Here is a 209,674-nt window from a genome sequence, read left to right on the forward strand (position 1 = left end):
CGGGCCAACGCCCACTGATCATGGGAAGCCTTCGTGATCGCCCCCGCCCACCGCGACGACGACTCCGACGTCAGCTCCCGCTTACGGTCCGCCCATGCCTGAGCGGAATGCTCCAGCCCCGTACGACAACGCACCGCCAGATCCCGCGACGCCAGCACACCCAGATGCGCGCCCACCCGGCGCAACACCTGCTCATCTTGCGCGGTCAAGCCCTTGAGCCGATCACGGACAGCCACCCCGGACGGCCCGGCAGCCACGAACGGCGCAGCGATCGGCCGCAATGCCTCAGCCATCCCCGACCGCCCCCAGCACCATGCCAGCCAGCAAACTCATCGGCTGGCGACAACAGCAGCGGACGCACCACGCGAGCGGCGTCTCCACGCCATCACCCCACCGACCCATCCAGATCACCTGCCACCAACCCGCACTTTCACTGACAGTGACTGTTAGGCTACCAAGGTTTTGCCTGTCGAGGCGAACATTTGAGCGACACATCCGCCACTCACCGCCCACGCCGTTACAGGCGGGCCCCGCCGCCACGCGGGTTGGCGTCACAGGCATCGACGCCGACCACGATCGCGCCGACCAGACCCGCCCGGCCGCTACCGCGAGCACACCGTTACGTAACCACTGCGAGACCGCACAAAGGACTGACCCCGCGCAGGCCCCATTGACATGTCCACACGAAGATCGAAGCGCAACGAGAAGCCCCTAACGCACATCTATGAGCACTCAACGGCTAACAGGTGCAACCCTTCGGGGTCGGAGGCGGAGGAGCGGGGTCAGCCGCGGCGCATGATGGCGGCCGCTGCCGCGACGTTGATCAGGACGATGGCGAACCAGGCGATGGCCAAGCCGAGCCCGCCGCCGCGGGACGCCGCGATGGCCGTCAGCGGGATGCCGATGCCCATCGACCCCAGTGCGATCGGGATCATGGCCGACCCCGGGTTCTTGGACCTGGCCGGGACGGGACCGGCGCCGTGGGCCTGGAGCTCGGCGCGCACCCGGGCGGCGATCGTGGCGTCGAGCCGCTCCACGAACGACTCGACCAGGGCGGCTTCGTATTCGGGGCCGAGGTCGCGGCGGGCGTCGAGCGTCGCCTGCAGATCCTCGCGGATGGGGCGCATGTCTGGCATGAGGCTCATCATCGCGGCTGCGCGGCGCGCCGTCATCAACCCTGAGGGCCATGGTGAACTCATCCCCAGGTACGGTTCTGACATGCGGATCATGACCCCGCGCGGCCCGGCGCAGGTCGAGTTCGACGAGGTGGAGCGGCCCCGGCTGCTGCTGGTGCTGACGCACGGGTCGGCCGGGGGAGTGGACGCGCCCGATCTGCTGGCGGTGCGCGACGCGGCGCTGAACGTGGGGGCCGTGGTGGCCAGGGTGACGCAGCCGTTCCGGCTCGCCGGGGCGCGGGCGCCGGGCTCGGCCGTACGGCAGGACGAGGCCTGGGAGGTCGTCCTGGGCGAGCTGCGGGCGCGCCGGCCGGGGCTGCCGCTGGTGCAGGGCGGCCGGAGCAACGGGGCCAGGGTGGCCTGCCGTACGGCCGAGGTGGTCGGCGCGGTCGCGGTGGTGGCGCTGGCGTTCCCGCTGCACCCGCCGGGCAGGCCCGAGAAGTCGAGGGCCGGCGAGCTGCGCGAGGCGGGCGTGGACGTGCTGGTGGTCAACGGGGACCGGGATCCGTTCGGCGTGCCCGACGCTGCCGACGCGGCACGCCTGGTTGTGCTGCCGGGCGAGGGGCACGACCTGAAAAAGGACCCCGCCCGGGTGGGCGAGGTGGTCGCCGAGTGGATCGTCGGCTATGGGGCGCCGGTGAGCGGGTAGCGGCTCAGGCGGCGCCGACGAGCGGATCCGGGCGGTGCGGAGCGATGGCGGTGCCGCCAGGCAGGAGCTCCCCGGTGTCCTCGAAAAGGACGACGCCGTTGCAGAGAAGGCTCCACCCCTGCTCGGGGTGGCAGGCGAGGGTACGTGCGGCCTCGCGGTCGGGCGCCTCGGCTGCCGGACAGGCCGGGTCGTGCGGGCACATCGGCGTGCCTCCGATATCTCGTGAATGGCTCCCGCGGGTAGGAAAGGGGCGGGAACGCCTTGGGTGTTGTCTTTCTTTCAAGTGTGCGGCGTATGTCACACGTTCGGACATAGTCCGTTAGGACTGTTACAGGAGGATGCGAAAGTGTGACCTTCGACACAGCGTGCCTTATACAGGATAACGGTCCAAGCTCGACACGCCCACTAGCTTTGCAAGCCCTTCAGCAAGGCGTCGAGACCACGCTCGAAGTCGACGTCGGCGCGCTCGTCACGCCTGGTCCACTCATCGACCTCGGGGTCGGCCCAGCCTGACTGCTGGACCTCGACCGCCACGCTGCCGAACACGAAGGCCCGCAGCGCTCGTACGGCCTCAGGCGCGTCGTTCAGGCCCGCGTCGGCGAGTTGCTCCGTCTGCTCCCTGATGGCCAGCGCGGTGCCGCCCTTGGGCGGTTTGGTCAGCGCGAGCGCCAGGACGCCGGGATGTTCGCGCAGCAGCTCCCGACCGGCCCGGCACCACGCCCTGGCCGTGTCCTGCCAGGTGGGACCCTGCTCCACGTGGACGGCGGTGACGTGCTCGGCCAGCGCGTCCATCAGCGCTTCCTTGCCCCGGGGCAGATGATGGTAGATGGCCATGGCCTCCACCTGCAGGGCGTCGCCGAGCCTGCGCATCGTCAGGCGCCTGAGCCCTTGTGAGTCGGCGATGTGAAGGGCGGCGTCGATGATGCGCTCGCGGGAGAGGGGAACCGGCGGTCTCTTGGCGGGCATGGAGATCATCTTACTATGTAAAGGGCGCGGCGCGGGTCCGATTATGGAGCGTGTCGCGGTCGGGCGTACCCTGGTCGCGCTGATAGGAGCCGATTGGGATGAGGGGCAGAGTCGATGGCGTTTTTCCGGCCGCGGGTGAGCCGCGAGGCTGAGGTCCGCTACCACGCGGACGTGGAGATCTCCAAGAGCTACCCCGAGCTGCTCGACCGGGCCAGGCTGGCTGAGGGGACGCTGCGCGACCTGCGGGCCGCCGCCGCGGATGAGCTCGAGTTGCTGGCTGCCGGAGTGGCGTTCGACAAGGCGCTCAGCGAGGCGCTGCGGGCGGCCGAGAGCGGGCAGCGGGCCACGTTCGGGGTCAAGGCCTACGACGACCGCATCGCCCGCCGCAAGGCCAAGGCGACGCCCACGGGGGCCACGTGGACCGCCGAGGTCGATCGGCTGCGTACGCTGCGTGAGGACAACCGGCTGTGGGGGATCCCGCGCGTGCCACGCCCGGTGCCCGCCGTCCGCTAGCCGTCCGTCACTTCCCCGGGTTATTCGTCACGCGACCGTCTCGATCCCTGTGACGGTCTGTGCAGGGCTGGTGTCCTTTGGTGGGATACCCCCCTTCGGGGGGCGGTATAAGACGGTCCGTTGTGGCTGGGTCCCTCGGGAGTCGGGGGAGAGGGCGAAGGCGGTCCGCTGGAGACATGACGAAGCCCCGGCACGAGAAGTGCCGGGGCTTCGTCGCGGATCAGCTGGCCCAGTCGAGCAAGGGGCGGGTATTGCTCGGGTGGCGCAGCTTCGAAAGCGATTCCTTCTCGAGCTGCCGGATGCGCTCCCGGGTCAGGCCCAGGTGCTTGCCGATCTCGTCGAGTGTGTGCGGTTTGCCGTCGACCAGGCCGAAGCGCAGGGCCATGATCTTCGCCTCGCGCGGCGTGAGGTTGCCGAGCACGCCGCGCAGCTGGTCGCCTAGCAGCTGGCGGTCGACGATCTCCGACGCCTCGGGGGAGTCGACGTCCTCGATGAGGTCGCCGATCGTGGTCTCGCCGTCCTCGCCGATCGTCGCGTTGAGCGAGATGGGCTGGCGGCTGGTGCGCAGCAGCTCTTCGATCTGGTCGGGGGTCTTGTCGAGCTCGATCCCCAGCTCCTCGGGCGTGGGCTCGCGGCCCAGCCTCTGGTGCATGTCGCGCTCGATGCGCGACAGCTTGGAGAGCATCTCCAGCACGTGTACGGGCAGGCGGATCGTCCGGGCCGAGTCGGCGAAGCCGCGCTGTATGGCCTGCCTGATCCACCACATGGCGTAGGTGGAGAACTTGAAGCCCTTGGTGTAGTCGAACTTCTCCACGGCCCTGATCAGGCCCAGGTTGCCCTCCTGGACCACGTCGAGCAGGGACATGCCGCGGTCGGTGTACTTCTTGGCGACCGAGACGACGAGCCGGAGGTTGGCCTCCAGCATGTGGTCCTTGGCCGCCCTGCCGTCCTCGATGACCAGTTCGAGGTCGTCGCGGGCGGCGGCGGACAGGTCCGGGCCGGTCTCCAGCTTGTACTCGGCGTACAGGCCGGCCTCGATCCGGCGGGCCAGCTCGACCTCCTGCGCGGCGGTGAGCAGCGTACGGCGGCCGATCGACTTGAGATAGGTGTGGACCGAGTCGCCCATGACCGACTGGTTGTCATCGAGGTCGATCGTCTCGGACTCCAGCTCGGCCTCGTCCGGGGCCGTGGCGTCCGGGCTCAGCGCGAGCTCGTCGGGGGCGTCCTCGTCCTGCGCGGCGGATTCCGTCTTTGGCTCCGCGGCCTTGGAGCGGGTAGACTTCGCTCGCTTGGTCGTGGTCTTGCGGGTGGCCTTGCGCGAGGGCGCACGCCCGAGGGACGGCTCGTCCTCGGCGGCCAGACTGACACCCGCCTCGGTGAGCTCGCGCAGGATCGACCGGCCGTCCGAGGGGCTGATGCCGGCTTCGGCGAACGCGTCACGCAGCTCCGCCAAGGAGAGGTGACCCTGAGCTCGCCCTCGGTCAATCAGCTGGTCGAGGGTCGTGGGTGGGGTCGCCACGGCGGTTCGGGGCATGAGGACACCTCCTCCATACGGAGTCGAATTCGATCAGACCAAGATTGTGGTGGGGCGGCTGCGGCCGCTCGGCGCACCAGTATCAATAACGCCGTTCAGCGCTATTTGTTCCCGGAGGGACAAAAAAGGGGGCGGACCGCCCTAAAGGTGACCCACCCCACACGCGAGGAGCGTCACTCCCCGGTGGTGAACTCGCCTGGCTTCACCTCGGGCATGGGCATGGGCTGGGCGTCCTCCATGCGCTTGTCCGTCCAATACTCGATGACCTTCTGCGGGTCCGGGTTGAGCTCCTTGGACACGACGGTGCCGTCACTCGGCGCGGGCGAGGCGGTCAGCTCCGAAAGCTGATCGTTCTGGACGGACGGCGGCTGGGCGGACGGTTCCTTCTCCACCACTGCTCTGGTCTCCCTGCCGACCCTTTCGAGCCTGCCCGCCGAGGCGGCCGCCGCGACTGAGACTCCGCCGACGAGGATCACACCGACGACCGCCGCGGATGCCCACATCTTGCGGGTCTGGTTCATGAAGGCTCCCTCCTTGCTCTCCTCCATAAGACGCACCCGCAACTCATCAGGTTCCTGTCCTAAGGCTAACGAGATCCGTTTTACCATTCGCTAGCAGCGGCAAACGGGACATCAGTCGCAGTTGGCGCGGCGCGGCGTAGACGGGGAGCCGGTCGGCGGCGTAGGCGCGGAGCTGGTCCAGCGTGGGCGGGCCCGCGGGGTCGGCGGGCACCACGACGGCCACCACGATCTCGCCCCATTCGGGGTCCGGCCGGCCGATCACGGCCACGTCGGCCACCTCGGGGTGGGCGCCGAGCACCTCGGCCACCGAGGCGGCCACCACCTTCTCGCCGCCGGTGTTGATGACGTCGTCGGCCCTGCCCAGAACGCGCAGCCGGCCTCCGGTCAGCTCGCCCAGGTCGGAGGTGACGTACCAGTCGCCGTCGAAGGGGGCGGGCTCGCCGAAGCGGTAACCGGAGAACAGCACCGGCCCGGCGACGCGGATGCGCCCGTCGTCGCCGATTTTGAGATCTACATTGTAAAGGGGCCGGCCGTCGTACACGCAGCCGCCGCTCGTCTCGCTCATCCCGTACGTCGTGAACACCCGAGCGCCGAGCGCCCGAGCCTCGGCGACCAGGCCGGCCCGCGGGGCGGCGCCGCCGAGCACGATGGAGCGGAAAACCGACAGGTCGGCGTTCAGTTCGACCAGCCGGTGAAGCTGGGTCGGCACCATCGACACGTGTTCGGCGCCCGAGGTGAGCACCTCGTGGGGGTCGAAGCGCGGGTGGATGATCGGCTCGCTCTCGCAGAGCAGGGCGCGGACCAGCACTTGCAAGCCGGACACGTGGGAGGGCGGCAGGCAGCACAGCCAGCGCTCGCCCTTGGCCGCCTCCAGGCGGCGCAGTGAGGAGGCCGCCGAGGTGCGCAGCGCGGTGGCCGACAGCATCACACCCTTGGGCGCTCCCGTGCTGCCGCTGGTGGCGATCACCACCGCCACGTCGTCGGGCACGCCCTCGCCGTCGTCCTGGCGGGCGCCGTTGACGTGCGTCGGGCGCAGCGCGCCGGGGGCGCTCGCGGCGGGCAGGGGGAGGATCGCCGGGCCGTCGCCGGACAGGGCGGCGCGGATCGCCGCGAAGAGCTCAGGTCCCGGGGGTCCGACCACGGCGTGCAACGGCCGGTCCGGATGCGACGGCTTCCTCAACATGCTCGTAAGGTTAATGGCGACAGGTCGGTCAGCGGTGCAGGGAGGGTCGTGACGCGTTCTCCCGTGCAATTCCGGGCTCCCGTCGTCTTCCGGGTCGCGATGCGCACCCGTTTCCGTGGTCAGACCGTCAGGGAAGGCGTTCTGCTGCACGGTCCGGCCGGTTGGGGCGAGTTCTCGCCCTTTCCCGAGTACGGTCCGCGCGAGTGCGCCCGCTGGCTGGCGTGCGCCCGCGAGGCCGCCTTCGAGGGCTGGCCGGAGCCGGTGCGCGACAGCGTGCCGGTCAACGCGACCGTGCCCGCCGTGTCCGCCGAGCAGGCCTTCGAGCTCGTACGCGGGTCGGGCTGCGCCACGGCGAAGGTCAAGGTGGCCGAGCGGGGTCAGAGCTTCGCCGAGGACCTGGCCCGGGTGGAGGCGGTGCGTGACGCGCTCGGCCCGGCGGGCAGGCTGCGCGTCGACGCCAACGGCGCCTGGGAGGTCGGCGAGGCCGTACGCCACCTGAAGGAGCTCGACCGCTTCGACCTGGAATACGCCGAGCAGCCCTGTGCCACGCTCGAGGAGCTGGCGGCGGTGCGGCGGGCGGTCGACGTGCCGATCGCGGCCGATGAGTCGATCCGGCGCGCCGAGGACCCGCTGCGGGTCAGGGCCGCGGAGGCGGCCGACATCGCGGTGGTGAAGGCGCAGCCGCTCGGTGGGGTGCGCAACGCGTTGCGGGTGGTGGAGGCGTGCGGGCTGCCGGCGGTGGTGTCGAGCGCGGTGGAGACCTCGGTGGGGCTGGCGGCGGGGCTCGCGCTGGCCGCGGCGCTGCCGGAGTTGCCGTACGCGTGCGGGCTGGGCACGATGCCGCTGCTCACGGGTGATGTGGTGGACGATTCGCTGGTGCCCGTGGACGGGCGGCTGGCCGTGCGACGTCCTGCGGTGAATTTTCAGCTTTTGTCGGCATTTGAGATTGAATCTCCCTCGTGGCTTCGCCGGATGCAGGAGGCGTCACTGTGAACCCCGCCACCGCGCTGGCCACGGTCCTGGTCGACGAGCTGGTGCGCTGCGGCCTCACCGATGTCGTGCTCGCGCCCGGCTCGCGCTCGGCCCCCCTGGCGCTGGCGCTGCACGCCGAGTCGCGGGTGCGGCTGCACGTGCGCATCGACGAGCGCTCGGCCTCCTTCCTGGCGCTCGGGCTGGCCAGGCGCGCCGAGCGGCCGGTCGCGCTGATCTGCTCGTCCGGCACGGCCGCCGCCAACTTCCATCCGGCCGTCGTCGAGGCGAGCGAGTCGGGCGTCCCGCTGCTCGTGCTCACCGCCGACCGGCCGCCCGAGCTGCGCGGCACCGGCGCGAATCAGACGATCGACCAGATCAAGCTGTACGGCTCGGCGGTGCGCTGGTTCGCCGAGGTCGGCGTGCCCGAGGACCGGCCGGGGCAGGTGGCCTACTGGCGGTCGCTGGCCTGCAGGGCCTACCAGCGCGCCGCCGGGCCCGCCGCTCCGGGGCCGGTGCACCTGAACCTGGCCTTCAGGGAGCCGCTGATCCCCGACGGTGACACCTCGTGGTGTGAGTCGCTCGACGGCGACGCCAACGGTCCCTGGGTGCGCGCCCGCGTCGCGCCGCCGCCCATCGCCCTGCACATCCCGCCGACCAGGCGCGGCGTGCTGGTGGTCGGCGACGGCGCCGCGAACGTCCGCCGCTACGTCGCCGCGGCCGGCATGGCGGGCTGGCCGGTGGTGTCGGAGCCGAACGGCGGCGGACGCTACGGCGACCACGCCGTGTCCACCTATCACTATCTGCTCGGCACGCCGGAGTTCGCCGACGCCCACCGCCCCGACGTGGTGGTCACGCTCGGCCGTCCCGGGCTGTCGCGGCCGCTGCTGTCGTGGCTGCGGCGGGCCGGGGAGCACATCGTGGTGGCCACCGACCTCGATCGCTGGCCCGACCCGACCCGGTCGGCGACGCAGGTGGCGCAGGCGGTGGAGATCCCGGTCGCCTCGGGTGACGACACGTGGCTGCACGCCTGGCGGCAGGCCGACCAGGCGGCCAGGTCGGCCATCGACGAGGTGCTCGACGCCTCGGGCACCAGCGAGCCCCGGCTGGCCCGCGACCTGGTCGACGCGATGCCGAACGGGGCGCTGCTGTTCTGCGGCTCCTCGATGCCGATCCGCGACCTGGACCAGGCGATGCGCCCCCGGCGGGGGCTGCGGCTGCTGGCCAACCGGGGCGCGTCGGGCATCGACGGGCTGGTGTCGTCGGCCATGGGGGCGGCGCTGGCGCACAACGGGCCGTCGTACGCGCTCATGGGCGACCTGTCGTTCCTGCACGACCAGAACGGCCTCATCCTGGGCCCCCGGGAGCCGCGGCCGGACCTGTGCCTCGTGGTGGTGAACAACGACGGCGGCGGCATCTTCTCGTTGTTGCCGCAGGCTGCGGTGAGGGATCCGTTCGAGCGGGTCTTCGGTACGCCGCACGGCGTCGATCTCGGTTATGTGGCCGCTTCGACGGGCACCCCGTACCAGCTGGTGGAGGATCTGTCCGACCTGCCCAAGGCGCTGCGCGGCGAGGGGCCGCGCCTGGTGGAGGTGCGTACGGACCGGGAGGCGAACGCCGTGGTGCACGCCCGGCTGCGCGAGGCGGCTCATGCCGCGATCCGGGACTGCATGACCTGATCCGTCAGGTGGGTGATTCCCGGTGATTTGGCCGGTCTTCGCGTATCCTGCGGCTGTGGGATCCGAGTCTCCTACGGCGGTGGACACCGAGTCGGCTCATACGCGCGCCGCGGCGGCGGCGCCGACGGTATCGGGGCGCGGGGTCGCGGAGGCGTTCGTCGCTCTGGCCGACACGCTGGTCACCGGTTCCGACGCGGCCGATTTCATGGGTGTGCTCGCCGAACGCTGCGTGGAGCTGCTGGGTGTGGACGCCGCCGGGCTGCTGGTGACCGATCAGCGGGGGGGAGTTGCGGCTGATGGCCGCCTCCGGCGAGCGGGCCCGGTCACTGGAGCTGTCCCAGTTGCGGTACGCGCAGGGGCCCTGCCTCGACTGCGTCGGCGGCGGCGAGGTCGTGCACTGCCCGGACGTGGACGGAGCCGAGGCGCGGCGGAGCTGGCCGCGCTTCGCCCAGCAGGCCCGCGACCATGGGTTCGGCGCGGTGAGCGCGCTGCCCATGCGGGTGCGCGAGGAGGTGATCGGCGCGCTCGACCTGTTCCGTGAGGCCCCGGGCGACCTGCACGCCGACACCGTCGTGCTGGGGCAGGCGCTGGCCGACATGGCCACGATCGGGCTGCTGCACGAGCGGGCCGTGCGGGGAGAGCGGCTGCTGGCCGAGCAGTTGCAGGCCGCGCTCGACAGCCGCGTCGTCATCGAGCAGGCCAAGGGCGTGCTGGCCGAGCGGCACGGCTGGGCGATGGAGGAGGCGTTCGCGCGGTTGCGCGGGCACGCCCGCGATCGCAACCGGCGGCTGGCGGAGGTGGCTCAGGAGGTCGTGTCGTATGGGGGCGACCTCCTGTAGTTCTACAGGGGTTTGTGCGGGAAGTGGCGGTTGAGTCCGGTGATCAGGAGCAGCCGGTCGACCTGTGGGGGGATTCCGGACAGCAGCAACGGTATGGCGTTGCGCCGCGCGTGATCGTGGATGCTCACCAGAGCGCCCAGGCCGGCCGCGTCGATGAACGACAGCCCGCTGAGCTCCATGACGACCTCGTCGATCTTCCGGTGTCCGTTGCAGGTCTCCCTCAGGATGTCGAGCAGGTGGTCACGAAGTACCGAGGTGGTGGCGATGTCCAGCTCCCCGGAGATGTGCACGATAACTTTCGCCCCCTGACGGCTTGTCGTCAGGTGCAGTGGCTCCATGCGCTCGGCTCCCCTGTTGTGTTCCCACACTGGAACATCCGCCGGCTGCGAGAGCCTTCTCCCCGTCAGGACCCTCGCGAGTCCGGGGACATGCCCGGCCGCCGACTTCGACACCTGACGTGGCGCGGGGTCCGGACGCCACGTGGAATCGCAAATGCGATTTGCACCAGATGTGTGGATTATCACTTTGTGTAACCGTGTGCTTCCAGAACGAAGTGTACAAGTCCTTTGGCGCTCGCAGGGTCAAGAGCTGTGATATCAGCCAGAAATGATGACCACGGTTCACCGACTGCTTCGACGGGCGCCTCTGAGGCTTGCTGCGGTCCTGGGGAAATTTCCACCATATTTGCCGACTTGCCCTGATGCTGGCCTGTTCTATGCCGTAGACGCGTCGGCGTCAGCGGCCTTCCCCGCGACGGGCGGTTACACCGCCTCGAACGCGGCCATCAAGAGGCTGCCGGACTTCCTGGCCCAGGAAGTCCGGCAGCCTTGATGGCCGACCAGATCGCGATCATCGGTGGGATTGATCATGGTTGGGATGTCTCGGCCGCTATGACGCGGGCGGCTGGCCATGGCCGCGGCGGCTGGCCTTGGGGGTGCTGGTGCTGCCGGGCGAGGGCCTTGACGGCGGCGCGGCCGCGCCGACATTGTTGACGGCGCTCAACGCCGCAGATCGTTTTTCGGCTCGTCTACAGGTCGTTTCTGGTGAGCCAGGTCAGGCAGGCGTCGGCCACTTCACGCCAGCCGTGGTCGATGGTCAGGGAGTGGCCCCGGTCGGGGAACTGCTGGATCTCGGTGATCGCGGTGGAGTCCCGGTACTGCTTGAGCGTCGCTTTGGTGACCGTCTCGGGGACGGTGTGGTCCTTGCCGCCGGCGATCAGCAGCAGCGGCCCCCGGGCGTCGTTGCCGGTGTCGACTTCGGCGGGCGAATGGGGGGAGAAGTTCGCGACGGCGGCCTCGAACAGCGGCTTGCCCGGCGCGGGGATGGTCCAGCGTTCGTACAGCTCAGCGGCTTCCTGAGCTGGGATGGCGTTGCCGAACGCGTAGGTGAACTGGTCGAGGGTGAGGGAGACGGCCCGGTGCTTGTTGGCCGGGTTCTTGAACACCGGCAAGGTCGAGCGCAGTGCCGACAACGGCAGCGGCAGCACCCCCTTGATCTGTGCGGCGTCGATCGCGATCGCCGCCCTGGCCAGGTCCTGCCCCAGCAGCTTCTCGGCGATCATGCCGCCGAAGGAGTGACCGATCAGGATCGGCTTGACGTCCAGAGCGTTGATGATCTCCGTGTAGTGGGCGACAACGTCGTCGATGCCGTGGTCGGCGATGCTGTCGGGGTCTTTTCTGGACAGTTCGACGCTTTCGCTGTCGCCAGGCCAGCCGGGGGCTGTCGCGTCGTAGCCGGCGGCCGTGAACAACTCGGTCCAGGAGGACCAGGACGTGGCGTGCAGCCACAGGCCGTGGATGAAGATGACGGGAATGGTCGGTGTGGTCATCGGTTGCTCCTCAGGAACACGGCTGTCATGCCGGATGGGTGTGCTTGACGGCCTGGGTCGCGGTGACGGCGGTGCGGATATGGTCGGCCACGGCTGCCGGTCGCGACAGCGCGATCGCGTGTGAGGCGTCGACCTCGATGGTGTCGGCCCCGGCGCGCTGGGCCATGAAACGCTGTGCGGCGGGATGGATCGCCTGGTCGGTGGTCGCCACGACGTACCAGGACGGCAGGCTCTTCCAGCTCGCCGTGGGAGAACTCTCCTCGAACGCCACCGCCGCGATGGGGCGCTGCGCGACGGCCGCCACCGAGGTGAGGCGCTCGGGCAGGTCGGCGGCGAAGACCGCGGGGAACCGGTCCTCCCTGAGGTACAGCTCCACGGCCTCCGCTCCATCGCCGGTGCGGAAGACGGCCGGCCGCAGCGCCGGGCCCAGCAGGCTGTCGGGGAAGCGGCCCGTGATGTCCAGCACGCTCTCCCCTGACTCCAGAGCGAAAGCGGTCACGTAGACCAGCCCGACCACGTTGCCCGGCTGGGCCGCGGCCCGGGTGATGACCACACCGCCGTAGGAGTGACCCACCAGCAGGACCGGACCGTCGATCGCGGCGACGACGCCGGCAAGGTAGGCGGCGTCGGTGGCCGGTCCGCGCAGCGGATTGGCCACCGCGGTCACGGGGATCGCGGAAGCCTGGAGCTCGGCGATCACGCCCGCCCAGCTCGACGCGTCCGCGAAGGCGCCATGGACCAGCACGACGGTCGGCGTGCTGCCGTTCTTGAAGGAGTTGCCTGTGGTCATGGCCTCACCGTAGGAAGCCCTCGCGCGCCTCGCGAGCGTCACATGACTGCGTCACCGAGCGTCCCCGGGCGTAACCGAGCGTCACCCGGGCGAAGCGGTCAGGTCAGGCTGATACGCGCAGGGCTGTGCTCAACGCCGATCGCGAGGTGATCCCCAGCTTGGGAAAGATCCGGTAGAGGTGGGAGCTGACAGTTCGATGAGACAGATAGAGCTTCTCGCCGATCTCCCGGTTCGTCAGGCCATCGGCCGCCATCTGGGCGATCTGGAGTTCCTGCGCGGTCAGCACGTCGCGTGCTTCACTGCTGCGGCTGCGACTGCTCTCGCCGGAGGCCCGCAGCTCCTGGCGCGCTCGCTCACTCCAGGGGATGACTCCCAAGGCGTCGAACGTCTCGCGAGCCATACGTAAGGGCGCCCTCGACTCGGCCGTACGCCGCTGGCGCCGCAGCCATTCCCCGTACGCCAGCTGCGCCCGGGCCCGTACGAAGGGCCGGCGCCGCAGGTCGGCCCCGAGCGCGGCATCGAAGAAGGGCTCTGCCGCCGCCTCATCGGCCAGGACGGCCCGGGCGTAGCGCAGGTCGGCGTGCAAGGACGGCGACGGTGTGGTGAGCGCCACCGTCTCCAGTTCCTCGATGATGCCGGCGACCGCGCGGCCTTGACCGCAGTGCGCTGCGGCGTCTGCGAGTTCGGCGATGGAAAAGCAGCGTAGCGCCAGGTGGAAGGCCGGATCGGCGGGGTCGTGCATCCGTCGCAGATGGTCGAAGGCGTCGGCGTAACGTCCCTCGCCCAGGGCGGCGAGCCCACGCGCGAGCTGCACCGTGGCCAGCACTGGGCGGGCTCCGATGGGCAGGGCCACCTGCTCGGCCGCTACCGCGAGGCTCTCCACGCGATCCTGCTCGCCGCGTAGCGCGGCGAGCACCGCGCCCGAGGCCTGGGCGATGGCGTGCATCAGCGGCTGGGAAGTCTCGTGCGCCAGACGGGCGGCCTCCTCGGCCGCGGGGATGGCCACGCTCAGGTCGGCCAGCCGGGCCGCACTCCAGGCCTGTGCGCCGAGGGCTCGTGCCAGCAGGCTGAGCCGGCCCTGCGTGCGCAGGGCCGGCAGCGACGCGGCGCAGAATTCCGCCGACAGGTCGAACGCCCCCACCATCAATGCCGAGCTGCCGAGCAGGCTGGCCGCCAACCGGTCGCCGGTCGGGTGGGCGGCCAGATGGCGTAATCGCTCGATCACGACCTTGCCCCGCTCGATCGGAGCCGCGAACGCCAAGACCGTCAGCAGCCGCCCGTCCAGATCGTCGACGGGCAGGCTCTCGGCCACGGTGACGACGCGTTGCCGCGACTGCTCGTCAGCATGAGCCCAGAAACAGCGCAAGGACGCGCTGGACAGGAGTTTCAGCGCGAGATCGACGTCTCCCTGCGCCGCCATCGTCTCGGCGAGGTCGGCCAGAGAATGCGCTGCCGCGCTGTGGTCGCGGATGCCATCCTCGAAGCTCTCGCGGATCCACACGATACGGGCCCGTTGCTGGGCCGTCAGCCGTAGCCGCTCGCCTTCGCCCAGCAGTCGCACGACGATATCGCGCCGTCCCATCTCAGCCGCGTACTCGGCGGCCCGCACCAGCCGTTCACACCGGTAAGCGGGATTCTCGCTGAGCCTGACCGCGTGCTCCAGCGCCGCGACGGCCGACAACAGGTCGCCCCGACGTCGGCTGCTTTTGGCCGCGGTCTCCAGCTCGACGGCGATGCTCTCATCCGGCCTGGCGGTGGATGCCGCGCGGTGCCAGAGGCGACGATCCGGCCGGCCGGTGAGAACGTCGGCCAAGGCGCCGTGCGCCGCGTGCCTCTGGGAGATGCTCGCCCCCTGGTAGATCGCCGAGCGCATGAGCGGGTGCCGGAACGACACCCCGGTTTCGTGCACGTCGATCAGCCGTACGGTGACGGCGGGAGCCAGATCGTCTGCCGTGACCGGTACGCCGGTGATCAGCGCGGTGGCGTCGAGGGTCTCGGAAAGGGCGGTGCTGTCGTTGAGCGCGGCGACCAGCAGCATGGTCCGAAGGGTCGGGGGCAACCCCGACGTGCGGGCGGTGAAGGTCTGTTCCAGCCGGGTGGTCAGCGGGAGCCACCCCGGCGGCAGGGGCCCCTTCCTGTCCTGCGTTTGCGCGGCGATCGGCAGCTCGACCAGGGCCAACGGGTTTCCCGCGGCCTCCCGCAGCAACCGGGTGCGCACCGTCGGCGTCAGGTTGGGGCTGCAGGCGTCCAGCAAGGCGGTCGCGGCCGTGTCATCGAGCCGATCGAGCAGCAACTCGGGCAGCCCTGCCTCGTCAAGAGGGCTCCAGAAACCGTCGCGTATCGCGGCCAGCAGCACGATCGGTTCGGAGTCCAGCCGCCGCGCGACGAAGGCGAGCACGTCGGCGCTGGCGCGGTCCAGCCAGTGAGCGTCCTCGACAAGGAGCAGGACGGGCGAGCGGGCGGCGGCCTCGCCCAGGAGGTTCAGCGCCGCCAAGGCGATGAGGAATGGGTCGGGCACCCGGGCGTCGGTCAACCCGAACGCCGCCCCCAGCGCGTCGCGCTGGGGGGCGGGCAGCTCCCCGATCTCGGTACGAAGCGGAAGCAGCACCTGATGCAGACCGGCGAAGGGCATGTGCGTCTCTGATTCCACACCGGTCGTCCGCAGGATCCGCATGCCCCGGGCGGCCGCGATTCTCGCCGTGTCCAGCAGCAACGCCGACTTCCCGATGCCCGCCTCGCCGCGCACCAGCAGCGCCCCACCGCTCTCGCGGACGCCGTCCACGAAATCGCCGAGACGCCGCTGTTCGGACTCCCGCCCGAAAAGCGCGCTCGCCGACCGGTCCGCTGACATATGAAGCCATGCTCGCTTGCGCTCGGTGTCCCGTCCAGCGAACTTGGCCTCCGGGCGGGGACTGACCGGTGAGCCGGCCTTGTCACGTCTGTCGACAGATCGCTCCTGGCCAGAGGGTGTGGCGTTCCCGCGGTCGGATGCCGTGCCTTCTTCGGGGATGGCGGTGATGAGGGGGCCGCCGAGGACGAGGACCAGGCCTTGGTCGGGAACGCGAGTCATGGGGATTCCGGCCTTTCACTGATGCGCTCAGTTCTGCGGGTGTGTTCTGGGCGGCTCGCATGCGGCGGCGCTGTTTGAACGCCTTCTGAGCAGCGCCTTGTCACTTCATGGAACTGTCCGGCCGGATGCGGCTGGTATCCGATCGCGCGAGGGCGGACGTCGTCAGGCGGCGGCCTCGCGGATGAGGCCGGCGACCGCGGCGGGCTGGGAGACGTGGACGGCGTGGCCGCCGATGACCTCGACGGCCTTCGCTCCGGCGCGCTCGGCCATCATGCGCTGGGCCGGCGGCGGAATCATCCGGTCCTCGGTCGCCACGAGGTACCAGCTGGGCTTGTGCCGCCACGCCGGTTCGGTGACCGACCCGTCGAGGGCGTCCACGCTCCACGCAAGCTGGGAGTCCGTCATGAACGCGGCGACGTACACCAGCGACGCGACGTTGGGGTGGGTGCCGGCCTCGCTGATGACGACCCCGCCGTAGGAGTGGCCGACCAGGACGGCCGGGCCGTCGAGGCCGTCCAGGACCCGGCGGGTCACCGCGGCGTCATCCTCCAGCGACAGTGTGGGGGTCTGCACGATGTGGACGCGGAGTCCGTCCCTGGTCAGCTCGTCGTAGACGCCCCGCCAGCCGGATCCGTCCACGAAGTCACCGTGGACGAGCACGATGTTCCTGACGGTGGTCATGCTCGCTCCTGAGCTGGATGGACAGGCCCGGCGCCGGTCCCGGTGCACTCCATCCAAGTCGCGCGCACCTGGCGCGGCCACGCAGAACAGGACGCAGAAGTAGCGCGGGGAACTGTCAGGGCGCGGCGTTCGCCAGGTCGCGGCAGCGGCTGCTCGCCTCGGCGTCGCCGATGGTCTCGTACACCTCGGCCGCCCGCGCGTAGGTCTGGCGGCTCTCGCCGGTCCGGTCCTCGTCGGCCAGCATGGCCGCCAGTGTCTCCAGGGAGTGTGCCTGCGGGACGGACAACTGAGCCTGCTCCATGAGGCTGATCGCCTCGGTGAGCTTGGTGATCGCTTCGGGCCGGTGGCCGAGCAGTCCCAGACATTCGCCGACGCGGGCAAGCGCGATCGGCCGGGTGAACGCCGCGACGCTCGGTGTTATCCCCGAGCGGTCGTCGTTCAGCAGTGCCAGCAAGTCGAGGTACTGCTCCAGCGCTTTGGTGTGGTGTCCGGCATCGCGCAGGCAGGTGCCGAGGGCGCCGAGGCAGTGGCAGTACCGATCGATGTCGCCGTTGGCCTTGTGGATCTCGGCTGCCTGGGTTTCCGACGCGATGGCCTCATCGAGCCGCCCGAGCCGTCGAAGCGCGCCGGCCGCGTGGTGGTGGGCCAGGGCGATCTGCGTGGTGGCACCGCTGCGGGTTGCCAGGTCTATCGCCTGGGCTGTGTAGCGCAGCGTGGTCTTCAGGTCCTCTCGCGGCACCAGATGGACCCAGGCCAGCATGTTCAGCTGCGCGGCCTGCCGGGCCGGATCGCCCAGGACGGCGGCGGCCTCGGCACCGAGGGTGAAGACCTCGTACCAGTGCGGCGCGTGCATCCATCGGTCGGAGAACCAGTCCATGGACTCGGCGCAGTCGAGGACGGCGGCGAAGCGGCCGATGCTCGCCGCCTGGCGTAACGCGCCCAGCCAGTTGTCCGCGTTCACGCGCAGCCAGTGGTCGGCCTTCTCGGGGGAGGACAGGTCGGCGAGGTCGGGGTCGGTCCGGTCGGGACGGCCGTACGTGGGCTCGAACCACCGCCCGGCGGTGGTGGCCGTCCGCAGCAGCCACGACGTCATCGTCACGGTGAGCGCGTCGTGCTCGGCCGCGGGTTCCTCCTCCCGAAGCCGGTCGCGGGCGAACAGCCGGACCAGGTCGTGGAAGCGGTAGCGTCCCGACGTGCTGTCCTGCAGCAGGCCGAGGTCGACGAGTTCGTCGAGGGCGTCCCATGCCCCCTCGATCGACGTGCCGCCCACCACGGCGGCGAGAGCGGCCTCGAAGCTGTGACCCGGCACCAGGGCGAGCCGGCGGAAGACTCGCCGCGTTGAGGGGGCCAGCTGCTCGTAGGACAACCCGAACGCGGTGGCGATCTTGAGGTCGCCGGCGCTGAGCTGGTCCAGGCGGCGCTCCTCGTTCGTCAGCCGGGCGGCGAGGTCGGCGGCGTTCCAGCCGGGCCGGCTGACCAGCCGGTTTCCGGTGATCCGGAGCGCGAGGGGCAGACCGCCGCAGAGCCGCGCGAGCTGCCCGACGGCCGATCCTTCGTCCGAGGCGCCGCGGTCTTTCAGGATTCCGGTCAGCAGTTCGGTGGCCTCCAGCAGGGGCAAGGGCCCGAGGCCGAGTCTGCGTACTCCTTCCAGACCGGCCAGCAGGCGGCGGCTGGTCACCAGGGCCTTGCCCGCGCCGCCGCCCGGCAGCAGCGGCCGGACCTGCTCCTCGGAGGCGGCGTTGTCGAGCACGATCAGTATGAGCCGGTCACGCAGCAGGGACCGGTATAAGGACGCACGTCCGGCGACGTCGCCCGGGATCTGCTGATCCGCGATGCCGAGTGCGCGCAGCAGCATGCCCAGGGCCTCGTCGACGGGCAGCGGCCGCGCGGACATGCCGAACAGGTCGAGGAAGAACACTCCGTGGGGGAAGTCCGGCCGCAGGGCGTGGGCGGCGCGGACGGCCAGCGTGGTCTTGCCCAGCCCGGCAGAGCCGGTGATGAGCCGCACGCCCGCGGCGCCCGGCGCGTCCCCGGCGCGTAAGAGGTCGCCGGTCCAGGCCAGTTCCGCGACTCGGCCGGTGAAGTCGTCGACGGAGCGCGGCAGCTCGCACAGCCCGGTCGGGCGGGCCCAGTGATCGCGCAGGCGGCCCTCGCGCGCCAGCTCGACGAGCTGTTTGCGGTCGGCGTCCGTCAGGCCGAGGGCGTCGGCCAGCGCCGTGACGGTCCGATGCTGGGGGCCCTTGCTGCGCCCGCGTTCCATGTCCGACAGCGTCCGGTCACTGACCCCCGAGGCCTCGGCGAGTTGCTCCAACGTCAGACGTGCCGCGTGCCGATGGCGACGCAGCACCTCCGCGAAGCTGGGTGGGGCGGTGATCGAGTGCTCCTTCTCCGCGTTCTGATGGAGATCACCCAAAGCTTACGGGGAAGACCGGTGACAGCGGCATTGGTCGCCCTGCGCGGAATCGGCGGCACGAGACGCTCGCATCAAGCCCGCGCTGAGCGATGTACACGGTCCGGGACAGTCACCTAGCGCTCGGTGACGCAGTCAGGTGACGCTCGCGCGGCAAGCGAGGCGGTTTTTACGGTTTGCCCCATGAACACCCAGCGCTCCTTGAGCAGTGATGCCGAGCTCCCGGCAAACCGCCGACGACGCCCCGGTCCAGCGTGGAGAGATCGGCGAGCCGGACCGCGCGGTCGGCGCGTCCAGCGGCCTACGGCCATCGCTCGCCTCGAACAGGGGAACGTCTTGTGAAAAGGACCCACTCCATCCTGGACCCGAAGCTCCGCCGCGGCGCCGTCATCCCGATCGCGGTGATCGGCATGCTCGCCTACCTCGCCCCTGCCGCCTCCGCCCAGGCCGCCCCGGTGCCCATCACAGCCATTGCCTCCAAGGCGCCGTCGGAGACCGGCGATGAGCCGCGTGTTCCGGCGGGTTTCCGGGAGCGGAGAGTTCAGGTCGGCGACGTCGCGATCAACTACGTACGCGGTGGGAACGGGCCGACGCTGGTCCTGCTGCACGGATATCCGCAAACCTGGTACACCTGGCGCGAAGTCCTGCCCGAACTCGCCAAGCACTACACCGTCATCGCGCCGGACCTCCGCGGAGCAGGCAAAAGCGACGCACCCGCCGGTGGCTACGACAAGAAGACCCTCGCCGCCGACGTGCACAGGTTGTTGACCACGCTCGGCCTCGAGCGGCGCATCAGGCTCGTGGGGCACGACATCGGCACGATGGTCGCCTACGCCTACGCCGCCGCCCACCCCGGCGACGTCACCAAGCTGGTGCTCAGCGAGGCGCCCATCCCCGACACGACCCTCTACACCTTCCCCTCCCTCACTGCGAAGGGACCGGGCTTTTGGAACTTCGGCTACTTCAGTGTCGCCAACGGCCTGCCCGAGCGCATGGTGAACGGCAGGGAAGAGCAGTGGGTGGAGCGTTTCGTCGACTCCCTCGAAGTCAAGAAGAACGGGGTCAGCGACAAACAGGTCCGCGAGTACGCCCGCCACCTGCGCGACGATGCCCACCTGCGGGCGAGTTTCGAATGGTTTCGCGCCCTTCCCAAGGACGTCGCCGACAACAGCGCCTATGGCCGGAAGAAGCTCACCATGCCCGTGCTCGCCATCGGCGCCCGCGGCAGCCTCGGTGACTTCGTCCCCACCCAAGTCCGCCGGTACGCCAGCGATGTGACCGGGATCGTCATCGAGGACTCCGGTCACTGGATCTTCGAGGAACAGCCCGAACAGCTCACCCGCACACTCCTGCGCTTCCTCAAGAAGAACTGACCCAGGAGCACACCATGAACAAGAGACGTCCACCCCACACCGGTGACACGCAGAACCCCTTCTGGTTCCTCGGCGGCCGGGTCCAGATCCTGGTGCCGGGTACGGCGACCGGCGGCACCTTGAGCCTGATGGAGTTCACCGACCCCAAGGGCCACGCGCCACCCCTGCACGTGCACGAGGCAGAGGACGAGATCTGGATCGTGCTCGATGGTGAGATCACCTTCTTCGTCGGGGACGACCGCCACGACCTGCACGCCGGTGCCGTCGCGCACGGCCCTCGCGGCGTCCCGCACAGCTACCTGGTCCGCTCACCGGACGCCCGCATGGTCGTCGCCTTCGGCCCCGCCGGCATCGAGAAGTGGTTCGCCGCCAACGGCTCGCCCATCTCCGACGTCAACGACGCGCCGGCCGCCTTCGACATCGAAGCCATCGTCGCCTCGGCCGAGGCGTACCGCCTGCGCGTGGCCGGTCCTCCACCTGCGGCCTAGGCGCACCGCTCCACCACGCCGCGCCACCCCTGTGCCCCGGCCCTGCCCGACGGGCGGACAACGGCTGGAGCCTCGCGCTGCCTCAGCGCCTCGCTTGAGAACCCCACCCCACCAAGGAGATCCGCCATGTCCGCGTACGCGTCCCCACAGACCTCTCCGCTCTCCCGGCCGAGAAGCGGGATCCTGCTGTCCGTGACGCTGGCCGTCCTGGCCATCCTGGTCACGGTTCTCTGCTCATCGGCCACCGCCTCCACCGCGGCGAGCCGGCAGACGGCCAAACCCACCGTGGTGCTGGTCCACGGCGCGTTCGCCGACGCCTCGAGCTGGAACAAGGTCGTCGCCCGGCTCCAAAGGGCCGGCTACCCGGTGATCGCCCCCGCCAACCCCCTGCGTGACCTGGCAGGTGATTCGGCCTACCTGTCGAGCGTCGTCTCCACCATCGACGGACCGGTCATCCTGGTCGGCCACTCCTACGGCGGAGCGGTCATCTCCAACGCCGCCACCGGCCACCCCAATGTCAAGGCCCTGGTCTTCATCGCCGCGTTCGCACCCGAGGAGGCCGAGTCGGCGCTCGACCTGACCGGTGAGTTCCCCGGCAGCCAACTGCCCACCAGCCTGATCACCCGCCAGTACCCGCTGCCCGGCGGCGGCACCGGCACCGACGCCTATGTGGATCCGGCCAAGTTCCACGCCGCCTTCGCCGCCGATCTACCCGCCCGCGACACCGAGCTGATGGCCGCCACCCAGCGTCCGGCCGCCCTGGCCGCGCTCGGCTCCCCGAGCGGACCGCCCGCCTGGAAGACCATCCCCTCCTGGTACCTGGTCGCCGGCGCCGACCAGGCCATCCCGCCCGCGGCCCAGCGGTTCATGGCCCAGCGCGCCGGCGCGCACACCAGCGAAGTCAGGCAGGCCTCACACGTGGTCATGATCTCCCGGCCTGACGCCACCACCGCCCTCATCACGGCGGCGGCCCGCGCCACCGGCTGATCCCACACGACGACGAGCCGTCCGGCACCGCGACAGGCGAGATTCCCCGCGCCTGTCGCGGTGCGGCCACACCTTACGAAGGGAGACGACCCGCATGATCCACTCCACCGCCCACTCGAGCAGGCGAACCTTCCTCGCCCGAGCGACCGTCGCATCGGCGCTGCCCCTGGCCGCCGGCCTGCTCCGGGCCGGCGCTGCCCCTGGCCGCCGGCCTGCTCCGGGCCGGCGAGGCGCCGGCATCCGGCGCCCTGCCCGACTACGCGCCCATCCCCGAGGCGGCGAAGGGCCCGAAACTCAATGAGAAGGGCTACTTCGTCGGCCGGATCGACGGCGACCTGTACTGGGTCACCGACTCCTCCTATCAGGCCATGTTCCTGACCACGCGCCAGGGCGTCGTCCTGGTCGATGCGCCCCCCACCATCGGGCACAATCTGCTGCGCGCCATCGAGGAGGTCACCCGGGCCAACGGCCGCCCCCGGAAGGTGACCCACCTCATCTACTCCCACTCGCACGCCGACCACATCGGAGCCGCCTCGATCCTCGACAAGGACGTCATCCGCATCGGACATACCGAGACCGCGAGACTCCTGCGCCGCGACGCGGACCCGAACCGGCCGGCGCCCACGCTCACCTTCGACGATCACCATGTCCTGCTGGTCGGCGGCGAGCGTCTCGAACTGGCCCACCACGGCCCCAACCACTCACCCGACAACATTTTCATCTACGCCCCCAAGCAGGAGACCCTGATGGTGGTAGACGTGCTCTATCCCGGCTGGGTGCCGTTCAAGAACCTGGCCGTCTCCCAGGACATCCCCGGCTGGCTGCGGGCCCACGACATCGCCATGAGATATCCGTGGCGCACCCTCGTCGGCGGCCACCTCGGCCGCCTCGGCATCCGCGCCGACGGCCACCTGCAACAGCGATATCTGGCCGACCTGCGGACCAGCGTCCGTGACACGGTCTCCAGCCTCGACCCGGCGCCGTTCTTCGGCAAGTACGGTCCGGCGGGCAACGCGTGGGCGGTCTTCGCCGGCTACCTGGACGCGGTCGCCCAGCAGGCCGCCGCCCCGGTCATCGCCGACTACCTCGGGACGCTGGCCGCCGCCGACGTGTTCACCAAGGACAACGCCTTCGGCCTGCTGGAGTCCATGCGCATCGATACCGGCCTGCTCGGGCCCTTCGGCATCCATCCGTGACCAGCACACCCGACGCCGGCCAACGGCTTCGGAGCGGACGCGACCCGAGCGGGGCTGCTGATGCCGCCGGGCTGGTCATGCTCGCCGTCGAAGCCGATTAAGAGAGAACTTCCTGCTTTTGGAATGATGGTCTAACATTCGGAATTATGTCCGAGCCTGTGGATGAGCCCAAGCTCGTCGGGTCCGATCGGGTGCTGGCGGTGCTGGCCGAGCTGGCCCGCCACCCCGACGGGATCGGCCTGGAGGAGATGGCCCGCGCGGTGGCCAGTCCCAAGCCGACCGCGCATCGCGCCCTGGCCGCGTTGCGCCGCGCCGGGTTCGCCGCCCAGAACGGCCACGGCCAGTACGTGCTGGGGGATGAGTTCCTGCGGATGGCCTTCGCCCACCACGAGGCCCGGCCCGACCACGTCCGGGTCATCCCGATCCTCAAGGCGCTGTGCGAGCGGTACGGCGAGACGGCTCACTACGCGGTGCTGGACGGCGCCTCGGTCATCTACCGCTCCAAGCTGGACCCGGCCGCCGGCGCGGTGCGGCTGACCTCGGTCGTCGGCGGACGCAACCCGGCCCACTGCACCGGTGTCGGCAAGATGCTGCTCTCCTGCACCCTGCCGGACGCGGACGCGGTACGCGCGTGGGTGGGCGGCCGGACGCTGGAGCGGCCGACCGAGCGCTCGCTCGGCACGGTCGAGGAGCTGCACACCGAGCTGGTACGCGTCCGTGAGCAGGGCTACGCCGTCGACGACCAGGAGAACGAGCCGGGCGTCAACTGCCTGGCGGTCCCGGCGTACCTGAACTCACCCGCCGTGCCCAGCGGCGCGATCAGCGTCAGCGGCCTGGCCTACCGCACGCCGCTGGACAAGCTCGTCGCCGACCTGCCCGCCATCCGCGCCATCGTGTCCGGCAAGGACCTCTCGTGAGGCCCGCCACCGCCCTGATGAAGATTCACGGAGACTGATCTTGTACCTCATGCGCATCGGCGCCCCCGGCGCCGAAAAGCCCGTCGTCCGCGTGGACGACACCCACTACGTCGACGTCTCTGACCTGACGCCAGACTTCGACGAGCGCTTCTTCGGCGCCGGCGGCACGGCCCTGCTGGCCGGGCCGGTCGCCGAACGTATCGCGGCCGGCCAGGTGGCGGAGTTCGCCGGCGAGCGGGTCGGCGCGCCGATCGCCCGGCCGCACCAGATCCTGTGCATCGGCCTCAACTACAGCGACCACGCCGCCGAGACCGGCCAGGCCGTCCCGGATGAGCCGATCCTGTTCACCAAGTCGCCCAACACGCTCGTCGGCCCCTACGACGAGGTGCGCATCCCGCGCGGCTCGACGAAGACCGACTGGGAGGTGGAGCTGGGCATCGTCATCGGCCGCCGTACCTCCTACCTGGACTCGGTCGAGCAGGCCCGCGACGTCATCGCCGGCTACTGCGTGGTCAACGACGTCAGTGAGCGCGCCTTCCAGATGGAGCGCGGCGGGCAGTGGAGCAAGGGCAAGTCCGCCGAGACGTTCAACCCCGCCGGTCCCTGGCTGGTCACGCCCGACGAGATCGCCGACGTCACCGATCTCGGCATGCGGCTGGACGTCAACGGCGTGCGCCGCCAGACGGGAACCACCAAGACGATGATCTTCGATCCGTACGTCATCGTGCACCACCTGAGCCAGTTCATGGTGCTGGAACCCGGCGACCTGATCAACACCGGCACCCCGCCCGGCGTCGGCATGGGCCACGAGCCCCAGATCTGGCTCCAGCCCGGCGACGTGATGGAGCTCGCCATCGACGGGCTCGGCAGCCAGCGCCAGCGGGTCGCAGGGCCCCGCTAGTGCGCGCCCTCGTCCTGACCGGCCCGGGCAAGGCCGAGGTGCGGGAGGTCGAGCCGCCGATCGCCGCCCCCGGCGAGGTGGTCGTGGACGTCGAGCGGGTGGGCGTGTGCGGCACCGACGTGGAGCTGTTCACCGGCGAGATGAGCTATCTGCGTACCGGCCGGTCCTGGTACCCGCTGCGCCCCGGTCACGAGTGGACCGGGGTGGTCAGCGCGGTCGGCCAGGGCGTGGACCACGGCTGGCTGGGCCGCCGGGTCACCGGCGACACCATGCTCGGCTGCGGCCACTGCGACCGCTGCCAGGCCGGTAACCACCACGTCTGCGCCGACATGGTGGAGATCGGCATCAGCCGCGGCCGTCCCGGAGCGCTGGCCGAGCAGCTCGCCGTGCCGGCCACGGCCCTGCACGCGCTGCCCGACATGATGGACGCCACACTCGGCGCGCTGGTCGAGCCGGGCGCCAACGCGCTCAGGGCCTTCCGCGCCGCCGGGCTGCGGCCGGGGGAGCGGCTGCTGGTCCTCGGCACGGGCGCGATCGGCCTGCTCGTGGCCTTGTTCGCCCGCGCGGAAGGCGTAGACGTGCACCTGATGGGGCTGCACACCCCCGATGTCGCGCGGGCCCTCGGCCTCACCGGCGTCTGGACCCGGCGGACGCTGCCCGAGCTGCCGTGGCATGCCGTGGTCGACGCCTCCAACGCCCCGCGGCTGCCCGCCCTGGCGCTCGACCTCGTCGAGCCCGCGCGACGCGTCGTCTACATCGGCCTGGCCGGGACACCGAGTACCCTCGACACCCGCGACCTGCTGCTGCGGGACGTCACCGCCATCGGCATACTCGGCGGCTCGGCCGGGCTGGCGGGCGCCATCGCCGCCTACGCCGACGGTTCGCCGGCCCCCCGCCCGCTGGTGGCCGCCACGGTCGGCCTGGCCGCGACGGCCGACGTCCTGGCCGGGCACCGGCCCGACGACGCCGGGCCGGGGCCGAAGATCCACATCGATCCGCGACTGTGAGGCAAGCACGCGTGAGCAGCACGATGCCCGTCCCCGATGCCGCCCTACTGTCGGCGGTGGAGGCAGCCGTCCCCGGGATCGCCCGCACCAGGGCCAGCGACCGGCTCGGCATGGCGCACGACGCCTCGCACTACCTGCTCACCCCGCAGGCGGTCCTGGTGCCCGAGAGCGCGGAGCAGGTGGCGGCGCTGCTGCGTACGGGCCTGCCGCTCACCTTCCGTTCCGGCGGCACCAGCCTGAGCGGGCAGGGGGTCAGCGAGCACCTCCTCGTGGACACCCGGCGGCATTTCCGCGGCATCGAGGTGCTGGACGGCGGGGCGCGGGTGCGGGTGCAGCCGGGCGCGGTGCTGCGGCAGGTCAACGCCCGCCTCGCGCCGTACGGCCGCAAGCTCGGCCCGGACCCGGCGAGTGAGTCGGCGTGCACGATCGGCGGCGTCGTGGCCAACAACTCCAGCGGCATGACCTGCGGCACGCACGCCAACACCTACCAGACCCTGGAGTCGATGACGCTGGTACTGCCCAGCGGCACCGTCATCGACACCGGCGCCCCCGACGCCGACGAGCGGCTGCGCGCCCTGGAGCCCGCGCTGGCCGACGGCCTGGAACGGCTGCGCGAGCGCGTGCGCGGCAACCCCGACTCGGTGGGCCGCGTCACCGCCCAGTTCTCGCTGAAGAACACCATGGGCTACGGCCTCAACAGCTTCCTCGACCACTCCTCGCCCGTGCAGATCCTGGCCCACCTGGCCATCGGCAGCGAAGGCACCCTGGGCTTCGTCGCCGAGGCGGTGCTGCGCACGGTCCCCGCCCACCCGCTGGCCGCCACCGGCCTGCTCGTCTTCCCCACCCTGCGCCAGGCCATGGCCGCGATGCCCGATCTGGTCGCCGCCACGCCCGCCGCCGTCGAACTGCTGGACGCCGAATCCCTGCGCGTGGCCCAGACCGACCCCAAGGCCGACGAGGTGCTGCGCACGCTCGCCGTCGCCGAGCACGCCGCCCTGCTGATCGAATGGCAGGAAGCCGACCCGGACCTCCTGGCCGAACGTGAACGGACGGCCGAGGAGCTGTTCCCGAAGCTGCCACTGTCCGCCCCGGCACGGCTGAGCAGGCAGGCGGGCGGCCGGGCCGCGTTGTGGCATATCCGCAAAGGCTTGTACGCCTCCGTCGCCGGCGCCCGCCCCAGCGGCACCACCGCCCTGCTGGAGGACGTCGCCGTTCCGGTGCCCGCCCTGGCCGACCTGTGCGACGAGCTGATCGCCCTGTTCTCCGAGCACCGCTACGAGCGCAGCGTCATCTTCGGCCACGCCAAGGACGGCAACCTGCACTTCATGCTCAACGAGCGCTTCGACACCGACCTGGAGCGCTACGCCGACTTCACCGAGGACATGGTGCGGGCCGTCCTGGCCCGGGGCGGCACCCTCAAGGCCGAGCACGGCACCGGCCGCGTCATGGCCCCGTTCGTACGCCGCCAATACGGTGATGAGCTGTATGAGGTGATGCGCGAGGTCAAGCGCCTGTGCGACCCGGCCGGCGCGCTCAACCCCGGCGTCGTCCTGACCGACCGGGACGACGCGCACCTGCGGGACCTCAAGGCCGTCGTCACCGTCGAGCCCGAGGTGGACCGGTGCGTGGAGTGCGGCTACTGCGAGCCGGTCTGCCCCAGCCGCGACCTGACGACCACCCCGCGCCAGCGCATCGTGCTGCGCCGCGAGCTGGCCGCCGCCCACGCCGCGGGCGACCACGAGCTCGCCCGCCAACTGGAGGAGGAGTACGGCTACGACGCCCTGGACACCTGCGCCGTGGACGGCATGTGCGCCACCGCCTGCCCCGTTTTGATCAACACCGGCGACCTGACCAAGCGCCTGCGCGGCGAGCGTCACGGCCGCCTGGCCCAGAAGGGCTGGAAGGCCGCCGCCAAGCACTGGAGCGGCGTGACCGGCGCGCTCGACCTGGCGCTGGACACGGCGAAGGCGGTCCCGCCCCTTCTGCCGGAGGCGGCCGGTCGTGCCGCTCGCGCCGTCACCGGCTCCGAGGCCGTTCCAGAGTGGACCCGCGACCTGCCGCGGGGCGGGAAGCGCCGCCGGCCGGATCCGGTGGAGAACGCGGACGCGGTGTACATCCCGTCCTGCCTGAACACCTTGTTCGCCCCCGCCGACGGCGGCCCCGGCGTGATGTCGGCGTTCACCCGCCTGGCCGCGCGGGCGGGCGTGCGGCTGCACATTCCGGCGGGGATCGGCGGCCTGTGCTGCGGCACTCCCTGGTCGTCCAAGGGCTACACCGACGGCCATGACCTCATGGCCCGCCGCGTGCGCGACACCCTGCTCGAAGCCACTGGGCTCAAAGCCTCCGGCCAGGGCCGGATCCCGGTCGTCAGCGACGCCGCCTCCTGCACCGAGGGCTTCCACCGCCTGACCGACTCGCTGGGACAGGACCTCCAGGTGCTCGACGCGGTCGCCTTCACCGCCGAGCACCTCCTGCCCCGCCTGACCGTGCACCGCCGCCGCCCGTCCCTGGCCCTGCACCCGACCTGCTCCTCCACCCGCCTCGGCCTGGACGCCGCCATCACCCGCATCGCCGAAGCGGTCGCCGAGCGGGTGGTCGTCCCTGACGGATGGCAGTGCTGTGCCTTCGCCGGCGACCGCGGCCTGCTCCACCCGGAGCTCACCGCCTCGGCCACCCACGCAGAAGCCGCCGCCGTACGGGTCGGCGACTTCGCCGCGCACGCCTCGGTCAACCGCACCTGCGAACTCGGCCTGACCCGCGCCACCGGTGAGCCGTACCACCATCTGCTCGAACTCCTCGACCAGGCCACCGCCTGAAGATGAACGTCCGCCTATGGCGGCCCGCCGGGCTAGGGTTGCTGCGTGCACATCGACGAACTGCTGCAGGCCATCCCGCCCGCGTGGCTGTGTGCCCTGGTCGGCCTGGTGATCGGGATCGAGAGCCTCGGCATCCCGCTGCCCGGCGAGATCGTGCTGGTCAGCGCCGCGCTCTTGTCCGCCAAGGGCGTCGTCAGCCCCGTGTGGGTGGGCGTCTGCGCGAGCGCGGGGGCGATCGTCGGCGACTCCATCGGCTACGCCATCGGCCGCAAGGGCGGCAGGCCGCTGTTCGAGCGGCTCGGACGGCGCTTCCCCAAGCACTTCGGGCCGGGCCACATCGGCAAGGCCGAGCACTACTTCGACCGGTTCGGGGTGTGGGCCGTGTTCGTCGGGCGCTTCATCGCGCTGCTGCGCATCCTGGCCGGGCCGCTGGCGGGGGCGTTGCGCATGCCGTACTGGCGCTTCCTGATCGCCAACGTGCTCGGCGGGATCGTCTGGGCGGGCGGCACCACCGCGGTGATCTTCTATCTCGGCATGGTCGCCGAGAAGTGGCTGAAGGGCTTCTCGTGGGTGGGGCTCGTGGCGGCGGTGCTGTGCGGCATCGCCACCACCTGGTACGTCAAGCGGCGCGCGGCCTCAGCGCTCGATGAGGGTGACCTCAAGGGAGTAGAGCGAGGCCCGGTAGACATGTGAGCCGTGCTCGACGGCCCTGCCCTGGTCGTCGTAGGTGGTGCGGAGCATGGTCAGGAGCGGGGCGCCGCGCCGCTCGTCCAGCAGTTTGGCCTCGGCCTGGTTGGCCGCGCGGGCGCCGATGCGCTGGTTGGCCACCCGCATCCGCACGCCCGCGCCGCGCAGCAGCTCGTACAGGCCGCGGCCCTCCAGGTCGGCCGCCGTCAGCTGGGCCAGGCCCAGCGGCAGCCAGTTGTGTAGCACGGCCAGCGGCTCGCCGGCGGCGAAGCGGAGCCGTTCGAGGTAGAGCACGTCGGCGCCGGGCTCGACGCCCAGGACGGCGGCGATCTCCTCGCTCACCGGCCGGGGCTCCAAGGCGAGGACCTGGGTCGCCGGCTCCTGGCCCGAGCGGCGCAGGTCGTCGTAGAGGCTGGTGAGCTCGACCGAGCGCTTGACCTGCCCGTGCACCACCTGGGTGCCGACGCCGCGCTTGCGGACCAGCAGGCCCTTGTCCACCAGATATTGGATGGCCTGGCGGATCGTGGGCCTCGACAGGCCCAGCTTGTCGGCGAGCAGGATCTCGTTGTCCAGCCGGGAGCCGGGCGCCAGGTCGCCTCGCCGGATCGCCTCGGCGATCTGCTCGGCCACCTGGAAGTAGAGCGGCACGGGGCTGGAGCGGTCCAGGTCGATCGCCAGGTTCGCGGTCATGCTGATCAGATTAACCCAGGTCAGAATGTCCTGACAAATCTCGCGCGTAGGCAGTAGGTCATGACAATCTGCTGTCTTGACATAATAGGGGATGTACGTCGAGTGCGCGGAATTGGGCATGACCGTGCTGATGAGCGTGAAGTGCCCCCGGAGGAGACATGGACGCGACACAGTTGCTCGACACCGCCTCGGAGGCGGCCAGGGCGGTCGGGCCGAGGCTGCGCAAGGCCTTCAGATCGAGACCGCCGGTCGCCACCAAGCGCGACTTCCACGACCCGGTCACCGAGCATGACCGGGCGGCGGAGGAGACGATCCGCGCCGCCATCACCGCCCGCTGGCCCGGCAGCGCGATCGTGGGGGAGGAGGGCGGCGTCACCGGCTCGGGCGAGCTGCGCTGGTATGTCGACCCGATCGACGGCACCGCCAACTTCGCCGCCGGCCTGCCGTTCTTCTGCGTCTCCATCGCCGCCGCGCTGGCGGGCGAGCTGGTGGCGGGCGTCGTGTACGACCCGGTGCGTGAGGACGAGTTCACCGCCTCCACGCTGGGCGCCTGGTGCAACGGCACCCCGATCCGCAGCAAGGGGGCCACCCGTGACAGGGAGGCGATGCTGCTGTCCAGCTACCCCACGCCGCTGGACCTGGAGCTCGACGGGGAGCGGGCGCTGCGCCGCTACGGCCGCTTCCTGGAGTCCTTCTCCGCCGTACGCCGGCCGGGCAGCGCCGCGCTCAAGCTCGCGCACGTCGCCGCCGGGTGGGCCGACGTCGCGTACGGCACCCGCTCCCACCCGTGGGACGTGGCGGCGGGCGCTCTGCTGGTCCGGCAGGCGGGCGGCGTCTACGTCGGCGACCCGCTGGAGGCAGGCGACTATCTGGCGCATGTGGGCGGCTTCGACCTGCGCGGCTCCGCCCTCGCCGAGGTGGCGCCCTGAGCGGCCCGTAGATCCGCGTTGACGAGTCCGCGGGATTCCTGGACACCGGTGCACAAGATCCGGTAGGGATGAACGGCTTCTGGTCCCTCTTGATCGGAATTCCGAGTGTCCAAGTCGCCGCTGTCCACCGCCGTACCCCGTGGGCACCGCGTTTACCGCGCGCTGGCGGCGTTCGCGGTCGTGGTGCTCCTGTTGGCCACGCACGGCAGGGACCAGGGGCCGGAGCGGATCACCTCGGCCACGTCGAAGGTGTGCCGGCCGTGGAAGATGTCCGTGTTCATGAACAAGCAGCCCACACCCGCGGAGCGGAAGCCCGCGTTCGTCTGCGCGGTCAGGCAGCGCTTGGCCTTCAACGGGCGCTACGCCACCGTGCCCGATGAGAGCCTCGTCAAGATCGGCCGGCACCTGTGTCAGGTGTCGCTGCGTCATGACCAACGCGAGATGCAGACCGTTATGGAGAGGCGTGGCTTCGTGGTGGACACGGAGGCGAACTCGAAGACGCTGGGATATCTGTGCCCAGAACTCAATCGGCGCCAGACGGCCGAGGAGGAGGCGGTCCGGAAACGCGAACAGGACGTCATCGCGACCGCCCGGCGGCGATGCGACTCCCTACCCCGGCATCGGCCACCGGCACACCCCTCGCTGCAGGCCAGGGCCATGCTGTGGGTGGATCCCTCCGGCACGCTCGATGTCCTGGAGGGCGACCTGGACACCGACTTTCCCTCCTCCTTCGACAAGGCGTCCGCCAACGAGCTGGTCGGGGCCACGCCCGGCGATCTCACCATTCTCACCGCCGACGAGGAGACGCACGTCTGCGCCACCGTCGAGGTGTACGACGAGCGCCCCCGGGTCGAGGTCGAGCGATGGGAGAAGGTCGTCGAGGTCGGGTACGTGAGCCCCGAGGGGGAGATGGTGATCATCGACGGTGAGGAACAGGAGCTGCCCAACCTCGCCCTCCACGGCGCCGGCCGCTACCGGGTGCGGGTGCACACGCGGGGGGCGAAGGCGGCCCGGGCAAAGGATGGGGACGCCCGGCAGGAGTTCCTGATCGTCGTCTATCCGGGGACGTCCGCACGGACTCAGGTGCTCAAGTGACCCCCTTGGGTCGACGGCCGAAGTCCGTGGCGAGCCAGGTCGCGAGGTCGTCGGCCGGCCGGCCGTGGTCGCCGGACCCCGGTTCCCCCGCCTCCGGCTCCCGCACGCGGTCGAGGCGGAACACCCGCCAGCCGCCGGCGTCGAGGTCGTGGGCGAGAACGTACCAGCGTCCGCGGGTGTAGAGGCACCGCACCGCCTCCACCCGCCGCCGGCTGGCGCTTCCGTGCCGGTCGCGGTAGCCGAACCGCAGCACGAGGTCCTGATCGGCAGCCTGGAGCAGCGCCGCCAGGGTCGAGGGTTCCACGCCCCCGCGCTCGCCGTCGACGTTCTCGCTGCCCGCGGCGGCGGTGTCCAGGACGGCGCGCGGCCGGCGCGGGAGCACCTGCGACAGCTTGGCCAGCGCCCGGTGCGCGGCGTCCCCGGCGAGGGTCCCCTCGGCCATGCGCAGGGCCGCCACCAGAGCCACGACCTCGTCGTCCTGGAAGACCAGCGGCGGCATCCGGTGCCCCGGGCGCAGCGCGTAGTGGCCACCCGGCCCGGGCCGGCCCTCGACGGCGTAGCCGAGCCTCTGCAGGCGGGCCACGTCGCGACGCACGGTGCGGGTGCTGACCTCGAGCCGTCCGGCCAGATCGGAAGCCGACCAGCTCGGCCGGGCGGCCAGCAACTCCAGCAGCAGGAGGGTCCGTCCGGCGGGATCGCCATCGGCGGGGGCGAAATCGGTCATGACTCCAGTGTCGCCACAATCACGGACAGGATCCGGCCACATCTATCCATACGGTGGATGTCATGGAGATCGCAATCACAGCACCGTCCGGCAACGTCGGCCGCTTCCTGGTCGGTCACCTGGTCCGCGCCGGCATCCGTCCGCGGCTGCTGAGCCGCCACCCCGCGAGGCCCCGCGCGACCTGGGGCGACCTCGTCGACGCCCGCGAGGTCGACCTGCGGGACGCCGCGGCCGTCACCGAGGCGACGCGCGGCGTCGACGCGCTGTTCCTGGTCGTGCCGCCCGGTGAGGCCGACGACCCCGTCGCGGCGTACGCCGAGGTCGGCGAGGTCGTCGCCGCCGCGGTCGCCGAGAACCGTGTCCCCCGCACCGTCCTGCAGAGCAGCGTCGGAGCGGAGTTGCGCGAGGGCGCCGGTGAGATCGACGGGCTGGCCCTTGTCGAGGAGGCGCTGGACCGGGTCGTCGCCAAGCACGCCGATCTGGCCGTCACCCACCTGCGGTGCGGCTACTTCTTCAGCAACCTGCTGTTCGAGCTCGACAGCATCCGCTCGGGCACCGTGGCCGTGCTCCTGCCCACCGGCCAGCCGTTCTCCTGGGTCGCGCCGGCCGACATCGCCGCGGTGGCCGCGTCCCTGCTGCTGCGCGCCGACTGGTCGGGACGCCGGGTGCAGGCCGTGCACGGACCACAGGACCTGTCCTGGGACGACGTCGTGGCCGTGGTCGGCGACGTCCTGGGCCGCACGGTCACCGCCCACCGCGTCGGCGACGACGACATGCGCGCCACGCTGGCCGGCGCCGGCATGTCCCCGGCGCGGGTCGAGGCCATCATGGGCATGTCGACCGGACTGCGCGACGGGTTCGTCCCCGAGCAGCCGAGGACCCCCGTGACCACGACCGACACGACGCTCGGAGCATGGGCCTGGGCCGAACTCCGTCCCACCCTCGACGCGACCGGGTGAGGCGTGCCCGACCTGTGACGACCACCGCCTGGTGACAGAATCTCCGCACGCCGGTTCGTCGAGGTCTACGCCTTCTCGGGGGTGTCCGGCTGGGGGCGGTCAGTGGCCCTTGCGGTAGTCGCCGGCCAGGCGTACGTGCTCGATCATGATGTGCTCGGCCGCGGCGCCGTCGGCGGCGGCCAGCGCGGCCAGGATGCCCTCGTGCGCTTCGAGTTGCAGCTTGACCTGCTCGTCGTCGAGCCACAGCGACGCTCCGGCGGGCACGGGGAAGCTGTCGCGGACCGCCCTGGCGTGCTGGCCGAGGAAGGCCGGGCCGCCGATGTCGGCGATGCGCAGGTGGAACTGCCGGCTCTGCTCGCCCAGCCGCTCGTGCCGGCCCTCTTCGGCGTCGCGGATCATCGAGGCGTGCAGCTCGCGCAGCGCGGCCAGGTCGGCGGCGGTGATCCGGGTGGCGGCCAGCCGGGCGCCCAGGCCCTCGACGACCGCCCGCAGGCCGTAGTACTCCTCCACCGCGTCGTCGCCCAGGTCGACCACGGTCGCGCCGTGGTGGGCCTCGTAGCTGATCAGCCGGTCCTTCTCCAGCCTGCGCAGCGCCTCGCGGACCGGCGTGACCGAGACGCCGAGCCTGCGGGCCACCGCTCCGGCGCGCAGGGCGGTGCCACCGGGGATCCTGGCCGTGCGGATCTCCTCGAGCAGCACGTTGTAGACGTATTCGGCTTTGCTCATGGGAGGACGCGGCTCGCTGGTCGGCATGACCATCAGTGTCCCGCAATCTGAGAAGCGTATTGACCTATGACATATTTCTTATAAGTTACACCGTTATGACGAGCCTCGCCGACCTGCGGGTCATCGACGCCGCGACGTTGTTCGCCGGGCCATCCACCGCGATGATGCTCGGCGACTTCGGCGCCGACGTGATCAAGATCGAGCATCCCCGCCGCGGCGACCCCTCGCGCGGGCACGGCGCCTCGGTCGACGGGGTGGGCCTGTGGTGGAAGACGCTGTCGCGCAACAAGCGCGCCGCCGCCGTCGACCTGTCGCGCGCCGAGGGACAGGAGATCCTGCGCCGCCTGGTCGAACGCTCCGATGTCCTGGTCGAGAACTTCCGCCCCGGCACCCTGGAACGCTGGGGCCTGGCCCCCGCCGACCTCATGGACATCAACCCCCGCCTGATCGTGGCGCGGATGACCGGCTTCGGGCAGTTCGGCCCGATGTCGAGCCAGCCGGGGTTCGGCACGCTGGCCGAGGCGATGAGCGGGTTCGCGGCCATGACCGGCCAGCCGGACGGCCCGCCCACCCTGCCGCCCCTGGCCCTGGCCGACGGCATCGCCGGGCTGGCCATGTCGTACGCGATCATGGTCGCCCTGCGCGCCCGCGAGCAGACCGGGCGCGGCCAGGTCGTCGACATGGCCATCATCGAGCCGATCCTGGGCATCCTGGGCCCGCAGATGAGCGCGTACAAGGCGCTCGGCGTCGTGCCCCAGCGCACCGGCAACCGCTCCAGCAGCAACGCGCCGCGCAACACCTACCGCACCCGCGACGGCCGCTGGCTGGCCATCTCCACCAGCGCCCAGCCCATCGCCGAACGCGTGGTCACCCTGGTCGGCCGACCCGACCTGGTCGAGCAGCCCTGGTTCGCCAGCGGCCAGGGCCGGGTCCAGCACGTCGACGAACTCGACGAGGCCGTCGCCTCCTGGATCGCCGAACGCGACGCCGACGAGGTCATCGCCCGCTTCAAGGAGGCCCAGGCGGCGGTCGCCCCCATCTACGACGTCTCCGACATCGCCAAGGACCCGCAGTACGCCGCCCTCGACACCTTCATCGAGGTGCCGGACGAGGAACTGGGCACGGTCACCATGCAGAACGTGCTGTTCCGCCTGTCCGACACACCCGGCGCGATCTCCTGGCCGGGACGGCCCCTCGGCCAGGACACCGACCAGGTGCTCGGCGAGCTCGCCTACGGGGCCGAGGAGATCGCCCGGCTGCGCGAGGACGGGGTGATCGCGTGAGCACCCCCGTCACCTGGCTGTACGTCCCCGGCGACCGGCCCGAGCGGTTCGACAAGGCCGCCGCCTCCGGGGCGGACGTGGTCATCATCGACCTGGAGGACGCGGTCGCGCCCGCCCGCAAGGACGAGGCCAGGGCCAACGCCGCCGCCTACCTGGCGAGCCGAGGCCGTAGCGGATCCGTCGAGATGCACGTCAGGATCAACGACCTGGCGGGCGGGCGCGGGCGCGACGACCTCGACGCGCTGGCCGGCCTGCCGGGGCTCGACGCGGTCCGGCTGCCCAAGGTCGAGTCGGCCGCCGTCCTGGACGGGCTGGGCGTCAGGGCGTACGCGCTGCTGGAGTCCGCGGCCGGGATCGTCGCCGCGCACACCATCGCCGCCCACCCGGCCGTGGCGGGCATCGCGCTCGGCGAGCAGGACCTGGCCGCCGAGCTGTCGATCACCGACGAGAGCGCCATGAACCACCTGCGGCTCCAGACGGTCATCGCCGCCGCGGCCGCCGGACTGCCGCCCGTGCCGATGTCGGTCTACCCCGACGTCAAGGACGAGGCCGGTCTGGCGGCCTCCTGCCGGGCGGGCCGCGCGCTGGGCCTGTTCGGCAGGACCGCGATCCATCCCCGCCAGATCCCGGTGATCAGGCGGGCGTTCGCTCCCACACGGGAGGAGACGGAGCGGGCCGCCGAGATCGTCCAGGCGGCCGAGCAGGCCGAGCGGGCCGGGGCGGGCGCCGTCGCGCTGCCCGACGGCCGCTTCGTCGACGCGCCGATCGTCGCCAAAGCCCGCCGTACGTTAGACCTCGCCGAGCGGCTCGCGCCCGAGGACTGACCTTTCACAGCGGCCGGTTCCGCGCGTTCGCGGCGGCTGGTTTCCGCCCTCGAAGGCCGATCTTTCGCCGCGGCCGGCTTTTCCGCGCCCGAGCGCCGACTCCACAAGCCGCAGCTCCCTTTTCGCCACCACCCCCAACGGAGGCCATTTCGCCATGGGCATCGCCGTCTGGGCGCTCGTCGCCTATATCGCCATCATCGTCGTCTGGAACGGCGTCCTGAAACGCAACATCGGTGAGGCCATGCTCATCGGTTTCCTCGGGGTGTGCCTGTTCGGCGGTACCGGCTTCCTCAGCCTGGCCTGGGCGGGCATCTCCGACGCGCTGGCCGAGGAGGTCGTCTTCGCCGCCCTGGCCTTCGTGTTCATGGGCTACCTGCTCACCAAACTGGGGCTGATCCAGGAGCAGGTGACCGTCCTCAACTCGATCTTCGGGCGGCTGCGCGGCGGTGCCGGGTACGTCTCCACCTCCGCCGCGGCGCTGCTCGGCGGGCCCGCCGGGTCCGGGTCCGGCATCGCCGCCTCGGTGGGGTCGGTGACGATCCCCTGGATGACCAGGTCCAACTGGCGGCCCGACCTGGCCGCCGCGCTGGTAGCGGGCAACGCCGGGCTGGGCATCTCGATCCCGCCGAGCTCGTCGATGTTCCTGCTGCTCGGCTCGGCCGCCGTGGCGCCCGTGCTGACGGCCGACCAGCTGTTCGTACCCGCGCTCGTCGGCGGGCTGTGGACCGTGCTCTACCGCTTCGTCGTCGTGTTCGTCTGGGTACGGCGCCACCGGATCGAGGCCACCGACGCCGCCGACCTGATCCCGTTGCGGGCCGCCCTGCGCGCCGGGTGGACGTCGCTGCTGGTGTACGCGGGCATCGCCGTACCGGTGGTCATGACCCTCGACTTCGGTATCAAGTGGATGGAGTCGCGCGTCGGCGAGGCCGCGGACGACATCAGCATCGTCGTCTGGATCCCCGTCCTGACCATCCTGGCCACGCTGGCCGTGGCCTGGAAGCGGCTGCCGCGCACCGGGCGGGCCTGGAACGAGCTGCTGGGCGACATGGCCCCGCGCTACGCCGTGATCGGCGCGACGCTGTTCTTCGCCTTCGCGGCCGCGGCCAGCCTGGGCGAGCTCGGCCTGGTCGACCAGCTCACCGCCATCATGAAGGGGCTGAACGCGCCGGTCGCCGTCATCGCCACGCTGGTCGGGCTGCTGATCGTGATCATCGCGGCGCCGCTGACCGGGAGCGCGACGATCGCCGCCGTCGGCGGGGTGGCCTTCAGCGCCCTGACGGCGGCCGGGGTCTCGCCCGTGGCCGCGGCCACCGCCATCATGATCTTCGCCTCCACCGAGGGCGCCTCTCCGCCCGGCGCGGCCCCCATCTACATCGCCAGCGGCATCGCCGGGGTGGACCCGGCCAGGACCTTCGGACGGCTCATCATCTGGTTCGTCATCCCGATCCTGGCCCTCGGCGTGCTGGTGGCGACCGGCGTGCTGCCGATCTGATCCGATCTCCCCGAAAGGAATCCGCAATGGACACCCTCAAGCGCGTGACGATGGCGCTGTTCAAGATCGGGCTCGTCGCCTTCCTCGTCCTCGGCGTCGTGGTGGTGCTGATCCAGGCCGTCGGCCTGGTCGCCGGCACCCCGGGGCTGGTCTCCGGCGCCGTGTCGAGCCTCGGCATGGCGATGACCGTGGCGGCCGGGGTCACCGGGCTGTTCGGCTTCGTGATGTCGTACCTGTTCCACTGGAAGGCGGGGGAGGACTGAGGCTTCCGGTGGACGCGGGAAGAACGGAGGCGGGATCAGGGCGAGCCGGGCGTCCAGCGGGCGCGCAGTTCGGCGTCCTGCGGCGGCGGGCCGGGCAGCGGCCGATGGGCCGGCGGCCGCCGCAGCGAGTCGAGCAGCAGCGCCAGGTAGCGGTGCCGCAGCTGCTCGGTGCGCTCGTGCTCGCCCAGCTTGACCGAGGCCAGCTGCTCGAACAGCAGCGCCACGTCCGACACCGTGACGTCCTGCCGCAGCACACCGGCGGTGGACGCCTTGCCGTGCACCTGGGTCGCCAGGTCACTGGCCCGTACGGCGGCCTGGTACAGCTCCTCCGTCGGCTGGAACGTCCCGGCCAGCGCGATCGTCAGGGAGTGGGTGTCGGCCTCGACGATCTCCCGCATGTACGTGGCGAAGGCGTCCCAGGGGTCGCCCTGGTCGGCCAGCGCCTTCTCCGAGGCGGCGATGTACACCATCAGCCCGTCGAAGCAGAGCTTCTGCAACAGGGCCTCTTTGCTGGGATAGCGGCGATAGAGTGCGCTGATCCCGACGCCCGCCCGCTCGGCCACGGCGGCGATCGGGGCGCCCGGGTCGGCGGTGAACACCGCCCGTGCCGCCTGGAGGATCAACGCGTCGTTGCGGGCGGCCTGCGCCTTGCGGCCGCTCATCGGTGCTGAGGTCGTCATCCTCTCAGCATACGGGAACGTACGATTCCGTTCTACTCTCTGGGGTTCGGCCAGGTAGGCGGCGTAGAATCGAGGGTGATCGCGGCTCCTTGTCGCTCGTCCTTCCTGGAGTGCGTGGCGACCATCATGTCCTGACATCAGGACGAAACCATGATTGTCACCATTGGTCCGCATGTCTATACAAGCAGATGACATTGGGGTAGAACCAGGGACGAGCCCGTTGGTCTTGGAGGTGTCGGATGAGACGAATCCCGATCGTGGTGGCGTTGCTGGGCGCTCTGGCGTTGAGCGGCTGTTCCTCTGCGCCGCAACCCGCCGCGCAGAGCAGCGCACCCGCCGCAGGATCCGCGCCCGCCGCGGCGAGCGGCGGCACCTTCGCCGTCATCACCCACGCCGGACCCGGAGACTCCTTCTGGGACGTGGTCAAGAACGGCGCCGAGGCCGCCGGCAAGCAGTACGCCGCGAAGGTCACCTACCAGGGCGACGGCGACCCGGCCAAGCAGTCGCAGCTCATCGACCAGGCGGTTTCGGAGAAGGTCGACGGCGTCGTGGTGTCCATGGCCAACCCCGACGCCCTCAAGGAGGCCATCGGCAAGGCCGTCGCCGCCAAGATCCCCGTCGTGACGATCAACTCCGGCGCCGACTCCTCCAAGGCGTTCGGCGCCATCACCCACGTCGGGCAGTCCGAGGAGGTGGCCGGGCGCGGCGCGGGCGAACAGCTCAAGGCGGCCGGCGTCACCAAGCTGCTGTGCGTCATCCACGAGGCCGGCAACGTCGGCCTCGACCAGCGGTGCAAGGGCGCCGAGGCCACGCTGGGCGGCACGGTCGAGCGGCTGCAGGTCGACGTGAGCAACCTGGCGGACGTGACCTCCAAGGTCACCGCCAAGCTGCAGTCCGACAAGCAGCTCAACGGTGTGCTCACGCTCAACCCGGCGGTCGCCATCGCCGCCCGCGACGCCATCAAGGACGCCGGGACGCAGACCAAGCTGGGCACGTTCGACCTGTCGGGCGACGTGGTCGCCGCGATCAAGGACGGCGAGATCCTGTTCGCCGTGGACCAGCAGCAGTACCTGCAGGGCTACCTGCCGATCGTCTTCCTCTACCTGTACAAGAACAACCTCAACACCGTCGGCGGCGGCCTGCCCGTCAACACCGGCCCCGGCTTCGTGACCAAGGACAACGCCGAGCAGGTGGCCAAACTGGCAGAAGCGGGCACCAGGTGACCACTGTTCCCGCCGATGAACGGATCGGCAGCGTCGGCCTGGCCCGCCGGCTGCTGATCCGCCCGGAACTGGGGGCGGTCGTCGGCCTGGTCGCGGTGTTCGCCTTCTTCGCCGCCCAGTCACCGGTGTTCCGCTCGCCGGCGGGCATCGCGAACTGGCTCGACCCGGCCGCGACGCTCGGCATCATGGCCGTCGCCATCGCGCTGCTGATGATCGGCGGCGAGTTCGACCTGTCGGCCGGCGTGCTGACCGGCACGACCGGGCTCATCCTGGTCACGCTCGCCACCCGCTACGGCTTCGACGTGTGGACGGCCATGCTCGTCGGACTGGTCGTCGCGCTGCTCATCGGGCTGGCCAACGGGCTGGTGGTCACCAGGACGCGGCTGCCCAGCTTCATCGTGACGCTGGGCACGTTCCTCATGCTGCAGGGCATCAACCTGGGCGTCACCAAGGCCCTGACCGGCACCGTACAGGTCAGCGGACTGCGCAGGGCGGCGGGCTACGAGAGCGCCCGGACGATCTTCGCGGGCACCATCGACATCGGCGGCACCTCCTTTCGCGTGGCGATCCTGTGGTGGGTGCTGGTCACCGCCGCGGCGACCTGGGTGCTCATGCGTTCCAGGGCGGGCAACTGGATCTTCGCGGTCGGCGGCAACGAGCAGGCCGCCCGCGCGGTCGGCGTGCCCGCCGCCCGTACCAAGATCGCACTGTTCATGACCACCGCGGTCGCCGCCTGGCTCGTCGGCTCGATCCTGGCCCTGCGCTACACCTCCGTGCAGGCCAACATCGGCATCGGGCAGGAGTTCATCTACATCATCGCCGCCGTGATCGGCGGGTGCCTGCTCACGGGCGGGTACGGCTCGGCGATCGGCGCCGCCATCGGCGCGGTCATCTTCGGCATGGCCGACAAGGGCATCGTCTTCCTGGGCTGGGACGCCGACTGGTTCAAGTTCTTCCTCGGCGCCATGCTCCTGCTGGCCACGCTGGCCAACCGCCTGGTCCGGCGCTACGCCGAGGAGGTGAAACATTGATCATCCAGACGCGCGACATCGGCAAGACCTTCGGCTCGGTTCTGGCGCTGCGCGAGGTGTCGATGAGCGTCGAGGCGGGCCAGGTCACCTGCGTCCTCGGCGACAACGGCGCCGGCAAGTCGACGCTCATCAAGATCCTCGCCGGGGTGCACCAGCACGACACCGGCTCCTTCCTCGTGGACGGCGCCGAGGTGCGCTTCGGCAGCCCGCGCGAGGCGCTGGACCGCGGCATCGCCACCGTCTACCAGGACCTGGCGATGATCCCCCTCATGTCGGTCTGGCGGAACTTCTTCCTCGGCTCCGAACCCCGCAAGGGCCTGGCCTTCGACGTCGCCACGGCCCGGCGGGTGGCCCGCGAGGAGCTGCGGGCCATGGGCATCGACATCCGCGACGTCGACCAGCCCGTCGGCACGCTGTCGGGCGGCGAGCGGCAGTCGGTGGCGATCGCCAGGGCCGTCCACTTCGGCGCCCGGGTGCTCATCCTCGACGAGCCGACCTCGGCGCTGGGCGTCAAGCAGGCGGGCGTCGTCCTGCGCTACATCGCCAGGGCCCGCGACCGGGGCCTCGGCGTGGTCTTCATCACGCACAACCCGCACCACGCCTATCCGGTGGGGGACCGGTTCCTGCTGCTCAACCGAGGGACGAGCCTGGGGGAGTACGGCAAGGGGGACATCACGCGGGAGGAGCTGACGGGGCTGATGGCGGGGGGAGCGGAGCTGGAACAGCTGTCGCACGAACTGTCCCAGGAGCCGGACGGGGACTGAGCGCGGGAACGTGCTGCCGAGCCGTCAGAACATCGTCTTGACCGCGACGTCTTGACCGCGACCGTTGGCATGGACGCGGTGGGCCCGTACCTCCCGGCCGGGTTCTGTCGGTGCCATCGTTCATGATGCTCACATGACGTCGTGGAAAGAGTTCGAGATCCAGGCCCCCGAGCTGGCGGCGGTCGCTCGGGGGTTGATGGAGCGTCACAAGCACAAGGTGCTGGCCACGCTCCGTAAGGACGGCTCTCCCAGGGTGAGCGGCACCGAGTCGCGCCTGGACGGCGGTGAGCTGTGGATGGGGTCCATGCCCGGTGCGGTCAAGGCGCTCGACCTGCGGCGAGATTCGCGCATGGCCATCCACGTCACCTCGCCCGACCCTGATGAGGCGGATCCGTCGTCATGGGCCGGCGACGTGAAACTGGCCGGCCGGGCGGTGGAGGTCACCGACCCGAAGGTGCTGGCCGAGGCGGGCCTGCCCAGCACCGACTCGCACCTGTTCAGGATCGACCTGTCTGAGGTGGTGTGGACTCGGGTCGAAGGCGACGAACTGGTCATCGACACCTGGCACGAAGGCGCGGAGGTGCGACATATCCGCCGCAAGTAATCTACAAAGTAAAGGCGCTCGGCTGATTCAATGCACGAAAAAGCCACCGTCAACAAACAGCATCTGGCCGGTGACAAACGCGGAGGCGTCACCGGCCAGAAACACCGCGGCACCGGCGAAATCGTCTGGCACGCCGTTACGGGCGACCATGTGGCGCGCGGCGAGCGCCTCGACGCGGCCGGGGATGGCCTGAGCCGGCTCGGTCAGCGGCGTCAGCACGAATCCGGGGATGATCGTGTTGACGCATACGCCCTGGCTTGACCAGGCTTCGGCCTGCGACCGCGTGAGGCCGCCGATCCCGGCCTTGGCCGCACCATACACACCGCTGTTGCCGAAGGCGCTGACGGTCTGCTGGGAGCCCACATTGATGATCCGCCCCCAGCCCCGCTCGGCCATGCTCGGCCCGAAGTGCTGGCCGAACAGGTAGGGGGCGGTCAGGTTGACCGCGATGGTCTGCTCATAGTCGTCGTCGGTGAGCTCGGCCATGGGCTTGCGGATGTTGTTGGCGGCATCGTTGACCAGAATGTCGATCTGGCCGGCGCCGGCGCAGACCCGCTCCACGGCCGCGCGGTCGCCGAGGTCGGCGCTGATGCGGGAGGCGGTCACGCCGTGCTGCCGCAGCTGGTGTACGGCCTTGTCGAGCTCGGCCTCCCGGCGAGCCACGATCACCACTTCGGCCCCGGCGCGGCCGATCGCCTCGGCCATGGCATAACCGATTCCTGAACTGCCGCCGGTCACCAGGGCTCGCCGACCGTCCAGGGAGAAAAGATTACGAAGATAGTCAGACACGAAGGGTCAAGCTAGCATCCGGCGCACGGCTGTCCCCGACGGGGCAGGGCCGGAGGGCATGGGGTTGTTGATCTTACGACCGGGGAGTCTTCCAGGAGATTGTCGGGGTGCGGGCCGGCCAGGTCGGCGCCAGTGTCCGTCCAACGTCCACCTCGTTCGCAGACAGGCCGATGGTGGCGGACGCCGGTCAACGCCCGCGGCGCCTGCCAGTTCACGAGGCGCAAGGGCAACGCCGACACCCTGACCAAGGAGACCGACTCAGCCTGCTGCTCCCCACCCACCACATCGGGCGACGAACCGGTCACCGCCCCCGATGGGAGGAAGCGGTGGACCGGGCCTTTCGCCGCTTACCGGCGGATTGCCCTGCTGCCAGGGCCGGCGGGTTGCCGGCTCTCAGGCGTCCGAGTCAGCACCAACGGGGCCTCCGCACCGGGTCTTCGTAGGGGCGGTGGCTCGGGGTTCATGCGGTGGGGAGCGGGTTCTGGCCGAGGAAGCGGTGGCCGTTGTCGGCGGAGGCGCGTACTGCGGCGAACCCGTAGCCGGTCATCGCGGTTTCGTATTCGCGCAGTGCCGCGACCAGCGGGCGTCCGTGTGCCGCCTCGTTCAGTGCGTCCGCCAGCGTGGCCGCGTCGCGCAGCGCGGTGTTGGCGCCCACCCCACCGGCCGGGCTCATCGCGTGGATGGCGTCACCGAGCAGGGTGACGGCGCTGGTGGGCCATGGCTCGATGGGGACGCTGGTACGCAGGACGGCGGGGAAGATGCTGGCCGGATCCCACTCCCGCACGATGCGCTGGACGCGGGGATGCCAGCCGTCGATCAGCTCCAGCACCATCGCGCGGAGTTCGGCGCCGGTCATCCGGTGGAGTTCGTCGTCGGTGCGGGGTAGGTGCTCGCGGCGGATTCCGAAGCTGACGGTCATGTAGTCCCGTACGTCCATGTAGTCCCGTACGTCGTGGAGCTGGACGTCGGGGGCGTGCCGGGCGACGGCCTGGTCCATCGGCTCCGGGAACTCCACTGGAGCCACGCCGACGAAGGCGCTGCCGGGGCCGACGATCGCGGTGAAGACGTTGAACATGTCGTCGCTGAACAGGGTTCTGGTCTGGGCGGTCAAGGGGATCCTGCCGTAGAGCTGGCGCAGGCCGGTGTCGATGACGCGGGCGTGGGGGAGGCGCTGGCGGCGGATGACGGAGTTCACGCCGTCGGCGGCTACCAGTACGTCGCCGGTCGCGGTGCTGCCGTCGGCGAAGTGGGCGGTTATGTGGCTGTCGTCGGTGGGGGTGGTTTGGAAGCCGGTGCAGGTCTTGCCGTAGGTGACGACGTCTTCCAGTCCGGACAGCAGTATCTGACGCAGGGTCAGCCGGTCGGCCGCCAGGGGCGCGGGTCCGGCGTCCGCCTCTGCCGTCCATCGCGGAAGGAGTTGTTCGTCGAGGAATACCGAGCGGGGGCCGGGCGTCCCCGTCGTGGCCAGGAAGAGTCGCCAAAGTCGTGGCGGGAGGGCGCGTTCGAGGGCGTGCCGGCCGTCGGCGTTGATGTGGAGGCGGTAGCCCTGGTGGCGGAAGACCGGCGTGGTGTCCCGCTCGTGTACGGAAACGCTGATGCCGAGTCGGCGCAGTCGTTGGGCCAGGCACAGGCCGCCGAGTCCGGCGCCGATGACGATCACATGCATGGTGGTGATTCCCTTCTGGTCGTCGGCAACTGTCGGCGTCGGACGGGGGCGAAGGCGATCCAGGTGCTGCGACGCGGCGGTTTCCGGCATGAGGGGCAGGCGGTCAGCCGGAATCCGGCGAACGGTCTCAGGTCGGGCCGCTCCTGAACACCGGGCCCCTCCTAGTGGAAGCCGGGCAGGATGGCGCCTGCTCGCTTGACGGTCCGGATCAGGGGCGCCGTCTCCACATGCCGTACGGCCTTCAAGGATCCGATGCGCTCGGTCAGATACCGATACAGGTCGCGGGAGTTGCGGCAGGTGACGCCGGCGAAGAGGTTGGCCGGACCCGTGGTGGCGGCGGCGACCGTGACCTCCGGGTGCTGGGCCAGGGCTTCGCCCACGGCGGCGAGCTTGGCGGGCTTCACGGACATCCACAGCCATGCTTCGGCGTGGAAGCCGAGGGGTTCGGGTGGGATGTCGACGTCGAAGTAGAGGATCCCGGTTTGCCGCAGGTGTGCCATGCGCCGTCGTACGGTCGACTCCGACCAGCCGGTGATCGCGGCCAGGTCGGTATGGGTGGTCCGCCCGTCCTTCGACAGGGTCTCCAGCAGTGCGTGGTCCGCCTCGTCGAGCTGGAGGGTTTCGTCGATGGGGGAGGCGGTTTCCTCATGCGCGACCGGATCGACGAGGAGTTCGGCTGCTTGCTCGGTGGACAGCGCTCGCAGGCCCGCCCAGCCTGCCGGGCCGCCCGCGAACCGGTGCAGCATGCGGTGCGCGGTGACGCCCACCACTTGCCGGCTGCGGGGAAGTTTCTCCAGCAGGAAGGCGTCGCGTTCGGCCGGCGTCCGGGCCAGTGTGCCGCAGGCGATCTCGGTACCGCCGGAGAGCAGACTCACCCAAGCGGTGTCACTGCGGCGTGCCAGGGCGGTGGCGACCGCGCTCGCGGCGTCTGGTGTGCAGCGCAGCCGAATCGCCCAAGAGACATGATCGAGCCGGAGCCCGTCGACCACGCCGACGACGCGGAGTATCCCGGCCGAACGCAACCGCCGGTATCGGCGGGCGATGGTGTTCTCGGAGACGCCGAGCACTTCGCCGATCTTGCTGAAGGGCGCTCGGCCGTCGATCTGGAGCGCGTGTGCCAGGCAGCGGTCCAGGGGGTCCAGGGTGGCGGTTTCCATCTGGGTACGGTATTCCGGCGCCGGTTGACGGCATGATGATCGCCGCGCGGGTGGTGGGATCGACGGCTGGAGCCCGAGAGACGGCTCGCTCTGCCTGAGTGGCTCGTCGCCCCGTCCGAGCGACAAGCCGCGCTGCCTGAGCGGCATGTCATGCCGCTGTCGCCGCCGGGACGGCAGCTCGGCGGGCGGCGCGGGATGACGTCCCGCGGAGTGGTGTAGCTCCACATTCGCTCGGCTCTGTTCGCCCACGTAGGAAACGCACAACGAGATCGTTGATCCACCACTGGATGGGACACCACCTCGCGCGCCGCCGTCGACGCGTGATCGTCCTGCTATATTCGCGGCCAGTTGTGAGGTCGTGTCCCGTACCCGAGAGATCCGGCTGGAGCGATTGCGGGGGCCGTCCACGGGCGGTGGCGTCAAAGGTGAGCAGCGCTTCCGGCTGGCGACGCGGGTTGTCATGGCGCCTTTATGGCGTCATAGTGATGTCATGGATCTCGCGCCGTACGTCGACAATCTGCGCCGCGAACTCGCGGTCGCCGCCGAGGCGGGTGGCGATGACGCGCGCGCCCTCGCCGAGCGTCTCACCTTGCCGTTGGAGTCGTCGACGCGGCTTGTTCTGCTGGAGGCGTTGTCCGCCGCCGCCGATGAGATCACCCGGGAGCTCGCACCGGGCTCGGTCGACGTACGGTTGCGCGGGCGCGACCCCTCCTTCGTCGTGACGCCGCCGCCTACGGACCGCCCGTTCGAGGACGGGGGCGAGGGCGGTTTTGACGCGTTGCCCGGTGTGGCGGGTGGTCGGCGGCGGACGGCTTCGGGCGGCGCGGGCGCTCCAGGGGAATCGGGCGTTCCAGGAGCCCGGAGGGCTTCGGAGGCTGGGGCGCCGGCCGGTGTGGGGGTGCCGCAGGAGAGTGAGGACGGCGGCACGTCACGGATCTCGCTGCGTGTCCCCGAGCACCTCAAGCCGCGCATCGAGGAGGCGGCCGGTCGCGAAGGACTCTCCGTCAACGCCTGGCTCGTCCGGGCGGTCACGGCCGCACTCGAACCCGATGGTGGAGGGCGCCGTTCCGGATGGCGCGAGGAGCCGAAGGGCGGCCGACGCTACACCGGCTGGGTGCGCTAGCGCCACTCGCTACACCCGGCTGGGCCACCCGCCGCCGCTGACCGACCACTCCGCCGCCTGGCTGGAGGTGACCTCCCGCTCCGGCGTCACCACTGTGTTCGTTCACCGGAGCGCCAGGTCAGCGTTCGGAGCCGGGGCCGGTCACCTGGGTCGGCCGCTTCGAGTAACCCCTTCGGGGCAAAGGTAAAGCCATGGTCTAGCGTGATCGCCATGAGGGCGGCGGCTTGGTATCTGTGCCGGCTGGCCTGGGCGCAGAAGGGCCGGGTCGCGCTGGGCGCGATGCTGGGCACCCTGTGGATGGTAGGCCTCACGCTCCCGCCGTACCTGCTGTCCAGGGCGATCGACGACAACCTGGCGCCCGGCTGGGTGCTGGCGCTGCTCGGCGCCGGCCTGGTCAACGCCTGGCTGGCGATGATGCGGCACCGCACGATGACCAAGATCCGGATGGACGCCAACTTCCGCACGGTGCGCGCCCTGGTGGAGCAGATCAACACTCTGGGCGCGGACCTGAACAAGCGCACCTCGGCAGGCGAGGTCGTCACGATCGGCATCGGCGACGTCGTCACGATCGCCGCGTCGTTGACGGTGACAGGTCCCGGGGTGGGCGCGGTGATCAGCTACGGGGTGGTGGCGGCGCTGTTGCTGCGGGTCTCCGTGGTGCTGGCCGTGGTGGTGCTGCTCGGCGTGCCGGTGCTGGCGCTCGTGCTCGGGCCGCTGCTCGGGCGGCTGATGAAGGTGCAGAACGGCTACCGTGAGAGCCAGGGCAGGCTGACCACCCGGCTGGTGGACCTGATCGAGGGGCTGCGGGTGCTCAACGCGTTCGGCGGCAAGGGCGCCTACGCCGAGCGTTACCTCGCCGACTCGGCGCGCCTGCGTGAGCAGGGTTACCGGGTGGCGTCGCTGACGAGCTGGATCGGCGCGCTGGGCGCTGGGCTGCCCGCGCTGTTCCTGGCCGCGGTGACCTGGCTGGGTGCCAGGCTGGCCGCGGAAGGCACGATCACGGTGGGCGAGCTGGTTGGCGTCTACGGATATATCGCCATGCTGGTGGTTCCGGTGTCCTTCTTCATTGAGGGCAGCTTCCAGATCAGCCACGGCCTGGTCTCGGCCCGGCAGGTCGTCGGCTTCCTCGCGCTGCGGCCCGGTGACCGGCCCCGCTCCCTCGGGCTGGAGGTCACGCCGGGAGGCTTTGTGGGGCTGGTCAGCGCCCGCCCCGAGGAGAGCGTGGCGCTGCTGGAGAGCCTCGGCGGGTTCGACGGCACCTCGTTGATCGCCGACCACGACGCCGCGCTGTTCGCCGGCACGCTGCGCGAGGTCCTGCAGGGTCGCGGCGTGGCCGACGAGGAGACCATTCGTCGCGCGGTCACCGCCGCCGCCGCGCAGGATGTGGTCGCCGGGCTGCGCCATGGGCTGGAGTCCATGATCGAGCCCGGTGGCCGCAACCTGTCGGGCGGCCAGCGCCAGCGGGTACGCCTGGCCAGGGCGCTGGTGGCCGATCCCGAGGTGCTGCTGGCGGTGGAGCCCACCTCGGCGCTGGACGCGCACACCGAATCCCTGCTCGCGCGGCGTCTTCGTAGGGCGCGCGCCGACCGTACGACGGTCGTCGCCACCACCTCGCCGCTGCTGCTGGGCCAGGCGGATCAGGTCGTCCTGATCGAGGACGGCCAGGTGACCGCGACGGGCACCCACCGCGACCTGCTGGAATCCAGTGAGGTGTACCGGACGGTGGTGTCATGATCGGCGACCTGCCCGTCGCCGATCGTAAGCACGTCCGGCAGGCGGCCCTGCGCCTGATCCGCCGCGACGTCCCCGGTTTCACCGCCACCCTCCTGCTCAACGGCCTGGCGGCGGCCGCGGCCCTGGTCAGCCCGTGGCTGCTGGGTCGCATCATCGACACCATCTCCGCCGGCGGCACGATCGACCTGCTTGCCGCGATGGCCGTGGGCGGGGCGCTGCTGCAGCTCATCCTGTCCCGATACGCCGAGAAGATCGGCACTCGCTTCAGCGAGCGTACCCAGGAACACATCCGCCAGGAGTTCCTCGATCGCGTGCTCGCCCTGCCGGCCGCCACGGTCGAGCACATCCGCACCGGAGACCTGACCGCCCGCGGTACCACGGACGTCGGCGTGGTCGGGCGCACCCTGCGCGACGCCGCCCCTGCCGTACTGATCTCCGCCCTGCAGGCGCTCTTCCTCGTCGCGGCCGTCTTCCTGGTCGACCCGCTGCTGGGAGCCTGTGGTCTGCTCGCGCTCGCCGGCATCGCCGCCGCCTCCCGCTGGTATCTGCGCCGCGCTCGCGCCGCCTACCTGGAGGAGGGCGCCGCCCGCTCGGAACTGGCCGAACACCTGGCCGCCAACGCCGCCGGCGCCCGTACCATCCAAGCCCTCGGCCTCCAGGACCGGCGCACCCGCGCCGCTGAGCGGGTGATCGAGCGCGGCCGGGTCGCCCAGCTCAGAACCCTCTTTCTGCGCGGTGTCCTCTGGCCGTCGGTGGAGGTCTCGGCGCTCCTCCCGCCGGTCCTGGTCCTGCTGCTCGGCGGGGTGCTGCTGGACGGCGGCCGGGTCACCCTCGGCGCCGTGGTCTCGTGCGTGCTCTACCTTCGCCAGCTCCAGCAGCCCATCGAAACCATCCTCATCTGGATGGAACAGCTGCAAAGCAGCGGCGCCTCCTTCGCCCGGATCGAAGGCCTCCAGAGCGCGGCGACGCAGACCGCTGTGGCCGCTGCGGAACCCAGGGACGGCCACATCGTGGCGACCGGTGTGCACTTCGCCTACGAATCCACCGACGACGTCGTCACCGGAGTGGACCTGACCGTATGGCCCGGCGAGCGCCTGGCCATCGTCGGCCCTTCGGGAGCCGGCAAGTCCACGCTCGGCAAGCTGCTGGCCGGCATCGACCGTCCCCGCCTGGGCATGGTCGCCGTCGGCTCGGTCCCCGTCGCCGACCTGCCTCCCGCCCAGCTCCGCGAGCATGTCGTGCTGGTCACCCAGGAGCAGCATCTGTTCCTCGGCATCGTCCGCGACAATCTCCGCCTGGCCGATCCCACGGCCGACGACGACCAGCTGGAGAAGGCCCTGGCGGCGGTCGGCGCCGACTGGGTCGCCTCGCTGGACGACGAACTCGGTTCGCACACGGTCGGTTCCGAACTCGGCCCCGACCGTGTGCAGCAGCTCGCCCTGGCCCGGGTCATCCTGGCCGACCCGCACACGGTCATCCTCGACGAGGCCACCGCCATGCTCGACCCGCGTACGGCCCGGCGCGCCGAACGGTCGCTGGCGGCGGTGCTGGAGGGACGTACGGTGATCGCGATCGCGCACCGGCTGCATACGGCGCGGGATGCGGATCGGGTGGTGGTGATGGAGGGCGGGCGCGTGGTGGAGGTCGGCGCGCATGATGAGCTGGTTGCGGCCGGTGGGGTTTATGAGGCGTTATGGAGATCCTGGCACGGCTCACGCCCTTAGGGGAACCACTGATCGGCCGTCCACGGACGGTCGTGTCGGCGCAGGCGGTTGTCCAGGGTTTACAGACCTGTCAGTATGGCGTGGTGGAGAAGTACAGCCCGGGTGGGCGGCGGTTGCTGGAGGTGGCGACCGAGGTCTTCTACGCCGAGGGGATCCGGGCCACCGGCGTCGACGCTCTGGTGGAGCGGGCCGGGGTGTCCAAGCCGACCCTGTACGCCCAGTTCGGGTCGAAGGAGAACCTGGTGGCCGCCGTGCTGGAGTGGCGGCGGGCCGTACGGCAGGCGGAGCTGACCGAGTTCCTTCTCGACGGCGGCGGGTCGGCCGAGGAGCGGCTGCTGGCGGTCTTCGACTGGCTGGCGCGGGGGCATGGCAGCGAGGGGTTTCGCGGGTGCCCGTTCACCAACGCCGCGGTGGAGCTGCCCGATCCGGACCATCCGGCGCGCAAGGTGATCTCCGCGTACAAGGGGTGGTTGCGGCAGCGGTTGACCGAGCTGGCCGAGCAGGCCGGGCTGGCCGACCCTGACGGGCTGGGTTATGCGTTTTTGCTGCTCATCGACGGGGCCAATGCCCGGGTCGTGGTGGATGGGGATCGGTCGGCGATGCTGCGGGCCAAGGCCGCGGCCGCCCGGATGATCGGTGGAGTACATGGCTGAAGGGCTGGTCGCGGGGCTGGAGCACGAGTTCGCGTTCCTGGTGCCGGAGAGCAAGATCGTGGCGGGGCTGTATCCGGAGTCGGCGGAGTTCGGGGTGATGCCGCCGGTGTTCGCCACCGGGTTCCTGGTGGGGCTGCTGGAGTGGACGTGTGTACGGGCGGTCCTGCCGTACCTGGACTGGCCGCGTGAGCAGACGGTCGGCACGCGCGTCGACATCACCCACCAGGCGCCCACGCCGGCGGGGATGACGGTGACCTGCCGGGTGCGGCTGGTGTCGGTGGAGGGGCGGCGGCTGCGGTTCGAGGTGGCGGCCGGTGACGGGGTGGACGTCATCGGTGAGGGTACGCACGAGCGGGTGATCATCGACGCCGAGCGGTTCACGGCGCGTGCCCTGGCCAAGGGCAAGCCCTCCTGAGCCGGGCCGGCCCCGGCAGAGTCTCAGAGCAGGGCGCGGACAAGGTGTTCGGCGAGGGCGAGGACCGGGAGGTTGGTCGTGGCCCGGGGGATCACCGGGATGATCGAGGCGTCGATGACCCAGAGGTTGTCGCTGCCGTACAGCCGCCCGGTGGCGTCGACGACGGCTCCCGCGGCCGGGTCCGTGCCGATCGCGCAGGTGCCCACGGGGTGCCAGTAATGAGCGGCGGCGGCGCGCATCGCTGCCTCTGGCGGGCCCGTGAGCTTGCCGCGGGACGGACCTGCGGGGTCGTCGCGGGACGGATCCGCAGCGGGGCCGTCGCGCGGATCCTCGGCGAACTCCTCCAGCCAGGCCGCGGTGAACTCGTCGAGAGGCTGCCCCAGGGCAGGGGCCAGCGCCGGTGAGGTGGCCATGCGTCGGCACAGGTCGATGCCGTACCGCAGCACCTCAAGGTCGCTCCCGCCGGGGTCCGTCAGGTACGCGTGGTCGATGAGGGGTCTGGCGGCGGGGTCGGGTGAGGTCAGCCGCAGCGTGCCCCGGGATCGCGGCGTGAGACACGCGGCGGGCAGCACGCAGGTCCAGCCTCCGGGCTCTTTGCCGGTCCACGGGAGGAGATGCAGGTCGTAGGGTGCGCGGCCGCCGGCCGACAGGGCCTTTCCGATGACCTGCTCGTCCGGGACCGGCCGCCCGCGTTCGTAGTCGGCGAGCCGTCGTACCAGTTCCTCGCTCGCGGCGAAGCGCAGCTCCAGGGTGGGGTGGTCGTGCAGGTTGCGGCCGACGCCGGGCAGGTCGAGGCGGGGTGCCACGCCGAGCGCCGTCAGCTCGTCGGCCGGTCCGATGCCGCTGCGCAGCAGTACCTCGGGGCTGCCGTAGGCGCCGCCGCACAGGATGAAGCGGCCGGCCTCCACGGTCAGGCGCTCCTGCCCGCGCCGCACGTGTGCGCGGTGGACCACCGAGCCGTGCAGTTCGAGGCGGTCGACCAGCGCGTGGTCCAGCACGCGCAGCCGCCGATCGCTCCGCCCCGGCTCCGGGCGGTCGCGTACGGGGTCCAGGTAGGCGAAGGCGCTGTTCCAGCGGACGCCGTCAGGGTTGTTGACCGGTGAAGGTCCGCAGCCGGCGCCGCCGAAGAGGTCGTCCAGGTCATCCGTGCGCGGTACGCCACAAAGGATCATGGCCTCCATCGCCGCCGCCTGGAACGGGGTGAGGTCGTCGCCTGTGTCCCGGCGGACGCGCAGTCTGGCAGCCGCCTGGCGCATCACCTCGGTGAGCGACGCGTCGGTCCAGGACGGGCCCCATGTCCGGTAGTCGGCGGCGTGGCCGACGGTCTGGGAGCAGCCGTTGTGGGAGGAGCAGCCGCCGATGACGCGGGCTCGGTCGAGCGGCAGGTCGTGCCCGGGAGCGGCGCCGGGGCCCCGGTATCCCCAGTCGTGCGTTTGCGGCAGCGTGGAGCTGTCGAGCAGTTCGTGCGGCCACCGTCCGGCGGCGTGCGGCCCGTAGTCGGGTCCGGCCTCCACGACCACCACGGACAGGGAGGTGTTCTCGATCAGGCGCCCGGCGACGAGCGCGCCGGCGGTGCCGCCGCCGAGGACGGCGATGTCCGCGCGAACGCGCTGGTCTCTGTCGCTTCCAACGCTTACCATGGAGCGAGTTTAATCGATCGGTCGATAAAATCAATCGTGCCGGACGTGACGAGAGCAGGGAAGAGAACGTGGACGTCGCCATCCTCATCTACGAAGGTTTCACCTCCCTCGACGCCACAGGGCCGTTCGAGGTGCTGCGGCGCCTGCCCGATCCGCGGGTGCGCTTCGTGTCGGGCACGCCGGGGATGTGCGCCGCCGATCAGCCGGGCTTCGGGCTGGTGGCCGACCCGCTGGAGAGCATGGAGAGGCCGGACATCGTCGTGGTCGCCGGTGGCAGCACCACTCAGGGGCTGCTGGCCGAGGAGATGATCCTGAGCTGGCTGCGCCGGGCGCATGAGACGAGCACCTGGACGACGTCGGTGTGCACCGGCTCGCTGCTGCTCGGGGCCGCGGGCCTGCTCCAGGGACGTCAGGCCACCTCCCACTGGTATGAGCTGGAGAGCCTGCGCTGCTTCGGCGCCGAACCGGTGTCGCGGCGGGTCGTGGAGGACGGGAAGATCATGACGGCCGCGGGCGTGTCCTCCGGCATCGATATGGCGCTGCTGCTCTGTGACCGGCTGGCGGGGCCGGCCTACGCCCAGGCCGTACAGCTGGGGATCGAGTACGACCCCCAGCCCCCGCACGACGCGGGCTCGGTGGGCAAGGCCCCGGCCGAAGTGGTCCGGTTCATGCGCGACAACATGGAGCGGCACTACGGCCCGTCCTGGGATCGGCGAAGCGCCCGGAGTGCGTAGTGTCACTCCCGATGGAGCGCCGCTACGGCCTGTTCTGGGTCCGGCGATCCGCTCAGAGCCCGTAGCGTCGCTCCTGGGATCGGTGAACCGCTCAGTACTCGTGGCGCCAGGCGAAGTGGCACCAGACCCGCTGCCCGTCCCGCCGCTCCTCGGACGGCTCCGACGTGCCGCACACCGCCGCCGCCCGCGGGCAGCGCGGGTGGAACCGGCAGCCGGGCGGGACGTGCAGGGGGCTCGGCGGCTCGCCCGCGAGCCCCCGTAGCTCCCCGAGCTCCCCGAGCCCTCCGAGCCCTCCGAGCCCTCCGAGCCCTCCGAGCCCTCCGAGCCCTCCGAGCCCTCCGAGGTCCCCGAGGTCCTCAACCCTTCCGGGCCCTCCATGCGCCGGAGCCGTGGCGCCGGAGCGGCGCCGGTCGCGGGAGGGGACCGCGTCGAGCAGCACGCGGGTGTACGGATGCCCCGGCCGGGCGAAGACCCGCGCGACGGGCCCCTCCTCCACGATGGATCCCAGGTACATGACGGCGACCCGATCGCACAGCCCCCGTACGGTCGCCAGGTCGTGCGAGATGAACAGCACCGACAGGCCGAGCCGCTCGCGCAGGTCGCTCAGCAGGTTGAGCACGGCGCCGGCCACCGAGGCGTCGAGCGCGGCCACGGCCTCGTCGGCGACCAGCACCTCCGGCTCGACGGCCAGGGCACGCGCGATCGCGACGCGCTGGCGCTGACCGCCGGACAGCTCACGCGGGAGCGCGTGTGCCTGCCGCTGGCCCAGCCCGACCATCTCCAGCAGCTCGCGCGCCCGGTGCGCGATCTTCTCGGCGGGGACGGTGCGGCGCAGCGGTTCGGCGAGCGTCTGCGCGACCGTGCGGCGGGGGTCGAGTGAGGAGCCCGGATCCTGGTAGATCATCTGTATCCGGCGGCGCATGCCCGGCGGGCGTCGCCCGGGTACGGGCACACCGTCCAGCAGCACGCCTCCAGCCGTCGGCGGGGTCAGGCCGACGATCGCGCGGGCGAGGGTGGACTTGCCGCATCCGCTCTCGCCCACCAGCCCCAGGATCTCGCCCCGCCCCAGCTCCAGGTCCACCCCGTCGACCGCGCGCAGGCGGCGCCGCCGCAGGAACCCGGCACGCACCGGGTGCTCCACGACCAGGCTGTGGACTTGGATCAACGCGCTCATGTGGCCTCCGGCTCGTGGTCGCAGGACGAGGGGTCGCGGGAGAAGGGGTCGCGGGAGGAGGGGATGCGGGAGGAGGGGATGCGGGAGGAGCCGGTGCAGGAGGAGCGGATGCAGGACGAGCGGTGCTCGATGGCGAGCGCGTCGATGCCGGGGACGACGCCCGAGCAGGCCGCGACCTGGTGGGCGCAGCGATCCCGGAAGCGGCAGGCCGGGCTGTAGTCGGCCGGGGCGGGCGGCGCGCCCGCGATCGGGCGGAAGCGGCCGATGGGCCCCTCAAGCGTGGGGACGGCCTCGATCAGGGCCCGGGTGTAGGGGTGGCGGGGCCGGTCGAGTACGTCGGCCACGGGTCCAGCCTCGATGATCTGCCCGGCGTACATGACCGCGACCACGTCCGCGATCTGCCGGATCACCGCGATGTCATGGCTGACGAAGACCATGCCGAGTCCCCGTTCGGCGCGTGCCGCGTCGAGCAGCCGCAGGATCTCGGCCTGCAGTGTGACGTCCAGCGCTGTGGTCGGTTCGTCGCACAGCAGCACCCGGGGGTCGGTGGCGAGGGCCAGCGCGATGGCGACGCGCTGACGCATGCCGCCGCTGAGTTCGTGCGGGTAGGCGTGGAAGCGCAGGCCGGGGTCGGGTACGCCGACCGCGGCCAGCAGTTGCACGGCCCGCCTCCTGGCGGCGGCACGCGAGGCGCCGGTGCGGCGGCGGACGATGTCGGCGACGAAGGCTCCGACGCGCATGGTGGGATCGAGCGAGGCGTGGGAGTCCTGGAAGACCATCGCCAGTCCGCGTCCCGCCGCCTGGCCTGCGGGGACGGCGGTGGGGGCGGCATCGGCCTGGTGGCTCAGGCGTATCTCACCCCCTGACAGTTCGACGCCCGCGGGCAGCAGTCCCATCGTGGCGCGCAGGGTGAGCGACTTGCCGCACCCCGACTCGCCGACGATGCCGAGGCACTGCCCGGCCGCGACCGCGAAACAGACGCCGTCGAGTAGGGCGCCGCCCCCTTCGGGGGCGACGCGCAGCCCGTCGACTTCGAGCAGCGGGTACGACGTCATCCGGCCTCCCCTCGATCGCCCAGCCGGTCGCCGAGGGCCGCGATGCTCGATCCGATGACCACGATCGTCAGGCCCGGGAAGGCCGCCAGCCACCAGTGGCTGCGCAGGAACACCTGAGCCTCCGCGACCATGGCGCCGAGCTCGGGTGTGCCCGCTTTGACGCCGAGCCCGAAGAACGACAGGACCGCGATGCCCTGCAGCGCCATCCCCATGTCGGTGGCCAGGTAGACCAGCGACTGGCGCAGCGCGTTCGGCAGCACGTGCCGAAACAGCACCGCGGTGTGGGAGAGGCCGAGCAGGTAGCCGGCCGAGACGTAGTCGCGTTCGCGTACGCGGCGGACCTCGGTGCGGATGAGCCGCGCGTACACGACCCAGCCCAGCACGCTGAAGGCCACCAGCAGTGAGGAGGTGCCCGGCCCCAGCACGAACACGAAGGCGATCAGCAGCACGTACACCGGCAGCGCCTGGAAGATGTCGGCCGCCCAGCGCAGCGCGGCGTCCAGGAGGCCGCCGCGGTAGCCGGCCACCGCGCCGATCAGTGTGCCCAGGAGCATCGGCAGGCCCGCGGCGAACACCATCAGCAGCAGGTCGGTGCGCAGGGCGAACAGCAGGCGCGACAGCACGTCCCGGCCGAGCGCGTCGGTGCCGAGCAGATGGGCGGCGCTCGGCGGCCGGAGCTGGTCGAGCGTCAGCTGGGCCGGGTCGGCCGGTGCCAGGACGGGTGCCAGGAGGGCGGCCAGGACCGTGAGCGCGGTCAGGGCGACGGCCGCCGACCGCGTCCAGCCGAACGCGCGGCGGGCCCGCGACGCCACGGTGCTGTCCAGGAGTGGCGGGGGAGTGGTGGTCATCGCCATGTCGTCCTCGGATCGAGCAGGGCCACCGCCAGGTCGGCGAGCAGGTTGATGCCGATGATGGCCGCGCCGAAGATCAGCGTGAGGGCCTGGACGACGGGGAAGTCGCGCTGGCTCGCGGCGTTGACCATCTCCGCCCCCAGCCCCGGCAGGCCGAAGGTCTGCTCGACGATGACCGCGCCGAACAGCAGCGCGGCCGCCTGGACGGCCAGCAGGGTGACGGCCGGTGGCAGGGCGTTGCGCAGCAGGTGGCGCCGTACCAGCGGCCATCCGGACAGGCCCAGCGACCGGGCGGTGGTGACGTGGTCGGCGGCCAGCACCTGGCGCAGGCTCGCGGCGCCGCTGCGGGCCAGCAGCGGCATCGCCGCCAGCCCGATCGTCAGGCAGGGCAGGATCATCGAACGCAGCCGCTCGCCGGTGCTCTCTCCGAAGCCGCCGACGGGCAGCCAGCCGGTCCGCAGCGCCAGCACCGAGGCCAGCATCAGCCCGACCCAGAAGGGCGGGCAGTTCAGGATGACCGTGAGCGAGCGCGCGCACAGCCGTGCCGCCGCCGAGCGCGGGCGCAGCGCCATCACCAGCGCGGCGGGCGCCGCCAGCAGCGTGCTCACGACCAGGCCGCCGGCCAGCAGCCACGCCGTCACGGCGGTCCGCTCGCCCACGATGGTGGAGATGGGGATCCCGGTACGGTTGGACCGGCCCAGGTCCCCGTTCGCCAGGTGTGTCAGGTAGGTCCAGAACTGGCCCAGGATCGACTGGTCGAGTCCGAGGTCGTGGCGTACCCGCTCCACCTGTTCCGCGCCGGCCCGGGGTCCGGCGATGACGCGCGCGGGATCGCCGGGCATCAGCTGCTGGAGCAGGACGACGATGAGCAGCAGGGCGATCAGCACCGGCAGTACCTGCACCAGCCTGCCCGTCACGAAGCGCGAGCGTCCGGCCGGCATGCTCACGCCGCCCAGAGCAGGTCGGCCGGATAGGACAGGAAGGGCGTGACCTTGAGCCCCTTCACCTTGGGGGAGACGGCGAAGAGGCGGTCGGGGAAGGCGGTCGGGATGTAGGGCAGGTTGTCATGGATCCAGGTCTCGGCCACGCGTACGGCCTCGGCCCGTTCCTGGTCGGTCCGCGCGACCTCCAGGCGGGTGAAGGCGTCGGAGATGGTCTTCATCGGCAGGCCGGAGTACAGCCCGCCCGTGGCCACGATGAGGCCGAAGATGTCGCCGACGGTCGGTGAGACGCTGCCGACCTCGCCCAGCGACAGGTCGTAGGCGCCCTTGGCCTGCCGGTCGACGAGCACCTGCACCTCGAGTTTCTGCAGGTCGACCTCGATGCCGGCGGCGCGCAGCAGGGCGGCGGCGGTCTCGCCGGCGCGGGTGGAGAAGGGTGTGGTGGCGTCGACGACCAGCTCCACCTTCGTTCCTGGCCGGTAGGAGGATTGGGCCAGCTCCCGCTTGGCCTTGTCCAGGCCGCTCTCGTAGGTGCAGCCGCAGCCGACCGAGCCCTGGACGCGCGGTGGCAGCCCGCCGGTGGCCGGTGCGGCCAGGCCGCCGAAGACGGCCTGGATGTAGCGGGTGCGGTCGATCGCCAGGCTGACCGCGCGCCGGAAGTGCAGGTCGTTGCCGGGTTGGCGGGCGGCGTTGACGAAGATGCCGTGGATGGTGGCCGAGGGGTGGACGACGACCTGCTCCTCGCGGGGGATCTGCGCGGCCAGGTCGAGCGGCACGGCCTCGATGGCGTCGGCCTGGCGGCTCTGGTAGCGCAGCATCTGCTGGTTGGGGTCGGCGACGACGTCGTAGGTGAGGCGGTCCAGGTACGGGCGGGCGGGGTCGTGGTAGCGCGGGTTGCGTTGGAGGATGAGCTGCTGGCCCGGCCGGTAGGAGGTCACGACGAAGGGGCCGGCGCCGATCGGCTTGGTGAAGAAGTCCTTGCGGTTCATGCCGCCGAAGTCCTTGGGCACGATGACCGAGGAGCCGTTGCTGAGCCAGGTGAGGGTGAAGGTGCTGGCCTTGCTCATCTTGATGACCAGGGTGCGCGGGTCGGGGGTGGCGGTGCCGGTGATGGCCGCGTACAGGGTGCCGAGGGACAGTCCTTTGCGCCACAGCTCGACGGAGAACGCGGCGTCCTGCGAGGTCAGCGGCCGGCCGTCGCTGAAGGTCAGGCCGGGGCGCAGTGTGAAGGTGATGGTCTTGGCCTTGGTGTCGAGCTTCCAGCTTTCGGCCAGGCCGGGTTCGATCGACGTGCCGTCGGGCGCGTAGCGGACCAGGCCCTCCATCACCTGCGGCAGGGTCTGGAACGTGGCCAGCTGGATGGCCTTGTCGGGATCGAAGCCGTCGATGTCGGCGGCGCGCAGGATCGTGAGGCTGCCGCCGCGTTTGGGCGTCCCGGCGTCGCGGGAGGCGCCCTTTTCAGTAGGTTCGTTACCGCAGGCCGCGGCCAGCAGGGCCATCACCAGCAGGACGCATCCCACCGCTTTCCTTCGCATCATGGGCACTCACCATTTCGAACGATCGATAGATTAGGTGGGGGAGGTACGGCACTCCTGAGGTCGAGGGGCCGGCGCTCAGCGCAGGCTGGCCATCACGTGCTTGACCAGGGTGTAGTCCTCCAGCGAGTACGCCGACAGGTCCTTGCCGTGACCTGACTGCTTGAAGCCGCCGTGCGGCATCTCCGAGGCGAGCGGTACGTGGTCGTTGATCCACACGCAGCCGAAGCGCAGCGCCTTCGACACGCGCAGCGCCCGCCCGATGTCGCGCGTCCAGACCGAGGAGGCCAGGCCGTACGGCGTGCCGTTGGCCAGCCTGATCGCCTCCTCCTCCGCGCCGAAACGCTGGACGGTGATGACCGGGCCGAAGATCTCCCGCTGCACCAGCTCGTCGTCCTGCCGCAGCCCGGCCACGACCGTCGGCTCGAAGAAGAACCCGGGCCGCTCGGCCGCCCGCCCCCCGGTGACGACCTCGGCGTGGCCGGGCCGCCGCTCCAGGAAACCGGCCACCCGCTCGCGCTGGCGCAGGCTGTTGACCGGGCCGAGGGTCGTCCGCGGATCACTCATGTCGCCCATCACCCGTTGCCCGGCCTTGGCGGCCAGGCCGGCGACGAGGTCGTCGTACACGCGGGGGGCGGCCAGCACCCGGGTGGCCGCCGTGCAGTCCTGCCCCGCGTTGTAGAACCCGGCGCCGGAGATGATCTCCAGTGCCGCCTCCAGGTCGGCGTCGTCGAACACCACGACCGGCGCTTTGCCGCCGAGTTCGAGATGGGTGCGCTTGAGGGTGCGGGCCGCGTGCTCGGCCACCCATCTGCCGGTCTCGACCGACCCGGTGAGGGAGACGAGCTCGACGTCCGGGTGTTCGACCAGCGCCGCGCCGGGCTCGTTGCCGCCGGCCACGACGTTGAGGACGCCGGGCGGGAAGATGCCGGCGGCCAGTTCGGCGAGCTTGAGCGTGGTCAGCGGGGTCGTCGGCGCGGGCTTGAGCACGCTTGTGCAGCCCGCGGCCAGAGCGGGGCCGATCTTCCACACGGCCATCATCATCGGGTAGTTCCACGGCGTGATCTGGCCGACCACGCCCACGGGCTCGCGGCGGATCATCGAGGTGTAGCCGGCCACGTACTCGCCGGCCGCCTTGCCCTCCAGGCAGCGGGCGGCGCCGGCGAAGAAGCGCAGGTTGTCGGCCATGGCGCCGATCTCATCGCCGGTGACCACGTGCAGGGGTTTGCCGGCGTTCGCGGACTCCAGCCCGGCCAGTTCCGCGGCGTGCTCCTCGATCGCGTCCGCCAGCTTGAGCAGCGCGAGCGCGCGTTGTCCCGGGGTGGTCTCGGCCCAGCCGGGAAAGGCCGCCTTGGCCGCCGCCACCGCCCGGTCGACGTCCTCGGGCCCGGATCGGGGGGCCTGCGCGATCGTCTCGCCCGTCGCCGGATCGAGCACGGGCATCGTCGCGGCGGCGAGCGGTTCGGTGAACTCGCCGTCGATGAAGTTCCGCAGAACGGTCATGTCTCGCTCTCCAAACCGGCGCGCCGCCGCAGCTCCACTTTGTCGATCTTGCCGATGGGCAGCTTCGGCAGCTCGGCCGCCAGCCGGAACACCTTCGGCACCTTGTAGTTGGCCAGCCGCGCCCGCGCGTACTCGCGCAGCTCACCCGCCGTCACCGGCCCGGCCGCCACGACGAACGCGTGCCCGACCTCGCCCCAGCGCTCGTCGGGCACCCCGACCACGGCGGCCAGCGCGACGGCCGGATGCTCCTCGATCGCGGCCTCGATCTCGCGCGGGTAGACGTTGTAGCCGCCCGACTTGAACATCTCCTTGAGCCTTCCGACCAGGCGGATGTGGCCGCCCGGTTCCTGTACGGCCAGGTCGCCGGTGTGCAGCCAGCCCTCATCGTCGATCGCCGCCCTGGTCGCCTCCGGAGCGCGCCAGTAGCCGCGAGTGATGAAGTCGCCCCGGATGAGCAACTCGCCCGCCGCGCCGTCGCCGTCGGGAGCGCGCAGGGTGACCTCGTAGTGCGGATCCACCCGGCCCACGCTCCAGGCCAGCACCTCCAACGGGTCGTCCGGGCCGGTGTAGGTCACCGAACCGGTCGACTCGGTGAGGCTGTAGCTGGTGGCCAGGTGCGCGCCCGTCTTGGCCAGCGTCCGCAGCAGGCTGTGGGGCGCGGCGGCCCCGCCCCACACGATGTACTCCAGCGAGCCGAGGTCGCACTGCGACCACTCCGGCGTCCCCACCATCGCCAGCAGCTGCGTCGGAATGCAGTACAGGTGCGTCAGGCGCTCGCTCTCCACCAGGCGCAGGGCGCCGGCCGGATCGAAGCGCGGCATGTACACCACCGTGCCGCCGGCGGTGAGGATGGAGGTGCTGATGTCGCCGAGACCGCCGATGTGGTTGAGCGGCAGGTCGCACAGCTTGCGGGGCGCCTGGCCGTACCACCGTCCGGCCTGCACCACGCCGCAGTGGGCCAGCCCCCGGTGCGGGACGAGCGCGCCCTTGGGCCTGCCGGTGCTGCCCGAGGTGTAGATCATCGCCGCCGGGTCCAGCGGCCGGACCTGCTCGCGGGCGCTGGCCAGGTGCTCTCCCGGCTGCGCGGCGTCGAGGAAGTCCTCGTAGGACAGTGACAGCCCGTCCACCGCGCGGCCGCTGGTCACCACGCGCATCGGCGCCAGGCAGCGCAGCGCGTTCAGCGTCTCGGGCTGGGTGGCGTCGTCGAGCATGCCGAACAGCAGCGCCGGCTCGCTGTCGGCGACCACGTGGGACAGCTCGGCGAGGGTGTACTTGGGGTTCAGCCCCACCCAGATGCCGCCGATGCTCGCCGTGGCCAGGAAGACCACGAAGCATTCCGGCCGCGGGTGGCCGAGCAGCGCCACCCGGTCGCCGTGCCGCACGCCGGCGGCCAGCAGCGCGGCCGCGCACCGGTCGACGTCCGCGCGCAGCCGCTCATACGTCCAGCGGCCGCTGTGGCCGACGAGCGCCTCCCGGGCCGGACGATGGGTGGCCCAGTGGGTGACGTAGTCGGTGATGCGCGCCAGCTGCGGGAGGCTCATACCGGCACCGTCTCATGGGCCGGCGACAGCAGCCGCCTGGCGTTGCCGTGCAGCAGCGCGTCCAGCGTCTCGGTCCGCAGGCCGAGGCCATGCCACTCGCGCAGCGCCCGCAGGTGCGGGAAGACCGGCCAGTCGGTGGCGAAGAGCACCTGGTCGCGCAGGACCCGGTCCATGAAGCGCAGCATCGTCTCCCAGCCCGATCCCGGCACGCCGAGATACTTGGGGGCCAGGCCGCCGAAGTCGACGAGCACGTTGGGGTGACGCCGCGCCACGGCCACGATCTCCGGCACCCACGGCCACGCCCCGTGGCAGGCGATGAGCGTCGCCTCGGGGAAGTCGCAGGCCACCTGGTCCAGGCGGATGGGGCGTTCGGCCTCGATCGGGTGGCGGCGCGAGTAGTTGACGCCCGTGTGAATGGCGATCGCCAGCCCCAGCTCGATGGCCTTGGCGTAGAGCGGGTACAGCTGCCGGTCGTCGATCGCGTGGCCGAAGAAGGACGGCTGCACGTTGATCCCGGAAAGTCCCAGCGCGGCCACCCGCTCGACCTGGCGTACGGCGCGCATGATCGACAATGGGTCCAGCGTCACCGTCCCGAAGCCGGAGAAGCGGTCGGGCCGCAGCCGTACCTGCTCGGCCACCTCCTCGTTGAGGGCGTCGGCGTAGTCGCCGTGCTCGTACTCCGCGTGCAGCACGGCGTGCCCGACCCCGGCCTCGTCCAATTCGGCGAGCAGGTCGTCCATGCCCTTGTGCCAGCCGTCGCCGATGTCCAGGACCGCCTCGTACTGGGTGTAGACCTCGCCGCCGGCCGACAGCGGGGGGCGGGCGGCGCTGGGCACCCGTACGCGGAAGTCGATGATCGTCGAAGTCGGCGGGCCGGTCAGATCCATGTGGTGTTCCTCCTGAGGGGTGCGGCGGGGTCGTTCACCGGGACAGGCCGGCGGGCCTGCGGTGTCGCCATGGGTGGGCGCGTTCGAGCTGGCCGGCCAGGGCCAGGACGGTGCCGTCGCGCCATCGGCCGCCGATGAGCTGGACGCCGAGCGGCAGGCCGTCGCTCTGCTCCACCAGCGGGATGGAGATGGCGGGCAGGCCCAGCATGTTCGACAGGGCCGTCAGGGAGGCGGTCTCCTCCGCGCGCCGCAGCGGCAGCCACGGGTCGGCGTCCTGCCCCTGCCACAGGGCGCCCTCGCTCGGCGCCAGGACGGGGTTGGTCGGGGTCAGGACGACGTCGACGGCCTGCCACGCCCGGTACATCTGCGCCGAGCGCAGCTGCAGTTCGAGCATGGTCGTCACGTACGTCAGCGAGTCGGTCTCGCGGGCGGCCCGGCGAAGGGTGCGGTTCAGCGGCTCGACGGCGGACTCGTCCACGACCGCGCAGTCGGCCGAGCCCGTGGCGTACAGGATCTCGAAACGGGGCTGGAACCAGTCGGGGTCGAGCCCGGGAATGCTCTGCTCGACCACCTCGTGGCCGAGGTCGGCCAGCAGGTCGGCGGCCCGGCGGGCCAGCGCGGCGGCCGAGGGATGGACCTCGGCGGGGAAGGCGGGCTGCAGGTTGAGCCCGACGCGCAGCCGCCGCGGGTCACGCCCGGCCTGGCGCCGGTAGGGCTCCTCAGCCGGGGGAGCGCTGTACCAGGTGGATTGGGGGGCTGCCGCGAAGAGGTCCAGGATCGCCGCGGTGTCCAGCACGGTGCGGGTGAGCACCCCCTCGGTGGCGAAGCCCTCCATGTAGTGGGCGTCGGAGGGGACGCGGCCGCGGCTCGGCTTGAGCCCGACGAGCCCGCAGTAGCTGGCCGGCTCGCGGATGGAGCCCGCCCCGTCGGATCCGTGCGCCACGGGCAGCAGCCCGGCCGCCACGGCCGCGGCCGCGCCGCCGCTGGAACCGCCCGGGCTGCGCGTCAGATCCCAGGGGCTGCGGGTGACGCCGTGACGCGTCGACTCGGTGACCGACACGGTGCCGAACTCGGGCGAGGTCGTCGCGCCGACGAACACGAACCCCGCCTCCCGCAATGCCCTGACCGCCGGCGCGTCGGCGGCCATCACGCGGTGCTCGACGCCGTTGGAGGCGCTGCACAGCGGCCAGCCGCGTACCGGATGCAGGTCCTTGATCGCGATGGGGACGCCCAGGAACGGCGGCAGCGGCCCGCCCGCCGCCACCCGCGCGTCGGCCGCGTCGGCGGCCTGGCGGGCCCGCTCGTGGTCGAGGTGGCAGAAGGCGTTCAGCGCGGGATCGAGCGCGTCGATGCGCGCCAGGTAGCCTTCCAGCACCTGCCGCGCGCCGATCTGACCCGCCGCGATGCCTTCGGCCAGTTCGGTGGCGCTCGGCCAGCCATCTGGCCCGGTGCCGACCGGTTCCCCGAGCGCTGGGGTGGTTGCGGTCATCGTGTCTCCTTCGCTTCTTGAACGATGCGGCGGGCAGGGCGCCAGCCGGGGCCGGGGACGCTCGCGCGCAGCAGCCGCGTGTACGGATGCTCGGGCGCGTCGAGCACCTGGCCGGTGGGTCCGCGTTCGACGATCGAGCCGTGCCGCATGACGATGACCTCGTCGCTGACCTGGCGGACCACGGCGAGGTCGTGGCTGATGAACAGGTAGGCCACGCCGGTGCGCTCGCGTACCTGCGACAGCACGTTGAGAACCTGGGCCTGGATGGAGACATCCAGCGCGGCGACGGACTCATCCAGGATGAGGACGCGCGGTTCGGCGGCGAGCGCCCTGGCGATGGCCACCCGTTGGCGCTGCCCGCCCGACAGCCTGGCCGGCCGCGCCGCCATCTGGCGTTCGTCGAGTCCGACGAGGTCGGCCAGCTCCGCCACCCTGGCGCGCCGCCGCCCGCGATCCAGAGCGGTGTGCAGCCGCAGGACCTCCTCCACCGCGGCGGCGGGGCTCTGGCGCGGGTCGAGGCTGGCGTAGGGGTCTTGGAAGACGATCTGGACCTCGCCGCCGCGCCGGCGGCGTTCGCGCGCCGAGCGGGCCGGCTGGGAGCGGTCGCGGCCGCAGGCGGTGACGCGCCCGGCCGTCGGCCGTTCCAGGCCCACGATCATGCGGGCCACGGTGGTCTTGCCCGATCCCGACTCGCCGACGACGGCCAGCGCGCCGGCGGGCGGCAGCGAGAAGCTCACCTCCCCTACGGCGACGGCCTGCCCGAACACCTTGCGTAGCCCTTCGACCCGCAAGATCGCCTCACTCATGCGGCACCGCCCGCTCCTGGCGCAGCTCCTCGGCCCGCAGGCAGGCCACCTGCCCGCCCTCCAGGGGCCGCAGGTCCGGCCGGGTGTCGTGGCAGCGCTGCCGTACGTGCGCGCACCGGGTGGCGAACGGGCAGCCGTGCGGCGCCTCGAAGGCCGACAGCGGTCGGCCCGGGGTGGTCACCAGGCGCTCGGCCCGCCGCTCCAGGCTGGGGCGGGCGGCGCTCAGCGCCGCGGTGTAGGGGTGCAGCGGGTGCTGGTGCAGCAGCGCCGAGGCGCGCACCTCCATGACGCGGCCCGCGTACATCACCGCGGTCCGGTCGCAGACGGCCGCCGCGAGTTCGAGGTCGTGGGTGATGAACAGCATGGCCAGCCCGCGCTCGCGGCGCAGCTCGTCGAGGATGGCCATCACCTCGGCCTGGGTGGTGACGTCGAGCGCGGTGGTGGGCTCGTCGGCCAGCAGCAGGAGCGGCTCGGTGAGCAGCGCCGCCGCGATCATGACGCGTTGCAGCAGCCCGCCCGACAGTTCGTGCGGGTACTGCCGCAGCCGTCGCCGGCCGCCGGCCACGCCCACCTCCTCCAGCACGCCCACGGCGCGCTCTTCGGCGGCCCGCCGGGGGGTGCGCCCATGGGCGCGCAGGGCCTCGGTGAGGAAGTCGCCGACCGTGCGCACCGGGTTGATGTGCGCGCGCGGATCCTGGAAGACCATGGGCACGCGGCGGCGCAGCTCGCGCAGCGCGGGCCCGCGCAGTGCCGCGACGTCGGCCCCGCCGAAACGGATGCTGCCCTCGGCGTGCGCGCCCGCGGGCAGCAGGCGCACGATCGAGCGGGCCGTCATGGACTTGCCCGAGCCCGATTCGCCGACCAGGCCGACCGCTTCGCCCGCGCCGACGCTCAGCGACACCTGGCTGAGGACCGTCCTCGGGAGGCCTTGCAGCGGCAGCGTCACGGTCAGGCCCTTGATGTCGAGCAGGTCGCTCATGCGGCGGTTGATCGGGTCGCTCATGCGGTGCCTCCCCGGCCGGGCCGCCGCCAGCGCGACGGCCCGAAGGCCGCGCCCTGCCCGGAGTCGTCGGACAGCCGTTCGCCGAGCACGTTGAACGCCACGACCAGGACGACGATGCAGCCGCCCGCCAGCGACGACTCGGCGAGATAGCCCTGAAGGACGCCCGGCTGCCCGCCGGCGACCATGACGCCCCAGTCCGCGGCGGGCGGCCGCACCCCGAGGCCGAAGTAGGACACGATGGCCAGATCAACCATGGCGTACCCGAAGAACAGCGTGGCCTGGGCGGCGATGAGCGGCATGAGGTTGGGCACGAGGTGGCGCAGGCAGATCGCCACCGACCCGGCCCCCTGCACCTCCAGCGCCTGGACATAGGGTTTGCGGCGCTCGGCCAGAGCGGCGCTGCGCAGCAGCCGCGCGATGTAGGGGACGTAGGCCACGGAAAGGGCGAGCACCGCCGCGCTCAGGCCGGGACCGAAGACGGCCGCCACCAGCATCGCGAGCAGAACCCCCGGGAAGGCGAACACCACATCCAGGGCCGCCGACACCACGGAGTCCAGCCAGCCGCCGAACCAGGCGGCCGCGATGGCGATGAGCGTGCCCGCCGTCATGCTCAGCGCGACGACCCACAGCGGGCCCAGCAGCGAGGTCCGCGCGCCGGTCAGCAGGCGCGCCAGCAGATCGCGGCCCTGCCCGTCGAAGCCGAGCGGGTGCCCGGGCCCGGGTGGCGCGTAGGCGTTGGCCAAGTCGCTGGCGTCCGGGTCGGCCGAGGTCAGCGCCGGTCCGAGCACGGCCAGCACGACCGCCGCGACGATCACGACCGCGGCCGTCGTGCCGAGCACCCCCAGGCCGCCGCGGCGGCCCCTGCCCAGCAGCGCCAGCGCCGTCATGCTCGCCCGCCCAGCTTGATCCGGGGGTCCAGGAGCGCCGCCCCGACGTCGACCAGGGTGTTGACCAGGACGAAGGCGGTGACCAGTACGAGCGAGATGCCCTGTACGACGGCGAAGTCCTTGGACAGGGCGGCGCTGACGAGGTAGGCGCCCAGCCCGTTGAGGCTGAAGGCGCGTTCCACCACGGCCGCCAGCGCGATCATCGAGGCGACCGTCATGCCGGCCAGCGTGCTGATCGGGACGGCGGCGTTGCGCAGGGCGTGGCGGCGCACGAGCGCCGGGTAGGGCAGTCCCCGGCTGATCGCCGTCTGGACGTGTTCGCGGCCCATCTCCTGGCGCACGGTGGTGCGGGTGACCCGCGCGACGGCCGCGGTGGCGGATGCCGCCAGGGCCAGGGCCGGAAGGGTGAGATGCCGGATCCCCTCCCACAGCCCCGCGCCGTTGCCGAGGGCCGGCAGCCACCGCAGCCGTACCGCGAAGACGCCGATGAGGACGATCGCCGCCACGAAGGGCGGGACGGCCACCACCAGCGCGCTCGACATCACCACGATCGCGTCCACGACTCCCGGCCGAAGGGCCGCCAGCAGCCCGAGCGCCACCCCGCCGACCAGCACGATCAGGGCCGCGTAAAGGATCAGGGCGATGGTCGTGCCGGAGCGGGAGGAGATGAGGTCCGACACGTCCTGGCGCAGGATGATCGACACGCCGAGGTCGCCGCGCACGGCGTTGCCCAGCCAGGTGACGTACTGCACGAGGAACGGCTCGTTCAGGTGGTAGCGCTGCACGAGGACGGCTACGCTCTCCGGCGGCAGCGACCGGCCGCCCGAGAGGGTGGCCAGCGGGTTGCCCGGCGCCAGCGACAGCCCGGCGAAGACCACGAAGCTCGACACCAGCAGGGTCGCGGCCAGCATGAGCGCCCGTCGCATGAGGTAGGCGGCCATGTGCCTAGCCCACCGCCCCGAGCTTGCTCGCCCACGGGGCGAACAGGTGCTGGGAGGAGACTGTGGCGCCGGTGAGTTTGGCGTTCAGGACCAGGACGGTGTCCGGGGCGGCGATCGGGATCCAGGGCAGGTCCTTGGTCACGATCGCCTGCGCGCCTGCGGTGGCCTCGGCCCGCTGCCGCGCGTCGGCGCTGCCACGGGCCCGTCGCAGCAGGCTCGCCGCCTCGGGGTTGCGGTAGCGGCCGTAGTCCTGCGGGCCGCCCGGCAGGGTCAGTGTCGCGTAGAGGGCTCCGGGATCGGCCCAGTTGGGATAGTTGGTGGTGAAGAAGCCGTCGATGTCGGCGCGGGCCTTCGGATCGAGGAAGAACCCGCTGTAGGCGTCGGTGGACACCGCCTTCAACTCGGCCTTGAGGCCGATCTTCTCGGCCGCCGACTTGACCAGGTTGGCCTCGGTGGCCAGCTTGTTGAGCTCGTTGCTCATGCCGAACCGCACGGTCTTACCGCTCGCGCCGGCCTCCTGGATGAGCCTGCGGGCGCCGTCGAGGTCCACGCCGGGAGCGGGCAGCGCGTCCCAGGCGGCCTGGAAGACCTCGCGCTGGGCTCCCCAGGTGCCCGGGGTGGCGAGGGCGCGAGCCGGCTGGGCGCTGCCCTTGTACAGGGTGCGGATGTAGGACTCGCGGTCGATGGCCAGCGACAGTGCGCGGCGCACGCGCGGGTCGGCGAGCGGGCCCCGGCCCATGTCGGCGACGATGAGCGCGTCGATGAGGTAGGACGGGCCGTGGTAGACCTTGACGGTGCCGCTGGCGCGGATCTGCTCCATCGTCGACAGCGGCAGTTCGAGGTAGGCGCCGTCCACTTCCCCGGTGAGCAGCGCCGCCGTCAGCGTGGTCTCGTCGGGGATGCCCTTGAAGTCGATCCGCCGCACCAGCGGCGACTCGGCGCGGTTCCAGTAGCCGTCGTTGCGCACCACCGACAGGACGTCGCCGGTGCGCCACTGGCCGAGCTTGAAGGAGCCGGTGCACATGGCGCCGCCCTTCACCGTGCCGTAGTCCTTGCCCTTGGCCTGGACGTAGCGCTTGGAGACCACCATGCCCGGCATGTACGACAGGACGTCGCGCAGCCAGTAGTCCGGCTGCCTCAGCTTCAGGGTGACCTCCAGCGGGCCGCTGGCCTCGACCGAGGCCACCCGGTCCAGGACGGGCACCCAGTAGCCGCCGCCCTTGGGGTCGCGGTTGCGCTCGATGCTGAAGGCGACGTCGTCCGCGGTCATGGGGGAGCCGTCCCAGAACCGCACGCCTTCGCGCAGCGTCAGGACGGCGGTCTTCGGGTCGGGGAAGTCCAGCCGCGTGGCCAGGCCCGGCTCCACCGAGCCGTCCGGGCTCTGGCGGAACAGCGACTCGCACATGAGGCTCGTCACGGTGATCTCGGGATAGTCGCCCGCGGTGATCGGGTCGATCGAGGTGGTGCCGCGATACAGCGCCCAGGTGACGCTGTCGACCTGCCCGACCCCGGCCGGGGTGATCGTGACGAGGTCCTTTCGCGGTGTGCCGCCCGGGGCCGGCGTCGAGGCGGCGCCGTTGTCGCGGTAGCAGCCGGCCGCCAGTATCGCCAGCGCCACCGCGGTGGCCGCGACGGTCTTTGTCCGCACGCGTTGCATCTGAACCACCCATCGTCAAGCTAAGTAGTCGAACGATCGCTCAAATAAATGCCTACGTCAAGGCATGACTTCTCTAAAGGGATGCTTCGACCTCGCCCAGCGCCTCGCCGAGGACGTCGAGGAACATCTCGCAGTCCGCCCCGCTCAGCACCAGGGGCGGCTTGATCTTGAGCACGTTGTCGTCCGGTCCGTCCGTCGAGACCAGCACCCCGCGCGCCTTCACCGCCTCCTTGACCGCGCTCGCCTGCGCGCCGGCCGGCCGCCGATCGTCCAGGCTCAGCTCCACGCCGAGGAACAGCCCCTCGCCCCGCACGTCCCCGATCAGCCGATGCCGCTCCTGCAGCCGGCGCAACCCGCCGAGCAGCTGCTCGCCGCGCCGGCGCGCGCGGGCCTGCAGCCCCTCCTCACCTACGACGTCGAGCACGGCCAGCCCGATCTCGGCCGAGACCGGGTTGCCGCCGAAGGTGTTGAAGTACTCCATCCCGGTCTCGAACGAGCGCGCGATCTCCGGCGTCGTCACCACGGCGGCGAGCGGATGACCGTTGCCCAGGGGTTTGCCGAGCGTGACGATGTCGGGCACGACGCCCTGTAACTCGAACCCCCAGAAGGTCCGGCCCACCCGTCCCAGCCCCACCTGCACCTCGTCGGCCACGCACACCCCGCCGGCCCGCCGCACATGCTCGAACGCGCCGCGCAGGTAGCCGTCGGGGTAGACGATCTGACCGCCGCAACTCTGCAGCGACTCGGCGAAGAACGCGGCGGGCCGGCGCCCGGCCGCCGCCAGCCCGGCCAGCCGCTCGGCGACCGAAGCTGCGTAGCGCGGGCCGAGATCGCCGTCGCGTCCGGCGCGCAGCCGGCCCCGGTAGGGATCGGGCAGTTCGCAGACGTGGGTGGTGTCCGGCCGGCCGCGCCCGCCAGGTCGGTTGAACTTGTACGGGCTCAGGGCGATCTGCGAGCTGAGATGGCCGTGGTAGGCGTGGTCGAGGACCAGGACGTCCTCGGCGCCCGTATGCGCCGTGGCCAGCCGCAGCGCCAGGTCGTTGGCCTCGGAGCCGGAGTTGACGAAGAAGCAGACCCGCAACGGGTCCGGCAGCAGCTCCACCAGGCGGCGGGCGTACTCCACGACGGATTCATGCAGATACCGGGTGTTGGTGTTGAGCCGGGCCGCCTGCCGACGGCCCGCGGCCACCACCCGGGGATGGCAGTGCCCCACATGGCAGACGTTGTTGACCAGGTCCAGCCACGGCCGGCCGGAGGCGTCGAAGAGATAGGCGCCCTCACCCCGCACGATGTGCAGCGGCTCGCGATAGGACAGGCTCATCGCCCGGCTGAGGTTCGTCCGCCGGCGCGCCGCGATGGCGGCCGTCTGCCGCCGTGGCCGCGCCGCGCCGCCCGCCCGGCCGTGGAGCAGGCCGGGGTCGATGCTGACGGCGGTCCACAGGTCCGCCTCGTCGGCGGGCGCGGTGTCCGGGATGCCGGCTCCCATGCCGAGCAGGTGGGTCAGCAGCTGCACGCGTAGCGGCGCCGCCTGGCCGGTGCTCCCCAGGCGCGCGCCCGGTCTCGTTTCGCCGCCGGGAGTCAGGTGCGTGATCGAGTCCGGGTCCAGGTGCCGGTAGAGGGTCCAGAACGGTACGCCGCCGCCGGTGCGGTGTTCGAGCACGACGACCCCGGTGCCGGGCCGCACGCTGTGCACGAGCGAGGGGAGGGGGCACCGCACCGTGACGCCCTCGCCGGCGGGCAGGTCGCCGCCCAGATTGATCTCCGGACGCTTTCCGGGCGGCGTCGTGGACCGCTCGCCGTAGCGAGCCGATGCGGCGGCGTCTTCTGGGATGACGTCCTCTGGCGCGGTGTCCTCTGGCGCGGTGTCCTCGTCCAGCAGGGGCACCGGGCGGGCGGCGCCGGACTCGAAGTGCTGGCGTACGGCGCGGGCCAGCGGGTTGGGCGCGAACCCGACCGCCTCGCGCAGCCGGAAATGGGCCAGATCCGGGCTGGTCCCGGCCAGCCGCCGCAGCACCTGTGTCACGCCGTGCCGGCTGACCAGCAAGTACGCGTTGGCCGGGTCGCCGGCGTGCTGGTGGGCCGACAGGCACACGCTCATCGCCAGCCGGGTGCGCATCAGGTCGAACAGCACCTCCAGCTCGGCCGGCCGCAGCGGCGACACCTCGTCGTACCCGCTCACCAAAGGCAGCACCGCCCGCAGCGGATCGGCGTGCCCCTGCATCGCGTACGCCCCTGCCACCGCCAGCCCGCAGATGCGCGGGTTCCACGCCACGTCACCGAAGTCGATCAGCGCGGCCACCTCGCCGGCGTCGTCCACCAGGATGTTGAGCTCGTTGGCGTCGTTGTGGATCACCTGGTGGGGCAGTGCCGCGACGCGCGGCGCGACATGCGCGCCGTAGCGGTCGAACACCTCGCTCACCAGCGGCCGCAGCTCGCCGTCCAGCAGCGGCGCGTGGCCGGCGACCGCGGGGGCGGCGGTCAGGTTCCACACCAGCTCGCGCCGCATCCCGGGGTGGGTGAAGCCGGCCAGCGCCTGGTCGACGGCGGCCACATGACGGCCCAGGTCGCGCAGGCGCCGCGCCGTCGGCTCGACCTGCGTCCAGGGGCGGCCGGCCAGCCAGGTGAGCACCCTGGCCGTACGCGGGCCGTCGGCCCACGAGGCGGCGGCCGAGCGGCGTCCGTCCAGGCTCGCCACCACGCGCGGGGCCGGTGGCGCGCCGGCCTGTCCGGCCAGGTGCAGCAGCACGGCGTCCTGCAGGGCGAGCTCGGCGGGGTCGGTGTCCGGCGCGTGCAGCTTGAGGACGTAGCGCTCGCCGCCGGCGGTGCTGACCTGGAAGTTGCGGTCCTTCTCTCCTGGCAGCGGCGTCAGCCTGCCCTCCAGGCCGTAGAGATCGCGGGCGAGAGCGGCGGCCTGCTCCAGCTCGCCGTCCGAACGCGGGTCCGGTTCGCTCGCCGAGCTCGGGTCCGGCTCCTCACCCGACCTCGGGTCCGGCGCGCCGCTCGAACGCGGGTCCAGCTTCTCGCCCGACCTCGGGTCCGGTGCGCCGTCCGAACGCGGGGACGACGTGGCCCGCCGCCCGTCCTCATGGTGCGTACGCGTCACGTCGCTCTCCCCCTCAAGGCCGGTATGTTGTCGAACGATCGCTCAAATTAGTGGCGATGTCAAGACACTGGCGGGCCCGCGCGCTCGCGGGCCCGCAGGTCACGCTCCGCTCGGCTTGCGGCGCGGCTCGATCGCCAGCTCGACCCGTTCGAGCAGCAGCTCGGAATCGGGGATGGTCAGATCGCGCACCTCAAGCGGCCGCCCGTCGCGGTTGGCGCCCATCAGCGCGAGCCCCATGTCGGCGAACCGCTCACACAGCTGCGCGATGTCCAGCTCCCCGCCGGGGCGGTACCAGTGCGCGATCCCGGTCGCCATCTGCAGCAACGCCAGCCGCGCGACATTGCCGCGATCCTTGAACACGCCGGCCCGGACGCCGGCCTCCAGGGTGTCGGCCCACACCTTCTCGTAGGCGTCACGCAGCCGCAGGATGTCGCGCCGGGCCTGCCCGGTCAGCGCCTGGAACTCATGGTCGGCCACCTTGGCGGCGCGCGGATTACGCGCGTGGAAGGCGACGTGCACGGCGATGAGCGCGACCAGCCGCTCGGCGGGGTCGTCGATGTCGCGGACCGTCTCCTCGCTGCCGGCCGCCAGCACCTCCATGACCCGACGCGTGACCGCCTCCAGCAGCTCGTCCTTGGAGGAGGCGTAGTAGTACATCGCCGACACGGCCACCTCCGCGGCCACGGAGATGTCGCGGATGCCCGTGCCGTGGAAGCCTCGCTCGGAGAACAGCCAGCAGGCGGTGCGCAGCAGCCGCAGCTCCGTGCGGGCCGACTGAGCCCGCCGCGCGGACGTCGCCTTCATCCGGCCGCCCTTCGTCTGGCGGCTGCCGGCCGTCTGGTTGCCCGTCTGGTTGGTGGTGGCCATGGCGCCGACTATCCCATAGCCAGGACGGTCGCGGGGTTGGCGACGGTCACCATCATGATCTCGCTCTCGCGCATCCCCATGCGGCGCATCAGCGGGATGGCGCTGTCGAGGATGTGGGTGTAGCCGGGGCCGCCGTAGCGGCGCAGATAGACCTTCTGGCAGATGTCCTGCGCGATCAGCAGGCGCTGGCCGTAGCCGGCCTCGATCAGCCGCCGCAGCCATTCGATCCGGGTACGGTCGTTGGGCCGGCGCGCGTCGGGATTGAAGGCGTAGTAGCTGGACTCCTGGCCGAACAGGTCGAGCTCCAGATAGCAGCCCGTGCCCGCGAGCTCCAGCAGGTCATCGGGGCGCCACAGCGTACGGTCGAGATGGGACATGATCACGCGGGCCGGATCGCCGCCCGCCTCGACGACCGCGCGCATGGCCCGCAGCGGCGCCTCGGGATGGCGTCCGGGATGGATCTGCAGCGGCGCCCCGGTCGACACCTGCGCTTGGCAGGCGGCGCGCAGCACCTTGTCCTCGGCAGGATGCACCGGCCAGCTCAGGCCGATCTCACCGATGAGCCCGGCGCGGACTCCGGTGTCGCCCACGCCGTCGCGCACGTCCGCGACGATCTCCGCGCTGATCGCCGCCACCGAGGCGTCGGCCAGCCCCGCCGGATGGTAGTCGCGGCAGTAGTAGCCGCTGCCCATCACGATGTGCACCCCGCTGGCACGAGAGACCCGGGCCAGCCCGAGCGGGTCGCGGCCGAGCCCCACCGAGGAGGAGTCCACCACCGCGCCGCCGCCGGCCGCGCGGTAGAGGGTCAGCTCCTCGGTGGCGTCCTGCTCGGAGTGCAGCCGCAGGTTGTCCACGTTGAGGACCGTACGCCGGATCCAGTCGTAGTTGTCCAGCCGGACGGGCTCGGTGACCCGGGCGCGCACCGACGCCGGGAGCTCCTTGCCGATGCCGCTCCCGCCGCCGTCTCCGGCCACAGGCTGCAGACCCCAGGGCTGGATGATGGCCGACATGTCGCTCAGGACGTGTTCGTGTGGCTGGGTGTGCCCGAGCGCCGAGGGGTCGACGTCCCCGAGCACGGTACGCACACGACGAGCCGGTAGTGCCGGAAGCTCCGCCATGCACGTTATTCTATCGATCGTTTGTACAAACAATCAACGCGGCAGGCCGCCACACTGGTCTGGGTCGCACTTCGGTCGGATCGCTGCCCTGGGCCGCTGGGCTGGGCCGGTGAGTCGCAGGGCCGCTGGGCCGCTGGTCTGGGTCGTGGTGCGGGCGTTAGAGGAAGCTCACGTTCTGGGCGAGGGTCAGCTGGTCGGAGTAGTTGACGGTGCCGGTCGCGCGGCGCATGTAGGCGCGCCAGGAGTCCGAGCCGGACTCGCGCCCGCCGCCGGTCTCCTTCTCGCCGCCGAAGGCTCCGCCGATCTCCGCGCCTGAGGTGCCGATGTTGACGTTGACGATGCCGCAGTCGGAGCCGTCGGCGGCCAGGAACCGCTCGGCCTCCCGCAGGTCCCGGGTGAAGATGCTGGAGGACAGCCCCTGAGGCACGTCGTTGTTCAGGGCGATGGCCTGGCTCAGTGTCCGGTAGGTCTGCACGTACAGGATGGGCGCGAAGGTCTCCTCCCGGACGATGCCCGACTGCGCGCCGCTGCCCGGCTGTGCGTCGATGTCGATGCGGACGATGGCGGGCTCGGCGTAGTAGGCGGCGGGGGCGGCCTCGGCGAGCCGGCGCCCGCCGCCGGTCAGGATCTGGCCGCCCTCGGACCGCGCGGCGCTCAGCGCCCGCCGCATCGCCTCGTGCGCCTGAGCGGAGATGAGCGGCCCGACCAGGGTGGTGTCATCGAACGGGTCGCCGATGGGCAGCTTCGCGTAGGCGGCGGTGAGCCGGTCGATCAGCTCGCCGGCGATGTCGGTGTGCGCGATGAGCCGGCGCAGGGTGGTGCAGCGCTGCCCGGCGGTGCCGGCCGCGGCGAACACGATGGCGGAGGCGGCCAGGTCGAGGTCGGCCGACGGGGTGACCACGGCGGCGTTGTTGCCGCCCAGCTCCAGCAGCGAACGCCCGAAGCGGGCGGCGACCCGCGGCCCGACCTGGCGTCCCATGCGGACCGAGCCGGTGGCGCTGACCAGCGCCACCCGCCGGTCGTCGGCCAGCCGCTCCCCGATGGCGCGCTCGCCGAGCAGCAGCCGGTGCACGTCACGGGGCATGCCGCTCTCGGCCGCCGCCACGGCCAGCAGCCGGTCGCAGGCCAGAGAGGTGAGCGGCGTCAGCTCCGACGGCTTCCACACGACGGTGTCGCCGCAGACCAGCGCTATGGCGGTGTTCCACGCCCACACGGCGGCCGGGAAGTTGAACGCGGAGATCACGCCGACGACGCCCAGCGGGTGCCAGGTCTCCGACAGCCGGTGGCCGGGCCGTTCGGAGGCGATGGTGCGCCCGTACAGCTGGCGCGACAAGCCGACCGCGAACTCGCAGATGTCGATCATCTCCTGGACCTCGCCGAGCGCCTCCGAGCGGATCTTGCCCGCTTCGATGGTGACGAGGTCGGCCAGGTCGTCGCGGTGCTCGCGCAGGAGCTCGGCGAGCCGGCGTACCACCTGGCCGCGGCGGGGGGCGGGCACCGTACGCCATGCCAGGAACGCCTCGTGCGCGGCCCCGATCGCCTCGTCGGCGTCGGCGGGCGTCGCGGCGGTGAGGCCGAGCAGGGTCTCGCCGGTGATCGGCGTACGGGCGTGCAGGACGTCGCCCTCCTTCGGGGTGACCTCCAGGCGGGCCAGGATGTCGAGGGCGCGCCGGCGCAGGACGCCGGTGGCGGGCAGGGTGGTCGTGGTCATGAACGGCTCTCCGTCGCAGTACGAGGTCGGGCTCGGGGGTCAGGTGATCTCGGGCAGGCCGAGAGCGCGGGCGGCGTCCTCCAGCGAACGCCGCTGCCGGCTCTCGTACAGGGTGAACGGGTCCAGCACCTCGGCCCCGATGGCGCCGGCCAGCCAGTCGCTGTCGTAGTCGGCGGCGGCGCGGCTGTCGTCCCTCAGGCCCTGCCCGGTGAGGTTGGACTGGAAGATCCCGGCCGCCGAGCGGGGCAGGAAGTCCTCGTAGACGATGGGCTCGGCGCGTACCCAGCCGTGGTCGATCAGGTCGGCGAGCCCGCTGCCGGGCCGCCGCCCGTCACGCGGGCGATCCGGCACCGTCCGATAGGTGAAATACGCCAGCCGCTCGATCGCCAGATCCCGCTCCGTCGCGGGAAACTCCCGCTCCCAGAGGGCTGCGCGGTCGGCGGTGTGGGCGTCGGCTCTGGCTTGCAGGTCGTCGTAGCGTTCGCGGCCGGTGCGGGTCAGCGCGATTCCGCGCGCCTCCACCTCGCCGAAGCGCACCCGCAGCGATCCCGTGGTGAGGCCGCCGTCAGGCCGGCGCAGCGCGCGCGGCTCGGCCAGGGCGCGAAAGGAGGTCTGGCGCAGCAGTACGTCCGGACCGGACCAGCGCGGCGGTCCCTGGATCTGGTCGATCATGGTGATGCCGCGCTCGGTCATCCGCGCGTACAGCTCGTCGATGTCGAGTACGCGCGGCGTCAGGTGGTTGATGTGGGTGCTGGTCACGCCGCCGATGTCGGCCGCGACCGCCGAGACCCGTTCCAGGGTCTCGTACCAGGCCTGGTCGATCGGCTCCCGGCCCAGCGCGAACGCCTGGACGGCCAGGTGCGTGAAGCGTTCGGCCTGCTCGCGCGGCAGTTCGCGCTCGCGTCCGGCCCGATCGGCCAGCTCCAGCAGCTCCGGCGGGAACAGCCGCCGCGCGGCCAGGAACCGCTCCAGCCGCTGACGCAGATCCGGGTCGAAGAAGCGGGGATCGGCCGGGGTGAGCATCGAGGTGAAGACCCGGAAGGGATCGCCGGCCAGCTCGTCGGCCGCGATGGGACGAAAGGCGGTCGAGACCACGGGCACGGCGCTGGCGGCGGCCTCCCGCAGGTCATAGAACCCGACCGGGCGCATCCCCAGCGCCCCGAAGATCCGCGCGACCTGCCGCAGCTCGGCCGGGGTGCCGACGCGGATGGCGCCGTGCCGTTCGGCGGTGACGCGCTCGATGGAGCCCAGCCGCTCGGCGCCGGCTCCCGCCCGCCGCAGCACGCCGTCGTTGACCTTCTGGGAGACCTCCACCAGCGTCCGGTAGGCGGGCACCTCCTGCCCGTACATCTCCGACAGGCGCCGCGCGAACGCCGCGCGCAGCCGCCCTTGAGAGACCATGACCATGCGTTATCTCCTCCAGGTACGGATGGCTTTGTCCACGATGGAGGCGATCCCGGGTGAATCCAAGCCCCAGCAGACCGATAGATTTCCCGCCAAAGCCCAAGCACTGCTTAGGGTGCTCTACTGGCGGCGCGGAGTCGGCATGATCAAACCCCTGCATCTGCTCACCCTGCGAGAGGTGTGCCGGACCGGATCGTTCGCGCTGGCGGCGCGCGAGCTCGGCTACACGGCCTCGGCGGTGTCGCAGCAGATCGCGGCGCTGGAGAAGGACACCGGGCTGGAGCTGTTCGAGCGCGAGGCGCGCGGCGTGCGCAGCACCGCGGCGGCGCACCGGCTGGTCGAGCTGAGCCAGCGGGTGCTGGCCACGCTGGAGGATTTCGGCTACGAGGTGCGCGAACTGGCCGCCGGCACCACCGGCCGGCTGCGGCTGGGCAGCTTCCCCACCGCCAGCGTACGACTGGTGCCGCCCACCCTGTCGGCCTTCACCCGCCGCTACCCCCGCGCGGAGATCCTCCTGGAGGAGGGCGAGCCCGAGGAGCTGATCCCGCGGGTGATCGACGGCGCCCTGGACCTGGCGCTGGTCTATGAGTACGGCCTCACCCCGCGGCAGTGGCCCGACGGCCTGGCCGCCCACCACCTGCTGCGCGAGGACCTGCTCCTGCTACGGCCCCGCGGTCATGCCCTGGGCGCCGAGCTGTCCGAGCTGGCCCAGGAGCGCTGGATCACCAGCCGCGAAGGCACCGGCGGCGCCCTGTCCCTGGCCCGGCTGTGCGCGGCGGCCGGGTTCGTGCCCGCGGTCACCTTCCGCAGCAACAACTACGACGTGGTCCGCCACCTGGTGGCCGCCCGGCTGGGGGTGGCGGTGGTGCCCGCTCTGGGCCATGTTCGCGACGATCGCGTCGTGGCGACGCGACTGGACCTGCCCGCCGCCCACCGCACCGTGGTCGCCCTGCACCGGGAGGCCAACGGCAACCCCCTGCTCGCCGACGCCCTGCAGACCCTGCGGCAGGCGGCCGGGCCGCACTTGAACCAAGACTGAGGCACGAGCGGCTACCAGCGGATGAGCGCGGTCAGCTCCTGTGCGAACGCGGCATCAGCGATGAGCGGGCACTATCCCTGCGGCCCGCTCAGGAGGGCGGCCAGCATGGCGATCTCGCGCTGCCTCGGCGTCAGGCCCGGGACGTTGAGGTCCATCAGCGCGAGCGGGCGGGCGGTTGCGGGAAGGCGGGAGGGGCGGTACGCTCACTTACTTGGCACTTCGAGCCAAAGCTATATACAAGCCTCCCGTTAGGAGTATACCAGCGAATGGCTAATCGTCAAGATGCTCTCGCGGAAGCCCTTGACGTCGAGCAGGGGACCGTGTCCATGCTCTACGGCAGACTCGACGCGGCGCGTGAGCGGGCGCGGACGGTGCTGCGTGAGGTGTACGGCCGGGGCGGCGCGCTGGGTACCCGCCAGGCCAGGCTCGAGCGCGAGGTGAGCGCCTCGGAGCAGGCGCGGCGGCTGGCGCAGCTGGACGGGGTCGAGCGCGGGCTGTGCTTCGGCCGGATCGACGACAGCGGCGGCGAGACCACCTACATCGGCCGGATCGGGCTGCGCGATGAGGAGCACGAGTCGGTGCTGATCGACTGGCGCGCCCCGGCGGCCCGTCCGTTCTACGTGGCCACGGCCAGCGATCCCGGCGCCCTGCTGCGCCGCCGTCACCTGCACACCCGCGAGCGCACGGTGGTGGGCCTGGATGACGAGGTGTTCGACCTGGAGCGGATGAGCGAGGGCGAGCGCCGCACCCTGGTCGGCGAGGCGGCCCTGCTGGCGGCGCTGCGCCGGGGCCGCACGGGACGCATGGGTGACGTGGTGGCCACCATCCAGACCGAGCAGGACCGGGTGATCCGCGCCTCCCTGCAGGGGGCGCTGGTGGTGCAGGGCGGTCCCGGCACCGGCAAGACGGTCGCGGCGCTGCATCGCGCCGCCTACCTCCTCTACACCCACCGCGACACGCTGGAGCGGCGGGGGGTGCTGGTGGTGGGGCCCAACCCGATGTTCCTGCGCTACATCGGCCAGGTGCTGCCGGCCCTGGGCGAGACGCAGGTGGTGATGTCGACGGTGGGGGAGTTGTTCCCCGGGGTGCGCGCGGTCGACGTCGACGAGCCGCAGGCGGCGGTGGTCAAGGGCGACACGCGGATGGCCGAGGTGGTGGCGGCGGCGGTGCGTGAGCGGCAGCGGCTGCCCGAGGGCGATCTGGAGGTGCTGCTGGACGGCCGGGTGCTGCGGGTGCCGCGCGCGGTGTGCGTGGCGTTGCGCGAGCGGGCGCGGGCGGTGCGGTTGCCGCACAACATGGCGCGCAAGCTGTTCGTCACCGAAGTGCTGAAGGAGCTGGCGCGGGCCGAGGCGCGGGCGGTGGAGGAGGCGCTGCGGCTGGCGGAGATGGAGTTCGAGGATCCGGAGCTGGCCGAGCCGCTGGATCTGGAGCGCGATCTGGACGAGGTCGATCTCGCGCTGGCTTCCGCGCGGCTGTGGCAGGAGCCTGCGATATACCAGGCGGTGGAGGGGTTGTGGCCGGAGCTGACGCCGCAGCGCCTGATCGGGGAGCTGCTGGCCTCCCCGGAGACGCTGTGGCAGGTCTCGCCTCCGGGGCTGGAGTGGCGGGCGCTGGTCCGGCCGGCGGACTCGCCATGGACGGTCGGCGACGTTCCGCTGCTGGATGAGGCGGCCGAGCTGCTGGGCGAGGACGACTCGGCCGACCGGTCGGCCTCGCGGCAGGCCGAGGGCGAGTGGGAGGAGCAGGAGCGCTACGCCCAGGAAGTGCTGGTGACCACCGGTCTGCTGGAGGAGGGCATCTTCGACCGGGCCGACGTCCTGGCCGATCGCCACGCCGACACCGGCCTGGACCTGAGCACCGCCGAGCGGGCCGCGGCCGACCGCCAGTGGGCCTACGGTCATGTGATCGTGGACGAGGCGCAGGAGTTGTCGGCGATGGCGTGGCGGATGGTCATGCGCCGGGTTCCGGCCCGCTCGCTGACGGTGGTGGGCGACATCGCCCAGACGGGTTCGGCGGCGGGCGCGCGCTCGTGGGGCGAGGTGCTGGATCCTTATCTGCGTGGCCGCTGGCGGGAGGAGCGGCTGCTGGTCAACTACCGGACGCCGGCGGAGATCATGCGGGTCGCGGCCGACGTCCTGCGTGTGGTCGATCCGTCCCAGAGTGTGCCGGAGTCGGTCAGGGACGGCGAGGCCGAGCCCCGCGCGGTCCGTACGGGCCTGGCCGGGCTGCCCGCGCTGGTGGCCGAGGAGCTGGCGCTGATCGGTGAGGGCCGCCTGGCCGTCCTCACCCCGGACGCCGCTCATGCGGAGGTGGCGGCGCTGCTGCCGGGCGGCGGCGACCTGGAGGCGCCGGTGGTGGTGCTGACGGTGACCCAGTGCAAGGGGCTGGAGTTCGACGCCGTCATCGTGGTGGAGCCGGCGGTCATCATGGCGCAGTCGCCGATGGGCGGCCAGGACCTCTACGTGGCGGTGACCAGGGCCACCCGCCGCCTGACGATCACCCACGAGAACGACCTGCCGCCGGTCTTGTCCCACATGTCCAAAAAATCTACTTTGTAAAGGCGTTCGGGCGGGGGCAAAAACCCAAACACACAATCGAATAAATACCCTCATTTAGGCCCAAGGGGCTTACGGAGGGTTACGGGTAGAGCTGGTCGGCGACCTCGCGGACGCGGGTGGTCACCTGCAGCAGGCAGCGCAGGGTCTCGGTGTCGAGGTGGTCCATGATGCGCCGGTAGTGCTCCAGGCCGACGTCGTTGATCTCGGCCAGGAGTTCGGCGCCCGCGTCCGTCAGCTCGACCCGGCGCACGCGCCGATCGTGGGGGTCCTCGCGCCGGCTGACCAGCCCATGGCTGACCAGCCGGTCGACGATGCCGGTCACGGTGCCCAGGCCGACGCCGAGGTCGTGGGCGAGCTCCTGCCCGGAGGCCGAGCCGGTGTGGGACAGCAGCATGACGACCTTGAGTTGCCGCATGGTGAGGTTGGAGGTGAATAAGGCGGACTGGGTCTGGCTGAGGGCTCGCCCGAGGCCGCGCTGGGTCTCGGTGATCCGGCGGATCAGGTCTTCGCGTTCGTTGTCCACACTCACCTCTCGCTTCCTGAGAAGGTTATCAGGAAAGCCAAGGCAGCTTAAATATTCGTACAAGGCGAAGTGTTAGTCTGGGGCGAAATCTGAAGGGACGCTCATGACCGCATTCGCCCGGTTGAGTCTTGCCAACCGCAGCCTCGTGATCTTACTGTCGATCGTGATCACCGCGTTCGGCGCGTTCACGATCCCGCAGCTCAAGCAGCAGTTGCTGCCGTCGCTGTCGTTCCCCGGCGCGTTCGTGATCGCCTCCTATCCCGGGGCTTCGCCCGAGATCGTGGAAGACCAGGTGACCAAGCCGCTGGAGGACTCCTTCCAGGGGATTGACGGCATGGAGCAGATGACCTCCACCTCCAAGGAGGGCATGACCCAGGTCCAGGTGGCCTTCGCCTTCGGCACCGACATCGAGGCGTCGATCAGCAAGATGCAGCAGGCGGTCAGCCGGGTGCAGCCGCAGTTGCCCGCCGGTGTGGAACCCCAGGTGGTCGCGGGTAACACCGATGACATTCCGGTGCTGGTGCTGGCGGTGGGCGACGGCGGCGATGAGCGGGCGATGGCCGACAAGCTGCGCCAGATCATGGTGCCGGAGCTGCAGGCCGTGCAGGGGGTACGGGAGGCGACGGTCACCGGCACCCGTGACGAGGTCGTCACGATCAAGCCGGACCTGAAGAAGATGGCGCTGGCCGGGGTGTCGGCGGCGCAGATCCCGGACGTGCTCAAGGCCAACGGGACGCCGATCCCGGCGGGCACGCTCAACTCCGGCACCTCCTCACTCACGGTGCAGGTGGGCGAGCGCGTCGATTCGATCGACAAGCTGAAGGACCTGTACCTGACTCCGGCCCAGCCGCAGGCCACCCCGGCCCAGGCCCAGCCGCAGGCGCAGGCGCAGCAGGGCCGGCCGGGCGGGCAGCAGCAGCCGGGCGGCCGACCGGCGCAGACGACCGCGCTCGCCCAACCCAAGCCGCTCAAGCCGGTGAAGCTGGGTTCGGTGGCCGACATCACCCGCGGCCTGGCCGAGGCGACGACGATCACCCGTACCGACGGCCGGACCAGTCTGGGCGTGTCGGTGACGATGATGCCCGACGGCAACGCGGTGTCGATCTCCAACGCCATCCGCGAGAAGCTGCCCGACCTGGGCCGCTCGCTGGGCGACTCGTCGGAGACCGCCGTGGAGGTGGTCTTCGACCAGGCCCCTTACGTTCAGGAGTCGATCGAGAGCCTGACCACCGAGGGCCTGCTGGGCCTGGCGTTCGCGGTGCTGGTCATCTTGGTGTTCCTGCTGTCGGTGCGCTCGACGCTGGTGACGGCGGTCTCGATCCCGCTGTCGGTGGTGATCGCGCTGATCGCGTTGTGGGCGGGCGACTATTCGCTGAACATGCTGACCCTCGGCGCGCTGACGATCGCGGTCGGCCGGGTGGTCGACGACTCGATCGTGGTGCTGGAGAACATCAAGCGCCACCTCGGCTACGGCGAGGCGAAACTGTCGGCGATCTTGTCGGCGGTACGCGAGGTGTCGGGTGCGGTGACGGCCTCGACGCTGACGACGGTGGCGGTGTTCGCGCCGATCGCGGTGGTCGGCGGCATGGTGGGTGAGCTGTTCGGCCCGTTCGCGGTCACGGTGGCGGTGGCGTTGCTGGCCTCGCTGGTGGTGTCGCTGACGGTGGTGCCGGTGATGGCGTACTGGTTCCTCAAGGCGCCGGTGCTGACGCCGGAGGAGGCGCGGGCGCAGCGGGAGGCGGCCGAGGCCAAGGAGCTGCGCAGCCCGCTGCAGCGCGCCTATCTGCCGGTGCTGCGCTTCGCGACGCGCTTCAAGCTGGTGACGATCCTGATCGGCCTGGCGGTGATGGTCGGCACGCTGGGACTGGCGGGCAGGCTGCAGACCAACTTCCTGGACTCGGCCGGCCAGAACACGATCTCGGTGTCGCAGAAGATGCCCGTGGGCACGGACCTGGCCACCACGGACGCGGCCGCCAAGAAGGTGGAGGGCCTCCTGGCCGGCCTGGACGGCGTGGAGACCTACCAGGTGAACGTCGGCGGCGGCAACGCGATGCGCGGCGGCGCCGGTGGCGGCGCGGATCGCGCGTCCTACTCGCTGACGCTGAAGGACGGCGCCGACACCCCGGCGGTGGAGCAGGCGCTGCGCGACAAGCTGAGCGGTCTGTCGGGCATCGGTGAGGTGACGGTCGGCGGATCGGGCGGCGGCGGCTTCTCCTCCGACTCCATCGACGTGATCGTGCAGGCGGCCGACGCCGAGACGCTGCGGACCGCGGCCGACGCCGTCAAGACGGCGATGGGCCAGGTCTCGGGCCTGCGTGATGTGTCGTCGAACCTGGAGGCCAGCGCCCCGCGCGTCGAGGTACGGGTCGACAAGGAGAAGGCGGCCGCCAAGGGGCTGTCGGAGGCGCAGATCGGCCAGTCGGTGGCGCAGGCCTTCCGCGGCGCGCCGCTGGGCCAGCTGACGCTGGACGGGCGGGCCAGTGACCTGGTGCTGCGCGTGGGTGAGGCGCCCGAGGACGTCAAGGAGATCGAGAAGCTGAAGCTGGCCACGGCGACGGGCCTGGTGAAGCTGTCGTCGGTGGCGGATGTCGAGCGGGTGGCCGGGCCGACGCAGGTGACCCGGATCGACGGTGAGCGCTCGGCGACGGTGTCGGCCAAGGCGACGGGTTCGGACCTGGGCAGCGTGACGCAGGCGCTGACGACCAAGCTGAACGGCGTGACGCTCGCCTCGGGCGCCTCCTACGAGATCGGCGGCGCGTCGGCGGACCAGCAGGACGCGTTCGCGGATCTGGGGCTGGCGATGCTGGCGGCCATCGCGATCGTGTTCATGATCATGGTGGCGACGTTCCGCAGCTTCGTGCAGCCGCTGATCTTGCTGGTGTCGATTCCGTTCGCCGCGACGGGCGCGGTCGGGCTGCTGGTGGCCACCGACACGGCCATGGGCGTGCCGGCGCTGATCGGCATGCTGATGCTGATCGGGATCGTGGTGACCAACGCGATCGTGCTGATCGACCTGATCAACCAGTACCGCGCTCAGGGGCTGGGGATCGTGGAGGCGGTGATCGAGGGCGGCCGGCGCAGGCTGCGGCCGATCCTGATGACGGCGGTGGCCACGATCTGCGCGCTGACGCCGATGGCGCTGGGTGTGACGGGGCAGGGCGGGTTCATCTCCCAGCCGCTGGCGGTCGTGGTCATTGGCGGCCTGATCACCTCGACCCTGCTGACGCTCGTGCTGGTTCCGACCCTCTACACGATGGTGGAGCGGGCCAAGGAGCGGCTGCGCCGCAAGCCGGCCGAGCCGAAGAAGGAAGAGGCGAAGGTTTTGGCTGCGACCCCGTAAAGCAAGAGGGGTGCTCCGCCCGTACGGCCTGGTGCCGTGCGGGCGGAGCTGTGTGAATAGACTTGTCCGACGTGACTTCCAAGCCGCGTATCCCCGATGTCCTGGCCGCTCGTTATGCCTCCCCGGAGCTGGCCCGGTTGTGGTCCCCCGAGTACAAGGTCGTCGCCGAGCGGCGGCTGTGGCTGGCGGTGCTGCGGGCGCAGGCGGAGCTCGGGGTCACCGTCCCGGACAGTGCGGTCGCCGACTACGAGAAAGTGGTCGAGCAGGTCGATCTGGCCTCCATCGCCGCGCGGGAGCGGGTGACGCGCCACGACGTGAAGGCGCGCATCGAGGAGTTCAACGCGCTGGCCGGGCACGAGCAGGTGCACAAGGGCATGACCTCGCGCGACCTGACCGAGAACGTCGAGCAGCTGCAGATACGCGACAGCCTCCTGCTGGTACGTGACCGGGTGGTGGCGTTGCTGGCCCGGCTGGCGCGGCTGGCCGAGGAGCATGAGGCGACGGTGGTGGCGGGCCGTTCGCACAACGTGGCGGCGCAGGCCACCACGCTGGGCAAGCGGTTCGCCTCGGCGGCCGATGAGCTGCTGGTGGCCTTCGGCCGGCTGCAGGAGCTGATCGCCCGCTACCCGCTGCGGGGCATCAAGGGGCCGGTGGGCACCGCCCAGGACATGCTGGACCTGCTGGACGGCGACCGCGCGAAGCTGGCGGAGCTGGAGGGGCGGGTGGCCGCGCACCTGGGGTTCGAGCGGCGTTTCACCAGCGTGGGCCAGGTGTACCCGCGCTCGCTGGACTTCGAGGTCGTCTCGGCCCTGGTACAGCTGGCGGCCTCGCCGTCGTCGCTGGCCAAGACGATCCGGCTGATGGCCGGGCACGAGCTGGTGACGGAGGGGTTCAAGGAGGGGCAGGTCGGCTCGTCGGCGATGCCGCACAAGATGAACACCCGCTCCTGCGAACGGGTGAACGGCCTGACGGTGGTGCTGCGCGGTTACGCCTCGATGGTGGCCGAGCTGGCCGGCGATCAGTGGAACGAGGGCGATGTGTCGTGCTCGGTGGTACGCCGGGTGGCGCTGCCGGACGCCTTCTTCGCCTTCGACGGGCTGGTGGAGACGATGCTGACGGTCCTGGACGAGTTCGGCGCCTTCCCTGCGGTGATCTCGGCGGAGCTGGACCGCTACCTGCCGTTCCTGGCCACGACGAAGATGCTCATGGCGGCGGTCCGCGCCGGGGTGGGCCGGGAGCGGGCACACGAGCTGATCAAGGAGCACGCGGTGGCTTCGGCGCTGGCGATGCGCTCGCGTGGCGCGGTCAACGAGCTGCTGGACCGGCTGGCGGCCGATGAGCGTTTCCCGCTGGAGCGTGAGGCTTTGGCGGCGCTGCTGGCCGACCGGGTGTCGTTCACCGGGGCGGCGGCCGAGCAGGTGGCGGCGGTGTCGCGGTCGGTGGGCGAGATCGTGGCGGCCCATCCGGAGGCGGCGGCCTACCAGCCGGGCTCGATTCTGTGATCGTTGAGCTGTCGCGGCTGGATGAGGTGCGCTCGGCGTGCGGGGACGACGACCTGCTGATGTGGGCGGCGCAGGGGTTGTCGGATGGCGTGCGGGTGTGGGCGGCGGGTGACGGGGTGGTGGCGGCCTCGCCGGGCCTGTCGCGCCGGGACCGGCTGGCGGTGTGGGGCGGCGCGGCATGCGCGACGCGGCTGGTACGGCACGCGCTGGGCGAGATGGGGCCCTCCTATCGGCCGGTGGGAGGCCGCCCTGATGGCAGAGGTGACGGCGAGGCTGGCCGTGCTGGAGGTGGCGGGCACGTTCTGGTGGATGAGCGTCTTCGGTTCCCTGTGTTTACCTAGGTAAAGCGGACATCGGCGTAGTCTCGTCGCGCCCGACCGGGGCCGGGAAGTGATCTGGTGGAAGCCGATGCCGCGTCCGTCCGGCGAGCCGGGTGGACCGTGGTTGAGAACCGCGTTGTCGGGGCCTGACTGCGCGCTCCTGGAGGAAGTGCGCCTCTTGGGCCGCCGCCCCGCCGGACGCTGTCCCGTTGGTGCGGACACCAACGGGGGTGGGGACCGAGCGCCAGTCAGGCACCCGGATGTGACAGGAAATTACCTCACGATTACCATCCGTCGCAACCAAGCGAGCCAGAGAAATCCAATGGGTTTCGGGCGAGATGGCTGCGGCGCGGGGCCGGGCGGCGCTGATGGTGGATGATGACAACCGGGCGGCGATCGGGGTGTACGAGCGGATCGGCTATCGGCGCCGCGCGCTCATGGCCTCGCAGGTGGTGTAGAGCGGGCCTACCGAGAGGGGCCGCTGCCGTTACGGGGATAGCGGGTTTGTGCGCCTTTATGGGCGGGCGTGGCGGAGCAGTTCGGTGAGCAGGGGGCGCAGGGCGGCGGGCACCTCGGACTCGGTCAGCTCGGTCACCTGGTCACCGGTGGGCCGGTGGACCGTCAGCCGGTAGCGGGGCTGGGAGGAGCCGGACGGCTCGGCGGCCGCGCCGGAGCCGAGGCTCCGCAGCAGGTCGTCGACGGACTTCTCCAGGTCGGTGTCGAGGGTGGCGGTGCGGCGCAGGCCGGTGAAGCCGCCGCTGGTTTCGAGCGTGACACGCATGGGCGTCCTTCCGGCTGGCTGTTCACCCCACGGTACGGGGCTGCGCACGGATCCGGGACGGGGCTTGCCGCGCAACCCCCGCGGCAAGCCTTGTCGCCGGACCCGTGCGCAAGGGGTTACCAGAATCCCTGCTGCCTGGCGGCGCCGCGGACGGTCTGGGGCGACTGGCGGGGGACCAGCCCGGCGCGGGCCAGGATGCGGGCCTGGGCGACGGCGACGGCGGCGGCGTCGGCGAACTTGGCGTTGGGCCACAGGTTCTGCAGCGTCTGGTACATGATCACGGTCGCGGCGTCGAGGCCGAGGTCCTGGCTGATGAGGTAGAACCAGCGGTTGGTGATGCCGGACATGATGTGCGGGTCGGCGGGTTCGAAGTAGCCGGACATGTCGCGAGGTTGCGGGTCGCGGCCCATCAGGGGGTTGTCGAAGGCGGTGCCGGGTTCGGCCATGTTGCGCAGCGCCTCGCCGTACAGGTCGTCGGCCATGATCTCATCACCGATGAGCCAGTTGTGGGTGTGGGCGTCCTGGCCGCCCGCGTAGGCGTCGATGGCGGTGCCGAGCATGTCGCTGAAGGACTCGTTCAGGGCGCCGCTCTGGTCGTTGGTGTAGTTGAGGTTGGCGCTGAACTGGGTGACGCCGTGGGTGAGCTCGTGGGCGCACACGTCCATGCTGGCGGTCAGGTCCTTGAAGACCTGGCCGCTGCCGTTGCCGAACACCATGCGCAGGCCGGAGTCGTCCCAGAAGGCGTTGTCGAAGGCGAGGCCGAAGTTGACGTTGGCGACGAGGTTGAGCCCGGCGTTGTCGATGGACTCGCGGCCGAGCCGGTCCTTGTAGTAGGCGCGTACCGCGCCGAGCTGGTCGTAGGCGTCGTTGGCGTTCTGGGCGGCGACGGCGGGGTCTCCTTCACCGCGGATGAAGGTGACGTCGAAGGTCCACTGGTTGAGGTCGTCGTAGACGAGACGTCCGCCGGTGCCGGGTTTGGGGACGGTCAGCCCAGGCGGGACGCTTTCGGGTTCGGCGGTCAGGCGCTGCTGGGCCAGGGGGAGGGCTTCGGTGCTGCGCCGGCCGCGGCGGAACTGCGCGGAGACGACGGCCGAGCGCTGGGCGGGTGAGGGTTCGGCGCTCTGCTGTGCCTGGACCTTGGCGATGTGGTCGAGGACGTGGGGCGGGACGAAGGAGCAGCGATATGCCATGGCTGAGCCCTTTTGGCGGGAACGGATTCTGACGTTTCCACGTAAGCGGGGCCGGGTGCGGGGCGCATCGGTGGCGGTCTCAGGGCTATCCCTAGGCGGCGTTCGGGCCGGGATTGGGGGTGGCCGGAAAATCGGATGAGGTTCGGCAGGCCGTCAGGCACAGTTGACAGTGTGATGTCCGATTTTGTTCCTGGTATCGAGTTGTCCCGAGACTTTTATGCCGAGGTGGTGGCGCCGCTGGTGGAGCGGGTGCCGCACAGCGCCGCGTTGATCGGGCCGGGCTCGGAGGTGCTGGCCTTCGACACGGGCCGCTCCGCCGATCACGACTGGGGCCCGCGGGTGCTGGTGTTCGTGGAGCCGGAGCGGGTGGCGCAGGTGGAGGCGCAGGTGCTGGCCGGGCTGCCCGAACGGTTTCGGGGGCTGGAGACGGTCTTCGACTACCACGGTGCCCGGCGGCCGGGCGTGGTGGTCGCCGATCTGGAGGCGTGGCTGGTGGAGCGGCTGGGGTTCGACCCGCGGCGGGGGGTGTCGCTGCTGGACTGGCTGTCGGTGCCGTGGCAGAGCCTGGCGGAGGTGACGCTGGGGGAGGTCTTCCATGACGGGCTGGGCGGCCTGGAGGAGGCCCGGGCGGCGCTGCGCTGGTATCCGGGCGATGTGTGGCGGTACGTACTGGCTTGCCAGTGGCGGCGCATCGCCCAGGAGGAGCCGTTCCCCAGCCGGTCGGGAGAGGTGGGGGATGAGCTCGGCTCAGCCGTCGTGGGGGCACGGCTGAGCCGGGAGGTGATGCGGCTGGCGCTGCTGCTGCGCCGCCGCTACCCGCCCTACGCCAAATGGCTGGGCAGCGCCCTGGCGCGGATGCCCGGCTCGACGGAGCTGGGAGAGTCGCTGGGACTGGCGGTGGCCGCCCGGTCATGGCGGGAGCGCGAGGACGGGCTGGCCGCCGCCTACGGGCGGCTGGCGGCGCTGCAGAACCGGGTGGCGCTGGCCGAGCCGCAGGATGAGCGGGTACGGGACTTCCACGACCGGCCCTTCCGCGTCATCGGCGGCGACCGGTTCGTCCAGGCGCTGCTGGGATCGGTGTCGGACCCGGTGATCAGGGGGTTGCCGGTGGTGGGGTGCGTGGACCAGCTGTCGGACTCGGTGGACCTGCTGCTGGAGCCGCGCCGCGCCCGCGCGGTGACGGCGGCGGCTCTCGGCCTGAGCGCCTGAGCGCCTGAGCGCCGCTCAGGCCCGCGTACGGCCGAACAGGCGGGCGCCGCCGAACACGCACACGGCCGCCAGGGCCACGGTGACGGCGGCGCCGGTCAGGACGGTGGCGTTGGCGTAGTGGCCCTGGAAGACCTGCCGTACCGCGTCGACGGTGTAGCGCAGGGGCACCACCCGGGAGGCGGCGTCAAGCCAGCCCGGCGCCAGGCTCATCGGCAGCAGCAGGCCCGACAGCAGCATGAGCGGCATGCCGGCGGTGTTGGCGATGGCCGCGAACTCCGGCGGCGTGGCGACGTTCATGGCCAGCCCGTAGGACAGGGCCGACAGGGCGGCGGCCAGGACGGCCACGAACAGCAGGCCCAGCACGATCCCGGCCAGCGGGGCGCGCAGCCCGAAGACCAGGCCGAGCCCGATGAGCAGGATCGACTGGACCAGCAGCTGCACGACGTCGCGCAGCGTGCGGCCCAGCAGCAGGGCCAGCGGGTGGACGGGGGTGACGCGCATGCGGTCGATGACGCCGAGATTGCGGTCCATCAGCAGGCCGAGCCCGACGAACGAGCCGCCGAGCAGGGCGAGCTGCACCAGCACGCCGGGCACCAGCGCCTGCCAGGACGATCCGCCCACGCCGAGGTCGAGCCTGGTCAGCAGCGGGCCGAACAGCGCCAGGAACAGCAGCGGCTGCAGCATGCCGAACCACAGGCTGGTCGTGGAGCGCAGCGTGGCGCGCAGGTAGCGGCCGAAGATGATGCCGGTGTCGGTGAGAAGGGTCATGGGATCTGTGTTCCTGTGGGTCTAGATGGACAGAAGGATCTAGATGGACAGAGGTTCGCCGGCGGTCGTGCGGCCGGTGATGGCCAGGAAGGCCTCCTGCAGGCTGGCGGCCGGATCGCCGGTGTGGCGGGACTTGAGCTCGGCGGGGGTGCCTTCGGCGACGACCGCTCCGGCGTCCACGACGACGATGCGGTCGGCGAGCGCGTCGGCCTCGTCGAGGTAGTGGGTGGTCAGGAAGACCGTGGTGCCGTGCTCGGCGCGGATGCGGCGCACCAGCTCCCACAGCTCGGCGCGGCTGCCGGGGTCCAGGCCGGTGCTCGGCTCGTCGAGGAAGAGCACCTGCGGCCGGTTGACCAGGCCGAGCGCGATCTCCAGCCGGCGGCGCTGGCCACCGGACAGGGCGGCGCTCGGCCGCTCCATCAGCTCCTCCAGAGCCAGGTCGCGGGCCAGTTCCTCGGCCCGCTCGCCGGCCTGGCTTCTGCTCAGGCGGTGCAGCCGGCCCTGGGTGATGAGCTCCTCGCGTACACCGCAGCCGGGGTCGAGGCCGCCGGACTGGGCGACGTAGCCGATGCGGCGGCGTACCCCGGCGGGGTCGGCGAGCAGGTCGTGCCCGGCCACCTCGGCGTGGCCGCCGCTGGGCGGCAGGAGGGTGGTGAGCATGCGGACGGTGGTGGTCTTTCCGGCGCCGTTCGGGCCCAGAAAGCCGAGGATCTCGCCGCGCCGCACGGTCAGGTCGATGCCGCGTACGGCGTGGACGGGACCTTTGGCCAGGGTGAAGGTACGCGTCAGGCCCCGGACGTGGATGGCTGGTTCAGGCATGCCGCCGATGGAACCACACTCCACTCCAAAATTGCAATCGACTTAAAGTTTGGAGTTGAGTTAAGCTATTCGGCATGACCGAGGGCTTGCGGGAACGCAAGAAGCAGCAGACCCGCCACCGCATCCGCGACGTGGCCACCGCCCTGTTCGTCGAACGCGGCTTCGACCACGTCACCATCGCCGAAGTCGCCGCGGCGGCCGAGGTGTCCGTCAACACCGTCTACAACTACTTCCAGACCAAGGAGGACCTCGTCCTGCCGCCCGAGGAGGCCTCACCCCAGCGCCTGGCCGACATCGTGCGCCACCGCCCCGCCGGCCAGGCCGCCGTCCCCGCCGTCCTGGAACACCTGCGCCAGGAGGTACGGCGGCGCGAACGCAAGCTCGGCCTGACCGACGGCTTCGGCCGCGTCTTCGACATGATGCGCGCCGCCCCCACCCTCACCGCCCGCCTGGGCGACCTCGGCCGGCAGATGACCGACGAACTGGCCGCCGTCCTGGCCGAAGAGAGCGGCGCCGCGCCCGGCGACCCGCTGCCCGCCATGGTGGCCTGGCACATCGGCGGCTTCCACGCGCTGGTCTACGCCGAGATCGGCAAACGGACCGCGGCAGGGCAGGACCCCGACGCCATCGCCGCGGCCGTGCTGGAACTCATCGACATCTACGAGGACCTGCTCGGAGAGCGTCTTCGAACCTACGCCACACGTAAGGACTGACCAATGTTCAGAGTGACGATCCGCGGCACCTTCGAGGGCCTGGACGAGGCCACGCGTGAGGCCGTACGAGCCGCGGCAGGCGCCGCCTTCACCGAGGCCGGGACCTTCACCCACGACCAGAGCGTGTCAGCCTTCACCTTCCGCTGCCAGATCCCCGCGGGCCCCGACGACGGCGAGCACGAGGCCACCGCGGCCGCGATGGCCGCCCTGGACGCCCACGGACACCCCTACCGCCTGCTGCGCGTCGCGGTCACGGACATGCGCGACATCAAGATCCGCCGCAAGGGCCGCCCGAGAGCGAGCTCGGGCTGAGCCCCGCCACCGGCCGCCCGGCATCCCGGGTACGACCCGCCGCGTTCACGTGAGGGCGTCGGCGGCGCGGATCTCGGCGGCTTTGCGAGCCCTCACGTAACGTCAGGCGCAAGCCCGGGCTGGACTCTCCCACAGCCGGAGGCCCCATGCTGGGGGACGTGGACGACGACCTCCTGCCAATCGGACAGTTCGCCCGGCTCACCCGCCTGAGCGTCAAGCAGCTGCGGCACTACGACGAGATCGGGCTACTACGGCCCGCCTGCGTGGACACCGCCACCGGCTACCGCTACTACCGCGCCGCCCAGGCCCGCACGGCGATGTCGATCGGGCTGCTGCGCTCCCTCGACGTGCCGCTGCCCGTCGTCGGCCAGGTCCTGGCCGGCACCGAAGGCGCCCTGGAGTCCGTACACGACTCACTGGAGGCCGAACTGGCCCGGCGGCGGCGCACACTGGCCTCCCTGGAACGCGTGATAGCCGACGGCCTGCCCGCCACCCAGGTCCGCATCGTCACCGAACCGGCCCACCGCGTCGCGCTCGTGCGCGAACGCGCCACCGGCCCGGCCGACATCGCCCGCGCCACCACCGCCGCGATGTCACGCCTGACAGCAGGCCTGCCGCACGGGCCGGCGACCCGATCCGACACAGGCACTGCCACGGACACCGACACTGACGCGGGGAATGCCACGGGAAGCGTCGCCGGCACCGACCCGGCACACTCCGGCGCGACGCCCTCCGCGACGCCCTCCGCGATGCCCTCCGCGATGCCCTCCGCGATGCCCGGCACGATGTCCGGCACGGCGCCCTCCGCGAACTCTTCCCCGGCGCTCTCCGTTACCCCCTCCGCGGCCCCCGGCAGCCGTCCAACTACCGCTGACACGCACCCAGCGCTGCCCGGTGGGGGAGCGGCCGTCGGTGGCCCGCGTTTGATCGGCCTGTTCCCCGTCGACCTGACCGACGACTTCGACGTGAGCGCCGCGCTCGTCCTGGCAGACGGCTGGCACGCCGGCGGGGGAGCACAGGTGGACGTGCTGCCCGGCGGTACCTTCGCCGCCGCCACCCACCTCGGCCCCTACGACCAGATCTCCCTGACCGCCCACGCCGTCCTGGCCTGGTGCGCCGAACGCCGCCACCCCATCCGCGGCCCGATCCGCGAGGTGTACGTGTCCGACCCGGCCCACACCCCGCCCGACCAGCTGATCACCCACCTGATGATCCCTTTGGAGGACGAGTCATGAGCGCCGAACTGATCACCCAAGGCCCCGTCACCTGCCTGAACGTCACCGGCCTCGGCGAGCCAGGAGGAGCCGAACACCTGTCCGCGATCGGCGCCCTGCACGCCGTCGCCGGCGCGATGGGCGGCCCCGCCGGGCCGCTGGAGGGCCTGTGGTGGGCGGAGGACGAGCGCCCGGGACTGCAGGTGCCGCGCGAGCAGTGGCGCTGGCACCTGCTACTGCCCCTGCCCGCCACCCCCGAGCCCGGACGCCTGGAACAGGCCCGCGAGTCCGTACGCGCGAGCGGCGCGGCCGTCGACCGCGTACGGGTGGCCGTCTTCACCGAGGGACAGTGCGTACAGATGCTGCACCACGGCCCCTACAGCGAGGAGCCCGTGACCCTGAAGGTGATGGAGGAGTACATGGACGAGCACGGCCTGGTCGCCAACGGGCCGCACCACGAGGTGTACCTGACGGCGTTCGACGACCCCGACCCGCGCACGCTGCTGCGCCAGCCCGTCCGCCCGGCATGAACCGCCTCACCCGTTAATCAGGGGTTCATCTGGGGTCGCACGATCTTCCCCCGCCGCCGCGCCGGCTCCTACATTCCGAAGCGTCACCCCATCCCGAGCGTCACCGCGGACACCGGCCCAGCGAGGTCAGGCCGGTCGCCACCGCGGCCGCGTCGGGCGCGAAGGTAAGAGCCGGCAAGGAGACAGACCGTGTTCAAGCGCATCGCCCTCATCCCCGTGCTGTTACTGGCCTTCCTGGGAGTGGCGAACCCCGCCCCGGCCCAGGCGCACGAGCAGCGCCACCTGCGCATCCTGCTCACCAACGACGACGGCTACACCTCCTCCTACCTGCAAGGACTGCGCCAGAAGCTGATCGAGGCGGGCCACGAGGTGACGGTCGTCGCCCCCGACAGCGACGTCAGCATCACCGGCACGGCGATCAACGCCAAATTCGGCACCACGCTGCAGGCCACCCAGAAGGAACCCGGCGTCTGGGCCGTCGGGGGCAGCCCCAGCGACGCGGTCGCGTTCGGGACGCGCGTCGTGTTCGCCGGCAACCCGCCCGACCTGGTGGTCTCGGGCCCCAACCCGGGTGAGAACGTCGCCGCGACAGCCAACTACTCCGGCACCGTCGCCGCGACGATCACCGCCATCACCGGCGGCATCCCCGCCGTGGCGGTCAGCGTCGCCAGGAGCGGCGGCTCCTTCCCCAGCGCCGACCAGTCGATCGCCTTCGCCGTCAAACTCGTCGACCGGCTGGCGGCGACCTCACGCGGCGCCGTCCTGCCCGCCCGCACCGCGCTGAACGTCAACTACCCCGTCACCCCCAACGGCAAGGTCACCGTCGCCAAGCTGGGAACCTCACTGCCGTTCTCCACCGACTACACCCTCGACTCCACCGCGTGCGCCACCTGCTACCGCATCCTGCCCCTGCCGGCCACCGCCCCCGACCCGGTGACCGACGCCGACCGCACCCTGCTGGCCGCCGGCAACGTCACCATCACCCCGCTGGACGGCAACTGGGAAGCGGGACCGGCCACCGCCACCATCATCCGCCTCCGCCTCAACGCCCTGACCCCCTGAGCCCGGAGCACCCCCCGGAACACTGTGGGCCCGTGAGCACAGGAGACCACCACGGGCCCACAACCCGACCCCACCCCACGGCTATACGACACGGCACCACATGGCACCACACGGTTCCAAATCTGCGGTGCGCACGAACGGAGCGGTGAGCGGGACGGGGCCGCACAAGGGTGAGCACAACGTACGTCCCGAACGCGACCGCGTTGCTGGGGCTGCCCGCGCTCGCCGAGCGGGCGGCCTGGTCTGGGCTGCTCACGATGGCCCAGACGCCGGGCTCCTTATGGCTGCGCGGCTCATGAACCGCGGCTCCTAAACAGCGGTGAGGATGACAGGCCCGTCGTCGGTGATGGCCACCGTGTGCTCACTGTGGGAGGCGCGTGAGCCGTCAACGGTCCGCAACGCCCACCCGTCGGCGGCCGTGAGGTAGCGGCCGTCGCCGCCCCCGGTGAACATCGGCTCGATCGCCAGCACCAAACCCGTCCGCAGCACCAGCCCACGCCCCGGCCGCCCCTGGTTGGCCACGTGCGGGTCCTCGTGCATCTTCCGGCCGATCCCGTGCCCGCCGAAGTCGATCGGCACGCCATAGCCGCCCGCCACCGCGACCGAGGAGATGGCGTGCCCGATGTCGCCCATCCGGTTGCCCGGCCGCATCGCGGCGATGCCCGCCCGCAGCGCCTCCTGCGTGGCCTCGATGAGCGCCACATCACGGGCGCGCGGCAGCCCCACCACGAAGCTGACCGCCGAGTCGCCCGCCCACCCGTCGAGGTAGGCGCCGCAGTCGATGCTGACCAGGTCGCCGTCCTTGAGCCGGTAGCGGTCCGGGATGCCGTGCACGATCACGTCGTTGATCGACGCGCAGATGACCGCCGGGTAGGGCGTCGGCGCGAAGTGCGGCTGATAGCCCAGGAACGCGGGCGTGGCACCGGCCTCGGCGATGATGGTGGCCGCCAGTTCGTCCAGCTCGTCGACCCGCACCCCCACCGCCGCATGCTTGACGATCGCCTGCAGTGCCCGCGCCACCACGCGGCCCGCTTCGCGCATCGCGTCGATCTCGGCCAGTGTCTTGATCTCTACCATGTCGATAACTATACCGGTATTTTTATCCCACTGGTATGCGTATCCCGGCTGTAGACTCGGGTTCATGGTCCGACCCTCGCTGACCCCCGAAGAGCGACGGCGCGGCGAGCAGCTCGGCCTGCTGCTCCGCGACGTGCGCGGCGACCGCAGCATCGTCGAAGTCGCCGCCGCGGCCGGCATGTCCGCCGAAACCCTCCGCAAGATCGAGACCGGCCGCATCCCCACCCCGGCCTTCTTCACCATCGCCGCCCTGGCCGACGTCCTCGGCGTCTCCCTCGACCACCTCGCCCTGCGGCTCACCCCCGCCACACCCGCCTGAGCGAGACGAAACCGGGCCCGCCCAACCGCTCTCCCCGCCCAAGAGCCCACTCGAGCCAGGCGGAAGCGGGCCCGCTCACCGATCCGGGGGGTCGGCCCGCTTCAACAGCGGATGCGCCCGCATCGCCCCCTCCAGCTCACCCGGCAACTCATCGCGGTAACGCCCCAGCGTCGACAGATCACTGTGCCCCAGCACCCGCCGCACCGCGTCCATGTCCACCGCGTCCGCCAGCAGATGCGTCGCCGTCGTATGCCGCAACCCATGCGGCGTCACCGACCGCCGCTGCTCGGCCGCCACCCGCCGCTGCACCCGATCGATCACCCCCTGCACATCACCACGCGCCAGCCGCCGCCCCCGCCACGACAACAACAACGCCTTGTCCGGCAACGCCGCCCGCTCCCGCGCCAGATAAGCCTCCAACGCCAGCGCCACATCGCGGGGGAGCGGCACATCCCGCGTGCGGCCCCCCTTGCCGAAGATCCGCCAATAACGCACCCCGTCATTGGTGTAGAAATCCTCGACATTGGCCCGCACCAGCTCCGACACCCGCGGCCCCAGCGTCGACAACAACAACACGATCAACGCATCACGCAACTCCGTCCGCTGATCACGCCGCCCCGCCGCCGGCGCCTCACCCGCCGACCGCGCCGCCCCGATCAACCCCTGCGCCTGCTCCCGCGTCAACGCCCGCCGCTCGGGCCGCAACCCGCCCCGCTCCCTGGCCGTCACCGTCGACGACGCCATCGGATTGATCTGCACCCAGCCCGCCAGCGACGCGTACTTGAACAACGCCGAGATCGAACGCCGAAACCGCGCCTGCGACGACGGACTCTGCCCCCCGCCACCCGCCGGGCGCCGGCCATCCGGCTTACGCGCGAACGCCAGCAAGATCGCGTCGACGTCCTCACCCGACAGGTCGTCCAGCACCGTCGACTCCCCGGCCAGCGCCACCAGCGTCGCCACATCACGCGCATACAGCTCCGCCGTCGCCTGCGACAACGCCCCCGTCAACGTCTTGGCCCGCACCAGCTCCACATAGCGGTCGGCCGCCTCCACCACCGTCAGCCGATCGAGCTCAGCAGGCCGCACCGTCCCCCCTCACCCCAAGATCCACCGAAGATCCACACAGGCAGACGGTAGCGGGCCCCACCGACAGAAAATCAGATGTCGCGGAAGGTCTCGATCCGCGCCCCCAGCGCGTTCAGCCGCTCGGCCAGATCCTCATACCCCCGGTTGATGACGTACACATTGCGCAGCACCGACGTGCCCTCACCCGCCATCATCGCCAGCAGCACCACCACCGCCGGCCGCAGCGCCGGCGGGCACATCATCTCCGCGCTGCGCCAGCGCGTCGGCCCCTCCACCAGCACCCGATGCGGATCCAGCAACTTCACCGACGCCCCCAGACGCGTCAGCTCCGTCAGATAGATCGCCCGGTTGTCGTAAACCCAGTCATGGATCAGCGTCGAACCCTGCGCCGTCGCCGCGATCGCCGCGAAGAACGGCACATTGTCGATGTTCAGCCCCGGGAACGGCATCGGGTGGATCTTGTCGATGGGGGAGACCAGCTTGGACGGCCGCACCGTCAGATCCACCAGCCGCGTCCGCCCGTTGGCCGCCGGATACTCGGCACCCCGATCGTGATCGAGGCCCATCTCCTCCAGAACCGCCAGCTCGATCTCCAGGAACTCCACCGGCACCCGGCAGATCGTCAGCTCCGACTGCGTCACCACCGCCGCCGCCAGCAGGCTCATCGCCTCCACCGGGTCCTCAGAGGGGGAGTAGTCCACATCCCGCTCGATCGAGGCCACCCCGTGAACCGTCAGCGTCGTCGTGCCCACGCCCTCCACCCGCACACCCAGCTCCTCCAGGAAGAAGCACAGGTCCTGCACCATGTAGTTGGAGGAGGCGTTGCGGATCACCGTCACACCGTCGTGGCGCGCCGCCGCCAGCAGCGCGTTCTCCGTCACGGTGTCACCCCGCTCGGTCAGCACGATCGCCCGCGACGGCGACACCCCCCGATCCACCCGCGCGTGGTAGAAACCGCCCGTCGCCGTGATGTCCAGCCCGAAGTGCCGCAACGCCGACATGTGCGGCTGCACCGTACGCGTCCCCAGGTCGCAGCCACCCGCGTACGGAATCTGGAACTGGTCCGTACGATGCATCAACGGCCCCAGGAACATGATCACACTCCTGGTACGCCGCGCCGCCTCGGTGTCCATCGACTCCAGCTCCAGCCGGGCCGGAGGCACGATCTCCAGGTCACTGCCCTCGTTGATCCACCGCGCCCGCACCCCGATCGAGGCGAGCACCTCCAGGATCCGGTAGACCTCCTCGATCCGCGCCACCTTACGCAGAATCGTCCGCCCCGAGGTCAGCAGCGACGCGCACAGCAGCGCCACACACGCGTTCTTGGAGGTCTTGACATCGATGCTGCCCGACAGACGCCGCCCGCCCACGACCCGCAGATGCATCGGCCCGGCATAGCCCAGCGACACGATCTCACTGTCGAGCGCCTCACCGATCCGCGCGATCATCTCAAGACTGATGTTCTGGTTACCGCGCTCGATCCGGTTCACCGCGCTCTGACTCGTCGCCAAAGCGTCCGCCAGCTGCAGCTGTGTCCACCCACGGTGCTGGCGCGCGTCACGAATCAACCGGCCGATCCGCACGAGATAATCATCAGTCATAACACGACAACATATCTCACATATGAGATGTGGCCGCACCCGACCCCGCCGACGCGCCGGACAACTCCCGATGCACCGCCAGATGCTCCGGCGTCGCCACCACCTTACGCTTACGCACGAACGCCTGACGCGCCTGCCGGAACCCATTGCGGTCATCGAACATGTCCCGGCTCATCTCCGCCAGCTCCTCCACCCGATAGGCCTCCAACGGCTTACGCCGCTCATCGGCCTCCCGCACCTCCCGCCTGATCCCCAGCAACCGCTCATAATCATCGCCGGCCGCCAACCGCTCGGCGTACTCCAGCACCGACCGCTCGAACTCCAGCCGCGACCCCACCATCATCCGATCGGCCAGCCCCAGCTCCACCGCCTGCGCCGCACCCACCGGCAACGCCTCACCCGTCAGCCGCCCCGCCACCGACGCACCCACCCGCCGAGGCAGCACGTACGTCCAGAACTCCGACCCGAACAACCCCATCGTCCGATAGTGCGGATTCAACACCACACCCTCACGAATCAGCACCCGATCCGCGCCCAGCCCCATCATCACGCCACCCGCACCAGCGTTACCGCCCACAGACGTCACCACCAGCTGCCCCGTACAGGCGATCACCTCACGACACACCTGGTTGATCGCGTTGATGTTCATCCACGCCTCCAGCTCCGGATGACGCGCCGCCTCGATCACATTCAGATGAATGCCATTGGAAAACACCTCACCACCCCGCAGCACCACCACCCGCGTATCCTGCGCCGCCGCGTACCGCAACGCCGACGCCAGCCGCCGGCACTGCTCGGTCGACATCGCGCCGTTGTAGAAGTCGAAACTCACCACCCCCACCGCGTCACTACGGTCATAGGTCACCTCGCTGTAACCCGGCCGCTCCTCAAGCCCCGCCACCCGATCACCCAGCACCAACGCCGCCGGCAGCTTGATCGCCCCCGGCTCCTCCGCCCGCAGATGCCCCACCCACACCGTGCCGTCACCGGTGTGCACCAGCACCGCGCCCTCACGCCGCGCCACCACCGACCCCGGCGTCCCCACCACCACCGGGCCCCGATACACATCGAACACCCGCATCATCCGCCCCTCCAGCAACACCCGCCCACCCGGCGCCCCATCGGCCGAACGCACCCGCCGCAACACCGCGTCGGTCGGCTCCGACCAGGAGAACTCCCGGTCGCCATGCCGCATCGCCGGCCGCAACCGCCCCCGCACCAGCGGCGAACGATAATCCAGCGGCACCGGCGCGAACCCCGCGTCCATCGCCTTGGCCGCCACCTCCACCACCAACTCCACCGCCGCGTCGGCCACCGGCCCGTTGTAGAGGGCGGACTTGCGCGGCGGCTCGGCCGGCATCGCGAACGTCCGGAACCCCCAGATCGGCCCCGCGTCCATCTCCTCCACCGCCTGCAGCGCCGTCACACCCCACTCCGGCTCGGCGTCGGCGATCGCCCAGTCCAGCGAGGACGGGCCCCGGTCGCCAGGCGGCCCGGGGTGAATGATGATCGTGCGATGGTTCTGCCACAGCGGCGCCGGGATCTTCTCCTTCAGGAACGGGCAGATGGTCAGGTCGGGTTTGGCCAGCTGGGCCGCCTCCAGCATCACCTGCTCCGAGACGGCCAGCTCGACGGTGACGTCGTGACCGGCCCGGCGCAGTTCCAGCCAGGCGCGCTGGGTCAGGCCGTTGAAGGAGGAGCAGAGCAGCAGAATACGCAACGGAGAACTTCTTTCATGCGGGTCGTTCGAGGGGTACGGGGGCTCGCCGTGTGCGGGCCCAGGGGAGAGGGGCCGGCTCAGCCGGGCACACCTGGGCGCGGGTGACCCCACCGGTCCCAGATGTTTACGGCAGTCCCATATGGCCCGTACATGCCCTCGATGCTGACACGAACCTGCAAGTGCTGATGACACATCTCGGCAAAAATCCGCCCGGACCAGCCCCAAATGACCAGATTTGTCGGAATCGAATGTGGGGGAGAGGTCCCAAAACGACCCCGAAACCCCCTTCCACGTCCCGACAACCGGGCCCGCCTCGCGACCGAAACCCCGACCCGGACCGCTTGACACTTGCGGCGCCTCACCGTGATTGCGCCCCCTCCGGTCCGGCTTTCTGTCCTGTCGCAAAAGGGGCCCAACTTCACCGGCCACCGTGACCCGGCGCCCGATCTCAACGAGAACAACGGCGCCGCCACCATGGCGGTGATCGGGCTGGGCAAGGACCGCCCAGTTTCAGGGCCGAGACGCCGCAGGAGCCGGGACGTGCGACTGCTCGCGGGCCAGGAGCACACCGAGGACGGCGGCAAGGACAGGAAGGCCGGCGATGACCGCGACGATCGCCGGCCAAGGAGTCTCGAACGGCACCCGAACCGGCTCCTCCCACGTGGTACGCACCGTCAGAGGCCACAGCAGCAACATCCCGGCGGGACAGCCGGCGACCGCGCCCAGAACCGTTCCGCACAGGGCGCTCAGACCAGCGCGAAAGGCACAGAACCACCGGAAGGCCGCGCCCGATCCATTACCGGCCCGCCTCAGGACCCGAGCCTGACGCGCATTCGCGGCCCTTCCGAAGCCGGCGGTCAGCGCGCACACGAGGGCGACAAGGAGGGCCACCGCGACGACGATCAGCCACCCGGTCGAAGCCTCGAAGCCTCGTTCGACGTAAGCCTTGGCGACCGCGTCGTCCAGCCGGTCATCTAGACGCTTCTGCTCCTGCACCGTGACCCGCCGCAGGGTGGGGTCGACGATCAGCTCCTCCGGCTGGAGCTGGTATCCGAGGTCCCGGACGATCTTCGACGGGACGAAGATCGTCTCCATGCGCGGATCGGCGGCCCTGGCGCCGACCGCCGGGACGGTCCTGGTCGTCGTTGTCTTGTCGTTCTCGTTGATCTCGTAGGACAGCTCGACCGAGTCGACCTTCACCTCGGCTGACGTGATCACCACGACCGTGCCCTCGTCGTACGGCGTCGACTGATCACCCGTCAGATACCGCAGCAGCTTCTCGTCACCGATGGCCTGATTCCCATAGACAGCTTCCTCCGTTATTTCGACGTTCTCCGCCCTCACGGCGAAGAACCGAGACTCGGCCGAAGGGCGCTCAATCTGGGCAATCGGCACCCCGGGCAAATCGCGCTCGATCACCGCTCGCACGGTCGCCGCGTCCGCCGCCGAGAAAGGCCCCGCGAACAAGAGGTTCGGCTGGACCAATAAGGTGCCCGGCCTGGCTCTGGGGGAGTATTCGGCCCTGCTCAGCGTCGTTTGGCCGACCGCGATGACCATCAGCGCGATACCGAAAGCACTCGCCATCATCGCCAGCGTGATCGCGAGCACCGCGCGAACGCGACGATCGGCCAGGTCGCGGGCCGCCAGGCGGAAGGGCGGCGGCAGCCGTTCCGCATAGGGACCGGCAATCTCCAGTAGCCACGAAGGCAGCGGGCCGAGACCGGCGACAAGCAGTCCCGCGCCGATGAGGGTGATCAGCAGTATTCCGAAGGATTCGAGGGCGCCGTAACGCGAATCCTCATGCCCCAACCACGCACCAAGTCCCATCAACAACAAACTGGCGAACGACACGAACAATCCCACGACGACGAATCGCCGGCTTATGGACTCGTGGCGGTTGGGCGGGGCGGAGAGCAGCGCGGCAGGGATGGCCCCGGCTGCGGCCATCAGGGGAAGGCCGACGAACAGGATGAGGACCACTGCCGAGACTACGTAGAACGCAAGATCGAAGGACATGGCGGAATGGTAGTGAGCGGCAACGGCGACGCATACGCGCCATTGACGCCGCGGCATTTCACGCGCCCGCCACACGGGCCCCGCACACCGGGAAGCCGGCTTGATTCCCTGGGTGGCTATCGAAATGGAACTGTACGCGATACCGGACAGAATCCCGCTTCTGTCCGGTATCGCATATTTTCGGGTGATTTAGAGGCGGTTGACGAAGCGGGCGGCGGCGCGCTGGCTCATGCCGGTCTCGCCGCGTACGAGGAAGACGGCTTCCTGGAGCTGGCCGTGAGCCTTCATCTCGCGCGCCTGGTCGACGAGGTCGGGGCTGGGGGTGGGGCGGTTGCGGGGGTTCCTGGTCAGCCGGACGGCCAGGATGATCAGGTAGATGGCCAGGGCGGTGACGACGGCGGTGAGCGCGACGAGACCCGCGGTGGAGATCGCCAGGCTGTGCATCTCTCGATCGTAACGCCGCTCGTGCCGGAGATCAGCGGCGAGAAGACGCCCGGATGACGAGGAAGGCGATGATCGCGATCACGATCACGGCGAAGACGAGTAACTCCAGGGGCCCTATGTTCATATTGATCAGCGTAGGTGGCCAAAAGATGCCGTGTGCGGACCCTCTCCGTTTGCTTGATAATGAACATTATGTCAAGTAGGCCGCTTCGAGAGGGGCTCTGACTCGGGGTGGAGCCCCATGTGCGCTTAGTGACGTTGGTCACCCTGCCCGCCGGTCCGCCGAGTGGTGAACGTCGGGGCCTGGCCAGGGGGTGTTACGGGAGGTGACGGCCGCCTCCGGTGGGCCGGCGCGGTTCTTGATCATTACGGTGCGTGAGGCCGGAATGCTCTGACCGACGGGTTGACCTTCGGTTGATTCACTGTCCTGGCTGGCCGGATCGCCTTAGGGTGGGAAATCTGCTATCGCGCCGCGAGAGGAGCAGCACGTGGGGAATCAGTCGGTGTTATGTCCAGTGTGTCAGGGAGTTCTGCCCGCTACGGGCCGGGAGTCCTACACGACACTGCGGGGTCGTCTTATTGTGACCAACGGTTACTGCGGAGGTGGTTGCGCCGAGCGGCGGGCCGAGATGGAGCGGACGCAGCAGATGACGCGTCCTTCGGCCCCGGTTGTGCCGGCCGCTCCCCCGGTGGCTCCCGCGCCTTCCTTGGCTCCTGTCGCCGGTCCGGCGCGGGCGCGGGTGGCGGGCTGATCGTTTGTGTAGCCGGTGCCCGGGTTCTGCGCGGGTGCCGGGTGGGTCTCCGGGCCTGAGTAGTTGTAGTGGGTTTGTGGGCTGGCCGTTCTGTGCGTGTGGTCATACGTGGCCTTGTGTTGTGTGCCAGTAGTCGCGGGTCTGTACGGCGAGGCCGTCGGAGTCGAAGCGGGCGATGACGCAGCCCGCGAGGGTGATGGGTGTGCCTTCGTCGATGGCGTGGACGCGGAATTCGATGACCGCTTGGTCGCCGTCCACGATGGGGGTGGCGAAGGTGACGTGCGGTGCGGTTTCGGTGCTGAAGGACCAGCGGATGTAGTCCGCTATGGCGCCTCTCCCCCGGTGTGGTGGCCGGAAGGGCATGGAGGTGTGGACCGCGTCGTGGTGGTAGAGGGTGGCGATGTGGTCGGTGTCGTGGTGGGTCCAGCCGTGTTGCCAGGTGTCGGCGAAGCGCTGGGCGGCTGCTCGGGTGTTCATGGGTCTCAGTGTGGCGGCGTTTAACCGCTCGATTCTGTCGGTGGCGTTGGTTATGGTCTGAGCTCGTGTCTGGTGAGCAGTCGCTGGTCCGCGCGCGTGGGCTGGTGAAGCGGTTCGGGGATTTCGTCGCGGTCGACGGGATCGATATCGACGTGGCGCCTGGTGAGGCGTTTGGTTTCCTGGGTCCCAATGGGGCGGGTAAGTCGTCGACGATGCGGATGATCAGTTGCGTGTCGATGCCGTCGGCGGGTGAGTTGCGGATCTTCGGGCTGGATCCGGTGCGGGAGGGGCCGCGGATTCGGGGGCGGCTGGGTGTCTGCCCGCAGCTGGATAACTTGGATCCTGATCTGACGGTTCGCGAGAATTTGACGACGTACGCCCGTTATTTCGGGTTGTCGCGGGCGGAGGCGCGGGCGCGGGCGGAGGAGCTGCTGGAGTTCGCGCAGCTGAGTGATCGGGCCTCGAGCCGGGTGGAGCCGCTGTCGGGCGGGATGAAGCGGCGGTTGACGATCGCGCGGGCGATGGTCAACGAGCCGGATCTGGTGCTGCTGGACGAGCCGACGACGGGGCTGGATCCGCAGGCGCGTCATCTGCTGTGGGAGCGGTTGTTCCGGTTGAAGCAGCGGGGTGTGACGCTGGTGCTGACCACGCACTACATGGATGAGGCCGAGCAGTTGTGCGATCGGCTGGTGGTGATGGACGGCGGGCGGATCGTGGCCGAGGGGTCGCCGCGTTCGCTGATCGAGGCCCATTCCTCGCCTGAGGTGGTGGAGGTGCGCTTCGGCGGGCAGGAGCTGGCGGATTTCGTGGCGCCGCTGGCCGGGATCGGTGATCGGGTGGATGTGCTGCCGGATCGGATCTTGGTCTACGCCAAGGACGGTGACGCGGCGGTGTCGGAGGTGCATCGGCGTGGGCTGGTGCCCTCCAGTGTGCTGGTGCGCCGTTCGTCGCTGGAGGATGTGTTCCTGCATCTGACGGGCCGGACGTTGGTGGAGTGATGGCGCATCCGACGGTGGCGGTGCTGGAGCGGCATCTGACGCTGTACAAGCGGTTGTGGCGGGCGTCGTTGTTCTCGTCGTTCGTGTTGCCGGTGCTGTTCCTGGCCAGTATCGGGCTGGGGGTGGGCGGTTACGTCGGTGAGGTGGGCGGCGTGCCGTACGTGGAGTGGATCGTGCCGGGGGTGCTGGCGTCGACGGCGTTTCAGATGGCGGTCGGCGAGTGTACGTATGCGGTGTTCGGGGAGTTCCGGTGGAATCGCGGGGCGCATGCGATGTTCGCGACGCGGGTGTCGGTGTGGGACATGGTCGGTGGCTGGCTGCTGTACATCGTGTTCAGGGTTGAGATCGCGGTGGTGGCGTTCCTGCTGGTGGTGGGGGCGTTCGGGGCGTTGTCCTCGCCGTGGGTGGTGTTGACGCCGCTGGTGGCGGCGTTGCTGGCGGTGGCCGTGGCGGCGCCGGTGACGGCGTTCTCGGCGACGATTGATCATGAGAGTTATTTCGCGTTGCTGTTTCGGTTCGTGATGTTGCCCTCGACGTTGTTCGCGGGGGTGTTCTTCCCGGTGGAGCAGTTGCCGGCGCTGGTGCGGCCGGTGGCTTATGCGTCGCCGTTGTGGCATGGGGTGGAGCTGGCGCGGGCGGCGACGTCGGGGGCCGCTCCCCCGTGGCCGCTGTGGGCGCATGCCGGGTGTTTGGTGGTGTTCGCGGTGGGCGGGCTGTGGTGGGCGGGTTACGCGTTCCGTAAGCGACTTCAGGACTGATGATGGTGACGTTGGCGGTGGCCCGGCGGCTGGTGTCCGGCCGGGTTTGGGCGGGGCGTGTTTCGGCGGGCCGGGTGGGTGCGGTGGTGGGCCGCAATGTGGGCGCGTTGCGTTCGGGTGCCTCGTACTGGCTGGTGCTGGTGTCGGGGTTCTTCGAGCCGCTGCTGTATCTGCTGTCGATCGGTGTGGGTGTGGGTGCGCTGGTGGGGCGGATTCCGCTGGGTGATGGCCGGGTGGTGTCCTACGCGGTGTTCGTGGCGCCGGCGATGCTGGCGGTCTCGGCGATGAATGGGGCGTTGTCGGAGACGACGTTCAACTTCTTCTTCAAGATGCGTTATACGAAGACGTTCGAGGCGGTTTTGGCGACGCCGGTGCGGCCGATCGAGGTGGCGTTGGGTGAGTTGACCTGGGCGATGGTGCGCAGTTGTGTTTACACGGCGTTGTTCCTGGTGGTGATGGTGGTGCTGGGGCTGGCCGAGCCGGTGTGGGCGTTGGCGGCGTTTCCGGCGACGATGCTGGTGGGGGTGTCGTTCGGCGCGCTGGGGATGGCGGTGTCGACGGTGCTGCGTGGCTGGCAGGATTTCGATCTGATGACGGCGGCGCAGTTCTCGTTGTTCCTGTTTTCCGGCACCTTCTCCCCTGTGGCGGATTATCCGGGGGTGTTGGAGGTGGTGGTGCGGGTGACGCCGCTGTATCACGCGGTGGAGTTGGTGCGGGGTCTGGCCTCGGGTGTGCCGCAGTGGGGGTTGCTGGGGCATGCGGGTTATCTGGTGGTGATGGCGGTGGCGGGGTTGTGGTTCGCGGCGGGGCGGATTCAGCGGGTGTTGTGTGCGTAGCCGGCCGGCCGGCCGTGCCGAGGTGCGGGCGGGGGCGCCGGGGAGCAGGTCTTCTGCGTGCTGATCGCGTTGGTCGACGAGTCGCTGCTGCTCGCCGCGGATTCAACGCCCCGCGAGCCCCGATGCCGGACCCGTTAGCATGCGCTGAAGAACTCCCGCTGCGCCTGGGCCACGACGAGCGGGGCTCCGTCGTCTTCCGGCCCTGAATGCCCGGTTCCCGGCAGGGTGATGCGTCGCCCGTGCGGGAGTACCTCGGCCAGCTTGCGAAGGGTGATGTCGAAGTACGCCGCGCTTTTCGCGCCGCCGAGGAGGTGAGCTGCCCATCGACAGCGGGGGTTCGTACAGGGCGACGCGGTCGAGGGCGGGCGTGACCAGGGCTGTGCGCAGGACGACGAGCGCGCCTGAGCTCAGGCCGAAGATCTGGGATGCGCCGGTCGCCGCGATGAGCGCCTGTAGTTCTTCGACCTCTCTCATGAGGCTGAAGGCGGTTCCGTGGGGCCGCTCAGCCCGCGTCCGCGCCGGTCGGGCACGTAGACGGTGTGGTCGCTCGACAGAGCGGTGGCGAGCTTGGTGAGGTGCGCCATCCGAGGCCTGACGCTCGACGACCTAGACCTGGCCAACCGGCGAATAGCCCTCGCCGGCCGCCGCCAGCGACTCGGCGACCTCAGCCATCGAGCTCTACGCCACTGGCTCCGTCACCGCCGCGCCACCTGGCCGCACACCAGCAATCCGCACGTCCTCATCAGCGACAAGACCGCCCACGGCACAAGCCCGATCAGCCAACAATTCGTGACGCTGCGGATGAACCACACCGGATGCAGCGTCGACCGGATACGCAAGGAGGGCTGGGACGGAAAACGCAAGTACACCGTCCAGCAGATCGCGGACCGGCTCGGCATCGGCCGCGCAACCATCTACCGAAACCTCCACGTCTGAGCCCTGGAAGGGCGTCAGACGGCAGCAACGGCGAAACCCCACCCTCGGGCGGCTGAGACGGGACCGCGATGTTCCGGCCGGTCGCAGGACTGGCCAGCAGCTCGTGGATATCGTCCCAGTCCTACAACTTCCCGACCTGTACATCCGGCATAGCAACTACCCGCTCTGACTGGACCCGGTCAGCGACGCGCAGGCGGGGCGACGCCAGGTTCCGCGTGGTTGTGCGGCCTTGCGGCCGTCAGGCGCGGGCCGTCGTGAAGGCAGCGGCGCTCTCGCGGTCGAGCCAGGTGGCGAAGTCCATCAGGCCCGGGTGCTCCTTGCGTAGCGCGTCGATGTCGGCGTGCCAGCCGCCGCCGTGGTTGGCGAAGTCGTAGCCGGCCACGGCGTCGGCGTCGCGGCCGGCCAGTGCCTCGCGCGGGATATGCCGGTAGGCGATGGGCTGCCGCAGCGCCTGCTCCATGGCTCGGGCGATCTGCGGCATGGTCAGCTCGTCGCCGGCCAGTTCGATCGTCCGGCCAGCGTATTCGGCCGGACGGGTGAAGGCCAGCGTGGCGAACGCGCCGATGTCGGTGGCCGCGATGAGCTGGACCGGCACGTCCGGCAGGACGACGTCGGCCAGGACGCCGTCGCGCACGCCCGTCTGCGGATGAACCTGGTTCTCCATGAAACGGACTGGCCGCAGCGCGGTCATGGGCAGGCCCAGGTCGCGGGCGTACCGCTCCAGGGTGTCCTTGGTCTGCCAGCGCGCGATGCCGTGCGAGGCGTCGGCCGCGCCGACGGAGGCGTACACGAAGCTGCGGACGCCGGCCGCCGCAGCGGCATCGGCGACGTTGCGGCCATAGCGGAGCTCGTCGTCGATGGTGAAGCCGGGCGGCGTGCCGGGGTAGCCGAGGGTGGGCTGGACGCTGAAGACGCCGTCGACGCCGCGGGTGGCCGCGTCGAGCGAGGCGCTGTCGCCCATGTCGCCGCGGACCAACTCGGCGCCGGCGGCGGCAAGCGCCCGCGCGGCAGGGGTGCCGGGGTCGCGGACGAGAGCGCGGACCCGCTGCCCGGCGGCCAGCAGGCCGCGGGCCGTGGCGCTGCCCTGGGTGCCGGTGGCGCCGGTCACGAGAACGGTGATCATGTTTCCTCCGATGGCGGGGGTCGAGAACAGGTCAGGTGTCGGGCAGGTGGTGGGTCGAAATGGGGTCAGGTGTTGAGCAGGTGGTGGGTACGGCCGAAGGCCAGATCGTCGACCAGGCGGCGCTGCCAGGGGCGCTGGATGATGGCGTGGGTGAGCCGGCGGGTGGCGCGCGGCGCGGCCATGATCTCGGCGGCCAGCTCCCAGGCGCGCGGCTGCAGTCGCTCGTCTGGCACGACCTCGTTGACCAAGCCCAGCTCCAGCGCCTCGGCGGCGCCGACGCCTGCGCCGGTGTAGAGCATCCGCGCGGTCCGCTTGAGGCCGAGCAGTTCCTGGTAGACCAGGTGCTGGCCATCGCCGGGTACGGCGCCGGAGCGGAAGTGGGTGTCGTCGAACACGGTGCCGGGGGTGCACAGCGTCAGGTCGCAGGCAAGGGCCAGCTCCTGGTGGTAGCCGGGCCCGTTGAGCGCGCCGATCGTCGGCACGTCCACGGAGAAGACGAGGCTGCGTAGCAGCGCGATGCCGTCGCGGTAGAGGTCGTAGCGGTCCTCGCCCCGCTGCGCCGGCGGCCGCTCGCGCAGGGCGGGGTCGAGCCCGCCGGTCCACGCGCCGCCAGTGCCGGTGAGGATCAGCACCTCGTTGTCCAGGTCTGCGCCCGCTTCGTGCAGCACCTCGCCCCACGCGTGGTGCAGCGCGAGTGACATGACAGCCGGGCCGCCGCCGGTGTGCGTGCGCAGCAGGAGCACTCCGTCCCGGCGCTCCATCGCGAAATGCTCGGCGTGCCGGGCGGCGTACTTCGGTGGTTGGGAGTTCATGACACCTCCTAACCGGGGAGTCTCCCCGGTTTCTGTTCGGGTACGATACGGGGATAGTCCCCACTTAGGCAAACCCGGGAGGCGACGATGCGGGCCGACGCCCGGCGCAACTACGACCGGCTGGTGGCCTGTGCTCGGGCCGCCTTCGCCGAGCTAGGGGCCAATGCGCCGCTGGACGACATCGCACAGCGGGCGGGAGTCGGCAACGCCACGCTCTACCGCCACTTCCCCACCCGGCAGGCGCTGCTGGAGGCGGTCTTCCGCGACCACATCGACGCCCTGTGCCGCCGGGCCGGAGACCTGATGTCCGCGCCGTCGCCGGGCGCGGCGCTAAAAGAGTGGCTGGGCGCAGTGATCGCGCAGGGCAGTACGGAGCGCGGGCTGGCCGCATCGCTGCTGGCAGCGCTCGGTGAGGACGGCTCGTCGTGCCGCGCGGCGGTGTTCGGGGCGGCGCGGGCGCTGCTGGCGCGGGCACAGGAAGCGGGCGACGTCCGGACGGGCGTACCGGTCGAGCAGCTGTTCAAGCTGGTGAACGCCATCGCACTGGTCACCGAGACGGAACCGGACGCGGCGGGGCAGGCGGCCGCCCTGCTCGACCTGATCTTCCACGGTCTGACTCCGCGCCCGTGAGCGACGGGTGCGGAGTCAGAGCGTTGAGGAGCGCGCGAGTCCGGCGGGGTTAGCGGCAGGGCGAACAAGAGCGAGAATTCCAGCACCTTGGGCGCCACGTCGGCGAACATCCCGGGCGGCAGTTCGATCGCCCGGGCTGCCGCCAGCTTGCGAATCTCGGTCATCATCGACTCCAGGCTCACGTTGCCCGGCGCGGACTTGATGAACGCCAGCACGTAGAAGTCCTCGGCAGCCGTCTCGCTGGCGGGCTCCTGGCGGTCGCCGGCCGCCTCGGCTCTCGCGCGGCTGGCATCATCAATGCCGACCAGTGCGCAGATGCGCTGGGTGGTCTCGAAGCTCAACCGGGAGCAGATGCGCACCGACCAGGTGACCTCCGCCTTGTGCAGCGCCGAGGCCACGATCCGGGAGATCCGGCCAGGCGACGGTTTCGGCTGGGCGCTGCGCTGAGGGTCAACTTCCTGACCTGACGATGGCCGCGATGGTGCGGGGAGCGGTCCGCGCTCGTCTCCGGGGCCACGGCAGGGGCAGCCACGCCGTGGTGCAGGCGGGCAGGGCGCTTGGTGTACGGCCGATCGCGGTCGTCTCGTCGGCGAGCTCTGAGCGCCGAATGGTCAGGCGTAGGGGTGTACGGCGGTGACCGAGGTGAGCGGGAGTGGGCCGTACAGGTGGGGGAAGCCGTTTTCGAGGCGGATGTCGAGTCCGGCGGGGTCGATCTGCAGGATGAGCAGCGGCTGGGTGACGTGGCCGTAGAAGGCGGTGTGTACGCCGTGGAGCTGGTCGAGGTCTCGGCTGCAGTGGATGAAGCCCTCTTGGTCGAGGGTGCGGCCGAGGGTGGAGATGCGGTACTCCCCCGCCGGCTGGGCGTCGGCCCAGTCGGCGGCCAGGGCGAGGTGGAGGATGTCTATGGTGTCCATTCGGAGTCGAGCATGGCATAGATGACCTCGGAGGACCATTCGCCTTTGACGTGCTCGTTGTCGATGAGGTGGGCTTCGCGGCGCAGGCCGAGTTTTTCCAGGACGCGGCCGGAGGCGGTGTTGCGGGCGTCGAGGCGGCCGACGATGCGGTGCAGGCCGAGTCCTTCGAAGCCGAGGCGGAGCAGTTCGCGGCCGACTTCGGGGGCGTAGCCGCGGCGGTGGTGGTCGGGGTGCAGGATGTAGCCGATCTCGCCTTGGCGGTGTTGTTCGCTGGTCCAGATCAGGACGCCGTTGCCGATGAGCTGGCCGGTGTCGCGCAGGGTGATGGCGATGTCGATGGCGTCTCCTTCGTTGAGGAGGGCGACGCGGGTGATCTTCTTTTCGAGGAAGGTGCGTACGGTCTCGAGGTCGCGGGGTTCCCAGTAGAGGTAGCGGGCGACGTCGGGCCGGGATTCGTAGGCGTGCAGCGCGTGGAGGTCGTCAGGGGTGAAGGGGCGCAGCAGGAGGCGGTCGGTGAGGATCGGGTAGTGGGGTTTGAGCACGGGGGCAGTGTAGATAATCCGTCTTTGGGGGCGCGAGGCGTTTTCGCCGGGGCAGGCAGGCGGGCGGGCGGACAACAGGGCGGGCGGTGGCGGGCGAGGAGCGTTCAGTGTGCCAGGGGTCAGTGGGCGCCGGCGAGGTTGAGGACGATGACGCCGCCGATGATGAGCAGGATGCCGCCGATCTTGAGCGGGGTGAGGGTCTCCCCCAGGAAGGCGGCGCCGATGAGGGCGATGGCGGCGGTGCCGGTGCCGGACCAGACGGCGTAGGCGGTGCCGACTTCGAGCTGCATTTTCAGGGCGCGGGCGAGCAGGACGAAGGAGATGAGGTAGCCGATGGCGACGATGGCGGCCCAGCCGAGGTGGGACAGGCCGTTGCTGAGTTTGAGCGCGGTGGTCGCGATGACCTCGGCGGCGATGGCGATCGCGAGCAACAACCAGGCCATGGTGAATCCCTCCCCGTGAGCGGCATTGAGATGGCCTCGGTGTGATCGTGGGTAGTGCTGGAGCCACTGCCGGTCACCGCCGGGGCCATGAAGACGAGTGTGCTGACCGGGGCGGCGTGTGTCGAACCCCCGATCGGTGGGTGGCCGGTGAGGCGGAAGCGCTTGAAAAGGGAGTCGAATGCGTGTTCCACTGGGGCCGTGGGTTGGGACGCGCTTTCGCTTGTTGAGGCCGCAGATGATCGTCCGATGATCGAGCGGCGGGCGGTGTTGCGTGACGGCTTCTATGAGACGCAGGCCCGCACGATGATCGAGCGGGTGCCGCGGAGTGCGGGGATCGCTCAGCGGTGGTCCGTCTCCCCCTATCGTGGCTGTGCCCATGCCTGCCGTGGCTGTGGTGCCCGTGCGGGTCATCGGCGGCTGGGGTTGGACGCGGGGCGGGATTTCGACACGCGGATCGTGGTCAAGCCCAATGCGGTGACGCGGTTGCGGGCGGAGCTGGCGCGGTGGGGTGGTGAGGCGCTGGCGGTGGGGGTCAGTGGTGACTGTTACCAGCAGGCGGAGGCGACTTATCGGCTGATGCCGGGCATCGTGGAGGCGCTGGGTGAGGCGGCGGTGCCGTTCACCGTCTACACCAAGAGTCCGCTGGTGTTGCGGGATGCCGCGGTGCTGGCGCGGGCGGGGGCGCAGGTGGCGGTCTCGATCGCGTTCGTCGACGAGCGGATCCGGCGTGGGGTGGAGCCGGGCGCGGTGGGTGCGCAGGCGCGGCTGGAGTTGGTGTCGGCGCTGGTGGAGGCGGGGGTGTCGTGCCGGGTGCTGATGGCTCCGGTGCTGCCGTTGCTCAGTGATGGGGCCGATCAGTTGTCGGCGACCGTGCGCCGGATCGCGGCCACGGGGGCCAGGGTGGTGGAGCCGGTGGTGTTGCGGCTGCCGCCGGGGACGCGGCAGTGGTATCTGGAGTGGCTGGGTGAGGCGCATCCGCATCTGGTGGAGCGTTATGAGGAGTTGTACGACGGGGCGGGGTTGCCGGCGGCCGATTACGAGGAGCGGATCACGGGGCAGATCGGGCAGTTGTGCCGGGTCTACGGTATGCGGTCGGGGCCGCCGGAGCCGCCGGAGCGTGAGCCGCGGTTCCCGCAACTGGCGCTGGTCTGACTACTGTCAAGGTTTAAGGCTGTCGCCTTAGAATCTTGGGTGTCCTATCAGCGAGCAGAAGGGCGCCGCCATGACCGCCGAACCCGTCTCCCGTTACCCCTTCGACCGGACCGAGGCCCTGCAGCCGCCGCGCGAGTGGGCCGAGCTGCAGAGCGGGTGCCCCGTGGCGCACGTACAGCTGCCCAGCGGCGACACCGCCGAGCTGGTGACCCGCTACGACGATGTGCGCACGCTGCTGACCGACCCGCGCTTCAGCCGTGGTGGCGCCGACGCCGCGCGGGTGTCCACGACCGCCGACGGCGGGATCTTCGCCCGCGGCATGGCGAGCGGGAGCATGATCGCCGGGGCCGGGCATCGGCGATGGCGGCGGCTGCTGACCCCCTCGTTCACCATCCGCAAGATCGAGGCGTGGCGCCCGCGGGTGCAGCGGATGGCCGATGAGCTGGTGGACGGCATGCTGGCCGGCGGGTCTGCGGCGAACCTGTCGCGCGAGCTGGGCCTGCCGCTGCCGGTGCGGGTCATCTGCGCTCTGGTGGGGGCGCCGAGTGAGGATCAGGACAAGTTCGCGTACTGGTCTCAGGTGATGCTGACGCTGACCCGCTACGAGCAGTCGGAGGTGGAGAAGGCGTATGAGGAGTTCGGCGCGTATGTGTCGGACCTGGTGGCTGACAAGCGTGCGGCGCCGGGCGATGACATGCTCAGCGAGCTGACGCAGATCTCCGACAGCCAGGACGGGCGGCTCAGCCATGAGGAGCTGATCGCGACCGTGCAGGCGCTGCTGCTGGCCGGGCATGAGACGACCTCGAACATGATCGCCATCATGGTGGCGATGCTGCTGTCGGAGCCGGGGCGTTACGCGGCGGTGGTGGAGGACCCGGAGCTGATCCCGGGCACGGTCGAGGAGGTCCTGCGGCTGGACAGCACGCTCAGCGTGGTGGGCATGCCGCGGGTGGCGACCGAGGAGGCCGACTTCGGCGGGGTGCGGGTCAGCGCGGGTACGACGCTGATCCCGTGCCGGCCCGCGGCCAACCGTGATCCGCGTAAGTTCGCCGATCCCGACCTCTTCGACGCGCGCCGTGACAACGCGGGCCAGCATCTGGCGTTCGGCGCGGGGCCGCACTTCTGCCTGGGTCAGCCGCTGGCCCGGATGGAGCTTCAGGTCGTGCTCGGCACGCTGGCCAGGCGGCTGCCCGGGCTGGGTCTGCGGGACGCTCCCGGTGATCTGCGGTTGCGTACGGGGTTGTTGTCCGGGGGGCTGCAGGACGTGTGGGTCACCTGGTGAGGCTCGGCCTGCTTCGGCCTCTCAGCCGGTGGTGAACCACAGGCGGATGAGGTGGCGGCGCTGCGGTTCGGGGTGGTCTTCGTAGGCGGTGCGGCCGTGCAGGACGACGTGGTTGTTGAGGAACTGCATGTCGCCCTCCCGCAGGTCCATGGTGAGCACGAAGCGGGGGTCGTCGGTCAGCCGGTCGAGCAGGTCCATCGCTTCGCGCTGGGCCGGAGTGAAGGGCGGCACGCAGGCGCCGCGCTGGGCCGAGCGCAGGTAGTCGGGCCCGTAGGCGAACGACACCCTGCCGTCCTGGCCCAGGGTGCACAGTGGTTTGGTGTAGAAGCTGTCGGGGCCCTCGCCGGTGCGCCGGTCGTGCCACCACGGCTGGTAGAGCACCTCGGCCAGGTCGGGGCGGGTCCGGACGACCTCGTTGTGCACCGCTACGGAGCTGACGATGACGCTGAGGCCGCCTGACTTGGCCGGCCGCACGCACAGCAGGGCGACGACGTCGGTGGGGTCGCTGTGGTAGCCGAGCCGCCCGTTGTGCTGGTAGCTGCGGGTGCGTGGCTGGGAGGGGTCGGCGCCGGTGTCTCGTACGTGCACCAGCGGGACCGGGCCGGGTCCTTGTGAGACGATCGGGCCGATGTGGCTGCCGAGGCCGAGTCCGGCGATCTCGCGCTGCCGCTCGCTCATCTGGCCGACGGGTATCCCTTGGAGCAGGGCGAACCCGTGACCGTCCACGATCTCCTGACGCACTCGCCGCAGGAGTGGTCCGAGCGTCGGCAGCGGGAAGCCGTCCGGGGTGATCTCCTGCGGCGCCGGGCCGGCCGCCTCCACCGCCCGTACGGCGCCGAGCACCTCGTGCCGATGCTCCTCGTTGAGCGCGACCCTCCATGGGTCGCTGTCGCGGATCTCCGCCGCCAGCCATTGGCCGGGTCCCAGTACTTGTGCGATCGCCATGGTGGCCACCTCTTCGCTCGTCGTGGGTCTTGGACTCACCCTGTCGTCCTTGCTGTTGCGTGGCACCCCCTCATCGCCCACGGCGCAATCGCTTCACCCACAGCGGAAGGACACCGCGAACGGGGCTTGCCCAGCGCCCGCGCGGCGTAGGTGGCGGGTGGGCCGTCCGGACTGAGCGTGGACGCCACTGCCCCGGCGCGGCCTTGCGCGAGCAGCGGTGGGAGGCTGCCGAGTCGGCGGTGGCGGCCCCTTGGTCATTCGTTCGGCTTTGATGTACGAGGGCAAGCAGCACCTGCAGTTCTTCGCCGGTATCGACGCCGAGACCGTGGGCGCGCGCAATATCTGCATGCACCTGCAGACCATCCCTGCCTCGGGCAGCTGCCGGGCTCATAAACACGACCATCACGAGACCGCGATCTATGTCATCAAGGGCGCTGTAGGCGCCTGGTATGGCGGGTCGATGAAGCGTCAAGCATCCCGTTCCACAGCTCGTGCTGCTTACGCGGCATGGACTGCTGCGAAAGCAGCACGGGAATCCCCGCCCCTTCAGGACGAGGAGCACGTCAAATCCCCGCCAGTACGCCGCACATGCCCGTGAACCTCAGTAACAGCCAGCCCGCCGAGGTCGTCCTAGCCCGCACCAATCCGCGTGAGCAGGAGAGCACGATTCTTCTCCCCGATCTGGGGAGCCGACGGGCCCCTCTCGGCGGCCTCGAGGCCGGCTGAGCTGTCGAGCAACTGCGCTTGGTGCCGGCTCAAGGGAGCGCCGCCGATTGCGGGGCCTACAGGGCGCTGCCCTTCTTCCACTTGGAGAAGGGCAGCTGCCAGAAGCCCCAGCCGTTGTTCCATTCCAGGTCGCGGGTGGTGCCCTTGATGTCGACGACGTCGCCGCGCTGGAAGTGATTGTAGAACCACAGGGCCTGGTCGGGGCGGGAGTTGATGCAGCCGTGGCTGACGTTGGAGCGGCCCTGGGCCCAGACGTTGTCCTTGGCGTGGACGTACTCGCCGGAGTTGGAGATCCGCACGGCGTGGTTGATCATGACGTCGTAGTAGCCGGGGTCGCCCTTCTTGCGGCCGGGCGAGATCATGCGGACCGGGTTGCCGCGCTCCATGGTCAGGTGGACGCCGGAGGTGGTGGTGTACTCGCGGGTGGTGGCCATGCCGGCGCTGATGCGCATCGTCTGCACGCGCTTGCCGTCGCGGTAGACGTACATCATGTGCTTCTTGGTGTCGACCTTGCTGATCACGCGGGCGCCGATCTTCAAGGTGGTGGCGGAGTCCTTGACGCCGTACATGCCCTTGCCGCCCTTGACGCCGGTGAGGCGGGCGTTGAAGGTGACCTTCTGGTGGGCGGGCCAGTACTTGGCGGTGCGGTAGATGACGGTGGTGTCGTTGATCCAGCGCCAGGCGCCGTCGACGGGCTTTTGCGCCTCGACCTCCAGGGCGCGTTCGACGGTGGCCTTCTCGCTGACAGGCTGGTTGAAGGTGACGATGATCGGCGCCCCCACGCCGACCGTCTCCCCCTTGGCGCTGGGTGTGACGTCGATGACCTGCAGTTCGCGCTCGGGCTTGAGCGTCTTGAACGTGCTGGCGGCGCTGGTGACGCCGGCCTTGGCGCTGACGTTGTAGGAGCTGGAGGGCAGCAGGGTGCCCTTGGAGACCCATTTGGTCTTGTCGGCGTTGAAGGTGCCCTCGACGCTCTTGCCGCCGCCTTCGGCCGTGACCTCTTCCAGGGTGCCGCCGGCGGCGGTCACGACGATCTTCTTGTCGGGGCTGATCTTCGAGCTGCCTTCGGCGGGTGAGATCTTGATCGTCGGCGCTTCCGGGGTGGCGGAGGTGGTCGCCTTGGCCGCGTCGGCGTTGCCCGGAGCGGGGGGAGCGCTCGAGCAGGACGCGGTCAGTGCCGCGGCCGCGAGCAGGGCCATGCCCGTGACGGGCGTCCTCCAACCGGGCTTGACGTTCAAGTCAGTCCTCTCCCCCATAACAGCAAACTCAATGTCAAAGACCTTAATGCTCCTGCATGTAAGACGCGGAGGAGTTTGGGATAGTTCGGTAACATTTAAATCACTTGTTGCTGGGAACCCCAGGTCAGCCGGGCGCAACAGGAGTAATGAGGCGAAACCCTCAGCTCAGTGCTGGGCCAGGCGGTGGGTCAGGCTGGTGTGGCGCCGCCCGGCCCCCTTGGTCCGTACGGCCTGCGCCAGCGCGCGCCGGGACCCGACGATGACGACCAGCCGCTTGGCGCGGGTGATCGCGGTGTAGAGCAGGTTGCGCTGCAGCATCATCCAGGCGCTGGTGGCCAGGGGGATGACCACGGCGGGGTACTCGCTGCCCTGGGAGCGGTGGATGGAGACGGCGTAGGCGTGGGCCAGCTCGTCCAGCTCGTCGAAGGCGTAGTCGACCTGCTCGTCCTCATCGGTGGCGACGATCAGCTTCTGCTCGTCGGGGCGGATGTCGACGACGATGCCGACGGTGCCGTTGAACACCCCGGCCGCGCCTTTTTCGTAGTTGTTGCGCAGCTGGGTGACCTTGTCGCCGACGCGGAAGACGCGCCCGCCGTAGCGGCGTTCTGGCAGGTCCTCGCGCGAGGGGGTCAGGGCCTCCTGCAGCGCGATGTTGAGCGCGCCGGCTCCGGCGGCGCCGCGGTGCATGGGGGCCAGCACCTGTACGTCGCGGCGGGCGTTGAGGCCGAACTTGCGCGGGATGCGCCGGGCCACCACGTCGACCGTCAGCGCCGCGATCTCCTCCGGCTCCTCGCACGGGAACAGGAAGAAGTCCGTCATGCCCTCCAGCTTGGGGTGCAGGCCGGTGTTGACGCGGTGGGCGTTGACCACCACGCCCGACTCCTGCGCCTGGCGGAAGATCTGCGTCAGCCGTACGCGGGGGATGTCCTGGGCGGCCAGCAGGTCCTTCAGCACCTCACCCGCGCCGACCGAGGGCAGCTGGTCCACATCCCCCACGAACAACAGGTGCGTGCCGGGCGCGACCGCCTTGACGAGCTTGTTGGCCAGCAGCAGGTCGAGCATGGAGGCCTCGTCGACGACGACCAGGTCGGCGTCCAGGGGGTTGTCGCGGTCGAAGGTGGCATCCCCGCCGGGCCGCAGCTGCAGCAGGCGGTGAACGGTGGTCGCCTCATGGCCGGTCAGCTCGGCGAGCCTTTTCGCGGCCCGGCCCGTGGGCGCGGCCAGGATCACCTTGGCCCGTTTGGCGCGGGCCAGCGTCACGATGGAGCGCACGGTGAAGCTCTTGCCGCAGCCCGGCCCGCCGGTCAGCACCGCGACCTTCTCCGTCAGCGCCAGCCGTACGGCCTGGCGCTGCTCGGCGGCCAGGTCGGCGCCGGTCTGGCCGCGCAGCCACTGCTCGGCCCGCTCCCAGTCGACGCCGGCGAAGGCGGCCAGCCGGTCATGGCCGCCGCGTAGCAACGACAGCAGCGCCGAGGCCAGCGACAGCTCGGCCCGGTGGAAGGGCACCAGGTAGACCGCCGGCACGATGTTGTCGCCGGCCGGGATCTGCTCGCGTACCACGCCTTCCTCGGCGACCAGCTCTTCCAGGCAGCCGGCGACCAGGTCGGCGGGCACCTCCAGGATCTTGACGGCGTCGCCGACGAGGTTGGGGGCGGGCAGGTAGCAGTGGCCGTCGTCGGCCGCCTGGGACAGCGTGTAGCGCAGCCCGGCCTTGACGCGCTCGGGGCTGTCGTGCGGGATGCCGACCGCCTGGGCGATGGTGTCGGCGGTCTTGAAGCCGATGCCCCACACGTCGTCGGCCAGCTGGTACGGGCGGCTCTTGACGACGGAGATGGAGCTCTCGCCGTACTGCTTGAAGATGCGCACGGCGATCGAGGTGGACACGCCGACACCCTGCAGGAAGATCATCACCTCTTTGATGATCTTCTGTTCCTCCCAGGCGGCGGCGATCAGCTTGGTCCGCTTGGGGCCCAGGCCCGGCACCTCGACCAGCCGCTCGGGGGCCTGCTCGATCACCTCGAGGGTGTCGGTGCCGAAGTGGTCGACGATCCGCTCTGCCATCTTCGGGCCGATGCCCTTGATCAGGCCGGAGCCCAGGTAGCGGCGGATGCCCTGGATGGTGGCCGGCAGCACGGTGGTGTAGGACCACACCTCGAACTGCTTGCCGTACTTGGGGTGGGAGGTCCAGCGGCCGCTCAGCCGCAGTGACTCCCCCACCTGCGCGCCCAGCAGCGGTCCCACCACGGTCAGCAGTTCGGCGCCCGAGCGTTCGGTGGCCACCCGCGCGATCGAGTAGCCGGTCTCCTCGTTGGGGCCGTAGGTGAAGCGTTCAAGTACTGCGTTCAAACTGGTGCCAACATTTTTGGCGTCCACGTCCGGACTTCCTTCGGGCCTCCCCACATCGACGAGACTAGGGCAGATCTTCATCACCGCGACACCCGGCCGCTGTCACCTGCCGGAAGGGGGTCAACCTCACCGTGAGATCGGGGCGGGTGGAGGGCCTGATCGGTTCAGCCGGCGGTGAAGCCGTCTGTCGCGGTGCGGCAGAAGTCGCGGAAGCAGGTCAGCCACACAACTGTCGCGGAATAGTTGCGGTCGAGGTCGTCGCGGTGGAATTCGAACGAGTCGGGTTCCGTGGTGTTCGATCCGTCGAGCAGGACCCGTCCGCCGGCGGGGATGTTCGCCAGGTAGGTCTCCAAGAAGATGGCGATCCGCTGGGCCTGCTCGCCGGTCAGTTCCACGTCGATGTTGTCATGCAGCAGCTCGGTCGTGTCGGCGTCCAGAGTGCCGGACTTCTCTAGCAGCTCCAGAGTCGGCCGCCAGTTCCACGCGTTGACGTCCAAAGACTCGCCGTTCGGGGTTTCGAGCGTCCAGGACATCCGCTCATCCTATTGATCAGCAGCGCTTTCTCGAACCGCTCGAACGTCCGGATCAGAACTGTGTCACGTCGTCGGGGACGCCCGAGCCGCTGAGCCGGCGATCTTTCATCGGCACGTGACCACGTCCTCCGTCTCCGAACCCGACCCGTCATGCATCGCGCGGTCAAAAGCGCTGGCGTCAGCGGGATCACGCGAGATGCTGGCCCTCCACTTGCCGGCTCGTAGCGTTCCTTGCCGTCCGCAGGCGCGACGAGGGTCCTGTCGTGATAGGGCGGGTGAGGGACACGACCGCGCCTGACGTGCCCGGGCTGGGCGCGGCCGAGCGGAGGAAGTCCCCGGGCAAGACGGTTCTGAAATGCCTCGCCCCACTGCTCCCCCGCCCGGTCGGGCTCGAACGCGGCCGGCTCGAACAGCGCGCCGCGGGTAAGCTTGCCGAGCGATGGCCTTCATGATCCTCGTGCCCGTGCGGGCATAGGGGCCGCGCGTCGCGACGCCTATGCCCAGGGATCCTATGCGCGACTTGAACTAGGGAGCCGCGTCTCCGGCCTTTTCCCCCTTGCAGGTGCTGGAGAATATCTTTCCGGTCTTGAGGTTGACGCACCTCGTGCAGGAGGTGCCGGTCTCGTCGAGGTCTCCCTTGCAGAGAATTCCCTCTTGCTTCGGTTTCTCCGGCGCCTTTCCTGGCGAGCCCGTGTTTCCTGAAGATCCCGAGCTCTTGTCCTCGCAGTAACTACGCGTGTATCCGCCCTTCTTCGACTTGCACCACAGGCACTTCTTGTGCTTTCCCTCCAGCCATTTGCACGGCTTGCCGGAGCTTGTCGAAGTGCAGTGGGTGAGCGAGGTGGATGCGGCGTGGCCGCCGAGAGCGCGGGTCTTGTCAGGCTGGGCCAGTGCGGCCGCGGAAGGGACGATGGCGGTCGCCACCAGGGCCCCGGTAACGAATATTTCTTTGAGCACGAGACCACCCCCATTGTGTGTCTCTCGCTTGCCCTCCCATCGTGACATGGCGCGCTCGGCAATAGTCAAGACGTGCGCCAAGATTTATCGAGCGGCGGCCGGGCCCTTTTTCCGGAACATGAAACATTTGATGTGTATTTCTTGCGGGAGCGCTGGGGATGTCGGACGACGGCCGGTGACCTCGATGCCGATATTATTTATTCCGCTGCTATCGCCGTTGGCGGTGGCTTGACCGTCGATGCGCGTCTGGGCCGCCTTCTATAAGGCGACGCGCCGGAAGACGACGACCGCCTGGTAGCCGATGCCGTGCTCGGGGTCGCACTCGGCTTCCGCGCTGATGACGTCCAGTTCGGAGTCGGGGCCGAAGAAGTCCAGGGCCCGGGCTCTGGCCTTCTGGCGGATCTCGTCCGGGGTCGCTCCGCTGACGGTGACGCGCAGCGTGAGCGGGAACTGTGTGTCACTCATGGGCGGCCTTCTTTCGCAGAGGAGTGATCACTTTTGAGCGTAACATCAGGCCATCGCCGACATGCAGGCATATGGCTGCATGTATGTGGGTCCGTGTCTCGAACATGATTGCCCATCGACACTCACGGTAGTGGTATGGATACTCTTCGTGTAGGCCCTGGCTCCCCGGATCACCCCACTTCGAGCGCGGGTTCGTGCTGCCCGCCCGCCGCGGCGGGGTGATCCGGGGAACAACTCAAGGAGAGCGATGCACAAGAAGTCCCTCGCCCTGGCCGTCCTCCTCACCGGTGCGTGCGTGGCCACAGCCACCGTCGTCACCGCGGCCAACGCCACCACCGCACCCGCGGTCCAGGCCCACCACGCCTCCGCGCTGCCGCCCGGATACCAGCTGGTGACGCTGCCGAACGCGAACGTGCCCAACTTCCAGCGCCGTACCCTCTACTGCCCCGGCGCCAAGAAGGTCCTGGGCGGCGGCGGCGAGGCCCGCGGCAACGGGGCGATCCTCGTCGGCTCCTTCCCCACCGATGACGGGCGCGGCTGGATCGTCCTCGGCCGCCAGATCGGCTACAGCGACGTCGGCATCAGCGTCTTCGCCATCTGCGCCGACTGACCTACCGCAGCATCCGGCCCTGGTCGCTCGCCGACCGGGGCCGTTCTCATGCCCGCCCGTGCGTACGTATGCGGGGGGCGCCTTCCACCGGGCGCCCGTGAGAACATCTGGGCCTTCCAGCCCCGCCCGCCGCCCTGTAGGAAGCCATGCATGAGCGACGATGTACGCCTCACCCTCGAAGCGGTCCCCCGCGCCGGGCTGAGCGCCGGGCAACTGCGCCAGGCCGTGGCCGCCCACCCCGGCGTCCTGTCCGCGCTGGAGGTCGCCGACGCCGATCGGCTGATCACCGGCCCAGCGCCCACCGGCCGCCGCCCAGCCACGAGGAACTGCTCGCGGCCGCCGACGTGCTGCGCGCCGACCCGCACTTCCCGGCGGGCGACAACGTGATCGTCTACCGGCCCATGCCGCCCCTGGCCGACCTGGACAACCCCGACGGCACCACCGTGCGCCGCCCCAGCCTGGGCATCTACACCCCCGGCGAGCCCACCGGGGTACGCCACCGCATCGTCGCCGTCGACACCGCCGCCCGCACCGTCGACTGGACGCCGGCGGGCATCGACGTGCGCATGCACCACGACTGCGAGCACACCGTGCCCGAAGGCCTCACCCCCCTGGCCGACCACGGCGGTCCCGACCAGGTGCGGGTACGCCTCCTGCGGGGGGCCCGCGAGCTGTGGAACCTGCTGGTCGTGCGGCCGCGCGCCTCGGCCCCGCAGAACCCCGGCGCCGGATCGGGCGTGGAGTTGCGCGAGGTGCGCTACCGGGGCCGGTTGGTGCTGCGCCAGGCGCACGTACCCGTCCTGAACGTCGAGTACGAACAAGGCACCACCTTCCGCGACGACGCCTCCTCCGAGACCCGCTTCTCGGCCACCGGCACCGATCCGGTCGGCTGGGGCTGGCGGCTGTGCGACAGCCCGCCGCGTACCATCCTGGAACGGCCCGACACCGACTCCGGCGGCTTCCAGGGCGTGGCCTTCCACCACGACGGCGACGAGCTGCGCATCGTCAGCGAGCTGCAGGCCGGCTGGTACCGCTACGCCAGCGACTGGCGGCTCGGCGACGACGGCACCATCAGGCCCCGCTTCGGCTTCGCCGCCACCGCCAACCCGATGACCTGCATGGTGCACCGCCACCACGCCTACTGGCGCTTCGACTTCGACATCGAAGGCTCGGCCAATGACGTCGTCGAGCAGATCGACCAGGGGCCGATCAGTCCCGAGCCGGTGCCGATCGTCCGCGAGACCACTCGCCGCCGCGCCCCCGGCCGCTACTGGCAGGTACGCGAGAAGTCCTCAGGGCGCGGCTACCAGATCCACCCCGGGCCCTTCGACGACACCGCCGACGCCTACGGGGTCTCCGACCTGTGGTTCCTGCGCCACCACGCGGCCGAGCTCGACGACGGCAACCCCGGCCCGCGCGACCGGGCCGCCATCGGGCGCTTCCTCAACAGCGAGAGCATCGACGCCACCAACGTCGTCGTCTGGTACGCCGGCCACTACTACCACGACCAGGCCCACCCGCAGCCGCACCAGGGCGAGCTGATCGGGCCGGAACTGCTGCCCATCTGAGCACTAGGCTTGGCGCCCATGAGTCAGGTGGGTGAGACGACGGCGCGGGCGCTGCTGCGCAGGCTGGCCGTCGAACAGGCCGAGTGCAGGGTGCCGTCGCTGACGGCCGCGATCGTACGGGAGGGGAGGCTGGCCTGGTTCGGCGCTCGCGGCTTCACCGGCCCCGGCGCCGGGGCGGCCCCCACCGCCGACACCCAATACCGGCTCGGCTCGATCACCAAGAGCATGGTGGCCGTCGTGGTCATGCGGCTGCGTGACGAAGGCCGCCTCGACCTGCTCGACCCCCTGGCCAAACACCTGCCCGGCACCTCGTTCGGCGAGGTGAGCTTGGGCGAAATGAGCATCGCCCAGCTGCTCTCCCACACCGCCGGCCTGACCGCCGAACCGCCCACCGCCTGGTGGGAACGCACCCCCGGCCTGCCGGCCGGCGACCTGCTCGCCCTACTCGGGCCGCAGCACGTCAAGCACCGGCCCGGCCGCCGCTTCCACTACTCCAACATCGGCTACGGCCTGCTCGGCGAGCTGGTCGCCCGGCTGCGCGGCATGCCCTGGCTGCGCGCCGTACAGCAGGAGGTCCTGCAGCCGCTCGGCCTGTCGGCCACCACCGAGCGGCCGCGCGCCCCGCACGCCACCGGCTACGCCGTCCACCCGTGGGCCGAGGTGGTGCTGGCCGAACCCGAACACGACCACGCCGCCATGGGGCCCGCCGGTCAGCTGTGGTCCACGACCGCCGACCTGGCCCGCTGGGCGGCGTTCGTGGCCGGGGACACCGGCGGCGTCCTGTCCCCCGCCACGCTGGCCGAGATGCGCGAGCCCGCCACCGTCGACGACGGCGACGCCTGGACCTCCGGCTACGGGCTCGGCCTGCAGCTGACCCGGCACGCCGGACGCCGCCTGGCCGGTCACACCGGGTCCATGCCCGGCTTCCTGGCCACCGTGTGGGCCGACCCGGCCGACCAGGTGGGGGTGCTGTTCCTGGCCAACACCACCAGCGGCCTCAGCTACAGCCTGCCCACCGACCTGCTGGACATCCTCGACGAACACGAGCCTCGCCTGCCCGAGCAGTGGCGGCCCGCCGCCGCCGACCCCGCCCTGCTGGCGCTGACCGGGTTGTGGCACTGGGGTCCCAAGCCGTACGCGCTGCGGCTGCTGCCCGACGGCGGCCTGGCGCTGACGCCGGTGGGCGGGGCCGGCCGGGCTTCCCGGTTCGTGCCGCAGGACGACGGGACCTGGCTGGGGCTGGATGGCTACTACGCCGGTGAGACGCTGCGGGTCGGCGCCGATCACCTCGACCTCAACACCTTCATCTTCACCCGCGAGCCGTACGAGCCGCAGGCGCCCGTCCCGGGCGGCGTGACGGACTGGCACGCCTGACCGTTGTCGGCGCGGCACGCAGGCGGCCAGGCGCCGTCGTCGTCAACTCAGTCTCCTCACCCGGCGAGCGAGGAGGCGATGAAGCGCCGCGCCGACGCCGCCGTCGCATCCGGGTCGTCCCAGGTGTCGCGCCAAACGGCCAGCGTGCTGGACAGTCCAGGGGAGACCACCCGCGAAGAGAAGCTCTCGAAGGTCATCACCCCGTCGTAGCCGATCTCGCGCAGGGCACCGAAGACGGCGGCGAAGTCGACCGTCCCGGTGCCCAGGGCAACGCGATCGAGGACAGGTACTTGGACACTCTCGGGCCAGGAGGTTGATGGCCACGCCGGCGACGATGTGATCCACGCCGAGGGTGACCGTCGTGAGCGCGTGCAGGAGGCCGCCGAGCGCGCCGCAGGCGGCGCCCAGGACGAGACCGGCGACGGCCCCCCACCGCAGGGCTCCAAAGGCCGCGCCCCAGGTGCCGAGGATCATCATTGCCTCAAGACCGATGTTGACCACGCCCGCGCGCTCAGCCCACACCCCGCCCAGGGCGGCCAGGGCCACTGGCGAGGTCAGCGCGAGGGCCGCCGACACAGTGCCGCCGGATAGCAGTCCGGTTCCCTCCGGCAGGGTCAGCACCGTGGTCAGCAGCCCACCGGCCAGGGCGAGCAGTGGCCACAGCCGTCCCGCGGGAAGCAGGGCAAGGGCGCGCGGGCCCGCCAGGCAGATCATGTCGCCGCCTTTCCGCCGGCGGGCGGGGCCGCGGCCGTCACAGCCGCGGTGGCCGGCGGCGCGGCCGGGCTGGGCGTGTCCTGCCGTTCGCGGCGGGCGCGCTATCGGGCGCTCAACTCGTAGGCGATGAGCACCGCCAGGACGATCAGACCTTCCATGCGCCACCCGGCATCGCACTGACCAGGCCCGCCCGAGCGTTCGGCGGCCACCCGCGCGATCGAGCGAATCCACTCAAGGCACAGCGGACAGCGAGTTGGGCGGGCTGTCGGCGGCGCTCGGGGAGCTGGCGGCACGTCATCCTCTGCGCGAGCGGCTGCACGCCACCCGCCTCAAGGCGCTGCACGCCGCCGGGCCGAGGCGCTGGCCGCCTAGGAGGACTTCCGGCGCGCTCTGGCCGAGGAGCTGGGCGCCGATTCGGGGGCGGGATGCTCCTGACGGTCAGGGCCGCCATGAAGGAGAACGACGGCGACATGCGCGGCTCGCGCCAGGACCTCATCGCCGCCGCCGCGCAGCTGCGGGCGGTGGGTGAGCGGTGGGGGCCGTCGATGGCGCTGATGTCGCTGGGCGAGGCGCACGCGAGACTTCGACGACGCGCTCGCCTCGATCCTGGAGGCCACGGAGTTGGTGCGGCAGCTCAACCCCGACCTCGACCCCGGGCATCAGGTGTGGCAGGCCACCATCGGCATGCGCAAGGGACAGGTGGAGCAGGCGCGTGCCCAACTGCGCGAGATGACCGAGCAGCCGCACCGCGACCACTCGCCGCGCAACGCCGCGTTCGCCCACTGCGGGCTCGGTGACCTGGCGTGGCTGGAGGGCGATCTGGCGACGGCCGCGCGCGAGTACGAGCGGTCGGCCGCCACGCTGGAGTACGCCTCGGCGATCGCGCCGCAGTTCCGGGCGCTGGTGATGATCGGCCGGGCGCATCTGGCGCTGGCGGTGGGCGATCCGGCGGCGACCGGGCAGTTGCGTGGCGCGCCCGACGCGTTCAACCCCGAGGTGGCCCCCTGTCCGCGCGGCTGCGCGCCGAGCTCGGCGACGGCTACGACGCCGCCTACGCGGCGGGCCGGAGCCTGGACCGGCCCGCCGCGCTCAGCCTGGTACACGCCCCGGCCGCGCCACCGTAGCGGCCGGGGGCATCGAAGCGGCCCGCTCAGCGCGGCGGGCAGCGGCCGGGGACGCGGGTGCACGTTCCGGCCGCGCCCACATAGCGGCCGGGGACGGCCGGACAGCGGGTGGCTCAGGCGCGGCGGCGGTAGGCCGCGACGGCCAGGGGCGCGAAGATCGCCAGGAACACCAGCCCCGACGCGAGCGTCCAGACCACCGAGGCGGCAGCCGGGCCGCCGAGCATCAGCGCCCGCGAGGCCTCCATGGCGTGGTTGACCGGGTTCACCTCCAGCCAGGCCCGCAACCAGCCGGGCAGCGTGTCCTTGGGGGTGATCATGCTGGTGCCGAACGTCAGCGGGAACAGCACCAGGAACGAGGTGCCCTGCACCCCGCCGGGCTCGCGCATCAGTACGCCCAGCAGCACGAACGCCCAGCTCAGGCAGAAGGAGAAGAAGACCGTCAGCAGGCAGGCGGCCAGCGTCGCCACCAGCCCGGTGTGGATTCTGAACCCCAGCGCGGCCCCGGCGCCCATCAGCACCACGATCGCCACCACATAGCGGATCAGGTCGCCCAGGACCGAGCCGATCAGCGGCGCCGAGCGGGCGATCGGCAGGCTGCGGAAGCGGTCGAAGACGCCCTTCTTGATGTCGGTGTTGAGGCTGACGCCGGTGGCCATCCCGCCGAACATGACCGTCTGCACCATGATCGCGGGCAGCAGGAACTGCAGGTAGTCCTCGGTCGAGCCGGACACGGCGCCGCCGAGCAGGAACACGTAGACGATGAGGAAGACGATCGGCTGCAGGGTGACGTCGATGAGCTGTTCGGGGGTGCGCAGGGTCTTGACGACGCTGCGCCCGGCCAGCGCGAGGCTGTGGCGGACCAGGCCGAAAGGGCGCGGGTCCAGGCGGGCGGGGGCGGCGGTGCGTTCGGCGGTGAGGGTCATGCCGCGTCCTCCTTGCCGGCGTGGTGACCGGTCAGAGTGAAGAAGACCTCGTCCAGGCTCGGCAGGCGCAGCGACAGTTCGGTGACCGCGATGCCGGCGGCGTCGAGGCGGGCCACGATCTCGGTGAAGGCGGCGTCGCCCTCGACGGGCACGGTGCTCACGTCGCGGCCGGGTGATTCGGCGGGGCGGCCGGCGACGGCCGAGATGATCTCGGCGCTCTCGCGCAGCCTGGTGTGGTCGGCGGGCCGCACCAGCACGGTCTGGCCACCGACGACACGTTTGAGCTCGGCCGGGGTGCCGTGCGCGATGACCTTGCCGTGGTCGATGACGGAGATGTCGTCGGCCAGGGCGTCGGCCTCCTCCAGGTATTGGGTGGTCAGCAGGACGGTGACGCCGTCGGTGACCAGGCGGCGGATGATGTTCCAGACGTCCTCGCGCTTGGCGGGGTCCAGGCCGGTCGTCGGCTCGTCCAGGAAGATCACGTCAGGCCGGCCGACCAGACTGGCGGCCAGGTCCAGGCGGCGGCGCATGCCGCCGGAGTAGGTGGCGGCGCGGCGGTCGGCGGCCTCGGCCAGGCCGAAGTCGCTCAGCAGCTGGGCGGCCCTGGCTTTGGCGTCGGGGCCGCGCAGGTCGAGCAGCCGGCCGATGAGCACCAGGTTCTCGGTGCCGGTCAGGTCCTCATCCACCGAGGCGTACTGGCCGGTCAGGCCGATCATGCGGCGTACGCGGGCGGGGTGGCGCACGACGTCGACGCCGCTGACGCGGGCGTGGCCGGCGTCAGGGCGCAGCAGGGTGGCCAGGATCCGTACGGCGGTGGTCTTGCCGGCGCCGTTGGGGCCCAGCACGCCCAGGACGGTGCCCCGGCGGGCCGATAGGTTGATGCCGGCCAGGGCGGTGGTCGTGCCGAAGCGTTTGACCAGCCCTTCGGCTTCGAATGCGTTCATGAGCGCCATCGTGGGCGGCGGCGCTGGCAGAGCTCGCACAGATCGCTGTCACGCCGGCCCGCGCCTCTGCCAGGTCGAGCACGGGTGAGCTGCGCCCTGCCAGGTCACCCTGCCAGGTCGAGCACAGGTGCCCCCGCGTGCCGCCGTCGCGCTCAGCCGTAGGACGGCTCGGCGTGCCGTAGCTCGCGCAGGCCGGGCAGCGCGATGGCGCCCAGCCGGGCGCCGGTGCGCGGGTCCAGCCGCAGCACCCGCTCTCCCGCCCCGGCCAGCAGCTCGCCGTTCAGCCGGGCCAGCCCCCGTGCCGGGCCCGGCAGGTCCCAGACGCCTGCGGGGGCCAGCGTCTCGCCGTCGGCCGACAGCAGCCGCGTGCCCGCCGCCAGGTGGACGCGGCCGTCCCCGGCCACCGCGTACGCCTCGCCGTCGCCCAGCCGGCCCAGCAGGGCGCCGCGCTTGATCGTCAGGTCGTCGGTGGAGGCGAGCACGATGCGGCCGGTGGAGGCGTCGAAGACGTACAGTCGCCGGGCCTGGGTGTCCAGCGCCATCGCGTGCGCCAGTGGCGGGCCGAGGCCGAACGGTTCGGGCAGGTCCAGGCAGTAGGCCCAGCGCTGGTCCAGGCTGAGCACGTGGACGAAGGCGTGCGCGCCGGGGCTCAGGTCGTGGCCGGCGATCAGGTCGCGGGTGTGCAGGTGTTCGTCCTGGTGGGTGTAGAGGGTGTAGAGGGTGGCCAGGTCCGGGTCGTGTACGGCCTGGCGGCCCTTGCCGCGCATCTCCTCCTCCTTCGACAGCGGCACGGGCTGCTTGGCGCGGGTAAGCAGCGGTGTCATCCGGCCGGTGGCCAGGTCGTACATGCGTACGCGGTAGCGGTCGGGGTGTTCGGGCGGCAGGTGGTCCAGGACGTACATGACCTGGCCGTCGCCGGAGAAGGCCTCCGGTTCGATGTTGCCCTCCAGCCGCAGCGTCCGGTTGCCGCCGGCGCCGGTCAGGGTGAGGGTGGTACGGCTGCGGGGGCCGGGTTCGGGGCCGAGGGCGACGAGGCGGCCGGAGACGGCCTTGATGCGCCGGCCCGGGGCGCCGGCCAGGTCGCGCTGCTCGAGGAGGTGGCCCGTGGTGGCGTCGTAGGTGCGCAGCCGGTCGTGGGCGATCTGGTAGAGGCGCAGCCAGCGGGGGCCGGGCACCGCGCCGGGGTAGGTGGCCGTCACCGCGCCGGTGGGAAGCTCGACCAGGGACAGCCCGGCGGCGGTCTCGGCGAGCAGCCTGCCGCGTGGGCCGGGGGGTGCCGCGTTGGGGGGCGGCTGGGTGGTGGCGCAGGCCGATACGGCGGCCGCCGCGCCGAGCGCCAGGGCTTGGCGTCTGGTGATGGTGCTCACGTCTTTCCTACACCGGTGAGCGGCAGGGGGTTCCCGTTCAGGTGGTGACGCCGAGCTGAGCACGTACCTTGGCCAGGAGGTCGTGCGGGAGCGGGGCGTAGCCGTACAGGGACAGGTAGGACTGGCCTGCGTCGCCGGCGGTGTAGTCCAGGAAGGTCCGCACCAGCGGGTCTGAGCGGTGGGAGCAGATGATCTCGTAGGTGACCAGGATGATGGGGTAGGTGTCCTTGTTCTTGGTCAGGTAGTCGAACTTGACGATCAGGTCGCCGCTGTGGCCGGTGATCCGGGCGCCTTGCAGGGCTTTGGTGGCGCTCTGGGGCGAGAGGGCGACGAACTGGCCGGCGGCGTTGCCTATCTTGGCCGTGCGCAGGGCGGCGTCGCTGGCGTAGGCGTACTCCACGTAGCCGATGGAGCCCTCGGTGCGTTGGATGGCCTCGGTGATGCCGGCCGAGCCGGTGACGCCTTGCCCGGTGACGGCGAACTTCCTGGACGGCTCGTACGGCCAGCGGCCCGCCTCCTTGAGATAGGCGGTGAAGTTGTAGGTCGTGCCCGAGTCGTCGGAGCGGTGGAAGAGCCGGATGCCGGTGCGTGGCAGGTCCGCGCCGCGGTTGTCGGCGGCGATCTGCGCGGCGTCCCATCGGGTGATGCGGCCGCTGAAGATGCCGGTCAGGGTGGTGGGCGAGAGCTTCAGTTCCGGCGCGGACGGCAGGTTGTAGGCCAGGGCGATGGGGCCCACCACCATGGGCAGGTGTATCGCGCGGCTGCGGCAGCGTCTGTCGGCCAGTTGTTGTTCGGCGGGGTGCATCGCGACGTCGGAGCCGGCGAACGCGGTGACGCCGGTGATGAAGTCGCGGATGCCCGCGCCCGAGCCGTTGGCGTTGTAGTCCACCCGCAGGTCGGGGTGCAGCCCTTGGAAGTCGGCCCGCCAGGCGTCCATCGCGCCTTTCTGCGCGCTTGAGCCGGAGCCGGAGATCGAGGCGGTGATCGGGAGACTGGGGGGCGCTTCGTCGCGGGTCAACAGCGCGGTTCCGGTCAAGCCGACGGCAGAAGCGGCCAAGGTCAGGGCGACGAACAGCGCCGCCCTGATGATCCCGGTCAGCTTTTCCATCTCATCAAAATATGAAGTGGTCGCGGTCTTCTAGTTCATCACGCGTCCAACTCCTTGCCACAAAACAGTCATTCCCACCAGATTTGGGCAACGTTCTGGATCGAACCGCTGACGAGGGCAGTCACGCGTCCCAGGTGACCGGCAGGCTCTTGACCCCGTAGATGTCGGCGGTCTCCGGGCGCAGGGCGACCTGTTCGGCCGCTACCGCCAGGCGCAGCGTGGGGAAGCGGTTGACCAGCGCGGGGAAGGCGGCCCGCATCTCGACACGGGCCAGCTGCTGGCCCAGGCACTGGTGGATGCCGTGACCGAAGCCCAGATGCCCGCCGTCCTGCCTGCGCAGGTCGAGGGTGTGGGGATCGGCGAAGCGCTCAGGGTCGCGGTTGGCGGTGTTGATCGACAGGATGACCGCCGTACCGGCCTTGATGGTCTGGCCGCCCAGCTCGACGTCCTCCAGCGCCGTCCTGAAGAACGTCTTGGCCACACTCAGATACCGCATCAGCTCCTCCACCGCCTTGTCGGCGAGTGTGGGGTCGGCGCGCAGCGCGGCCAGCTGCTCCGGGTTCCGCAGCAGGGCGAAGGTGCCCAGCGCCAGCATGTTGGCGGTGGTGTCGAGCCCGGCCGCCAGCAGGATCAGGGCGACACCCTTCAGCTCCTCATCGGTCAGATCGCTGTCGGTCAGGTCGCTGAGCACGTCGTCGGTGGGGTTGGCGCGCTTGGCCACCACGAGTTCGGCGAGATAGGTCTGGACCGCGGTGTAGGCCGCCATCAGCTCCTCGTCGCCGGTCTCCCCGTCCATGAACTTGTCGACGTTGCCCTGGAAGGCGCCCCGATCCTCATACGGCACCCCCAGCAGCTCGCAGATCACGATCGCGGGGATGGGCTTGGCGAAGGCGGTCACCAGGTCCGCGGACGGCCCGGCCTTCTCCATGGCGTCCAGGCACTCGGCGGTGATCTGCTCCACGCGCTCGGTCAGTTGCCGCATCCGCCGCACGGTGAACTTGCCCACCAGCGGCTTCCTGTACCGGCTGTGCTGGGGCTCGTCCATGAGCAGGAACTCGCCGGGTGGCGCCGGAGGGACTTCGATGTCGCCGTAGTCGACCCACGGGTGGTGGCGCATGAGCTCTCTGCGCGAGCTGAACCGCGGATCGGCCAAGACCGACCGGACCAGGTCGAAGCCGGTGATCAGCCAGCCCTGATGACCGTCGGCGAAGGGGATGCGGCTGATCGGGCTCTGCTCGCGGGCCTGGAGGAGCTCCTTGGGCGGGTCGAAGGGGCGGCCGGGCTGACGTTCGGTCGGCATCGCGGTAACGGTGTGTTCCATGACGTCCACTCTCACCGACCGCTCTGATATGAGACCGTCGCCGACCTGACACGGCCGCTGACACCGCATGGCCGCGACGGCCGGTGAACGGCGCGGGGTTCGTGTCAGCGGCCACGTCAGGACGGCGACGGCCCGATATCAGAGCGGTCGGCCAGGTTGGACCCCATGAACGGTTCAGCCATTGTGGCCTCGGGGCTGCGCAAGGCATACCAAGACAAGACCGTGCTCGACGGCATCGACCTGGATGTCCGGACCGGCACGATCTTCGCCCTGCTCGGGCCCGACGGCGCCGGCAAGACCACGACGGTGAACGTGCTGACCACGCTGCTGGCCCCCGACGCCGGGAAGGTGGTCGTCGCCGGGCACGACGTGGCCACGCAGACCAAGGCGGTGCGCGCGGCGATCGGGGTCACCGGGCAGTTCGCCTCGGTGGACGACCTGCTCACCGGCGAGGAGAACCTGCTGATGACGGCCGATCTCCTGCACCTGCCCAAGGCGCAAGGCGAACGCGTCGCCGGCCGGCTGCTGGCGAGGTTCGATCTGGTCGAGGCGGCGGGCAAGCTGGCGGTGTCCTACTCCGGCGGCATGCGCCGCAAACTGGACCTGGCCATGACGCTGGTCGGCGACCCGCAGATCATCTTCCTGGACGAGCCCACCACGGGACTCGATCCGCGCGGCCGCCGCACCATGTGGGACATCATCCGGGAACTGGCCGCGGAGGGCAGGACCATCTTCCTCACCACCCGGTATCTGGAGGAGGCCGGCCAGCTCGCCGACCGTGTCGCCGTACTCGATCAGGGCCGGCTGGTCGCCGAGGGCAGCGCCGATGAGCTCAAGCGCCGCGTCCCCGGCAGCCATGTCCGGCTGCGGTTCACCGCCCGGTACGAACTCGACGCCGCGGCGCGGGTCCTGCACGAGTCCACCAGGGACGACGAAGAGCTGACCTTGCGTGTTCCCGGCGACGGCGGGGTGCGGTCCTTGCGCGCGCTGATCGATCGGCTCGACGCCCATGGTCTGGAAGTCGAGGAATTGTCGGTGCACACACCGGACCTGGATGACGTCTTCCTCGCCCTTACCGCTCACGCGAACAAGGAGGCCGGCGCGCGATGAAGGCCATGTCGGCTTGCCTGGGCTCGTACGACGTTCACGAGGCGAGCGTGATCTCGGCCAGCTCACGCCAGTCCCGCTGCTGCCCGGCACGGACCGCCTCGGCGAACACGGTTTCGCCGAGGTGATCGCGCGCGTCCGCGGCGATCCTGGCGGCGTCCGGCTGTGAACGGTCCGGCGTGCCGCGCACGCCGTCGCTCGCCCCGAGCAGTCGTACGGCCTGCTCGTGCTCTCCCTGGCGCAGCGCGAGGTCCGCGATCCCGATCAGCACAAGGGAGATCGTGGGGGGATGGGTGTGCTCGACGGTCGTGGCCGCGCGCAACGCCTCGGCCCGGTAGGCGCGGGCCTTGCCGAGATCCTCGGTGAGGTAGCCGTACAGGTCCATGGTGTGAACACGGACGGAGTCGGCCATGTCCGCCTCGCCCAGCACCGCCCGCACCGTGGCCAGGTGCTCGCGCGAGTGGTCCGGCTCGCCGCGCAAGCGCGCCAGCTGCGCCTGCGCGAGCGCCAGCTCGACGAGCGCGTCCGGCCAGACGATCCCATCGGCGATCCGCCGCGCCTCGGCCATGGCGGCGGCGCTTGATCGCTCATCGCCGAGCAGCCAGTGCAGCTGAGCCTGCCGCGCCCGCAGGCCGACCACGTCCTCGCTCGCGCCCACCTCCATCAGCGCCCGCGCCGCCTCTTCGTAGTGCTCGCAGGCACGGGCGAACTCGCCGCGCATGGCCAGCCGGTCGGCCAGGAAGGTCAGCGCGAGCGAGATCCCCATCCGGTCGCCCAGCGTACGGAACTCGGCGAGGGCGGTCTCGGCGTCGAGGTCCACGTCGGTCTCGTCGCCGCCGATCGTGAGCCGCAGCCGGCCACGGGTGAGCCTGGCCTGCGCGCGCACCCACGGATCGGCGGCGGCGACGAGCGGCTCGAAGGCGGGCATGAGCTCCGCCGGGCCCCGCAGCATCCGCTCCAGCAGCTCGACGAACCCCAGCAGCGGATGGCTGGACCCGCTGCGCTGAGCGAACCGGTGCGCCTGCTCGATCCACTCCCGCGCCTGATACTGATCGCCGGTGACCCCGGCGGTCACGAAGATCGTCACATTGAGGTACGCCAGCGCCCGCACCTCATCGGACACCTCACCGGGCAGCGAGGCCGCCGCGATGCTCAGCTCGGCGCCCTCGGCCCGGTGCCCGCTGAGGTACCAGTACCAGCCCGCGGCCGCGACCAGCCGCATCGCCTCCTGAGCCCATCCCTCGGCGATCGCGCCGCGCAGGGCCGTGCCGATGTTGTCGTGCTCGGCCCCGAGCCTGGCCAGCCACTCCACCTGCTCGGCCCGGCGCAGGCGCGGCTCGGCCGTCTCGGCCAGCTCGGTGAAGTACGCCAGGTGCGCCCGGCGCGCCGGCTCGCTCTGCCCGGCTTCGGCCAGCCGCTGCGCCGCGTACTCCCTGATGGTGTTGAGCATCCGGTAGCGCGGCATGCCCTGGCCGTCGGCGAGCAGCAGCGACTTGTCGATCAACGCGGTCAGCACGTCGAACACCTGCTCCCCGGCGGACGTCTCCTGCCCGCACACCTGTTCGGCCGCTTCCAGGCTCACCCCGCCGGAGAACACCGACAGCCGCCGCAGCACCTCACGTTCGGTCTCGGTCAGCAGGTCCCAGCTCCAGTCCACGACCGCGCGCAGCGTCTTGTGCCGGGCGAGCACCGTACGGCTGCCGCTGGTCAGCAGCCGGAACCGGTCGTCGAGCCGGCGGGCCAGCTGATCGACGGACATGGTGCGCAGCCGGGCCGCGGCCAGTTCGATCGCCAGCGGCATCCCGTCCAGCGCCCGGCAGATCCGCACCATGGCCGCCAAAGTGTCGGTGTCGGAGCCGATGTCCTTGCGCACCAGATCGGCGCGGTCGCGCAGCAGCCGCACCGCGGGCGAGGACCCGGCCTCGGCGGGATCGGCTCCGCCGGCGGGCAGCGCGAGCGGCTCGACCTGCCACAGCACCTCCCCGGTGATGCCGAGCGGTTCCCTGCTGGTGGCCACGATCCGCAATCTGCGGCACTCCCCCAGCAGCCGGTCGGCGAACGCCGCGGCCGCCTCGATCACGTGCTCGCAGTTGTCCAGGATGAGCAAGATCGCGCGCTCGCGGACCGCGGCGATGAGCCGGTCCATCGGCTCCCCGCCCCGCGAGCCGCCGAGCAATGCCTGGTCACGCAGGCCGATCGCGGTCAGGGCGGCCTGCGCCAGATCGCCGCCTTCCCCGACGGAGGCCAGTTCGACCAGCCACGCCCCATCCGGCAGGTCGGCGAGCATCGTCCGCGCGGTCTCGGTGGCCAGCCTCGTCTTGCCGGAGCCGCCCGCCCCCGTCAAGGTGACCAGCCGGTGCTTGGCGGCCAGAGCGGCGACCGCGGACACATCATTCTTCTTGCCGACGAAACTCGTCAGCTCGGCGCGCAGGTTCGTCTTGTGGTTGTCCGCCCGCTCGCCCAGCTCGCCACGCAGCAGCGCGGTGTGCAGCGCGGAGAGCTTGGCCGACGGATCGACGCCCAGCTCCTCGGCGAGCCGCTCGCGGGTGCGCTGGTAGACCGTCAACGCCTCGCTCCCCCGCCCCGCCTCGGCGAGCGCTCGCATCAACGCCGCCACGAACCCCTCCCGCAGCGGGTACGCGGCGACCAGCTCGGTCAGCTCCGAGACCAGCTCCGAGCCACGGCCGAGGCGAATATCGGCATCCACCCGATCGCCGAGCGCGGCGACGTGGAGTTCGTCCAGGCGCGCGACCGCGGCGTCGAAGGTGTCGCTGCCCTGCAGCGCGAGGTCGGCCATGGCCGTGCCGCGCCACAAGGCCAAGGCCGAGCGCAGCAGATCCGCCCGCGCCGCGGGCTCGGCGGCACGGGCCTGGCCGACCAGCTGCTCGAACCTGGATACGTCCACGGCATCAGGAGCCACGGCCAGCCGGTATCCGCCGGAATCGGCCTCGATCACCCCGTCCGGCAACACCCTGCGTAGCCTGGACACCAGTGCCTGCAAGGCGTTCACCTCGTCGGCGGGCGGCTGTTCGCCCCAGATCCAGTCCACCAGCCTCGCCCGCGTGACGATCCGGCCGGGTTCGAGGGCGAGCGCGGCCAGCAGTGCGCGCAGCCGAATCCCCGGAACCTCCACCACGGCCCCATCGCGGTTTCGGACCTCGAACGGTCCCAGCAATTCGACTCTCACAGCGGCAATTGTGCCGAACTGTGAGCCCGTCTTGCGCCATCTGTCCGTCTGGGCCCTCCGGCCGCACCCCCTGGACGCCGGCTGGGCCTTGCGGCCGCACCCCCTAAACGCCGGGCGGGAGGGTGGCGGTGAGCTCGAAGCCGCCGCCCGGGTGGGGGCCCGCCTCGACGCTGCCGCCTGCCTGGCTTAGCCGTTCGACCAGCCCGCGCAGCCCGCTGCCGCTCTCGGCCGGCTGCGGGCCGGGACTCTCTGTGGGTCGCGGGCCGTCGGTGCCGCTCTCGGTGGGTCCGTCGGGGCTGCTGCCGCTCTTGGTGGGCCGCGGCCGGTCGGGGCCGTTGTCGCGGATCGTCAGGGTCAGGCCGGTCAGGTCGATCTCGGCCTCGGTGGCGCCGCTGTGCCTGATGATGTTGGTGACGCCCTCGCGTACCACCCAGCCCAGCAGCGCCTCGGCCTGCGCGGCCGGTGGCGGCCCGGTGCGGCGGACGCGGGCGCGCACGCCGGCCGCGGCCAGGGCGTCGCGGGCGCGGGCGAGTTCGTCGGCCAGGCTACCCGCCCGGTAGCCGGTGACCGCCTCGCGTACCTCGGTCAGTGCCTGCCGGCCGACGGCCTCGATGTCGGCGGCCTGGCGTTCGGCCTGGCCGGGGTCGCGGCGGGCCAGTCGTCGTACGGCCTCGGCCTTGACCACGATGACCGACAAGGTGTGCCCGAGCAGGTCGTGCAGGTCGCGGGAGAAGCGCAGCCGCTCCTCGGCGACGGCCGCCTCGGCCAGGCGCCGCCGGGTCTGGTTCAGCTCGCCGATGACCGTGTGCAGGTGCAGGATGACGGCCACGACCAGGCCCGCGCTGAAGGTCCCCCACGAGAAGGCCAGGATCGACTCCAGGCTGCCGCCGCCGGCCCCCACCACCAGCGCCGTGCCGAAGGGCAGCGCCGCCGTGGCGAGTCGCACCGCCCGGCCGCGCAGGGTGATGCCGCACGCCACGCCGAGCAGCGGGAACAGGTAGTACCAGCCGCCGCCCAGCACGATCGACAGCCCGAAGACCACGGCCGAAAGCCCCGCCAGCGCGAGCCGGGCGGGCACCGTACGGCGCCGGAAGGCCATGATCACTGTCAGCGCGTACAGGGCGGACATGGCGGCCAGGCCCGCCCATGACAGCCAGCCCGGCCGCAGCGAGCCGTCGACGGTCTCCCAGATCGCGCCCGCGGCCAGCAGGACGAAGGGCAGGAACGCCCCTATGCCGGGCGCGTCGGGCGCCTCGTCCGGCGTGCCGTCGGGGTTAGAGGGCGGGGTTCGGGCCATCAGGCCAACGTTATCCGCGCCCGAGAGCCGCGACGAGCCGACCCGAGGCGTGAAGCACGCTGGGTCAGCCCGTCGCCGACATCGGGTCGAGCCGGGCCAGCCGGTCGGCGTCGGTGATGATGACGACCTCGGCGATCAGGCCGCCGCTGACGGTGAAGGCGACCAGCGAGACCACCTGGCCGCCGACCGTGGCGACGGATCCGGCGGCCCCGTTGACCAGCACCGGATGTCCCACCGAGCCGACCGGGCGGAACATGATCGCCTGCTTGGCCACCACAGCCGCCCCGCGCGCCACCAGCACGCCCCCCGCGGCGCCGCGGTCGGAGCGGACCACGACATCCGGGTCGAGCACCCGTACCAGCGCCTCGAAGTCTCCATCGCGCGCGGCGGCCAGGAAGGCGTCGACGGCCTGGCGCTGACGGCCCAGATCCGGATCGGGCACCGGGGCCGTGCCCCGCACGCGGCGGCGGGCGCGGCTGGCCAGCTGCCTGGCCGCCGCCGGGGTACGCCCCACGATCGTCGCGATCTCCTCGAACGGCACCGCGAACATGTCGTGCAGCACGAACGCCAGCCGCTCGGCCGGCTCGAGCGACTCCAGCACCACCAGCAACGCCAATCCGACCGAGTCGGCCACCAGCGCCTCGTGCTCGGGATCGACGCCCTCGGCGGGGCTGACGACCGGGTCGGGCAGGCGCTCTTCCAGGGAGTCCTCGCGCCGCCGCTCGCGCGAGCTCAACATGGTCAGGCACACCCGGGCCACGACCGTGGTCAGCCACCCGCCGAGATTGTTCACCTCGCTGGTGTCGCTGCGGCTGAGCCGTATCCACCCCTCCTGTACGGCGTCCTCGGCCTCGCTCAGCGACCCGAGCATCCGGTAGGCCACGGCCCGCAGATGGGAGCGGTGCTCCTCGAACCGGCCGGCCAGGAACTCCGCGTCGCTCGTCGTCCCAATATTCGTCGTCCCAATATTCGTCGTCCCAATATTCATCGTCACATTCCTTCGTCAAAGCAAGTCATAGCACTGACCAACCCGACGCCACCGATGTGACAACTCCCGCCGAGGTTTATGCCTGGACCAGAGTGATCACTCCCGCGCTCACGAGGGCGAGCGCCCACATGCGGTCCAGATTGAACCAGGCACGCCGCAGCACCGTGAGCCCGGCCACCTCGTACACCACCACGGCGATGACACCCGCCACCACGAACATCGCCAGCGTGTGCAGCGCGGCCACCGCCAGGCCGCCCGACAGGGCGTGCCCCTCATGGCCGGGGGCGTGCAGGCCGGTGAAGACGGGCAGCAGCATCAGGCCGGCGCCGTGGGCCGAGGACATCAGGAACGACCAGCCGGCCAGCTGCCACAGCGACAGCCGCATCCCCACCCAGCGGAAGTGCCGCTTGGACAGCAGCCGCCACAGGCCGAACCCGACCAGCACCACCCCGCCGCCGATCGACAGCACCCTGCCGGTGACCAGCGAGCCGGTGAGGCCGACGACGATCGCGACCACGGCGACCGAGCCCAGGTGGCCCAGCGCGATGACCGGCAGCGACTGCAGCAGCAGGTCCCTGCTGCGCTCCTGCAGGCCGCGGGCCACGGCGAAGAGCCAGCCCATGGCCGGGTTCAGGCCGTGGAAGGCGCCCAGCAGGAGCACGGTGGCGATCGTCACGGGTAGCAGTAGGAGTCGGAGGAGGCGTCGCCGCCCTGCAGGCGTACCTGGTGGGGGCGCAGGCCGCGGAAGGCCTCATCGTGCGGGAAGAAGCGGGTGTCGAAGGTGAAGGAGTCGGTGTCGATCTTGGCCATCCAGGCGCCGACGCCCTCGGGGTAGAACTGGTCGTCCCAGGCTCCGTACAGGGAGTTGGTGAGGTAGAGGCGGCGGCCGTCGCGGCTGATCTCGACCATCTGCGGCCCGCCGCGCAGCGGCAGTGACGGCTGGGCGGGGTGGGGTGCCTGCCGGGCGATGCCGCCGATCCTGAGCGAGCCCAGCTCGGCGGGGTTGGCCGGGTCCGACACGTCGTACTGCTTGATCTCGCCGGTGCCCCAGCAGGAGACGTACAGGCGCTGGTCGTCGACCGACAGGTCGATGTCGGTGACCAGGGGCGGCACGGCGCCGAAGGGCTGCAGGACGGGTGGCAGCAGGTCGGCGCTCGCGGGCTCGGCGGGGATGGTGATCACCTTGCGGGCCTGCCAGCGGCCGTCCTCGTGGAACCAGAGCCAGATCGAGGCCGACAGGTCCGCGGTGCTGGTGACGACGCTGGCGAAGCCGTAGGTGCGGGTGGGGTCGTGCGCCGGGCGCAGCTCCAGGACCATCTGGTGTTCATCGCCCAGGTCGACCTCCTGGACGTGCTTGCGCTTGCGCAGGTCCCAGAAGTGCAGCTTGTGGCCGTACTTGCGGCCGAGCAGCAGCTCTCCCACCACGCCGTTCTCGATCATCGACGGGGTGCCCCACTCGGAGCTGATCAGCACGTCGTGGTTGATGTGCCACCAGAAGTCGTAGGCGAGGTACTGCGGCCCTCTGTCGACCTCCCAGCGTTCGAGCACTTCGAACGTGGTGTGGTCGAGCAGCGCGATCCCGCCGGGCCCGTCGTTGCCGTCGGCGCCGCCGAGCGCGGACAGGTAGATCCCGCCGGGCCCGCAGTGCACGGTGTGGGGCCGGGAGTAGCCGGCCCGTTTGGCCAGTTCGTCGGCCTCGATGACCTTGACCAGTTCCGGGCTGAGGTGGTCCTTGGTGTCGAAGACGTGGATGCGCGAGGAGCGCAGTCCGGGCACGATGAGGTAGCGGCGTTCGACATGCGGGTGCGGGGCGCTGGGGCACAGGGCGGTGCTGCAGGCGTTCCAGCCGAAGTGGTGCAGCTCGTCGCCGGTGTTGGGCAGCTCGCTCCAGCCCACCACCTGGCCGTAGTGCGGCGAGTCGGCGTCGGTGTCGAGTACGGCCAGCGCGTCCGGCCTGGTCGCCGACCGGTCGAAGGCGACGACATAGGCCAGTTTCTCGGCGGGTGCGCCGGCCGCGTCCCTGGGCGAAGGATAGAACGTGGGGTCCGGGGTCCAGAGGCTCATCCCTTCACGTATTCACCAATTCCCTACAAGGTCAACAGGGTATTGGGCATGTTTTCGGAATGATCGCGCAAGGTGTTGTCCCGATCAGGGTCGATCGCGGGCCGGGCCTCGCAGGCCGTCGAGGGCGATGTCGATGAAGCGCCGCCAGTCGCCCACGGCGTTGCGGCTGATCGCCGAGACCGCTCCGGCGATCATGTAGAGGTCGCCGAGCTTGGCGTCGGCGCGGAGCGTGCCGTCGGCCCGGCCGCGCTCGAGCAGCGCCTCGCCGAGGGCCAGGAGGTCTTCGCCCACCTGCCCGCGCGGCTCGGTGGAGCCCAGCGCCGCCTCGATCGCGCTGGAGACCCCCCGGCCCTCGTCGTGCACCTGCCCGATGCGGGTCAGGAAGCAGGTCAGGGCCTGCCGAGTGTCGGGATTGGGCAGGCATTCGGTACGGGCGTAGGCCAGGATCTCGGCGAACCGCTGCTCCGTCACCGCCTCGATCAAGGCCTGGCGGGTCGGGAAATGCCGGTAGACGGTGCCGATGCCGACTCCGGCCGCCTTGGCCACCTCCGCCATCTGCACCTCGTCCCCGCGTTCGGCGAACAGCTCGCAGGCCACCTCCAGCACGCGAGCGCGGTTGCGCTCGGCGTCGGTGCGGGGCTTGCGGGCGGTGTGCTTTGACATCCCTGGCGGTCCTCTGTCTAGACTTGAAGCGGAATCGGATTCCGAATCCTCCTCCGGAAAGGATATCTCATGTCCAAAGATCGCTTCATCCTCCTGAGCCCCGGAGAGTCACGCCTGCCGTTACCGCCGGGGACGACGCTCAAGGCCGGAGCCGCCGACACCGAGGGCCGGTTCACCCTCATGGAGAACCACAGACACAACGACCTCCCCTCGCATGTCCACGACACCTTCGACGAGTTCGTCTACGTGCTCGACGGGGAGCTGGGCATCGACTTCGACGGCTGGACGCACCGCCTCACCGCGGGCATGTGCGCCCTGCTGCCGCGCGGCGTCACCCATGCCATGCGCACCCTGTCCGAGGCTCCGGTCCACGCGCTGCGGCTGTCGACGCCGGGCGGCCTGGAAGGCAACGTCCAGGACGTGGCCGAGGACAGCGGCGACAAGGACCGCTTCTACGTCCTGGGGCACGGCCAAGCCCGGCCGGGGCGCGTCAAAGTGCCGCCCGCCTTCGCCGCCAAGGCTCGCGCCACCGACACCGGCGGCACACTGTCACTGCTGGAAATGGCCGTGGCTCAGGACATTCCCCGCCATGTCCACCACGAGGCCGACGAGGGGATCTACATACTCGACGGAGAGCTCGTCGTCGAGTTCGACGACCGGACGGACAAGGTGGGCAAGGGGCAGTTCGTCCTGCTGCCCCACGGGGTCCCGCACGCGCTGCGCCGCGGGTCCACCCCTCCTCCGCGGGTCATCCAGATCTCCTCGCCGGGTGGCTGGGAGTGCTTCGTCGAGGACCTGATCGAGGCCAGGCCGTACGTCAGCGCGGGCGGCAGGCTCGACCCGGCCAAGCTCAACTCCATCGCCGCCAAGTACGACATCACCTACGAAGTGCCGTAACCCACGCGAAGCGGCAGCGGCCACACCCGGGGTGCCGAGCGGATGCCCCAGAGCGCGACGGCGATGTAGAGGACCTGCTCGGGAATGCGCAGCCACAACGGGGACGCCTCGCCGCCGTCGAACGGCACGTCGGCCAGCGCGGCGTAGATGTTGGCCGGCAGCAGGAGCACGAAGAGCGCGATCAGCCCGATCCCGGCCGACCAGCGCGTCCTGGTGATGATCAGCCCTACCGCGCCCATGAGCTCCAGCACGCCGGTCAGGTAGACCACCGCGTCGGCGAAGGGCACGAAGGGGGGCACCATGCGTACGAGATCGGCGTGGGTGGGCATCACCGTGACGCTTTCCGGGACGAAGTGCGCGCTGGCCGTCATGAAGAGCATGACGGCCAGCGCATGCGCCGCACTGACCGGCCACGAGGCGAACCGGCCGACCCCGAAGGCCCCCAGTGCGCGGAAGCCCAGCAGGGCCACCACCAGAACGATGCTCGTCTCCATTACGTCCCCCAATTGGGTAGTTGCGCTATCTAGTTGTTGGATAGCACAACTATCCTATGAAGGGAATGACTGTCAAGCGGCCGGGCGCCTTGGGCGCGGGGCCGCTTGTTTTGGCTCGCTCGCTTTGGCTTAGTTCGACCAGTCGCCGATGAGCGCCCTTATCTCCTCGGCCACCTCTTGCGCCGACCGGCCGTCCGTGTCGATGCGCAGGTCACCCGCTCCGGCGCGGTCGAGCGCCACGGCCTCGCGTGCCGCCCGTTCGGCGACGCGGCGCAGGGCTTCGGGGTCCAGTCCCTTCAGCTCATCGCCCGGTATCGCCGGCCCGCCTCCCCGGCCGCGCCGCGTGACGCGCTCGGCCAGCGTCGCGGGCCCGGCGTGCAGACGGCACACCGTCAGCGCCGCTCCGGGAAGCAGCTCGGCGTAGTCGCGGACGGTGTCGTCCCGGTCGTCGTGCCCGGAGACGATCAGGCACCTGGCCTCGGCCGCGCGGTATCCGGCCAAGAGGGCCGCGAGATTGCGCGCCTTGAGGCGATGGCCGTCCGGGTCGTCGTCCGTGGCGGGACGTAACACGCCGATCTGCTTCAGATCCACATAAGCGGCTCGTACGCCGGTCCGGACGATCTGCGAGAAGACCTCATAGCCGACAGTCGACTTCCCCACCGCGGTGGCGCCGGACAACCACAGCACCGGAACCGGATCGACGGCGAGCGGTGCGGCCGGTCGGGAAACATGGCCGACGGGTGGGCCGGGACGCGGCCATCCACCGGCTCGCTCGCGGACCATCCGGGCCGCCTCGGGCACGGTCAGCCCGCCGGTATCCAGGCACAGGTCGGCGAAGTCGCTGCCCTCCAGCGACTCCGCCTCGGCGACGGCCTCGGCCACCAGGTCGGGACGCCATCCCCGCCCGAGAAACCGCTCCTTGAGCTCATCGGTGCTCACGCGCAGCCGGCACACGGTGAAGGCGGCGTCCGGGAGACGCTCCGTGTACTCGCCGATCTCCTCAGCGGTGTCGACGAAACCCGACAGGACCACGCACCGCGCTCCCTGATCCCGGAAGTTGGGCCACATCGCGGCCAGGCTCCGGGCCCGGATCCGATGGGTGCCGAGCTCCGGCAGGGGGTAGCACAGGCTGATCTGGTCGGCGTCGACGAACGCCGCCCGGACGCCGCCCCGGCTCAGCTGGGCGAACACCTCCCAGCCGAGCGAGGACTTCCCGACACCTGACGGCCCGCACAGCCACAGCAACGGCAGAAGATCGCTTCCCACCCGCGCGACAGTAGTTGACCGTCCGCGCGATCGGCGATCACATTTCGCCCGCTCAGGACGGGCATCGCCCGTCAAGGGCGCTGAGGACGGCGTCGATGAACACCGGTGACGCCGGTTCGTCGGCATGCGCCACGCCGGCGAACTCGGCCCGGCACCAGACACCGGCGATGACGTCGTTGCGCGTCTCGTCGAGCGAACTCGTCAGCAACGTGTACTTGACCGGATCCGGCGTCGGGTCGCCGCTGTTGAGCTGGGCGATGAAGCTGCTGGTGGGGCACATCTGCCCGCCCTGACCGGCCGGCAGCAGGCAGGCGGGCCAGTAGCCGAGCTGCCCGGTGCCCATCGAGACGTAGCTGAGCGTCTTGGCGGCGCCGCCGAGGGATTTGAGGTAGTAGCGCGCGGACAGCCCTCCCATGCTGTGCCCGACGAGGCTGACCTTGCCGCCGCCGTGTTCGCCGCGTGCCTGCTCCACGAGGCCGGCGATGGCCTGGGCGTTGGCGAGGTTCTCCTCGCCGGGCAGGTCGATCGCGTACGTCGGGTAGCCGGCTTGCTCCAGCGCCGTGCGCATCTGGGCGAACTCGGTCGGCGAGCCGTTCCAGCCGTGAACCAGGATGACCGGCTCCCGCTGCGCGCCCTGGGCCGGCGAACCGGGGCAGAGCCCGCCCAGCAGGGCGACCGCGATGATCAGTAAGGGCCGGATGCGGTGGGGTCTGGGCGGCATCGTCGCACCTCGCTACTCGTACCGAAGGGGGGTTCACTTACCTAGTGCTCGGTAAGTGAGTTGCGTTAGGTTTAACACCGTGACCCCGAGCAGGCAAGGACCCGGCAGGCAGGAACGCGCTCGCCTGCGGCGGGAAGAGATCATCACGGCGGCCGGCGAGATGTTCGCCCGCGGCGGTTTCCGCGGCACCTCGCTCGCCGACGTCGCGGCCCGGGCCGGCATCACCGAGCCCGGTCTGCTGCACCACTTCGGCAGCAAGGCGGGCCTGCTGCTGGCGGTGATCGAGCGGCGCGACCTGGACAGTGAGGCGTTCGCCCTGGAACTGCTCGGGATGGAGCCCTCCGGGCGGCTTCGGGCGTTGCCGGAGTTCGCGCGCCGCAACAAGCAGCGGGCCGGGCTGGCCAAACTGTTCACGGTCTTGGTGGCGGAGAGCCTCGAGCCGGGCTCGCCCGGCCACCAACATTTCGTCGAACGCTACCGCGCGATGCGCGCCATCGTGGCCGACAACATCCGCTCCGCCCAGGCCGACGGCGTCGCCCGCCCGGACATCGACCCGGTGGCCAAGGCCACCGAGATCCTCGCGACCCTCGACGGCCTGCAGACCCAGTGGCTGCTCGACCCCGAAGCCGTCGACATCGTCGCCACCGTCGAGTCCTACGCCCGCACCCTGGAACGCGACCTCGGAGTGATCTAATGCCTGCGGGCGAAGGCTGAGCGGCAGGAGGGCGGCGCCAGGACATGCGGGTGACGATGACGAGCGTCGCGAAACGACCCGGCCGCGCGAACGAGGACTTCACCGGCGCCGTGCCGACGGCGGCGGTGCTGGTCGACGGCGCCGGCATCCCCGGCGGCGAAGCGACCTGCCGGCACGGCGTCGCCTGGTACGCAGGCCGCCTGGGAGCCAACCTCCTGTCCCTCGTAGGGGACCGCGGCCTTGCGGCGCTGCTCGCCGAAGCCATCGAGCAGGTGACGGACGAGCACCGCCACACCTGCGACGTCGCCAACCCCATCAGCCCGTCGGCGGCCGTGGCCGTCCTGCGCCTGTCCGGCGGCCTCCTGGAGTACCTGGTGCTCGGTGACGCGTTCCTCGTGCTCGACAGGGCTGACGACGCGCCGCTCGTCGTCTCCGACCCCCGGGAGGTGATCATCAGCCGGTCCTACGAGCCCGCGCTCGAGGCCGCCGCCAAGGGCAGCGAGGACTACCACCGCGTCCTGCGAGACCTGCGCGCCAACCGGAACCAGCCGGGCGGCTTCTGGGTGGCCAAGGACGACCCGCGCGCGGCGGACGAGGCGATCACCGGAAGCTGTGCGATCTCCGAGCTGAACGGCGCCGTCCTGCTCAGCAATGGAGCCGGCCGCATCGTGGACCCCTTCCGGCTCGCCGACTGGCCGGGGGTCATGGCCGCACTGGCGTCGAGCGGGCCCGCCCACATCATCCAGCGCGTCCGGCAGGCGGAGGCGCGCCACGCGGTGGCCGCGGACGACGCGACGATCACCTACTGCACCGACCTCGGCCAGGCATGAGGGTCACGGCGAAAAACCGGCGGCCAGCCCCCCATGACCTGACGCACTTCCTCATCGAGGGCCACCTTCCCCTGCGGAACGGATTCTGGGACCTGGTCGCCGACGGCGTCGACTTCGGCTACCGACCGGGCGGCAGGGTTTTCAATGCCTCCAGGTAGTTCAGCACGGTGACGGGGTCGTGGGCTTCGACGGTCAGGGCGAGATGGCCATCGGGACGTACGAGCACCATGGCCTCGCCGGTGACGCCGTAGCCGTCGGCCGCGTGGCCGTCGGCGTCGGTGAGCGTGCCTGCTTCGGCGATCAGGCACGTACGCAGAGGGCCGGGCCAGGCATCGCGTACGACGTCGAGCGAGCTTCGACCGCTCTGGCCGAATCCCACAAGGGTGAAGTGCGGGCCGCGGAAGATGTCGAAGAGCCGCACAGTGGCCCCCGACGCGTCACGGCAGGGGGCGTCCGGGGCGCGATCGCCGGCACGTACACCTCGACGGTGGCCCTCGCGCGACACAGGAGGCCGTGGTCGGGGTCGGCCCCGAGATGCAGCCGGTCCGGGCGCAGGCCCGTCACTTCGGCATCGCCGATGAGCAACGTCTGGCCGGGGTGCGTGGTGCCCTCGAAGGCGACGCCGAGCTGCTTGCGTACCGTGCTGTGGCCGCCGTCACACCCCACCAGGTAGTCGGCCGCGATGACGCGGCTGCCCGCATCGCGCTGGACGGTGGCCGTGACCTGATTGCCGTCCTGCTCGAACCGGTCCAGCCGGGTGCCGTACTCGACCGTGACGCCCAGGCGGCCCAGCAGGGAGCGCAGGATGGCCTCGGTGCGCCACTGCGGCAGCAGCAGTTGCGGGTGCGGCTCGGCCGGGCTGGTCTGCCAGTACGACGCCGGACGCTGGTCGGTGAAAGTGCCCTCACGGCCGTAGTGCCGCATGACGACCGGCGTGGCGGCCCGCACGGCCTCCTGGGCGAGGCCGAGATCGTCGAGGACCTCCACGGTGCGGGGGGTGACGCCTTTGGCGCGCGATCCGGGAAACGGCCCGGAGGCCTGGTCGATGACGCGTACGGCGACGCCGCGGCGGGCCAGGTCGCAGGCCAGCGTCAGGCCGGTCGGCCCGGCCCCGGCGATCAGCACCTGTAAGTCGCTCACCGGCCCGCTCCCGCCGGCCCCGTGATGCCCTCCAGCAGCAGGTCCACCGCCTGGTCGCGCAGCCGCGCCCGTGCCTGCTCGCTGGTGCCCCCTGCCAGGGCGGTCAGCCGCCCCGGCAGGGTGGGAAGCACCGTCAGCAGGCAGATCGCGGTGACGTAGAACAGCTCGAAGTCGCCGTCGGCCCGGAAGGCCCCTTCCCGCTGCCCTCGCTCGAACACCTCGCGCAGCGGCGCGGGCAGGTCCGCCGGCTCGATCGGCGGCCGGATCTCCCCCTCACCCAGCCCTTCGTGCAGCAGCAGCGGCACCAGCAGGGGACGTTCACAGACCAGGTCGAAGTACGCCCGCAACGCGACGCGCGTGACCTCGACCGGATCCTGACCGGTCAACCGGTCCAGAACCGGCCGCCACGCCGCTCCCATGTCGCTGCTCTGCGCGTCCAGGACCGCCCGGTACAGCCCTTCCTTGCTGCCGAAGTGGTCGTAGATCATCCGCTCGTTGACGCCCGCGCGCTCGACGATCTCGCGGACCCGGGTGCCTTTCAGCCCGTGGCGGGCGAACACCTCAGCTCCGGCGTCGAGCAGCGCCTGTTTGCTCTTCGAGGACACAAGTAAATGTTTACTGGGGCGATCTCGCCGGCGCAAGTGGGTCCCATCCGCACACGACCAGGTACCCGTCGATGGTGGTGATGCGATCGGAGGTTCGGAGAGTCGGATGCTGGAGCAGCGGGCGAAACCGGGTGTGGGAGCGGCGATGCTCCCCCAGCCCGAGCTCACCTCACCTGACGTGCGATGCCGGCCACTCATGGATGGCGCCCGCAAGGTGGAGATCTCCTACGAAGCGGTAGGGAGCGCCGACTCCCCGCTCGGACTGGTCCGCGTGCGCGACGAGGTCAGCTTCGGGCCCCAGGGCGGTGTTCCCCCTCGGCGTCGCCGTTCCCCGCGCTCGTCGCGATCGCGCTCGCGATGACGCCGAAGAGGTGATCGGCGCGGGGCGCGAGCGAGGGTTGATCGTTGAGCCACGCGAGAGCCCCGGCCAGCGCGAACAGGTCGGTGCCGTCGATGTCGGTCCGTGCTGCGCCAGCCGCCTGGGCGCGGGTGAGGAGCCGCGTGCCCGCCGCGCGCATCGTGACGCACGAAGCATGGAGCGCGGACCCGGCGTCTTCGATGGCGGCCACCATCAGCGCCACAACGCCCCGATACTCATGCGCGCAGGCGACGAAGTCGCCTAGCCACGAAACGAGGGCATCCCCAGGCGAGACCGAGGTTTCGAGCTCGCCCGCCTGTGCCGCCAGCTCGTCGAAGCTCGCGCGGAGCATGGCCTCGAGCAACGCCTCGCGCGTCGGGAAGTGACGGTACAGCGTGCCGAGCCCGACGCCGGCCCTGCGGGCGACGTCGCGCAGCGACGCGTCGGCGCCTTGCTCGGTCACGACGGCACGCGCGACCGCGAGGAGCTGGTCGTAGTTCTTCCTGGCGTCGGCTCGCATATGCCTCCTGAGTTGACAAGCGGAGCAGTGCCCCGCTTATATTTGGAGCACTGCTCCGGAAACGATAACTCATCTGCGGTGAAGGACGAAGACAATGCCGGCGAACACGATGAAGGCCATCCGGCTGCACGAGCACGGTGGCCCTGAGGTGCTGCGTTACGACGAAGTGCCGATTCCCGAGCCGAAACCGGGTGAGGTGCTCGTTCGCGTGCACGCGGTCGGCGTCAATCCCCCCGACTGGTACGTGCGCGAAGGAATGTCCAACGTGCCTCCTGAGATGAGGCCGAAGCTGAGCTTGCCCATGATTCCGGGGACGGACGTGTCGGGCGTCGTCGCGGCCGTCGCCGCGGATGTGGACGGCCTGTCCGTCGGCGATGATGTCTTCGGCCTGCTTCGCTTTCCCACCCTCGACGGCAGCGCATATGCCGAGTACGTCGCCGCGCCCGCCTCGGACCTCGCACGCAAGCCCGCTCGCCTCGATCACGCGCACGCCGCGGGGGCGCCAATGGCAGGGCTCACCGCGTGGCAGTTCCTGATCGAGCTCGGGCACGATCACCCGTCACCCTTTCAAGCGGCGCGGCATCGCCCGATGGCGCTGAACTCTGAGACGACGGTGCTCGTCAACGGCGCCGCGGGTGGCGTGGGGCACTTCGCGCTGCAGCTGGCCAAGTGGAAAGGTGCCCGCGTCATCGCGGTGGCATCGGGCGCGCATGAGTCGTTCCTGCGCGAGCTCGGCGCCGAGGAGTTCATCGACTACACCAAGAGTCGTCCCGAGGAAGTCACGCACGACCTTGATCTCGTGCTCGACAGCGTCGGTGGTCGCGACAGCGGTCGTTTCCTGCGCACGCTCAAGCGCGGCGGCGCGTTGTACCCGGTCTTCCCCGGCGGCTTCGATGACGAAGAGGCCGCGAAGCTGGGCGTCACGGTCTCGGCCACCCAGGTCCGCTCGAACGGCGCGCAACTCGCTGAGCTGGGACGCCTGCTCGACGCGGGCACGGTTCGCGTCGCGATTGACAGCACGTTTCCGCTCGCCGATGCCCGGGCGGCGCACGAGCGCGCCGCCCGAGGGCACATCCAAGGCAAGATCGTGCTCACGGTAGTTCAGGAACGAGCCCGCTTGTGAGACATGATTGTCTCGTCATGGGGCCTTAGCATGGTCGAGTGGTGAAATCGGATGCCGGGATGCAGCGGACCAGGTCGGCGATCCTCGACGCCGCCGCCCGGGCGCTGGGCCGGCGCTCAGACGCGGCGATGGCGGAGATCGCCGACGAGGCCGGTGTGGGACGCGCGACGCTGTACCGGCATTTCCCGACGCGGGAGTCGCTGCTGCGCGGTGTGGCCGAGGTCGGGATGGCCGAACTCGTGGAGGCCTTCGCGGCCGCGAACCTCGACGAGCTTCCGGCCGACCGGGCGATCACCAGGATCATCGCCGTGTATCTGCGAAACGGTGCCAAATACGCGGCGGTGATCGGCCAGGCCGACCAATTCTGCGACCATGACGCCATCGAGCGTACGGTCAGGCCCATCCGCGACGTCATCGCTCGTGGCATCCGCGACAAGGTGCTCCGCGACGACCTGCGCCCTGACGTCGTGCTCGCCATGTTCTCCGCGATCGTGGAACGCACCCTCTGGCTGACCGTCGGCGAGATCATGACGCCCGAGGAAGCCACCGAGGCGGCCGTGACGATTTTCCTCAACGGCGCACGGAAGCCCGAGTATGCCATCACTGCCCGCAGGGCTCAGGTGACGGGAGCGGGGGAAGGGTGATCGCGGAGGGGCGCAACCCCTCGGCGAGCAGGGCGAAGTAGCGTCTGCGGGCGGCACCCGCCGGATCCTCGGGACGTACGAGCGCTGGCCGGTTTCGGCGGCGAACGCCCGGAATTCCAGGGCGAGCGAGTGAATCGCCCGCCGTCGGACGAGCACCTCGACAGCGGCCTCGAGCGCGCCGACGAGATCGCGCCACGGATCGTCGGTGCGCACCGTGGTCATGGGCTCGATCTCCGTGGCCAGGACATGATCGAAGACGGCCCGGATGAGCTGGTCGCGATTGCGGAAGCGCCGATACAGCGTCATCACGCTCACCTGCGCACGCTCGGCGATCTCCTCCAGCGTCGCCTCCGGCCCGATCTCCTCGAACGTCGCGACCGCGGCGCCGACGATCGGCTCGTAGTTACGGGCAGCGTCGGCCCGTAGTCCCCGCTCCCGCCCGGTCACCAGGTCACGCGTAGCGAGCCCAGCGGCTGGACCCGGGACGGGTTGGTGCGGGCTTTGTGGGACGGAGACCCGCGGATCGCGGTCGGCGTGTTCGGCGTACCCGACGACGCGATCGCGCTGAACCCGCAGACGATCGAGCCGGGGGAAGACCGGGTGGTTCTCGACGCGCTGATTCGGCACCTGAGCTCTGGAGATGCGTGAACGCGGTCCCCGCGTGCGTTGGCTGGCCGGGGATCGTCAGGTGGCAGTGTGGGGGTCCGGGCCCGTCTCGTCGCCGCCGGAGAGCAGGGCGCTCAGGCCGCCCCGGGCGTCCTCCATCACGACGGCCTCGGCTGCCGCTGAATCGCCCGCGCGCAGAGCGCGGACCAGCGCGCGGTGGGTGGCGTAGCGGTCGAGACCGAAAGTCGGGTCCTGGGCGACCCGTTCGAGACGCCGGGCCCGGCTCTCGGAGCGGGAGAACACCCGCGTCTGCTTGAGCAGACGTACCAGGACCGGGTTGTCGGCGCAGGCGTTGACGGCGTCGTTGAACCGTTCCATCGTGTCCAGGAGCTGGTTGACATGCCGGGTCACCGGGGCGCCGTCCGCGTGACGCTGCTTGATGAGGATCAGCAGGTCGTCGGCTTGATCGAGGATGGCGTCAAGGTTGTCGAGCTGCTCGGGCGTCGCGTGGCGGGCCGCGAACCGGGCGACCATGCCGCGCAGGGCGACCTCCACTTCGGCGAGGTCCTGAAGCGCGGTGTCGCCGATGGTCGAGACCTTGACCGTGCGAGGTCCGGTGCGTTCGAGGAGGCCGTCTTGTTCGAGCCGCCTGATCGCCTCCCGCACTGGTGTGGGGCTCACGTCGAGACGCTCGGCCAGCCCGCGCTCGGTCACCTTCTGGCTCGGCCGGAGCTCGCCTGTGACGATGGCGGCCCGGATCGATCGGTAGGCCTGGTCGGCGAGGGTGTCGTTGCTGAGCGTTGCGAGGGATTCGGTGGCCACAGCCGTAGCATAGCTGCCCGCCATGGCAGCGAGTATATGCAATGCTTGACTAACTTGCTATAGCAAAAGTACGGTGTGTTGCCACGCCCCCGACGCTGAAGGAAGGACATGGTGTCTCGCGTCCTGATCACCACCGACTACCTGAGGCCGGATGACGAGGTCGATCACTACCTGCGCCGGCTCGGATACGAAACCACGCACCTGCCGATGCGCGGGCGGCGCGACCCGGCAGAGCTGGCCGCGGCGCTGCGTGACAGCACTGCGGCTCTGATCGCGAACGAGCCGATGACGGCCGACGTGCTCGCGCGGGCGACAGCGTTGCGCGTGATCGTGCGGACCGGGGTCGGGTACGACTCCGTGGACGTCGATGCCGCCGCACGGCTGGGTATCACGGTCAGCAACCTTCCGGGCATCAACGCGAACGCGGTGGCCGAGTACACCCTGGGGCTGCTCCTCGCCGCCGCCCGTCGCCTGGTTCACAGCGCCGCGGGTGTCGCGGCCGGCGAGTGGCCGCGCGAGGACGGGCGTGAGCTGCGGGGCGCGACGCTCGGCCTGATCGGTTACGGCGCCGTCACCCGGGCGGTCGTCCCGCTCGCGCGCGCGTTCGGCATGTCGGTGCTCTGCAGGACGAGCGTGCCCGCCGGCGAGCGGTCCGACGAGTGCGTGCGCTTCGTCGAGCTCGACGAGCTCCTGGCCGCATCCGACTACATCTCCGTCCACACGGCTCTCACCGAACGGACCCGGGGCCTCCTCGACGCCGCGGCATTGCGCCGGATGAAGCCGGGCGCCGTGCTGGTGAACACCGCGCGGGGGCCGATCGTGGACGAACAGGCACTCGCCGACGCGGTGCGCTCCGGTGTGATCGCCGGGGCGGCGTTGGACGTCGTGTGCGTCGAGCCGCTGCCCGCGGACAGTCCGCTGCGGGGCGTCGACGGGATCGTCGTGTACTCCCACCTGGCCGGCCAGTCGGCCGAAGCCCGCCGGGCCGCGGGGCTCGAGGGGGCCGCCGAGCTGGTGGCCTCGCTCAGGGGTGCTCCCCGGTTCGCGGTCAACCATCCGACCCTCCCGTCCGAAAGGGGAGCTAACCATGGATGACACCCCGGTCGACTCCGTCCGGATCATGACGCCCGTCGGCATGCTCGGTGCCGGGTGGGACGAGGCCACGATCGAGCGCGGGCTGGCCCTCGGCGTCGACGTGATCACGGTGGACGGCGGGTCCACCGACTCCGGCCCGCACTACCTCGGGTCGGCGACGGCGAAGACGGCCGCGCAGGCGGTGGCCCGCGACCTGCGCAGCCTGCTGCGGGCGGCGGCCCGCGCGGACGCGCCTTTGATCATCGGCTCGTGCGGCACCAGTGGCACCGACAGCGGCGTGGACTGGGTCGCCGGGATGGTCACCGAGCTCATGAGGGAGGAGGGCCTGGACCTCAAGGTCGCGCGGATCTACAGCGAACAGAACCCGGCCGACCTCAAGGAACACCTCGACGCCGGCCGGATCCACCCGCTGCAGCCCCTGGGCGAGATGCGGGCCGAGACGCTGGAGAGCTGCACTCACATCGTCGGGATGATGGGACACGAACCGATCGTCCAGGCGCTCGAGGCGGGTGCCCAGGTCGTGCTGGCGGGCCGCGCGACCGACACGGCGGTGGCGGCGGCGTACCCGCTGATGAAGGGGATGCCGGCCGGAGCGAGCTGGCACGCGGCCAAGATCGTCGAGTGCGGCGGTCAGTGCACCACCGACCCGCGCGCGGGCGGGGTCTACACCGTGATCGACGCCGACGGGTTCACCATCGAGCCGCTCGACCCGGGCAATTCGTGCACGCCGTACACGGTCGCCGCGCACATGCTGTACGAGACGGTCAACCCGTTCGAGATGCGTGAGCCCGCCGGAACCCTGGACGTGCGCGAGGCGACGTACGTCGCCGTGGACGGCCGCACGGTCCGGGTCGAGGGGTCGAGATTTCACACCGCTGAGCGGCACACCGTCAAACTGGAGGGTGCTCGGGTCACCGGCTACGAGACCATGTCCTTCACCGCTGTCCGCGACCCGCTCATTCTCGCGGACATCGAATCCTGGGCGGACCTCCTGGGCGCGCATCTGCGGCGGCGGGTGAGCCGGACTCTGGGACTCGCGGACGACGAGTACGCCTTCGACCTGCGCCTCTACGGCCACAACGCGGTACTGGACGACCTCGAGTTCGACACCGGCCCGCCGCGCGAGGTGGGCGTGATGCTCCTCGTCAACGCCCCGGACCAGGCCACCGCCACGGCGGTGGCGAAGCTCGCCAACCCGCTGATGCTGCATCTCCCGACGCCCGAGATGCACTATCTCCCCAGCCTCGCCTTCGCGTCCTCGCCGGCGGAGGTCGAGCGGGGCCCGGCATACGCGTTCGTGCTCAACCACGTCGTCGACAGCATCACGCCCACCGGCATGTTCCGCATCGAACACGGAGACGACCACCATGGCTGACATCACCGCGCGTACCGTCGGTGACCTCGCACTCGAGGTCCGGTCCAAGAACGCCGGCCCCTTCTGGGTGACGATGGAGCTGTTCATGCGGGATGCGGACGGCTACCGGATCGTGGCGGACGAGACGTTCCTCAACGAGCCGATGATCGCCGATCTCTACCGCGTGGACGCCGGCACGATCCAGATGTTCCGGATCCCGTCGCTCAACGTCGTCAAGATCTCCTTCCCGCGACCCGTCTCGCAGGGATCGCTGCGGGACCGCGACATGCACGCCGGCCAGCACCACGTCCCCCTTGCCGCGCTCCGTCTGCCGGCCACGGCTCCGGGCGTGAGTCGTGGCTGACGCCGACATCATCGTCGTCGGAGCGGGCCTCGCCGGCCTGGTGGCGGCGGCCGAGGCCACCGACGCCGGCCGGTCGGTCGTGCTGGTGGAGCAGGAGGGGGAGCAGTCGCTGGGAGGTCAGGCGTTCTGGAGCCTGGGTGGGCTGTTCTTCGTGGACAGCCCCGAGCAGCGCCGGATGGGCATCAAGGACTCGCGTGAGCTGGCCTGGCAGGACTGGCTCGGCAGCGCGCGGTTCGACCGCGAGGAGGATCGCTGGCCCCGGGCGTGGGCCGAGGCGTACGTCGACTTCGCGGCCGGCGAGAAACGCGCCTGGCTGCGTGGCATGGGGCACCGGGTCTTCCCGCTGGTGGGCTGGGCCGAGAGGGGCGACGGCCGCGCCGACGGCCACGGCAACTCGGTCCCGCGCTTCCACATCACATGGGGGACCGGACCCGGTGTGATCGCGCCCTTCGAGCGGCGCGTGCGCGCCCATTCCGGCAGCGGACGGATCCGCTTCGCGTTCCGCCACCGGGTCGACGCTCTCATCGTCGATGACGGCGCGGTCATCGGGGTGCGCGGACAGGTGCTCGAGCCGGCGGCCGAGGACCGAGGCCGCCCGACCTCGCGCATCGCCGTCGACGACTTCGAGTTACGCGCCCAGGCCGTGATCGTCACCAGCGGCGGCATCGGTGGTGACCACGACCTGGTACGCAAGGTCTGGCCGGCCCGGCTGGGGACGCCGCCACGGACGATGGTGGCCGGGGTGCCGGCGTACGTGGACGGCCGGATGCTGGGGATCAGCGAGGCGGCCGGCGCCCGGGTCATCAACCCGGACCGGATGTGGCACTACGTCGAAGGGCTGCGCAACTGGGACCCGATCTGGGACGACCACGGCATTCGCATCCTCCCCGGCCCCTCATCGCTGTGGCTCGACGCCACCGGCAAGCGGCTGCCCGCACCGTACTTCCCGGGTTTCGACACCTTGGGAACCCTCCGTCACCTGCGGCGGACGGGCTACGACTACTCGTGGTTCGTGCTCACCCAGAAGATCATCGAGAAGGAGTTCGCGCTCTCGGGATCGGAACAGAATCCCGACCTCACCGGCAAGGACATCAAGCTCGTCCTGTCGCGTGTCAGGGGCGGGGCGCCGGCCCCGGTGGAGGCGTTCAAGCGGCACGGTGCCGACTTCGTCGTCGCCGGCGACCTCACCGAGCTGGTCGCGGGCATGAACAAGCTCGCCGATCCGGACGCGCCGGCGATCGAGGAGCCGGCGCTCCGGACCCTCATCGAGGCGCGCGACCGTGAGATCGGCAACACGTTCACCAAGGACGCGCAGGTGACGGCGATCCGGGGCGCGCGCAACTACCGCGGCGACAAGCTGAGCCGGGTGGCGACCCCGCACAAGCTGCTCGATCCGAAGGCGGGGCCGCTGATCGCCGTACGGCTGCACATCCTGTCGCGCAAGACGCTCGGTGGTCTCGAGTCCGACCTCGACGGCCGATGCCTGCGCGCCGACGGCAGCCCCCTTCCCGGGCTCTACGCCGCGGGTGAGGTCAACGGGTTCGGTGGTGGCGGGATGATGGGCTACAACGCCCTGGAGGGCACGTTCCTCGGCGGTTGCCTCTTCTCCGGCCGGGTGGCCGGTCGAGCCGCGGCGCGGGCGGTCGGCTGACCTATCTGGCTAATCCCTGCCTGGCTCCACGCCGCAAAGTCCCATGGCAAAAGCGCTCTGCAACTCTTGACAGTTTTGCCATAGCATTCACAAGATGACGAGTGTCGCAGTGCGTCGACCGTGACCAGCGGTTCGCACGGCCCTCCGAGTCCGGCCCGGCGACGCCGCCGTCGAAACACCGAGGAACACCATGAGAAGGACCGCATTCCTGCCCCTCGCGCTCGCCACCGCCCTGACTCTCGCCGGGTGCGGCAGCTCGGCCGGTAAAACCGCCTCCACCACGCCCACGGCGACGGCGGACGTCGGACAGGCCTCGGCGGTCACTCCTGTGGACGAGGCCACCCTCAAGGCGGCGCGCGCCGAGCGTGAGGTGCTGCTCTACACCAACGCCGAAGACCAGCAGATGGCACCGCTCGTAAAGGGTTTCGAGAAGGCGTATCCCGGTATCACGCTCCGGAGCCTCACGCTGGGCACCTCGGAGATGTTCCAGCGTTACGAGACCGAGGTGGCGTCGGGGGCCCCGTCGGCCGACATGATCATGAATAGCGACGCGGTGGGCTGGCTGTCCTTCATCCGCGACGGCAACGTCGAGGACTACACCGATCCCAACACGCCGAACCTGCCCGACCACGCGGTGCTCGGCCCCGGCGTCTACTCCGTCTCGGTGGATCCGGTCGTCGCGGTGTTCAACAAGGCGTTGCTCCCCGAAGCGAAGCAGCCCACCACGATGGCGGCGCTGGCGGCGATGGCCCAGCAGCTCGATGGGAAGATCGCGACGACCGACATCAGCAACGTCATCCAGTTCGGAGCCACCAGCGCCTACCTCGACAAGCACGGCGAGGCCGGGTGGGGCACGCTGGAGAAGATCGGCCGCCACTCCGCGGTGGAGGCGAGCAACGGCCCCCTGGTGACCAAGCTTGCCCAGGGCCAGTACGCGGCGGAGTTCTTCGTCGCCGGCAGCGTCCGGGCGTTCATCACCGGTGACGTCGCCAAGGTCGTGAACTACAGCTTCCTCAAGGACGGGACGCCCTTGCTACCGCGCGGCGTCGGGGTGACCGCCAAGGCGAAGCACCCGAACGCGGCCAAGGTCTTCGTCAACTGGCTGCTGTCGGTCGAGGGGCAGGAAGTCGCCTGCCAGGGCGGTTTCACGCCCTACCGCGACGGGGTGAAGTGCGACTTCGGCCTGCCCCAGATCAAGGCCCTGGTCGGTGCGGAGAACGTGATCATCAGAAGCTACTCGCCGAAGCTCGCCGACGAGCACGACTGGATCGTCGCCCGCTTCAACAAGGCCTTCGGCCGATGACGGTCACGTCCGAACCGAGGTCAGGCGCGGCTCCGGGGTCCGGCCGCACCGGCCCACTGCGGCGTTCGTCCGTGCCGACGACCGCCAGTCACTACCTGATCTGGGCCGTGACCCTGGTCGTGGTCGTCGGCCCCGTGGCGCCGATAGTCCTCGCGTCGCTGTGGTCGACCCCGCTCTACCGATCCGGCGGTCACCTCACGCTCGGCAACTTCCGCGACCTCTTGACGGACTCGGCCTGGTGGGGCGCGGTCGGCGACAGCGCTGCCTTCGCGGCCCTGACGACGGTGTCGTCCGTGCTGTTCGGCGTCGGTGCGGCCGTGCTCCTGACCCGTACCAACGTGCCGTTCCGCCGGCTCTTCGCCGGTGTCCTCATCCTTCCGGTGATGCTCCCCGGACTCGTGCTCATCGTCGGCTGGATGGCGATGTGGGCGCCGTCGGGGTACGTCAGTTCCTGGCTCGAGATCAACACGGTGCTCCCGTTCCCGGTCGACCTGTACACCGTGCCGGGCATGGCGCTGGTGGCGACCAGCGTGGCGGCGCCGACCGTGTTCCTGTTCTGCCGCACCACCGTGCTCGCCATCGACCCCGCCTTGGAGGACGCGGCGCGCAGCGCGGGCGCACGCCCACTGCGGGCGCTGGTCTCGGTGACCGTGCCCTTGCTGCGGCCGGCCGTCCTCAACTCCGCGCTCCTCGTCTTCGCGATCTCCTTCGAGGTGCTGGGCCTGCCGCTGATTTTGGGATTCTCCAACAACATCACGTTCGTTTCTACCTATCTGTACGACAACTGGATCAACGCGACACCACCGAACCAGGGGCTCGTGTCCGCCGGCGCGGTCTTCCTGCTCATCTGCGTCTCCGGGCTCCTCGTCCTGCGCAACCGGCTCGTCGGAGACGCCTCCCGGTACACGACGGTCACCGGGAAGGCCACCGCGACTCGGGTGGTGAACCTCGGAACGGTCCGGTGGCCGGCGGCGGCCGTGCTCGCCACTCTGCTGGGAGCGCTCGTCGTCGTCCCGCTGGCCGGCGTCGGGATGTCGGCCTTCACCACCATCCTCACCCCGTACGTCACGCCGTGGTCCGTACTGACCACAGACAACTTCACGGCCATCGCCGAGCATCCGATCTGGTCGGAATCGATCGTGAACAGCCTGCTCATCGCCGGTGTGGGCGCGCTGCTGGCGACGGCGGCCATCGCCGTCGTCTCGATGGTCGCCCACCGCTCCACCTTCCGGTTCCGCGGATCGCTGCAACAGTCGGTGGTGTGGCCCCGGATGATGCCCGGACTCGTGACGGGCATGGCGTTCTTCTGGTCGTTCGCGATCCTCGACCCGAGCGGCGCCGTGCGCGGCAGCCTGTGGGGGATCGGACTCGCGTTCGCCGTGCGCAGCCTCGCGCTCGGCTATGGCGTGTTCTACCCGGCGCTGGCCGCGATCGGGGAGGACCTCGACCGCGCCGCCCGTACGTCCGGGGCCACCTGGTGGCAGGCCTCGGTGAGCGTCGCGCTCCGCCTGAGCGCCCCCGCTATGGCCGCTTGCTTCGTTCTGCTGTTCGTGTCGATGCTCAACGACGCCGACCCCGCCGTTTTCCTCGTCACCGACCGGACACCGGTCATGGGGCTGACCATGCTGCAACTCGCGGCGACGAGCACCGGCGGCGCCGTCGCCGCCTTCGGGGTGATCCAGATGGTCATCACGCTCGCGGTGCTCGGCGCCGGACGAATCTTCCTGGGGGTGCGGGCACATGCCTGATCTCACACTGACCAAGGTCGCCAAAAGCTTCGGGGCCAACGTCGTGCTCCACGATCTCGACCTGCACGTGCGGGACGGTGAGCTGTTCACGCTGCTCGGCCCCAGCGGTTGCGGCAAGTCGACGACCCTGTGGTCGATCGCCGGTCTGCACTCGCCTGACCGTGGGACCATCAACTTCGGTGACCGGGTGGTGTTCGACGGCGGCCGGACAGACGTGCCACCCGAGCGCCGCAACTGCGGCGTGGTGTTCCAGTCCTACGCCGTGTGGCCGCACCTGTCGGTGCACGACAACGTCGCCTACCCGCTCAAGCTCCGCAAGCAGAAGCGCCCGGCCCGGGCGGCCCGGGTCCGGGAGGTGCTCGAGCTCGTGGAACTGGACCACCTGGAGCACCGCTACCCGCACGAGCTCAGCGGCGGGCAGCAGCAGCGCGTGGCACTGGCCCGCGCGCTGGCACACCCGCCCGACCTGCTCCTGCTGGACGAGCCGTTCTCCAACCTGGACGCCAAACTGCGGGAGCGCGCCCGGGAGTGGCTGCGTGCCCTGCAGCAGCGGATCGGCGTCACCACCGTCTTCGTGACGCACGACCAGGACGAGGCGCTGTCGATGAGCGACCGCGTCATGGTCATGGACCAGGGCCGGGTCCGGCAGATCGGCACCCCGGAGGAGATCTATCAGGAGCCCGCCGATGTGTTCGTCGCCGACTTCGTGGGGACCGTGAACGTACTGCCGGGGCGAGCGGCGCCGGGCGTGGACGGCGCCGCGCAGGTGTGGCTGGACGGCCTGGGCCTGCCGCTCGTCGCTCCGGTCGGTGCGGGTCTCGATGGCGATGTGCGGCTGACCGTCCGCCCGGAGCGCGTCGTGGTGCACCCGCCCAGCGGCGCTCCGGCAGACGCGGTCAATGTCGTCACGGTGAAGGTCCGCTCACGGGCCTTCCTCGGCGACCACTACCGATACGTGACCGACCTCGGAGAGCGCGAGCTGGTGGTACGGACCCTGGCCCCCGTCGAGCACGGCTCCGAGCTGATCGTCGAGCTCCCGCCGGAGGCGATCCGCGTCTTCGGACCCGCCTGACGCGAACACCGTGCTGGAGAGAGATGCCGCTGGGAGCGGCGCCAAGTACATCGCGCCGACGGAGATCGAGGGACGGTTCAAGGCGGTGTGCCCGTACGCCCGCACGGGTGGTATTCGGAGGCCTGACAGGGCCGATCACCAATGGGAACACGCGGACATGGACATCAGAGATCGCATAGACCCGCAGGTGCGGGCCCGCCTCGACCAGTATCTCAGCATCGTGGGCCCCCAAGGGCTGAGCGGCATCGAGGACATCGCGGAGCGGCGGCGGAGGCAGGCTGAACTCACCGCCCTTCGTCCGAGAGCCGCCGCACCGCAAGACGTCGATGTGCGCGACTACTCGATCCGGGCGGACACGGACTCGCGTCCAGCCGTTCAGGTGCGGGTTTACCGGCCCGCCGGCAGCCCCACACCGGCACCGTGCATCTGCTACATCCACGGCGGCGGGATGGTCGCCGGGAGTATTGACGGTGACGATGCGAAGGCCGTCGAGCTCGCGCGGGCAACCGGCTGCGTCGTCGTCTCGGTGGAGTATCGTCTCGCGCCCGAGAACCCGTATCCCGCCGCGGTCGACGACTGCTTCGCCGCTCTCCTTTGGATCGCGGAGAGCCGGCAGGAGCTACGGATCGATCCTCACCGCCTCGCTCTTTACGGACCGAGCGCAGGCGGCTGCCTGGCGGCGGCCACCGCCCTGCTCGCCCGCGACCGCGGCGGACCCGAGATCGCCTACCTGATGCTCGTCTCCCCGATGTTGGATGACCGTCCCTCGACACCCTCGAATCGCACCAACACCGGATTTGGCGCCTGGAGTCGCGAGGCGAATCTCCAGACCTGGCAGGCGTTCCTGGGCAGGGACTTCGGAACCGACCGGGTATCGCCCTACGCGGCGCCGGCGCGCGCTGACGACCTCACGGGGTTTCCGCCCCTGTATGTCGACATCGGCGACCTCGACTTGTTCCGGGACGAGGCCATGGACTTCGCTCAAAGGCTCATGTGGGCCGGAGTTCCGGTCGAATTGCACGTCTACCCTGGCGGCATTCACGGGGGTGAGAACATCGCGCCCGAAGCCGAGTTGAGCGTGCGGGTTCGTTCATACCGGCACAGCGCCCTTCGCAGGAGGCTGTTCGCGCATGCCTCCATCTGAGCTCGACGCGTAGATCGCACCAAGCACATTTGAAGGAGTAACTTCTTGAAAACCTCTGATGCGCCCGCACATCGTTCCTGGCGGTTCAATACCCGCCGATGCCGTCCGGCGGTATTCACGGCAATGCTCGCCGCCGCTCTCGTGGGCACGCTCGGCAACACACCCTCCTCCGAAGCACGTACCACGCAGCCCACGGCTACGCCCTGCCCGTCCAGCCTGGCCGAGAAGGCCACCTGTTACACCGGCCAGGACGCCAACGGCGCTTACTACACGATGGCCGTCCCGAAGAGCTGGAACGGCTCTCTCGTCGTGCACGCCCACGGCGGACCCGACTTCTCCTACAACGCCTCCAGCCCGACCGAGGACCTGGCGCGCTGGGCGGTGATGGTCGACCAGGGATATGCCTGGGTCGGCTCCTCCTACCGACGCGGCGGCTACGGGGTCAGGATGGCCGCCGCCGACACCGAGAACGTGCGCCGCCTGTTCGCAGACCGTTTCGGCCGACCGGCTCGCACCTACCTCCACGGCCAGTCCTGGGGTGGCAATGTCGCGGCCAAGGTCGCCGAGACCTACGGCAGGAAGCGCGGCGCCTACGACGGGATGCTGCTGACCAGCGGCAACCTGACCGGCGGCTCGCGCGGCTACGACCACCGCGTGGATCTGCGAGTGGTCTACCAGTACTACTGCCGCAACCTCCCGCGTCCGACGGAGCCGCAGTACCCGCTGTGGCAGGGGCTCCCCGCCGACTCCACCATGACACCCACCGAGGTCCATGCCCGCTTGCAGGAGTGCACCGGCATCGACTCCGACTTCGCTGACCGGACTGCGCGGCAACAGCGCAATCTCGATGACATCCTCGCCGTCACCCGCATTCCGGAAAGGTCCCTGAAAACGGATCTGCTGTACGCGACCTACCTGTTCCAGGACATCGTGTTCAAGCGGCTCGACGGCCGTAATCCGTTCAGCAATCGAGGTGTGCGGTACGACGGTTCGCACGATGACAAAGCACTCAACGCAGGTGTGGCTCGATTCTCGGCCGACCCCACCGCACACCGTGACCTGTCCTACGACAGCGACCTCACCGGCCGGGTATCCCTGCCGGTCCTCACCCTGCACGCGATCGACGACCCGCAGGTCTTCGTGGAACACGAGGCGGCCTACCGCGCCACTCTCCAGGGCGCCGGCCAGGACGGGAATCTCGTCCAGACGTTCACGAAGGAGTCCGAGCACAGTGAACTGAGCAACTCCGAGTACGCCAACTCCCTCTCCGCGCTCGACACATGGGTGCGTTCCGGTCGAAAGCCATCTCCGCGCTCGATCGCACGTTCCTGCGGCACGTTCGACAGCACCTACGGCAGCGGATGCTTCTACGACCCGGAGTTCCGCCCCGCGCCGTACGCCGCCCAGGTCCGGCCCCGACCTGGCGGCCTGCGCTGGCCCGCGATGACCGCCGCGCAGGAGCGTGCCTGGAGCCGGATCGACGGCGTGGGTATCGCTCCTTGAGAGCGCACCGAGGGATTCCATAAGCGGGATTTCCTAGCTGAAGGCCTCCAGGATCGCCCAGAGCGGAAGTGGGGCGGCCACGCACACTACGGCGGTGTACGCGAGCATCCGGTTCTGGAACTGCCGCCGATTCTCGACCTGCGCGTTCGCCAGCATCAGCGCCCCGTTCGTGGAAAACGGGCTCACATCGACGATGAGTGAACAGGTGCTGATGGCGATGATGACTCCGGCAGCCGACAGCGCGCCGTCGTGAAGCAGCGGAATCGCCAGCGGTAACGCGATGCCGATCGTGGCAACCGACGATCCGACCGCAGAGAGGAGCGCCGCGATCAGCAGGATCAGCAGGATCGCCAAGCCAGGCATGGACAGATCCGCAGCGGCGTTGGCAACGAAGTCGACGGTGCCGTTGGCGGTCAGCACGGCCATGAGCGTCAGCATCCCGCAGATGAGGAGGATGACGTTCCATCCGATGTCCTTGAACCCGTCGGAGTGCTTGTGGGGGGACAGAAGAAGAAGCACCGCCGCTTCGGCCAATGCCATCACGCCGACATCCACTCCAAGGGCCGCACCGATGATGAGTCCCACGATGGACAGGAGGGTGAGTACGCGGACGGGAGTGATGCCGTCCTTCGCGGCGTCGAGGCCGAGGCCTGCGACGGCCGGCGCCTTGATCGCGGCTGGGGAGGGGGCCGCATCGACGACGACCTCGGTTTCGGTCTGGGTTCCCGTCCCCGTGCCAACGCCAGGCGCACTTTCGGTTCGGCCGCCCAGCGGTGTGGCGCTCTTGCCGCTGTCCGGCGCGGTCTGAGGTAGCGGGGTCCAGAGCTCGCGGCCCCAGGCCAGGTAGACGGCGACGGCGAAGGCGAGGTTGGCCAGGAAGCACGTGACGAACATCGTTGCCGAGCCCACATCGATCCCGGCCTTGTCGGCGGCCTGCCGGGTGAACGCGGCGTAGACGGTCACAGGGGACAGAGACGCGGCGAGCGCTCCGTGACTGACCATCATGGCCATGAGGAGCGGGCGAATCCTGAACCTACTCGCCAGCGACATCGCCATCGGCGCGAGAATTCCCACGGCGAAGACGAAGCCGAAGGACATCAGGATCCCAGCGACGAGGAAGACCAGCCAGGGCACGGCCCAGCGTCGCTGTCCCACGAGGCGTAGCGAGGCTCTGAGGAATAATGCCATGGTGCCGTTCACGCGGGCGATGCCGAACAGCAGCGTGATGCCCACGACGAGCACGAACACCTGCCCTGGGAAGAGGGCGAAGACGTCCTCGCTGGAGAGGCCGGAGGCCGCGCCGAGGATGAACGCCGCGGTGAGGGCGAGCGCCCCCATGTTGATGGGCAGCATCGTCGCGATGGCGAAGACTAGTAGCAGGCTGACAATGGAGGCGGCTTCGATCATGTCGGTTCCTTCGCGCTCTGAGCATCGTGAGCCGTCCGGTGTCTCAGGCGTCACGAAACTTAGGCGAAACATAGGCGAGCGGCCGACCGACGTGAATGGTGAAGCCTGGCAACCTAACCTTTCTGATCTGGAAACAGTCGCATCAGGCTGATCGGACCAGCCGTCCAGGCATGCGGGCGGCGAGGTGCTCGATCAGCTCGGTTACGCGGCGGGGGACGTGTCCGTCGTCCTCGATCAAGGCGTAGATGTCGGCCGCGGGCGTAGGGATGTGAGGGAGCACGCGGACCAGCTCACCGCGCTCGATATGGGGACGAACGTGCCATTCGGAGCGCATGATCACGCCACGGCCTTCCAAGGCCCAGTTGGTCACGACGTCTCCGTCGTTACTGGACAGGGAGCCATGCACCCGCACGTGTCGCGGATCGCTGACATCACCGAACCGCCAGAGCGCGTAGTCCCCCTCGTTCTCGCGCAGCACGATGCAGTCGTGCTGGGCGAGATCCTCGATGCCTGTGGGCGCGCCGCGTCGGTCCAGGTACGACGGCGCCGCGCACGGCACGCGGCGGTTCTCGGCCAGTCGGCGCATCCGCAGCGAGGAGTCCGGCGGACTTCCGACGTGAACGGCCACGTCGAACATTCGCCGGTGCGGGCGGAGAGGTAGCGCCGAGGTGTTCAGCTGCACCTGCAGCTGAGGATGCGACGCCGCGAACTCCGCCAGCAGCGGAGCCACGTGTGCTCGGCCGAGACCGAGGGTCGCCTGGACGACCAGGGTCCCGCGCAGCTCCCCGGAGCGATCGGTCACGAGGTCCTCGAGCTCGCGGAGCTGGTCGAGGATCGAGTCCAGTCTGCTCGCGTACAGGGCACCCTCAGAAGTCAGTACCAGCCGGCGGGTGCCTCGCTGGACGAGACGGACGTCGAGGCGCCTCTCCAGTGCGCTCAGCCGCTTACTGGTAACGGGCAGCGAGCAGCCGAGCTGGCGCGATGCGGCCGTGAGCGTCTCGCTGGCTGCCAGGACTTGGAAGAACTGCAAGTCATCGATGGACATTTTCATGCGGTCCCCGAGCTACGCGAGATGCTTTCTATTGCGGAAAGCATAAGTTGCCCGGATGACTGTTGTGGGGGGCCTCAACCGAAGCCCAGAGTGGAGAGCCGCACAAGCCCGCCGGGCAGACCGGCGTGCCCACAAGTCGAGCGAGGAGCCGCAGCCGTGCCACAGCGTTACCGCATCGCCGCCGTGCCCGGGGACGGTATAGGCCGGGAGGTCGTTCCCGAAGGACTGCGGTGCCTGCGCGCCGCGGCCGACGCGTACGGTTTCGCGCTCGACGTCGATGAGTTCGATTTCGCCAGCGCCGACTACTGGGTGCGACATGGGGAGATGATGCCGAAGGACTGGCGCGGTGTACTGGGTGGCTTTGACGCGATCTTCTTCGGCGCCGTCGGGTGGCCCGAGGTCGTTCCCGACCACGTGTCACTGTGGGGAAGTCTTCTGCAGATGCGACGCGGGTTCGACCAGTACGTCAATCTGCGTCCGGTCCGCTTACTGCGGGGAGTGCGCAGTCCACTGCGCGACTACCCTCCGGGAGACATCGACTTCTACGTGGTGCGCGAGAACACCGAGGGTGAGTACTCCAGCATCGGTGGGCGGATCTTCGAGGGCACGCAGCGTGAGACCGTGCTGCAGGAAACCGTGATGACCCGCATCGGCGTCGACCGGGTGCTGCGCTACGCCTTCGAGCTCGCCGGCGTACGACCGCGCAGACGCCTGACCTGGGCGACCAAGAGCAACGGGATCTCGATATCCATGCCCTACTGGGACGAGCGGGCGAGCGAAATGGCGCTGCGTTACCCGCAGGTGAGCGCGGACAAGGACCACATCGACATCCTGGCGGCCAAGTTCGTACTGCAGCCCGATCGGTACGACGTCGTCGTCGCGAGCAACCTGTTCGGTGACATCCTCTCTGACCTGGGGCCGGCCTGCACGGGCACGATCGGGATAGCTCCGAGTGCGAACATCAACCCTGAACGGAACCATCCGAGCTTGTTCGAGCCCGTACATGGGTCAGCTCCCGACATCGCGGGGCGCGGCATCGCCAACCCGGTCGGGCAGATCTGGAGCGGAGCGATGATGCTGGAGCATCTGGGTGAGGCCGCGGCGGCGGCCGGCATCATCGCCGCCATCGAGTCCGTTCTGGAGCGGGAGCGTGATGTGCTCACGCCCGACCTCGGCGGGAACGCGACCACGGCGGCACTGGGATCGGCCATCGCGAGGCAGATCGGCGTCGAGGTCCAGCAGGGCCCCACCGGTGAGCAGGACCTGACGGCCGGCAGGAGTGCCCAGTGACCGGGAGATCTGCCCTGGACCCGATCGGTCTCGAGGTGCGGTGGGACCGCCTGGCCGCAGCCACGGACGAAGCCGCCTCGACCATGCTCCGCACCGCCTTCTCGACCATCATCCGGGAGTCGAACGACTACACGGTCGTGCTGATGGACCGCGGGGGCCGCACCATCGCCGAGTCACGAGCGGGTATCCCGGCGTTCGCCGCGCTGATGAGCTCGCTCACCCACCTTGTGCTGCGACGGTTCCCGATCGAGTCGTGGCAGGACGGCGACTGCGTCATCACGAACGACCCGTGGATCGCCACCGGGCACCTTCCCGACATCGCCATGATCACACCGGTCTTCCATCGGGGCTCGCTCGTCGGTTTCGCCGGCACGGCGGCCCACTCGCCGGACATCGGAGGCGTGGCGACCCTCGGGGCGACCGACCTGCTGGCGGAGGGGATCCTGATCCCACCCCTGCGCCTGTTCCGCGCCGGCGAGGTCGAACAGGGCGTCAAGGACCTGCTCCTGGCCAACGTCCGACTCTCCGACCAGGTCTGGGGCGACCTCGAGGCACAGGTCGCGGCACATGCCGTGTGCCGTCGACGTGCCCAGGAGTTTCTGGAGGACTTCGACGAGACCGACTTCGACGACTTCGCCACCGCGGTTCACGCCATGACCGATACCGCGATGCGCAGAGCGATCGCCGCTCTCCCGGACGGCGTCTACCGCTCCTCGATCGACGCGGACGGAGCTGAGGGGCATCCGACCCACCTCCAGTGCGCCGTCGAGGTCCGAGGGGACGAGGTCGTGATCGACTACGCCGGCAGCTCCCAGCAGGTGCCGTTCGCGACCAACTCGACCCTCAACTACACCCGCGCCTACTCGATGTACCCCCTGAAGATCCTTCTCGACCCGGCGACCCGCACGAATTGGGGCTCCTACCGGTCGATCCGGGTCATCGCGCCCGAAGGGACGATCGTCAACCCGAGATTCCCGGCGCCCGTCCTGGCTCGCCACCTCACCGGACACCTCCTCTCGTGCGCGATCTACCAGGCACTCGCACCGGTGCTGCCGGACCGGGTCATCGCCGACAGCGGTGGCGCGCCGGCGCTTCGGGTTCGGTTCGCCGGCCATGACGACAGCGGTCGCCCGTTCGGGCTGATGCTCTTCGCCAACGCCGGCATGGGCGCATCCAACTCGGCCGACGGGCTTTCGACCACCGCCTTCCCCACCAATTCCGGCGTAGGCGGAATCGAGGCGCTCGAGGTCTCCTCGCCACTCCGTTTCGTCCGCAAGGAGCTTCGCCCCGGATCGGGAGGGCAAGGCCGTCGACGTGGCGGGTTGGGCCAGGACATCGAGGTGCACAACCCGACCGACCGGCCGGTCCAGATGGTCCTCCTCGGTGACCGGGAGCGCCATCCCGCGCTCGGAATGGCCGGCGGGAAACCGGGCGCACCGGCCCAGGCCGTCTTGGACACGGGTGAACGCGTCCCGTTGAAGTCGGTCTCACAGCTCGCGCCCGGCGCCTCGGTGGTGATCTCGTTCGCGGGCGGAGGGGGGTTCGGAAACCCTGAGGAGCGCGAACCCGAGCTCCGGTTGGCGGACGAGGCCGCCGGCTACACGCACCCAGTTCCGGCGAACGGCACGGACGGCTCGACTGCCGCCGTGACCGGTGAGGAGGCCCATCCGTGAGCGGCTCGGTGAGGATCGGCGTCGACGTGGGCGGCACGTTCACCGACCTGTTCCTGCACGACCCGGACCGGGGACTGACGCACCCGGGCAAGTTGCCCACGACCCCCCACGCCCCCAATGAAGCCATCAAGGCCGGCATCGCCCTGCTGTTGGACGAAACAGGCACGCGACCAGCCGACGTCGCCGGAATCGTGCATGGTACGACCCTGGTGACCAACACCCTTCTCGAGCGCACCGGTGCCGTCGTGGGTCTCCTGGCCACTGCGGGCTTCAGCGACTCGCTCGAGATGGGCCGCGAGATCAGGTTCGACACGACCGACCTCCTCGCGCGGCCGGCAGCCCCGCTCGTCCCCCGCCACCTGCGCCGCGGCATCCGCGGCCGCCTGGCCGCTGACGGCACCGAACTCGAGGCGATCGACGAGGACGCCGTGTTCGAGCACGTCGCCGACCTGCTCGAACACGGCGTCGAGGCGTTGGCCGTGGCCCTCTTGCACTCCTACCGCAACCCCGGCCACGAGCTCCGCGTACGAGATCTGTTGAGCGCGGCGTACCCCGATCTGCCGGTCACCATCTCCAGTGCCGTCGCGCCCGTCATCGGCGAACTCGAACGGGCCGGCACGGCGTGCCTGAACGCCTACGTCCAGCCGCTGATGTCCCGCTACCTCGACGACCTGCGCCACGACCTCTCAGCGATGGGGATCGCCGCACCACTGCGGATCGTGCTTTCCAGCGGCGGGATCACCACCCTGGAGGACGCGAAACAGTTCCCGGTGCGGCTGCTCGAGTCAGGACCGGCGGCGGGAGTGATCGCCGCGGCCTCCGTGGCGAGGCGAGCGGGCATCGGCGACGTCGTCTCTTTCGACATGGGCGGGACCACGGCCAAGATCGCTGTAGTTCAGGACGGACGAGCGCGGGTCAAGCACGACTTCGAAGCCGGCCGGGTCGACAAGTTCAAGCCGGGGTCTGGCCTCCCGGTCAGGCTCACCGTCGTGGACATGATCGAGGTCGGCTCGGGCGGCGGCTCGATCGCCGCTCTCGATCAGCTGGGGCTGCTCAAGGTGGGCCCGCGCAGTGCCGGTTCGGTCCCCGGGCCGGTCGCCTACGGCCGGGGCGGAGAGCGCCCCACGGTTACGGACGCCGACCTCGTGCTGGGGTACCTCGACCCGGCCACCTTCCTGGGCGGCGAAATGCGGCTGCTCGTGTCCGAGGTCCATAAGGCGGTCGACCACGACGTCGCCGACCCGCTCGGCCTGGACACGATGACCGCCGCCGAGGGCATTGTCGAGGTCGTGACCCAGTCCATGGCGGCTGCGGCTCGGATGCACCTCTCCGAGCAGGGCAAGGATCCTGCCGATTTCGCGCTGCTCGCCTTTGGGGGTGCGGGTCCGGTCCATGCCTATGGATTGGCGAAGGCTCTGAAGATCCGGCGGATCGTAGTACCGATGCGCGCCGGTGTCATGTCGGCATACGGCTTCCTGGTCGCCGCCCCGGCCGTGGACGAGGTGCGCAGCCTGCCCTCACCCTTGACAGAGGTCGACTGGGACGGGGTGGCGGCCCTCTACGACGAGATGACCAGTCACGCCAAGGAGGTTCTGCGGCCACAGGACCGGGCGGAGGTGCGGCTCCGGCGCACCGCCGACATGCGATACCTCGGTCAGGGATCCGAGATCGAGGTCGAGCTGCCCTCGGGCGAGCTCGGCCCGGCACAGGTGGAGGCCATCCGGACGGCGTTCGAGACGGCGTATCGGGACGTGTTCGGGCGCAGTCTCCCAGGACAGGTCGAGGTCGTGAATTGGCGGCTGTCGATGCGGCTGCCCACCCCCGAGGTGCCCCTGCACACGGCACCGACCGCCGATGAACCGATCCGCGGCACACGCCTGGTGAACTTCCCCGGGCACGGCCCACTGGACGCTGTGGTGTGGGACCGGTACGCATTGCGGCCCGGCACACAGATCCAGGGACCGGCGGTATTCGAGGAGCGGGAGTCCTCGTCCTCTTTCGGCCCGGACTGCCGCATCACCGTCGACAGCGACCTGACCCTGTTCATCGAGGTCGACTTGTGACCGTACGGTCGCCGGCGAGACTCACCGCTGAGGCGGCGGGTCCACTCGCCGTGCGTCGGCGACGGGCTTCAGCGATTCGCGGGGTGCGCACGACCAAGATTCCACGCACCGGCTGTCCGCTCTCTATCGGCTGCGCGGGCTGCGCCGGGGCGAGCCAGTCGGGCTGCGCTGGAAGGACGTCGACCTGTCCGCCGGACCGCCGGGGTGCATTGGCATATCACCCAGCTGGGCTGGGAGCCGGTGCAGGGCAGGCCGAAGACCGAGGCGAGCGACCGCTCCGTCGCGTTGGGGTCTGAGTTGACGGTGACGGCCTAAATGATCTACCGAGATACACGTTCCGTGCAAGGGTGGTACGGGATCCGGCCGATGGACCGGTGTGCAAAGCATTCGGGGTGAGCGCGTTCCCCGCGGCTTGCGTGGTCGCTGACGGCCAGGTGATCGCGGCGGCGCCGGACTTCTCCCGCCTGCCGGCATTGGTGTGAGCACCGCGTCCCGGATGGCCGCGCTGATCTGGCGGTCGGCCCCGCTGCACATCGTCGCGTACCTGGCGATGACTGTGGCGAGCGGGCTCACCTCGGTCATCGTGGCCTGGATGACGAGGTCGGCGCTGGCAATGCCGCCCGCCGCCGGATGGACCGCGGCGAGCTGCTGCGGAAGCCGGAGACCGGCGGGCGTCCGGCCCGCACCTGCGTCTCCGCGAACAGCACGCTCGCCGCTTCGACCTCCACCAGAACCTGACCGTCGCCGGGCGCTCCGGATCAGGGGCCTCACCGGCGACCAGCACCGACGGAGCCCCGAACTCGGTCAACCAGATCGCTCGAATAGATCGTCAGGGGTGCGGTGCCCTCGCGGGCCCGCTCCCCCGTCCTCCGTTCACATCCGTGTGCCGCGACGTAATTGCTAGTTGGCTAACACTTACTCGCCATGGTCCACAGTTATCAGTCGCGCGCGACTCATTATGAGATGTGAATGTCTCATTATGGATGGTCTGAGTACGACCGGCTCAGCGGCTCACCGTGGTCTCCCACTCCATGTGCGACAGCTTCTCGGGATTGCGCACGGCGTAGAGCCCGGTGATGAGGCCGCCGTCGACGCGTACCGTCACGACGGTGTCGATCACGCCGTCGAGCCGGACGATCAGTGCCGGGTGGCCGTTGACCTGGGCCGGCTGCAGCAACGCCACAGGGGTGAGGTTGCCCAGCACGTGGGCCACCTGGCCGGCCCCCACGACGGGCGCCAGCGCGGCCTGCCTGAGTCCGCCGCCATCTGTCAGCAGGACGACGTCCGGCGCGAGGATGTCGAGCAGGCGCTGCAGATCGCCCGTTTCGATCGCCCTCTGGAACGCCTTGATCGCGGCTCGGGTCTCGGTCGGGGAGACGATGTCGCGTGGCCGGCGTGCGGCGACGTGTCCCCGTGCCCGGTGGGCGATCTGGCGTACCGCGGCCGGGCTCTTGCCGACGGCGTCGGCGATCTCGTCGTAGTCCAGATCGAACACCTCGCGCAGGACGAACACCGCCCGCTCGGTCGGCTGAAGCGTCTCCAGCACCAGCAGCATCGCCGTCGAGACGCTGTCGGCCAGTTCGACGTCCTCGGCGACGTCGGGCGCGGTCAGCAGCGGCTCGGGCAGCCAGGGGCCGACGTAGGACTCCTTGCGGCGGCCGAGCGTACGCAGCCGTTTCAGCGCCTGCCGGGTGGTGATCCGGACCAGGTAGGCGCGCTGTTCCCGTACCGTGCCGAGGTCGACGCCCGCCCACAGCAGCCACGTCTCCTGCAGGACGTCCTCGGCGTCGGCGGCCGAACCTAGCATCTCGTAGGCGACCGTGAAGAGCAGGTTGCGGTGGGTGAGGAACGCCTCGGTGGCGGGGTCCACGTGGCTGTCACGAGCGAGGGGCCCTGCCGTGTCCGCCGGTTTCTCGTTGCGTTCGCTCATCGCTGGTTCCTGCCTGTTCGTTCTCGACCGTGCCACGCATGAGATCCCGGTCCCCACCGCTTTGTGACACCCGGGATCGGTGATGCACGTCACATCGCCGCGCTGTCACAAGGATCGGGTCGCCGGGATCTCTTGTTCGCCAGGACGCCGCGCCAACGATCGACGCGGCCCGCGCCACCACGAATGAGGACCACATCATGGAACAGCGTATGGATCTGATGGCCAACGAGCTCGGCGCCAAGATCGCCAAGCGGATCTACAACGTCGCCCTGGCGATCCAGCAGTCGCCGCTCCCCCAGACCACCCAGGACCTGGTGATGCTGCGCGCCAGCCAGATCAACGGCTGCGGTTTCTGCGTCGACTACCACACCAAGGACGCCACGGCCGCCGGGGAGAGCGCGGTCCGGCTCCACCTGGTCGCCGCCTGGCGCGAGTCCACCGTGTTCACCGAGGCCGAGCAGGCCGCGCTGGCGCTCACCGAGGAGGGTACCCGGCTCGCCGACGCCCACCACGGCGTGTCCGACGACACCTGGGCCCAGGTGCGCAAGCACTACGACGACGACCAGATCGTCGCGCTGGTCTCCCTGATCGCCATGATCAACGCCAACAACCGGCTCAACGTGATCGTGCGCAACCCGGGGGGCTCCTACCAGCCCGGCATGTTCGACGGCATGGCGAACTGACCGGCAGACCGATCCCCGCCGGCCCGGGATCCCCTCCACCCGGGCCGGCCACCGCCCCCTTCCGGGGGCGACTATCTCTGAAGGAATGTCATGAGTCTTGAAACCCTTCGCCGTGACTTCGGCGGCGACATCATCGAACCGGGCGCGGCCGAGTACCCATCGGCCAGCCGCTCGATATTGGCCTCCGGCAGCCCGGCCTACGTTCTGCGGCCCGAGAGCGTCGAGGACGTCCAAGCGGGTGTCAGATTCGCCGCCGGCGCGGGGCTTTCGCTGTCCGTACGAGGCGGCGGCCACAGCTTCGCGGGCTTCGGCACCCTCGACGACGGCGTCGTGATCGACCTCGGCAAGCTCGCGGACGTCGAGGTCATCGACAAGGAACGGCACCTCGTACGGATCGGCGGCGGCGCCACCTGGGGTCAGGTCGTGGCCGCCCTGGCCCCGCACGGCCTGGCGATCTCCTCGGGCGACACCAAGGGCGTCGGCGTCGGTGGGCTGACGCTGAGCGGTGGCATCGGCTGGAAGGTCAGGAAGTACGGCCTCGCGCTGGACAACCTGGTCACCGCCGAGGTCGTCACGGCCGGCGGACAGATCGTCCAGGCGAGCGAGGAGGAGAACCCGGAGCTGTTCTGGGCGATTCGCGGTGGCGGCGGCAATTTCGGGATCGTGACCGCCTTCGAGTTCGCGGCCCACCCGACGACGGACATCTTCTACGGCAAGATCAGCTTCCCGGCGTCGGAGGCGGCCACCGTGCTCCAGGGCTGGGCGGAGCACCTGCGCACCGCCCCCGAAGAGCTCACCTCCGTGGCGGAGTTCGCCAATCCCTTCGCGGGCGGGCCCGAAGCGCCGCTCGAGATCCGCCTCGCCTTCGACGGCGATGACCCGGAGCTCGCGGCGCGGGCCATCGACCCGATCCGGCGGCTCGGCACGGTCATCGGCGACGATGTCGCGTTGAGACCGTACGCGGACGCGCTCGTGGACGGCGCCACGCCGCCGCCGGGCATCCAGCTGGTGACCCGAAACGCGTTCGTCGACCAGGCGTCGGTGCCCGAGGTCCTTCGGATGCTCGTCGAGGTCGGGGCGGCGCAGGGGTCGCCGTTCATCGCCGTTCGCAGCGTCGGCGGTGCGGTGTCCCGAGTCCCCGACGATGCCACCGCCTACGCGCATCGTCAGGCGGAGTTGATGGTCGTGACCACCATCCTGGGGCCGCAGCCGGTCATCGAGGCCGCGCGTCCTGCTCTAGACGCGGTTTGGGCGAGACTCGCACCTCACGTCAACGGCGCCTACGCCAACTTCCTCACCGCTGCCACCGAGGAGGATGTCGCCGCGATCTATCCGACGCGGACCTACGAGCGGCTCGCGGCGGTCAAGCGTCAGTACGACCCCGGCAATCTGTTCGCCCGCAACCACAATGTCCGGCCTCAATAGCCCTGCGCCAGAGACACGGTGAGCGGGTGGCGGGGGTGTGAAGTCGAGAGCCGCATCGCCATGGCGCGGCCACCTCACCGTGCGGGCGTGCCCGTTGCCCTCGTGGGGAACTCTTCGATACCGAGCACTCGCAGCAGCTCCAGCCGTTCGCCGGTCTCGGCGTCCGCCGGGGTGAGCACCAGCAGCTCCTGCCCCTGATCGGGAGTGACCAGGGTCTCGCAGTCCATCACCAGGCGGCCCACCCTCGGGTGCAGCATGGTCTTGCGGTCGGCGCGCCGGACCGCCACCTCGTGTTCGGCCCAGAGCCGCCGGAAGTCGGCGCTCGCGGCCCGCAAACGGTCGAGGAGCCCGGCGACCGTGGGATCGCCGGAGCGGCGGCCGGCGGTCGCGCGCAGGTCGGCCACGAGCTGGCGGGAGTGATGCTCCTGCTCCTCGGGCGGGCAAACGGCGCGCGCGGCGGACTCGGTGAACCAGCGGTATGCGACGTAGCGCCGGTCGCCGGAGAAGCCGGTGTGCTCGCCCATCAGCAGGACGTCCGCCCGGTTCTGGGCAAGGACCTCGCCCAGGTCCGACAGCACCAGGGCCGGGGTGTCGCCGAGCAGGTCGAGCATGCGCATCAGCCCGGCGCGGGCCAGGCGGGCCACCCCGTCGGCGGGCGGGGGCCGGTGGCCGGCCAGGTGGAACAGGTGGTCGCGCTCGTCGTCGGACAAGCGCAACGCCCGGGCCAGCGCGCCGAGCAGCTGGCTCGAGGGCTGACTGCTGCGGCCCTGCTCAAGGCGTACGACATAGTCCACCGACATGCCGGCGAGCATCGCCACCTCCTCCCGGCGCAGGCCGACGGTGCGGCGGCGAGGGCCGTCGGCGAGACCCACCTCGGCCGGGCGGATCGCCTCGCGGCGGCGGCGCAGGAAGTCGGCGAGCTGCTCACGTTGCATGACCTCATGGTCTCTCACGGCGGGCGAGCCGAGCCAGGGAGCGGCTCTCCCACGATGAACGCTCCGCTCCCGCCCGTCCTGGTCTGAGGCCAAGGTTGGGGCCGACGTAAAGGACGACCTCGACGACAAGGGAGTACGTCATGCAGATGCGAACCCTGGGCCGCACCGGACCGGCCGTTTCCGCGCTGGGCCTGGGCGGGCTGGGCATGTCGGGCGCCTACGGCACGTCCGACCGCGCGGAGAGCATCGCCACCGTGCACGCCGCGCTGGACAGCGGCGTCACACTGATCGACACCGCCGACTTCTACGCCATGGGCCACAACGAGTCGCTACTGGCCGAGGCGCTGCGCGGCCGGGATCGCGACAGCTACGCGCTGAGCGTCAAGTTCGGCATGCTGCGGGGGCCGGGCTCGGAGTTCGGCGGGCATGACTGCCGTCCCGAGGCGGTGAAGAACTTCCTGGCCTACTCGCTGACCCGGCTGGGCACCGACCACATCGACATCTACCGTCCGGCCCGGCTGGACCCGGCGGTGCCGATCGAGGAGACGGTAGGCGCGATCAAGGAGATGATCGACGCCGGATACGTGCGCCACATCGGGCTCTCAGAGGTCGACGCGGCGACGATCCGCCGGGCGCACGCCGTGCACCCGATCGCCGACCTGCAGATCGAGTACTCGCTGATCTCCCGCGCGGTGGAGGCGGACGTGCTGCCCACACTGCGGGAGCTCGGCATCGGCCTGACCGCGTACGGCATCCTCGCCCGCGGCCTCATCTCCGGGCACTGGACGGCCGGCCACACCGCCGGCCCCGGCGACAGCCGCGGCTTCAACCCGCGCTTCTCCAGCGGGAACGTGGAACACAACCTCCTCCTCGTGGAGGCCCTGCGCCGGGTCGCCGAGGCGAAGGGCCGCACCGTCGCCCAGCTGGCCATCGCCTGGGTGGCCGCGCAGGGCGAGGACATCGTGCCGCTGGTCGGCGCCCGTACCCGCGAGCGGCTGGCCGAGGCGCTGCCCGCGATGGAGGTGAACCTCACCGCGGACGAACTCGCCGAGATCGAGAAGGCGGTGCCGCTGGGCGCGGCGCGCGGCGACCGATACCCGTCGGCGTTCATGTCCCACCTCGGCGTGGGCAACTGAGTCCGGCTCCGCGGCAGGGCCGGGCTACGACCGCTCGTAGGTGATCAGTTCGCCCGGCCGGCAGTCGAGCGCGTCGCACAGGCGCATGAGTGTGGAGAAGCGGATCGCCTTGGCGTGGCCGTTCTTCAGGATCGACAGGTTGACGACGGTGAACTGGACCCGGTGCGACAGCTCGGTCTACTTGGTCGCGCCCCTCCAGAGGCGCGCGGCCACCAGCGCCGTCCCCGCCGCCGCGGCCGTCACCAGCCAGATCATGAACGTCGGGTAGAGGTAGACCACCTGGATCCAGGAAATGTCGCTGCCTCGGGCGAGCACCCGGAAGACCGGGGCGATGGCCGTACACAGGAGGAGCGGGAGCAAGTACGGCAGCAGCCGCCATCGCTGCCAGCCCGTCCGGCGGGCGGCCCAGCGCCGGGAGCGGGCTACGCCGCGCACCGCCAGCGCGACGGTCACCAGCGTCAGCAGCGTGAACACCAGGTCGGTGGCCAGGAAGGGAGAGGAGGGCGCCTCCGGCCGCCGGCCCTCGATCAGGGCGACCAGGCCGTCCATGAGCGCGGCGCTGTCGGCGAAGGCCATGCCGGTGTTGGCCATGACCGCCACGCCGTAACCGGAGCCGGGCATCAGCAGTTGCTGGGCGGTGGAGGTGAACAGGTCGCCGCCGTGGCGTACGACGGGAGTGCCGCCCGCGGTCCGGTCGAGCTCCCAGCCGAGGGCGTAGTCCGGGTTCTGAGCCGAGGGCGTGCGCATCTCCTTGATACTCGCGGGAGACAGGATGCCGCCGTCGCCGTTCTGGGCGATCAGCCAGCGGGCCATGTCGTTGGCGCTGCTGAGCACGCCGCCGGAGCCGTTGCCGAACCCGCGCGGCTCCGGCACGGCGACCGCCTGGCCGAGGAGATAGAGGTGACCCCGGGCGCTGCCCGGCAGGTCCCGATCGGTGTCGATCGTGCTGCTGTCGCGCATGCCGAGCGGCGTGAACACGTGCTTCTTGAGGTAGCCCGCGAACGGCTCGCCGCTCACCACCTCGACCAGCCGGGCGGCGACCTGGTAGTTGGTGTTGTGGTAGCTGTAGGCGGTGCCCGGCTTCGAGGCGAGCCGCGCGTCTTTGAGCCGGCGCACCGAACCCTGGAGCGTGTCGGGCTGGGGCAGGCTCTTCTCGTGGAAGGCCGAGTCGGCCATGCCCGACGTCTGGTTGAGCAGCTGGCGCACCGTGATGTCGGCCGCCCGGGGATCGGCCATCTGGAACTCGGGCAGGTAACCGCGAACCGGCTTGTCGAGCTCGACCCGGCCTTTCTCCACCAGTTGCAGGACGGCCAGCGAGGTGAAGGACTTGCTGAGCGACGCGAGCGCCATGGGGGTGTCGGCGGTCACGGGCTCGCCTGTAGCGGTCCGGCCATAGCCCGCGGCATGGACGACCTGCGTCCCCTTGGTGACCACCACCGCTACACCCGGCAATCCGGTCGCTTCACGATATTGGGCGATGAACCCGTCGATCGAGGCGGGGGTTGGCGGGGCGGGAAGTATGGGAAGTACGGCCAGGTAGAGCGCCGCGAGAGTGTTCAAGAGCACCCGTCAACGCTAGGGACCACGCCCGCCGCGGCACATCGCGGAAACCCTCACCATCCCTTGCGGAAAACCGCCATCAGATCCCTCTGACCTCGCCGGCCTGGCCCGGTTCGGCGAAGGAGAGCAGCCTGGCCGCCTCCTCCCGGATCTCCTGGGCCTGTCCCGGCGAGACCGGCGCGAACATCTCGACGCTCACCACCCGCTTGTCCCGCTTCCACACCCCTCGCACGAACCCGTCGACGAGGACCGTCCCGAGCACCTGCCCGTTGATGGTGATGACGCGCTTGCGGTATTCGTCGGAGATGATCCGCGTGCGGTCGGCATGGCTGAGCAGCACGTTGTCGAACGGCGCCAGCAGCCGCACCGGCGCCTCCACCTCCGGGCCCGGCCGGGGCGCGTCCGGCAGGTCGAACAGCCCCTTGTCCAGCTCGACCAGCCGTGGACGCAGCCGTTCGACCACCTCGCGCAGCCCGGTCAGCCCCGACCACGCCTGTACGTCGGCCACGGTCGCGGGCCCGAACGCGGCCAGATAGCGCACCACCAGATCCTCCAGCGACGGGGCGGGGTGCAGCTCACGGCCCAGCCACGCTTCGGCCGTCGCGTACGCGGTCTGCCCGGCCTTGCCCCACACCGCCCTGGGCGGTACCTGGACCAGCGGCGCCAGCATGCGCATGACGTGCGCCAGGTCGGCGGCGTTCGTGCCGGGGAAGTGCCCGGCCAGCAGCGTTCCGAGCTTGGCCGCGGTCAGGGGTGCGCCGGTCAGCGCCTCGCGGCCCGCCTCGACGACCGCCGCCAGGTCCAGGCTCGCCAGCTGCCGGCCGTACGCGCTGTTCAGGTATTTGGCGAGCAGCGGCTGCGTCAGCGGCCGTAACGTCAAGCAGTCGGCGGCGCTGACCAGGTGGACGGTGCCGCGCATGAGCACGATCCGCACCGCCTCACGCCCGGTCAGCAGCCCCGCCAGCTCCTCCGGCCGGAACCCCGCAAGGCGCGACCAGAGCCCGAAGTACGGCGGGAACGGCGCCTGCGCCTGCAGGCCGACCAGGTGCTCCACCGCCTGTAGTGCCGGCATCGTGTGCCGCTGGAGCAGCAGCTGCCTGGCCAGCGTGGCCCGGTTGAGCTCCCTGGCAGTGATCATCGGGCCATCCCGCCCGGCAGGTCCTTGAGCATCAGGCGATCATATGGTGGGCCGGTACTGGATCGATGCTCAGCCCTGCCACGATGAGTCCTGTCGAGGTCGACGCGCCGACCTGCCTGCTACCCACGCGCCGACGCGCCTGCTGCCCGACGGGCGGCCGTCAGGTGGCATCGCTGAGGAACTCCCGCAGCACCGGGGCGAGCACCTGCGGATCCACATCGTGCGTCTGACCCTCCAGCGTGCGGTGCCGCCCCTCCGGAAGCGCGGCGGCCAGGCGCCGCGCCATGTCGCGCATCCACACCGGACTGGCCCCGCCGTCGGTCACCAGGACGGGCACGCCCACCTTGGCCGCCAGCTCCACGGGCAACGCGCCGCCTGTGGAGCCGTTGCCCATGACGGCCGCGTCGTAGGCGAGGGTGGGCGCCAGTGCCTCCAGCGCGGGCCACATCGGCGCCCCCCGCATCTGGCCGATCAGCTCCGCCGGCAGCCCCACCGTGGTCATGAACAGCGCGACCGCGTCCCCATGCCGCCCCGCGTTCAGCAACTCGGTCAGCTCGGTCTCGTAGGTGCGGGCCCGCGCCAGCCGGTCCGCGTCGTCGGGACTGTAGGGCGGCTCGAACAGCGCCAGCCTGGTGATCGCCACTCCCTGGGCGGCCGCCCGCAGCGCCAGCGCCGCCCCCGAGGACATGCCGTACACCGCCCCCTCCCCACCGGCCTCGGCGATGACCGCTGCCAGGTCCTCCACCTCGCGGTCGACCTGGTACGGCCCCATGTCGCCACTGTCTCCCCGCCCGCGCCGGTCATAGGCGAAGACGGTGAAGTACGGCGCCAGCAGCGCGGCCAGCGGCGCACCCGTCGAGCGGTCGCAGAGCGCGCCGGTCACATGGACGAGCGCCGGGCCACTGCCCGACCGCTCGTACGCGATGCGGGTGCCGTCGGCTGAGAGCACGGTGTGCATGAGATTCCTTCTTTCCCTTGCCGGCCATCTCGCCTCACCGACGAACGGGACAAGCCGGAACCGACACCCGCCTCCCCTCAGCTGACCTCGGCCAGCCGTCCGGCCAGGTAGCGGCGTTCGGAGTCGTTGGCGGCCAGGTCGAGCGCCTGCCGGTAGGCATCGGCCGCCTCGCCGTCGCGTCCCAGACGTCGCAGCAGGTCGGCGCGCGTCGCCGGCAGCAGGTGGTAGCCGTCCAGCTCGCCCGACTCCGCCAAACCGTCCACCAGCGCCAGCCCGGCCAGGGGGCCATCGGCCATGCCCACGGCCACCGCCCGGTTTAGGCGTACCACCGGTGAGGGGACAAGTTGGGCGAGCCGGTCGTACAGGGCGACGATCTGCGCCCAGTCGGTGTCGGCGGCCTTGGCCGCGGTGGCGTGGCAGGCCGCGATGGCCGCCTGCACCTGGTAAGCACCGGGACGGCCTTCGAGCAGCGCCCGCTCCAGGATCTCGGCGCCCTCCGCGATCTCGCCGGTGTCCCAGCGGCCGCGGTCCTGGTGTTCGAGGGTCACCAGCACACCGGCGGCGTCCACCCGGGTGGCCCGCCGGGCGTCGTGCAGCAGCATCAGCGCCAGCAGCCCGCCTATCTCCGGCTCCCCGGGCATCAGCCGCGCCAGCACCCTGGCCAGGCGGATCGCCTCGCCGCACAGATTGCGCCGCACCAGATCGGCGCCCGCGCTGGCCGAATATCCCTCGTTGAACAGCAGGTACACCACGCCCAGCACGGCCGTCGTACGCTCGGGCAGCAGGTGGGCGGGTGGCACCCGGTAGGGGATGCCCGCGTTGCGGATCTTCGACTTGGCCCTGACCAGGCGCCTGGACATCGTCTGCTCCGTGACCAGGAACGCCCGCGCGATCTCGGCCGTCGTCAGCCCCGCCAGCGTACGCAGGGTCAGCGCCACCTGCGCCTCCAGAGCGAGCGCGGGATGGCAGCAGGTGAACATCAACCGCAGCCGGTCATCACCCACCCCGCTCTCGTCGCCATCCCCCTCACCGTCCTGGGTGTCGAGCAGGGCCAGCTGCCGCAGCTTCTCGGCCCCGACGGCGTCGCGGCGCAGCCGGTCGAGCGCGCGGTTGCGGGCCGTCGTGGTCAGCCACGCGCCCGGCCGCCGCGGCACTCCGTCACGCGGCCACCGTTCGAGCGCCGCGGCGAAGGCGTCCTGCGCGCACTCCTCGGCCAGGTCCCAGTCGCCGGTCATCCGGATGAGCGTGGCGACGACCTGCCCCCACTCCTGCCGGAACGCGGTCGCGACCGCGCCGGTGACCTGGTCGGTCACGGTCGCCAGAATGGCCTGGTCGCGATCTGTGCCCGTCGCGGTCGCCGGATCGGCCTGGTCGCGATCTGTGCCTGTCACGGTTGCCAGACCGGCCGGATCTCGATCTGTCCCACGCGCGCCCACGGGTGGGCGGCGGCCAGCTCGATGGCCTCGTCGAGGTCGGCGCAGTCGATCACACTGAACCCGCCGATCTGGTCCTTCGTCTCGGCGAACGGGCCGTCGGTCAGCAACACCTCATCACGGCGTACGCGCAACGTCGTCGCGTCGCTGCTGGGCCGCAGGCCCACCGCGCCGCGCAGGATCCCGCGGCGCTCCATGTCCTCGGTCCAGCCGCCGCAGCCGACCATGTCCGGATCCTGCCCGGCGACGGTCTCGTCGGACACGTCGCTGCACAACATCAGCACGTAACGCACCGGTCCTCCTCGGGATGGCGGGATGGCGGCCGGTCTCAGTCTGCCAGGATCCCCGGTGGGCGGGCCTGCGGGCACTACGGCGGTCCGGTCGTTCTGTAGGGTCAAGCATCGATCTGGAGCATGAAGGGACCCAACTTCCGATGAGCGACTCGCCCCGTACCCTGCACCAGCGCAAGCAGGACACCCTCGACCGCCTCGCCCAGGACGTCGACGCCTGGGTGGCCACGGCCGATGGCGAAGGCGGGACGCCCTACATGGTGCCGCTGTCCTTCCTCTGGGACGGTGCCACCCTGCTCATCTCCACTCCGGCCGCCAGCCCCACCGCCCGCAACCTTCAGGCCACCGGCAAGGTCCGCCTCGGCATCGGCCCGACCCGCGATGTGGTCCTCATCGAGGGAAGCGTCCAGACGGTCCCGGCCGGCGAGCTCTCCGACCAGCTCGGTGACGCCTTCGCCGCCAAGACCGGCTTCGACCCGCGCCGGCTCAGCAGCCCCTACCTCTATTTCCGGATCCAGCCCCAGCGGCTGCAGGCCTGGCGCGAGGCCGACGAGCTGGAGGGCCGCGACCTCATGCGCGACGGACACTGGCTCGGCTGACGTCCACGGACCTCGGCTCGGCTGACGCGCCGTCCGGGCCTGGAACCAGCGGCTAACGTCCGGGGTCGGGCAGGACGCGTTCGACCACGTCGGTGACCAGGTCGTGGATCTGGTCCTCGGGAAAGACGTCGGGCAGCGTGAGCCGTTCGAGGATCAGCCAGTTCAGGGCCAGGTAGAGCAGGACCACGGTGGTCGCGTCGCCGGGCAGGCCGGACTCCGTGTGGGCGGTGATGTTGGCGTCGACGTCGGCGCGGATGCGTTCGGTGAGCAGGCGGCGCAGCTCGGGGCGGCGAGTGGCCTCCAGGCGGAGTTCGAGCAGGGCCAGGTAGCCGGAGCGGAACTGGCTGATCCGGTCCACCAGGTCGTGCATGAGCTCGGTGACCCGGTCGCGGTCGCGTGGTCCCTCCAGCGCGGCGGCCACCATCGTGGCCTCGGGCTCCAGCCGTTCGTAGAAGCGGTGACCGACCTGGGTGAGCAGGTCGTCGCGGTTGTCGAAGTAGTTGGAGGCCGTGCCGTTGGGTACCCGCGCCTCGACGTCGACGGCACGGAAGGTCAGCCCGCGCGCCCCCTCGCGGGCCAGTACCTCGATGGCGGCGTCAAGGAGCGCCGCCCGTCGTGCCGGGTTCTGCCGCATGCGTATCTCCTGGATCGGAATTCAAACCACTCCGATCATAGTACTAAGCTGGAGATACGTGAATTTCGTTCACCTGAATTCGAGAACGGTACCCAGATATAACGAGGACCGTGACTCGCATGCATTCGCCCATCACGCCGCCCGGCTGGTTCATCGCCCGGCTTCATCTCGGGGACGAGCGGGGGGTCGCGGCGGCCGCCGCCGTCGTCAACGCCGCTCTCGGCCACGGCGTGCTCACCGTCGACCGGCTCCTTCGGCACATGCGCGACGACGAGAGGGTGCAGTTCCTGGCGGCCTTCCCGCAGGGGTCGATGACGCCGGTGGGAGCGGCCCTGGCCCAGGTGATCGACGACGAGGAATATCGCGCGTTCACCGCTCCGATGCCGCCGGGGATCCTCTCCCCCGCGCCGCCGTCCGCAGACGGCCGCCGGGTCGGCATCCTGAGCACCATGGCCGTGGTGCCGTCGGTGCGCCGTCGTGGCCTCGGCACCGCCCTCGCCGTCCAGCGCACGGCCTGGCTGAGGGAGCGGTGCACCGAGGCGTACGCGATGGTGTGGCTACGCGACCGGCCCGGGCGCGCCGACGGGGTGCTGAAGGCGGCCGGCTGGGAGCCGGTGACCACCGTCCGCCGATACTGGGAACAGGCCTCGGTGGTGGGCGACTGTCACTGCCACCGGTGCGGCTCGCCCTGCCGCTGCGACGGCCTGCTGATGCGCCTGCCCCCCGCGCCGACCGGCGCCTCTGAGCCGACCGGAACTCCCGAGTGGACCGGCACCCCCGAGTGGACCGGAGACGGCGCCGCCTGGCCTCACGGGGTTACCGGCCACCAGTGAAAGGTGGCTCGCCTTCCTTGAGCGGACGGAAGCGCAGCGCCGACCAGACCTCGTCCACGGCCACCTGCCCGTTCGGCCGCAGGTCGTACTCGGCGACGATGGGCCAGAGTGTGTCGCGGTTGATGTCGGCCTTGTTGCCCTTCGGGTAGGCCACCCACAGGGCCGCGGGCCGGCCCAGCCGATCGCGGTGCTCGTCGAGGAGCCGACGGACCGTGGCGGCGTCGGCGGCGAACAGCACCGCCACGCCCGCCTCGCCCAGGTCGTCGACGTGCCGCGCGCCCTCGGGCAGTGGCTCGACGAGCGGGCGGTGCTCGTCGTCGGAGATCCAGACGGCGGTCCGCGGCTTGACGAGCAGCTTGTCGGCGACGGTCTTGGTAGCCATGTCACGCCCTGCCGTAGGTGAGGGAGAGGACGCCGGTGCTGAGCGTCCGGGAGTCGGCCAGCTGGAGCGGGATCTGCCCGGTGCCCTCCTCGAACAGGCGCTTGCCGGAGCCGACCACGATCGGGTGGACCAGCAGGCGCAGCTCGTCGAGCAGGCCGTCGGCCAGCAGCGACCGGACCAGGGCGGCGCTGCCGGTGATGCCGATGTCCTTGCCGGGCCGCTCCTTGAGCTTGGTCAGACCGGCCACGACGTCACCCTTGATGATCGTCGTGTTCTGCCACTCGGCGGTGTCGAGGGTGTTGGTCACGACGTATTTGGGGGTGTTGTTCATGCGGTCGGCGAACGGGTTGTCGGCCGGGTCCTGCTGCGGCCAGTGGGCGGCGAACTCCTGGTAGGTCCGCCGTCCGAGCAGCATGACGTCGGCCTGTTCCATCTGCGAGCCGACGATCTCCCCCATCTCATCGTTGAAGTAGGGAAAGTGCCACTTCTCGGGGGACTCCACGACGCCGTCCAGGGAGATGAACAGGCCCGCCACGATCTTTCTCATCGCTGTGCTCCTTGTCTGCGGTGTCCTCAGCCTCCCACCGAAAAATATAGTTGTCAAGAATTCTGCAATGGTCGGTGGGCGTTTATTCGATGGAGGCGTTTTCTTGCCGCTTGTACTGTGACCTCAGCCGGAAGGGGGAGGGATCATGCGCGTGCACTATCCGCGCACCCCTCACCTGCCCTGGTCGCCCGGGGTGACGCCGGACGACGTCCGCGCGGGAGATCTGTCCGGGCTGCGCGGGCGCGAGGTCGTGGTCACGGAGAAGCTCGACGGCGAGAACACCACCCTCTATACGGACGGGATGCACGCCCGGTCACTGGACTCGGCCCACCATCCCTCCCGAGCGTGGGTCAAGGCTCTGCAAGGGCGCATCGGTGGCCGGATCCCGGCGGGGTGGCGGGTGTGCGGGGAGAACATGTACGCCCGGCACTCCATCGCCTACCAGGAGCTGGACAGCTGGTTCTACGGCTTCTCGGTCTGGGACGACGATCGCTGCCTGGACTGGGACCGCACGGTCGCCTTCCTGCGCGGCCTGGGGATTCCGGTCCCGCCGGTGCTGTGGCGCGGTGTCTTCGACGAGCGGGCGCTGCAGGGGCTGCGGCTGAACCCGGAGCGGCAAGAGGGCTACGTGGTGCGGGCCGTCGAGGGATTCGGGCGGGCGGAGTTCGCGGGGCGGGTGGCCAAGTGGGTGCGCCGGGGGCACGTCCAGACCGGTACGCACTGGATGCACGCGACCGTCGTGCCGAACACTCTTGGCCCGAGGGCGGCGCTGTGGTCGGTGCGCTCGGGCGCGGACTGCGAGGTGAACGCCCTGCTGGCCGCGGTGGACCTCGCCCCAGCCGAAGCAGGGCACATCGCCCCGGAGGCGGTGGCCGAGGTGTCGGCTCGGCTGGACGCGATCGGCCGGCGCGGGGACGCCCGGCTGGCGGGCCTGCTGGCCACGGCGCTGCACTCCGTACCGCGAGCGCGTTTGGCGGCCCGGCTGGCCAGGCCGCTGGGCATGCGGCTGGCGCGGCGGGTCGCGGATCTGAGCGGGCTGCACGGCGCGCTGGGCCGGCCGTACCCGGATGAGGAGAGGCGAGCCGGGCTGGGGCGTATGGCGTTGGCCGCCGACCTGGGCGTGCTGCACGCCGTGGCGGCGGCGCGCGTGGACGATGAGGCTGACCAGGAGCGTGAGCAGGTCGAATGGTCGGCCCTGTACGCCGAGGACGCCGGGCTGCTCGGGCCCGATCCGCTGGAGCCGTTGCGGGCCGGTCTGCGCGAGGCATTGGCCGACCTCGGCGGGGAGGCGGCCGAGCGCTGCTGGGCGGAGGCGCGCGACGCCTGGGCCAGGGGAAAGGTCGCCACGGTTGAGGAGGCCGTGGCGGCGACCTGGCGGTGGCGGTCGGGGCGATTCCCCCGGCTGGTACATCTGGTCGGACCGTCAGGCAGTGGCAAGAGCACGTTCGCGGCCGGTCTGACGAAGACGGCCGCATTGCGGGAGATGGCCGGTCTGCCAGAAGTGACCGGTCTGCGGGAGGTCGACGGGACTGTGTTCCTGTCGCTGGACGATCTGCGTGCCGCCAGAGGCTCGCGGGCGAACCAGCGGGCCAACCGCGAAGTGCTCGGCGAGGGACTGGTCCGCCTCGACGCCGCCCTGGCGGCCGGTGGCACCGTGGTATGGGACGCCACCTCGCTCAATCAGCACCAGCGTTCCCTGGTCCACACCGTGGCGCGCCGCCGCGCCGCGCTGACGACGCACGTGGTCGCGCTGGTGGAGGCGGACGAACTGCACCGGCGCAACGCCCGCCGCGCCCATCCGGTGCCGCCGCACGTGCTGGACGATCAGGTGCGCCGATACGTCCCGCCGTACCCCGGTCAGGCCCATCACACCTGGTACGTCGGCGCGTCCGGGACCGTCGAAGACGTGGACGGCGCCTTGGAGGAGGAAGAGGCGTGATGCGTACCAGCGAGGAGATCTACCACCGGGTCCGTTGGGACCCCCGCTTCGACCCCTCGCGTTTCGTGCTCGGCGTCGGCCAGCGGGACGCCGCCCCCAAGCGCATCCCCCTGCCCACCTTCGTGCCCGGCGGCGACGTTCCGTGGCACCGGGTGCTGTTCGTCGAGGCGGACGGCGAGCTGATCTGGGACCGCGCCACCGGACTGGACCGGATCGACGCCTGCGACGCGGGCCGGGTACGCGCCCCGCGCCGCCTGCGCGCGCCCGTCTTCAGCGCCAGAACCCCGCACGCCTGGGACCCGGCCGCCGGCTGGCGGCCCAGCACGGGGCAGGAAGCGGCGCGGGCGTCCACAGGTGCGGCCGTGCGCGTCCTGACCTGGAACACCCTGTGGGACCGCTACGACAGCGACCGCATCGACACCGCGCGGCGTCGTCCCATGCTGCTGGCGGCCCTGGAAGCGGCCGACGCCGACGTCATCGCGCTGCAGGAGGTCGAGCCCGCGCTGCTGTCGCTCCTGCTGGCCGCCCCGTGGGTGCGGGCCCGCTACACCATCGGCACCGATCCGGGCGGCGAGGACGTCGCCGACAGCGGGCTGCTGCTGCTCAGCCGGTTGCCCGTCGGGGAGGCTGCCTGGCACCGGCTCGGCCCGCACAAGGCCGTCGCCGCCCTCGCGACCGAGACCGCAGCCGGCCCGCTCGTCGTCGCCACCACCCATCTGACCAGCGACCACACCGCCGACGGCGCGGCACGGCGGCGGGCCGAACTCGCCCTGATCGCCGAAGGACTGGCGGGGGTCGAGGGTGACCTGGTCCTGATGGGCGACTTCAATGACGGCACGGACGTCCCCGCGTCGATGCTCGGGCTGCGCGACGTCTGGACGGAGGCGTACGGGCCCGGCGACCACACGCCCACCTTCGACCCGCGCGCCAACCCGCTGGCGGCGCTGTCCTCGCTGTCCGGGCGGGCCGCCCGGCTGGACCGCGTACTGGTGCGCGGCGGCCCCCGGACCGTCGCGGCCGTCCTGCGCGGAGACAGCCCCGATCCCGGTGGGCTGTACGTCTCCGACCACTACGGGGTGGAGGCCGTCCTCGACGTCACGGGCAGTGCGCCCGCCGGGGTGCTGGACATGGCGCCGACCGCGCGAACGGCGGTGGCCTGGATTCCGCCGGAGGAGCTGTGGGCACCCATCCAGGCGGTCCGCCGGACGCACGATCCGCAGGTGAACCGGTGGCCGCCGCACGTCAACCTGCTCTTCGGGTTCGTGCCGGAGTCGGCCTTCGACGCGGCGGCGCCGCTGCTGGCCGCGGCGGCCGCTGAGGTCCAGCCGTTCGCGGTACGGCTGGAGGGGATCCGCTCCTTCCAGCACCGCCAGGACACGACCGTCTGGCTCGACCCGGCCGCGGCCGATCCCGCTCCGTGGGCCCGCCTGCGCCAGGTTCTCCACCAGCGCTTCCCCCGCTGCGTGGGCCGCGCGGAGGGCTTCACGCCGCACCTGACCCTGGGCCGCGTGAAGGCGCCCAACCATGCGGGCATCCGGCTCGACGCGATGACCGCCCGCGTCGGGGCCGTGGTGCTGCTGTCGCGGCGCGGGGACGAACCCATGCGCCCGCGCGCGGTGATCACCCTGGGTACGGGCGAACTCCGCTGGCTCCCAGAACCCACCGTCCCCGAGCGCACTGCCGCCGCGCCCGCGCTGGTACCTGAATCCACCTCGCCCGAGCCTCCTGACCCCGGACCCGCCGCTGCCGCGCCCCTACTCGTACCCGAGCCCACCGCCGCCCCGTCCGCGCTCGACGCCGAGCCTGTTCCGGGTCTGGACGACCTGGCCGATCGCGTGACTCGCCGACTGGCGGAGGCGCTGCGCCCCGGGATCGTGCACGTGGCGGGCTCCCGACGTATGGGCTGCGCGCTCCCCGCAGCCGACTTGGACCTGGTGGCGGCACTCCCAAACCTGGAAGCGTCCGGTATGGACGTGGCGGCGCGGGTGCGGGCGGCGCTACCTGAGGCCGTCCGGCTGCGGCAGGTGGTCGGCGCACGGGTGCCGGGCCTGCGCATGCGAGTGTCCAGCCTGGACGTCGACCTGACCGTGGTGGCGACCGGCCAGCTCCCTCCGGCGCAGCTCGTGTCCCGCCGCACCGAACTGGGCGAGGCGGCGGCCATCGCCCTGAGCGCCGTCAGCGATGCGGACGCGATCCGCGCCGCGGTGGGCCCCGCACACGAGCGTTTCGCCCGCCTCGCCCGCCGGGTGAAGGCGTGGGCTCGGGCGAAGGGCCTGGACGCGGCCCCGTTCGGCGGTTTGCCCGGTCTGGCTTGGGCGGTGCTGGCCGCCCGCACCGTCCTCGATGCCGCGGACGGATCCGACACCGATCTCCTACGCCACTTCTTCAGCACGTGGGCCGCCTGGGACTGGCACGTACCGGTCACCCTCATCCCAGCCACGACGACCGTGACGCCCGTGATGGCGGTGATGACGCCCAGCGCTCCCGTACGCAACTGCGCCGGCCACGTCACCTCCGGCGGCCTGGACCTGCTCACCCGGGAGCTCTACCAGGCATGGGAGCTCACGGAGAGCGGCCGGTCCACGGAGTTGCCCGCCCTGCCGCCGCTCCACCGCCGTCACGCGGCCTGGGCGGTGCTGACCGTACGCCCCGGTCGCCCCGAGGAGCTTGACACGGCGCTCGGCCGCGTCAGAGGACGCATGCTGGACTTGCTGACCTGGCTGGAAGAGGCCGGGATGCCGGACGTACACGCCTGGCCGCGCCCGTTCGAGCGCGGCCCCCGACAGGCCCGCTACGCGATCGGCCTGGGCCACACGCCTCCGCAGGCCGCGCGGCTCAGCGAGATCACCGGCCGATGGGCCAGGCACATGTCCGGCGTCACGGTCGAACGGGTCGAGGGCGGCGCCGTACCGACTCTGAGCTGACAAGCAGTCAGAGGCCCGCATCTGCCCCCGTGCGGGCCTCGACACTCGCGCGTCAGGCCGGGACGTCTCCCAGGCGGTCGGCCCAGCCCATCCGCTCCAGCGCCACCCGCAAGAGCGGCTGTCCCTTCTCCACGACCTCGTACTGCAGCAGCTCGGCGGTGTCCTCATTGATGATCATCCGGAACTCCACCCCGTCGTCCCCCGCCGTCGAGAGGGCGACCCCGGTGCGCCCCACCGCGTCGGTGACCCGGCCCCGCGAGGTGATGCCGTCCTGGCCGGCCAGCACCTTGAACAGGGCGGAGCGGGTGCCGGGCGTGATCGGCGCGGTCATCAGGTCCACGCCCGTCTGCCACAAGTAGCCGCCTCTGTCGAGCCGGGCGCTGTTGGGGCTCTGCTTGAACAGGGCGTCCAGGCGGTGCCGCAACGCGTTCTCGTCGGTGGGCAGCCGCGCGATGTTCTGGATCGTCAGAGTCGGGTTGTCGATCGACAGGATCCGCTCGCTGCTGTCGTCGCGAGTGGGGGGCCTCTTCTCCGTCAGGGCGGGTGAGCCGGCGGCCTTCCAGTCGGCCTCGTCCTGCGGGGTGCCGAAGGTGACGCTCACGTCCGGGTCTCGTACGAAGCGACTGGCCGCGCCCGGCTTCATCGCGCGCCAGGTGTCCTGTGTGTCGGTGGTGAACGCCAGGTACGGCAGCTCGGATTGCTTGAGCTCGGTGATCTTCCCGGTGATCTCCTTGCGCAGGGCGGCGAGCTCGTCCGGCTTGTCCTTGAGCTCTTTCTCCTTTCGCTGCTGCTCTGCCAGCAGGGCCTTGATCTGGGTCATGTAGTCGCCCGGCACGACGTGCACCTTCGCGAAGGTGCGCTCGCGGACGTACCAGTAGCGGCCGGAGGTGGCCGGCTCGCGCACCGCGGTCGCGGCCGCCGCGAGCAGGAACGTGCGGGCGTCCACCGGCTCGACCGCGATCGCGGTCCGCGCGGTGGACGCTGTGGTGGGAGACGTGGTGGCGATCGGGAGCGCGGTGCTTGAGCCGGTCACGACGATCACGGCTGCCGCGGCCACTCCGGCCGCGGCCGTGCCCGCGACCAGCAGGAACGGAGCCCGGATCCGGCGTCGGGACGGGTGCGCGGAGCGGGGCGTCCGGAAGGCGGCGGCCAGGTCGGCCGCGCGGCGCCGCCGGTGGGCCTCTTCTGTCATCTCGTCCAGCTCCATCGGCTTGAGCTGGGCGAACAAACGGTCGGTCATATCATTCTCCGATCAGGTTTCTGGGTGCTCTTGGAACCGGCCACCGGCCGTCGGCGTTGAACGTGGGCGCGTGCCGCCCGGCTCCAGGCGCAGCGCGGTGGCGAGCCGTTTGCGCGCGCGATGGAGCCGCACGTTGTACGTCCGGACCGAACAGCCCATGACGGCGGCCGCCTGCTCGGGCGGCAGGCCGTACCAGGTGGCGAACACCATCGCCTCCACGTCCTGCTCCGGCAGGGCCGACAGCGCGGCCAGCGCGCCCTCCCTGTCGATGACGTGGTCGGCCACGTCCCAGCCGACATGGTCGCGCGAGGTGGTCAGCGCCGTGATCCGGTCGACCAGAGCCTGCCGGCGGTGGCGGGAGTCGCGCTGCTTGGCCAGCAGGTTGCGCGCCACGCCGAGCAGCCACGGCAGCGGCGGCTCGGGCAGGTCGTCCAGCCGCCGCCAGGCGACGAGGAACGTCTCACTGGAGACGTCCTCGGCCGCGTCACGCTCGGCGCGCAGCAGCGCGTAGCCGAGCACGCTCCGGTAGTGCCGGTCGTAGAGGTCGGTGAATCGTTCTTGAGGATCGTCCACACCCAGTAGTCCCTCCGGCCGCTCCCGGATTACCGCACCCCGCCCGGAATCTTGTCAGCCGGCCGGTTTGCGGGCCCAGAACACGGCGTGCCCGCTGTCCCCTTCCGGGACGAACGCCTCCGAGGTGACCTCCAGCCCAGCTTCCCGCAGCCAGGTCCGGTAGGTGGCCGCATCCGCGTGGCTCCACCACATCGTCGTGGCGCCGCCGAGCCAGCCGTCCTCGGTACCGGTCCAGGACTCCCAGCCGGTGGTGACCAGGAGCAGGCCCGAGGGCCGCAGCCAGGCGGCGACGCGTCCGATGAGGGCGGGCTGGCGCTCCAGCGGCATGTGGATGAGGGCGTACAGGCACACGACCGCGTCGAAGGAGGCGTCCGGCAGGTCGAGGGCCGTGGCGTCGCCCCGGACGAAGGTGGCGGCGGGCACGAGACGCCGGGCCCGCTCGATCTGGACGTCACTGAGGTCGACGCCCGTCACGTCGTGCCCGGCCGCGGCCAGCGAGCGGGCGACGGGAACCCCGCAGCCGCAGCCGAGATCCAGCACGCGGGCCCGTGGCGGCAGCCGGGAATGGAGCTCTTCGAGCCACGGCGCGTACGGGCCGTCGTCGTCCTCGTCGCCCCGGTAGTGGTAGGACAGCGCGTCGTAGCCGCGCTGGACCAGATCGGTTTCCTCGCTCATGCCGGTCAGGCTATGAGCCGGAGTCGGCGGGCCGGCCGAGGACTGACCCACTTGCTACTTCGGAGCTACGCCAAGGGTGCACTCCCCAGGGGGAAGCCGACCACAAGGGGCGATCCGTAGCTTCGCCGTCATGGCATCCTCCCAGCTCATCCAGCGGATCGAGGCGTCCACGCCGGCCGGCCGCGACCGGGGCGTCGACGCGCTGCGCGCCCTGGCGATCCTCGGGGTGGTGCTCGGCCACTGGCTGGTGACCGCCGTGGTCGTCGGCGACGGTACGGTGCGCGTCGCCAGCCCGCTCAAGCACCTGCCCGAGCTCACCCCCGTCTCCTGGGTGTTCCAGACCCTGGCGGTGTTCTTCCTGGTGGGTGGACAGGTCGGGGCGAAGGGTTACACGAGCGCCCGCGCTCGCGGCAGCACGTACGGGCGGTGGCTCGGCGGGCGGATGGCCCGGCTGTTCCGGCCGGTCGTGGCCGTGCTGGTGGTGTGGGCCGTGGTCGCGGGCGCGCTGCTGGCCTCCGGGGTGGCCCTGGACACCGTGCGCGTGCTGGTCAAGCTGGTGCTGTCGCCGATGTGGTTCCTGCTGGTGTTCGCGGCGCTGACGGCGCTGACCCCGCTGGTGGCCCGGCTGCATCCGCTGTGGCCGCTCGCCGCCGTCCTGCTCGGCGACCTGATCCTCTACTGCCTGGACGGGCCGGCCTGGCTCGGCTGGGTCAACGTGGTGGCCGGGTGGCTGGTGCCGTACTGCCTCGGCGCGGCCTGGGCCCGGGGCGACCTGAGCGGCCGTGGGATGGGCTGGGCGCTGCTGCTCGGCGGCGCGGCCACCGCGGCCGGGCTCGTCCTGTGGGCGGGGTATCCGGCCGCCATGGTCGGGGTGCCCGGCGCCCCGGTCTCCAACCTCGACCCGCCCTCCCTGGCGGCCGTCTGCTTCGGCCTCGCCCAGTGCGGCGCGGCCCTGCTTCTCCGAGGCCCGCTGCGGCGGGCGCTGCGCCGCCCGGCCGCCTGGGCGGCGGTGGCGCTGGTGAACATGTCGGCGATGACGATCTTCCTGTGGCACCAGACCGCGCTGATCACGGTCACCGTGGCCGGGCTGTTCGTGAGCGACGCGCTGCCTGGTCTGCACACCGCTCCGGACGGCTTCGGCTGGGTGCTGGCCCGGCTGGGCTGGCTGCCGGTGTTCGGGGTGGCGTTGCTGGTGTGCTGGGGCGTGGCCCGTACGTACGAGCAGGGACCGCCTGAGGTCAGGCGTGGACGCTTTCCCGGGCGGCGGCGTCACGTGGGTGCCGCAGGCCGGGGGCCAACGTCAGGGTGACCGCGACCGAGGCCGCCGCCAGCACCGTTATCGCCGTCGCGGGCGAGGTCAGCTGCGCGACGGCACCCGCGAGCGCGGCACTCACGCCCTGCATGGTGACCATCCCCGAGGAGTGCAGCCCCAGGGCGTGCCCGCTCAGCTCCTCCGGAGTCAGCGCCATCAGGCGCTCCTGGAGCAGCAGGCTCGCGGCGTACCCCGCCGAGGCGAGCACGATCGCCGCCACCGCGACGGGCAGCGCCGGGCGCAGGACGAAGATCAGGTACGGCAGGGCGAGCAGCAGGCACAGCGGCACCCGCAGCCGCTCCCTCCACAGCGGCGGCACGAACCGGCCGGCCACGATGTCACCGGCCAGCATGCCGAGCGCGGCACAGGCGAACAGGAGTCCCGCCTGCTCGGGCGCGTACGGCACGAAAAGGGACTCGCAGCCGACGATCAACCCGTTGGGCACCCACATGGCGAGGTAGACGTAACGGCGCGGCTTGGCCGACCACAGCCGGGCGTTGTCCCGCCAGGTGTCGGTGATCGACGGCCGTCCGGCGGCCCGCGGCGGCCGGCGGCTGAGGCCGAAGCGGGCCACGGCCGCCGCGACCAGGTACAGGGCCGCGCCGGTCAGGAGCGCGCCGCGCGGCGACAGGACGGCCACGAGCACGCCGCCGAGCGCGTACCCGCAGATCTGCACGGCGCCGTCGGCCATGTTGAACATCGAGCGGCCGAGCAGGTACCCCTCCCGCGTGAGGATCTCGTTGAGCAGTCCGTAGCGCACTCCCCCGCCCAGCGAGGCGATCAACCCCTGCCCCAGCAGCAGCGCGAAGACGGCCCACACCGACAGCCCCGGAACGGCCTGCGCGGCGGTGACGAGGGCGAAGACCAGCGCCAGACCCGTCAGCGCGGCCCGCGGCGGTAACCGGTCGGCCGCCGACAGCAGCGTGACCGCCCCGATCACCTGAACCAGGGCCGGCCCGAACATGGCCAGAGCCGACAGCAGCGGCGAGCCGGTCGCCGAGTAGACCAGCGTTCCCAGGGCCAGCCCGCTCACCGTTTTGCCGGCCACCTGCATGGCGGCGGTCAGGAACAGCGGCGTGAACTCCGGCGTCCGGAAAAGATCGCGATAGGTGCGCATGGCGGAAAGTGTCGGGGGCTCCCCCGGCGAGGCGTTAATGTTTCGCAGGGGGGCGAAACCATGGGCTGGTGGCAGGTCAACGCGGACACGCTCGCGGGCAGCCGGTTCGTCGTCTCGCCCCTGGCCGAGGCCATCGCGAGCCTGAAGACCCTGGAGCGGGGCACGGCCGCGCATCCGGGTGAGCGCGCGTGGCTCGACGCCCACCTGCCCGCCTACCGCGCCCGGCAGGCCAGTGACCCGATCACCGCGCTGCTCATCCGGGCCGCCCTGGGCCGCAGCTGGAACGCCGACTTCCTCACCCCCACGCCCTCCGACGACGCCGAGCCCGTCTTCGAGCAGGAGCTCGCACGCATCCGCGACACACCGCCCGAGGCCGCCCGCGCGGACCTGACCGTGTCGCTCGGCGGTCCCCTGCCCGCCCGGCTCCACCGCGCCGACCTGCCGCAACGCACCGCCGACGTGCTGGAGTGGGTGTGGAGGCAAACCGTGCTCCCCTACTGGCCGCGCCGCCGGCGGGTCATCGAGGCCGACGTCATCGCCCGCACCGCGCGGCTGAGCCAGGGCGGCTGGGCGGCGACCCTCGACGACATGCGCCCCGGGATGCGCTGGCTGGGCGAGAACCGGCTGCAGATCAACACCTACGACTACCCGCCGCGCGAGCTGTTGGGGGCGCGGCTGATGTTCGTCCCCGTCACCCCGAGCCAGACCTGGATCTCGTGGGACACGGCGCACCGGCACGCGGTGGTGTACCCGTGTTCCGGAGCGCTGGCCGAAGCCGGGGGCGCGCCGGTGCCCGAGGCGCTGGGCAGGCTGCTCGGGCCCGCGCGGGCCAACGTCCTGATGCTGCTCGACACCCCGAAGAGCACGACCCAGCTCGTCGCGCTGACCGGTCAGGGCCTGGGCTCGGTGGGCCGCCATCTCAAGGTCCTGCTCGACTCGCGGCTGGTACGGCGCCGGCGGGCCGGGCGGTCGGTGTTCTACGACCGTACGGATGCCGGGCAGATGCTGGTGAGCGCGCAGTCAGGCGGCTGAGGTGTTTGCCGTTGTGGCAAAGTGGGTTTCATGGACGATGACGGGCCGGTTCTGGACGACGTTCTGCACGCCGTCGGGCCACGGCTGCGGGCCCTGCGCCAGCAGCGCGGAGCCACCCTGACCGAGCTGTCGGAGTCGACCGGCATCTCGATCAGCACGTTGTCGCGGCTGGAGTCCGGGCAGCGCCGGCCGACCCTGGAGCTGTTGCTGCCCCTGGCGCGCGCCCATCAGGTGACACTGGACGAGCTCGTCGACGCGCCGCCCACCGGGGACCCGCGCGTGCAGCTGCGCTCGTTCCAGCGCTTCGGCTCCACCTTCATCCCGCTCACCCGCCGGCCCGGCGGGCTTCAGGCCTTCAAGCAGGTCATGCCGCCGAACTGGCCCGGCACCGAGCCCGATCCCCGCGTACACGAGGGCTATGAATGGCTCTACGTCCTGGCCGGGCGGCTGCGCCTGGTCCTCGGCGAGCACGACGTGATCCTGACGCCCGGCGAAGTGGCCGAGTTCGACACGCGTATCCCGCACTGGTTCGGCAACGCCGGCCCCGAGCCGGTCGAGCTGCTGTCGCTCTTCGGCCCGCAGGGCGAACGCCTCCACGTCCGCGCCCAGCCCACCGGGAAGTGAACGGACCGCGTCAGGTGCTCGCGGCGCGGCGCTTCGCCGCGAGCGTCTTGCGCCAGTGCTCGGCCAACTGAACCATGTCCTCGCTCGTGTGCTTGAGGAACTGGCCCACGTACTCCGACCGGGCGCCTGCGGGTGTGGTGGCGCCCAGGATCTCGGCTCCCTCCAAGGCGGTGTTGGCCAGCATGAGGTTTCTCTGCGCGCTCATCAGGAACGCCTGGTACCAGACGTCGTCGTCGATGATGTAGCGCTCACGCCGCCGCCGGGCGTCGCGCTCGCGCCTGATCAGCCCCTGCTCCTCGAGGTAAGCGACGGCCATGGAGATCGACGCCGGGCTGACCCGTAGCCGCTGGACCAGCTCGGCGGCGGTGAGGCTGCCGCTGTCGGTGACGTACAGGCAGCTCAGCACTCTGGCGATCATTCGTGGGAGTCCCTGCTGGGCCAGCAGCGCCGTGACGCGTTCGGTGAAGTCGTGCACCGCTTCGGGGTCACGCCCGTATGCGGCGGTGGCGGCGGGCGGGGCCGGCGCCGAGGGGGTCCGGCGCCGGCGCGCGCGCCCTTCGGTCGCCTGATGCGCCTGATCGGCCCGGTAGCCGTCCGACCCGCCGTTGCGCATGACCTCCCGCGTGATGGTCGACGTCGGCCGGCCGAGGCTCCTGGCGATCTCGGCGTAGGTGAGCCCATCGGCCAGTCCCGCGGCGATCTGCCGACGGTCCTGGTTGGTCAGCCTGCCTCCTGGCACCTGTCTTCGCCTCCTGCGGCTCGATCCGCTGGACATTATTGCGTTCGCCTCCACTCCATTGCAACTTGGTAGTTGCATTCAGGCGCAGAGTCATTGCAATTCTTGCCGCCCTTTACCAGCGTAAACGGCTAAATGCCAGGCCGCATATATTGACACTTTCTTAAATGCAACGTAGCTTTTGGCGTGTTCTGAAGACGTACTATCGCGACTTGAAGGAGCAAAGATGACCGACCTGGCAGGGCTTTCCATGACGCGTCCCGCAGGCTGTCCCTTCGACCCGCCCGAGGAGCTGGCGCGGCGGCGGCCGCTGAGTCGGCTGGCCTTCCCCGACGGGCACATGGGCTGGCTGGTCACCGGCCACGCCCTGGTCCGCGCGGTGATGGCCGATCCCCGCTTCAGCTCACGGCACGAGCTCTTGCGCTCCCCGGTGCCCGGAGCGCCCGCCATGGACCAGCCCCCGCCCGCACCGCCCGGGATGTTCATCGGGATGGACGCGCCCGAGCACACCCGTTACCGCGGCCTGCTCACGGCGAAGTTCACCGTCCGCCGGATGCGCCTGCTCACCGAGCGCGTCGAGCAGATCACCGCTGAGCTCCTGGACGCCATGGAACGGCACGGCCCGCCGGTGGACCTGGTGACGGCGTACGCGCAACCCATCCCCGCGCTGATGATCTGCGAGCTGCTCGGCGTCCCCTCCGCCGGTCGCGAGTCCTTCCAGCGTCACGCGGCGACGGTGAACGACAACGACACCACGCTGGAAGAGCGCTACGGCGCCTTGGCCGCGCTGCAGGAGACCCTGCGCGAGCTCGTACTCGCCAAGCGCGCCGAACCCACCGACGACCTGCTCAGCGACCTGACCACCGGCGACCTCACCGATGAGGAGCTCGCCAACATCGGGGCGCTGCTGCTGGGCGCCGGTCTCGACACCACCGCCAACATGCTCGCCCTGGGCACCTTCGCCCTGCTGTCCCACCCCGGCCAGCTGGCCGCCCTGCGCGCCGACCCGGGCATGACCGACCAGGCCGTCGAGGAACTCCTGCGCTACCTGAGCATCGTCCACACCGGGGTACGGACGGCGCTGGAGGACGTCGAGCTGGACGGTCATCTGATCAAGGCGGGTGACACGATCGCCGTCTCGGTCCAGGCCGCCAACCGCGACCCGGCGAAGTTCGCCGACCCCGACACTCTCGACCTGCGCCGGAACGTCGGCGGGCACGTCTCCTTCGGCCACGGCATCCACCAGTGCCTCGGTCAGCAACTGGCCCGCGTCGAGATGCGGGTCGCCTTCCCGGCGCTGGTCACGCGCTTCCCGACGCTGCGCCTGGCCATCCCGCCGGAGGACGTGCCGCTGCGCGCCCACTCCGATGTGTACGGCGTGCACCGGCTACCGGTCACCTGGGACGAGGTGTGACGATGGAAAAGATCTTCTCGCTCACCCGCACGGCCCGCGTGATCGTCGGCATGGCGACGGTGGCGGCGAGCGTCATGGCGGCCCCCGAGACGTCCTCGGCGGCCATCGCCCCCGGCCATGCCGAGGTCCAGCGTGCGCTCGACCGGGCCGTGACCGAAGGCGGTCTTCCCGGCATCCTCGCCGAGGTCCGTGACGGCCGCCGGTCCTGGTTCGGCTCGGCGGGGGTGGCCGATACCCGAACCGGTCGAAAGCGCCTGCCGCAGGAGCGGTTCCGCATCGGGAGCGCCAGCAAGGCGTTCACGGCGACGGTGATCCTGCAGCTCTCGGCCGAACACCGGCTGAGCCTCGACGACACGGTCGAGAAGTGGCTGCCCGGGGTGGTGAAAGGCAACGGCAACGACGGCGCCGAGATCACCATCAGACAGCTGCTCAACCACTCCAGCGGGATCTTCAACTACGGCAATGACGAGGAAGCGTTCGCCAAATTCGTCGGTCCGGAGTTCTTCAAGCACCGCTACGAGAAGTACCGCCCGGAACAACTCGTGAAGATCGCCATGTCCCATCCGCCCTACTTCGGGCCGGGCCAGGGCTTCGGGTACTCCAACACCAACTACATCCTCGCCGGGATGATCATTGAACGGGTGACCGGCCGGACGCTGGCCGGCGAGATCTCGCGGCGGATCGTCCGCCCGCTGGCTCTGACCGGGACGTACTTGCCGGGCGACGACACGGTGATCCGCGGGCCACACGCGCGGCACTACTCGACGCTGTTCGTCACCGGCCCCGACGCCAAGATCTACGACGTGACCGAGATGAACGCGTCCACGGGCTGGGCGGCCGGCGGCATGGTGTCGACGGTCAGAGATCTCGACCGGTTCGTCAGCGCGCTGCTGCGTGGCCGGCTTCTCGCGCCCGCCGAGCGGCGGGAGATGTTCACCACCGTCTCGACAGGGGGCGGATGGATCCCCAACACCACGTACGGGCTCGGCGTCTTCTCGCAGAAGCTGTCGTGCGGCGTGACGGTGTGGGGTGTCGGGGGCGCCATCAGCGGCTCGTATTCGTACGCGATGGGCAGCCGCGACGGCAGGCGCATGGTGGTGAGCAACGTGAACGGCGACTGGAACAACCCGATCGGCACGCTCACCGACGTGCTTCAGTCGGAGTTCTGCCCAGCCGATCCGGCCTGAGCGGCTTCACGAGGCGTTGACGTCCTGAGCGAGGTGGTGGTCAGACCCAGACGGGCAGGTGGGCGTAGCGGGCGCCGAAGCCGCCACTCGGCAGGATCTGGGCGATGGTGTCCAGATCGACGCTGGTCAGGGTGAGGTCGGCGGCGGCGGTGTTCTCCGCCACACGCTGAGGACTGCGAGTGCCGGGGATCGGCACGATGTCCGCGCCCTGGGCGAGGATCCAGGCCAGCGCCAGCTGAGCGACGGTCGCGTCCTTGGAGGCGGCCAGCTCGGTCAGCTGCCGTACGGCCTCCAGGTTCTTCTCGAAGTTGCCGGGCTGCCAGCGCGGGTCGTTGTTGCGCATGTCGGTGGCGTCGTAGCTCCCGGCGGGCTGGGCGGTGCCGGTGAGGAAGCCGCGGCCCAGCGGGGAGTAGGCCACGAACCCGATGCCGAGCTCCCGCAGAACTGCGAACAGCTGCTCCACCTCGCGCTCGAACAGCGAGTACTCGGTCTGCAGGACCGACACCGGCTGTACGGCGTGGGCCTTGCGCAGAGTCTGCGGGCCCGCCTCCGACAGGCCGAAGTACTTCACCTTGCCCGCCTCGATGAGCTCCTTCACGGTCCCGGCGACGTCCTCGATCGGCACCTGGGGGTCGACGCGGTGCTGGTAGAGCACGTCGACGTGGTCGACGCCGAGATGGCGCAGGCTGTTGTCGAGCACCTCGCGGATGTGCTCGGGGCGGGAGTCGGTGCCGTACTCGCGGGTGAAGCCGAACTTCGTCGCGATCGTGATGTCGTCCCGGAACGGCGCGACGACCTTGCCGACGAGCTTCTCGTTGGCGCCCCAGCCGTAGAGCTCGGCGGTGTCGAAATGGGTGACGCCCAGCTCGTAGGCGCGCTGGATCGCCGCGACCCCTTCGGCGTCGTCGCCGGGTCCGTAGGCGAAGGAGATGCCCATCGCGCCGTAACCGATGGCCGAGGTGACCAGACCTTGGCGGCCCAGAGTGCGCTGCTGCATAGCGGATCCCTCCACAAGGCAAAACCAAACCGTTTGGTATTGACCCGCTCACACTACTCCGCACACCCACCAGGTCAAACCGAACGGTTCGGTTCACTAAGGTGAAACGCATGGCGAGTACCGACTCCACCCGCGACCGCATCGTCGCCGCCGCCCAGGCCGAGTTCGCCCGGCACGGGATCGCCGGCGCGCGGGTCGACCGGATCGCCAAAGCCGCCCGCAGCAGCAAGGAACGCGTTTATGCGTACTTCCGCAGCAAGGAGGAGCTCTACGGGTACGTGGCGGCACAGGAGCTGGCGGTAGCCGCCGAGGCCATCCACATGGACCCGGCCGACCTGCCCGCCTACGCCGGGCAGTTGTTCGACTACTTCAACGCCCATCCCGACCGCTACCGGTTCATCAGCTGGGGACGCCTGGAACTGGGCGCCGAGCCCGCCGACGGCACACCCGACCCCTACGGCCGGGCAATCCTCGGCAAGATCGAGAAGATCCGCCGCGCCCAGCAGGCCGGCGACCTCGACCCCGTCTGGGATCCGGTCGACGTGATGTCCCTGATCACCCAGCTCGCATCCGCCTGGATCGGCCAGCCCGAACTCGCCGCTCTCGCCCAGCGGGCCGCCGCCGACCCCTCCCTCGCCGCCCGCCGCGCCGCCGTCGTCCGCGCCGTCCAGACCCTCTTCCCACCGGCCCCGCGGCCGGGCAGCGCCCCAAGCTAGAGCGGTCTCCGGGTTTTTCGTCACGCGGCCGTCTCGATCTCCGTGACGGTCCATCGGGTTGGTTCCGCGCGGCGGTCGGCATCGGCATTTGCCTATGAAACGGGTGGGGCCGACGAGCTTGGCGGCCCGACGCGAGATGCCCGCGTACGTGGCGGGGGGCCCATCCCGGTGAACAGGGCGTCGAGGATCCGGTCGACGTACTCATAGGTCAGTTCTTCCTGAGTGATCAGGAGCTGGAAGTACAGCGGGCCGGACAGGATCGCCATCGCCAGGTCGAGGTCGAAGTCGGGTGACAGCTGGCCCTGGTCGCGGGCCGCCTTCAGCCGGGCGACGGTCTTGTCCGCCTGCGGGGTGATGAGGCGCTCGTTGAGCGTGGCGGCGACCTGGGGATCGTGCTGGGCCTCGCCGATCAGGGCCTTGAGCAAGGGGCCGAAGGGTGGCCTGGCCAGCAGATCGACGGCCGCGTAGATCTGGGCACGCAGGTCTGCGGCGATGTCGCCGGTGTCGGGATAGTCCAGGCCGGACTTGTTCAGCGACAACAGCGAGTCGAGCAGCATGGCTCCCTTGGATGACCATCGGCGGTAGATGGTCTGCTTGCTCGCGCCCGCACGGGCGGCGACCGCCTCAATGCTCAGTTTGGCGTAGCCGATCTCCTGGCCGAGCTCCAGCGTGGTCCGCATGATGGCCTCGGTCCGGTCGGCACCGCGACGGTGGGGAGTATCGGTCATGCCGCCACCTTATCGGTACGGAACGGTCCGTACTTGACATCACAGGCCCTGAATGGACATCATCCTATCGGCACGGTGCGTTCCGTACCGATAGGGGCGGCCGGGCCCGAGGACTACGAGGGATGTGCCCTGAGGCCTGACGTTCTCCAACTCCACCGCTACTTCTTCGGAAAGAAAATGATTTGTGATGTCCATTCCCGCCGACCCGACCGTGGTGCACCCCATGCCCGACCAGCCGCGGGTGGTGCTGCTGAAGCCGCTGGTCACCTCGCCGCTGATCGAGATCGGGGAGTTCTCCTATTACGACGACCCGGATGATCCGACCGCGTTCGAGACTCGCAACGTGCTGTACCACTATGGGCCGGAAAAGCTGGTCATCGGGAAGTTCTGCGCGCTGGCCGAGGGGGTGCGGTTCATCATGAACGGCGCCAACCACCGCATGGACGGCCTTTCGACGTTCCCTTTTCCGATCATGGGCGGTTCCTGGGCCGAGCACTTCGACCTCATCACCGGCCTTCCCGGACGGGGTGACACTGTGGTCGGCCACGACGTGTGGCTCGGCTACCGGTCCCTGGTGATGCCCGGCGTCCGCATCGGCCACGGGGCGATCGTCGCCTCCGGTTCCGTCGTGGTCGAGGACGTCCCCGACTACGGCATCGTCGGCGGCAACCCCGCCAAGCTGATCCGCCGCCGCCACAGCGACGCCCACATCAGCCGCCTTTTGGCGGTGGCCTGGTGGGACTGGCCGCTCCAGCACATCACCGACCACATCCGCACGATCATGTCCGGCAGCATCGACGACCTGGAGAAGACGGCACCCGCTCCGGCGCCGATGCGTCAGCACGTGGGAATCGAGCCATCATGAGTGACCCGCAGGTAGAACACGCCGTCAAGGCGGAGTTCGAGATCGTCGAGTTCGACGAGATCGTGTACGACGAGCACGCTGAGGGGCCCAAGCTGACCCGGGTCACGATCCGGAAGCGCTACCAGGGCGTGATCGAAGGAACGGGTGTCGCCGAGGTGCTCACCGCCCAGGGCGGTGCCGGCGGTGGCTATGTCGCCTCGGAGCGCATCGCGGGCACCCTCGACGGCCGCCAGGGCACCTTCGTCATCCAGCACTGGGGGCTGGCCGACGGAGCCGAGCAGAGCAGCGAAGGAAGCATCCTCCCGAACTCGGGAACGGGAGAACTCGCCGGGATCGCCGGTCGGGCGATGGAGCGCGAGTTCCAGGTGCTCACGCTGGTCTACACGTTGTGAGATCACTCGGCTCATGAGCGGCCATGACTTTGTCTCACTTCAGCACTTCGGAATCGAGCTATCAGCATGCCTGCTTCGTCCCATCCCAACCCGTTCGCCGGCTGGCTTCGCGGCCATGCCGCCCCGCTCACCCACCTCGACCCTGAGGCGCCGCTCGATGACCTGGAGCCGCTACGCGACCTCATCGGCGACGCGCGCGTCGTGGCGCTCGGCGAGAACTCCCACTTCATCACCGAGTTCTCGCTCCTGCGCCGGCGCATCCTGCGATTCCTGGCCGAACGCTGCGGTTTCACCGTCCTGGCCTTCGAGTACGGCTTCAGCGAAGGCTTCCCCCTGGACGCCTGGGCCCAAGGCCAGGGCACGGACGACGACCTGGCGACCCACCTCGCCGCGGCCATCCCCGTGGGAGTCGATGAGCCGCTGCGCTGGATGCGCCGGCACAACGCCACAGCCACGGCGCCGGTACGTTTCGCCGGCATCGACATCCCGGCGGCCGGCGGCTCCCTGCTGCCCGCCCTGGCCCCGGTCGCCGACTACCTGCGCGAAATCGACCCCGACACCCTGCCGATGATCGAGCAGGCGATGCGGATCGCCGGAGCGTTCGCCGGTGCCTCTGCGGCTTCGGCCGCTCCGGCCTGGACCCGCCTGGCCGCCGCCGAGCAGGACGCTCTCAGCGCGATCCTGATGCGCCTGCTCATCCGGTTGCGAGCCGTCGAAGCGCTGTATGTCGCCCGTGGCGACCAGCACAGCTACGACATCGCTCTGCGTCGCCTGGAAGCCGCCTGCCACGCCGACTACGGTTTCCGCGCCATGGCCGGCCTGTTCGCCGGCACCGGGTGGACCGCCGACACCTCGGCCCGCGACGTCTACATGGCCGGGTCGGTCCTGTGGCACCTGGAGCGCTCCGAACCCGGCACCCGCATCGTGCTGGCCGCCCACAACGCCCACATCCAGAAGACGCCGGTCTCCTTCAACGGCCACCTCACCGGGCTGCCGATGGGACAGCACCTGCGCAACTCCCTCGGCGATGACTACCTCGCCCTCGCCCTGACCAGCATCACCGGACGCACCGCCGACATGCGCCCCGACGAGAACGCGCGCTTCGGCTTCACCATCGACGACACCCCGCTACAGCCACCCGAGCCGGGCAGCATCGAGGCCGCCTTCACCGACGCCGGACTGGGGGCTCAGCATCGCCGACCTCCGCCAGGCGCCTCGTGAGACTTCCGGCCCCGACCGCTACCGGATCCAGAGCGCCTACCTGCACACCCCCGTCCTCGACGCATTCGACGCCGTCCTCAGCACCCCGACCTCCACCGTGGCCGACGATGTCGCACGTTGAGAAGCGGCCTGGAAGCGAACGACGCCATGGAAAGGCCATCGATATGAAGCAGCACGCCCACCCCTTCGTCCAGGAGATCGCCGGCCCACGGCAAGACCCTGGTCGTGCCGCAGAGTTGTCAGCCGAAGCCAGAACCCACGAAGAAAGCCCGCAGGAGGATTGGCCAGTGATGGACGCCGACGTGATCATTGTGGGTGCCGGCCCGACCGGCCTGATGCTGGCCGCCGAACTGCGTTTGGCCGGGGTGCGGCCGCTGGTGCTGGAACGGAAGGCACAGCGCCGGGACACCCCGAAGGCCGGTGGTCTGGGCGGGCAGATCCTGGAACTGCTGCGCTATCGAGGCTTGCTGGAACGCTTCGAAGCCGCCTGCACCGACCCTGTCCCGGCGCCCCGCTTCCCGTTCGGCGGGGTGCACCTGGACTTCACCCAGCTGACCGATCCCCCGCTGCACGCCCTGCCACTGCCGCAGCAACTGCTTGAACGGCTCCTGGACGAACGCGCCGGCGAACTCGATGTCGACGTCCGCCGCGGACACGAGGTGACCGCGGCGAGCCAGGACGAGGCCGCGGTGACCGTGGACGTACGGGGCCCGGACGGACCCTACCGGATCAACGCCCGCTACCTCGTGGGGTGTGACGGCGCGCGCAGCCGGGTCCGCGACCAGGCCGGCATCGGCTTTCCCGGCACCGTCTATCCGGAGGTCAACCGGCTGGCCCAGGTCACCCTGCCCGACACGGTGACCGTGCTCGGCAACGGCGATCTCGACGTTCCCGGCTCCGGCACGATCCACGCGGGTTTCACCCGGACCGACCATGGCCTGTTCGGCCTCGGCTCCTCACCCGGCTCTCAGATCGTCTCGCTCTACACCATCGAGGACGAAAGCACCGAATACGACGACGACGTACCGATGACGGTGGCCGAACTGCAAGACAGCATCCGCCGCGTGCTCGGCGGGGAGCTGCCCGTGGGAGAGGCGCTCCGGCTGTCGCGCTTCACCTTCAAGGCTCGGCAGGCCGACCGCTACCGGGCCGGGCGGATCCTGCTGGCCGGTGACGCGGCGCACCTGTTCCCGGCCACCGGGGTGGCACTCAACGCCGGCATGCTCGACGCGGTCAACTTGGCCTGGAAGCTGGCCGCCGACATCCACGGCCGCGCCCCGGCCGGGCTGCTGGACACCTACCACGCCGAACGCCACCTGGCCGGCGCCCGTACCATGCTGCACACCCGAGCCCAGGTCGCACTACGACGCGGGTACGACCCGGCCGCCGAAGCACTGCGGGAGGTCTTCCAGGAGTTGCTCACCGACGAACAGCCGCTGCGCCGCATGGGAGCGCTGGTCGCCGGCTCTGACATCCGCTACCCGATGCCCGGCGCCCGCCCCCACCCGCTGGCCGGCACCTTCGCCCCCAACCTCACCCTGCACACCGACCAGGGCATGATCAGCCTCGCCGAGCTCATGCACCCCGCCCGGCCCATCCTCCTGGACCTCGCCGACCGCTCAGACCTCCGTGAGGCCGCCGAAGGTTGGGGGCAGCGCGTCGACATCCACACCGCCAAAACCGACCAGAGATTCGCCGACGCCCTGCTGATCCGCCCCGACGCCCACATGGCCTGGGCCGCCACCATCGACGAACCCACCGACACCGCCACACCCACCCTGCGAGAAGCACTCTCCGTATGGTTCGGCACACCGTCAGCTTCTCGGCCGTAAGACCGAGCTTGCAGCTCCTCGCCGTCGATGGCTTCGACGGTCTGGTCCGCGTCAGGCAGCGTGACTCACTGCCCAGCCCGTCTCACCGCGTGCGGCGATGTTGCGGGCTGCGTTGACGTCGGCGTGCTCAGCGAAGCCGCACGACGTACACGAGAAACAGGCTTGATCGAGCCGGTTCTTGCGGTCCACGTGCCCGCATGAGGAGCATTGCTGGGAGGTGAAGGCCGGGTCGACGTGGATGACGGCGATCCCGGCCCGGGCCGCCTTGTAGCCGATGAATGCTCC

194 protein-coding genes and 6 pseudogenes are annotated in these 209,674 nt (G+C 70.7%); 93 read left to right on the forward strand and 107 right to left on the reverse strand.

The window, feature by feature from the left end; genetic code table 11:
• Window positions 1-209, reverse strand: a pseudogene (locus tag AB0J16_RS38700) (IS200/IS605 family accessory protein TnpB-related protein); the annotation flags it as partial.
• Between the two features lie 573 nt (window positions 210-782).
• Window positions 783-1,136 (reverse strand): hypothetical protein, encoded by a 354-nt coding sequence (locus tag AB0J16_RS38705; RefSeq protein ID WP_358549319.1) that lies wholly within the window; start codon window positions 1,134-1,136, stop codon window positions 783-785.
• An 82-nt stretch (window positions 1,137-1,218) separates the two neighbouring features.
• Between AB0J16_RS38705 and AB0J16_RS38710 the strand changes: the two genes are divergently transcribed.
• A complete protein-coding gene (locus tag AB0J16_RS38710) occupies window positions 1,219-1,824 on the forward strand; it encodes an alpha/beta family hydrolase (protein WP_358549322.1) in 606 nt (201 codons plus the stop codon).
• A gap of 4 nt (window positions 1,825-1,828) precedes the next feature.
• Here the strand turns inward: AB0J16_RS38710 and AB0J16_RS38715 are convergent, their stop codons facing one another.
• Both AB0J16_RS38715 and AB0J16_RS38720 read right to left on the reverse strand, forming a co-directional pair.
• Window positions 1,829-2,026, reverse strand: coding sequence for a DUF5999 family protein (locus AB0J16_RS38715; protein ID WP_214634349.1), 198 nt, complete (start codon window positions 2,024-2,026; stop codon window positions 1,829-1,831).
• A gap of 203 nt (window positions 2,027-2,229) precedes the next feature.
• Complete coding sequence (locus AB0J16_RS38720; RefSeq protein WP_357645222.1) at window positions 2,230-2,790, reverse strand: TetR family transcriptional regulator; 561 nt, start codon at window positions 2,788-2,790, stop codon at window positions 2,230-2,232.
• Between the two features lie 114 nt (window positions 2,791-2,904).
• Here AB0J16_RS38720 and AB0J16_RS38725 point away from each other — a divergent pair, with 114 nt between their 5' ends.
• Window positions 2,905-3,303 (forward strand): hypothetical protein, encoded by a 399-nt coding sequence (locus tag AB0J16_RS38725; protein ID WP_357645221.1) that lies wholly within the window; start codon window positions 2,905-2,907, stop codon window positions 3,301-3,303.
• Between the two features lie 220 nt (window positions 3,304-3,523).
• On the opposite strand, the gene AB0J16_RS38730 is transcribed toward AB0J16_RS38725, so the two are convergent.
• From AB0J16_RS38730 to AB0J16_RS38740, 3 genes are all read right to left on the reverse strand, one after another.
• Complete coding sequence (locus tag AB0J16_RS38730; protein ID WP_358549324.1) at window positions 3,524-4,837, reverse strand: RNA polymerase sigma factor; 1,314 nt, start codon at window positions 4,835-4,837, stop codon at window positions 3,524-3,526.
• 173 nt (window positions 4,838-5,010) lie between these two features.
• Window positions 5,011-5,358: a hypothetical protein gene (locus tag AB0J16_RS38735; RefSeq protein WP_358549327.1), complete on the reverse strand. Its 348-nt coding sequence runs from the start codon at window positions 5,356-5,358 to the stop codon at window positions 5,011-5,013.
• Between the two features lie 46 nt (window positions 5,359-5,404).
• Window positions 5,405-6,541, reverse strand: a complete 1,137-nt coding sequence (locus AB0J16_RS38740; RefSeq protein ID WP_358549330.1) for an AMP-binding protein — start codon at window positions 6,539-6,541, stop codon at window positions 5,405-5,407.
• Window positions 6,542-6,589: 48 nt separating this feature from the next.
• Between AB0J16_RS38740 and AB0J16_RS38745 the strand changes: the two genes are divergently transcribed.
• The 3 genes from AB0J16_RS38745 (at window position 6,590) to AB0J16_RS38755 (ending at window position 10,028) form a co-directional block, all read left to right on the forward strand.
• Complete coding sequence (locus AB0J16_RS38745) at window positions 6,590-7,534, forward strand: o-succinylbenzoate synthase (protein WP_358549333.1); 945 nt, start codon at window positions 6,590-6,592, stop codon at window positions 7,532-7,534.
• The gene (menD, locus tag AB0J16_RS38750) at window positions 7,531-9,189 is read left to right on the forward strand and encodes a 2-succinyl-5-enolpyruvyl-6-hydroxy-3-cyclohexene-1-carboxylic-acid synthase (RefSeq protein WP_358549335.1); all 1,659 of its coding nucleotides are present in this window, start codon (window positions 7,531-7,533) and stop codon (window positions 9,187-9,189) included. Before AB0J16_RS38745 ends, menD begins: the two co-directional genes overlap by 4 nt.
• Before the next feature lie 296 nt (window positions 9,190-9,485).
• Window positions 9,486-10,028: a GAF and ANTAR domain-containing protein gene (locus AB0J16_RS38755; protein ID WP_358549337.1), complete on the forward strand. Its 543-nt coding sequence runs from the start codon at window positions 9,486-9,488 to the stop codon at window positions 10,026-10,028.
• Between the two features lie 2 nt (window positions 10,029-10,030).
• Here the strand turns inward: AB0J16_RS38755 and AB0J16_RS38760 are convergent, their stop codons facing one another.
• The 6 genes from AB0J16_RS38760 to AB0J16_RS38785 form a co-directional block, all read right to left on the reverse strand.
• Entirely contained in the window at window positions 10,031-10,366 is a 336-nt protein-coding gene (locus AB0J16_RS38760) for an STAS domain-containing protein (protein WP_358549339.1), read from the reverse strand.
• Window positions 10,367-11,055: 689 nt separating this feature from the next.
• Entirely contained in the window at window positions 11,056-11,856 is an 801-nt protein-coding gene (locus AB0J16_RS38765; RefSeq protein WP_358549342.1) for an alpha/beta hydrolase, read from the reverse strand.
• Between the two features lie 25 nt (window positions 11,857-11,881).
• Window positions 11,882-12,646 carry an alpha/beta hydrolase gene (locus AB0J16_RS38770; RefSeq protein ID WP_358549345.1) on the reverse strand — a complete coding sequence of 255 codons (765 nt, stop codon included), beginning with the start codon at window positions 12,644-12,646 and terminating at the stop codon, window positions 11,882-11,884.
• Window positions 12,647-12,749: 103 nt separating this feature from the next.
• Window positions 12,750-15,497, reverse strand: coding sequence for an AAA family ATPase (locus AB0J16_RS38775; protein WP_358549348.1), 2,748 nt, complete (start codon window positions 15,495-15,497; stop codon window positions 12,750-12,752).
• Window positions 15,498-15,878: 381 nt separating this feature from the next.
• Window positions 15,879-16,397 (reverse strand): alpha/beta hydrolase, encoded by a 519-nt coding sequence (locus tag AB0J16_RS38780; RefSeq protein WP_358549351.1) that lies wholly within the window; start codon window positions 16,395-16,397, stop codon window positions 15,879-15,881.
• A gap of 115 nt (window positions 16,398-16,512) precedes the next feature.
• Window positions 16,513-18,810: a helix-turn-helix transcriptional regulator gene (locus AB0J16_RS38785; RefSeq protein WP_358549354.1), complete on the reverse strand. Its 2,298-nt coding sequence runs from the start codon at window positions 18,808-18,810 to the stop codon at window positions 16,513-16,515.
• Window positions 18,811-19,145: 335 nt separating this feature from the next.
• Here AB0J16_RS38785 and AB0J16_RS38790 point away from each other — a divergent pair, with 335 nt between their 5' ends.
• The 9 genes from AB0J16_RS38790 to AB0J16_RS38830 all read left to right on the forward strand — a co-directional run bounded on the left by AB0J16_RS38790 (window position 19,146) and on the right by AB0J16_RS38830 (window position 29,185).
• Window positions 19,146-20,180 carry an alpha/beta hydrolase gene (locus AB0J16_RS38790; protein WP_358549357.1) on the forward strand — a complete coding sequence of 345 codons (1,035 nt, stop codon included), beginning with the start codon at window positions 19,146-19,148 and terminating at the stop codon, window positions 20,178-20,180.
• A 14-nt stretch (window positions 20,181-20,194) separates the two neighbouring features.
• Window positions 20,195-20,668 carry a cupin domain-containing protein gene (locus AB0J16_RS38795; RefSeq protein ID WP_358549360.1) on the forward strand — a complete coding sequence of 158 codons (474 nt, stop codon included), beginning with the start codon at window positions 20,195-20,197 and terminating at the stop codon, window positions 20,666-20,668.
• Between the two features lie 126 nt (window positions 20,669-20,794).
• Window positions 20,795-21,655, forward strand: a complete 861-nt coding sequence (locus AB0J16_RS38800; protein ID WP_358549363.1) for an alpha/beta hydrolase — start codon at window positions 20,795-20,797, stop codon at window positions 21,653-21,655.
• 368 nt (window positions 21,656-22,023) lie between these two features.
• Window positions 22,024-22,851 carry an MBL fold metallo-hydrolase gene (locus tag AB0J16_RS38805; RefSeq protein WP_358549366.1) on the forward strand — a complete coding sequence of 276 codons (828 nt, stop codon included), beginning with the start codon at window positions 22,024-22,026 and terminating at the stop codon, window positions 22,849-22,851.
• 146 nt (window positions 22,852-22,997) lie between these two features.
• Window positions 22,998-23,768, forward strand: coding sequence for an IclR family transcriptional regulator (locus AB0J16_RS38810; protein WP_358549368.1), 771 nt, complete (start codon window positions 22,998-23,000; stop codon window positions 23,766-23,768).
• A 40-nt stretch (window positions 23,769-23,808) separates the two neighbouring features.
• Window positions 23,809-24,669, forward strand: a complete 861-nt coding sequence (locus tag AB0J16_RS38815; protein WP_358549371.1) for a fumarylacetoacetate hydrolase family protein — start codon at window positions 23,809-23,811, stop codon at window positions 24,667-24,669.
• Window positions 24,669-25,676, forward strand: coding sequence for an alcohol dehydrogenase catalytic domain-containing protein (locus AB0J16_RS38820; RefSeq protein WP_358549373.1), 1,008 nt, complete (start codon window positions 24,669-24,671; stop codon window positions 25,674-25,676). The genes AB0J16_RS38815 and AB0J16_RS38820 overlap by 1 nt, the downstream gene beginning before the upstream one ends.
• An 11-nt stretch (window positions 25,677-25,687) precedes the next feature.
• Window positions 25,688-28,492, forward strand: a complete 2,805-nt coding sequence (locus AB0J16_RS38825) for an FAD-binding and (Fe-S)-binding domain-containing protein (RefSeq protein ID WP_358549376.1) — start codon at window positions 25,688-25,690, stop codon at window positions 28,490-28,492.
• Window positions 28,493-28,537: 45 nt separating this feature from the next.
• Entirely contained in the window at window positions 28,538-29,185 is a 648-nt protein-coding gene (locus AB0J16_RS38830) for a DedA family protein (protein ID WP_358549379.1), read from the forward strand.
• On the opposite strand, the gene AB0J16_RS38835 is transcribed toward AB0J16_RS38830, so the two are convergent.
• Complete coding sequence (locus tag AB0J16_RS38835; protein ID WP_357952934.1) at window positions 29,129-29,869, reverse strand: GntR family transcriptional regulator; 741 nt, start codon at window positions 29,867-29,869, stop codon at window positions 29,129-29,131. The two genes, AB0J16_RS38830 and AB0J16_RS38835, sit on opposite strands and share 57 nt — an antisense overlap.
• A gap of 158 nt (window positions 29,870-30,027) precedes the next feature.
• Between AB0J16_RS38835 and AB0J16_RS38840 the strand changes: the two genes are divergently transcribed.
• Together AB0J16_RS38840 and AB0J16_RS38845 are read left to right on the forward strand one after the other, a co-directional pair.
• The gene (locus tag AB0J16_RS38840; RefSeq protein WP_358549382.1) at window positions 30,028-30,798 is read left to right on the forward strand and encodes an inositol monophosphatase family protein; all 771 of its coding nucleotides are present in this window, start codon (window positions 30,028-30,030) and stop codon (window positions 30,796-30,798) included.
• Between the two features lie 105 nt (window positions 30,799-30,903).
• The gene (locus AB0J16_RS38845) at window positions 30,904-31,893 is read left to right on the forward strand and encodes a hypothetical protein (protein WP_358549385.1); all 990 of its coding nucleotides are present in this window, start codon (window positions 30,904-30,906) and stop codon (window positions 31,891-31,893) included.
• Here AB0J16_RS38845 and AB0J16_RS38850 read toward each other — a convergent pair.
• Complete coding sequence (locus AB0J16_RS38850; protein WP_358549388.1) at window positions 31,886-32,617, reverse strand: WYL domain-containing protein; 732 nt, start codon at window positions 32,615-32,617, stop codon at window positions 31,886-31,888. The genes AB0J16_RS38845 and AB0J16_RS38850 overlap by 8 nt on opposite strands.
• A gap of 62 nt (window positions 32,618-32,679) precedes the next feature.
• Between AB0J16_RS38850 and AB0J16_RS38855 the strand changes: the two genes are divergently transcribed.
• Window positions 32,680-33,576 carry an NAD(P)H-binding protein gene (locus AB0J16_RS38855; RefSeq protein WP_358549391.1) on the forward strand — a complete coding sequence of 299 codons (897 nt, stop codon included), beginning with the start codon at window positions 32,680-32,682 and terminating at the stop codon, window positions 33,574-33,576.
• A gap of 99 nt (window positions 33,577-33,675) precedes the next feature.
• Here AB0J16_RS38855 and AB0J16_RS38860 read toward each other — a convergent pair whose 3' ends face one another.
• A complete protein-coding gene (locus tag AB0J16_RS38860) occupies window positions 33,676-34,302 on the reverse strand; it encodes a GntR family transcriptional regulator (protein WP_358549394.1) in 627 nt (208 codons plus the stop codon).
• 95 nt (window positions 34,303-34,397) lie between these two features.
• On the opposite strand from AB0J16_RS38860, the gene AB0J16_RS38865 reads away from it, so the two are divergent.
• From AB0J16_RS38865 to AB0J16_RS38880, 4 genes are all read left to right on the forward strand, one after another.
• On the forward strand, window positions 34,398-35,585 hold the full coding sequence (locus AB0J16_RS38865) for a CoA transferase (protein WP_358549397.1): 1,188 nt from the start codon (window positions 34,398-34,400) through the stop codon (window positions 35,583-35,585).
• Window positions 35,582-36,409, forward strand: a complete 828-nt coding sequence (locus AB0J16_RS38870) for a CoA ester lyase (RefSeq protein ID WP_358549399.1) — start codon at window positions 35,582-35,584, stop codon at window positions 36,407-36,409. Before AB0J16_RS38865 ends, AB0J16_RS38870 begins: the two co-directional genes overlap by 4 nt.
• A 154-nt stretch (window positions 36,410-36,563) precedes the next feature.
• Window positions 36,564-37,901: a TRAP transporter large permease subunit gene (locus AB0J16_RS38875; protein ID WP_358549402.1), complete on the forward strand. Its 1,338-nt coding sequence runs from the start codon at window positions 36,564-36,566 to the stop codon at window positions 37,899-37,901.
• Between the two features lie 26 nt (window positions 37,902-37,927).
• Window positions 37,928-38,164, forward strand: coding sequence for a hypothetical protein (locus AB0J16_RS38880; RefSeq protein ID WP_358549405.1), 237 nt, complete (start codon window positions 37,928-37,930; stop codon window positions 38,162-38,164).
• 35 nt (window positions 38,165-38,199) lie between these two features.
• On the opposite strand, the gene AB0J16_RS38885 is transcribed toward AB0J16_RS38880, so the two are convergent.
• Window positions 38,200-38,844: a TetR/AcrR family transcriptional regulator gene (locus AB0J16_RS38885; protein ID WP_358549407.1), complete on the reverse strand. Its 645-nt coding sequence runs from the start codon at window positions 38,842-38,844 to the stop codon at window positions 38,200-38,202.
• A gap of 239 nt (window positions 38,845-39,083) precedes the next feature.
• Between AB0J16_RS38885 and AB0J16_RS38890 the strand changes: the two genes are divergently transcribed.
• From AB0J16_RS38890 to AB0J16_RS38905, 4 genes are all read left to right on the forward strand, one after another.
• Complete coding sequence (locus tag AB0J16_RS38890; protein WP_358549410.1) at window positions 39,084-40,067, forward strand: sugar ABC transporter substrate-binding protein; 984 nt, start codon at window positions 39,084-39,086, stop codon at window positions 40,065-40,067.
• Window positions 40,064-41,098 carry an ABC transporter permease gene (locus AB0J16_RS38895; protein WP_358549412.1) on the forward strand — a complete coding sequence of 345 codons (1,035 nt, stop codon included), beginning with the start codon at window positions 40,064-40,066 and terminating at the stop codon, window positions 41,096-41,098. The genes AB0J16_RS38890 and AB0J16_RS38895 overlap by 4 nt, the downstream gene beginning before the upstream one ends.
• On the forward strand, window positions 41,095-41,862 hold the full coding sequence (locus AB0J16_RS38900) for an ATP-binding cassette domain-containing protein (RefSeq protein ID WP_358549415.1): 768 nt from the start codon (window positions 41,095-41,097) through the stop codon (window positions 41,860-41,862). Before AB0J16_RS38895 ends, AB0J16_RS38900 begins: the two co-directional genes overlap by 4 nt.
• 133 nt (window positions 41,863-41,995) lie before the next feature.
• A complete protein-coding gene (locus tag AB0J16_RS38905; RefSeq protein WP_358549418.1) occupies window positions 41,996-42,466 on the forward strand; it encodes a pyridoxamine 5'-phosphate oxidase family protein in 471 nt (156 codons plus the stop codon).
• A 27-nt stretch (window positions 42,467-42,493) separates the two neighbouring features.
• Here the strand turns inward: AB0J16_RS38905 and AB0J16_RS38910 are convergent, their stop codons facing one another.
• The 3 genes from AB0J16_RS38910 to AB0J16_RS38920 all read right to left on the reverse strand — a co-directional run bounded on the left by AB0J16_RS38910 (window position 42,494) and on the right by AB0J16_RS38920 (window position 46,078).
• Window positions 42,494-43,255 (reverse strand): SDR family oxidoreductase, encoded by a 762-nt coding sequence (locus AB0J16_RS38910; RefSeq protein ID WP_358549420.1) that lies wholly within the window; start codon window positions 43,253-43,255, stop codon window positions 42,494-42,496.
• Window positions 43,256-43,715: 460 nt separating this feature from the next.
• Window positions 43,716-44,921, reverse strand: coding sequence for an NAD(P)/FAD-dependent oxidoreductase (locus AB0J16_RS38915; protein ID WP_358549422.1), 1,206 nt, complete (start codon window positions 44,919-44,921; stop codon window positions 43,716-43,718).
• Between the two features lie 161 nt (window positions 44,922-45,082).
• Window positions 45,083-46,078, reverse strand: coding sequence for an Lrp/AsnC family transcriptional regulator (locus tag AB0J16_RS38920; RefSeq protein WP_358549424.1), 996 nt, complete (start codon window positions 46,076-46,078; stop codon window positions 45,083-45,085).
• 490 nt (window positions 46,079-46,568) lie between these two features.
• On the opposite strand from AB0J16_RS38920, the gene AB0J16_RS38925 reads away from it, so the two are divergent.
• The 5 genes from AB0J16_RS38925 (at window position 46,569) to AB0J16_RS38945 (ending at window position 51,727) form a co-directional block, all read left to right on the forward strand.
• Window positions 46,569-47,201 (forward strand): hypothetical protein, encoded by a 633-nt coding sequence (locus AB0J16_RS38925; RefSeq protein ID WP_358549427.1) that lies wholly within the window; start codon window positions 46,569-46,571, stop codon window positions 47,199-47,201.
• 210 nt (window positions 47,202-47,411) lie between these two features.
• Window positions 47,412-48,935, forward strand: coding sequence for an ABC transporter ATP-binding protein (locus AB0J16_RS38930; protein WP_358549430.1), 1,524 nt, complete (start codon window positions 47,412-47,414; stop codon window positions 48,933-48,935).
• Entirely contained in the window at window positions 48,932-50,659 is a 1,728-nt protein-coding gene (locus AB0J16_RS38935) for an ABC transporter ATP-binding protein (RefSeq protein ID WP_358549433.1), read from the forward strand. Before AB0J16_RS38930 ends, AB0J16_RS38935 begins: the two co-directional genes overlap by 4 nt.
• A gap of 83 nt (window positions 50,660-50,742) precedes the next feature.
• On the forward strand, window positions 50,743-51,312 hold the full coding sequence (locus AB0J16_RS38940) for a TetR/AcrR family transcriptional regulator (RefSeq protein WP_358549435.1): 570 nt from the start codon (window positions 50,743-50,745) through the stop codon (window positions 51,310-51,312).
• Window positions 51,305-51,727: a thioesterase family protein gene (locus tag AB0J16_RS38945; RefSeq protein WP_358549437.1), complete on the forward strand. Its 423-nt coding sequence runs from the start codon at window positions 51,305-51,307 to the stop codon at window positions 51,725-51,727. Before AB0J16_RS38940 ends, AB0J16_RS38945 begins: the two co-directional genes overlap by 8 nt.
• Before the next feature lie 23 nt (window positions 51,728-51,750).
• Here the strand turns inward: AB0J16_RS38945 and AB0J16_RS38950 are convergent, their stop codons facing one another.
• On the reverse strand, window positions 51,751-53,367 hold the full coding sequence (locus AB0J16_RS38950; protein WP_358549439.1) for a GMC family oxidoreductase: 1,617 nt from the start codon (window positions 53,365-53,367) through the stop codon (window positions 51,751-51,753).
• A gap of 68 nt (window positions 53,368-53,435) precedes the next feature.
• Between AB0J16_RS38950 and AB0J16_RS38955 the strand changes: the two genes are divergently transcribed.
• Window positions 53,436-54,101 (forward strand): DJ-1/PfpI family protein, encoded by a 666-nt coding sequence (locus AB0J16_RS38955; RefSeq protein WP_358549442.1) that lies wholly within the window; start codon window positions 53,436-53,438, stop codon window positions 54,099-54,101.
• A 91-nt stretch (window positions 54,102-54,192) separates the two neighbouring features.
• Here AB0J16_RS38955 and AB0J16_RS38960 read toward each other — a convergent pair whose 3' ends face one another.
• The 19 genes from AB0J16_RS38960 to AB0J16_RS39050 form a co-directional block, all read right to left on the reverse strand.
• Complete coding sequence (locus tag AB0J16_RS38960; protein WP_358549444.1) at window positions 54,193-55,275, reverse strand: ABC transporter ATP-binding protein; 1,083 nt, start codon at window positions 55,273-55,275, stop codon at window positions 54,193-54,195.
• Window positions 55,272-56,330, reverse strand: a complete 1,059-nt coding sequence (locus AB0J16_RS38965; protein WP_358549447.1) for an ABC transporter ATP-binding protein — start codon at window positions 56,328-56,330, stop codon at window positions 55,272-55,274. The genes AB0J16_RS38960 and AB0J16_RS38965 overlap by 4 nt, the downstream gene beginning before the upstream one ends.
• Complete coding sequence (locus tag AB0J16_RS38970; protein ID WP_358549450.1) at window positions 56,327-57,178, reverse strand: ABC transporter permease; 852 nt, start codon at window positions 57,176-57,178, stop codon at window positions 56,327-56,329. The genes AB0J16_RS38965 and AB0J16_RS38970 overlap by 4 nt, the downstream gene beginning before the upstream one ends.
• A complete protein-coding gene (locus AB0J16_RS38975; protein ID WP_358549785.1) occupies window positions 57,175-58,122 on the reverse strand; it encodes an ABC transporter permease in 948 nt (315 codons plus the stop codon). The genes AB0J16_RS38970 and AB0J16_RS38975 overlap by 4 nt, the downstream gene beginning before the upstream one ends.
• Window positions 58,123-58,124: 2 nt before the next feature.
• Window positions 58,125-59,660 carry an ABC transporter substrate-binding protein gene (locus AB0J16_RS38980; RefSeq protein ID WP_358549452.1) on the reverse strand — a complete coding sequence of 512 codons (1,536 nt, stop codon included), beginning with the start codon at window positions 59,658-59,660 and terminating at the stop codon, window positions 58,125-58,127.
• A 75-nt stretch (window positions 59,661-59,735) separates the two neighbouring features.
• On the reverse strand, window positions 59,736-61,160 hold the full coding sequence (locus tag AB0J16_RS38985) for a gamma-aminobutyraldehyde dehydrogenase (protein ID WP_358549455.1): 1,425 nt from the start codon (window positions 61,158-61,160) through the stop codon (window positions 59,736-59,738).
• Complete coding sequence (locus AB0J16_RS38990) at window positions 61,157-62,701, reverse strand: class I adenylate-forming enzyme family protein (RefSeq protein ID WP_358549458.1); 1,545 nt, start codon at window positions 62,699-62,701, stop codon at window positions 61,157-61,159. Before AB0J16_RS38990 ends, AB0J16_RS38985 begins: the two co-directional genes overlap by 4 nt.
• The gene (locus AB0J16_RS38995) at window positions 62,698-63,588 is read right to left on the reverse strand and encodes an amidohydrolase family protein (RefSeq protein WP_358549461.1); all 891 of its coding nucleotides are present in this window, start codon (window positions 63,586-63,588) and stop codon (window positions 62,698-62,700) included. The genes AB0J16_RS38990 and AB0J16_RS38995 overlap by 4 nt, the downstream gene beginning before the upstream one ends.
• Window positions 63,589-63,622: 34 nt before the next feature.
• Window positions 63,623-65,077, reverse strand: a complete 1,455-nt coding sequence (locus tag AB0J16_RS39000; protein ID WP_358549463.1) for an amidase — start codon at window positions 65,075-65,077, stop codon at window positions 63,623-63,625.
• Window positions 65,074-65,883 carry an ATP-binding cassette domain-containing protein gene (locus AB0J16_RS39005; protein ID WP_358549466.1) on the reverse strand — a complete coding sequence of 270 codons (810 nt, stop codon included), beginning with the start codon at window positions 65,881-65,883 and terminating at the stop codon, window positions 65,074-65,076. The genes AB0J16_RS39000 and AB0J16_RS39005 overlap by 4 nt, the downstream gene beginning before the upstream one ends.
• The gene (locus AB0J16_RS39010) at window positions 65,876-66,886 is read right to left on the reverse strand and encodes an ABC transporter ATP-binding protein (protein WP_358549469.1); all 1,011 of its coding nucleotides are present in this window, start codon (window positions 66,884-66,886) and stop codon (window positions 65,876-65,878) included. Before AB0J16_RS39010 ends, AB0J16_RS39005 begins: the two co-directional genes overlap by 8 nt.
• The gene (locus AB0J16_RS39015) at window positions 66,883-67,773 is read right to left on the reverse strand and encodes an ABC transporter permease (RefSeq protein ID WP_358549472.1); all 891 of its coding nucleotides are present in this window, start codon (window positions 67,771-67,773) and stop codon (window positions 66,883-66,885) included. Before AB0J16_RS39015 ends, AB0J16_RS39010 begins: the two co-directional genes overlap by 4 nt.
• On the reverse strand, window positions 67,770-68,714 hold the full coding sequence (locus AB0J16_RS39020) for an ABC transporter permease (RefSeq protein WP_358549475.1): 945 nt from the start codon (window positions 68,712-68,714) through the stop codon (window positions 67,770-67,772). Before AB0J16_RS39020 ends, AB0J16_RS39015 begins: the two co-directional genes overlap by 4 nt.
• A gap of 4 nt (window positions 68,715-68,718) precedes the next feature.
• The gene (locus tag AB0J16_RS39025) at window positions 68,719-70,362 is read right to left on the reverse strand and encodes an ABC transporter substrate-binding protein (RefSeq protein WP_358549478.1); all 1,644 of its coding nucleotides are present in this window, start codon (window positions 70,360-70,362) and stop codon (window positions 68,719-68,721) included.
• A gap of 82 nt (window positions 70,363-70,444) precedes the next feature.
• Entirely contained in the window at window positions 70,445-73,474 is a 3,030-nt protein-coding gene (locus AB0J16_RS39030) for an aminotransferase class III-fold pyridoxal phosphate-dependent enzyme (RefSeq protein ID WP_358549481.1), read from the reverse strand.
• Window positions 73,475-73,573: 99 nt separating this feature from the next.
• On the reverse strand, window positions 73,574-74,341 hold the full coding sequence (locus tag AB0J16_RS39035) for a TetR/AcrR family transcriptional regulator (protein WP_358549484.1): 768 nt from the start codon (window positions 74,339-74,341) through the stop codon (window positions 73,574-73,576).
• 8 nt (window positions 74,342-74,349) lie between these two features.
• Entirely contained in the window at window positions 74,350-75,459 is a 1,110-nt protein-coding gene (locus AB0J16_RS39040) for a hypothetical protein (protein WP_358549487.1), read from the reverse strand.
• Window positions 75,460-75,616: 157 nt separating this feature from the next.
• A complete protein-coding gene (locus AB0J16_RS39045) occupies window positions 75,617-77,170 on the reverse strand; it encodes an aldehyde dehydrogenase family protein (RefSeq protein WP_358549489.1) in 1,554 nt (517 codons plus the stop codon).
• Window positions 77,171-77,209: 39 nt separating this feature from the next.
• Complete coding sequence (locus tag AB0J16_RS39050; RefSeq protein WP_358549492.1) at window positions 77,210-78,577, reverse strand: VOC family protein; 1,368 nt, start codon at window positions 78,575-78,577, stop codon at window positions 77,210-77,212.
• 139 nt (window positions 78,578-78,716) lie between these two features.
• On the opposite strand from AB0J16_RS39050, the gene AB0J16_RS39055 reads away from it, so the two are divergent.
• Both AB0J16_RS39055 and AB0J16_RS39060 read left to right on the forward strand, forming a co-directional pair.
• On the forward strand, window positions 78,717-79,613 hold the full coding sequence (locus tag AB0J16_RS39055; protein ID WP_358549495.1) for a LysR substrate-binding domain-containing protein: 897 nt from the start codon (window positions 78,717-78,719) through the stop codon (window positions 79,611-79,613).
• A gap of 266 nt (window positions 79,614-79,879) precedes the next feature.
• Window positions 79,880-82,171, forward strand: a complete 2,292-nt coding sequence (locus AB0J16_RS39060; protein WP_358549498.1) for an ATP-binding domain-containing protein — start codon at window positions 79,880-79,882, stop codon at window positions 82,169-82,171.
• A 79-nt stretch (window positions 82,172-82,250) separates the two neighbouring features.
• On the opposite strand, the gene AB0J16_RS39065 is transcribed toward AB0J16_RS39060, so the two are convergent.
• A complete protein-coding gene (locus AB0J16_RS39065; RefSeq protein WP_358549501.1) occupies window positions 82,251-82,700 on the reverse strand; it encodes a MarR family transcriptional regulator in 450 nt (149 codons plus the stop codon).
• 97 nt (window positions 82,701-82,797) lie between these two features.
• Between AB0J16_RS39065 and AB0J16_RS39070 the strand changes: the two genes are divergently transcribed.
• The 3 genes from AB0J16_RS39070 (at window position 82,798) to AB0J16_RS39080 (ending at window position 87,877) form a co-directional block, all read left to right on the forward strand.
• A complete protein-coding gene (locus AB0J16_RS39070) occupies window positions 82,798-86,034 on the forward strand; it encodes an efflux RND transporter permease subunit (RefSeq protein ID WP_358549504.1) in 3,237 nt (1,078 codons plus the stop codon).
• Between the two features lie 71 nt (window positions 86,035-86,105).
• Window positions 86,106-87,536, forward strand: coding sequence for an adenylosuccinate lyase (purB, locus tag AB0J16_RS39075; protein ID WP_358549507.1), 1,431 nt, complete (start codon window positions 86,106-86,108; stop codon window positions 87,534-87,536).
• The gene (locus AB0J16_RS39080) at window positions 87,533-87,877 is read left to right on the forward strand and encodes a hypothetical protein (RefSeq protein WP_358549510.1); all 345 of its coding nucleotides are present in this window, start codon (window positions 87,533-87,535) and stop codon (window positions 87,875-87,877) included. Before purB ends, AB0J16_RS39080 begins: the two co-directional genes overlap by 4 nt.
• Window positions 87,878-88,370: 493 nt before the next feature.
• Here the strand turns inward: AB0J16_RS39080 and AB0J16_RS39085 are convergent, their stop codons facing one another.
• On the reverse strand, window positions 88,371-88,637 hold the full coding sequence (locus AB0J16_RS39085; protein WP_358549513.1) for a protealysin inhibitor emfourin: 267 nt from the start codon (window positions 88,635-88,637) through the stop codon (window positions 88,371-88,373).
• A gap of 116 nt (window positions 88,638-88,753) precedes the next feature.
• Window positions 88,754-89,827, reverse strand: a complete 1,074-nt coding sequence (locus AB0J16_RS39090; RefSeq protein WP_358549516.1) for a M4 family metallopeptidase — start codon at window positions 89,825-89,827, stop codon at window positions 88,754-88,756.
• Between the two features lie 174 nt (window positions 89,828-90,001).
• Between AB0J16_RS39090 and AB0J16_RS39095 the strand changes: the two genes are divergently transcribed.
• Complete coding sequence (locus tag AB0J16_RS39095; protein WP_358549519.1) at window positions 90,002-91,036, forward strand: DUF4037 domain-containing protein; 1,035 nt, start codon at window positions 90,002-90,004, stop codon at window positions 91,034-91,036.
• 15 nt (window positions 91,037-91,051) lie between these two features.
• Here the strand turns inward: AB0J16_RS39095 and AB0J16_RS39100 are convergent, their stop codons facing one another.
• Together AB0J16_RS39100 and AB0J16_RS39105 are read right to left on the reverse strand one after the other, a co-directional pair.
• The gene (locus AB0J16_RS39100; RefSeq protein ID WP_358549522.1) at window positions 91,052-91,804 is read right to left on the reverse strand and encodes an ABC transporter permease; all 753 of its coding nucleotides are present in this window, start codon (window positions 91,802-91,804) and stop codon (window positions 91,052-91,054) included.
• A 39-nt stretch (window positions 91,805-91,843) separates the two neighbouring features.
• Window positions 91,844-92,623, reverse strand: a complete 780-nt coding sequence (locus AB0J16_RS39105; RefSeq protein ID WP_358549525.1) for an ATP-binding cassette domain-containing protein — start codon at window positions 92,621-92,623, stop codon at window positions 91,844-91,846.
• Window positions 92,624-92,697: 74 nt separating this feature from the next.
• On the opposite strand from AB0J16_RS39105, the gene AB0J16_RS39110 reads away from it, so the two are divergent.
• From AB0J16_RS39110 to AB0J16_RS39135, 6 genes are all read left to right on the forward strand, one after another.
• Complete coding sequence (locus tag AB0J16_RS39110; RefSeq protein ID WP_358549528.1) at window positions 92,698-93,336, forward strand: TetR/AcrR family transcriptional regulator; 639 nt, start codon at window positions 92,698-92,700, stop codon at window positions 93,334-93,336.
• Window positions 93,337-93,339: 3 nt separating this feature from the next.
• Window positions 93,340-93,648 carry a DUF6204 family protein gene (locus AB0J16_RS39115; RefSeq protein WP_358549530.1) on the forward strand — a complete coding sequence of 103 codons (309 nt, stop codon included), beginning with the start codon at window positions 93,340-93,342 and terminating at the stop codon, window positions 93,646-93,648.
• Between the two features lie 158 nt (window positions 93,649-93,806).
• Window positions 93,807-94,883 carry a MerR family transcriptional regulator gene (locus AB0J16_RS39120; RefSeq protein WP_358549532.1) on the forward strand — a complete coding sequence of 359 codons (1,077 nt, stop codon included), beginning with the start codon at window positions 93,807-93,809 and terminating at the stop codon, window positions 94,881-94,883.
• The gene (locus AB0J16_RS39125; RefSeq protein ID WP_358549535.1) at window positions 94,880-95,392 is read left to right on the forward strand and encodes a GyrI-like domain-containing protein; all 513 of its coding nucleotides are present in this window, start codon (window positions 94,880-94,882) and stop codon (window positions 95,390-95,392) included. Before AB0J16_RS39120 ends, AB0J16_RS39125 begins: the two co-directional genes overlap by 4 nt.
• Before the next feature lie 189 nt (window positions 95,393-95,581).
• Window positions 95,582-96,454, forward strand: coding sequence for a 5'/3'-nucleotidase SurE (locus AB0J16_RS39130; RefSeq protein WP_358549538.1), 873 nt, complete (start codon window positions 95,582-95,584; stop codon window positions 96,452-96,454).
• Between the two features lie 170 nt (window positions 96,455-96,624).
• Window positions 96,625-96,753, forward strand: coding sequence for a hypothetical protein (locus tag AB0J16_RS39135; protein ID WP_358549541.1), 129 nt, complete (start codon window positions 96,625-96,627; stop codon window positions 96,751-96,753).
• Between the two features lie 10 nt (window positions 96,754-96,763).
• Here AB0J16_RS39135 and map read toward each other — a convergent pair whose 3' ends face one another.
• Complete coding sequence (gene map / locus AB0J16_RS39140; RefSeq protein ID WP_358549544.1) at window positions 96,764-97,531, reverse strand: type I methionyl aminopeptidase; 768 nt, start codon at window positions 97,529-97,531, stop codon at window positions 96,764-96,766.
• 64 nt (window positions 97,532-97,595) lie between these two features.
• Here map and AB0J16_RS39145 point away from each other — a divergent pair, with 64 nt between their 5' ends.
• Window positions 97,596-97,850, forward strand: a complete 255-nt coding sequence (locus tag AB0J16_RS39145) for a helix-turn-helix transcriptional regulator (protein ID WP_357645069.1) — start codon at window positions 97,596-97,598, stop codon at window positions 97,848-97,850.
• Window positions 97,851-97,925: 75 nt separating this feature from the next.
• Here AB0J16_RS39145 and AB0J16_RS39150 read toward each other — a convergent pair whose 3' ends face one another.
• From AB0J16_RS39150 to AB0J16_RS39175, 6 genes are all read right to left on the reverse strand, one after another.
• A complete protein-coding gene (locus AB0J16_RS39150; protein ID WP_358549546.1) occupies window positions 97,926-98,939 on the reverse strand; it encodes a tyrosine-type recombinase/integrase in 1,014 nt (337 codons plus the stop codon).
• Between the two features lie 71 nt (window positions 98,940-99,010).
• Window positions 99,011-100,540, reverse strand: coding sequence for a UDP-N-acetylglucosamine 1-carboxyvinyltransferase (locus tag AB0J16_RS39155; protein ID WP_358549549.1), 1,530 nt, complete (start codon window positions 100,538-100,540; stop codon window positions 99,011-99,013).
• 16 nt (window positions 100,541-100,556) lie between these two features.
• Complete coding sequence (locus AB0J16_RS39160) at window positions 100,557-102,260, reverse strand: enoyl-CoA hydratase-related protein (RefSeq protein WP_358549551.1); 1,704 nt, start codon at window positions 102,258-102,260, stop codon at window positions 100,557-100,559.
• 510 nt (window positions 102,261-102,770) lie between these two features.
• Window positions 102,771-104,276 (reverse strand): hypothetical protein, encoded by a 1,506-nt coding sequence (locus AB0J16_RS39165; protein ID WP_358549554.1) that lies wholly within the window; start codon window positions 104,274-104,276, stop codon window positions 102,771-102,773.
• 189 nt (window positions 104,277-104,465) lie between these two features.
• Entirely contained in the window at window positions 104,466-104,720 is a 255-nt protein-coding gene (locus AB0J16_RS39170) for a hypothetical protein (protein ID WP_358549557.1), read from the reverse strand.
• A gap of 854 nt (window positions 104,721-105,574) precedes the next feature.
• On the reverse strand, window positions 105,575-105,949 hold the full coding sequence (locus AB0J16_RS39175) for a nuclear transport factor 2 family protein (protein ID WP_358549560.1): 375 nt from the start codon (window positions 105,947-105,949) through the stop codon (window positions 105,575-105,577).
• Window positions 105,950-106,014: 65 nt separating this feature from the next.
• Between AB0J16_RS39175 and AB0J16_RS39180 the strand changes: the two genes are divergently transcribed.
• The 4 genes from AB0J16_RS39180 to AB0J16_RS39195 all read left to right on the forward strand — a co-directional run bounded on the left by AB0J16_RS39180 (window position 106,015) and on the right by AB0J16_RS39195 (window position 109,477).
• The gene (locus tag AB0J16_RS39180) at window positions 106,015-106,947 is read left to right on the forward strand and encodes an ATP-binding cassette domain-containing protein (RefSeq protein ID WP_358549563.1); all 933 of its coding nucleotides are present in this window, start codon (window positions 106,015-106,017) and stop codon (window positions 106,945-106,947) included.
• Window positions 106,947-107,705, forward strand: coding sequence for an ABC transporter permease (locus AB0J16_RS39185; RefSeq protein WP_358549566.1), 759 nt, complete (start codon window positions 106,947-106,949; stop codon window positions 107,703-107,705). The genes AB0J16_RS39180 and AB0J16_RS39185 overlap by 1 nt, the downstream gene beginning before the upstream one ends.
• On the forward strand, window positions 107,705-108,541 hold the full coding sequence (locus AB0J16_RS39190) for an ABC transporter permease (protein ID WP_358549569.1): 837 nt from the start codon (window positions 107,705-107,707) through the stop codon (window positions 108,539-108,541). Before AB0J16_RS39185 ends, AB0J16_RS39190 begins: the two co-directional genes overlap by 1 nt.
• Window positions 108,542-109,078: 537 nt before the next feature.
• Window positions 109,079-109,477, forward strand: a complete 399-nt coding sequence (locus AB0J16_RS39195) for a helix-turn-helix domain-containing protein (RefSeq protein WP_358549572.1) — start codon at window positions 109,079-109,081, stop codon at window positions 109,475-109,477.
• Between the two features lie 238 nt (window positions 109,478-109,715).
• Here AB0J16_RS39195 and AB0J16_RS39200 read toward each other — a convergent pair whose 3' ends face one another.
• The gene (locus AB0J16_RS39200) at window positions 109,716-110,600 is read right to left on the reverse strand and encodes an NmrA/HSCARG family protein (protein ID WP_358549574.1); all 885 of its coding nucleotides are present in this window, start codon (window positions 110,598-110,600) and stop codon (window positions 109,716-109,718) included.
• A gap of 65 nt (window positions 110,601-110,665) precedes the next feature.
• Entirely contained in the window at window positions 110,666-111,412 is a 747-nt protein-coding gene (locus tag AB0J16_RS39205; protein ID WP_358549577.1) for an enoyl-CoA hydratase/isomerase family protein, read from the reverse strand.
• Between the two features lie 87 nt (window positions 111,413-111,499).
• Here AB0J16_RS39205 and AB0J16_RS39210 point away from each other — a divergent pair, with 87 nt between their 5' ends.
• Both AB0J16_RS39210 and AB0J16_RS39215 read left to right on the forward strand, forming a co-directional pair.
• The gene (locus AB0J16_RS39210; RefSeq protein ID WP_358549580.1) at window positions 111,500-112,042 is read left to right on the forward strand and encodes a TetR/AcrR family transcriptional regulator; all 543 of its coding nucleotides are present in this window, start codon (window positions 111,500-111,502) and stop codon (window positions 112,040-112,042) included.
• Window positions 112,043-112,339: 297 nt separating this feature from the next.
• Window positions 112,340-112,489 (forward strand): hypothetical protein, encoded by a 150-nt coding sequence (locus AB0J16_RS39215; RefSeq protein WP_358549583.1) that lies wholly within the window; start codon window positions 112,340-112,342, stop codon window positions 112,487-112,489.
• 164 nt (window positions 112,490-112,653) lie between these two features.
• On the opposite strand, the gene AB0J16_RS39220 is transcribed toward AB0J16_RS39215, so the two are convergent.
• The 3 genes from AB0J16_RS39220 to AB0J16_RS39230 all read right to left on the reverse strand — a co-directional run bounded on the left by AB0J16_RS39220 (window position 112,654) and on the right by AB0J16_RS39230 (window position 113,941).
• A complete protein-coding gene (locus AB0J16_RS39220; protein WP_358549586.1) occupies window positions 112,654-112,956 on the reverse strand; it encodes a DUF952 domain-containing protein in 303 nt (100 codons plus the stop codon).
• The gene (locus tag AB0J16_RS39225) at window positions 112,944-113,498 is read right to left on the reverse strand and encodes a GNAT family protein (protein WP_358549589.1); all 555 of its coding nucleotides are present in this window, start codon (window positions 113,496-113,498) and stop codon (window positions 112,944-112,946) included. Before AB0J16_RS39225 ends, AB0J16_RS39220 begins: the two co-directional genes overlap by 13 nt.
• Window positions 113,499-113,617: 119 nt before the next feature.
• Window positions 113,618-113,941, reverse strand: coding sequence for an SMR family transporter (locus AB0J16_RS39230; protein ID WP_358549592.1), 324 nt, complete (start codon window positions 113,939-113,941; stop codon window positions 113,618-113,620).
• A gap of 246 nt (window positions 113,942-114,187) precedes the next feature.
• On the opposite strand from AB0J16_RS39230, the gene AB0J16_RS39235 reads away from it, so the two are divergent.
• Window positions 114,188-115,093, forward strand: a complete 906-nt coding sequence (locus AB0J16_RS39235; protein WP_358549595.1) for a radical SAM protein — start codon at window positions 114,188-114,190, stop codon at window positions 115,091-115,093.
• A 70-nt stretch (window positions 115,094-115,163) separates the two neighbouring features.
• On the forward strand, window positions 115,164-116,375 hold the full coding sequence (locus tag AB0J16_RS39240) for a cytochrome P450 (protein WP_358549598.1): 1,212 nt from the start codon (window positions 115,164-115,166) through the stop codon (window positions 116,373-116,375).
• A 21-nt stretch (window positions 116,376-116,396) separates the two neighbouring features.
• Here AB0J16_RS39240 and AB0J16_RS39245 read toward each other — a convergent pair whose 3' ends face one another.
• Window positions 116,397-117,320 carry a TauD/TfdA family dioxygenase gene (locus tag AB0J16_RS39245; RefSeq protein ID WP_358549601.1) on the reverse strand — a complete coding sequence of 308 codons (924 nt, stop codon included), beginning with the start codon at window positions 117,318-117,320 and terminating at the stop codon, window positions 116,397-116,399.
• A 250-nt stretch (window positions 117,321-117,570) separates the two neighbouring features.
• On the opposite strand from AB0J16_RS39245, the gene AB0J16_RS39250 reads away from it, so the two are divergent.
• On the forward strand, window positions 117,571-117,918 hold the full coding sequence (locus AB0J16_RS39250) for a hypothetical protein (protein ID WP_358549604.1): 348 nt from the start codon (window positions 117,571-117,573) through the stop codon (window positions 117,916-117,918).
• Window positions 117,919-118,102: 184 nt separating this feature from the next.
• Here the strand turns inward: AB0J16_RS39250 and AB0J16_RS39255 are convergent, their stop codons facing one another.
• The 5 genes from AB0J16_RS39255 to AB0J16_RS39275 form a co-directional block, all read right to left on the reverse strand.
• Window positions 118,103-119,284 carry an Ig-like domain-containing protein gene (locus tag AB0J16_RS39255; RefSeq protein WP_358549607.1) on the reverse strand — a complete coding sequence of 394 codons (1,182 nt, stop codon included), beginning with the start codon at window positions 119,282-119,284 and terminating at the stop codon, window positions 118,103-118,105.
• A 165-nt stretch (window positions 119,285-119,449) separates the two neighbouring features.
• Complete coding sequence (locus tag AB0J16_RS39260) at window positions 119,450-121,630, reverse strand: ATP-dependent RecD-like DNA helicase (protein WP_358549610.1); 2,181 nt, start codon at window positions 121,628-121,630, stop codon at window positions 119,450-119,452.
• Between the two features lie 164 nt (window positions 121,631-121,794).
• Window positions 121,795-122,163 (reverse strand): hypothetical protein, encoded by a 369-nt coding sequence (locus AB0J16_RS39265; protein ID WP_358549611.1) that lies wholly within the window; start codon window positions 122,161-122,163, stop codon window positions 121,795-121,797.
• Window positions 122,164-122,688: 525 nt separating this feature from the next.
• A complete protein-coding gene (locus tag AB0J16_RS39270; protein ID WP_358549614.1) occupies window positions 122,689-123,189 on the reverse strand; it encodes a hypothetical protein in 501 nt (166 codons plus the stop codon).
• Between the two features lie 189 nt (window positions 123,190-123,378).
• Window positions 123,379-123,585, reverse strand: a complete 207-nt coding sequence (locus AB0J16_RS39275; protein ID WP_358549617.1) for a hypothetical protein — start codon at window positions 123,583-123,585, stop codon at window positions 123,379-123,381.
• 247 nt (window positions 123,586-123,832) lie between these two features.
• Between AB0J16_RS39275 and AB0J16_RS39280 the strand changes: the two genes are divergently transcribed.
• From AB0J16_RS39280 to AB0J16_RS39295, 4 genes are all read left to right on the forward strand, one after another.
• Window positions 123,833-124,195 (forward strand): hypothetical protein, encoded by a 363-nt coding sequence (locus tag AB0J16_RS39280; RefSeq protein WP_358549620.1) that lies wholly within the window; start codon window positions 123,833-123,835, stop codon window positions 124,193-124,195.
• 150 nt (window positions 124,196-124,345) lie between these two features.
• Window positions 124,346-124,582: a hypothetical protein gene (locus AB0J16_RS39285; protein ID WP_358549623.1), complete on the forward strand. Its 237-nt coding sequence runs from the start codon at window positions 124,346-124,348 to the stop codon at window positions 124,580-124,582.
• Window positions 124,540-125,763 (forward strand): hypothetical protein, encoded by a 1,224-nt coding sequence (locus AB0J16_RS39290; protein WP_358549626.1) that lies wholly within the window; start codon window positions 124,540-124,542, stop codon window positions 125,761-125,763. Before AB0J16_RS39285 ends, AB0J16_RS39290 begins: the two co-directional genes overlap by 43 nt.
• An 18-nt stretch (window positions 125,764-125,781) precedes the next feature.
• Complete coding sequence (locus tag AB0J16_RS39295) at window positions 125,782-127,137, forward strand: serine hydrolase domain-containing protein (RefSeq protein WP_358549629.1); 1,356 nt, start codon at window positions 125,782-125,784, stop codon at window positions 127,135-127,137.
• 56 nt (window positions 127,138-127,193) lie between these two features.
• Here the strand turns inward: AB0J16_RS39295 and AB0J16_RS39300 are convergent, their stop codons facing one another.
• From AB0J16_RS39300 to AB0J16_RS39335, 8 genes and pseudogenes are all read right to left on the reverse strand, one after another.
• Entirely contained in the window at window positions 127,194-127,334 is a 141-nt protein-coding gene (locus AB0J16_RS39300; RefSeq protein WP_358549791.1) for a hypothetical protein, read from the reverse strand.
• A 166-nt stretch (window positions 127,335-127,500) separates the two neighbouring features.
• Window positions 127,501-127,851 (reverse strand): annotated as a pseudogene (locus tag AB0J16_RS39305) (hypothetical protein); the annotation flags it as partial.
• Between the two features lie 659 nt (window positions 127,852-128,510).
• A complete protein-coding gene (locus tag AB0J16_RS39310; protein WP_358549632.1) occupies window positions 128,511-129,038 on the reverse strand; it encodes a hypothetical protein in 528 nt (175 codons plus the stop codon).
• Between the two features lie 50 nt (window positions 129,039-129,088).
• Window positions 129,089-129,898 carry an ABC transporter permease gene (locus AB0J16_RS39315; RefSeq protein ID WP_358549635.1) on the reverse strand — a complete coding sequence of 270 codons (810 nt, stop codon included), beginning with the start codon at window positions 129,896-129,898 and terminating at the stop codon, window positions 129,089-129,091.
• The gene (locus tag AB0J16_RS39320; RefSeq protein WP_358549638.1) at window positions 129,895-130,842 is read right to left on the reverse strand and encodes an ATP-binding cassette domain-containing protein; all 948 of its coding nucleotides are present in this window, start codon (window positions 130,840-130,842) and stop codon (window positions 129,895-129,897) included. The genes AB0J16_RS39315 and AB0J16_RS39320 overlap by 4 nt, the downstream gene beginning before the upstream one ends.
• 152 nt (window positions 130,843-130,994) lie before the next feature.
• Window positions 130,995-132,209: a hypothetical protein gene (locus AB0J16_RS39325; RefSeq protein ID WP_358549641.1), complete on the reverse strand. Its 1,215-nt coding sequence runs from the start codon at window positions 132,207-132,209 to the stop codon at window positions 130,995-130,997.
• Window positions 132,210-132,246: 37 nt separating this feature from the next.
• Window positions 132,247-133,317: a phosphate ABC transporter substrate-binding protein PstS gene (gene pstS / locus AB0J16_RS39330; RefSeq protein ID WP_358549644.1), complete on the reverse strand. Its 1,071-nt coding sequence runs from the start codon at window positions 133,315-133,317 to the stop codon at window positions 132,247-132,249.
• A 121-nt stretch (window positions 133,318-133,438) separates the two neighbouring features.
• The gene (locus tag AB0J16_RS39335) at window positions 133,439-134,638 is read right to left on the reverse strand and encodes a cytochrome P450 (RefSeq protein ID WP_358549648.1); all 1,200 of its coding nucleotides are present in this window, start codon (window positions 134,636-134,638) and stop codon (window positions 133,439-133,441) included.
• Between the two features lie 165 nt (window positions 134,639-134,803).
• On the opposite strand from AB0J16_RS39335, the gene AB0J16_RS39340 reads away from it, so the two are divergent.
• Window positions 134,804-135,748 carry an ATP-binding cassette domain-containing protein gene (locus AB0J16_RS39340; RefSeq protein WP_358549651.1) on the forward strand — a complete coding sequence of 315 codons (945 nt, stop codon included), beginning with the start codon at window positions 134,804-134,806 and terminating at the stop codon, window positions 135,746-135,748.
• Between the two features lie 34 nt (window positions 135,749-135,782).
• On the opposite strand, the gene AB0J16_RS39345 is transcribed toward AB0J16_RS39340, so the two are convergent.
• The 6 genes from AB0J16_RS39345 to AB0J16_RS39370 form a co-directional block, all read right to left on the reverse strand.
• Window positions 135,783-138,932: a BTAD domain-containing putative transcriptional regulator gene (locus AB0J16_RS39345; protein ID WP_358549654.1), complete on the reverse strand. Its 3,150-nt coding sequence runs from the start codon at window positions 138,930-138,932 to the stop codon at window positions 135,783-135,785.
• 103 nt (window positions 138,933-139,035) lie between these two features.
• Window positions 139,036-140,229: a sensor histidine kinase gene (locus AB0J16_RS39350; RefSeq protein ID WP_358549657.1), complete on the reverse strand. Its 1,194-nt coding sequence runs from the start codon at window positions 140,227-140,229 to the stop codon at window positions 139,036-139,038.
• Between the two features lie 64 nt (window positions 140,230-140,293).
• Window positions 140,294-141,217 carry a sigma-70 family RNA polymerase sigma factor gene (locus tag AB0J16_RS39355; RefSeq protein ID WP_358549660.1) on the reverse strand — a complete coding sequence of 308 codons (924 nt, stop codon included), beginning with the start codon at window positions 141,215-141,217 and terminating at the stop codon, window positions 140,294-140,296.
• A 76-nt stretch (window positions 141,218-141,293) separates the two neighbouring features.
• Window positions 141,294-141,902, reverse strand: a complete 609-nt coding sequence (locus AB0J16_RS39360; RefSeq protein WP_358549787.1) for a hypothetical protein — start codon at window positions 141,900-141,902, stop codon at window positions 141,294-141,296.
• Window positions 141,890-143,281: a selenium-binding protein SBP56-related protein gene (locus tag AB0J16_RS39365; protein ID WP_358549663.1), complete on the reverse strand. Its 1,392-nt coding sequence runs from the start codon at window positions 143,279-143,281 to the stop codon at window positions 141,890-141,892. The genes AB0J16_RS39360 and AB0J16_RS39365 overlap by 13 nt, the downstream gene beginning before the upstream one ends.
• A gap of 84 nt (window positions 143,282-143,365) precedes the next feature.
• Window positions 143,366-143,944, reverse strand: coding sequence for a helix-turn-helix domain-containing protein (locus AB0J16_RS39370; RefSeq protein WP_358549666.1), 579 nt, complete (start codon window positions 143,942-143,944; stop codon window positions 143,366-143,368).
• A 69-nt stretch (window positions 143,945-144,013) separates the two neighbouring features.
• Here AB0J16_RS39370 and AB0J16_RS39375 point away from each other — a divergent pair, with 69 nt between their 5' ends.
• Window positions 144,014-144,841 (forward strand): cupin domain-containing protein, encoded by an 828-nt coding sequence (locus AB0J16_RS39375; protein WP_358549668.1) that lies wholly within the window; start codon window positions 144,014-144,016, stop codon window positions 144,839-144,841.
• Here AB0J16_RS39375 and AB0J16_RS39380 read toward each other — a convergent pair.
• From AB0J16_RS39380 to AB0J16_RS39390, 3 genes are all read right to left on the reverse strand, one after another.
• Complete coding sequence (locus tag AB0J16_RS39380; RefSeq protein WP_358549670.1) at window positions 144,826-145,335, reverse strand: hypothetical protein; 510 nt, start codon at window positions 145,333-145,335, stop codon at window positions 144,826-144,828. The two genes, AB0J16_RS39375 and AB0J16_RS39380, sit on opposite strands and share 16 nt — an antisense overlap.
• A gap of 129 nt (window positions 145,336-145,464) precedes the next feature.
• Complete coding sequence (locus AB0J16_RS39385) at window positions 145,465-146,601, reverse strand: hypothetical protein (RefSeq protein ID WP_358549672.1); 1,137 nt, start codon at window positions 146,599-146,601, stop codon at window positions 145,465-145,467.
• Between the two features lie 52 nt (window positions 146,602-146,653).
• The gene (locus tag AB0J16_RS39390; protein WP_358549674.1) at window positions 146,654-147,322 is read right to left on the reverse strand and encodes an alpha/beta fold hydrolase; all 669 of its coding nucleotides are present in this window, start codon (window positions 147,320-147,322) and stop codon (window positions 146,654-146,656) included.
• A gap of 79 nt (window positions 147,323-147,401) precedes the next feature.
• On the opposite strand from AB0J16_RS39390, the gene AB0J16_RS39395 reads away from it, so the two are divergent.
• Window positions 147,402-148,016, forward strand: coding sequence for a TetR/AcrR family transcriptional regulator (locus AB0J16_RS39395; protein ID WP_358549676.1), 615 nt, complete (start codon window positions 147,402-147,404; stop codon window positions 148,014-148,016).
• Window positions 148,017-148,066: 50 nt separating this feature from the next.
• Window positions 148,067-148,846 carry an integrase gene (locus tag AB0J16_RS39400; protein ID WP_358549678.1) on the forward strand — a complete coding sequence of 260 codons (780 nt, stop codon included), beginning with the start codon at window positions 148,067-148,069 and terminating at the stop codon, window positions 148,844-148,846.
• Window positions 148,847-148,964: 118 nt separating this feature from the next.
• On the opposite strand, the gene AB0J16_RS39405 is transcribed toward AB0J16_RS39400, so the two are convergent.
• From AB0J16_RS39405 to AB0J16_RS39420, 4 genes and pseudogenes are all read right to left on the reverse strand, one after another.
• Window positions 148,965-149,351 (reverse strand): hypothetical protein, encoded by a 387-nt coding sequence (locus AB0J16_RS39405; protein WP_358549680.1) that lies wholly within the window; start codon window positions 149,349-149,351, stop codon window positions 148,965-148,967.
• A 101-nt stretch (window positions 149,352-149,452) separates the two neighbouring features.
• Window positions 149,453-149,986, reverse strand: a pseudogene (locus AB0J16_RS39410) (FAD-dependent monooxygenase); the annotation flags it as partial.
• The gene (locus tag AB0J16_RS39415; protein ID WP_358549682.1) at window positions 149,983-150,591 is read right to left on the reverse strand and encodes a TetR/AcrR family transcriptional regulator; all 609 of its coding nucleotides are present in this window, start codon (window positions 150,589-150,591) and stop codon (window positions 149,983-149,985) included. The gene AB0J16_RS39415 and the pseudogene AB0J16_RS39410, both read right to left, overlap by 4 nt.
• A 284-nt stretch (window positions 150,592-150,875) precedes the next feature.
• The gene (locus tag AB0J16_RS39420; RefSeq protein ID WP_358549684.1) at window positions 150,876-151,469 is read right to left on the reverse strand and encodes a helix-turn-helix domain-containing protein; all 594 of its coding nucleotides are present in this window, start codon (window positions 151,467-151,469) and stop codon (window positions 150,876-150,878) included.
• Between the two features lie 94 nt (window positions 151,470-151,563).
• Here AB0J16_RS39420 and AB0J16_RS39425 point away from each other — a divergent pair, with 94 nt between their 5' ends.
• Window positions 151,564-152,592 carry an NADP-dependent oxidoreductase gene (locus tag AB0J16_RS39425; RefSeq protein ID WP_358549686.1) on the forward strand — a complete coding sequence of 343 codons (1,029 nt, stop codon included), beginning with the start codon at window positions 151,564-151,566 and terminating at the stop codon, window positions 152,590-152,592.
• Between the two features lie 38 nt (window positions 152,593-152,630).
• Window positions 152,631-153,236: a TetR/AcrR family transcriptional regulator gene (locus tag AB0J16_RS39430; protein ID WP_358549688.1), complete on the forward strand. Its 606-nt coding sequence runs from the start codon at window positions 152,631-152,633 to the stop codon at window positions 153,234-153,236.
• 315 nt (window positions 153,237-153,551) lie between these two features.
• Here AB0J16_RS39430 and AB0J16_RS39435 read toward each other — a convergent pair.
• A pseudogene (locus AB0J16_RS39435) lies at window positions 153,552-153,683 on the reverse strand (TetR/AcrR family transcriptional regulator); the annotation flags it as partial.
• Between the two features lie 45 nt (window positions 153,684-153,728).
• Between AB0J16_RS39435 and AB0J16_RS39440 the strand changes: the two are divergent.
• Window positions 153,729-153,884 carry a hypothetical protein gene (locus AB0J16_RS39440; protein WP_358549690.1) on the forward strand — a complete coding sequence of 52 codons (156 nt, stop codon included), beginning with the start codon at window positions 153,729-153,731 and terminating at the stop codon, window positions 153,882-153,884.
• A 36-nt stretch (window positions 153,885-153,920) separates the two neighbouring features.
• On the opposite strand, the gene AB0J16_RS39445 is transcribed toward AB0J16_RS39440, so the two are convergent.
• Entirely contained in the window at window positions 153,921-154,664 is a 744-nt protein-coding gene (locus AB0J16_RS39445; RefSeq protein WP_358549692.1) for a GntR family transcriptional regulator, read from the reverse strand.
• A 108-nt stretch (window positions 154,665-154,772) separates the two neighbouring features.
• On the opposite strand from AB0J16_RS39445, the gene AB0J16_RS39450 reads away from it, so the two are divergent.
• The 9 genes from AB0J16_RS39450 (at window position 154,773) to AB0J16_RS39490 (ending at window position 165,898) form a co-directional block, all read left to right on the forward strand.
• Window positions 154,773-155,759 carry a phosphoglycerate dehydrogenase gene (locus AB0J16_RS39450; RefSeq protein ID WP_358549694.1) on the forward strand — a complete coding sequence of 329 codons (987 nt, stop codon included), beginning with the start codon at window positions 154,773-154,775 and terminating at the stop codon, window positions 155,757-155,759.
• Entirely contained in the window at window positions 155,752-157,134 is a 1,383-nt protein-coding gene (locus AB0J16_RS39455; protein ID WP_358549696.1) for an acyclic terpene utilization AtuA family protein, read from the forward strand. Before AB0J16_RS39450 ends, AB0J16_RS39455 begins: the two co-directional genes overlap by 8 nt.
• Window positions 157,127-157,477: a DUF4387 domain-containing protein gene (locus AB0J16_RS39460; RefSeq protein WP_358549698.1), complete on the forward strand. Its 351-nt coding sequence runs from the start codon at window positions 157,127-157,129 to the stop codon at window positions 157,475-157,477. The genes AB0J16_RS39455 and AB0J16_RS39460 overlap by 8 nt, the downstream gene beginning before the upstream one ends.
• Entirely contained in the window at window positions 157,470-159,128 is a 1,659-nt protein-coding gene (locus AB0J16_RS39465; protein ID WP_358549700.1) for an FAD-binding dehydrogenase, read from the forward strand. Before AB0J16_RS39460 ends, AB0J16_RS39465 begins: the two co-directional genes overlap by 8 nt.
• A 190-nt stretch (window positions 159,129-159,318) precedes the next feature.
• On the forward strand, window positions 159,319-160,431 hold the full coding sequence (locus tag AB0J16_RS39470) for an extracellular solute-binding protein (protein WP_358549702.1): 1,113 nt from the start codon (window positions 159,319-159,321) through the stop codon (window positions 160,429-160,431).
• A gap of 71 nt (window positions 160,432-160,502) precedes the next feature.
• Window positions 160,503-162,179, forward strand: coding sequence for an iron ABC transporter permease (locus tag AB0J16_RS39475; protein WP_358549704.1), 1,677 nt, complete (start codon window positions 160,503-160,505; stop codon window positions 162,177-162,179).
• The gene (locus AB0J16_RS39480; protein ID WP_358549706.1) at window positions 162,172-163,251 is read left to right on the forward strand and encodes an ABC transporter ATP-binding protein; all 1,080 of its coding nucleotides are present in this window, start codon (window positions 162,172-162,174) and stop codon (window positions 163,249-163,251) included. Before AB0J16_RS39475 ends, AB0J16_RS39480 begins: the two co-directional genes overlap by 8 nt.
• A 157-nt stretch (window positions 163,252-163,408) precedes the next feature.
• On the forward strand, window positions 163,409-164,395 hold the full coding sequence (locus AB0J16_RS39485) for an alpha/beta hydrolase (protein ID WP_358549708.1): 987 nt from the start codon (window positions 163,409-163,411) through the stop codon (window positions 164,393-164,395).
• Between the two features lie 123 nt (window positions 164,396-164,518).
• Entirely contained in the window at window positions 164,519-165,898 is a 1,380-nt protein-coding gene (locus AB0J16_RS39490) for a DUF6351 family protein (protein ID WP_358549710.1), read from the forward strand.
• A 33-nt stretch (window positions 165,899-165,931) separates the two neighbouring features.
• Here AB0J16_RS39490 and AB0J16_RS39495 read toward each other — a convergent pair whose 3' ends face one another.
• Together AB0J16_RS39495 and AB0J16_RS39500 are read right to left on the reverse strand one after the other, a co-directional pair.
• A complete protein-coding gene (locus tag AB0J16_RS39495; protein ID WP_358549712.1) occupies window positions 165,932-167,305 on the reverse strand; it encodes an SLC13 family permease in 1,374 nt (457 codons plus the stop codon).
• 142 nt (window positions 167,306-167,447) lie between these two features.
• A complete protein-coding gene (locus AB0J16_RS39500; protein WP_358549713.1) occupies window positions 167,448-168,350 on the reverse strand; it encodes a LysR substrate-binding domain-containing protein in 903 nt (300 codons plus the stop codon).
• A gap of 162 nt (window positions 168,351-168,512) precedes the next feature.
• Between AB0J16_RS39500 and AB0J16_RS39505 the strand changes: the two genes are divergently transcribed.
• Genes AB0J16_RS39505 through AB0J16_RS39515 form a run of 3 tightly spaced genes read left to right on the forward strand, consistent with a single transcriptional unit; the run spans window position 168,513 to window position 173,382 of the window.
• Window positions 168,513-169,646: a tartrate dehydrogenase gene (locus AB0J16_RS39505; RefSeq protein ID WP_358549715.1), complete on the forward strand. Its 1,134-nt coding sequence runs from the start codon at window positions 168,513-168,515 to the stop codon at window positions 169,644-169,646.
• The gene (locus AB0J16_RS39510; protein ID WP_358549717.1) at window positions 169,643-171,319 is read left to right on the forward strand and encodes a hydantoinase B/oxoprolinase family protein; all 1,677 of its coding nucleotides are present in this window, start codon (window positions 169,643-169,645) and stop codon (window positions 171,317-171,319) included. The genes AB0J16_RS39505 and AB0J16_RS39510 overlap by 4 nt, the downstream gene beginning before the upstream one ends.
• On the forward strand, window positions 171,316-173,382 hold the full coding sequence (locus AB0J16_RS39515; RefSeq protein ID WP_358549719.1) for a hydantoinase/oxoprolinase family protein: 2,067 nt from the start codon (window positions 171,316-171,318) through the stop codon (window positions 173,380-173,382). The genes AB0J16_RS39510 and AB0J16_RS39515 overlap by 4 nt, the downstream gene beginning before the upstream one ends.
• Before the next feature lie 1,003 nt (window positions 173,383-174,385).
• Here the strand turns inward: AB0J16_RS39515 and AB0J16_RS39520 are convergent.
• A complete protein-coding gene (locus AB0J16_RS39520; protein ID WP_358549721.1) occupies window positions 174,386-175,312 on the reverse strand; it encodes an RNA polymerase sigma-70 factor in 927 nt (308 codons plus the stop codon).
• 197 nt (window positions 175,313-175,509) lie between these two features.
• On the opposite strand from AB0J16_RS39520, the gene AB0J16_RS39525 reads away from it, so the two are divergent.
• On the forward strand, window positions 175,510-175,995 hold the full coding sequence (locus AB0J16_RS39525) for a carboxymuconolactone decarboxylase family protein (protein WP_358549723.1): 486 nt from the start codon (window positions 175,510-175,512) through the stop codon (window positions 175,993-175,995).
• A gap of 90 nt (window positions 175,996-176,085) precedes the next feature.
• Window positions 176,086-177,420 (forward strand): FAD-binding oxidoreductase, encoded by a 1,335-nt coding sequence (locus AB0J16_RS39530; protein WP_358549725.1) that lies wholly within the window; start codon window positions 176,086-176,088, stop codon window positions 177,418-177,420.
• Window positions 177,421-177,494: 74 nt separating this feature from the next.
• Here the strand turns inward: AB0J16_RS39530 and AB0J16_RS39535 are convergent, their stop codons facing one another.
• Window positions 177,495-178,355 (reverse strand): helix-turn-helix transcriptional regulator, encoded by an 861-nt coding sequence (locus AB0J16_RS39535; protein ID WP_358549727.1) that lies wholly within the window; start codon window positions 178,353-178,355, stop codon window positions 177,495-177,497.
• Window positions 178,356-178,495: 140 nt separating this feature from the next.
• Between AB0J16_RS39535 and AB0J16_RS39540 the strand changes: the two genes are divergently transcribed.
• Window positions 178,496-179,491 carry an aldo/keto reductase gene (locus tag AB0J16_RS39540; protein WP_358549729.1) on the forward strand — a complete coding sequence of 332 codons (996 nt, stop codon included), beginning with the start codon at window positions 178,496-178,498 and terminating at the stop codon, window positions 179,489-179,491.
• Window positions 179,492-179,515: 24 nt separating this feature from the next.
• Here AB0J16_RS39540 and AB0J16_RS39545 read toward each other — a convergent pair.
• The 6 genes and pseudogenes from AB0J16_RS39545 to AB0J16_RS39570 form a co-directional block, all read right to left on the reverse strand.
• Window positions 179,516-179,746: pseudogene (locus AB0J16_RS39545) on the reverse strand (helix-turn-helix domain-containing protein).
• Window positions 179,747-180,079: 333 nt separating this feature from the next.
• A pseudogene (locus AB0J16_RS39550) lies at window positions 180,080-181,057 on the reverse strand (serine hydrolase domain-containing protein); the annotation flags it as partial.
• Between the two features lie 73 nt (window positions 181,058-181,130).
• Window positions 181,131-182,189 (reverse strand): winged helix DNA-binding domain-containing protein, encoded by a 1,059-nt coding sequence (locus AB0J16_RS39555; RefSeq protein WP_358549731.1) that lies wholly within the window; start codon window positions 182,187-182,189, stop codon window positions 181,131-181,133.
• A gap of 160 nt (window positions 182,190-182,349) precedes the next feature.
• A complete protein-coding gene (locus AB0J16_RS39560; RefSeq protein ID WP_358549733.1) occupies window positions 182,350-183,147 on the reverse strand; it encodes an alpha/beta hydrolase in 798 nt (265 codons plus the stop codon).
• Window positions 183,148-183,224: 77 nt separating this feature from the next.
• Entirely contained in the window at window positions 183,225-184,538 is a 1,314-nt protein-coding gene (locus AB0J16_RS39565) for an RNA polymerase sigma factor (protein ID WP_358549735.1), read from the reverse strand.
• Complete coding sequence (locus AB0J16_RS39570; protein WP_358549737.1) at window positions 184,535-184,873, reverse strand: YciI family protein; 339 nt, start codon at window positions 184,871-184,873, stop codon at window positions 184,535-184,537. Before AB0J16_RS39570 ends, AB0J16_RS39565 begins: the two co-directional genes overlap by 4 nt.
• 140 nt (window positions 184,874-185,013) lie before the next feature.
• Between AB0J16_RS39570 and AB0J16_RS39575 the strand changes: the two genes are divergently transcribed.
• The gene (locus AB0J16_RS39575; protein WP_358549739.1) at window positions 185,014-185,469 is read left to right on the forward strand and encodes a pyridoxamine 5'-phosphate oxidase family protein; all 456 of its coding nucleotides are present in this window, start codon (window positions 185,014-185,016) and stop codon (window positions 185,467-185,469) included.
• Window positions 185,470-185,521: 52 nt separating this feature from the next.
• Here the strand turns inward: AB0J16_RS39575 and AB0J16_RS39580 are convergent, their stop codons facing one another.
• Window positions 185,522-186,103 (reverse strand): TetR family transcriptional regulator, encoded by a 582-nt coding sequence (locus tag AB0J16_RS39580; protein WP_358549741.1) that lies wholly within the window; start codon window positions 186,101-186,103, stop codon window positions 185,522-185,524.
• Window positions 186,104-186,222: 119 nt separating this feature from the next.
• Between AB0J16_RS39580 and AB0J16_RS39585 the strand changes: the two genes are divergently transcribed.
• A complete protein-coding gene (locus AB0J16_RS39585) occupies window positions 186,223-186,936 on the forward strand; it encodes a GNAT family N-acetyltransferase (protein WP_358549743.1) in 714 nt (237 codons plus the stop codon).
• On the opposite strand, the gene AB0J16_RS39590 is transcribed toward AB0J16_RS39585, so the two are convergent.
• Together AB0J16_RS39590 and AB0J16_RS39595 are read right to left on the reverse strand one after the other, a co-directional pair.
• A complete protein-coding gene (locus tag AB0J16_RS39590) occupies window positions 186,920-187,318 on the reverse strand; it encodes a hypothetical protein (RefSeq protein WP_358549745.1) in 399 nt (132 codons plus the stop codon). The genes AB0J16_RS39585 and AB0J16_RS39590 overlap by 17 nt on opposite strands.
• Window position 187,319: 1 nt before the next feature.
• Entirely contained in the window at window positions 187,320-187,865 is a 546-nt protein-coding gene (locus AB0J16_RS39595) for a dihydrofolate reductase family protein (RefSeq protein WP_358549747.1), read from the reverse strand.
• A gap of 145 nt (window positions 187,866-188,010) precedes the next feature.
• On the opposite strand from AB0J16_RS39595, the gene AB0J16_RS39600 reads away from it, so the two are divergent.
• Window positions 188,011-189,804 carry an RNA ligase family protein gene (locus tag AB0J16_RS39600; protein ID WP_358549749.1) on the forward strand — a complete coding sequence of 598 codons (1,794 nt, stop codon included), beginning with the start codon at window positions 188,011-188,013 and terminating at the stop codon, window positions 189,802-189,804.
• Window positions 189,804-192,728: a poly(A) polymerase gene (locus AB0J16_RS39605; protein WP_358549789.1), complete on the forward strand. Its 2,925-nt coding sequence runs from the start codon at window positions 189,804-189,806 to the stop codon at window positions 192,726-192,728. The genes AB0J16_RS39600 and AB0J16_RS39605 overlap by 1 nt, the downstream gene beginning before the upstream one ends.
• Window positions 192,729-192,780: 52 nt before the next feature.
• Here the strand turns inward: AB0J16_RS39605 and AB0J16_RS39610 are convergent, their stop codons facing one another.
• Genes AB0J16_RS39610 through AB0J16_RS39620 form a run of 3 tightly spaced genes read right to left on the reverse strand, consistent with a single transcriptional unit; the run spans window position 192,781 to window position 195,216 of the window.
• Window positions 192,781-193,968 carry a CU044_5270 family protein gene (locus AB0J16_RS39610; RefSeq protein WP_358549751.1) on the reverse strand — a complete coding sequence of 396 codons (1,188 nt, stop codon included), beginning with the start codon at window positions 193,966-193,968 and terminating at the stop codon, window positions 192,781-192,783.
• Window positions 193,969-193,980: 12 nt separating this feature from the next.
• Window positions 193,981-194,541 carry a sigma-70 family RNA polymerase sigma factor gene (locus AB0J16_RS39615; RefSeq protein WP_358549753.1) on the reverse strand — a complete coding sequence of 187 codons (561 nt, stop codon included), beginning with the start codon at window positions 194,539-194,541 and terminating at the stop codon, window positions 193,981-193,983.
• Window positions 194,542-194,595: 54 nt separating this feature from the next.
• Entirely contained in the window at window positions 194,596-195,216 is a 621-nt protein-coding gene (locus tag AB0J16_RS39620; RefSeq protein ID WP_358549755.1) for a class I SAM-dependent methyltransferase, read from the reverse strand.
• A 130-nt stretch (window positions 195,217-195,346) separates the two neighbouring features.
• Here AB0J16_RS39620 and AB0J16_RS39625 point away from each other — a divergent pair, with 130 nt between their 5' ends.
• On the forward strand, window positions 195,347-196,525 hold the full coding sequence (locus AB0J16_RS39625; RefSeq protein WP_358549757.1) for an acyltransferase: 1,179 nt from the start codon (window positions 195,347-195,349) through the stop codon (window positions 196,523-196,525).
• On the opposite strand, the gene AB0J16_RS39630 is transcribed toward AB0J16_RS39625, so the two are convergent.
• A complete protein-coding gene (locus tag AB0J16_RS39630; protein ID WP_358549759.1) occupies window positions 196,455-197,645 on the reverse strand; it encodes an MFS transporter in 1,191 nt (396 codons plus the stop codon). The two genes, AB0J16_RS39625 and AB0J16_RS39630, sit on opposite strands and share 71 nt — an antisense overlap.
• Before the next feature lie 60 nt (window positions 197,646-197,705).
• Between AB0J16_RS39630 and AB0J16_RS39635 the strand changes: the two genes are divergently transcribed.
• A complete protein-coding gene (locus AB0J16_RS39635; RefSeq protein ID WP_358549761.1) occupies window positions 197,706-198,677 on the forward strand; it encodes a transcriptional regulator in 972 nt (323 codons plus the stop codon).
• Between the two features lie 30 nt (window positions 198,678-198,707).
• Window positions 198,708-199,301: a helix-turn-helix transcriptional regulator gene (locus AB0J16_RS39640; RefSeq protein WP_358549763.1), complete on the forward strand. Its 594-nt coding sequence runs from the start codon at window positions 198,708-198,710 to the stop codon at window positions 199,299-199,301.
• 10 nt (window positions 199,302-199,311) lie between these two features.
• Here the strand turns inward: AB0J16_RS39640 and AB0J16_RS39645 are convergent, their stop codons facing one another.
• A complete protein-coding gene (locus tag AB0J16_RS39645; RefSeq protein WP_358549765.1) occupies window positions 199,312-200,040 on the reverse strand; it encodes a helix-turn-helix domain-containing protein in 729 nt (242 codons plus the stop codon).
• 223 nt (window positions 200,041-200,263) lie between these two features.
• On the opposite strand from AB0J16_RS39645, the gene AB0J16_RS39650 reads away from it, so the two are divergent.
• Together AB0J16_RS39650 and AB0J16_RS39655 are read left to right on the forward strand one after the other, a co-directional pair.
• Window positions 200,264-201,451: a cytochrome P450 gene (locus tag AB0J16_RS39650; RefSeq protein ID WP_358549767.1), complete on the forward strand. Its 1,188-nt coding sequence runs from the start codon at window positions 200,264-200,266 to the stop codon at window positions 201,449-201,451.
• A 2-nt stretch (window positions 201,452-201,453) separates the two neighbouring features.
• Window positions 201,454-202,638, forward strand: a complete 1,185-nt coding sequence (locus AB0J16_RS39655; RefSeq protein WP_358549769.1) for a serine hydrolase domain-containing protein — start codon at window positions 201,454-201,456, stop codon at window positions 202,636-202,638.
• Window positions 202,639-202,678: 40 nt separating this feature from the next.
• Here AB0J16_RS39655 and AB0J16_RS39660 read toward each other — a convergent pair whose 3' ends face one another.
• On the reverse strand, window positions 202,679-203,635 hold the full coding sequence (locus AB0J16_RS39660; protein ID WP_358549771.1) for an aldo/keto reductase: 957 nt from the start codon (window positions 203,633-203,635) through the stop codon (window positions 202,679-202,681).
• Window positions 203,636-203,745: 110 nt separating this feature from the next.
• Between AB0J16_RS39660 and AB0J16_RS39665 the strand changes: the two genes are divergently transcribed.
• Window positions 203,746-204,351 carry a TetR family transcriptional regulator gene (locus tag AB0J16_RS39665; RefSeq protein WP_358549773.1) on the forward strand — a complete coding sequence of 202 codons (606 nt, stop codon included), beginning with the start codon at window positions 203,746-203,748 and terminating at the stop codon, window positions 204,349-204,351.
• Between the two features lie 92 nt (window positions 204,352-204,443).
• On the opposite strand, the gene AB0J16_RS39670 is transcribed toward AB0J16_RS39665, so the two are convergent.
• A complete protein-coding gene (locus tag AB0J16_RS39670; protein ID WP_358549775.1) occupies window positions 204,444-205,079 on the reverse strand; it encodes a TetR/AcrR family transcriptional regulator in 636 nt (211 codons plus the stop codon).
• 187 nt (window positions 205,080-205,266) lie between these two features.
• Here AB0J16_RS39670 and AB0J16_RS39675 point away from each other — a divergent pair, with 187 nt between their 5' ends.
• The 4 genes from AB0J16_RS39675 (at window position 205,267) to AB0J16_RS39690 (ending at window position 209,389) form a co-directional block, all read left to right on the forward strand.
• Window positions 205,267-205,944, forward strand: a complete 678-nt coding sequence (locus tag AB0J16_RS39675; RefSeq protein WP_358549777.1) for a CatB-related O-acetyltransferase — start codon at window positions 205,267-205,269, stop codon at window positions 205,942-205,944.
• Window positions 205,941-206,336 carry a DUF3224 domain-containing protein gene (locus AB0J16_RS39680; RefSeq protein WP_358549779.1) on the forward strand — a complete coding sequence of 132 codons (396 nt, stop codon included), beginning with the start codon at window positions 205,941-205,943 and terminating at the stop codon, window positions 206,334-206,336. Before AB0J16_RS39675 ends, AB0J16_RS39680 begins: the two co-directional genes overlap by 4 nt.
• Window positions 206,337-206,402: 66 nt before the next feature.
• Window positions 206,403-207,557, forward strand: a complete 1,155-nt coding sequence (locus AB0J16_RS39685) for an erythromycin esterase family protein (RefSeq protein WP_358549781.1) — start codon at window positions 206,403-206,405, stop codon at window positions 207,555-207,557.
• Window positions 207,558-207,847: 290 nt separating this feature from the next.
• A complete protein-coding gene (locus AB0J16_RS39690; protein ID WP_358549783.1) occupies window positions 207,848-209,389 on the forward strand; it encodes an FAD-dependent monooxygenase in 1,542 nt (513 codons plus the stop codon).
• Window positions 209,390-209,440: 51 nt separating this feature from the next.
• On the opposite strand, the gene AB0J16_RS39695 is transcribed toward AB0J16_RS39690, so the two are convergent.
• The coding region (locus AB0J16_RS39695) for a transposase (RefSeq protein WP_358543950.1) at window positions 209,441-209,674 on the reverse strand (234 nt) is incomplete at its 5' end.

The organism is Nonomuraea sp. NPDC049750, from assembly GCF_040659625.1.
In the GTDB taxonomy this organism is placed as follows: domain Bacteria; phylum Actinomycetota; class Actinomycetes; order Streptosporangiales; family Streptosporangiaceae; genus Nonomuraea.

Excerpts from the sequence above, each read along its gene's own strand:
- AB0J16_RS39170 (WP_358549557.1), bottom strand. The coding sequence starts at position 104,720 with ATGCACAGCCTGGCGATCTCCACCGCGGGTCTCGTCGCGCTCACCGCC.
- AB0J16_RS39690 (WP_358549783.1), top strand. The coding sequence starts at position 207,848 with ATGGACGCCGACGTGATCATTGTGGGTGCCGGCCCGACCGGCCTGATG.
- AB0J16_RS38795 (WP_358549360.1), top strand. The coding sequence starts at position 20,195 with ATGAACAAGAGACGTCCACCCCACACCGGTGACACGCAGAACCCCTTC.
- AB0J16_RS39585 (WP_358549743.1), top strand. The coding sequence starts at position 186,223 with ATGCATTCGCCCATCACGCCGCCCGGCTGGTTCATCGCCCGGCTTCAT.
- pstS (WP_358549644.1), bottom strand. The coding sequence starts at position 133,317 with ATGGAAAAGCTGACCGGGATCATCAGGGCGGCGCTGTTCGTCGCCCTG.
- AB0J16_RS39375 (WP_358549668.1), top strand. The coding sequence starts at position 144,014 with ATGTCCAAAGATCGCTTCATCCTCCTGAGCCCCGGAGAGTCACGCCTG.
- AB0J16_RS38935 (WP_358549433.1), top strand. The coding sequence starts at position 48,932 with ATGATCGGCGACCTGCCCGTCGCCGATCGTAAGCACGTCCGGCAGGCG.
- AB0J16_RS39380 (WP_358549670.1), bottom strand. The coding sequence starts at position 145,335 with ATGGAGACGAGCATCGTTCTGGTGGTGGCCCTGCTGGGCTTCCGCGCA.
- AB0J16_RS38975 (WP_358549785.1), bottom strand. The coding sequence starts at position 58,122 with ATGCCGGCCGGACGCTCGCGCTTCGTGACGGGCAGGCTGGTGCAGGTA.
- AB0J16_RS39580 (WP_358549741.1), bottom strand. The coding sequence starts at position 186,103 with ATGCGGCAGAACCCGGCACGACGGGCGGCGCTCCTTGACGCCGCCATC.
- AB0J16_RS38775 (WP_358549348.1), bottom strand. The coding sequence starts at position 15,497 with ATGTCAGCGGACCGGTCGGCGAGCGCGCTTTTCGGGCGGGAGTCCGAA.
- AB0J16_RS39365 (WP_358549663.1), bottom strand. The coding sequence starts at position 143,281 with ATGAGCCTCTGGACCCCGGACCCCACGTTCTATCCTTCGCCCAGGGAC.
- AB0J16_RS39595 (WP_358549747.1), bottom strand. The coding sequence starts at position 187,865 with ATGAGAAAGATCGTGGCGGGCCTGTTCATCTCCCTGGACGGCGTCGTG.
- AB0J16_RS39470 (WP_358549702.1), top strand. The coding sequence starts at position 159,319 with ATGAGAAGGACCGCATTCCTGCCCCTCGCGCTCGCCACCGCCCTGACT.
- AB0J16_RS39300 (WP_358549791.1), bottom strand. The coding sequence starts at position 127,334 with ATGACCTTCGAGAGCTTCTCTTCGCGGGTGGTCTCCCCTGGACTGTCC.
- AB0J16_RS39185 (WP_358549566.1), top strand. The coding sequence starts at position 106,947 with ATGGCGCATCCGACGGTGGCGGTGCTGGAGCGGCATCTGACGCTGTAC.
- AB0J16_RS38715 (WP_214634349.1), bottom strand. The coding sequence starts at position 2,026 with ATGTGCCCGCACGACCCGGCCTGTCCGGCAGCCGAGGCGCCCGACCGC.
- AB0J16_RS39240 (WP_358549598.1), top strand. The coding sequence starts at position 115,164 with ATGACCGCCGAACCCGTCTCCCGTTACCCCTTCGACCGGACCGAGGCC.
- AB0J16_RS38740 (WP_358549330.1), bottom strand. The coding sequence starts at position 6,541 with ATGTTGAGGAAGCCGTCGCATCCGGACCGGCCGTTGCACGCCGTGGTC.
- AB0J16_RS39500 (WP_358549713.1), bottom strand. The coding sequence starts at position 168,350 with ATGTCCATCGATGACTTGCAGTTCTTCCAAGTCCTGGCAGCCAGCGAG.
- AB0J16_RS39095 (WP_358549519.1), top strand. The coding sequence starts at position 90,002 with ATGTCCGATTTTGTTCCTGGTATCGAGTTGTCCCGAGACTTTTATGCC.
- AB0J16_RS39635 (WP_358549761.1), top strand. The coding sequence starts at position 197,706 with ATGGGCTGGTGGCAGGTCAACGCGGACACGCTCGCGGGCAGCCGGTTC.
- AB0J16_RS39555 (WP_358549731.1), bottom strand. The coding sequence starts at position 182,189 with ATGATCACTGCCAGGGAGCTCAACCGGGCCACGCTGGCCAGGCAGCTG.
- AB0J16_RS39200 (WP_358549574.1), bottom strand. The coding sequence starts at position 110,600 with ATGATCACCGTTCTCGTGACCGGCGCCACCGGCACCCAGGGCAGCGCC.
- AB0J16_RS38885 (WP_358549407.1), bottom strand. The coding sequence starts at position 38,844 with ATGACGACCTCAGCACCGATGAGCGGCCGCAAGGCGCAGGCCGCCCGC.
- AB0J16_RS38840 (WP_358549382.1), top strand. The coding sequence starts at position 30,028 with ATGGACGCGACACAGTTGCTCGACACCGCCTCGGAGGCGGCCAGGGCG.
- AB0J16_RS38945 (WP_358549437.1), top strand. The coding sequence starts at position 51,305 with ATGGCTGAAGGGCTGGTCGCGGGGCTGGAGCACGAGTTCGCGTTCCTG.
- AB0J16_RS39630 (WP_358549759.1), bottom strand. The coding sequence starts at position 197,645 with ATGCGCACCTATCGCGATCTTTTCCGGACGCCGGAGTTCACGCCGCTG.
- AB0J16_RS39655 (WP_358549769.1), top strand. The coding sequence starts at position 201,454 with ATGGAAAAGATCTTCTCGCTCACCCGCACGGCCCGCGTGATCGTCGGC.
- AB0J16_RS39480 (WP_358549706.1), top strand. The coding sequence starts at position 162,172 with ATGCCTGATCTCACACTGACCAAGGTCGCCAAAAGCTTCGGGGCCAAC.
- AB0J16_RS39485 (WP_358549708.1), top strand. The coding sequence starts at position 163,409 with ATGGACATCAGAGATCGCATAGACCCGCAGGTGCGGGCCCGCCTCGAC.
- AB0J16_RS38890 (WP_358549410.1), top strand. The coding sequence starts at position 39,084 with ATGAGACGAATCCCGATCGTGGTGGCGTTGCTGGGCGCTCTGGCGTTG.
- AB0J16_RS39530 (WP_358549725.1), top strand. The coding sequence starts at position 176,086 with ATGAGTCTTGAAACCCTTCGCCGTGACTTCGGCGGCGACATCATCGAA.
- AB0J16_RS39680 (WP_358549779.1), top strand. The coding sequence starts at position 205,941 with ATGAGTGACCCGCAGGTAGAACACGCCGTCAAGGCGGAGTTCGAGATC.
- AB0J16_RS38735 (WP_358549327.1), bottom strand. The coding sequence starts at position 5,358 with ATGAACCAGACCCGCAAGATGTGGGCATCCGCGGCGGTCGTCGGTGTG.
- AB0J16_RS38980 (WP_358549452.1), bottom strand. The coding sequence starts at position 59,660 with ATGATGCGAAGGAAAGCGGTGGGATGCGTCCTGCTGGTGATGGCCCTG.
- AB0J16_RS38760 (WP_358549339.1), bottom strand. The coding sequence starts at position 10,366 with ATGGAGCCACTGCACCTGACGACAAGCCGTCAGGGGGCGAAAGTTATC.
- AB0J16_RS39205 (WP_358549577.1), bottom strand. The coding sequence starts at position 111,412 with ATGAACTCCCAACCACCGAAGTACGCCGCCCGGCACGCCGAGCATTTC.
- AB0J16_RS39245 (WP_358549601.1), bottom strand. The coding sequence starts at position 117,320 with ATGGCGATCGCACAAGTACTGGGACCCGGCCAATGGCTGGCGGCGGAG.
- AB0J16_RS39605 (WP_358549789.1), top strand. The coding sequence starts at position 189,804 with ATGCGTACCAGCGAGGAGATCTACCACCGGGTCCGTTGGGACCCCCGC.
- AB0J16_RS39045 (WP_358549489.1), bottom strand. The coding sequence starts at position 77,170 with ATGACCACGACCACCCTGCCCGCCACCGGCGTCCTGCGCCGGCGCGCC.
- AB0J16_RS39350 (WP_358549657.1), bottom strand. The coding sequence starts at position 140,229 with ATGGCCCGAACCCCGCCCTCTAACCCCGACGGCACGCCGGACGAGGCG.
- AB0J16_RS39575 (WP_358549739.1), top strand. The coding sequence starts at position 185,014 with ATGAGCGACTCGCCCCGTACCCTGCACCAGCGCAAGCAGGACACCCTC.
- AB0J16_RS39000 (WP_358549463.1), bottom strand. The coding sequence starts at position 65,077 with ATGACCGCAACCACCCCAGCGCTCGGGGAACCGGTCGGCACCGGGCCA.
- AB0J16_RS39215 (WP_358549583.1), top strand. The coding sequence starts at position 112,340 with ATGCCGACCAGTGCGCAGATGCGCTGGGTGGTCTCGAAGCTCAACCGG.
- AB0J16_RS39665 (WP_358549773.1), top strand. The coding sequence starts at position 203,746 with ATGGCGAGTACCGACTCCACCCGCGACCGCATCGTCGCCGCCGCCCAG.
- map (WP_358549544.1), bottom strand. The coding sequence starts at position 97,531 with ATGGTAGAGATCAAGACACTGGCCGAGATCGACGCGATGCGCGAAGCG.
- AB0J16_RS39050 (WP_358549492.1), bottom strand. The coding sequence starts at position 78,577 with ATGGTCATGGTCTCTCAAGGGCGGCTGCGCGCGGCGTTCGCGCGGCGC.
- AB0J16_RS39610 (WP_358549751.1), bottom strand. The coding sequence starts at position 193,968 with ATGACCGACCGTTTGTTCGCCCAGCTCAAGCCGATGGAGCTGGACGAG.
- AB0J16_RS39685 (WP_358549781.1), top strand. The coding sequence starts at position 206,403 with ATGCCTGCTTCGTCCCATCCCAACCCGTTCGCCGGCTGGCTTCGCGGC.
- AB0J16_RS39090 (WP_358549516.1), bottom strand. The coding sequence starts at position 89,827 with ATGGCATATCGCTGCTCCTTCGTCCCGCCCCACGTCCTCGACCACATC.
- AB0J16_RS38920 (WP_358549424.1), bottom strand. The coding sequence starts at position 46,078 with ATGGAAACCGCCACCCTGGACCCCCTGGACCGCTGCCTGGCACACGCG.
- AB0J16_RS38905 (WP_358549418.1), top strand. The coding sequence starts at position 41,996 with ATGACGTCGTGGAAAGAGTTCGAGATCCAGGCCCCCGAGCTGGCGGCG.
- AB0J16_RS39275 (WP_358549617.1), bottom strand. The coding sequence starts at position 123,585 with ATGAGTGACACACAGTTCCCGCTCACGCTGCGCGTCACCGTCAGCGGA.
- AB0J16_RS39190 (WP_358549569.1), top strand. The coding sequence starts at position 107,705 with ATGATGGTGACGTTGGCGGTGGCCCGGCGGCTGGTGTCCGGCCGGGTT.
- AB0J16_RS38720 (WP_357645222.1), bottom strand. The coding sequence starts at position 2,790 with ATGCCCGCCAAGAGACCGCCGGTTCCCCTCTCCCGCGAGCGCATCATC.
- AB0J16_RS39320 (WP_358549638.1), bottom strand. The coding sequence starts at position 130,842 with ATGAACGCATTCGAAGCCGAAGGGCTGGTCAAACGCTTCGGCACGACC.
- AB0J16_RS39390 (WP_358549674.1), bottom strand. The coding sequence starts at position 147,322 with ATGCCGCCCAGACCCCACCGCATCCGGCCCTTACTGATCATCGCGGTC.
- AB0J16_RS39625 (WP_358549757.1), top strand. The coding sequence starts at position 195,347 with ATGGCATCCTCCCAGCTCATCCAGCGGATCGAGGCGTCCACGCCGGCC.
- AB0J16_RS38805 (WP_358549366.1), top strand. The coding sequence starts at position 22,024 with ATGTTCCTGACCACGCGCCAGGGCGTCGTCCTGGTCGATGCGCCCCCC.
- AB0J16_RS38995 (WP_358549461.1), bottom strand. The coding sequence starts at position 63,588 with ATGGATCTGACCGGCCCGCCGACTTCGACGATCATCGACTTCCGCGTA.
- AB0J16_RS39660 (WP_358549771.1), bottom strand. The coding sequence starts at position 203,635 with ATGCAGCAGCGCACTCTGGGCCGCCAAGGTCTGGTCACCTCGGCCATC.
- AB0J16_RS39520 (WP_358549721.1), bottom strand. The coding sequence starts at position 175,312 with ATGAGCGAACGCAACGAGAAACCGGCGGACACGGCAGGGCCCCTCGCT.
- AB0J16_RS39105 (WP_358549525.1), bottom strand. The coding sequence starts at position 92,623 with ATGCCTGAACCAGCCATCCACGTCCGGGGCCTGACGCGTACCTTCACC.
- AB0J16_RS39455 (WP_358549696.1), top strand. The coding sequence starts at position 155,752 with ATGGATGACACCCCGGTCGACTCCGTCCGGATCATGACGCCCGTCGGC.
- AB0J16_RS38930 (WP_358549430.1), top strand. The coding sequence starts at position 47,412 with ATGAGGGCGGCGGCTTGGTATCTGTGCCGGCTGGCCTGGGCGCAGAAG.
- AB0J16_RS39015 (WP_358549472.1), bottom strand. The coding sequence starts at position 67,773 with ATGACGGCGCTGGCGCTGCTGGGCAGGGGCCGCCGCGGCGGCCTGGGG.
- AB0J16_RS39115 (WP_358549530.1), top strand. The coding sequence starts at position 93,340 with ATGTTCAGAGTGACGATCCGCGGCACCTTCGAGGGCCTGGACGAGGCC.
- AB0J16_RS39460 (WP_358549698.1), top strand. The coding sequence starts at position 157,127 with ATGGCTGACATCACCGCGCGTACCGTCGGTGACCTCGCACTCGAGGTC.
- AB0J16_RS39540 (WP_358549729.1), top strand. The coding sequence starts at position 178,496 with ATGCAGATGCGAACCCTGGGCCGCACCGGACCGGCCGTTTCCGCGCTG.
- AB0J16_RS39040 (WP_358549487.1), bottom strand. The coding sequence starts at position 75,459 with ATGGCGGAGCTTCCGGCACTACCGGCTCGTCGTGTGCGTACCGTGCTC.
- AB0J16_RS39295 (WP_358549629.1), top strand. The coding sequence starts at position 125,782 with ATGAGTCAGGTGGGTGAGACGACGGCGCGGGCGCTGCTGCGCAGGCTG.
- AB0J16_RS39005 (WP_358549466.1), bottom strand. The coding sequence starts at position 65,883 with ATGAGTGAGGCGATCTTGCGGGTCGAAGGGCTACGCAAGGTGTTCGGG.
- AB0J16_RS39060 (WP_358549498.1), top strand. The coding sequence starts at position 79,880 with ATGGCTAATCGTCAAGATGCTCTCGCGGAAGCCCTTGACGTCGAGCAG.
- AB0J16_RS39425 (WP_358549686.1), top strand. The coding sequence starts at position 151,564 with ATGCCGGCGAACACGATGAAGGCCATCCGGCTGCACGAGCACGGTGGC.
- AB0J16_RS38875 (WP_358549402.1), top strand. The coding sequence starts at position 36,564 with ATGGGCATCGCCGTCTGGGCGCTCGTCGCCTATATCGCCATCATCGTC.
- AB0J16_RS38855 (WP_358549391.1), top strand. The coding sequence starts at position 32,680 with ATGGAGATCGCAATCACAGCACCGTCCGGCAACGTCGGCCGCTTCCTG.
- AB0J16_RS39020 (WP_358549475.1), bottom strand. The coding sequence starts at position 68,714 with ATGGCCGCCTACCTCATGCGACGGGCGCTCATGCTGGCCGCGACCCTG.
- AB0J16_RS39280 (WP_358549620.1), top strand. The coding sequence starts at position 123,833 with ATGCACAAGAAGTCCCTCGCCCTGGCCGTCCTCCTCACCGGTGCGTGC.
- AB0J16_RS39495 (WP_358549712.1), bottom strand. The coding sequence starts at position 167,305 with ATGATCGAAGCCGCCTCCATTGTCAGCCTGCTACTAGTCTTCGCCATC.
- AB0J16_RS39355 (WP_358549660.1), bottom strand. The coding sequence starts at position 141,217 with ATGAATATTGGGACGACGAATATTGGGACGACGAATATTGGGACGACG.
- AB0J16_RS39145 (WP_357645069.1), top strand. The coding sequence starts at position 97,596 with ATGGTCCGACCCTCGCTGACCCCCGAAGAGCGACGGCGCGGCGAGCAG.
- AB0J16_RS39110 (WP_358549528.1), top strand. The coding sequence starts at position 92,698 with ATGACCGAGGGCTTGCGGGAACGCAAGAAGCAGCAGACCCGCCACCGC.
- AB0J16_RS39210 (WP_358549580.1), top strand. The coding sequence starts at position 111,500 with ATGCGGGCCGACGCCCGGCGCAACTACGACCGGCTGGTGGCCTGTGCT.
- AB0J16_RS38725 (WP_357645221.1), top strand. The coding sequence starts at position 2,905 with ATGGCGTTTTTCCGGCCGCGGGTGAGCCGCGAGGCTGAGGTCCGCTAC.
- AB0J16_RS39535 (WP_358549727.1), bottom strand. The coding sequence starts at position 178,355 with ATGCAACGTGAGCAGCTCGCCGACTTCCTGCGCCGCCGCCGCGAGGCG.
- AB0J16_RS38985 (WP_358549455.1), bottom strand. The coding sequence starts at position 61,160 with ATGACCGTTCTGCGGAACTTCATCGACGGCGAGTTCACCGAACCGCTC.
- AB0J16_RS39125 (WP_358549535.1), top strand. The coding sequence starts at position 94,880 with ATGAGCGCCGAACTGATCACCCAAGGCCCCGTCACCTGCCTGAACGTC.
- AB0J16_RS38730 (WP_358549324.1), bottom strand. The coding sequence starts at position 4,837 with ATGCCCCGAACCGCCGTGGCGACCCCACCCACGACCCTCGACCAGCTG.
- AB0J16_RS39235 (WP_358549595.1), top strand. The coding sequence starts at position 114,188 with ATGATCGAGCGGCGGGCGGTGTTGCGTGACGGCTTCTATGAGACGCAG.
- AB0J16_RS39420 (WP_358549684.1), bottom strand. The coding sequence starts at position 151,469 with ATGCGAGCCGACGCCAGGAAGAACTACGACCAGCTCCTCGCGGTCGCG.
- AB0J16_RS39085 (WP_358549513.1), bottom strand. The coding sequence starts at position 88,637 with ATGCGTGTCACGCTCGAAACCAGCGGCGGCTTCACCGGCCTGCGCCGC.
- AB0J16_RS39055 (WP_358549495.1), top strand. The coding sequence starts at position 78,717 with ATGATCAAACCCCTGCATCTGCTCACCCTGCGAGAGGTGTGCCGGACC.
- AB0J16_RS39490 (WP_358549710.1), top strand. The coding sequence starts at position 164,519 with ATGCTCGCCGCCGCTCTCGTGGGCACGCTCGGCAACACACCCTCCTCC.
- AB0J16_RS39370 (WP_358549666.1), bottom strand. The coding sequence starts at position 143,944 with ATGTCAAAGCACACCGCCCGCAAGCCCCGCACCGACGCCGAGCGCAAC.
- AB0J16_RS39265 (WP_358549611.1), bottom strand. The coding sequence starts at position 122,163 with ATGTCCTGGACGCTCGAAACCCCGAACGGCGAGTCTTTGGACGTCAAC.
- AB0J16_RS38705 (WP_358549319.1), bottom strand. The coding sequence starts at position 1,136 with ATGCCAGACATGCGCCCCATCCGCGAGGATCTGCAGGCGACGCTCGAC.
- AB0J16_RS38835 (WP_357952934.1), bottom strand. The coding sequence starts at position 29,869 with ATGACCGCGAACCTGGCGATCGACCTGGACCGCTCCAGCCCCGTGCCG.
- AB0J16_RS39450 (WP_358549694.1), top strand. The coding sequence starts at position 154,773 with ATGGTGTCTCGCGTCCTGATCACCACCGACTACCTGAGGCCGGATGAC.
- AB0J16_RS39525 (WP_358549723.1), top strand. The coding sequence starts at position 175,510 with ATGGAACAGCGTATGGATCTGATGGCCAACGAGCTCGGCGCCAAGATC.
- AB0J16_RS38915 (WP_358549422.1), bottom strand. The coding sequence starts at position 44,921 with ATGCATGTGATCGTCATCGGCGCCGGACTCGGCGGCCTGTGCCTGGCC.
- AB0J16_RS38970 (WP_358549450.1), bottom strand. The coding sequence starts at position 57,178 with ATGACCACCACTCCCCCGCCACTCCTGGACAGCACCGTGGCGTCGCGG.
- AB0J16_RS39035 (WP_358549484.1), bottom strand. The coding sequence starts at position 74,341 with ATGGCCACCACCAACCAGACGGGCAACCAGACGGCCGGCAGCCGCCAG.
- AB0J16_RS39670 (WP_358549775.1), bottom strand. The coding sequence starts at position 205,079 with ATGACCGATACTCCCCACCGTCGCGGTGCCGACCGGACCGAGGCCATC.
- AB0J16_RS38990 (WP_358549458.1), bottom strand. The coding sequence starts at position 62,701 with ATGAGCCTCCCGCAGCTGGCGCGCATCACCGACTACGTCACCCACTGG.
- AB0J16_RS39155 (WP_358549549.1), bottom strand. The coding sequence starts at position 100,540 with ATGACTGATGATTATCTCGTGCGGATCGGCCGGTTGATTCGTGACGCG.
- AB0J16_RS39560 (WP_358549733.1), bottom strand. The coding sequence starts at position 183,147 with ATGCACACCGTGCTCTCAGCCGACGGCACCCGCATCGCGTACGAGCGG.
- AB0J16_RS38755 (WP_358549337.1), top strand. The coding sequence starts at position 9,486 with ATGGCCGCCTCCGGCGAGCGGGCCCGGTCACTGGAGCTGTCCCAGTTG.
- AB0J16_RS39070 (WP_358549504.1), top strand. The coding sequence starts at position 82,798 with ATGACCGCATTCGCCCGGTTGAGTCTTGCCAACCGCAGCCTCGTGATC.
- AB0J16_RS38860 (WP_358549394.1), bottom strand. The coding sequence starts at position 34,302 with ATGAGCAAAGCCGAATACGTCTACAACGTGCTGCTCGAGGAGATCCGC.
- AB0J16_RS39315 (WP_358549635.1), bottom strand. The coding sequence starts at position 129,898 with ATGACCCTCACCGCCGAACGCACCGCCGCCCCCGCCCGCCTGGACCCG.
- AB0J16_RS38960 (WP_358549444.1), bottom strand. The coding sequence starts at position 55,275 with ATGAGCGCGTTGATCCAAGTCCACAGCCTGGTCGTGGAGCACCCGGTG.
- AB0J16_RS38925 (WP_358549427.1), top strand. The coding sequence starts at position 46,569 with ATGGATCTCGCGCCGTACGTCGACAATCTGCGCCGCGAACTCGCGGTC.
- AB0J16_RS38765 (WP_358549342.1), bottom strand. The coding sequence starts at position 11,856 with ATGACCACACCGACCATTCCCGTCATCTTCATCCACGGCCTGTGGCTG.
- AB0J16_RS39675 (WP_358549777.1), top strand. The coding sequence starts at position 205,267 with ATGTCCATTCCCGCCGACCCGACCGTGGTGCACCCCATGCCCGACCAG.
- AB0J16_RS39010 (WP_358549469.1), bottom strand. The coding sequence starts at position 66,886 with ATGAGCGACCCGATCAACCGCCGCATGAGCGACCTGCTCGACATCAAG.
- AB0J16_RS39220 (WP_358549586.1), bottom strand. The coding sequence starts at position 112,956 with ATGGACACCATAGACATCCTCCACCTCGCCCTGGCCGCCGACTGGGCC.
- AB0J16_RS39590 (WP_358549745.1), bottom strand. The coding sequence starts at position 187,318 with ATGGCTACCAAGACCGTCGCCGACAAGCTGCTCGTCAAGCCGCGGACC.
- AB0J16_RS38880 (WP_358549405.1), top strand. The coding sequence starts at position 37,928 with ATGGACACCCTCAAGCGCGTGACGATGGCGCTGTTCAAGATCGGGCTC.
- AB0J16_RS39620 (WP_358549755.1), bottom strand. The coding sequence starts at position 195,216 with ATGAGCGAGGAAACCGATCTGGTCCAGCGCGGCTACGACGCGCTGTCC.
- AB0J16_RS39230 (WP_358549592.1), bottom strand. The coding sequence starts at position 113,941 with ATGGCCTGGTTGTTGCTCGCGATCGCCATCGCCGCCGAGGTCATCGCG.
- AB0J16_RS38965 (WP_358549447.1), bottom strand. The coding sequence starts at position 56,330 with ATGACGTCGTACCCGCTGCTCGAAGTCGACGGGCTGCGCGTCGCCCCC.
- AB0J16_RS39600 (WP_358549749.1), top strand. The coding sequence starts at position 188,011 with ATGCGCGTGCACTATCCGCGCACCCCTCACCTGCCCTGGTCGCCCGGG.
- AB0J16_RS38850 (WP_358549388.1), bottom strand. The coding sequence starts at position 32,617 with ATGACCGATTTCGCCCCCGCCGATGGCGATCCCGCCGGACGGACCCTC.
- AB0J16_RS38810 (WP_358549368.1), top strand. The coding sequence starts at position 22,998 with ATGTCCGAGCCTGTGGATGAGCCCAAGCTCGTCGGGTCCGATCGGGTG.
- AB0J16_RS38780 (WP_358549351.1), bottom strand. The coding sequence starts at position 16,397 with ATGACCACCGTCAGGAACATCGTGCTCGTCCACGGTGACTTCGTGGAC.
- AB0J16_RS38710 (WP_358549322.1), top strand. The coding sequence starts at position 1,219 with ATGCGGATCATGACCCCGCGCGGCCCGGCGCAGGTCGAGTTCGACGAG.
- AB0J16_RS39100 (WP_358549522.1), bottom strand. The coding sequence starts at position 91,804 with ATGACCCTTCTCACCGACACCGGCATCATCTTCGGCCGCTACCTGCGC.
- AB0J16_RS39175 (WP_358549560.1), bottom strand. The coding sequence starts at position 105,949 with ATGAACACCCGAGCAGCCGCCCAGCGCTTCGCCGACACCTGGCAACAC.
- AB0J16_RS38800 (WP_358549363.1), top strand. The coding sequence starts at position 20,795 with ATGTCCGCGTACGCGTCCCCACAGACCTCTCCGCTCTCCCGGCCGAGA.
- AB0J16_RS39340 (WP_358549651.1), top strand. The coding sequence starts at position 134,804 with ATGAACGGTTCAGCCATTGTGGCCTCGGGGCTGCGCAAGGCATACCAA.
- AB0J16_RS38770 (WP_358549345.1), bottom strand. The coding sequence starts at position 12,646 with ATGACCACAGGCAACTCCTTCAAGAACGGCAGCACGCCGACCGTCGTG.
- AB0J16_RS39285 (WP_358549623.1), top strand. The coding sequence starts at position 124,346 with ATGAGCGACGATGTACGCCTCACCCTCGAAGCGGTCCCCCGCGCCGGG.
- AB0J16_RS39335 (WP_358549648.1), bottom strand. The coding sequence starts at position 134,638 with ATGGAACACACCGTTACCGCGATGCCGACCGAACGTCAGCCCGGCCGC.
- AB0J16_RS38950 (WP_358549439.1), bottom strand. The coding sequence starts at position 53,367 with ATGGTAAGCGTTGGAAGCGACAGAGACCAGCGCGTTCGCGCGGACATC.
- AB0J16_RS39165 (WP_358549554.1), bottom strand. The coding sequence starts at position 104,276 with ATGTCCTTCGATCTTGCGTTCTACGTAGTCTCGGCAGTGGTCCTCATC.
- AB0J16_RS39640 (WP_358549763.1), top strand. The coding sequence starts at position 198,708 with ATGGACGATGACGGGCCGGTTCTGGACGACGTTCTGCACGCCGTCGGG.
- AB0J16_RS38865 (WP_358549397.1), top strand. The coding sequence starts at position 34,398 with ATGACGAGCCTCGCCGACCTGCGGGTCATCGACGCCGCGACGTTGTTC.
- AB0J16_RS39650 (WP_358549767.1), top strand. The coding sequence starts at position 200,264 with ATGACCGACCTGGCAGGGCTTTCCATGACGCGTCCCGCAGGCTGTCCC.